Genomic DNA, 230,686 nt, shown 5'->3' on the forward strand with positions numbered 1-230,686 from the left:
GCCAATGATGAGACTGAAAAAGGTGAGCGTGCCTTATTGAATCTCGGACATACGTTTGGTCATGCTATTGAGTCATATTTGGGTTACGGCGTCTGGTTACATGGCGAAGCTGTTGCAACAGGTATGGTGATGGCGGCTGATTTATCACAGCGAATGGGCTGGATTTCACTTGAGGATGTTGAGCGTACAAAAAACATCATTCAACGTGCGAATTTACCGATAAAATGTCCAAAAATTCCATTAGATGAATTTTTGGGGTATATGTCTCACGACAAAAAAGTGCTGAATGGTCAATTACGTTTAATTCTGATGAAACAATTAGGTCAAGCAGTCATCACCAATGATTTTGATGTAGAGTTGATGAAAAAAGCAATTTTGAATAATCAACTGTCGTAGAAAGGTAAGTTTATGTCAACAAAACAATCAAATTGGCAAAATATTCAACTTTACGTGTGGTTGAGTGGTGGTTTGCTTTGTTTTGTTGTCGCATTGATTTTTTGGGCAGTCACTGATACCAAGGATCTGGTTTCTGAAACCAAAAAAATTGAAGAAACTCAATCGATGATCCAGCCTGAAAAAGTGGCTGCAACAACAAATTTGGGTGGATTAACAGATGAGGTACGCCCACTACAACTCACAACTCGAGTGGTCGCTGTAGGTCATCATTTATCAGAATTCCGTGGGACGAAATATCTACAGGAAAATCAAAAGAAATGGATTGTTGAATTATTTCGTGCCAGAAGTGAAGATGTCGTTAAAAGTTATTTGCTTAAACAAACAAGCCGCAAAGGTTTAATTTATTTTAGATTGAGTGGTGAAGATCAAGTCGAGCAATATGTTTTGGCTTATGGTCCAGTCGATTCTGAGGGAGATGCAAAACAAGCCCTAAATCAACTTCCATATAATTTACCCGCATCTGTGAAGCCAAAAATTCAAAAAATAGATCAGTTTGTCCCTCTAGTGAATGACTTGGGTTCGGATGAATTGATTGGTAACAATAAAATGTATGCTGTCAATTTGAAGTCAGCACCATTGCCGATAATTGATGAAACAATCATTGCACAACAGAAAGCATTGTTGGCTTTAAATAATCAAATTAAAACAACGACTAGAACAACAGTTACTCGAAAAGATGCTCAAGGTAATGTCATTGATGTGCAACGTTCGCAATCTACAAATGAATTACCAAAAAGTAATCGTTCAGTTGATAATCAAATTACCGATCCGTTTAATTGATATTGGTTCTAAAATAGCGCAATTTGATGTATAAGAATAATAAGTCGCATCTTTTTGGTGCGAAAAAAATGCATTAAATCTGGCTAAAAATACAGCATCAGTAATATTTATCAATCAGTTGAATCTATAAACCTAAAATATATTTTTTTGGCATATTTATTGCATTAATGGTGCAAGAGCGAATGTTTTGTCACTGTTTTAGAGCGAAACATTCCATTCAGAGTGCGATTCACATTGGTTAATCTGCTATAAATAAGTGCAAAGATGGTCAAATATTTGTGTGCTTGAAACAGAGTAAACTAAGCAAAATCAAGATTATGAATGAAGTCTTGATCTCTACAGAATGAAATCGTAAGTGAAATATTGAATAAGTTTTGCCCCTACGGGCCATGTTGAAAAGAAGGGTACGCTATGCACATGCCATCGCCTAATACTGTAGCTCCCGCTAAAGGTTTATACCAACCGGATGAGTTTAAAGATAACTGTGGTTTCGGATTAATCGCCCATATGCAAGGCGATGCGAGTCATGACTTAGTCAAGACCGCGATTCATAGTTTAAGTTGTATGACGCACCGTGGTGGTATTGCTGCAGATGGTAAGACTGGGGATGGATGCGGCCTTCTTTTGGCTATGCCAAAACAATTCTTTCGTGAGGAAGCAAAACGACTCAGTGACATTACGTTGAGTGAAGTGTTTGCTGTAGGAACTGTGTTCCTCAACTTAGACCCAGCAATCGCTGCACATTCAAAACAAATATTAGTTAAAGAAATCGAATCTGAAGGTTGCAAAGTACTGGCTTGGCGTCCAATACCTACCAATGTCGATGCATTAGGTCCAATTGCACTACAGTCTATGCCTGCATTTGAACAGATCATCGTAAATTGTCCAATGGGTGTGACTGAAGCTGAGTTTAACCGTAAGTTGTTTTTAGCACGTCGTCGTGCAGAACAGCAGTTGGTCAATGACACTTCTTTCTATGTAACGACCTTATGCTCTACTGTCATCAGCTATAAAGGCTTGATGATGCCTGAAGCCATTGCAGATTTTTATACCGATCTTGCTGATGAGCGTTTAACTTCACATATTGTGGTGTTCCATCAGCGCTTTTCAACCAACACATTGCCTCGTTGGCCATTGGCTCAGCCATTCCGTTACTTGGCGCATAATGGTGAAATCAATACCATTACCGCGAACCGTAACTGGGCAATGGCACGTACACCAAAATTTGAAAACCCGTTATTGCCAGGCCTAACTGAGCTAAATCCAATTGTAAATCGTACAGGTTCAGATTCTTCAAGCTTAGATAATATGCTTGAGATTTTAGTCGGTGGTGGTATGGATTTGTTCCGTGCGCTACGTATGCTCGTTCCACCAGCTTGGCAAAATGTTGAAACTTTAGATGCTGACTTACGTGCATTCTATGAATTTAACTCGAAACATATGGAGGCTTGGGATGGTCCTGCAGGCCTTGTGATTCAAGATGGTCGCCATGCGATTTGTATGCTCGATCGTAATGGCTTACGTCCTGCGCGTTGGGTGATCACAAAGAATGGTTATATTACCTTGGCATCTGAAATTGGTGTTTGGGGCTATGAGCCAGAAGATGTTGTCTCTAAAGGTCGTGTAGGACCAGGTCAGATTCTGGTGATTGATACACTGACAGGTAAAATGCTCGACACCAAAGACGTCAGCAATCATCTGAAAAATATGCGTCCTTACCGTCAATGGTTACGTGAAAATTCAGTTCGTGTTCAAGGTAGCGCAGAACTTGAAGAATATTTATGTGAACAAGGTCTAAAAGGCGATGCATTAAAATCTGCACAAAAAATGTTTATGGTCACCTTTGAAGAACGTGATCAATTGCTTCGTCCAATTGCTGAAAGTGGTCAGGAAGCAGTGGGCTCAATGGGTGATGATACCCCAATGGCGGTGTTGTCACGTCAAGTTCGTCATGTGTCTGATTACTTCCGCCAGCAGTTTGCACAGGTGACTAACCCGCCAATCGATCCATTACGTGAATCTATTGTCATGTCATTGGAAACCTGTATTGGTCGTGAGCAGAATGTCTTTGAGCAAGGTCCAGAACATGCAGATCGTTTGATTGTTTCGAGTCCTGTGCTTTCAAACTCAAAAATGCATCAGATTCGTACATCAGGTCGTAAAGGCTATGAAATTGCTGATATCGATTTGAACTATGCTGAATCTGAAGGCTTAGAAGCTGCAATCGCACGTATTTGTGAAGAGTCTGCTCAAGCGATTCGTGATGGCAAAACCATCTTAGTGCTCACAGATAAGAAAATCCGTGAAGGTTTCTTACCTGCAAATGCTTTAATGGCAACAGGTGCGGTCCATCATTATCTGATTGATGTAGGTCTGCGTACGGATGCCAATATTATTGTAGAAACTGGTTTTGCACGTGATCCGCATCAATTTGCCGTGATCTTAGGTTTTGGTGCAACAGCGATTTATCCATATCTTGCTTATGACGTGATCAATGATTTAATCGCCAAAGGTGAGTTATTGGGTGACCCAATTCATGCACAGGCGAATTTCCGTAAAGGTATTGAAAAAGGCTTACTCAAAGTCCTTTCAAAAATGGGTATTTCTACAGTTGCGTCTTATCGTGGCGGTCAGTTATTTGAAGCTGTTGGGCTATCGACAGAAGTGGTTCAAAAATGCTTCAAAGGCGTTCCAAGTCGTATCAAAGGTGCAACATTTGTTGATCTTGAAAATGACCAGAAAAAACTGGCTGATATTGCGTGGAAAACACGTAAGCCAATTGATCAAGGTGGTTTGCTGAAATTTGTCTTTGATAAGGAATATCATGCATTTAACCCTGATGTAATCAATGCCTTACATAAGTCAGTGCGTTCAGGTCAATACGCAGATTTTAAAGAATATGCGGAATTGGTAAATAACCGTCCAGTGGCAACGATTCGTGATTTGTTAAAACTTAAAACGGATAATTCAATTGCATTAGATCAGGTTGAATCAGTTGAGGAAATCCTGCCACGTTTTGACTCTGCTGGAATGTCACTCGGTGCATTATCTCCAGAAGCACATGAAGCGATTGCGATTGCCATGAACACCATTGGTGGTCGTTCAAACTCAGGTGAAGGCGGTGAAGACCCAGCACGTTATGGCACAATCCGTAACTCGAAAATTAAACAAATTGCATCAGGTCGTTTTGGTGTAACACCTGCATATTTAACATCGGCAGAAGTGCTTCAAATTAAAGTGGCACAAGGCGCTAAACCAGGTGAAGGTGGTCAGTTACCTGGGGGTAAAGTGAATGGCTTAATTGCACGTTTACGTTACTCAGTACCAGGTGTAACCCTGATTTCACCTCCACCGCATCATGACATTTACTCGATTGAAGATTTATCGCAATTGATCTTTGACTTAAAACAAGTCAACCCAAAAGCGATGGTGTCAGTAAAATTGGTGTCTGAGCCGGGTGTCGGTACGATTGCAGCAGGTGTTGCAAAAGCCTATGCCGACTTTATTACCATTTCAGGTTATGACGGCGGTACTGCAGCTTCTCCACTTTCTTCAATTCATCATGCGGGTTCACCGTGGGAATTGGGTCTAAGTGAGGCGCATCAAGCACTTCGTGTCAACGATCTGCGTGGCAAAGTTCGTGTACAAACTGATGGTGGTTTGAAAACAGGTCTAGATGTAGTCAAAGCTGCCATTCTAGGTGCGGAAAGTTTTGGTTTTGGTTCTACACCAATGATTGCTTTGGGTTGTAAATATCTGCGCATTTGCCACTTAAACAACTGTGCGACTGGTGTGGCAACTCAACAAGATCATTTACGTCAGGAACACTATATTGGTGAACCTGAAATGCTCATCAACTTCTTCCACTTCATTGCAGAAGAAACACGTGAATGGTTGGCAGCACTTGGTGTATCGAGCTTGAAAGATTTGATTGGTCGTACTGATTTACTTGAAATGCTTCCAGGTGAAACAGATAAACACGCACATCTAGACCTAAGTGCATTGTTAGAGTCGCATCCATTTGCTGAAGGTAAGGCACAGTACTGTCAAGTTGAAGGCAATGCGCCATTCGACAAAGGTATTCTGGCTGAGAAAATGGTTGAGCAAATGTTACCAGCCATTGAAGCAGGCACAGGTGGTGAATATAGCTTCAGCATTGGTAACTGTGACCGTTCGATTGGTGCACGTATTTCAGGTGAAATTGCTCGTCGATATGGCAACCTCAGCATGGAAGCACATCCAGTCAAAGTGAAATTGACGGGTACTGCAGGTCAGTCATTGGGTGTATGGAATGCAGGTGGTTTGCATATTAGCCTTGAAGGTGATGCAAATGACTATGTGGGTAAAGGTATGGCAGGTGGTCGTGTATCCATCTTCCCACCAAAAGGTTCGCCTTTCCAAACTCAAGAAACTGCGATCATTGGGAATACATGTTTATACGGTGCGACAGGCGGTAAACTCTTCGCTGCAGGTACTGCGGGCGAGCGTTTTGCAGTTCGTAACTCTGGCGCATTTGCCGTGATTGAAGGTGCCGGCGATCACTGCTGTGAATACATGACAGGCGGTATAGTGACTGTGTTAGGTCGTGTTGGTCATAACTTTGGTGCAGGTATGACGGGCGGTTTCGCTTATGTGCTTGATTTGGATAATGACTTTGTAGATCATTACAACCACGAGCTGATTGAGCTAAACCGTATTTCAACTGAAGCGATGGAAGAACATCAAGCATTCTTACTCCGCATTTTAGATGAACACATTAAAGAAACAGGTAGTGCTTGGGCGTACAAGATTCGCAATGAGTTCGATTTCTATAGCCGCAAATTCTGGCTTGTGAAACCTAAAGCTGCTAACTTGCAGACTTTATTAAAAACTACTCAAGCTGATCCACAATAATTCCACTACTGCAGATATATAGGCAGGTGCAGCTGATAAATAAACAGACTGTGCCTACCCACGGAGAGAGACATGGCAGAGCGCCTAAATAATGACTTTCAGTTCCTGGATGTAGAACGCCAAGATCCAGAGAAAAAAGATCTCGTTGTCCGCAAAGCAGAGTTTGTGGAAATTTATAAACCGTTTACAACAGAAGTGGCTGCTAACCAAAGCCATCGTTGTTTAGGGTGTGGTAACCCGTATTGTGAATGGAAATGTCCAGTACATAACTACATTCCTAACTGGTTAAAACTGATTGCAGAAGGTCGCATTTTCCAAGCGGCTGAACTTTGTCATCAAACTAATACTTTGCCAGAAGTATGTGGTCGTGTTTGTCCACAAGACCGTCTTTGTGAGGGCGCGTGTACTTTGAATGATGGTTTTGGTGCAGTAACGATTGGTAATGCTGAAAAATATATCAACGACACAGCCTTCGCTTTAGGCTGGCGTCCTGATATGTCACAAGTGAAATGGACAGATAAAAAAGTTGCGATCATTGGTGCAGGTCCTGCGGGTCTAGGCTGTGCAGATATTTTGGTGCGCGCTGGGGTAAAGCCAGTCGTATTTGATAAGCGTCCTGAAATTGGTGGTCTACTGACCTTTGGTATTCCAGAATTCAAAATGGAAAAAGATGTCATGAAACGTCGCCGTGAAATTTTCACAGGCATGGGTGTTGAATTCCGTTTAAATACTGAAATTGGTACAGATATCACCATTGACCAACTTCTTGCTGAATACGATGCCGTATTTATGGGTATGGGAACATATACCTATATGAAAGGTGGGTTTGCAGGCGAAGATCTTGATGGTGTTTATGATGCCTTAGATTTCTTGATTGCCAATGTAAACCGTACCCAAGGTTGGGAGAAAGATCCATCAGAATACATCAGTGTAGAAGGTAAAAAAGTGGTCGTTCTTGGCGGTGGTGATACCGCAATGGATTGTAACCGTACTTCAATTCGTCAAGCTGCTGAATCTGTATTGTGTGCGTATCGTCGTGATGAAGAAAATATGCCAGGTTCACGTCGTGAAGTGAAAAATGCCCGTGAAGAAGGGGTGAATTTTGCTTTTAATCGTCAGCCAATCGAAATAGTCGGTGAAAATGGAAAAGTAACAGGCGTGAAAGTTGTGACTACGCAATTGGGTGAGCCAGATAGCCGTGGTCGTCGTAGCCCTGAGCCAATTCCAGGTTCTGAAGAAATCTTACCCGCAGATGTTGTGTTGCTTGCCTTCGGTTTTCGTACCAGTCCAGCGGATTGGTTCACGGGTGCAAATATTGGTCTAGATGGTTCTGGTCGTGTGATTGCTGCTGAAAAGCAAGAATATAAATTCCAAACATCGAATCCTAAAATTTTCGCAGGCGGAGATATGGTGCGTGGTTCTGACCTAGTTGTTACAGCAATTTGGGAAGGTCGCCAAGCAGCAGAAGGGATTTTAGACTATCTTGATGTGTGAGCTTGATCTTGATATGAAAGTGCGACTGTTAGATTTGCATTGAATATTGAACATCGAGAGTCGCAACTCTAAACCCACTTCGGTGGGTTTTTTATTATTTTATGTTTTATGTCAGACAATAGTATATTGAACCATATATAAAAATAATTATTCAAATATTTGAATTTTAATGATTAATTTTGAATAAAAATAAAATATCTAACATAAGTTGGCAAAAGTGCTTATTCGCCGTTTATCCTGTCTATTTGTGCAATATACAAAGCTTTTGACTATGACAATATGTTGAATAAATAAACAGTCAGTGCAGGGTATAACGATGACAGTTGCTCAAGTGACACCAGAAAAAAACTACCGAAATCGTCCTAAAGCATTGGGGATTAAGGTTCGTCGACTGACGTTCAATCCTAAAGCGATTCGTCGTCATTATTTTGCCGATTCTCCCGTGATGTCACATTTATTAACGGCATTGTCTTCCACTTTTCCAATTGGAGAGCAGTTCTTCGTACATAGCGTGCGTAATGTGCGTGATAAAGTGAAAGATGATCAACTCCAAGCACAAATCGCGGCATTTATTGGTCAAGAAGCCATGCACTCAAAAGCACATGCTGAGTTTAATGATGCATGGCGTAGAGACGATTACCAACTGGATAGCTTCCAAGCATGGCTCGGTCGTCGTGATGAATTTATTCGTACTGTTCATCCTAAGCTACAGCTTGCAATCACCTGTGCATTTGAACATTTCACTGCATTGCTTGGGGGCTATATTCTTCGACATCCCGAAGTTTTAAATACCCTAGATGAAGATGCCATTAAACTTTGGGTCTGGCATGCGATTGAAGAAATTGAGCATCGTGCTGTGGCATTTGATACTTATCAGGCAGTCTATAAGGATGATAAAGTTCGTCGAAGCATTATGCGTAGCGTCACCACCGGATTTGCAAGTTTAACGTTTTATTCGGCAAGTCGATTGTTTATGCAAGATTGGAAAAAAAGCCTGCCGAAAGTGACAGGAAATTTATATGGTTTTTACTTGATTTCTAAAATGTTGATTTCTTTGATTCCAGAATATTTGTCATATTACAAAGCAGATTTTCACCCCTCTGAAATTGATTACACAGAGCTTGTTGCCTACTGGAAATCACGTCTTGCAGATGAATATCAAGTTGAAGGGTTTCAAGAGCAAGAAGATACTCAAGGCATGTTATACAGTTAATTTCGCTTCTTATATATGTAAAAAAGCCAATGTTTTATCATTGGCTTTTTATGAAGGATCGATATGAAATATAAAAATTGATCTTATTTTTCGTTTAATCGTTCATGAATGCTTTCTAAAGTGTCCACCATTGTGCGCGTCATTTGATCAATTTCATAATTGAGTTTGCCACCTGCTTTGGCATATTTGAATGTGGTTAGGCGCAATGTTTCTGGAATTAAATCGACTGAAATTTCATGTGTTTTACGGTCTACTCGGTTGACGGTTAGACTGCATCCTTGAAGTCCAATAAAGCCTTTTTTGAAAAAGTATTTGATGTTATCTTCTGGAATTACGATATCTAAATGTACCGTATCGCCTGTATGTTCAACATGTTTAATCGTCGCCATACCTTCAATATGCCCAAAAAGATTATGTCCACCATTTTCCATACCCGCTTTAATAGAGCGTTCAACATTGACTTCATCACCAATGTTTAAAAATTGTAAGGTGGTTAACGAAGTGGTGAGTGCTGAAACATCAAAAGAGACAATATTTTTTTCGGTATCAAAATGTGTTGCAGTTAGGCAAGTACCATCAATGGCAACACTTGCACCCACAAAAACATCAGCAAATAAATTCAAAGTGTTCGAAATAAACAGTGTGGTAAAGTTATTGCCTTGTTGAATATCAACCACTTTTTCTAAACCTTGAACAATACCGGTATACATTTTTTATCTCATTTATTTAAGTTTAAAAACAGATTGATTGTACCGCATCTCAATATGGATCAAATCCATTCAATCAGCACAATCTTTCATATGAACATTGAATCATTTGATATACTTTGTTCAATCTTCAATCTTCAATCTTCAATCTTCAATCTTCAATCTTCAATCTTCAATCTTCAAAGTTTTTCGTCTTTAAATTGTTTAATCACACGCTGTCTTTGCCAAGGCAATGGTCGATCTAAAGATTCAGGAACATCACCTGAATGAGAGCGTAAGCGTAAGTGAATGGCTGCTTGTGCAATTAAATTTGCTGAAACAGGTGCTGTAATAAAAGCCAAGAGGGTAATAATAATTTCAGCAAAACCTAAACGATGATTAAATGCGGCGTAAATCATCCCAGCAATTAAAAAGCTCCCTAGGCCTAAAGTACTGGACTTCGTGGGTGCATGTAGACGCATAAATAAGTCAGGCAATTTCACCATGCCTATACCACCCACTAAAGTAAAAAAAGCACCAATAATCAGGAAGATTGATACGATAATTTCCATAAACATTTGCATAGTCGTATCTCCTAATCAATCACATGGCCAGTGGTGAAGTAGCGCGCCAATGCTACCGTAGAAACAAAGCCAAGCATGGCAACCAATAGTGCACCTTCAAAGAGAGATGTTGTCGCCCAATAAATGCCAAGAATGACCACCAAGCAGGTTGCATTTAAAAATAGTGTATCTAGGGCTAAGAGACGGTCAACGATAGATGGACCCATGACTAAACGCGTTAAGCAAAGTGCCATCGAAATGGTCACAGCAATCAAACAAATGCCTAAAGCATAAGGTAAAATGGTCATACCAGATCTCCTTGATTGACGCTAAAAATAGCCATCAGAGGCGCTTCATAACGGTTTTTAATCTCTTGAATATCCGCTTCTGGGTCGTCTGTACTGAGTGAGTGAACCAAAATATCACCACGTTCTTGATCGATACCTGCACTGACTGTACCAGGGGTCGTGGTAATAATCATTGCCAATAGGGAATTCACTTGTTCATGATCAGATTCTAATGGTACACGATACCATTTAGGATGCAGATTTTTGGTCGGTCCAAGAACCTGTTTCGCTACTTTTACGTTGCAAAGAATAATATCCCAGATCACTATGAACATGAGTTTAATCGCAAGTATCCAATGAATATTTGGCGTGCGCACAATAAATGGCTGAATTAACTTCGGGATAACAATTGCCAAAATAAATGCCACAATAAAATCAAATGCTTCAGCACTATGACCCAGCATCAACCAACTTAAAGCCACAATCACAGAGACAAATGGATGTGGAAAAACACGATCAAGAATTGAATTTTTCTGCTCCATTTATGGCTCCATTGGCTTTAATTGATCGTCATCAATTTGATGATCTATCGTATTTTTTTGATCTTGAATCTGTTGCTGTTTATACGGGGAAATATGTTCACCTTCCAAAGTTTTCGGGCTAATCATATAAGGAATGAAATGTGCATTGGCATCATTGTTTTCACCACCGTATTTGGTTTCAGGAATATATGCTGGATCAAAAGGTTGAACGCTAATGACTTCTTTATTTTCATCCGTCTTTAAAATGTGCTGTTGATATAATAATGCATCATTTAACTGTGCAGTGGTTTTCTGCATATAATTCAGAATTTGCGGTGCGCAAACCACATAGAGGCTTAAGCCAATTAAGAATAAATAAATGGTGAGATCATTACGTGGTGGTGCAATTTCAGGAATTTTGGCATATTCATCAAAAGCTTTCTCATTCGGATTATTTTCAGGGGTAGTTGCACGCCAGAACAGAATTAGACCGACACGTGTAAACGCCAAAATACTCAGTAAACTGGTCACGAGTACTATGACAATAATCAAAATTTGATAACTTGATGTTGCTGTGGTTTGTAAAATGAGGACTTTGCCTAAGAAACCACTAAACGGTGGAAGACCTGCCATCATCAGAGCAATAACGAAGAAACACACAGAAATGACCGTATTTTGTTTCATCTTAGGCGCAACTTTTATATGGTCTTTATATTCACCGCGTTGTGATGTGATCCAACCACAAAGTAAATATAATGATGCTGCAATAATTGTACTATGCACCATGTAGTACAAGCCTGCCGACCAAGCATCTTGCGTCATTAAAGACAGCGCGATAATGATGGTTCCCACAGATGATAGCACCATAAAACCCACAAAGCGTCTTAAGCGTTCTGCGCCAATTGCGCCAATTGCACCATAAAGTGTCGTGATTAAACCAACAAGTAATAGGCAATTGCTGAGAATAGTTTGTGCAAAATCATCATTAAAAACTGTACCGTTGACCCGTAGAATTGCATAGATCCCGACTTTGGTCATGATAGTAAAGAATGCGGCGACTGGCGTTGTTGCGACAGCATAGGTTTTAGGGAGCCAAAAACCGACAGGTAAAATCGCGGCTTTAATTGCAAAGACCACAAATAACAACAATCCACCTGCAACAGCTAGCTTGTGCTGATCTGGTTCCAGCAAAGGTAATAGACGGTTAACATCCGCCATATTTAAGCTACCCACACTCCCATAGATCATGCCTAATCCAATCAGGAATAGGGCAGAGGCTAGGAGGTTAATGGTGACGTAGTGGATACCCAGTTGAAAGCGTGCTCGACCTTGTCCGTGTAATAGCAGCACATAAGATGCCATAAGCAAAATTTCAAAGAACACGAACAGGTTAAATAAGTCACCGGTTAGGAATGCACCACACAAGCCCATGAGTAAGAAATGACTCATCGCATGGAAATATCGTCCACGAGCATCCCATTGTTTACTGGCAAACCAAATCAAAGGCGTTGCGAGTACATAAGTGAGTACAAGCATCAATGCAGATAAGCGATCTAAGACCAAGACAATCCCAAAAGGTGCTGTCCATTCGCTGAGTTGATAGACCTGAATCGCACCCGTGTTGGCGTGGAGTAAATAACTGATTGCTGTCGCAAGTCCAAGCACAGCAGATACTAAGCTAATTCCACGGCGCCAAGGCTGTCTCCAATCATGTGATAGAGAGCCTGCTCCTGGGTTGCCTAAAATGACCAAAATAAATGCTGTAAATGCAGGAATTAAAATACTCATGATTGGTGCATGAGCGTGCCAAAAATCTAAAAAGTTCATCATTAAGGCTCGTCCTCACGTGGATCACTATTGATGATGTCTTCTTTAGAGTCGACGTGATCGGTTCCTGATTCATAACGGCTACGCAGTGCCAACTGTACAATAAAGGCTGTGGTTGCAAAGCCAATCACAATGGCTGTTAATACTAAGGCTTGTGGCAAAGGATCAGTCACATGGCTGGTATTGGTGAGTACTGCAGGTGCATTGACTTGCACACGACCCATGGCAAATAAAAATAAATTGACGGCATAACCAATCATGGCAAGACCCAAAACCACAGGGAATGTACGACCTCGTAGAATGAGGTAAATGCCAGTAGCGACTAATAATCCAATACCTGAAGCCAGTAAAAATTCTAAACTAATCATCTTTTACCCCTTTGGCACTGGACCAGTCATGCTGGTATTTCTAGAGTCACCCAGTACTGAAATCAGTAGCATGGTTGCACCTACAACAGTTAAATACACACCAAGGTCAAATGCAGCAGCAGACGCTAAATGCATTTTTCCAAGAATAACGGGTTCAATATAAATGTGTGCGCTGGTCAAGAAAGGACGCCCCCATAACCATGCTGCTAGACCTGTAATACCAGCAATCACTAAACCAAAACCTATCCAAATCTCGTATAAGCGTCCAGATTTCGCTTTCAGCATTTGTTCAGCTTGATCTTGTCCTAGTGCAATATATTGAATGACCAAGGCCATAGACGTGATCAGACCTGCAATAAATCCACCACCAGGTAAATTATGACCACGAAGGAATATATATAAACTCACCACAAGGGCGATCGGAAGTACCCAAGATGCCGTAATACGGAACATGAGTGGAGAAGGATTAAAACGGTATGTTAAGCCTTGGGTCATGACCGTGCCGTGGGCACGCATACCATCCATCATACAGAGCGCACCAATGGCTGCGATGCCTAAAACTGTAATCTCACCAAAGGTATCAAATCCACGGAAATCAACCAAAATCACGTTGACCACGTTTGATCCACCGCCCAATGGCAACGATTGTTGAATAAAGAACCAAGAAATTGAATTGTGATCACGGGTTAAGATAAGCCAAGCAATCCAGCCAACACCTAGCCCTCCTCCAATAGCAATCACTGCATCTCGCCAACGACGCGTTTGTGATGATTCGTACGGAGTCAATTGTGGCAGGAGTGACAAGCTCATTAGCAATAATACGGTGGTCACCACATCGACTGTAATTTGTGTTAAAGCTAAGTCTGGTGCAGACAAGGTGACAAAGACTAGGGTAACCACTAAGCCGACTGCGCCACTAATCAGTACCGCTTTAATGCGTTCATGATGGAACCACAGCATCATCCAACATGCAGAGAACAACAATAACCACAGCACAATTGCTAATATTGGCGCATGGCTAAGTTCACGTGTTCCCGTAAAAATACCATTGCCATACAGTGGAATGGTGACCATCACAATTGAGAAAATCACAATCCAGAGTAAATAATTTTGTAATGAACCTGTTTCTGTCGCGCGTTTAATTTTGCGAGAGTACGTCAGCAAGTACTTTAAGAAATCTTCAAAGAGTAATTTGCCTTGTAGTTTTCCGAGTAAAGGATCTAAATCAATGTCACGGATCTTACCGCCTTTAGCGAGAGCAAAGTAGAAAATGATTCCACCTATGAGCGCAATCGCACTCATCAATAGCGGTAAATTAAATCCATGCCAAATGGCTAAATGCACACCTTCAAATTCAGGTTGATTAATGCTGGCACGCGTTCCTGCATTGACAAAATTTTGCACCAAAAGCGCAGGTAAAATACCGACAGCAATGCACAGTGTTGCCAAAAATATAGCGGGTGCGCGCATGCCAATAGGCGGCTCATGGGCATTTTTTTTCGGTACGTCTCGTCCGATATCACCATCGAAAAATACACCGTGAACCAAGCGGGCAGAGTATGCCACCGCAAACAGTCCTGCCATGGTCGCGACAAAAGCCGCAAATACCGCTAAACCGCCAGATAGATTTGCCAAGAGTTCAGTGAAGAACATTTCTTTGGACAGGAAACCGTTGGTTAGTGGTACGCCTGCCATAGCAGCTGCAGTAATCATGGTTAATGTTGCAGTAAAAGGCAGCAGTTGCCAAACACCACTGAGCTTTCTTAAATCACGTGTTCCTGTTTCATGATCAATAATACCCGCAATCATAAACAGGGCGGCTTTGAAGGTTGCGTGGTTAATAATATGGAAAATGGCTGCGGCAACTGCAAGAGGTGAACCTAAACCAAGTAAACATACAATCAAGCCTAAATGACTGATGGTTGAGTAAGCCAATAAGCCTTTTAAATCTTCTTTAAAAATAGCGAAGAATGCGGCCATACATAGCGTTAGCAGACCAATACTGGTGACTAAGCCGTGATACAGCGCAGAGCCAACAAAAATAGGCATTAAACGTGCGAGTAAAAATATCCCCGCTTTGACCATAGTCGCGGAGTGTAAATATGCCGAGACAGGCGTTGGTGCAGCCATGGCATTGGGTAACCAGAAGTGAAAAGGAAATTGCGCACTTTTGGTGAAGGCACCCAATAAAACCAAAATTAAAACGGGAATAAAGAGAGAACTGGACTGAATGGTGTCAGTCATAGTCACAATCTGGTCAATCTCGTAAGTATTGGTAATCTGCCCCAACAGAATAAAACCACCGAGCATGGCAAGACCACCCATACCGGTAATGGTCAGTGCCATGCGTGCGCCACGCTGCGCAGCATCATAATTATTCCAATACCCCACCAATAGAAAGGAAGAAATACTGGTCAATTCCCAGAACACTAATAAAATGATTAAGTTATTACTGAGAGAAATCCCCAACATTGCTGCCATAAACAGCATGAGTAGGGCATAAAGTTTATTGAGAGAATTTCGAGGATTTAAATAATAATATGCATAAATGTAGATGAGTGTGCCAATACCCGTGATGAGTAAAGCAAAAATTAAACCGAGTGCATCTAAACGAAAACTAAAATTAATACCCAGTTGAGGAAGCCACGACCACTGCTCTGAGAGAACAACACCATTGAGGACTTGCTTGGCTTGAGTCAGTAACAAAATGAAGCTTGTTAAACTGACTCCAATTGCCCCTAAAGCTGTTACCCCACGAGAGAATCTTTTCAGCCACAGGACCAGGAAAGTGCCAAGTATTAACGGTAATAATATAATAATCGGTAGCACACTTGTATCCATTGTATTGCATAGGTCGAAACCTATAATGAGTTTTATCTTTCAAAGATTTGAGGATACCAAAGAGTCATCCAAGTACTTAAATTTTGAAAGCCGAACTGTTTTAAATTCAAACAAAAAAAAGTTGTGTTGCGCAACTTGATATAAATACTAAAAAAATGAATGCAAAAAACATGACATTTTTGCAAGATTGAATAGGTTTTTGACATTTTACAAAGGTTAGCGAGTAAATTTTTTGTTCCCGAAGGATAATTGCTAAAACAGTCCTAAATTTCGTTATGAATCATAACAAAGGAAATCGCCTTTATTTTCGTTTCATGACTGATTTGAGTTTGTTTTAGCCGATAACGCAACGCATGGCTAGAATGTCAATTTAACCGATAAACATCTTATTACATGAACAAAATAACATCAACTTTTTTGGTGATAAAACTCACATTTTTAATCATTTTAATTGATGCTAATACATAAGAAAATTCAATTAAATTTCATATCATTTTTTTGGTCTTGTATAGCCAGTGGGGCAGTTAAATCATCTTGGTTGAGATATTGTCATCACCCACTATGAGTTGAATAAATTCATGTTGTTGTTCTGGGCTAAGATACTGAAATTGTTCATAAGTTGATTGGACTGCATCGGGCACAGCTTGAGGTTCAATAAGTGCATCTATACTTGGGCTTATTTCATGCAACAAATCTTGATAAATATCATTTAAATTTGTGCGATGTTCAGCTAAAGAGACGTCATGAATCATTTTATGATCTAATTTTAAATACTGATATGTATCAGCAAATTCGAGTAGATCTTCACTTTGACCCGTGACAATGATTTGTAATTGAGGAAAGGCCTGATGCAAACGTTCTAAGATGTTTTGACGCATGGTTTGATCCAACTGCGTATCGATATTGTCTATCAGTAAAACGCCTTCACCCTCTAAGCTTGGATAGAGGCTATTTGGATTTAATAAACAGAGTCTGCGTACGACATCGCCCACTAAAGCTATCCAATTACGCATTGAACTTGATAGCTGTTGAAAAGGAACAGCTTGGTCCTTATAGGTCACCATCAACTGTAATTTCGGTAAATAATCCAAATACAAATCTGTAATTTCAGGGAAAATAATGTTTAAAGATTTTTTCAGCGCCAATATACACGGTGAATGCAGTTGAGGTTGATGATTTGAAAACGTCTGTTGTAAATCATTTTTTTCGCCATCTTCAGCTTCATTTTTGAGGTTATGATCTTTTAAAATTTGCTGAAATAGCTGCGCCGTTTGAGCATTTTCAATGTCAGATATTTCACGGAACCATTCAAAAAAACGAGCAAAAGTTGTGTAGGGGATGGCGACCAATTCGTAAGCTGAATGATTTAAGAAAACGCTTGGGTTGTTTTTACTCAGTAAATTAATTTCACTGACGAAACGATCGCTAGGAAAGTACGCAATCATGGGCAAGCCTTGTAATGGATCTTGTTGTATCGCTTTTAAGTACAGATGAACCAATTGTTCCAGTTGATCAGCATCGACTTTACTATGTCCAATACCACTGGTATTTAAGGTTTTATACAGTTGCCAAGATGCCAGTGAAAGATCTGTTTCTTGTGTCGATGTACTTTCTTTGAGTTGACCAATTTCAGCATTAAACTCGACTTGAATTTCAATTTTTGATTGCACTTTGTCACGCATAATGTCTGAGTCAAGCATCACCACACCTGCGGTACGCATGTCTTTTAAGCGAGAAGAAAACCAAGTCAAAGATTGATAAATATTTTTAATAATAGCTGTCTTACCAGAGGCTTGGTCACCTAAAATCACGGTAATGGGTTTATCGTGATATTTAAAATCAATTTTTAAATCTGCAAAGTGGTAGCAATGACGTAAACGTAGAGAATGAATTTTCATGATACACCTGCAGATTCTGTTTGTATTTTTAGTGATCAGCAGTTGGATTATGCACTCATTGGACTTTTTACGGTGCTTTTCAGTTTCAATTGCTGAACTAAATCGTAGATATGGTGAATATTTAAACTTAGTTTAGCACGAGTACAAGCGACGTATAATAATCTTAATTCTTCATCTGTAATTTTATGTTCAAGACCATTGATCTTAAACTGATAGTCATCTTCCAGATGCACACGATTCCATTCTAAACCTTTGGCTTTATGCGCCGTTGAAATGACATAGTCTGCCTGTTCAATTGGGGTGATTTTTGCCAAAGCTTTTTTCAATGGGGCTGTACCATGATCATCAACCAATTTCACCAAAGGTTTAATGTCACTACCGTCATTGGTTTCGCAATATTCATGGACATCATGCCAAGAGTTAAACCAAGCGAGTTCAGGCACATCGACCACACGTTTACCTTGTTTCAGTAGACTGGCTGCATCGACAAAACGGTTTAACTTGGCATGGTCAGCTTGTAAGCTGACTTTATCGCCTTGAACCAAGCCAGAGAGTAAAAGCTCCATCGCACGGGCATTGGTACGACATAAAATCGCATCTCGCTGTTTGGTATGTGGTTTATTAACCACTTTGGAATTCATTTCCGCATTGCCAATCAAAGGCACGGTTTCATCCAATGCACCTAAAATACGATTGGCGACATCAGCAATGGCATCGCCAAAACGAAACGAGGTCGTTAAGCGTGATTCTGGTAAAGGCATTTGTTGCATGGCATTGACTGCTCCACGCCAAGCATAAATTTGTTGATGTGCATCGCCCACATAAATCACTTGGGTACTGCGCTGTTTCAGTAAAATTCCAAGCATCAGTGGATCAGCATCTTGCGCTTCGTCAAACAGCACATAATCGGCAGGAATAAAAGGATCGGACAACGCCCAAAGTTTCAGATAAATATCATGACCGATACCTGCCTGATGATTTGGATCAATTGACTCTAGCCAACGACGTTCAACCGCAGGGTATAAGTGCTTTTGTAAGTGTTCGATATCGTCTGCATGTAACCAGCTTGGCGCCTGGATATGTCGTGGAGCAGGGTACTGCGAACTGGTTGAGCAGAAATAGCTCACCGCATTGGCGACTAAACTTGCCAATCGACTCGGCATGAGCGCATATTTTTCATAACGACCACCCATTAAACGACGCAGTGTAATGGGTTCTAAACGATATTCTTTAGCAATAAAACTAGGACTTAAACGAGGTAAACGTAGTTTGTCTGTTACACCGCGGGGCACACTGCGAAAAGCAAGTGAGTGAAAGGTACGACAGTCGACATTTTGATGGAATTTATTTTGTGCTTCAGACGCAATCGCTTTATTGAAAGCCAAATACATACCACGACGGTTTTGCATCGCATCACTGACAAGTTTCAGTGTGGTGGTTTTTCCTGTACCTGCATAAGCGATAACTTTAAAAGATTCACCTTTACGAGCCTGCTCGATGGCAAATTGTTGTTCTAATGTCGCTTGAATAAGTTCTGGCACAGTCGTTTAAAGTCTTTAAGTTGAGTCAAAATTGATCAGCTAGTATAGCAAGAATTTAGTCTCTAGATGCTGATAAATTCAGACGAAACGACGTCATTTGTCTTTTTATGCAAATGGATATCGTGCGTAAATTGCAAGTCGCGTTGATTGTGAAGAATTTTAAAAAGCCACGTAAAACGTGGCTTTATTGTGTCATTCTTTTTTATGACAAGATTAGTGCTGACGATTTGCTTTTTCCACTAAACCCGAAAGACCTTGGCGACGTGCCAATTCGTTTAATACCAATTGAATATCGAGGTCGAAATAACCCAACATCACGATGGTGTGGAACCACACATCAGCAACTTCATAGATCAAATCGTTTTTATTGTCTTCATTGGCTTCAGTTTTGAAATCTTTCGCAGCAATCACCGTTTCAAAACTTTCTTCACCAATTTTTTCCAAGATTTTATTTAAACCTTTATGGTAAAGCTTCGCCACGTAAGATGAATCAGGATCAGCCGACTTACGCTCTGCCATCATTTGACCCAAATAGCTCAACACATCGACTTGTTCAGCTTGTGCAGTTGAGGCATTCATCGCTTGAGTGTGTGCATTACCTGATTTCTCACCGTAGATTTGATTTGGATCTTTCAGCTGAGCATCGACAATTTCCCAGCCATTTGGGGTGAGTTTGCGATAGAAGCAAGATTCACGACCCGTATGGCAGGCAATGCCACCGTGCTGTTCAATTTGCAGTACGATCACGTCTGCATCACAGTCTAAACGGATTTCATAGACAGTTTGAAAATGTCCTGATTCTTCTCCTTTGTGCCAAAGTTTGTTGCGGGAGCGTGAGAAATAAACCGCCTGATTTTTTTCAGCAGTTAAAGCCAAAGCTTCGCGGTTCATCCAAGCCACCATCAAAATCCGACCTGTTTGATGATGTTGTGCAATAGCAGGAATAAGACCTTGTTCGTTAAATTTTACTTCATCGAGCCATTGCAAATTGTACATAGGATTTCACCAAATAGAGGATTAAAAAAAGCGCCACAAAAAAATGCAGCGCTTTAGTTTAAGCGATTTCCATGCATAGAGGAAAATTTTCACTCGATTTTCACAGATTCGCTGACAGAAACTTTGGTTGCTATGTTTTGATTCGACGCAATATCTTGATATTGCATATGCGTGAACATCCCCGATTTTAAACCCGATACCGTCAGCGCCATTTCTTTACGGAAATAGGGAATGCGATACATCCAGCCAAAGGAGAAGTCTCGTAGAGGACCTGTCCACCAACGTTCTGATTGATATAAAGGCGTCAGCAAACGACTTAAAAACTGATAGAAATTGGTCGAACTTTGACGGTGTTGATGGTAAGTCTGCCAAAGCTTTGGCCAATCAATGTTTTCATTGTTTCGAGCGGATTCAACAGATTTGGACAATGCCCAAGCATCAAGGAGTGCCATATTTGCACCTTGTCCGAGTTGTGGACTCATGGCATGCGCTGCATCTCCCAAAACGCCCACTCGTCCAGAACCCAATTTGGACATCACCACATCTCGATAATGTGCAGACAGCCATTCGCCCTGATGGTGTGGATGGACGACATGTTGTTTAAGCCAGTGTGCAAGGTCGGGCCATTTCTGTGCTATATGATCAATCCAAGCAGGATGATCTTCGTTGCGTCTGAGGAACTGATCAAGGTGAGGGGTAGGCATGCTCCAGAACACACTGGATAATCTTTTGTGGGGTTCATTCGGAACAGCACCTGTGGGTAAAACGCCCAACATCAACTTTGAGCCTTCATGGAATTGGTGCAAAATTTCGGTATCAAGATCGCAACATTCAGGTACGATGGTCCATTTTGCGCCCCAAGGGTAAGCTTGATCGAACTTGACCCAAGACTGTGGTCGAAGCTGACTGCGTGCACCATTGGCAATTAAAATCGCATCAAAAGCCTGATCAAAACTTTGACCTGCAATGTTTCCATAAAGGCGAACTTCATGATGCTGTTCATCATAACGTTCAATTTCGGTATTCATTTGCCACGTAATCAATTCAGGATATTCACGGGCTTTGTGTTCGAGGACATGACATAAAGTGGCACGGTGAATGCCTAAACCATAAAAGTCGGGATGTGCCTGTTGGTAATGGCTATTGACCAATAATTGCTGATTTGGCAGTCGACCTTCTAAGCCTCTGACTTTTGCCCCTAAGGTTATGGCATGATCTAAAATGCCTAAATGTTCAAAAACGGCCAAGCCAGCAGGTTGTAAAAGCAGTCCTGCACCCACGGGTTCAAGGGTAGACACTTTTTCAAATAAAGTGACTCGAATATTTTGTCTGGCGAGTAGGATGGCTGCAGCTATTCCTGCAGTGCCCGCACCGACAATGGCGAAGTGGGGTGTTTTCATTATTATAAAAGTGCAGAAATGATTATTATCTTGATCACTAATTTATCAAAAAAAAGTGATCTAAGATATTTATATTCAAAAGACGAATAGAGTTCATTAGAGATAGATTCTGTTTTTACAAATCCAACATCACATCAGCAAAATTCTGCTTTTCTACCAGTTCTAAAAACTCATCACCCAAACGCTGACTTTCTTGAATACTTTGCTTCCAAAGCTGAATACGTTTTTGTTGATCCAAACCTTTTAAAGTAAAGTCTTTACGGTCAGGCAAGCGCCCTAAGGGTAAAGTTTTTAAATACGCTTCAGATGGTGAAATCAAAACCGTACGTGCTTGGTTTTCAGGATTCGATTTGCGAGATTTAAACATTTTATCGAACCAACCTGGGGTAATGCTGTCGGTAAAATGCGGATACAGCACAAGACCTTGGCTCTGAAAAGGCAGGTCAATGTGATAGTCAATCAAACCACCATCCCGATAAGCGTCTTTGGGTGCATCGGCAATATTACGTACCGCTGGAACAGCAACAGGAATCGATGCAGAAGCCATTAACCAGTCTTCAAGGTTATTCGGATTTAATGCGCAGTAATGGGTCTTAAAACCGTCATCAGAAATTTGGAATGGCTGTTCAGCTTCAGACTGTGCAATCACACGTTGCATAAACAGTTTCATCTTTGAGCGAGAGATGGCATTGCTGGTCACAATACCAAGTACTGAAGCTAATAAAGGAAGGGTGTGATCGCTGTTAAATATATGTTCAGACTTCACCGCTAAAACAGCCAAGTGATAATCAGGATGCTCAATAATCTGTTGTTCTTTGTTTTGAATCAGCTCATGTAACATGGCACGACAGACTTCACCGACCTCATTTCGCTTCATTTTTTTATGAAATTCTAAATGGGTATAGAGATCTGCCAGAAGATGAGTGCCTTTTTCAGCACCATGCGCTGCAATACTGGCAAAACGCCAACTGCCAATCGATGAACCAATTAAGGTTCTACGTTGCTTTGCTTGCGGAAGAAAATGACCGAAAATTGCCTGATCTAAACCATGAATACCAATGCCTTTAGGTCCACCAGCTGCACCTGGAATAATATCGACATGATGTGCTTGTAAACCTTCATTTAAAATCAGTTGGCGAGCATCACGTCCGACACGAATGGTCAGTGCAGGGGATTTCTTTTCAAGGATGTGCATAAGCGTTGATTATTGATATTCAAGTCAAAAACACTTTAAAAGCATTGGTTTTTTTCAGCAATGACGATTTAGATCAAGTATTGACTGTAGAGTCACAATGTAATTTTGGTGTCATTTAAATCCAATACGATGGGAATAAAAAAACCTGCTTTTATCAAACAGGCTTTTTTAACATCATACTTTTACATTATTTCGCAACACGCCAAATGGCAATCACGCTTGAAAGCACAATCAGAATAATCGACACATACCACGGTGCAATAATTGCAATAGACAACAAGATTGCCATTAAGCTGCCAAAAATCCAACTACGTTTTTGCTGATGCTCCATCTGCAAACGCATACTTTGTAATTCATTGAGCTGTTTGGCATGCCAAGCTGACTGATTTTTTAAACCATTTAAGCTGTCAATCATCAATGTTGGCAAGTCTTGCGCACCGAGCAATAAATCTGGAATTTTCTGACCCAATTCTTTCAGATTTTTTTGCGGGTTCATTTGCGCTTTAATCCAATCGGTCAAAATTGGTTTCGCCAGTTTCCAAATATCCAATTCTGGATATAAATCTGTGCCTAAACCTTCCACATGTACCAATGTTTTTAGCAGTAACATCAGTTGCGGTGGGATTTCTAAGTGGAAACGACGAGCAATATCCATGACTTGAATTAAAATGCCTGCAAAGTCCAACTCATGCATCGGTTTAGAGACCATTGGGCCGACGGTGCGACGCATCTCACGAGCAAGCGCATCTTGGTCTGTACCTGGTGGAATCCAACCCGCTTGATGCACGATTTGAATCAGTTGCATAAAGTCGCTGTTCATCACCGCTAGCAACATTCGAGCAACCGTCATCTGGTCATGCTTAGACAACTCACCCATAATCGCACAGTCGAGTGCAATATAACGAGGCTGATTTGGATTAATGGTCTCGACGAAGACATTGCCTGGATGCATGTCGGCATGGAAGAAATTGTCACGGAACACTTGGGTAAAGAAAATGGTCAAGCCTTTTTCTGCCAAATCTGCACGGTTCATACCGAGTTTGTCGAAAGTCGCTGTATCAGAAATTGGCACACCCGTAATGCGCTCTGCCACCATGACATCTTTACTGTCCATATAGACTTCAGGCACGTACATCATGCTTGAGCCTGTAAAGTAATGACGCATACGGCGCGTATTATCGGCCTCTAAAGTCAAATCCAATTCATTTAAAATAATTTGACGATAGTCTTGAATAATTTCAGACAAATGTAATGCACGAGCAGCTTCTAAGCGTTTTTCAAGGGCATTACCGAGCCATTCTAAAATTTCAAAATCTTGAAGAATTTGTGCACGAATATTTGGACGAGTGACTTTAACAACAACTTCACGACCATCATGCAGGGCAGCAGTATGTACCTGTGCAATTGAAGCGGCTGCAAGCGGTTGTTCGTCGAAGCGAGCAAATAAGGTATTTACATCAGCCTTGAGAGATTCTTGAATTCGCATCTTTGCGACATCAGAACCAAAGGGTTTGACCTGATCTTGTAACAACACCAATTGCTTTAATAGTTCAGGTGGAATCAAGTCACGGCGTGTCGATAACAACTGACCCAGTTTAATCGCCAAAGGTCCCATGTCTTCTAAAGCTTCTTTGAGCTTAAGTGGGTTTTTGCGTTCACGACTTGACCATGCAGCAGGATGCATGTGGATGAGTTTCAGAATCGGGCGGACTTTTGCAGGAATATCTTCCGCAGGAACTAACGTGTCGAGTCTATAGTGCGCGGCGATGCGCCAGAGGTCGATTAAACGTCTAATGTGCGGAATCATATGTGCAATTACCTAGTTCTTTGTCGAGTTAAACTGTTGTTGAAGTTGTTGGATTTTCGCTTCAAGACGGTCAATGTTTTGATTGAGCTGGCGTGTGTCTTGATTTAAGTCATCCATTTGCCAACGTGATGCAAATAAGCCACTGTCTTCTTTGAGAAAATCCTCTGCAAAGAATAAATGACTATCGAGGGATTTGAAAAGCTGTTTTGGAGCCAGTTGAATTTTAGCAATTTGACTGGCCAAATTCGGTCCAATCCAAGGACTTAATTGTGAGGCCAAATCAGGCTCAGCCTGCTGGATAATACGTTGAATATTCTGCAAAAGGTGATAATCGCCTTGTAGCGGAATATTGCCCACATCATCTGCCACCAAAAGTTTGATCAGTTCAACCACATTGGCGACATGCAAGGTTGCATTCGCCTCTGTAACGGTTTGCACTTGATCAAATGGGCGTTGTTCAAAAATAGAGGGGGTCGTACTATGACCAGTCACTGTCGGTTCAAGGCGAATCTTTTCATGATCAAAGAATACATCAACTGAAAGTTGCGGAGCATCAATGACGACTCGTAGCATTTTGCCTTGCAATTCATTGAATTGGATGCGAGTAATCGCATCTAAATTGATATATTGATGAATTAAGCGTTCAACTGCACCGAGTGCAAGAATCGACCACATACTGAAACCTTATGCTCTGATTTTAAAGTTTAAAACCACGGTGAACGGCCACAATACCCGCAGTGAGGTTATGATAATCACAGTTTTGGAAGCCTGCATTTTCCATCATGCCTTTTAAGGTACGTTGGTCTGGGTGCATACGAATCGATTCAGCCAAATATTTATAACTCTCTGAATCATTGGCAATAATTTTACCCATGATTGGAAGTGCTGTGAATGAATACAGGTCATACAATTTTGAGAATGGTTCAAACACAGGTTTAGAGAATTCTAGAATAAGTAAACGACCACCTGGCTTAAGTACACGGTACATTGCAGCTAATGCAGCATCTTTATCAGTCACGTTACGTAGACCAAAAGAAATGGTCAACAAATCAAAACTGTTGTCTTCAAATGGTTCTAAAGTTTCAGCATTGGCAAGCACAAAGTCGACATTGGTACAACCTGCATCGATCAAACGATCACGACCCACATTGAGCATCGATTCATTAATGTCAGATAAAACAACGTGACCTGTAGGACCGACTTCACGGCTGAATACTTTTGCTAAGTCACCTGTACCACCCGCAATATCAAGAACGCGTTGACCACGACGTACACCTGACATATTAATGGCAAAACGTTTCCATAAACGGTGAATACCAAATGACATAAGGTCATTCATAATGTCGTATTTAGCTGCGACTGAATGGAACACTTCAGCAACTTTTTGTGCTTTTTCTTCACTATTTACAGTTTGATAGCCAAAATGTGTTGTTGGTCCGACATTACCTGTATTTGCACCACGAGGAAGGTTGTACTTCGGTACAGAACCTGTCACTGGTGTATCTGTCAGTTTTTGTTCTAAAGATTGTTGCTGACCTTGTGGTGTACCTTGCGGTAAAGGTTCAGTTAAGAATGGACTCACTTTGTCTGTTTCTTTTGCCGACTGAGTTTCAGCGGTAGGCTGTTGATTTTCGTTAGACATTCGAGTCACTCCTGAACACTAAAAATAGTAAATCTTGCTGGTATTGCATGATGACAGATTCTGTCATTTTTTTCAGTGTCGATCATGCAATTGATATGAAAAATAAACAGAAAAAACAAAAAACCATTTCTGCTGGATATTTCTGATCTACATTGGACTAAATGCTAAAATCTTATCGTATGCACAATCGAAATACCTAAAATATTGAACGACCTTATCATACTCTAAAAGGATTTGGTTTTCCTGAATGCACATTATCCACAATGATAAGTTCAATTTGCGTAAAACTTTGAATAAACGTTGCTGCAGATTTCATTGGTTTCATGGCGGTAAAACCTTCACCAATGAAATCATACATCAATTCAAAATGATATTTTTTAGCAGTGCCTTTACACATTTTAAAGGCCGTATGCATAATGAAAGATCGCATGTATTTATCTAAGCTCACACCAAGTTCATCAAGCAAATCGAGCTGTTTTTTTCGCTCCTGTTCTTGATTTAATTTGACCAAGGTTACACGCATCATTTCATCATCAATCGGTTGAGTGGCTGGATAGTCTTTAAGGAGTTGTTTCGCCACCTGTTCATCTAGCTCCATCGCATAGACAGCCAGTCCTACCGATTTTAAACCTGTTCGAATGGCATTTTCAGGAATAATTTTTTCTGCTTTGTGCGCGTAGTTGAGTAGTCGTTCGATTTGAATGGCCAAATCATCAAACTCAGGGCCACCATATAAACGGTTAATAAAATATTTTGCCATCAGTTGATTTTTAGGTTCATTAAATAAATCTTGATGGGTGGCTTGAATGCGTGTTTTAAGCCAAGCTTGTGCATCATTTAAACGTTGTTTTAGCACAGCATCACGATGGTAATCTAATTGTTTATATTGTTCTAAAAGTTGATCGAGTGCAGTAAGTTTGGACATGATGGAGCTCATTGATATTTCTGCGCAAAAGCATAATTGCACTGGCTTAAAAGTGCTATGACAAATGTGCAACAGAATGCCTAAAATTAAGTCATTATCACAATAAGCGCATGAAGAAAATACGAATTGACAGAAAAACTACAGCAAGACGAAGTCAAATGCTGACAGTTCGGTATACTGAACAAAATAAAAGCATTTGGAAAAATCCATGAGTGAAAATAAAACAGAAATAAAGCTCGATACGCCAGAAGATTTGAGCTTGCAACTCATTGAAGCACAATATGGTCTAAAAGATACGCGCGGCAAAAAAAATGCCAAAAGTGTGGTGATTTTGGTGAGTGGTATAGAACTTGCGGGCAAAGGCGAAGCAGTGAAACAGCTACGTGAATGGGTTGATCCACGCTATTTAAAAGTGAAGGCTGATCCTCCAAATTTAATTGAGCCAACGACGCCGTTTTGGCAACCCTATGCCAAATTTATACCTGCAGAAGGGCAAATGATTGTGCTGTTTGGCAATTGGTATAGTGATCTACTCAATACTGCACTGCATGTCTCAAAACCTTTTGATGACACGATGTTTGATGCTTATTTGGAACAGATGCAAGCCTTTGAGCAGGATCTCAAAAATAACCATGTCGATGTCGTCAAAGTTTGGTTTGATTTGTCATGGAAGTCATTACAAAAACGTTTGGATAAAATGGATGAATCTGAGCAACGTTGGCATAAATTGCACGGTTTGGATTGGCGTAATAAAAAACAATATGACAATGTGCAACGCTTACGCCAGCGTTTTACCAATGACTGGTTGGTGGTTGACTGTGAAGATGAAGCCAATCGTGATCAAATGTTTGCGCAACATATTTTAAAACACCTAAAACATTTGCCAAATCATCCTGTCAAAGTTCGAAGTAAATGGCAGCAAGCAATCATTCCTGATGCGTTATTACGACCTGATGAAACAGCTTTAGAGAAAGACGAATACAAAGCGGAACTCAAAAAACTCACCAAGAAGGTCGCCAATGCCTTGCGTGTAGAGGGTCGTCAAACCATTATTGTGTTTGAAGGCATGGATGCAGCGGGCAAAGGTGGTGCAATTAAGCGAATTGTGAAAAAACTTGATCCACGTGAATATGGCATCTACAACATTTCAGCGCCTGAAAAATATGAATTGGCACGACCGTATTTATGGCGTTTTTGGACAAAATTACTGGATGAAGAAACCATCTCAATTTTTGACCGCTCGTGGTATGGGCGTGTTTTGGTGGAGCGTGTGGAAGGTTTTGCCTCCGATGTGGAGTGGAAACGTGCTTATGATGAAATTAATCGTTTTGAAAAAGATTTATCCGACACTCAGACTGTTGTGGTGAAGTTTTGGCTTGCAATTAGTAAAGATGAACAGGAACAACGCTTTAAAGCACGTGAAGAAACACCACACAAGCGTTTTAAAATCACCGAAGAGGATTGGCGAAATCGTGGACGATGGGATGATTATTTAAACGCAGCCGCAGATATGCTTCAGCGTACCAGTACTGATTATGCCCCATGGCATGTGATTGCAACCAACGATAAATACAGTGCTCGTATTCAAATTTTAAAAGCCTTGCTTAAGCAATTGAAAGCAGATTGAAAATATTCTTCATAGGGTGTGTTGACATTTTAGCCATGCGTTGCGTTATAGACTAAAACAACACAAATTAGACATGAATTGATGACAACTATTCCATTGTCGTGATCCTGATAAAAAAAGCGACTATCAATAGTCGCTTTTTCTGATTGTATTTCGAGTTAGTTAACTGACGACCTTAGCACTTTGTTTTTGTTGAATGCTTTTTGCCAATTTGTAGCTTTCTTCCACGTGGGCTTCAGCGACTTTTTTCATCACGATATAGCCCAAGCTTGCAGCCACAATCGAACCGCCTAGCGGAATAAATTTAGTGACTTGTTTGGTGAGGACTTTTGCTGCAATGTTGTTGAGAGATGCTTTAGCCGCAGTACGTGCCACCACTAGACCTGAAAATTCAAAGCCACGTTTACGCAATTCGCTCCAATGCACTTTTTTAGTAGCTGGGTCAAATACACTCACTTGTTCAGGTGCTAAACCAAATTTGGCGTTAATTTCTGGAATCAGAACTGACAGAATACCAACATCAATAACGACATCTAGGAACGGTACAGGAATCACGGCTGCACCTGCAGATACGTATGAGCGTTTTTTTACCAGCTCCAAACAGTCTTCACGGACTTGTTCTAAATTTAAATTGGGGTCAATTGAATCTGGAATTTTATCAATTTTCATATCATATCACCTGAAGCATCTATCTGATTTTTCAATATTAAAAGCAGGATAGCACCTGATTTTTAGAAAGTTTTGTTTATGTCTATATAATAAAAGTGACATACTCGGTTTAAGATGTATAGTAATTTATGTTTATGATTTTGTGCATATATGAACATGAATCATTGATTGAAATATGTAAGAGGGTGTATGGGGATTCATGTTATTCAAAGTCAGCAAATTGACGTGTTGGTGCAAGGCGTACTTCTGCGTACGCAAAAGCCATCCAAACATCCATTTGCGGTATTGAAAACAGAGCATTTTGTGGTCCCAAGTCCTGCCATTGAAACATGGCTTACGCAAACGCTAGCAGAACAGCAAGGCATTAGCGCCAATAGTCAGTTTCATCAGCGTATTCGTGGTTTCCAGTGGTACTGCTATCAACAAGTTTTAGATGATAAAGACCATGTGCGCCGTGCCAATATTCCACGCTTGATGATGAAGTGGCGCATTTATCAGTCTTTGAAATCCTTTATTGAAATGCCAGAAAATCCACTCGATCAGGATCATCCACTGTACGGGATTATTCATCGGATTTACGACAGCGCAGCACAACTTGAACATGGCGTCGAAAAACAATTAAAAAAACAAAGTATGCTGTATTGGGTGTCTGAACAAGTCTCTAAACTATTTAGTAATTACATGATTTATCGTGGTTATTGCCAAAAAGGCTGTGGCGATCAATGCCATTGCCCGACTAACTGGTTAAATGTTTGGGGACAGAATCAGAGTTTGGATTTGGAGAATTTATTTCAAAAAAATCCAGATCAAGATGTCTCCTTTAAATTTGCCCAAGCACAAGAACTAGAAAGCTGGCAACGTTGGTTGTGGCAACACACCTTTCATGATGATTTTGTCGAAATGCAAGGCATTGATATTGAGTTTTGGCAAGTTTTAGATGATCCTGAGCAGCGAGAACAGGCGTTAAAAAAACTGCCAAGTCAAGCCATTATTTTTACGGTACTGGATTTACCGCCATCACAATTACAATTTTTACGTCGTCTGGGGCAGTACATTGATGTGCTGATTTTGCATTACAACCCATCGCAAGAATATTGGGCAGATAGTGTCGATCCCAATTGGAAAAAACGTTATGACTTAAGCGTTAAAGAGCGCTTCATTGCTAAACATCCGCAAGCGACTGATGAACAAATTGAGCAATTTTTCCAAGCATTCACGTTAAATTTTAATGCTGAAGTCCGTGAATCTCGTCATCCTTTATTGACGCGTTTTGGTAAGCAAGCGCGTGACCATTTTTCCATTTTGTCGCATTTATCTTCAGGTGAAGAAGGACAATGGGTCGATGCCTTTGTCGATGAATTTCCAGCACACCTATTAGGTAAATTACAGTCCGATATTTTATATCTGGTCGAGCCAGAACAAGGCGGCTATGTCTTAAATGAACAAGATGATTCGATTCAAATTCATGTCTGTCATTCAGCTTTAAGACAGCTCGAAGTTTTAAAAGAGCAACTCATTCATTGGTTGTCACAAGGCACAGCTGAACAGCCTAGACGGCCAAGTGATATTTTGGTGATTGCGCCAGATTTAAAACAAATTGAGCCTTTAATCCGTAGTGTTTTTCCACAAAGTAGCCATCAGGATGGTATGTTTTTACCTGTGAAAATTGCAGGGGTGACTCAAATTGATGTCAACAATGCATGGCGTGCGGTTTTAGGTCGTATTCAATGGGTCAACGGACGTTTTAGTATTGAAGATTTTGCTGACTGGCTAAATTTAAGTGCTACCCAAATGCGTTATGGTCTGGACTTGAACATGACAGAACGCATGATTGAACTGTTGATTCAAGCTGGTTTTAAACGTGGCCTAGACGAAGCCCATTTACAACAGAGTTTAAGTCAGGATGATACCGATTATCGCTTTAGTTTTAAATTTGCATTAGATCGTTTGGCTTTAGGCATCGCCATTCCTGAACATGCTATTTTTGCAGATACTTTAAGCTATGCACGTGTATTGCCGAGTGATTTCGAATTGATTGCACGCTTAATTGAGATCTATGAAGATTTTGCCAAACGCCGTGACTGGATGCTTGAGCATGAACAGCAAAATTTGGATTTCACACAAGCTGATCAAATCCCATCAGCACCTAAAAAGCGGGTTGAACAGTGGTTAGAAATCCTAAAAAAGGAAATTGAAGAGTTTCAGTCCGCAGGCGTTGATGCTTTACAGACGGTGTATCAGATCGTGTCGAAACAATACACCATGCTGACCTTGTCTTATAACTATGCCAAAGATACGCCAGAGCACCATGAATTACAGGATATGCAACTGCCTTTGCCTTATCTGATTCAGGAAATTCAGGACACACTCGACAATCAGATTGAGCAAGCGCTACCGACAGGGCAAATCACCTTTAGTCAGATTGGGCATATTCGTCCTGTGCCGTATGCATTGGTCGTGGTGCTTAATCTGGACAGCGGAAAATTTCCAAATCGCAATACGCAATTGCCCTTCGATTTAATGAGTTTGCTTAGACCGCAATTGGGGGATCGTTCTCGCCTGGAAGATGATCAAGGTGCTTTTCTCGATGCCTTGTTACTGGCACGTGAGAATTTATGGCTGTTTTATAATGGTTTTGATGTCAGTGATGGAGAGGTGCGTGATCCATCCAGTGTATTACAGGAACTCATTAGCCATTTAGCATTTATCTGTGCACCGAAAATACCTCAGGATGAATTATCTGTGCATCGTATGGTGTCATTCAACGGTATTGAAGTGCCTGAACAGATTCAGCAGTTATATCATGTACATCCATTACAACCGTTTGATCCAATGGGCTTTGTCGCATCGGCGCAATCGGAGTCATCAGCATCATCTGTGTCAGATGAACCGTCATTCTCCAATCTCGTGCGTTATCAAGACCAGTGGTTTGAAGTTGCAAGTCAAATTCGCCATGCCACAGGACAACGTGAACCTTGGGTCAATCAAGAACTGCCAAATCAAGAACATGATGTGCAAGTGCTTGATGCAGGTCAATGGATTCAGGATGTGACTTTCCCAGCACGTTTATATTTAAAAACATTGGGGGTGGAAAATTTAAAACCTGAAGATCTCCCTGCGGATGAAGAACCACTGATTTTAGATGGTTTAGGTCGTTATCAGATTCGTGAATTTTTACAACAACAGGAACAGCTTGAAGATCTGGATTTTAATCTATTACAAGATCAGATGCCTGTTGGAAAGGTTCAGCAGAGTAGTTTGCAGATCAGTCTGGCAGAACAGCATAGTTTAAGACAGCGTTTACAACGTTATGCTGATACTGTGACTCAAACCACGCAGCGTCAGTGGCGTATACGTCCAGATTTGGTCATGAACCTGATTGTGCCCCAGCAATTGACTGAGCAATGGGTGAGTTTAGATGCGTCCAGTGCGCGTGCTAAACGCCGAGTCAAAGTCTGGCTGGAATATTTGCTTTGGCTGTGTTATCTCAAATCTTGTCATCCTGATATTAGCGATGAAAAAACCGCACAGTTGCAACGCATTGCCATCTTTAGTGATGCCACGCTTATCAATACTGGGGTAACGGCGACTCAAGCCCAGGCTTATGTTCAGTCCTGGTTACAGACCTATGCCTATGCCCAAACGCAGCCTTTGGTGTTGCCCGCGGCCTTGCTCGGTCTATTGGCAGAAAAAGGTAAAGAACTTGAATGGGAAAGTGATGAGTTTGGACGAAACACACTGGCGAATTTTAAAGAGCTGCAAAAAGAATGGGAAAAAAGCGATTCATTTTTACCCTTTTCATTAAATGATATGGAATGGAGTAAGCAGCATCGAGATTGGCAATTTATTTTGCAAGAACAAGATACTACCGCACTACTTAAACATGCATGCGATCAATTTGCCTATGCGCTGTATCAACCGTTTTATCAATACCAAACAGTGGTTGAGGAATAAGAGATGAACACAGCAAAAATCTCTACGCAACCCATTGTGGATATGCAGTTTAGCGGACTGCATTGGATTGAAGCTTCTGCAGGTACGGGGAAAACCTATACACTGTCCAGTTTAATGGTGCGCATTTTACTGGAAAAACATTTACCCAATCAGGTCATTGCCACCACATTCACTCGCAAGGCAGCAGCGGAATTAAAGAGTCGGGTTCGAAGTCGACTACAAGATACACAGCGGTATTTTGAAGCCTGTCGTGAATTGACTGAACAGCAAATACTTGCCAAAGCAGAACAGGAATCAGACCCTTTATTTGCTGTGTTACTCAAGACGTTTTCAACCCAGATTGGCTATGCTTGTGAACGTTTAAAACTGGTGATTGATCAACTGGATGAGCTGTTTGTCGGCACTTTAGATAGTTTTAGTCAAAAGCTCCTGCGTGAGTTTGCCTTTGAAAGTGGCAAAATCGAATATGCCCAAATTACCGATGATGCAAAGAAATATAGCCGACAATTAATCCACGATATTTTACGTGAATGGATTCAACAGCAACCACAACAAATAGTCGATAGTTTGATGTTCGCAGGTGAGTTGCATGATGCAGATTATTATGTGTCGACTGTTGAACAAAGTCTAAATTTTGCATCAGCCATCTTCGCCGAGCCAAAATTTTCTTCTGTAGATGCAGAAAATTTTCAACGTGCAATTGGTGCATTGGTACAAATATCAGCTGAACAATTACATCGTTTAGAGGCTTATTATTTGTTGGATGGGGAACATTATAAGCACATCAATGGAACAAAATTTCGAAGTGGTCGCTTCAATCGAATCTTTGCCAAAAGTTTACCGAAGCTGATTGAAACCATAAAAGGGCAAGATGCGAATCTCTACTTAAGTTCCAGTTTAAATGCAGAAAAAGATGATTTTGCAACCTTAATAAAAGTTTTGCGAGAAGAACAAATCTTTAAAAAATCGGCTGCTGAAAGTATTCAGTCAGATTTCTATCAGCATCCAGTGATTCAACAGTTATTGCAAATTTATTTAGAAATAGAAATTTTTGAAGTGCAACTGCAAGGGACAGATAGTTATCTAAAATACTATTTGGCACATCAAGTCAAAATTCGTTTACCGCAAGTCTTACAACAAAAAGGTGAGACGACTTTTGCTCAGCAAATTCGAACGCTAGCCAGTGCCTTACAAGGCACACAGGGGCAACGTTTTGCAGCTTATGTACATGCACGTTATCCACTGATTTTGGTCGATGAATTCCAAGACACTAACCAAGATCAAGACGATATGCTGGCGCAAATTTGGCGTCATTCGAATCGGGTCAAACAAGGCTGTATGATTATGGTCGGTGACCGTAAGCAAGCAATTTACGGTTTCCGTGGCGGCGACATGCTGACCTTCTTAAAAGCCCATCAGGATGTGTTTGGTAAAGACGGACATGCCTATAACCTCGTTTATAACCACCGTTCTGTGCAGCCTTTGGTTGAGGTGGTCGATGCACTATTTCAGCGACAGATCGATTTTGGCGAAGCGGTGTTTTATACCCCTGTACAAGCAGGCAGCCGACCACATCCTGCCTTAATTGAGGATCATCAAGCCAATCCTGCACCATTACGTTGGATGCAACTGGAAGATAAAGAAAAAGAAGCCGAACAAGTCGCATGGAAAATTCGAGATTTGCTGAATCAGGGCATTGCGGGCAAGCTTTTTGTACAAGATCAACAAGCTCCGCAAGCAATTCAAGAACGTGATATTGCGGTACTCTCGAAAAATCATAATGGTTTAGATCAAGTTCAAAGCGCTTTGGAGTTTCTTGGGATTCAGGTCAATCGACCTTCGAAAAAAAGCGTCTTTGAAAGTCAGATTGCACGTGATGTAGGTGCATTACTTACCGCAATTTTACATCCCTATGACGAAGCAAAAGTGAAACGGGCATTGGTGTCACGTTTACTAGGTTTTAATCTGCAAAAGCTGATTCAATTGGAACTTCAAGCGGATGGCTTAAGCAGTTACATTGAGCAGTTTGATCAGATTCGTGAGATGTGGCTGAACCAAGGTTTTTTAACTGCGTGGCAATATGTATTGGCGCAGTTCAAAGTCTGGAAAACTTTGGTAGAAAAACAAAGCCGTGATAATGAGCGGGTAGTGGTGAATTTACGTCATCTCACTGAAGTCCTCAGTCAACACAGCGAAGTTTATCAGGGTGCACATAATCTCTATCACTGGTATTTAAAACAACTGACTCAGCCCATGGAACGTGAATGGGAAATGGAGCGTCAACTTTCCAATGATGCTGGTGTTCAGTTGATGACGATTCACCAATCTAAAGGTCTTGAATTTAAAATTGTCTTTTTACTCGGTGCAGATAAATCGGCAAATGAGCAAAACAAGACGCTGAATTTTTCCAAGCTTGAGCAGTTAAATCCAGTCACAGGAAAGGTAGAAGAACAGCGTGTTGTGGCAATTAATGATAAGCAAAATATAGAACCACAAGCTTTAGCACAACATGAAGAACGCGTTTTGGCGGAGCATCGCCGTTTATGGTATGTGGCACTGACTCGTGCAAGCCATCGGGTCTATGCCATGCTGAGTGATGTCAAAGGAACATCAACTACAGGTTTAGCATTTTGGCGTGGGCAGGGCGCAGATGCCTTTCAACATCCATTTAGTGTCAATGAGCCTTTGTTGTTGGAACGCCCAAAAGCTTTGCAATCATCGCAAAATCAGCAACACCAACCTTTACACGCTTTGGATTTTCCAAGTCAGCGCTTTTATCCTCGTGGGAAAACCAGTTTTAGTTATTTGGCGCAACATTTAACACGGCAACAAATTCAGGATGCAATGGCTGTTGCGGAGCCTGAAATTGGCATTGCAGATGATGAAAAGCATCAATCCATTGATTCGATGCATTTAGCCTTACAGATTGATATCGAACAGTCTCAGCAACAAGATCAGCCCTTGGCATGGATCAAAAGCAATTTTCCAATGGGGACTTTTGCAGGAAGCTTCTTGCACAAGATTTTTGAACATATCGATTTTAAAAACCAGCACAACTGGGGACTGGAAATTCGTCGCCGTTTTAAAAATGACAATGCACAACTTTGGAATGAAGTGTTAGCTAAAGTTCAAACGGCATTTCCGCAAGAAGCGCAACATGAAGATTTTATTATTGAACAAGTTAAAATGTGGCTGAATGATGTTTTGTCGACGCCAATTTTAAATTCATTTTGCTTAAATCAACTTGAACCGCATGAGCATTTGGCGGAGTTTCCGTTTTATTTAGCGCTTTCTGATCGTGTCTTAGCAATACAACGCATTCATCAGTTATTTGCTGAATATGATATTCATATGCCTGAGTTTTTAGAGGCCAATTCTGCACGCTATTTGAAAGGTGAAATTGATTTGGTGTTCTTTGATGGACAACGTTATCACATCGCTGATTATAAAAGTAATTTCCTTGGAACACAGCAACAACATTATAATTCTGAGGCGATTCAAGAGAGTATGAGTCATGCCAGTTACTGGCTACAAGCCGCTTTATATTTGGTTGCGCTGCATCGTTACTTGAAAATTCAACTTGAGGACTATGAGATTTCACGTGATTTGGGTGGTGCAAGTTACCTCTATTTAAGAGGCATGAATGGGCAGGCAGGACAAGGTTATTTTTATTGGCAACCTGAAACTGAGTTTATTTTAAGACTTGATGCAATTTTAGGTCATTTTTCTGAGGATAAAAACAGCAAAATTGCATGACTTTTTCAATGATTTTAATTTTAAACAGTGTTTTAGCTTGTGGATAACAATGTTGAAAACTGGGTGGATAACTTTGAGGATAACTGTGTGGAAAATGTACAGGATTTGGAAAGTGAGATTCCTCAATGGATTAGCACATGGGCGAAATATCTGCTTAAAAGCGCATCTTTGGATATAAATTTAAATGAAGAATCAATTAAATTGGTCGAGCAAATTGTATTGGCCAATGCGCAAGGGGATAGTTGCTTAAGCAGACCTGAGCAATTTGACGTCATTTTTGAAAAATTAGCGATAGATGAGAAGCTAGCGACACAGCAAGTCTCCCCATTTGTCTATGACGATGAATATGTATATCTATATCGCTACTGGCAATTGGAGTATCGCTTAGCTCAGCAAATTCGGCGTTTAACACAACAAAAAATTCAATCAGTTGATGTACAAACTTTTGAGCATCTGTTGACGGATACACATCAAAAAGCGGCGTTGACCATGGTGGCTGATCATGCCTTCAATATCATTACAGGCGGGCCTGGGACAGGAAAAACCTACACTTTAGCGCGAATTATTGCGGTTTTGAGTCAAGCAATTCCAGATATTCGAATTGCGATGGCAGCACCAACAGGAAAAGCGGCACAGCGTATGAAAGAGGCGCTGCAAGGTTCCTTAAATGATGAAAAACTTAATGAACTGGGATTGGTTTCTGATGCTTTAAAAAATCAAGAGACTTTAACCATTCATCGACTTTTAGGCTTAGGAACACAATATCAGCCCCGTTTTCATTTAAAACAACCATTGCCTTACGATGTGATTGTCATTGATGAAGCTTCAATGTTGGATTTGAATTTAGCGACATTATTGTTTGAAGCAGTTCCAGATCAAAGTCGATTAATATTATTGGGAGATGCCAATCAATTGGCTTCGGTTGATGTGGGAGCGGTTTTGGCAGATTTACAACAAGTTCCACAACTTCAAGAAAACCATGTCAATTTAATCACCAGTCGTCGCTTTAGAGATGGCGCAAAAATTGGTGAAATGGCTCAATTTATCCAATCTCAAAATGATGCTGAGCAGTTGGTATCTAATGTTCTAAATAGATTTGAGCAAAAGATTGTACAGGCGAGCGAATTGCAAGCAGTCGATTTGTTTGAGGATATGGAAGATGTGGTACAGCTGGAATATCTGAAAGAGCAATTTTCTTCGATCGATTTAGATCAGTATTACCAAAAATTGAGTTGGGGATACCAAGGTTATTTTGAGGCACTGAAACAGTATGTTGAGTCTGACTATGCAGAAAATCTCATTGAAAAAGTCGTTCAATCATTTGACGAGTATCGAATTCTAACGGCAATTCGGCATGGTGAATTTGGCCTAGATGCGTTAAATGAACAGATGAAAAAGGCTTTACTTTCAACATTAAAGAATATTATTCCACAGGGGGATTGGTTTGTCGGTCGCCCCGTCATGATGAGTTATAACGACTATCAGCTGGGATTATCAAATGGTGATATTGGCCTATGTTTTAAGCATCGCTGTCAATTGGGTCAATTCGAGGTCTATTTTCCAAGTCTAAACAAATGGATACCAGCAACACGCTTGCCTAAGTCAATTCAGACTGCATTTGCATTGACTGTGCATAAATCACAAGGCTCAGAATTTAAACATACAGCTGTTGTATTAGATGATTCTGCCTCTAAGTTATTGAGTCAAGAGCTAATTTATACTGCAATTACGCGTGCAAAATCTGTTGTCAGCTTATTGGTCGCACCAAATGCGCTTAGACAAGCTTTTTGTGTAAAATCTGCGCGTTGTAGTGGAGTGGTGAAAAAAATTAATTCAATAAATTTAAATTGATAGGATTGTTTAACAATATAGGCGTTGTAAGCAATTGCTTACAAGGATTCAAGAAATTAGCGCATAGAGCTTCAGTGAAGTTTTTGAGATGATGAAACGCATAAAGGGTTCAACACGGAATGTTGAGCGATATCGCATAATAAGAATGATAAGAGTCGAGAGACTGCGAACTTACAAGAAGTAAGTATAAAAGAGGAAACTTACAGCCGCTAAGCCTTGTAGTTTTGGGAGAGACTACAGGGCTTTTTTATGTTTGTTTTATTTAATTTTTTTTAAATAAAATTACATGCTGTGAGATTATGCTTACATAAAGATACGAAAAATGCGACTCGTTTATCACTTTATTTGTGGCAAAATACAGTCATAGGGAATTGAAACCTTAAGAACAAGGACCGTATTAATAATAATGAGTGAGTTCATCACTTAGAAAAAAGTATAAATAAAACAATAACAATAACAACATAAGAATCTACAGCGCAAAAAAAAGCCCCTAAGTTACTTAGGGGCTTTTTTTCATTTCTTAAAACTTTACTTTTTTCATAATTAGTGTGTAAGCGTGTATTACCATTGGTTTACACTACGCTACAAGTCTATTTTTAAACCAGATTTGCTTCATGTTGATCCGATCCAAACAAAGAGCGTCGCTGTTCTTTCGCAATGATTGGACATTGAGCAGAAATTTGATACAGCAAATATCCGAGTGCAGGTAGGTGTGTACCTAGGACAGATTTACCCGTATTTAAGATGGAGACACTAATGTCCCTTTCTGGATCTGCCCAACATAAAATATTGGAAAATCCTAAATGCCCAAAAGCTTGACCTGAATTTGGACCAAAGAGTCCAACTGGATTTGTGCCTAGCATGGGTCCTAAAGCATAACGCATCGGTGCAAGTAAGCTTCGGTCAATGGTGGTATTGGATGTTGGCAATGTTGCTCTAAACACCGTTTCAGGTCGAATAATTTGCTTATCTTGGTATGAACCACCATTTAATAGCATTTCCATAAAACGATTGGCTTGTTCAGCACTGGTGTATATATTTCCTGCAGGACATACCGTGTCCATAAATCGCGTATCATTGGTCACATTGACCGCCAGTTCTAAACCACCACCCAGCACACGATTTAAATACACGTCACTGCCTAGACTTGGATGAATGCCTGTTGGATAATTCAATGCCACTTGATCTCTCAATTCGGGTTTTAAACCATAATTGAAGAAGGGCAGATCCATGGGTTTTTCGATATGTGTATGTAAAAAATCACGAATATCTTGCCCAGTAACACGCTCAATCAGTTCACCCAAGATATATCCTGCTGTCACCGCATGGTAAGACAATTGACTTCCTGCACGAGCCACGGGTTTTGCGACATAGAGCAGTTGCAATATTTTTTCACGATCAAACAGCAGTTCAGGCGTAACTTCAGTTTCAATTTTTGGAATGCCGCCACGGTGAGAAAGTAAATGAAAAATGGTCGCTCGTCTTTTTCCATTGGCCGCAAATTCAGGAATATAGCGACTAACAGGATCAAGTAAATTGATTTTACCTTGTTCATTAAGGATATGAACCAACATCGCACTGACCAATTTCGATGCTGAGAACAAACAAATGGGCGTATCTGGATTGGCAATAACTGCATCAGAGGAAAGCCCTGCCGCAGAATTACCTTGGCGATATCCAATACTTCGATTGATCATTATGTGTCCATGCCGTCTTATGCAGACACTGATTAAAGGGTGGTTACCTGATTTATAGAGTGTCTCTACGCTCGACCAAATTTTCTCAATTTGAGCGCCACTTAAACCACCCAATGCAGGATCAACTTCATTCTTAGATGTCGTGATTGAATTTAAATCACGAGGCACATAACAGGTATTGGTTGAAAATAATTTCATTTGTTTAGCCGCACTTCATATTTTTGTTATTGCGAACCAGTTTGCCTTGCTGGTTTTTCAAAGTCAGTGTCTATGCTGACGTTGATAGGCTAATAATCTGCAAATGTAAAAAAAAGCAACAATCTATTTTCTGTTAGTTCAAGTTTAAAATTCAGATTTGCGCTGGATAACTTTGCAATCTGAGGGTAGTTCCTTTAAAATAACCCACTGCTGTAGTGATGCACGGCAGTCAACCCAGTTTTGAAGAATGAAGTTGATTCGTATCAAATACTTAACATATAAGCATCTCGGAGAAATCGAATGGCTTTAACAAACGCAGATCGCGCAGAGATCATTGCTAAATTTGCTCGCGCTGAAAACGACACTGGTTCACCAGAAGTTCAAGTAGCTCTTTTAACATCTCAAATCAATGACTTACAAGGTCACTTCAAAGAGCACAAACACGACCATCATAGCCGTCGCGGTCTTATCCGTATGGTTAACCAACGTCGTAAGCTTCTTGATTACCTTAAAGGTAAAGATGCTACTCGTTACAGCGACTTGATTGCTGCTTTAGGTTTACGTCGTTAATTCGATTGAACTTTGTTTTTCGGGCTATTGCATGCTTAGTGCTATATTACTGAAAATTGAAGTATACCTAGCTTCGACTAGGTAATAGAGAAGGGGCGAATGTTTCGCTCCTTCTTTGTGTCTTAAATTCATATTTTACTCATTGTGAGTCATTAATTGTCTGGTGAGGTCGGCTTCTAAGCTTTGTCATTTTTCAATATTGATTGTGAATGCCAAACCTTAGGGGTCTCCACTAGAATAATTGTTCACAAGAACTAGGAAAAAATAGAACATGTCAATGTTTAATATTATTCGTAAAGAATTCCAATACGGTCAGCATAATGTAGTGCTTGAAACAGGTCGTGTTGCACGTCAAGCAAATACTGTTGTGATTACAATGGGTGGCGTTCAAGTATTGGTTGCTGTTGTTGCTCAACCAACTGCAAAAGCAGGTCAAGACTTCTTCCCATTGACTGTTAATTATCAAGAAAAACAATATGCAGCTGGTCGTATTCCAGGTGGTTACGGTAAGCGTGAAGGTCGTGCGTCTGAAGCTGAAACTTTAATTTCACGTTTGATTGACCGTCCAATTCGTCCGTTGTTCCCTGAAGGTTATTACAACGAAATCCAAGTGACTGCGACAGTAATCTCATCTGACAAAACAATGGATGCTGATATTGCTGCAATGTTGGGTACGTCTGCTGCACTTGCAATTGCAGGTACACCGTTCCGTGGTCCAATCGGTGGTGCACGTGTTGGTTTAATCAACGGTGAATACATCCTGAACCCGAACCACGAACAATTGAAAGAGTCTGATCTTGACCTTGTTGTTGCAGGTACAGAATCTGCAGTTCTTATGGTTGAATCAGAAGCGAAAGAACTTTCAGAAGACCAAATGCTTGGTGCTGTATTGTTCGGTCATGACGAAATGCAAATCGCAATTCAAGCGATTAAAGAGTTTGCAGCGGCTGCTGGTGCAACAGAGTCAACTTGGACTGCACCTGTTAAAAATGAAGCGCTTTTAACTCAATTAAAAGAAGCATTTGAAGCGAAAATCTCTGAAGCGTACACGATTGCTGTTAAGCAAGATCGTTATGCTGCACTTGACGCACTTCATGCAGAAGCAATTGCTCAGTTCGTTCCAGAAGGTGACGAAACAGGTATTGCAGATGAAGTTAACGAATTATTTGAAGATCTTAAATACCGCACAGTTCGTGACAATATCTTGTCTGGTAAACCACGTATTGATGGTCGTGATACCAAAACTGTTCGTGCAATCGACGTACAAGTGGGCGTGTTAGATCGTGCACACGGTTCTGCATTGTTTACTCGTGGTGAAACTCAAGCGTTAGTAACAACGACTTTAGGTAATACACGTGATGCGTTAATGGTGGATACGCTTGCAGGTACTAAAACTGACAACTTCATGCTTCACTACAACTTCCCTGCATACTCTGTAGGTGAAACTGGTCGTGAATCTGGTCCTAAACGTCGTGAAATTGGTCATGGTCGTTTGGCTCGCCGTGGTGTTCAAGCGGTTCTTCCTGCAGCTGACCGCTTCCCGTACGTAATTCGTATCGTATCTGATATTACTGAATCGAACGGTTCATCTTCTATGGCTTCTGTATGTGGTGCTTCATTATCACTTATGGATGCAGGTGTTCCACTTAAAGCGCCAGTTGCGGGTATCGCAATGGGTCTAGTGAAAGAAGGCGAGCGTTTTGCGGTACTTTCTGACATCTTAGGTGATGAAGATCACTTAGGTGATATGGACTTTAAAGTAGCTGGTTCTGCAAACGGTATTACTGCACTTCAAATGGATATCAAGATCGAAGGTATTACTGAAGAGATCATGGAAACTGCATTGAACCAAGCGTATGCTGGTCGTATGCACATTTTGAATGAAATGAATCAAGTGATTTCACGTGCTCGCCCTGAAATTTCTATGCATGCACCTACATTCCAAGTGATCAACATCAATCCTGACAAGATCCGTGATGTGATTGGTAAAGGTGGTGCGACAATTCGTGCGATCACTGAAGAAACCAAAGCTGCGATTGATATCGAAGATAACGGTACAGTTCGTGTGTTCGGTGAGACGAAAGCTGCTGCGATGGCTGCTGTTGCAAAAATCCAAGCGCTTACTGCTGAAATCGAACCGGGTACAATCTACACTGGTAAAGTGATTCGTATTGTTGAATTCGGTGCGTTTGTAAACATTCTTCCAGGTACTGATGGTTTACTTCATATTTCTCAAATCTCGAATGAACGAGTTGCTAACGTGACTGACATTCTTGCTGAAGGTCAAGAAATTAAAGTACAAGTTGCAGATGTCGACAACCGTGGTCGTATCAAATTGACAATGAAAGACATCGAACAAGCATAATTGTTCGAACTTTTCAGCTTTCTGCATAGGAAGCTGAAAGGAAAAAAGCCTTGGGTAAAGTCGAAGTTGATACTTTGACTTGCTCAAGGCTTTTTTTATGGCATGATGAAGATCAGGCGAATATCTAAAATGAAACATAACTGATCATTATGCAAAGCTACTATTTTTATTTACATCAATCGGAAAATTATTCTTACATCAGTAAAACACCCATTGAAAACCAAGAAGCTGAATTTATTTGGGTCGATTGCACACGGGATGATGTTGTCAATCATGCAGAACAATGGCAAAAAAACATTCAGGCTTTAACACAGCTGACTTTGAATGAATATCATGTTCGAGATATTTTAAATTTAGAACACCCATGTGTATTTGATGCGATGGATGATTATGATTTATTGATTTTTAGAAAACTCATTACGCCTGATGATCAGATTGGTATGGATGAGAATGCATTAGAAAAGCACGAAAGTGTGTTTGGACTCGCGACAACACCTATGAGTTTTATTATTACGCCTCAAATTTTGGTGACGATTCGTGAAATAGGCAATAAATCCATTGAAAATTATATTGCACGTACTGAAACCATCGTGTGTCGTCCAATAGAAGAACAAAATAAGCCTAGGAAGTTAGCATCTACCCCCATTGATTTGAGTCTTAGATTGCTCAATACCATGGTCGATGGTTATCTCGATTTGAGAGTACCCTTAACGCGTCGAGTTGAATATTGGCAGCAAGAGCTGTTACAGGGGCATCGTCGTTTTACCACATGGAATCAACTGTTACAGGAAAATATGTCTTTTCAACAAGTCGAAAACTTGTGTGAGGAACAAATCGATTGCTTACAGGAATTACGCGATGAGATTGTTGAAAATTACACTCATCTCAAAGGTAAAAAACGTGCAGATAAACAAGATCTTATGGTAGTGCGTGTAGATGATTTATCGAGTCATATTGAAAGAATTCAAAAACACACCACACGATTACGTAGTGCAATTCAGGCTGCAATTGATTTGCATTTTTCAGCCGTTGCCAATCAAACCAATGAAAATATGCGCATTTTAGCGATTATTACCGCTATTTTTGCACCGTTGACCTTGTTGACTGGAATTTATGGTATGAACTTTCAAGAGATTCCAGGTCTCAAAAATCCATTCGGCTTTTGGGTGATGCTCGTGGTGATGTTGATCACCACGATCATTCTGATCATTTTCTTCTACCGCCGTCATTTGGTCGGGCGCGGTGAAAAAAGTGTGATTGACATGCTGGCTCAACAACACAGAGATCAACATGTCAATCTATTTTGGTTTATGGATTATGAACCCATTAAGCAGACCATGAAGGGCGTTGAAAAACTCACAAAATTTAAATAACGCAACATTCGTGAAATTCAATCAACAAAAATCCTGATTAAGTGGCGCTTTGGGTTGCTTGTTGGCGAGAGGCTGTTTTCAAAATTTGATACAAGGTATCTTTCAATTTCAGCTTCTTCCGTTTTAACCCCTCAATGTCATCGTGAATGACTTTGATCGGATCTTGCTCCATCGAAATGATCTCACGGTCTAAGGCGTTATGATCCTCAAGTAGCTGTGCGAAATGCGGATCCTCCTGAGCGAGAATAGGCATAATTTCGCGATATTCGGGGAACATATTCTTCAGTTTTTTATTAAGTGTTTTTGTATTCATGATGATTTTAGATACCTCATTCTGTAAGTTTTAAAAGAATAGGGGAGCATTGCAGTTGAGTCCTGCAATAATCCACATCATTCATTAGCTTTGGGTAAGATGGGAGTGTCTTACTTGTTTGCGTAACGTTTGAACTTCATCAATCAAATCCATCATCATTGCAACAGCTGACAAACTGGCCTCGAAATCACGCTGTAAGCGATAGGCTCTACGGGCTCGAACCAGTTCATCGGCGAAAAACTGATGGATACGACTTTCATTACGAGCAGGTAAAATTTCATACTCTAAGAGCTGTAAAACCCACTCAGGACTTTGCCCACAGGCTTGGGCAAAATTTTTCAAATCAAAAATATGATTTTCATCAATAATTTCCGCTTCTAAACATCCATTTCTTACAATTTCACGATAATGAATCGTTGTCATGAATCTGCTCCATTAATTAGATCTAGGATTAAAATGCGAAAATGCTTTAGCAAAATCTTGGTAAGCATGTGTCTCTGCTTCCGTTTCTGCTTTTGGATAGACGATATTTAATACTAGATATAAGTGACCGGGAACTTTGGATGGAATCCCTTTATCTTTGAGACGTAGTTGTTTACCGTAAACGGTATTTTTCGGAATAGTGACTTTGACTTTTCCAGTTGGGGTCATCACTTCAATTTCTTGACCGAGTGCTGCTTCCCAAGGGCTGATGTCAATGTTGTAATAGACATCTGCACCATCAACACGAAGTTTACTGGTCTCACGATATTGAATTTCAATATAGAGGTCACCAGCTTCACCGCCATTGATGCCTGCTTGGCCTTGTTTTGATAAACGAATTTGTTGACCTTCTTTCATACCCTTAGGAATTTTCACTTCTAAGGTTTTACGTTGAACCTCAGGTTCGCCATAAACGTTGTAGGTCGGAATTTGTAAAGTAATTGTTTGGGTAATACCGTGGTATGCAACATCAATATCCAATTCAATTTTTGCATGTTGATCTTCACCACGGAAACTGGTTTGCTGTTGAGTATTACGCTGGCTATATTGTTGTTGGCGACCCCCACCAAAGCCCTGACCAAAACGACCAAATAAATCTTCGAAACCACTAAAATCTGCATTTTGACCAAAGCCATTGCCTGTTTGACCTTGATGATTTGAAAAGCCATCAAAGCCATTGGCATTTGATTGACCACCAAATCCACCACTTGCAAAGCCTTGAGGATGATCCAGTTCAAAGTCGTATTGCTGTTTCTTTTCAGCATTGCTCAAGGTGTCATAAGCAACGTTAATGGCCTGCATTTTTTCTTCAGCATCGGGTTCCTTACTGACATCAGGATGATATTTGCGTGCGAGTTTTCGATACGCTTTTTTGATTTCGTCTGATGTGGCTTCACGACTTATGCCCAGAACGTCATAGTGATTTTTTGACATTGCACCTGAATTTTATTTGATCGATTTTTAATTATTATGGTCTGAATTTTGAGCAATCTTAAACGGTTTGTTAGTATCTAATTGTTTCAAACTTTGAACAGAAATTGGCAATATTGGAAAGGGGATTTTAGAAAAAGTATTACAAAAATAGATGTTTATAATATTTATAAAACAAGAAAATGAACGTTGTTAAAAATCATTGATTAAAAATAATATGTATCTAAAAATGAATTCGAATAGTCTAAATATTTTTCTTGGATTTTAACCGACTTAAAGTATTTTACATTTGTTTGCATTATAAATATAAAACGTGATTTATATCACTTTAATGTGTTTTGGTGTTTTCATAAGTACAAGGACTACAGCATTAAAAAAACCTTAAAGTGAGTACATCACTTTAAGGTCAATTTTCTACGATTTTTACGATCTAGCCCGTATAAAAAGAGAAGTGGTCTGATCCCTTAACTTAGGTGAGCACCAAAAAGACCCAGTGCCTCAACTGCTGTGAACGTATAACGTGTATTGCAGAATTGGCAATCCATGGTAATTGGATTTTGAACTTCTAAGGTTTCGCGTACCGCATCTTCGCCAATTTGAATCAACGCATTTGCACAACGTTCTTTTGAGCAGGTGCAGCCAAATTTAAGTTGTTCAGCATCTGGTAGACGAACTTCTTCTTCATTATATAAACGATAAAGAATTTCTTGAGCATCAAGATCAGTCAATTCATCTGCTTTCAAGGTCTCAGTCAACATTTTTAAACGTGGCCAAATATCTTCATCGACCAATTGTTGCTCTTCTTCATTATTACGAGGAAGCAATTGAATGAGTAAGCCACCAGCACGTTTTTCTGAACTTGCTAATACAATACGTGTTGGAATTTGTGCAGATAAATCATAATACTGCATTAAGCAATGTGCTAAGTTTGGTTGGTCTAAAGGCACAATCCCTTGATAACGTTCACCAAAATCAGGTTCAATATTAATAAATAAAACAGGACTAACTAAAGTGGATAACACTGTGCTGCTGTCTGTTGCTGCATTAAATTTTGGATCTTCTTCATAATCCGCCAAAGCACGAACTTCACCTAAATGGTTACATTCAGCCATTGCCCATTTCAGCGTGCCTTGCGCTTGAATTTGTAAGCTGATTCGCCCTTGAATTTTTAATGTACTTGCAAGCAATGCTGTAGCGCTCAGCATTTCACCAAGGAGTACCTGAATTGCAGGCGCATAAGTTTTTTGCGCCAAAATAGTTTGCAAAGCTTCTTCAAGATGAACTACTTCACCACGTACAGGGCTATTTTCAATATAAAAACGTTGACGTAAATCAGACATAAAATTCTCCAAATCCCTGCTTAGATGGTGACTATATTGTAAATCACAAGTTAAATTTCTTCATCTCGACAAACATTAATTCGATCTGGGTGCTCATTCCGTTGCAAATGTATCGTTTGTGGTGAGGTGACCGACTCATTGAGCTGTTCTGAGTCATCTTTTGATGGAAAATTGTGTGAGTCACTTTCAAATATATGTTCAAGTTCAGCAATAAAGTTACGATAACTCTCATAGACCTTTTGTTCATCAGTATAGATGCGTTGCTGTTCTGCTAAAAGCTTTTCATCGTAATCACGGAACAGTTCAATGCTGTCATGGGCCTGTTCTTTGGGTATACCCAATAAACATAATGCACGATAAGACATTCCTAATGATGACAAATACGTTTCACGCCAAATATATTCAATACCTAAATCACGAAGTAAATGCATGTGATAGCGATCACGGGCACGGGCAAGTAAACGCAAATTTGGATAATTCAGTCGTATGTGTCGTGCCACATTCATCGAGACTTCAACATCATCAATCGCCAAGATAAATACTTGCGCATGTTGAATACCTGCAGCACGTAGCAAGTCTGGTTGAGTTGCATCGCCATAATACAATTTACCGCCATAACGACGCACGAAGTCAATGCGCTGCAAATTATTATCAATGGCTGTAAAGTTGATTCGTTGCATATGTGCAAGACGGGCTACGATTTGCCCAACACGACCAAAGCCAGCAATAATCATAGGAGGATGATGGTCAATGATTTCATCGTATTCAGGCTTAGATTGCTGTTGAAATAAGGGTGTGATCCAACGATTAACTGCCCAAAACACAATAGGCGTGAGCGCCATTGATAAGGTGACAATGAGGGTTACAGGTTCAATCATGGCACTGGTCAATACATTTTCACTTCGTGCAACAGCAAAAATCACATAGGCAAACTCACCACCTTGCGCCAAACATGTGGCAATCAAGATACTTTGATTCCACGTATATTTGTAATATCGAGCAATGGAGAGCATAACCGCGGCTTTAATGACTATTAATAATAAAGTACCGCCTATGACCAATACAGGCATTTGCCAAATGACCGAAATATGGGTTGTCATACCCACTGTCATAAAAAATAAACCCAGTAGTAAGCCTTTAAATGGGGTGATACTGGCTTCAAGCTCATGACGAAATTCAGAATCTGCTAACAATACACCTGTGAGAAAAGCCCCCAATGTCGTGCTAATACCGAGTACATCCATAAGGACGACCACAGACAGCACAATAAAAAGTCCTGCTGCGGTAATCAGTTCTGTCGCGTCACTCTTAACAATAAACCTGAAGAAAGGGCGCATCACATAACGACTAAATAAAAATAAGCCAGTAAAGGTTGCGACAATGGCAGCAAAATAAGCAATACCATGATGACTGGTCTCACTACCTGCCAATATTGGAATAATGGCAATCAGTGGAATTGCAGCGATGTCTTGAAAAAGCAAAATGGAAAACGATTGCTGACCATGTGTAGTGTTGAGCTGTTGTTTTTCAGAAAGAAGTTGCAGCACAAATGCTGTCGAAGAGAGTGCCAATGCGAAACCAATGACAAAGCTGGCTGTTAAATTATGTTGAAAGAGCAACCATATCGTCCCCATCAGGACTAAGCCTGTAATGACTACTTGAGCTGTACCTAATACAAAAATAGAACGGCGCATTTCCCAAAGACGCTGTGGTCGAAGTTCCAAGCCAATTAAAAACATCAACAGAATTACGCCGAAATCGGCCAAATGGACAATTGAATCAGCATCTCGAGCAATGTTTAAAACACTTGGACCTAAAATAATGCCGGTAAATAGATAACCCAATACTGTTGCAATGCCAAAGCGTTTTCCGAGTGGAACTAAAATGAGCGCAGCTCCAAGGAAAATCGTGATTTGTAACAGTAAGGACATAAGGGTTTTCCAAACTCAATTTATAATTTATGAGAATTGTATTCTCGAAAAGATCATCTTTATATTTAATTTTGTGCGTCAAGCATACCAATCTGTTCAAGCATGTATCAACTCAGTTCTTGTGGATCGACATCAATGGTAATTTTCATGTTTGATGGTTTGAAATGCAAAATTTGTTGCCACCATTCGCGTACATAAAAATGCATTTTGGCACGCTCCGTCGAAAGTAATACCACATGAGCTTGGTATCGTCCTGCTTTGCGTTCCATGGGTGCTGGAATGGGACCCCAAATATCAATCAGATTGCCCGCATGTTCACGCAGTTTTTGGGTCATGTTGGTTAAAAAAGTTTGATTTTCATCCTGACTGCGTGATTCACAACGAATCATGACTGCATAACGACAAGGTGGAAGGAGAGCAATTTGTCGATCAGCCAGCGTATCTTTAGCAAAGGCACGATAATCTTTAGTAATAAGCGTATTTAAAAGCGGATGGTCGGGGCGTAAAGTCTGTAGATAAACTTCGCCTTTCATTTCTCCACGTCCAGCACGCCCAGCCACTTGAATAATTAACTGGGCTGTTCGTTCTGTGGCACGGAAGTCTACGCTCAGTAAACCAGAATCAATATCCAAGATTGCCACTAAAGTGACATAGGGGAAATGATGTCCTTTGGCCAGCATTTGTGTACCCAGTAAAATCATGGGTTCACTCGTATGGATCTGATCATAAATTTTTTGCCAGCTTCCGACACGACTGGTGGAATCACGGTCGACGCGTAAGATTTTATGTTCAGGAAAAAGTTCTTGAAGGGTTTCTTCTACTTTCGCTGTGCCCATCCCGATTGGCTTTAATGTTTGTTGATGACATTGTGGGCATGCATCAGGCAGGCGATTGATTGTGCCACAGTGATGACAGTGCAAATGCTCATAGGGTTTTTTATGTAAGGTAAAATGGGCATCACAATGGGGGCAATTGGCTTGCCAAGCACAGCTTTCACAAATTAAAACGGGTGCATAACCACGTCGATTTAAAAAAATCAGCACTTGTTCTTTTTTATCTAAACGTTTTTTGATTTCATCGATGAGGTTTTGACTGATGCCTTGCTGTTTTTTTGCAATTTTCAAATCGATCAAATGCATTTTTGGCATCAATGCCCCACCTGCACGTTGTGTCAATTTGAGGTGGGTCAATTTTCCCTGATCGGCTAAATAGAATGAATCAATGCTTGGTGTTGCTGAGCCTAAAACAATCGGGCAATTTTCTAAATGTGCACGATACAAAGCCACATCTCGTGCGTGATAACGGAAGCCTTCTTGTTGCTTAAATGATAAATCATGTTCTTCATCTAAAATGATCAGACCAAGATTTGGCATAGGGGTAAAAATGGCAGAACGCGTACCTAGAATAATGGTGGCTTTGCCTGTTTGTGCATGTTGCCAAGCTTGTAAGCGTTTGGTGTCATTCAAACCTGAATGCATAAGCACAATATTGCAATGAAAACGAGATTGGAAGCGACTAATGGTTTGTGGTGTTAATCCAATTTCAGGAACGAGAACAAGGACTTGTTTACCTTGTTTTAACACCTCGTGCATGACCTGCAAATACACTTCAGTTTTACCACTACCAGTCAATCCATCGAGTAAAAAAGCTTGATATTTATTTTTAGCTTTTACCATGCTTTGTATGGCTTTTTGCTGATCTTCATTGGGTGTTAAAGGCATCTGCGCCAATTGAACAGGTTCAGGCTGAAAATTTTGCGGTTCTAATTCACAACGAATAATGCCTTTTTTTTCGATTGCTTTGAGTGTCGCAGTTTCGATTCCGCTTAAATTTAAGATGGTTTCTGCTGTTCCATGCGGATGTAATTTTAAAACTTTATAAGCATCTTGTTGCTTCTCAGAACGTTTGAATTTGTCATCTGCATTTAAATCTAAGACTTTCCATGTTCGAGCAAGCAAGTTATATGGCTTGCCTTGTCGAAGCAGGGTAGGAATCGCAGCATGCATCACTTCCCCTATGGGGAATTGATAATACTGTGCAGACCAATGGCAAAGTTTTAAAACAGCCTCATTTAAAATTGTTTGATCATCCAAAATTTCAGTAATGAATTTGAGTTGAAAACTTGAGTCAATTGGCGCATCAGACTGTAGCTTTTCAGTCACAATACCCACCACATGTTGACGACCAAAGGACACAGCAACGCGTGCACCGACTTCAATTTGACGATATTGATCTTCAGTAACTTTATAATCAAAGCAGTCATAAAGATGTACAGGTACAGCGACGCGAATGCGATAAAGTTCTGGAGCAGTATTTAAAATATTTGGCATGTCATTCTGTCGGGTAGCGTGAGCAAATTATATCGTGAACAATGAAAGCTTATGGTACAGTGAAGAAGATCATCAATAAGCATGAATATGAATGATTATTAGGGTGAGATGCAACAATTAAAAGTCATCATTTGGAAAATTAGAGCATTGGAATGCCAGCATATCAATTTACAGCAATAGATGCTTCGGGCAAACAGCAAAAAGGCGTATTAGAAGGTGATTCTGCACGTCAAATTCGTCAACAACTGCGCGATAAACAATGGATTCCTGTCAATGTTGATGCTGTGGAGCAAAAAAATAAAACCCAAAATGGACAGTGGTTTCAAAAGAAATTTACAGCCTATGATTTGGCTTTGCTGACACGTCAATTATCAGTTTTGGTGGCTGCAGGTATTCCTTTAGAGGAAGCTTTGCGTGCGGTGTCGAAGCAAAGTGAAAAATCACATGTACAAAATTTAACGTCCTCCGTGCGCTCAAAAGTCATGGAAGGACATTCATTGGCACAGGGGATGCAGCAATCGGGACGTTTTCCAGATTTATATATTGCTACGATTGCGGCAGGTGAGCGATCTGGACATCTCGATCTGATTTTAGATCAATTGGCGGATTACACTGAAAACCGTTTTGCCATGCAAAAGAAAATTCAATCTGCCATGATTTATCCAATCATTTTGATGATCATGTCCTTTGCGATTGTAATGGGGCTGATGACTTATGTCGTTCCAGATATTGTTAAAACTTTTGATCAGAGCAAACAAGCCTTGCCTTGGATTACTGTGGCTTTAATGAAAGCCAGTGAGTTTATTCGACAAGCTTGGCCGTTTATGTTGGTGTTCTCAATTTTAGGCATTTTTCTTCTCATTCGGTTTCTAAGAACGTCAGCAGGTCATTATGCTTTTGATCGTTTAACACTCAAATTGCCATTATTCGGTAAACTTTCACGTGGTATTAATGCAGCACGATTTGCCAGTACATTGTCGATTTTGACGCAGTCTGGTGTGCCGTTGGTGGATGCACTGAAAATTGGGGCAGCGGTGAGTAATAACTGGGTGATTCGAGATGCTGTGAATCATGCATCTGAAAAAGTGACCGAAGGTGGGAACTTGGCAACGCAATTAGAACGTAGCGGTTATTTTCCCCCAATGATGGTGCAAATGATTAAAAGTGGTGAAGCTTCTGGAGAATTGGATCGCATGTTGTCACGTGCTTCTGACATGCAAGATAAAGAAGTGACGACATTTATTTCAACATTACTTGCTCTGTTGGAACCCTTGATGCTGGTCATTATGGCAGGTATCGTTTTGGTGATTGTGATTGCTGTGATGTTGCCAATTGTAAATATGAACAATATGATTTGATCAAATTAAATAATGAAATTGATCTTATGATCGATCAGGAAGAGAGATAAAAATGACACAATTGAACAAAAAATCAAATACGCGCCGTTTAAATCAACAAGCAGGCTTTACCTTAATTGAAGTGATGGTGGTGATCGTCATTTTGGGGGTGCTGGCAGCACTCATCGTGCCTAATGTTATGGGTCGAGGTGAAAAAGCCAAAGTTGATACCACCCACATTACCTTAAAATCTGTTGCAGGTGCTTTAGATCAATACAAACTTGATAATAATAAATATCCATCTATGCAAGATGGTGGTTTAGATGCGCTTGTCAATAAGCCTGCTTCTGCAAAAAATTGGATGCAAGGTGGATATATTAAAGGTGGATATCCGAAAGACAGTTGGGATAATGATGTGCAATATGTGATTCCAGGGTCAGAAGGTCGCACGTTCGATTTATACTCTTTTGGTGCAGATGGCAAGCAGGGTGGTGAAGGTAATGATGCTGATATTTATTACCAACCTTGATTGAGAATTATTCTAATTTAATTATTATGGAAATAATCACTTCAGTTCATCGTTTAAATAAATACTGGCTGAAGTGATAATCCTTATTATTCATAAATATAATATTAAATCATTGAAATTAAATACAATTTAAATAAATTAATTTTTGAGATTTATAATAAGAATTATTTGCATATTTAATAGTTACAATAAAGTCAAAATATGGATAAATATAGACTTTTTATTTATTTAAAACCTTGCATAATAGAATTCAGGACAGTGATTTACTGGGGAATGACATGAAAGCATTATTACTTGAAGATGAAGTGAATCAATTTCATCGGTCAGTGCTGAAGTCTGTTCTTTTGGTATTGAGCCTTCTACCTTTAAGCCAATTTTTTATCAATCTCTGGCATGCGACAGATGCCAATAGTCAGATCATGCTTGGTTTTATGGGGATTAGCATTTTTACAGCTTGGTCTTTGGTAAGTTTTTGCAGTGCATTAAGTACTACTGTTATGCGTCTAAATCAGCACGCTTCTACATTTGAAGCATGGATAATTAAAATCTATGGTTATGTTCCGATGTTGAGCTTAACCGCAATGATGAGTTATCTTGCAACACAAATTTAATGATGCCTTAATTTTAAAATGATAAAAAACTAAAAAGATCATTTTGAGTGCTCGTTGAACCCAATATCATTCGACATACAAAAAAACCGAGCATATGCGCTCGGTTTTTTGATGACAAGGATTTATTTTAGCGACGAGATTTAAATGAAATATCGACCTGACGGGGACGATAAATCCATCCTAAAATCAACAATAAAATAGAGAAGATTAAGATAGGCCAATCGCCTAAACGACTATAAAGGGTTTGACCTTGCATCGCTGGCAAGTCGCCACGCAGTACAGCACGTTTATCCGATGGTGCTTGTTTGACAATATGACCTTCAGGATTAATGAATGCTGTGACACCTGTATTGGTTGCACGAATGAACCATCGACCATTTTCAATAGCGCGCATTTGCACCATTTGTAAATGTTGTTGCGGTCCTGCAGTCCCCTTAAACCATGCATCGTTTGAAACAGTCACAAGAAAATCACTGTCTTGTGCATTACGTCTGGTGAGATTTGGATAAGCTACTTCATAGCAGATCGCAGCAGCCAAATGATGTCCTTTGATATTGAATGGTTTCTGCGTTGAAGAACCACGTGAAAAACCGCTCATTGAAGGATCATTTTGCAATGCAGGAAGAACCCAACTGAGTAATCCAGACAAAGGAATGTATTCACCAAAAGGCACTAAACGTTGTTTCTTGTATAGTCCACTTGCATCACTGCCATAAGCAATCATGGCGTTGTAATACATGGGTGCGCCATTTTGTTTTGATTCTTTCAAATCCCAATAAGGAATACCTGTAACCCAAGCTGTATCTGTATTTTTAGCTTGTTGATTCATCAACTGTAAAAAATCTGGAATATCTGTTTGGAACAGTGGAATAGATGATTCAGGCCATACAATCAGGTCACGACCCCATTCAGATTGACTGAGCTGAGCATAGATTTCTAAGGTTTTTCCTTGATACTCGGTCAGCCATTTTAAATCTTGCGGAATATTGCCCTGAATCAAAGAGACAGAAAGTGGTTTCTCATTTTTCGGTTCAACGAATTGTATAAATGAAAAAGCCCATGCCAGTACAAGAAAAAAAGCCGAAGGAATAATCCATAACCATTTTCTACGAAGAATTTCCACCAAGGCACTTGCCAGAAGAATGACCACGAAGGAAACAGCAAATACACCAAATACAGGGGCATAATGATCTAGATATCGTTCTGTAAAAGCATAACCTGCAAATAACCACGGAAAACCTGTAAATACCCATGTTTTTGCCCATTCAAATACAATCCAAATCGGTGCAAAGGTCAATGGTGTCTCAGGAAAGAAACGACGGTAAAGCCACGTTTGCACAGCAGTAAACAGACCCATGACCAAAGCCATAATGGCAATCATCAGTACGCTTAATGCAGCATGCGTATTGCCAAATTCATGGATGGATGTATACAGCCAAAAAGCACCAACAAACCATAGCCCAAAACCATAGGCCCAACCTATACCGAAGGCTTGTTTAGCAGAGCGTTCATGTAAAGACGCATATAATAATGCAGGTGACAGAATGGCTAACCACCACCAGTGAAATGGGGCTAAGGCAAAACTAAAAATTGCACCAGAAATTAGTGCAATCATCAGTGGAAAAATTAAAGGGAGCTGTTTTTGTTGTTGGGATGGATTTAGCAGCTTTTCAAAGGATGCTCTCATTTATGTACGGCTCGAATCAAATGGATGGTACGGGCATCGGCCTCAAGAATAGTAAATGTCCAATCATCAAGTTCAATGACCTGACCTTGTAAATCACTAACTAAACCAATTTCTTGAAGCAATAAACCGCCGACAGTTTCTACTTCATCGTCAGAAAAGTCTGCATTTAAAACATTGTTGAAATGTTCAATTGGTGTAAGCGCTTGAACCAACCAGCTATTTGCAGTGGTATGCGATTGATCTGGAATGATGAAATTTGCTTCTTCATCAATATTGTCGTGTTCATCTTCAATTTCACCGACAATTTCTTCCAAAATATCTTCAAGAGTCACCAAACCAGAGGTTGTGCCATATTCATCAATAACAATCGCAATATGCGTTTGCGTATTTTTGAGCATACGTAGCACTTGGTCTGAACGTGCGCTTTCTGGAACGAAAATCGGTTGACGCATCAGCGCATGTACAGTGACTTTAGAATTACGATCTTTTAAGAAGGGCAATAAATCTTTGGCCAATAAAATGCCGACCACATTGTCAGGTTCATCTGCTGAAAACACTGGAAAACGTGAATGTGCTGAATCAATCAGTACATCGAGAATATCAAGAAGTTCATCATCTTCTTGTAAACTGACCATTGACGTACGAGGGGTCATGACTTCACGAATTTTGGTTGCAGGTAGCTCAAAAATACCTTCTAACATAGCGACGGTATCTGGCTCTAATAAGCGGCGTGAATCTTGTACTAATTTTAACAGTTCATCTCGGGTTTCTGGCGCTGTACCTAACCATTTGCGTAAACCGCGCATACCCCATGATGTGCCTGATTCATCGTGCATGATCTTTCCTAAAGACTCTTTAATTTAAAAATATAATTTTTATCATACCTAAGAAAATACAGATGTCTATCTCATTAAATGAACCATTCGATGAATATAGCTTTAGGTAAAGAAATTCAACTTGAAATTTGCGAAAAGAATTTGGATGATAATCAAGTTTTATACAATAAAGAATGAAAAAAATGACAAAAAATTCAATCATTCCAAGTTTAGGGCTGCTTATTTTGACAGCATTATTCACTGTGGCACATGCTCAGCCTCAAGTTACTCATCAGTCATCTAAAGAGCCTTATTATTTTGTGAGTTTCCTTCCGAATGAACCTGCAAGGTTTTTAGGCGGATGTTCAAAAGCCTCACAAACTATCAATACTCGTACAGCTTATCGAGGCATTGATGAGCCAGTCTTGAAACGTGCAATTCGTAATAAAGTCAGACGCAGAGAAGAGTTCACTGCTATGGATTTTGTGATTGATGGAAAGCGCCGTCATGCCATTATTCTTGATCAGGCTTTTATCAAAAAACGTTGTCACGATATAGACGATGAAAACCTGAAAATTGTGGTGGATGTTTATCAGATCGATATTCAAAATGATCAAGATTTTTCACAAGTATGGGTGATTTCTAAGGTGTATCAGGATCAACCCTGATTGCAGGTTTTATTCCAACCTATGTTAAAATTAGTTATTACCTGAGTGAGTTGATTATGTCTGATTCTGTTACACCAAGCATCCAATTGAATACGCGTGGTCTGCGTTGTCCTGAGCCTGTGATGATGTTGCATCAAGCGATTCGTAAATCAAAATCGGGTGATGTGGTTGAAGTTTTTGCAACTGACAATTCAACGTCTTGGGACATTCCAAAATTTTGTATGCACCTTGGTCATGAACTGTTATTACAAGAAGAACGTTTAGATGAACAGGGTCATAAAGAATTTCATTACTTGGTGAAGAAAGGCTAGTCTAAAAGCTTTGTTAACAAAGCTTGAGGCATAAAACTTCACGAATAAAGTAAAATACAGGGGCATAAATTACCCCTTTGTTTTGAAATTTTATGTAATAGAAGTACTTGTTATAAATAATTGTTGTTCAATACTTTATATTTCACATAATACAAAAAGTCACAATTTAGGTTTACTTTTTGTTATTTAAATGCTGACTTTTTGTTTATAATGTGACCAGTTTATCGAAATAATAATGAATTCTAATAATGAATAACTTTGTCAATGATATTCAAAGAATTGTTGAAAATTTGGGGCTGACCGCACAAAAACGTGCCATCCATGTTCAATTTTCCAATTCCAACTTAAATAGCCAAGTCTTTTTACAACGCATAGACGGACAACATGCCTTAAACGAGGGGTTAAAGGCAGAACTCATCTGTCTGTCGACCAATGCGCAGATCTCTTTAAAAGAATTCATTGGCAGTCAGGTAGCCGTCGATCAAGTCACAGACAATGGCAAGTTATTCCGTACTACGGGCATTATTACTGAAGCTGCACAAGGGCAAAGTGACGGCTCACTCACCCTATATAAACTCACTCTAGAAGACCCAACTTCACTGTGGCATAAACGACGCAATAGCCGTGTGTTTATGAATAAATCTGTTGTGGATGTGGTCGATACGCTTTTTCAGGAATGGCAAAACAAAAGCCCGTTATTCGCTTCTAGCTTAAGCCTTGATATCAGCGGACTTAAAAACCAGTACGATGTCCGTCCATTCATTATGCAAAGCAATGAAACGGATTACGACTTCCTTACTCGCTTAATGCGTAGCGAAGGCATTAACTGGTTGATTGATGAAGCTCAACTGACTGTGCCGAATTCATCAGCTTCAATTGAAGCCCAAAAACTACGTTTGATCGATGACAACAGCCAATACACCGCATTAGACCGTCGTAATATTCGTTTTCATCGTAGTAGTGCCACAGAACAACAAGACAGTATCACCAGTTTTATTGGACAACGCTCCCTACAACCCACTGCTGTTCATGTACAACGCTGGCAAGCCGATGTCCTCGAACAAGAAGAAGGCGCAGGTTCAGTTCAAAGCAAACATCAACACAGTCAAAATCAAGACAATGCCAGCTTAGGCTTAGAACAAGCATGGCACTTTAGCCCAGCGTGGATGCAAGACTTAAACGGTGAAGACCAAGCCACAGCATCTAGCAACAGCCAGATTGAAAAGCTCAATCAAAACTTAAGCAACTATTATGATGCCCAAAGCAAACAATTTATCGCCAACTCTACCGTGCGTGATAGTCAGGTCGGTTATTGGTTTGAATTGAACGAACACCCAGAAATTGATCAGCACAGTGGTGCAGACAAAGAATTCCTGATTGTCGGAAAGACCTTCTATAATCAGAACAACTTACCCAAAGATCTGAATGATCAAATCAACAAGCTACTGGCACAAAGCCAATGGACGCAGAATCGTTTTAATGGTGCAGCCAGCACAAACCTGATTAGCGCCAACCCAAACGACGAACGCCAAGCCAACAGCTTAATTTTGCAACGTCGTAACGTCACTACGGTTCCAGAATATAACCCACTAGCACATCGTCCTGCGGCACATCCGCAACGTGCCAAAGTCGTAGGCCCTGCAGGTGAAGAAATCCATGTCGATGAATGGGGACGCATTAAAGTCCGTTTCTTGTTTACCCGTAACGAAGACCACCAGTTTGATGGTGGTGCAGGTACTAACAATGATGATACTGACTCGGCTTGGGTGGATGTTCTAACCCCATGGGCAGGTGAAGGCTATGGTGCACGCTTCCTCCCACGTATCAATGAAATTGTGGTGATTGACTTCTTTGATGGCAACATTGACCGACCATTCGTGGTGGGACGTATTCACGAAGCACAACGCAGTCCAACCAAGTTTGACATTAAAGGTCAACTGCCAGATACCAAAAAGTTAGCAGGGATTCGCTCCAAAGAAGTTGGGGGCGAAGGCTTTGGGCAACTGCGCTTTGATGACACCACTGGGCAAATCTCCACTCAACTGCAAAGTAGTCATGGGTCAACACAACTCAACCTCGGCAATCTCAGCCATCCTAAAGACACAGCAGAGAGCGAAGGACGAGGTGAAGGCTTTGAACTGAGAACGGATCAGTGGGGAGCGGTGCGAGCAGGACAAGGTTTATTGATATCAACCCACCGGCAAGATGAAGCCAGTGGCAACCATCTAGATGCCAATGAAGCCAAGTCACAGATTGAAAGTAGCTTAAACAACGCTAAAGCCTTAAGTGAAGTGGCGAAGAATCAGCAGACGGATCCTTTAGAAAATTTAGACAATTTAAAAGCATTTATTTCAGATTTGGATGCAGATGCTTCTGAAGAAGGACAAAGTAAAGTGAATGCATTTAAAAAAGCACTCATGCTCCTTGCTTCGCCAAATAGTATTGCCGTCAGCTCCAATGAAGATATACACATTGCAGCTGATCGACAGCTCAATATTCATGCTGGGGATAGCGTGAATATATCGACGCAGAAATCGGTTATAGCGCATGCGCAAGACAAAATTAGTCTTTTTGCAGCAAAGGAAGGGGCGAGACTATACGCTGGTAAAGGGAAAGTTGAAATACAGGCCCAAGGCGATGGTGCAGATTTAATTGCACGTAAAGGCATTCAGATTATTTCGACTGAAGATACGATTGAGGTGAAAGCCAGTAAGAAGATAGTGTTGATTGCAGGTGGTTCTCAGATTGAGATTAGTAGTGCAGGAGTATTGCCTACAACAGCTGGGAAGTTTGAGGCGAAGGCTGGGCAGCATATTTTTATACCTGGTAGTAAGACTTCATTTAATATTCCTTTATTACCAAATGTTTTATGTATTGATTGTTTAAAAAAAGCAGCGATGTCAAAGCTGCCTTTTGCTTAAACGGACTAAAAAATGAAAAAAATAAAGGGTGAGAATGTATTTTTGTTAGTTGATCCGATTTTGATTTCAGATCAAATCAAAGATATTTTAAATAAAAGTAAAAATACTCAAGTTTATAGTTTATTCGAAGGTACTATTAATAGTCATATAGATTTCTTTTCTTCACCACTGCTTTTAAATTATAAAAAATTAAACGATAGTGAGTTGGATAGTATTGTTGATTTGTGTGTACAAACAAAGTCTGCTCTTAGTATTTTTTCTTCAAAAGAAAAAATTGATAAAAAAATTGCGATATTAAAAAGAATGATGTTTCCAATAGTTAATGAAAAAATTCAATTTTTTAGATTTTATGAATTTATGTATTTTTCAAAGTTAGATGAAATTTTTGATAATAATGAAATTTATAAAAGTTTTATAGAGTTATATTTGTTAGTCGATGATTATAAGAGTTTTGAAGCGAATTATATCTTTAAAAGGGTGATCTAATGTTTATCATTGAAGATTCAGGTATGCAAGTCATCATTGAAGAAACAAGAAAATATAAACTGGTTAATATTTCTAGAGATTTTTATAAGAAATTTCAATTTTTTCAAGTAGGTCAGGAATTTTGTGAATTTAATAGAACAGTTGAAAAGAAAATTGAAAAATTAGAAAAACTAGGAATAACTCAATTAGATTGCTTGAGATTTCATTTAGATTTAATGGGAGGAATAGGCTATTCGTTCATGGAAGATAAAAACTTTGTTTGGATACAAGAGTTTTATGATGATAATGATTATCTACCCGAGTTAGATTTCACCAACAAATTAAAAGATTTTTTTAACGAATATCAAAAAGATGTTTTAGGTGGAAATTACATTTTTTTTAAAAACGCGATTAAAAACTTTGTATTACATTATGATCAATTAAGACCTGAAGAAATATATAAAGAAAAATTTAATTTTTTAAAGAAAAAAAATCATTTATTTGAAATACAAGATAATTTAGATTCTAAGGCTGAATTTCTATTTGGTATAAATTTTTTAAAAGATCATTTTTTTTCAAAAAAAATTAGTACAACTGAAGAATTAATAAAAATTTTAGGTAAATATTATGTTGAGAGTTAATTCGACTGGTACTCTGAATGATTGCACATCTGGATGCAATCAAAAATTTTTAGTGCATTTAAGACGCCCAATTTATTTTGATGAAAGTAAAGGGTTTGGGTTTGATTGGTTTAGAGCGGAATATGAACAGCCTCTAACTAAATTATTAGCTTATTCACCTATGATTGAGCCTATTTATTTAGGTAGAATTAGAGACTTGAAAGAAATGTATTATTGTGAAGGAGTGCCTAGAATAAGCCCATATGGTAAAGAATATATTCCTTCAATAATTTCAATGTTTTCGGATATTGATGAAGATGCATCTGAATATATAAAAAATAAACAAGCCAATGGATTAACTCTTGATGTAGAGGTATATGAGATTGATGCTGAATTATTTTCAGATGCGACACGCATAGAATTTATGAGTGAAAATGAATTTGTTCAAATACAACCATCATTTATTGATCTTAATTCCTTCATTTGTAATGGGAAAGCAAAGGATTTTATTCGAGATCCAAAAGTACAAATTTCTAGAAAAAATGAAAAATTTTATAGAAAAGAAAATGCAATAAATATTAAAATTATTGGCGGATATATAGAGAATTTTGAAGAAATAAAAATTATTGCACATTTTTCTGATGGATCAACACAACAAGTGGGTCAATCTGTTATTTATCCAAATAATGTATATCGTGCTATTCGTATTCAACCTGTTAAATTTCAAGTTCATAAAGTATTTAACTTACCTCAAAAGTATAAAGAAGCAATTCAATCAGTAATGGCGCAAGCTCTAATTGTCCCTATATTTGAGGAAGAGGAAACGTTTAGTATAGATACAAATATTTTTGAGCAATATGACTTTAAAGTTAGATACTTGAGAGCAAAAAATGAGCAATATATTGCCAAAGAAACAGTGAGTGAAGCAACTAACTATCTTTACAAAATGAGAGACGATATCTTAAATATATATGGCACTTATAGTCCAAATGTAGAAAATCATGTTGATGATAATCATAATCAAATTACATATCTGATATTTATAGATTTAAAATGTGGGTCTTATGCATTAGATCGTGAAAAAGAAATTGTAGAAAAGCGTAGAGATAAAGGATTAGAGATTAAAGTAGGAGAAATTTATTCTGGGTTTGGGGCTGGAGGTGTCGCTAGTCACAATTCCACAACAGGATGGGGTAATGCAACAATTATTTATGATTTCTTTATTGAAAGGCCTAATGATGCATTAAATACAGCTAATCATGAGTTAGCACATTCTTTAGGTTTAAGTCATATATTTGAAGCAAATTCGTCTGAAGCACAATTTTATCAGGCTACAACAGATAATTTAATGGATTATAGTTCAGTTACTGACGAAAATTATGAATCTCATCAAAATCCATTTAGTGGTGATGAAACGGATAAAGAATTAATAGTAGAAAATGTTCTTAACAAATTTCAATGGGAGATTATGTGTGAAGATCAAAGTATTATTATGGATTAGTTTAATCTTAAGTTCTGGTTTTTCTTATGCTTTATCACCAATAGTAAATGATACACCGCGTGAATATTCAGCTGCTCTTGAGAAAGGTATATTTATATCAAAAAATAGTATTACTAATTTTAAGGGATTAGGGGGGAAATGCTCTTTTTATCAAAATTTTATCGCATGTGGATATCCTCAAAGTGTAGTTAAAATCAGTTTTATTGATAATAAACCTGTAATATATAGATTATATTTTTCAAATGAAGATTACAAAGAGTTTGATTTAATCAAAGAGCAGATTTTAGGCTTTTTAAAATATACTGAAATCAATTATGATAAAAATAAACTTGATTTGTTTTTTAAATCCATTCACATTCCAGCAAAAGGCGATATTAAAGAATTTGATTTATCAAATGATTTAATTATTAGTTTTTATAGCCCAGATCGTTATCATAGACTTAATGATCGAAATAACCTAATTATGATTTATAAGAAAAGATAATTGTGACGAAGTCTTAACTCTCTTTAAAAGACCTTTAATGTTTGATTGATTGAGGGGTAGAGTATTTTTTAGTCAAGTTTGAAATGCTTGTGAGTGTTATTATATTTAATTCATCTATTTGCAAATAAAAAAACCCGCTTAAGCGGGTTTTTTAAACTCTATAGAATAGAAATTACATATTCGGGTAGTTTGGACCACCGCCACCTTCAGGCGTTACCCAAGTAATGTTTTGTGATGGATCTTTAATATCACAAGTTTTACAGTGTACACAGTTCGCTGCATTAATTTGGAAACGCTTCGAACCGTCATCATTTTCCATAATTTCATAAACACCCGCAGGGCAGTAGCGCTGTGCAGGCTCATCCCATTTTGGTAAGTTTACATTTACAGGAATTGAAGCATCCGTCAATTTCAAATGCGCAGGCTGATTTTCTTCATGTACCGTGTTAGAAACGAATACTGAAGACAAACGGTCAAAGGTGAGCTTGCCATCTGGTTTTGGATAATTCGGCTTAAAGCTTACAGCATCTACGGTTTTAATTGCTTTAAAGTCAGGTGTTAAATCGTGCAATGTAAATGGTACTTTAAACACGTTCTGATCGATAAAGTTAAATGCGCCACCCATCCATTGACCAAATTTATGCATTGCAGGGCCAAAGTTACGCGAGTTATATAACTCTTCTTTCAGCCAGCTGTTATTAAATTTGTCAGTATAAGACGTGAGTTCTTTTACGAAGAAATCTTCACCTTCCAATGGACGTGCAACCGCAAGATCACCACCTTTTTCAACACCCGATTGAATTGCTTCAAATACCGCTTCACCTGCCAACATCCCAGACTTCATTGCTGTATGAGAGCCTTTGATTTTAGCGAAGTTCAAGAAACCAGCGTCATCACCAATGAGGCAGCCACCTGGGAAAGTTAATTTTGGTAAAGAGTTGAAACCACCTTTTACTACGGCACGAGCACCGTAAGAAATACGCTTACCACCTTCTAAATACTGTTTAATCAGTGGGTGTGTTTTCCAACGCTGCATTTCCATAAATGGATACATGTGTGGATTTTCATATGATAAGTCCACAATCATACCCAAAGTCACTTGGTTGTTCTCAGCATGGTATAACCACCAACCACCTGAAGAACCCGTTTCATTGAGCGGCCAGCCTGCACCATGCATTACCAAACCTGGTTTGTGTTTTGCAGGGTCAATTTCCCAAAGTTCTTTAATTCCGATACCGTAGTGCTGAGGATCAGCATCTTTATCAAGATTAAATTGTGAGATGAGGCGTTTACCTAAGTGACCACGGCAACCTTCAGCAAATAGTGTGTATTTGGCATGCAGTTCATAACCTGGGGTAAAGTTAGCCGTTGGCTCACCATTTTTTCCAATACCCATATCACCGGTTTGAATACCTTTGACTGTACCATCTTCATGGTAGAGAATTTCAGAAGCTGCAAAGCCTGGGAAAATTGAAACTTCTAACTCTTCGGCTTTTTGACCTAACCAACGAACCACGTTCCCTAAAGAGATCACGTAGTTACCATCGTTGTGCATGGTTTTTGGTACCATCCAGTGAGGAGCTTCTTTAGAAGTTGTTTCAGAAAGAAGGAAGAAAGTTTTATCTTCAGTCACAGGAACGTTTAAAGGTGCGCCTTCTTCTTTCCAGTTTGGGAACAACTCATTGATTGCACGTGGTTCAAGTACAGCACCAGAAAGGATGTGTGCACCGACTTCGGAGCCTTTTTCGACGACACAAACTGTTAAATCGTTTAGGTTATTTTCAATTGCAAGTTGACGTATTTTAATTGCAGCGGAAAGACCAGCAGGGCCTGCACCTACAATAACGACATCAAACTCCATCGATTCACGTTCGATGTGTTCCATAAAGGACTCCTCATACTGTTATAGGTGGCAACCGTTGTCCTGTGTTTAAAATGAACACAAATCGGTGCTGCCATGAGTGTTCTTAATTCCTAGGTACAATTAAGCTATCATACCTTTTATATAATTTGCGCTAGTATAGTTTTAATCCTTGATCTAGCCAATTGGCTGAGTCGTTTTATTTTTTCGTCAGCAAGGCATAAACCATGGTAAAACAAAATGATTCTACATCGGCAGTGAGTAAAACTCTTACATCTGATGATAAAAACTTAAACAGTATTGCACAATACCTAAAAGATGCACAGCCAAGTCACAAAAGGTCAATACCTCCATTAGATCAATGGCATCCAAAGCATTGTGGCAAAATGGATTTGAAGGTAAAAGCCAATGGTGAATGGTGGCACGAAGGTCAATTGATTAAACGACAAAGCCTTCTGGATCTTTTTTCCACGGTACTTTGGAAAGAAGAGGGTAAATTTTATTTAAAAACTCCAGTGGAACAAATTGAAATTGAAGTTGAAGATGTGCCTTTATTGGTCAATCAGGTGGATCGTGTTGAAATAGAAGGGCAAAGCTATATTCAACTGACCACGACCAACCAAGACGTGATTATTGTCGATGAGGCGCATCCGATTTTCATGCGTGAATATGCGAGTGAAATGCGTCCTTATGTGCATGTTCGTTTTGGTATCAATGCACTCATTCAACGTGCGACTTTTTTTCATTTGGTGGAAATGGGTGAATTAGTGGAAAATGAACATGGAGAATCTGTTTTATCGCTACAAAGTGGTAATTTACACTTGCAATTAGGCACTTGAGGTTTAAGCTTTGCTCATCCAATTCAACTCACAAAGTAGTCGCTGAGATGTCTGCCATTTTACCCTTATCACCTTTAAATGATCCTATGCCTCATGCAGAGGCCAATGCACCCATTGGAATCTTTGATTCTGGGATTGGTGGCTTATCTGTGGCTTTAGAAATTGCACGCTATTTACCCAACGAACGCATCGTCTATTATGCCGATACAGCACATGTACCTTATGGTCCTCGTAAGGATCAGGAAATCCGCGAATTGACTGCACATGCAATTGAGTGGTTGTATCGTCAAGGATGTAAAATTGCCGTGGTGGCATGTAATACTGCATCTGCATTTAGTCTGGATTATTTACGTGAGCATTATGGTGAAAAGTTTCCGATTGTTGGCCTTGTACCAGCCCTAAAACCAGCCGTTCTACAAAGTAAAAGCAAAGTGGTTGCTGTATTGGCAACGCCTGCAACATTTCGTGGTAAATTGATTAAAGATGTCATGAAAAATTTTGCAGAGCCTACAGGTGTTCAGGTGCTGAATTTGACCTGTTTAGATCTGGTTCCTTTCGTTGAGGCTGGCTTGCAACAAAGCGAAGCATGTCATGCAAGCCTTCGTGCTGTTCTTGACCCAGCCGTAGCACAAGGTGCAGATTATCTTGTTCTGGGTTGTACGCATTATCCATTTTTAAAAAATACAATTCGTGAATTGTACGGAGATACGTTCACAATGGTCGATTCAGGTGTGCCAGTCGCCCGTCAAACAGCACGTATTCTATTGAAAGGTCAACTTATTTCAGATCAAATAAACAATGATCATGTTCGTTTAGAGTGTTATGTAAGTGGGCAAAATGCTGAAGAGTTAAAACCAGTCATGAATTGTTTAATAGATTTTGAATTGTCATGGTCAATCGACAATATTGTTGATAAAATGTGCTAATTGGTTCAGCATACGTAAAGTGCATCAAAATTAAAAAAATAACGCTGAGTTTGCTTGAAAATTTTTAATTGGGTATTTATATAAAGTAAATAAAGGAACGGGTTTAGCTATGCTTGACAAGCGTTACCAAGTTTTTATCACGACTTCTGGTAAAGAGATGCAACCCGAGAGAGTTGTTATCTCTCAGACATTGATTGGTATTGGTTTTTTTTCTTGGGGATTAGAACAAAGAACACCTCTCAGTACTGCTTTTGCACGACGTCAAATTGATGATTGTGACTACGTCCTTTTGCTTTTAGGTAGCCAATATGGTGAACAATCGGTTTCTGGGGTCAGCTATTTACAACTAGAATATATTTATGCAGTTACGAAGCAAAAGCCTGTCATTGTATTTATGCACGAAAGCCCTGATACACGTGATCCTGAATTACAAGAATCCAAGCAAGCGCTAAAAGATAAATTTCACGAGTTTCGCAATCAATTGCAAAAAGAAGTGGAGCAAGTGGTGACCTATCGCACTTTGCGTGATTTAGAACTTGCGGTTCGCTCGTATATGCCACAGATGCTAGAGCGATACCCAGTTTTAGGTTGGGTGCGACCACAAAGTATTCAATCTCTACAAGATGAAATTGATCGTTTGAAATCTAAGTTGAAGAAGGTCGAAATGAGTCAGGGAAAAGTGGATGATGATCCGTTCTTATCTCTACCTAAAGTGACCTTAAATGATACTTTAAGTTTTGAATACAAAATGCATGCTTATCAAGATGGTAATTTTAAAGAGTTATCCGCCATTCGAGAAATGAGTTGGGCAGATATTTTTCAAGTCTTGTCGAGTGAGTTTGTGCAAGCATTGCCTGAAGAGTATTTTTCGAGGGTGCTCAATCAGTATTTAAACAAAACCGGTTTGGTTGATGCACAGACCCAAATGCCACGCGCACATGCGGTATCTCGTGCACAAATTAATATTCGTTCATTGCATATTATCAAGCAACAAATGCGTCAAAATGATTGGATTGTGCCCGTAGGTCGAGATGAACGACAGCGCATGTTGTGGCAAGTCACAGAAAAATCTCTGAAACATCTCAAAGACTTAAAACTATTGGATAAACAAATCACCGCATTTTAAATTCTCCCAATCATAGAGATTGGTATTTCCGTATTATTATTTGCAAAGAGTCTGATAAAGTACCGTGGTCAAAATTGAACTGTAAGAGTGAAGTCATGACTTTATCTAAACCGAAAGTAACCGTCATTGTTGCAAATTTAGGTACGCCAGATACACCTACAGTGCCAGATGTTCGTCAATTTTTAAAACAGTTTCTATCTGACCAGCGTGTCATTGAAATTCCATCTTTTATATGGAAAATTATTTTACATTGTTTTGTTTTACCGTTTCGTCCAAAACGTGTCGCTGGAGCCTATGCACAAGTTTGGTCTAAAGATTCCCCCATGCGTGAGATCTTATTTCAACAGGTTGAACTGATCAAAACCAAGCTTCAACCGCGGAATACCGATTTTGATTTAGAGATTGTGCCTGCAATGACGTATGGCAATCCTGGAATTTCGGGAGCGCTTGAGCAAATTTCTGAGCGTCAGTCAGACCATGTGATTTTATTTCCATTATTTCCTCAATATTCGGCGACTTCAACAGCGCCATTATATGATGCAGTCTCAAAATGGGTATTAAAGCAACGTAATTTGCCCGGTTTAACGTTAATCCGAGATTACTATCAACATCCGAAATTTATTGAGTCGATTGCACAAAGTGTTCGTGACTATCAGGCTGAACATGGTCAAGCTGAAAAGTTATTGATGTCCTTTCATGGCATACCTCAACCTTATGCAGATAAAGGTGATCCCTATGCAGATCGTTGTCGTATGACTGCTCAAAAAGTTGCAGAACACTTGGGTCTGAAGGATGATCAATGGGGCATTAGTTTCCAATCTCGATTTGGTAAGCAAGAGTGGGTTAAACCGTATACAGATGTCATTTTGAGTGAATGGGCAAAGAAAGGTGTTCAATCTGTTCAGGTGCTCAGTCCTGCATTTTCAGCAGATTGCTTGGAAACTTTGGAAGAGCTTGCAATGCAAAATGCTGAACTTTTCCTCAGTGAGGGGGGTGCACAATATGCTTACATTCCAGCCTTAAATAGTCGAGATGACCATATTGATTTATTGAGCGATTTTGTTCAAGCTCATCTAGATGCTTTAAAACAGACATTGAAGCATTAATCATTATTTTAGGACTTCACCATTATGCTACAAGTTAAAATTGTTCCTGTGACCGCATTTGCACAGAATTGCTCGATTGTTTGGGATTCTGAAAGCAAAGATGCCATTTTAATTGATGCAGGTGGTGATGCGGACAAGCTAAAAAGTGAGGTTGAGGCTTTAGGTCTCAATGTTAAAGCACTTTGGTTGACGCACGGACACTTAGATCATGCAGGTGCTGTTGGTGCTTTAAAGAAAGTATGGAATGTTCCGGTGATTGGTCCACATAAAGAAGATGCTTTTTGGCTCGACATGATTCAAGAAGTGTCTGCACGTTATGGTTTTCCTATTCCTGAACCAGTGATTGTCGATCAATGGCTTGAAGGTGGGGAAGTCCTTAAATTGGGCGATGAACAATTTGAAGTTCGATTTGCACCAGGTCATACCCCTGGTCATGTTATGTTCTACAATGCCAATAATGGCGTACTTTGGACAGGCGATGTTTTGTTTAAAGGTTCAATCGGGCGTACAGACTTCCCTAAAGGTAATCATCAGCAATTGTTAGATTCGATTCAAAGAGAATGTTTTACTTTGCCTGATGAAACGCAGTTTATTTCTGGACATGGACCACTGAGTACCATTGGACATGAAAAGAAATTCAATCCATTTGTTGCCAGTAAAGCGGGTTGAAGTTCTGTACTCAAGCTAGAATTAGAATCAAGACCTAAGTGAAAGATAAGGATATGATTGAATAAGTTGGACTCAGTTAATATCCTTTATCCATCATGTAATATGATGCAGTTTTTATTGCTCTTAAACGGCTTTAGGCTTTTGTTTCTAAGGCCATGAGGACACATGCAAGTGCAAACAACATACCGATCATAAGCAATAAACTATCAAAGATTACAATACCAAATCCGAGAAAAGTGAGAGCGAGTAAGACGAAAATATAGAATGCGATGTTATAGACCATATCAAACATGTTAAACGAACTTTTTTTTGAAGGAGACAATTTATTATAAGATTAAAAATGTGAAATGTGTCACATTAATGTAATAATTATGATAAATAATTCACCTAATTTATTTTATTTCTCATCAATCGTTCAAAGAATAACATCAAATAAACCGCTATAAGGTGGCTTTGCCACGATGATCATAGTTCACATCAAGAATAGTGAAGACACTATTCTTGAAAAAAGTTAAAAAAATGAAAACTTATTCGTGAAATTCACCCTGATCGGCTTGCGGCGAATCTTCAGTTGGAATTTTATAGTCATCATTGGCCCAAGCACCTAAGTCAATCATTTTGCAACGTTCACTGCAAAAAGGTCGATATTCATTATTTTCCCAAGTGCTTGGTTTTCCACAACGAGGGCAAGGGAAGGTACGAGGCATAATGGCTCCAAAGCAAAGGATTAAACGGAACAAATAGGCAAATACATTCAGAATTGCTAGACTTGCACAGATTTTACTTAGTTTGATCTGATTATGCCGATTCGTCAATTTCAAGCACAGCGTATGCATGCACCCCGTGATTTTCAAAGTATCGCCAATCTTCCAATTTGTGTGGAAATTGGGGCGGGCAAAGGCAAACATGCATTATTGTTTACTGAGCAAAATCCAGAGCATCAACTGATTGCGATTGAGCGTACACGGGAAAAGTTCTTGGCTATGCAAAAGCAACATAGTATTGAAGGGCAAAGCAACCTTCAGCCGATTCATGCAGATGCTCTACCTTGGGTCGTACATGCTTTGTACCCGAAACAAGTACAACAGTTCTTTATTTTATATCCAAATCCTGAGCCACATAATCCCGCTCAGCGTTGGTTAAATATGCCTTTTTTTGAGTTTTTAATTTCCAGATTGCAAAGCAATGGCTCAATTACGTTGGCCAGTAATATTCCAGAATATATTGAAGAAGCGGAACAACAGCTTAAAAAAATTTGGAATCTGCCTTATGAAAAGCAGGTGATTGCCAAAGATTCAGCACGTACCCATTTTGAAGTGAAATATTTGGAGCGAGGTGAATTGTGTCAGCAATTGATCATCACCAAGCCTGAATCTTACCAAACTCGTTTTGACGATTTTCAGCCTTTACAAGGTCAAAATGCACAGGACACGGTGTAAATGTCCAAGCCAAAAATTGCGATTATTGGGGCAGGACCTGCAGGTCTCATGGCAGCAGAAGTGCTGGCTCAATATGATTATGAGCTTCATGTTTATGAGCAAAAACCTTCTGCGGCTCGTAAATTTTTAATGGCAGGAAAAACTGGACTGAATATTTCACATGCTGAAAATATTACTCAGTTCATCAATCGTTATGACCATGCTGAATGGTTAAAACCTTGGATTGAGCAATGGGATGCGACGTGGATTCAAGCTTGGATGAAAGACCTAGGGATTGAATCTTATGTGGGTTCATCTGGGCGTATTTTTCCCATTGAAATGAAAGCTGCACCATTACTTCGGGCATGGTTGAAAAGACTCGCTGAACATGGCATTCAGTTTCACTATCGTCATCAAGTCAAAGATTTGATTGATAACCAACTCACCATTGAAAATTTAGCCGAGCAAACAGAATTTTCTGAACGTTTTGATGCAATTGTTTTAGCCTGTGGCGCTGTCTCTTGGTCTCGTTTGGGCAGTGATGGCGCTTGGCAACAATGGTTAGATTCGGCTGAAATAGAACCTTTTCAAGCCAGCAATGCAGGTGTTGAACGGGCGTGGTCTAAATTTATGCAGCCTGTTTTTGGTGAACCTTTGAAACGTGTAGATGCATGGGTAGAAGGTGGTCACAAAAGTTCAGGCGATATTGTCATCACGCATTACGGTTTAGAAAGTGGTTTGGTTTATAAACATGGACGTGCATTAAGAGCTTTAAGCAAACAGAATAACCCAATGTTTATTTATCTGGATTTATTGCCAGATCAAACCGTTGGGCAATTGGCAGAAAAGTTAAAACCGAATAGAAAACAAAGCACCTCAAATCTATGGCGAAAAGCTGGCTTAGATGTAGCAAAATCAAATCTATTACGTGAGGTGGTTGATAAAGCGTTGTGGAATGATCCTTTGGTTTTGGCGAAGCAAATTAAGTCATTAAAAATTGAGTTAAACGGTTTTCGACCGATTGAAGAAGCGATTAGCTGTGCGGGAGGCATCAAGCAAACGATGTTGACAACTGAATTACAGTTAAAATCCAATCCAAGTATTTTTTGTTGTGGTGAAATGCTGGACTGGGATGCACCAACGGGTGGTTATTTACTCACAGCTTGCTTTGCTACAGGACGTGCGGCAGGGTATGGCGTACATCGTTATTTGCATACAAAAAACTGAAAAATTGACGTTATTTTATACAAGTTGCTGTGCTAATCTGATTTAAATTTTCAAAATAAATTGAACAGATGACAGTAAATAAAATGTACCAAGGAAGTTGTTTGTGTGGTGGTATTCGTTATGAAATTCATGGCGAAATAGGTGAAATTATCCAATGTCATTGTCAGCGGTGTCGTAAATCCAACGGCACGGCTTTTGCCACCAATGCACCCGTTAAAAAGACTGAATTTAAATTTGTACAAGGCGAACATCTATTAAAATTTTTCAGTTCTTCTGAAGGTGTTGAACGTGGTTTCTGTATGCAATGTGGTTCACCCATTATTGCCAATAAAAGTTCAGCACCAGAATACTATCGATTGCGACTAGGGACTTTAGATACGCCTGTTGAACATAAGCCTCGCTATCATGTTTTTACATCGCATAAAGCTGAGTGGGATCAAATTTGTGATGATTTAAAACAGTTCCCAGAGTGGCCAGAATAAATCAGCTATAAAATAAAATGCTTGGAATGAAAGATTAAAAAAAGAGATCGGATGATCTCTTTTTTGGCATTTTAAATGACAATTTTAAATCGACATTTTTGCTTATTTTGCGGTGAGAGCAGCGCCTTCAAATTCAACACCATCCCAACCATTGATCATAAATTGGCGAATATTTTGATGATCTGTCGCTTCTGGGGCTGCGAGTACAGCCGCATAGTGTTCAGCGAACAAACTTAAAGTATCTTCTACATTAAGATCATTTAATTTTGCGAATGAAAACACTTTAGCACTACCTTGGTTTTCCGTTGCAGCATTGGCTTGTTGACCATTTTTAAAAGCTGTTGGTGTGTGATTAAATTTTGAATCAATATAAGCAATCACATCTGCAAATTTTGCTTCGCCTGCTTTTAGCTGCGCCAATAATACCTGTGCCATGTCGATCAATCCTTTTTAGGTTTAAAACTGGCTACATCTTAGCGAAAAAAGAGCGTCATTCAAATCTAATCTTGCTTATCGTATCTATAGCAAAATCAATAAAACAATCAGGAAATACATGGCGAAAATTGTAAAAACAGTCAACAATAGACTGAGTTCATCATTTTAAAAATAGAGTATCTATATGAATTGGTTACTGGTTGCATGTGGCGGTGCTATTGGTGCAAGTTTGCGCTACGGCGCTGGACTGATCATTACAAAACCGCAAAGTTTATTTCCATGGACTACATGGTCGGTGAACCTATTTGGATGCTTACTAGCAGGTATTTTTTTCGCCTTTACACTGCGGTATCCAAGCTTACAAAATGAAGCACGGTTATTTTTAATGGTAGGAATTTTAGGAGGCTTTACCACATTTTCAAGTTTCGGATTGGAAACCTTTCAACTCATCCGTCAAGGGCAGTTGAGCATTGCAATGGTCTATGCATTATCGAGTCTAGTTTTAGGCGTGGTGATATTGGCGCTTGGCTTTTACCTCACTCAACTCTGTATTGCTGCAAAATAAAAATCAATCTCTTATAAAAATGCTAATCTAAGATGCAAAAAAAAGTCTAAGCAGGAGGAGCATGCTTAGACTGAAAAATGAGTTTGTACAACTAAATGTTTTCATCCTGACGGTTATGGCAAATGCCAACAGACCCTAAGCTTGATAATGAAAGTCTTAACCTTAAACTTGAATAAACGTATAAAGCATTAACGTTTGAAACGAGCGAAACGTTTATTGAAGTTAGCGACACGACCATCACTGCTGGCTTGACGCATTTCACCTGTGTAGAACGGATGTGATGCACTGGAAATATCGAGTGTCACATAAGGATAGGTTTTGCCTTCATATTCTTTGGTTTGATTCGTTTGTAAAGTGCTACGAATCACAAAATAGGCATTGGCATTGGTATCATGAAATAACACTTCTTGATATTCGGGATGAATTCCTTCACGCATGGCGAACCTCTGTGATTATCATTTATCTATGTAATGTTATAGTATAACAAAATGAAATCAAAGCATGCTTACGATCATGTTTTAAAATTGTAATAGAGTTTTATTCCACTCTATTACACGTGGGTTCATTCTTTGTTGGTAAATTCTTTAATGCATACAATCTAAGCTTATTGCTAGCATTTGCATTATTCATCAAGCGTTGGAATAAGCTCTTCAAATAAATCATTTAAATTGTCATTTACTTTCAGATGAATCAAGTTCCAATAATGTCCTGAAATGGTTCGATTCACCATTAAAGTATCAGGAGATGGTTTAAATACATCCCAATATTTTAATGATTGTTTTACTAATTTCACACCATCGTGGTGTGCTGTATTTTCAGCAAAATCGTAATTTGTTGTGAGCGGACGTAATAACACTTCTAGCCATTGGTCATACAGTTCAGCAGGAAATTTATTTGTTTCTGCTAGGGCATCCAATGATGCTAAATGCTCTTCAATTGCGGCAATATCATGTCGACGACCTGCACGAACTAATGATTTAAAGCGTTGCACCAGTTCATTTGAAAGTGTTTTAACACCGCCAAAGTCATAAATAATGACACTACCATCTGATTTAAAAGCAAAATTCCCAGGATGAGGGTCGCAATGAAAACGTTTGAGATAGAACATTTGCTGACCCAGTGCTTGAATGAGTCGACGGCCAATTTCATTGCGGGTATTTAAGTCCCAAGTACTCGCGGTTTCAATACTGTCACCTTTTTCTAAACTTAAGGTGAGTACTCGACGGCTTGAATGTTCAGAATAGACTTTAGGAATAATAATTTTTGAGTCTAGAGAGGCATGAAACGTACGGAAAACATCTAAGTTTTGAGCCTCAATTTCATAATTGAGCTCTTCATGTAAGCTGTCTTGAATCTCTTTAAACAAACGGTCTTGAAGCTTTTTATCTACTTTCAACACACCCATTAAACGTAGTGCTAAACGCACTTGTTTTAAGTCACTTTCGCAGGCTGTATCGACGCCAGGATATTGCACTTTGACCACAACTTCCTGACCATTTTTGAGCATGGCTTTATGCACTTGACCAATAGAGGCAGCAGCAAATGGAGCTTCATCAAATTGTTTAAAAGATTGATCGAGTGGTTTACCCAGTTCTTTTTCAACTTGTTGCTTGATTTGGGCAAAAGGCATTGGAGGTGCTTGTCGTTGTAGCTTTGCAATGGCTTTAGCAACTTCAGGGGGAAAGATATCTTTATACTGTGAGGCAATTTGACCGACTTTCATGACGGCGCCTTTCATCTCGCCTAAAGTATCTGCAATTTGTAAACCGATGTCTTGAAAGAGCTGACTTCGAGATTCATTTTTTTTGTCTTCGTCAGCATTAAAATTACGGATAGAGTTAGATACTGTTTTGGTCGCGATGCTAGCAGTCATACCTGCGAGTTTCATAAAACGACGCCCAGGAGAGCTCGCATTTTTAGCCATTCGGAATTGTCCTCAAACTTGATCAAGTTTTTCTATTTCGATCATAGGCGACAAATATCAGAATGCCTACTTTAAATTGTTAAGCTTTTGTTTCTATATGAGTATTCTAGGCATTTATGCGAAGTTTATGAGAAATTAAACCACGTTGTGATCATCACAAAGTGGTTTGTATGATTTATGAGTTTAGAGGAGTGTTAAATTTCAGGGCTAACTTTTTGTTATTGCTATATAAACGTAAGATTAATAGTAGACATGCCACGCCTAAACCTACAATTAAGCCAACCCAGATACCCGCAGCGCCCATCTCTGTGTAGCGACTTAAATAGACACCAACTGGGAAAGCAATCACCCAATACGCCAGCATGGTAATCCACATAGGTCCTTTAGTATCTTGCATGCCACGTAAACAACCTGCTGCACTGATTTGCCAAGCATCCATCAGCTGATAGGCTAATGCAAATAGCATTAAGTACATAGCAAAACCTGCCACCTCAGGGTCGGACGTATAAATGGCTGCGATTTCAGGGCGGAAAAACCAAATAAATGCCATGGTCATAAGTGCAAAAACACTCCCTGTTGCAAAACCAATTTTCTGAATTTTACGCATAGATTCAAGATTTTTAGCACCAAAATAAATGCCTGTTCGAATGGTCAGGGCAATGGCCAATGACATTGGAATCATAAACAGTTGTGAAGTGACTGAGATGGCAATTTGATGTGCTGCAATAATCGTTTCACCTAAAGGGCTAATGACGATCGCTGCGGTACTGAAAATACTGACTTCAAAAAATATAGCTAAGCCAATCGGAAGCCCCAGTTTTAAAATACGCTTCACCCAATACGGATTCATTTTTTCCCAAGATTTAAACACTTGAGTCTTAGCATATGAAGGGCTTTTAAAAATATACAGCGCTAAAATAGCAAACATGAGCCACTGTAAAATAGCTGTTGCAAAGCCGCAACCGGCACTACCTAATTCAGGAATAGGCCCCAGACCATACATAAAAATAAAGTTCAGTGGAATCAGGGCAACTAAAGCAGCTAAGCTGATGACTGTCACAGGACGTGGATATCCCAAAGCTTCTGAATAACCACGTAAAGCTGCATACATGGTCACCGCAGGCATACCAAAACCAATCGAATGCAAGAAAAGACTGGCTTTCGGAAGTAATGTATCTGGAACACCTAGAAGCGGAAGTAACAAAGGCGTAAATTGTAAAATTAATCCTGCAATCACCCCTAAAATGAAAGCGATCCATAATGATTGACGGGCAATGGTGGCGATTTTTTCAGGAGATTTTTCACCATTGGCTTCAGCGACTAAAGGTGTTGTTGCAATCATAATACCGCTAAACAGGAGCATGATCGGCATCCATAAACCAACCCCCACGGCAACAGCTGCCAGATCTGTAGGGGATAAATGCCCAGCCATAATGGTGTCAATAAGACCTAATCCCGCCTGAGAAAACTGCGTAATTAAAATGGGGATCATTAAATGAAACAGATGTTTTAGTTCGAAACGGGTGCTTTGGACGACGGTGGACACGTACATTACTCGTAATTAAAAATGGAGATAAGTTAAAAATGCAGAAAAATAAAAATGGATGTTTAACGTTGTAAAGTTAACATGACCCCAATAAAGATAATGACTGCCCCAGAAACACGTTGCCAATTGACGGGTGTTTTTTCGACACCAAGCCAACCAAACTGATCTAAAATCATGGACATCACAATTTGACCAAAAATAACCAAGCCTGAAAAAGTCAGAAAACCAAGTTTAGGCGCAGTTAAGATACTGATACTAATGGCATAAACACCCAAGCAACCGCCAATCCATAAATACCAAGGCATGTGACTCAATGTTTCAAAGCTCGGTTTTGGGACATCTTGAAAAGTCACCAATAAGGCAAGCAGTATTGTACCAACGATAAAGGATAAAAGCCCAGCTTGAAGAGGGGAATATAAAATTTCACGCAATTGGCTATTAATCGCCGTTTGAACAGTCAGTGCGATACCAATACCAAAAGCAAGTGGCATAAGAAATAGTAATTGACTTGATATTTTAATCATATTCACATCGATCATCTTGTTTGCTTTTTAGTCTAATGTATATTCTTTCGATATACTTCATCAATTCTAGATAAAAATAAGAACCATACAGACGAAAAATCAGTAGATGTACATTGCATCAAAGCATGATCACATTAAGACCTTTGTGTTGAGTCATGTTAAAATGAGCCTTTGAAGTTTTGAGCTTGTTCCTTGTCCAATTTAAATCCAGCTAATGTTCCTTTATCTTTATATATTCATATGCCTTGGTGTGTGAAAAAGTGTCCCTATTGTGATTTTAATTCACATGCTGTTCCCAATGGTGCACTCAGTTCAGATTTAGAGCAAGAATATTTAAAAGCACTGGTTGAGGACTTTAAAACACAGATTGATTTTGCCCAAGGTCGTGCCATTCATAGTGTTTTTATTGGTGGAGGAACACCATCGCTTATTTCTGCAAAAGGTTATGTTTGGTTGTTTGATCAGCTCAAACAATACATTCCTTTTCAGCAAGCCTGTGAAATCACCTTAGAAGCCAATCCAGGCACTGTTGAACATGACCCATTTGCAGGCTATTTGGTAGCAGGAATCAATCGGTTATCTATTGGTGTACAAAGTTTCAATACTGAGCATTTAAAGCGTTTGGGGCGGATTCACAATAATGATGATGCACTTCAAGCCATTCGATTAGCCAAAGATGCAGGTTTTGAACGCATCAATGTAGATTTGATGCATGGTTTGCCTGGACAAAGTTTAGAGCAAGCCTTGAATGATTTAAAACTTGCGGTAGAACATGGCGCAACGCATATTTCATGGTATCAACTGACCATCGAGCCTAATACTGTGTTTTTTAGAACACAACCGATTTTACCGACAGATGATGTTCTAGAAGAGATTCAAGAACAGGGTGAGGCTTACTTAAAAGCCAGTGGTTTTATCAATTATGAAGTGTCCGCATGGCGCAAAGAAAAGCCATCGGCACACAATTTAAATTATTGGCAATTTGGTGATTACTTGGCGATTGGTGCAGGAGCACATGGCAAAATCACCAAACCTGACGGGGTTTATCGTTTTCAAAAAACGCGATTACCGAAAGATTATTTAGCCCATGTACCTGCTGAGCATCTACAGTTTAAAAAGATTGAAAATGCAGATATGCCATTTGAATTTATGATGAATGCACTGCGATTAAATGATGGTGTAAATGCCCAGCTTTATCCAGAGCGTACAGGTTTAAGTCTAGATAGTTTAGAGCCTGTTTGGACTTCGCTTCGTGAACGAAAATTAATGATCAATGATGTGCAATCTCTCGCATGTACTGAACAAGGGCATATTTTCTTAAATTCGGTGTTGGAAAAATTTATTAGATGAACTTCATTAAATTATTTTTAAATGTTTGAAATATATGTGTTTTTTAATGTTATAATTCATGTAAGTATTTTCATGACTTTTTAAACGATTCATATGTTGCTTTTTTTTAAAAATAATAAAGTGGTTGAAGTTATATGTGTTGTGTTGCTCGCTATATTATCCTCAGCACTATTGCTCAATGGGATTAATCAGTATGCACCACCTATAGATATTATCATTTTTGCATTGATTATTTTAGTGTTAATGGGTTCAGAAATAGCTTATAGATATTTTGTTTTTCCCATACTTTTTTTGACGCTTTTATATGTTCCGATCGGGATGTCATATGGTGTCCCAAATTTTCAAAATATTGTTTCATTGTATGCAACAAATTTTTCGGAAGCGAAAGAATTTTTATTTCTAATTCCTCTACATAATTATCTTTATGCATTATTTTTATTCATTTCTTTTTTTATCACAAAATTAATCGTGACAAAAAAGGAAATAATGTTTTATAAAAATAAATTTTTTATCATCATTTTATTTATTTTATTTTGTTCAAAGACGGAAATTTTTGAATTTTACTTAGATTGTTATGATAGCGTACATTTGGTAAGTAAAGAGATAAAAGAACTCCAAAAGGTTTCCGCTAATGATACTTGGACAGTTGATAGTTTTACGCCAAAATACAAAAATCATATTTTAATTATTGGGGAAAGTGCTCGTAGGGATTTCTTTAATGCTTATGGTTATCCAGTTCAAAACACAACATTTTTATCAAATTCTGCAGGTGTTTTGGTTGATGGTTTAAGTTCGGGAGATAGGTATACGATTGGCTCATTAAGGTTAATGCTTACAAATCCAGATGTTTTGAATAGAGAAGCAGACTACTCAAAAACCTTTATTCAATTGGCGAACAAAGCTGGATATAAAACGTACTGGTTTTCGAATCAAGGACAATTTGGTAAACATGATACTCCGATTACAGCTATTGCAAATCAGTCAATCAATAAAACGTTTTTAAAGTTTAACGATTATAATTCACAAAATATACAAGATACACAATTACTAACTCATTTAGAAAAAGCATTAGATGACAAAATAAATGAACCGAAATTAGTTGTCTTACATACGATGGGATCGCATACAAATGCATGTGATCGTTTGAATTATGAATCTCAGATATATCTAGCTAAAGATAAACGCTATGAATATCTAGCTTGTTATATAAGTTCAATACATCAGACAGATGATTTTATAAAAAGTACTTATGAAATTTTAAGCGATAAATTTAAAAAGAATGGCGAGACATTTTCTATAATTTATTTTTCTGATCATGGTCTAAATCAACATTTTGATGGAAATAAGTTAAAAATTGATAATGCAGGAGAGTCAAAGCGCCATTATCAGATACCTCTATTTAAAGTTTCCAGTGATGATGAAATTAGAAAAGTTTTGAAATCAGAAAAATCAGGGCTCAATTTCACAAGAGGCATAGCACATTGGTTGGGTATACAGAGTGCTCAATTTGAACAGTATGATCTATTTGATGGAATTTCAGACAAAAATGATTATGGACTTAAAAGGATAATTGAAGTAAATCCTGCTAAAGATGATCCTGCAACGGTTGCAGATTTTTATCTTGGAACTAAAGAAGAGCGTTAGTCTGCTCTTCTTTAGTTCCATTAAAGTAAATAAAAATTAATCAACTTTCAGGCGTACGCACCACACTTAAGAAATGTAAATGACGTTCATATTGATCAATAATATCCTGAATGAGATCTTCACGTGTCCAATCCATGACATCATAGCCTTGACCGCCTTCTCTCAAAAACACTTCCGCTTGAAAAGATGCGGCATCATCTTGATCAACTTCAGCCATAAAACTCGGTGCTAAGTTTTCTCTGGCAATCACCTGATAAATAAAATTGATTTCATCGTGATGATCGACACGAAGTTCGAGGCCATCATCAACGTCATAAATTTCAACGTGGATATGACGGCGTTTCAATTCCTTTTGAATGCTGTGAAAAGCATCTCTAACATCCTGAGCGATAAACTGTTTCACTTCATCCAACCCATGAGGATAATGCATGATCAATCCTAAACGCTGTTGCCAACTTCTCGGATTTTGAATTGCTCTAGGGGTAATCCGTGCAATTTGCAGTGCATGCATTTTAGTGACATCTAACCGCAATGCTTTCATTAAGCTCCAACAAATGAAAAGCAAAATAACGGTGAAGGGAAGTGCACTGATCATGGTTGCAGATTGTAAAGCGCTTAGCCCCCCCATCACCAATAAGATAATCGCAAGTACAGCCATCAACACTGTCCAAAACAGGCGTTGCCATACAGGCGATTGATCTGATTTTGCAGTGAGATAGTCTGTCACTAATGCTCCAGAATCGGCTGAAGTCACAAAAAACAGCATAATCAAGAATGTCGCTAAAAAGCTCATCGTGGTTGAAAAAGGTAGGCTTTTTAAATACTCAAATAGCGCAACAGACGAATCTTGTTGTACCGCTTGAATGAGTGCAGTGTTGTTTTCTTGAAGAATACTGAACAGTGCAGCATTGCCCATAAAGCCCATCCAAATCAGGGTAAAGCCAGAAGGAATGAGCAGTACACCAATAATAAATTCACGGATACTTCGGCCTTCAGAAACACGGGCAATAAACATACCGACAAATGGTGACCATGAGATCCACCAAGCCCAATACATAATGGTCCATCCTCCGATCCAACCATTGGGCTGATAAGCATATAAATTAAAAGTCATGCTAAACAGATTGGAAATATACTGACCTGCATTTTGAATGGTGGTTTGAAGCAAGTAGATGCTTGAACTGGTAAAGAAAACAAACAGTAACAGGATTAAAGCCAGCACCAAGTTAATTTCAGAAAGTCGTTTAATTCCTTTATCTAATCCAAAAAAGACCGATAATGACGCCATTAAACTAACCACAATAATTAAAACAATTTGAACTGTAGATGACTGTTCAATACCAAATAAATAATTGAGACCTGAATTGATTTGGGTCACACCAAAACCAAGTGTCGTCGCAACACCAAATACAGTCCCGATGGTGGCAAAGGTATCGACGGCATCACCAATAGGACCATAGATTTTTTGACCAATCAAAGGGTATAAAGCTGAACGAATTTTTAAGGGTAATTGATGTCGATAGGCAAAATAAGCCAAGGCTAATCCGACAATGCTATAAATCGCCCAAGCATGGAAACCCCAATGGAAAAAGGTCACACGCATGGCTTGCTGGGCAGCTTCAATGGTCTTGGCTTCACCGCTTGGCGGAGATAGATAATGCATCACAGGCTCTGCGACACCAAAGAAAATTAAGCCAATACCCATACCTGCTGTAAAGAGCATGGCAAACCATGATGCATTGCTGTAAGTCGGTTGGCTATGGTCAGGTCCTAATTTGATTTTGCCCATATCTGAGATTGCAATGTAGATGAGTAAAATCAAAAACACAGCAACCGATAAGACATAGAACCAACTGAAGGAATCGGTTACCCATTGGTTCAGTTGCTTGGTGAGTAGGTCAAATGAGTTTGGGGCAAAGATGACCAAAGCTAAAAATAAGACAATAAAAATGACTGTACTTAAAAAAACATTGGGATTCACATTGGAATACCAAGACGTGTTTTTTGAAGGCATAAATCCCCCATATAATTTTTAATCTATGATTGTGATCATGAAATTAACATTTCAGATCAAAAGAAATATTTGCAAATGCAAATAAAAGAAGTGATGAATTCAAGTCAATTTGAATTTATATGTTATGATAATTTATGCTTAAAAAGAAAGCAGTTAACTTAATGTAACCTTTTACATTCAGCTCACTTCATCAGTAAAGTGCTTTAAATTTTGAAATTTTAAAGCCTGTTGAAACATCAGCTATGCGTTATATAATTTTGGCTAAAACAACATAAATAAGCCAGGCATTGATGATAATGATTATTTCCTTGTTGAGATCTATTGTTGAAAAAATAAAAAAGAGCGCAATTGCGCTCTTTAAATTGGATCATTGGCCTAGTGGTGTTGACCAATAAATCTATGTTTCGGGTTATGGTCTTGATGGCTATTTTTCTTAAAAAAGCCATTATGATTTTGGCTGTGATTTAATTTCGGATGGTTTGGTTTATGCTTGCGGTCATAAAATGAATGTGCTTGTCGATGATCATTTTTATAATGCGTTTGATGATGAGACACAGATTTTTTATCCATTTGATGTTGAGCATGTCTATCATGAGCAAATGATGGTGCTGCCATCGTCGTCATTGCACAAGTTGAAGCGATAATACCAACCAGTAAACCTGAAATTAATTTTTTCATTGTGATGTACTCATGTATTCAATGGGTTGATCTTAGGCTTAGCTTGTGGAGAATGTATGGAGCTATAGATTGTGCTTTTGTAAAGATTAAATTTTAGCCTTATTTTTACCTAAGTATTTAATAATTAAAAATATATAAAATATTTTTGTTTAAAATAAATCCATTTCGATGTTTTATTATTCAATTAAAATTCTTAATTTCTTCATATTGTTGACTCATTTTTGGACAACAAAAATCAGGGAACGATCTGACTTCTCAATTGCTGAAAAAATCATTAACTCATTGTCATTATGATACCGAACCCAAGATATAAAAGACAAAGCCAGAACAATGAAAAGTTTAGGCTTAAACCTTGCTGACGTTTTTGCATGCGAAATTCAGTATCCTTTTTGGGAGCAAGATAAGCCAAAAAACCAGCGAAAAGACTAATCACGACAAAGATCGACGCCAATACAAATAATAATTCAAAAAAGGGTATACCTTCACATCTGTGACCATATGTACACGGTTTAGTGGCTTGATAAAATAAAAAGATCAAACATATGCCGATGATGATGTAGCTCGTGAGCCCGATATAAGTCGAAACGATTCCAAGTACAGAAGTGTCTTGCATAGGTTCCGATGTTTCATTTTTTTGATGATCATTATTGTGCATTTGAATTTTTCGTATTCATTTTTTTAGTAGTTTATGCATTGTATGATTGAAAAGTCTTGTAGCAAAGATAAAAAAAGAGCACCTGAGTGCTCTTTTTTAATTGGCTGAAATATTAATAGTCAAAACTAAAATGTTCAGCAGCAAGTGAAGTCATGGTTTTCGATGGATTGACCATGGCTTCAGCATGACCTTGTGAGCGAGGAAGTAAGCGCTCAAAATAGAAATCTGCCAATTTGATTTTCGCTTTGTAGAACTCAGGCGTTTCCTGACCTTCGCCAGAAGCTAATTTTGCAGAAGCGACAGCGGCTTGTTGTGCCCAGTAATATGCCATCATTGCATAACCAGAGAACATCAAATAATCAACTGATGCACTGGAAACAATATCGCGATCCTTACGAGCAGCAAGCATGATGCGGACTGTTAGAGCATTCCATTGTGCGCAGACTTTGGTTAAGTCCCAAGCAAAACGACGCATGTATTTATTACGTGCATGAGTACCACAGAATTTTAAAATTTCAGCAGTGTAATCACGAACCACTTTGCCTTTTGAAGTCAACAACACTTTACGACCAATCAAATCGAGTGCTTGAACGCCCGTTGTACCTTCGTATAAGGTTGAAATACGAGCGTCACGGACAATTTGTTCCATGCCATGTTCTTTAATATAGCCATGACCACCAAACACTTGCATACCGTGATTCGCAGCTTCTAGACCTAACTCAGTTAAGAAACCTTTTAAAATAGGTGTGTAGAAACCGAGTTTATCATCGTATTCATCAAATTTTGCTTGGTCGCCCTGTGCGAGTGCATCAGTCATTTTATCTGCCAATTGTGCAGCATGATAAATCATCGCACGACCACCTTCAGCAATGGCTTTTTGTGTTAACAACATGCGACGTACGTCAGCATGGTGAATAATCGCATCAGCGACTTTTTCTGGGTCTTTTTTACCAGAAAGTGCACGCATGGACATACGTTCTTTGGCATAAGGCAGTGCACCTTGGAAAGCAAGTTCAGCATGTGCAACACCTTGTACAGCTGTACCAATACGTGCTGTATTCATAAAGGTAAACATGGCATGCAAACCTTTATTTCGCTCCCCAATCAAATATCCAGTGGCTTCATCAAAGTTAAGCACAGCTGTCGCAGAAGCTCGAATCCCCATTTTGTGTTCAATTGAACCACAAGTCACAGGGTTGCGTTCACCCACACCACCATCTGTAGTTGGAATAAACTTAGGCACGATAAATAACGAGATACCTTTAGTCCCTGGGGGTGCATCTGGAAGGCGTGCAAGTACAATATGAATAATATTTTCAGTCAGGTCATGTTCACCTGCTGAAATAAAGATTTTTGTCCCTGTTATTTTATACGTGCCATCTGCAGCAGGTTCAGCTTTGGTTTTCACTTGACCTAAGTCAGTACCACACTGAGGTTCTGTCAAACACATGGTGCCTGACCAAGTACCTGCAGTTAAATGTGGCATATAAGTATTTTTTTGTTCTTCAGTACCAAACTGCATGATGGTATTCATACAGCCCATACTTAAACCTGGATACATGGTAAATGACCAGTTCGCTGTACCCATCATTTCAGATTTAACCAAGTTTAAAGACATTGGCAAACCTTGACCGCCAAATTCTTCTGGGTAAGACAGACCTTGCCATCCACCTTGAACAAATTGATCGTATGCTTCTTTGAATCCTTTTGGTGTTGTGACTTCACCATCTTTAAAATGACAGCCTTCCTCATCACCAGACAGGTTTAAAGGTGATAATACATTTTCACAAAAATCTGCTGCACCTTCGATAATCATATCTACAGTGTCAGGATCTGCTGCTTCACCATTACTTAATGTTTTGAAATGTGCTGGGTAATCAAAAACTTCATTCATTAAAAAACGGATATCACGAATGGGCGCTTTATATGCAGGCATTGACGTATTCCTAATCTAATCTATTTATATTTTGGTCTATAACTCTGATTATTCATTTTTATTGGATAAAAAACATTGATAACACAAGCTAAAAAAAATGTCAGAAATGCGAATAGGTTTACTAAAATCTCATTTTAAATATGGGAAATAATGATTGTCAAAATGACAATTAAAAAAATCCTGATTTAGGTCCTATGCTCAATTATTTCAAACATTTATTCTAGGTCTGTGTTTTGTTGAATTTTACTTTTTTTGAAGCTTTTTTTCTGTTTTGTTTTTGTCTAAAAAGTCAGTGAATGTTAAATCAATATAACAAAAAATAATATTTTTAAGTCTTTTAAATTCATTGAATAGTTGTCTTTCTCAAGCATGAACAGTAGTAATATTTTACTCATGAAAAAGAGCTGTCGAGTCATTAAGCTGACGCGGGTATGTAAAAAATCATTTTAAATACCCTGTACATCATATGAAATTAAATAAAATCTTTTAATGCGGGTTTAATGCCATTCCAAATTGAAAAAGCTTCAATTGCCTGCCCAACCAGCATGCCATAGCCTTCTGCATAAGGAACACCACGCTGTTTGGCCTGATCGATAAAAGAAGAAGGTTTACCATATGCCATTTCATAGGCGTATTTAAATTGTAGTGCGTCAGGTAGTGTGAGTGTATCACCAGTTAAACTGGCAGATGTGGCATTGATGACCAAGTCAAATTGACCTTGCAGTTGATCTAAACCACATGCAAGGAGAGTCGTTGTGGGAACAGCACTTTGAAGGTCATTCACCAGTTGTTCAGCACGGGAAAGGGTACGATTGGCAATCACAATCTTTTTTGCACCCGCTTGAACCAGTGGATAAATCACCCCACGTGTTGCACCACCTGCACCTAAAATTAAAATCGATGATTCGTCTAATGACCAATCCAGTGCATGAATGGCATCTACTAAACCCTGACCATCAGTATTATCGCCATGTAGTTTGCCATCTTTCTTCCACAGGGTGTTGACTGCTTTTGCAATTTTGGCACGTGCTGTCAATTCATCACATAGGTTAAAAGCACGCTCCTTAAAAGGTACTGTGACATTCATGCCAGCGCCGTTATTTTGGAAAAATTCTTGAACGCTGTTTTCAAACTCATTGAGCTCAGCAAAGCGTTTGACATAATTTAAATCAATTCCAGTTTTCTTGGCGAAAGCATGATGAAGCTCGGGAGAGCGTGATTGTTCAATCGGATTACCAATGACTGCGAATTGTTTGGTCATGTCATATTTCCATATACTGAAACCTTAAAGGCTTAACAATATACTTGAATTTACGCATTCAATTAAGCTGTATTTAGAGGTTTGATAATCAATAAGCACTTCAATTGGTACACTAAGGATATGCAAAAAAAAGAACCATCACTTTATAAGACGGTTTTAGAGAGATATAAAGCAGGGTATTTAATTGAAAAAATTTTATAAAAATAACTGAATCAGTACAGCATTTTATCGGCAAAAAAAAGCAACTTTATCTATGTGAATAAATCGGTTGATCAGTGTTAAGGCTTTAAATCATTGTTCTATAGATAGAGTCGAATTATGGATTACAGATTGAATGAATGGTATCAAGAACAATAAAGGGAATAATAGCTAAAATACCGAATGAAAGCACAGTTGCAACTGAGATTGAAATACCATCAGAAACTGCATTTGAAGATGCAATAGCAACGATAATGGCTGTAATGACCAACATCAGCATACCGAAAGAAATTTTAATTTTGTGATTCATTAATTGAGAAAGCATGTTCGGACTCCAAAATTTTTGAATGAAAATTAATCTTATACGACTTAGAAATACTGAGATGTTTTAATGTGTCACAGCATGTTTTAATTTAAATCAAATTAAGCTTAGATTTTAGACTGTATATGGATTAATTTGAAGTGTGAAAATTAAAATATAATAATGATTTGTAAATAATTTTTTCATTTTTTATGAATCTAATTGTATAAATTAAGTGTAAATAAACAACAAACATAGATTACACAGATTAAAAAAGCTATCGTGTAGATAGCTTTTTTAATTGCAATGAAAAGTTTCAAACTATTGAGATTGAAGTTCAGTTAACCAGTCTTGTGGTTTTAAATAGAAATCACTCAAACGTTTTTCAGCAGAATCTTGATCCCATTCTGGACGGTATGACCATCCTGCTAAATTTGGCAGGCTCACTAAAATAGATTCAATACGTCCACCTGTTTGTAGACCAAACAAGGTACCACGGTCATAGACCAAGTTGTATTCAACATAGCGGCCACGACGATAGATCTGGAAATCACGCTGCGCTTCAGTATAAGGCTTATCCTGATTACGTTGGAAAATAGGAAGGATTGCCTCTAAGTATCCATTTCCGACAGCTTGAATATACTTAAAGCATGTTTCGAAATCCCATTGATTCAAATCATCAAAAAACAGACCGCCTACACCACGTTGTTCATCTCGATGTTTTAAATAGAAATAGTCATCACACCATTTTTTATGTCCTGCATAAACATTTTCACCAAACGGCGCACATAAATCATGCGCTTTTTGATGCCAAGCTAAAACATCTTCATCATTTGGGTAGAAAGGGGTTAAGTCAAAACCACCACCAAACCACCAAATTGGATCTTGTCCTTCTTTTTCAGCCACGAACAAACGAACATTGGCATGTGATGTTGGCACATTTGGATTTTTCGGGTGAATGACGAGTGATACACCCAAAGCCTGTGCTTTGGCACCCGCAATCTGAGGGTGTCGTTCTGTTGCTGAAGCAGGCAGTTTTGAAATATTGATGTGAGAGAACATCACACCACCTTTTTCAATCACCGTACCATTTTGCAAAACGCGAGAACGGCCACCGCCACCTTCTGGACGTTCCCATTCATCAATAATAAATTCTGCTGTTCCACCACCTGCACGCTCTTGCTGCTCTAAACCAGCACAAATGCGCGCTTGTAAATCGAGGAGAAATTCACGTACACGTTGAATATCAGCTGAAGTCGGATTCTGCATGATGACCCTCACTAGGAAGAATAAAATTTAAAAACTAAATACATCAAAACATAAAACCATAAAAAAATTAAGGGATTTTTATGGCTTTATGATAGAAATGACTGGCTCGTCTAAGAAATTGACCTTAAAGGATTAAAAATCGGTTTTCTCATACATATGAGACATACGATCATGTTTGGTTTTTAAATATTCTTCGTTAAACGGATTTAAGCCCACAGTAAGTGGAATGCGATCCACAACATTGATGCCCAAATCCGTGAGTGCTTTTATTTTAAGGGGATTATTGGTAATCAGTTTCACTTGGTCGATTTTCAAGTGATTCAGCATGATATTACACATATCATAACGACGAGCATCTGCAGGAAGATTTAACATGAGATTTGCATCGACGGTGTCATGACCTTGGTCTTGTAAGGCATAAGCGCGGATTTTATTGGTTAAACCTATACCGCGACCTTCTTGACGTAAATAAAGGATAACGCCTTGACCTACATCATTAATGAGTTTTTGAGTCGCTTGTAGTTGAGGGCCACAATCACATTTCAATGAGGCAAAAGCATCACCCGTTAAACATTCGGAATGAATACGAACTAAAACAGGGCCTTGTGGTGGCGTGTCCAGACCCTTAGAAAGCGCAACATGTTCCTCGCCAGTTTCAGGATCTTGAAAAACTGAGATTTTGAAATCACCAAAAGCGGTCGGTAATTTTGAGGTGGCGACAAATTCTATAGGCACAGATACTTCCATTACATGTTCATAAATTAGCTAAAGTATAGCTGAATGATCAGAAATTGGATGTATATCGTTATGCAATTTTCGATAGAAGATTTTCTTTTTTGTACAAAGGGTACGATAATAGTTGATAAGTACTAGTGTAATTCAGGATAATCTACCTATTAAACAGCGACCGATTAAGCACGTGCTTAATAATGCACCAATATAAATGTGGATGATTGACGGTGATATTTTTCGATTCAGCTTGATATGGACGAATCGAGTTAACCCATTTTACCTAGCTTAGGATTTGCCAGGCTTTAGAAGGCATTGCCACATATGTTGTATACTGAAATACCTAGTCAGCGCCCTGTTACGCCATTATTGGATAAAATCGACCATCCAATACAACTGCGTCAGCTTGCGAAAAACCAATTGGTTCAAGTCGCAGATGAGTTGCGCCAATTCATTTTGTACGCTGCAGGTCAAAGTGGCGGGCATTTTGGTGCAAACTTAGGCGTGATCGAGTTAACAGTTGCATTGCACTATTGCTTCAATACGCCTTCAGATCGTTTGGTTTGGGATGTTGGTCATCAAGCCTATCCTCATAAGGCACTGACAGGTCGCCGTGAACAGTTAACCACGATTCGTGCAAAAAATGGTTTAGCTGCTTTCCCAGCTCGTGAAGAATCAGAATTTGACACCTTTGGTGTCGGCCATTCATCTACTGCAATTTCAGCTGCTTTAGGTATGTCACTGGCACGTCGTTATCAAAAAGATCCGTGTGAAGTTGTGGCTATTATTGGTGATGGCGCAATGACAGCGGGTATGGCTTTTGAAGCCATGAATGATGCGGTTGCTCACAATGCAGATTTAATTGTTGTTTTAAATGACAATGATATGTCTATTTCGTGTAGCACGGGCGGTTTTGCTAAACATCTGGCTGCCATTTGGGAAAAAGGTCAGTCTGTCCATTTGCATGAAGATGGTACAGCATATATCCAAGATTATCCTGAGTGGGATTACAACTCACGCTTGCATTGTTCAGCTACTGATGCTGCAGACAATTTATTCAAAGCGATTGGTTTTGACTATTTCGGACCATTTGATGGTCATGATGTTGACCATCTGGTGCAAGTCTTTGAAGCGCTTAAAAAACGTAAAGGACCAAGACTGGTTCATGTCTACACCAAAAAAGGCAAGGGCTTTGAACCTGCTGAAGCAGATCAGATCAAATACCATGCCATTGGCAAACTGAATGCTCAGGCTTCAACTCACACTGCACCTAAATACTCAGATGTCTTTGGTCAATGGCTTTGTGATGAAGCTGCACAAGACCAACGGTTACTCGCAATTACACCCGCTATGTGCGAAGGCTCTGGCATGGTTCAGTTTGCGAAACAATATCCTGAGCGCTTCTTCGATGTTGCCATTGCGGAACAGCATGCAGTGACTTTGGCTGCTGGTATGGCATGCGAAGGTTTAAAACCTGTGGTCGCGATTTATTCCACCTTCTTACAACGGGGGTATGATCAGTTTGTACATGACGTTGCATTGCAAAATTTGGATGTGACTTTTGGTATTGATCGTGCAGGTTTAGTGGGTGAAGATGGTCCAACGCATGCTGGGGCGTATGATTATGCCTTTATGCGTACTGTACCAAATATTGTGATCATGGCGCCGAAAGACGAAAATGAATGTCGCCAAATGTTGCATACCGCTTATCAATATCCAGGACCAGCAGCTGTGCGTTATCCACGTGGCCAAGGTTTAGGTGTTGACATTCAAACCCAATTTACAGAAATGGAAATTGGCAAAGCTGAAGTTGTGGCTGAGTTTAATACACAGCATGAAGATGGGATCACTATTTTAGCTTTTGGTAGCAGAGTCTCTGTTGCAGTTGAAGCGGCTCAAAATTTATCTGTAGAGCATGACATCACTGTTCGTGTTATCAATATGCGCTTTGTGAAACCGCTAGATGAACAAATCATTCAACGCTTTGTTGATGTTACTCAAATGTTTGTGACCGTTGAAGAGCATGCAGTGATGGCAGGGGCAGGTAGCGCGGTGAACGAATATTTGGCGAAGGCGCAATTGGTTAAACCAATTCTAAACTTAGGTTTGCCAGATCAATTCTTGGCTCAAGCTACCCATGCTGAAATGCTTAGAGATTGTGGTCTAGATGCCAAAGGTATTGAAAAATCAATAAAACAAGCTTGGTTGAATGTTGTTCAATTGGTTTAATTTAATCGCAATAAAATTTTAGAAACATTTTTCCCCCAAAAGCGTCCACATTTGTTAGAATGCGGGCGCTTTTATGCATTATTCTTTATCAGTATCTTCAAATTTGTAGTGGGTGTTCAATGGAACCTATGGTGGTGATGGCTGCGCGTGCGGCTCAAACAGTTGGTCAAGAGCTTTTAAAAGCGCATCAAAATCGTCATAAACTTGATCTGCAAGTTGAAGAAAAAGGCATTGATGGTCCGGTAACGCGTGTAGACCGTTACTTAGAAGAGTTGACCATCGAAACACTACGTAAAAGCTATAAAAATCACAGCTTCCATGGTGAAGAGTTTGGTTTACAGGAAGGTAATGGTCACGATGCAGATTGGTGCTGGGTGATTGATCCTTTAGATGGAACTTTAAACTTCATTAATGGCTTCCCTCATTTCTGTATCTCAATTGCAGTTCAACATAAAGGTGTAACTCAACACGGTGTCATTTATGATCCTGTGAAAGATGAGTTGTTCTCTGCAAGCCGTGGCCGCGGTGCAATGATGAATCAACGCCGTATTCGTGTAAATGTGAAAGACAGTTTAGAAAATACATTCTTATCTGTAGGTCACGCATACCGTAAAAAACGCAATGGCGAAGTGATTTCTTATGCAAAAAATCATTTTGAGTCATTACTTGCAGTCACAGAGCAAGGCGCACAATATCGCCGTTCAGGTTCTGCTGCACTAGACTTGGCTTATGTTGCTGCTGGTCGTTTCGATGGTTACTTCGAACTTGGTTTGAAGCCTTGGGACATCGCTGCGGGTGAGTTGATTGTGAAAGAAGCAGGCGGTACTGTGGTTGATGCACGTGGTGGTTCTGGCTCTATGGAAAATGGTCAAGTATTGGCTTGTTCTATGAAAATGCTTAAACCATTAATGCAAGCTGTTGTTCCTGCTTGGGGCGACGCTGCTAAATAAGCAGATCAAATTTGTGAAGATAAAAAAGCCCTCCATGTGAGGGTTTTTTTAATGTTTAATCATTTCTTGGAGTCGAAATCATATTTAAGCATATGTCAGTTGTGCGTCATTAGAAAGATTTTTAATATTTAGATGTATTTGAAAGGAGGGAAGGCTCTTTTTAAATACTAAAAGTTCATTTATTAAAAATAATTTAACGCAAACAAATATTATTGATAGTGTGGAGATCTTAACTTTAATATCCTTTGAAAATATGGATTTTAATAATGTTTTTTTATTTTAATTAAATATTAAATGATGAATTTGATTGATATTTTTTATATATGGTTTTTATTTATATTTAAGTTGAAATTGAAAAAACAAGTTCAAAATAAAGATAAACACACAAAGTAAGTGTGTATGATTTGCATCTCATTAGGGCTATAATGAGAAAAGCAATAAAACTTAATGACAATATAAAAAAATCTGCTATAATCCGCCCACGCACTAAATTTCGTTCATTACCTGAACATTTCTCTTCTATATTGTGTATGCGCGTCCGGTCCATCGAGAGGACAATATTTCGCGCCCCACCCAATCGCTTAAGCGATTCCTTCAGGTTCAGGCTGTAATCATGTGTGCGTTATACGCATCGTCGTTCTCGGATCGCCGCTGATTCTATATTTTCAGCGATTATTGCTGTGCCGCTTTTTGCCGATGTCCATCAGACTTTATTTAATGGAGCACCCCATTTTCGGGTGAAATACTCTATGAGCAAAACTTTTGCTGATTTTCCACTACACGAATCACTTCAACAAGCATTGCAAACTTTAGGCTTTACTACGCCTACTCCTGTTCAGGAACAATCAATTCCTGCTGCTTTAGAAGGTAAAGATCTTCTTGTATCAAGCCAAACTGGTTCTGGTAAAACTGCTGCATTCTTACTTCCAACATTACATAATTTGGCAGGTAATGAAGATACGCTTCTTTCTTTTAAAGATCGTATGCGTGCTGTGACTGCACCTTCAATTTTAGTTTTATGTCCGACTCGTGAATTGGCTCAACAAGTAAGCCAAGATGCGATTGGTTTTGTACGTCACATGAAAGGTGTACGTATTGCTGCAATCATGGGTGGTATGCCTTTTGGTAAGCAAATCCAACAGTTAAAAGGTGCACAAGTTGTTGTAGCGACTCCAGGTCGTTTACTTGACTTAGTAAACCGTCGTCAAATCAAACTTGATCAAGTTAAAGCATTAATCGTAGATGAAGCAGACCGTATGCTTGATCTAGGTTTCTCTGAAGACTTAGAAGCAATCAGCGATTTGGCGGGTAACCGTGATCAAACATTAATGTTCTCTGCAACTTTCGCTGGTCGTATCATCAGCCTTGCAGAACGCATGATGAATGATCCACAACGTATTTCTATCGAAACTGGTCACTCTACAAATACTGATATTACTCAGACTTTGCATTGGACTGATGGTTTCGAGCACAAGAAAAAATTATTAACGCATTGGTTAAACGGCGAAGACGTTGACCAAGCGGTAGTATTTGCTTCAACTCAAGAAGACACTGATATGCTTGCTGAAGAGCTTGCAGAAGCAGGTATGTCTGTTGTAGCACTACATGGTGCGATGCCACAAACTGTACGTAACCGTCGTTTACGTAGCATTCGTGAAGGTCGTGCAAAAATCTTAGTTGCAACTGACGTTGCTGCTCGTGGTCTTGACGTACCAACAATTTCTCACGTAATTAACTTCGGTCTTCCAATGAAGAACGAAGATTATGTACACCGTATTGGCCGTACTGGTCGTGCTGGTCGTACAGGTAAAGCAATTACTTTAGCGACTTACCGTGAGCGCGGTAAAATCCGTGCTTTAGAAGACTTCTTAGATGCACGTTTAAATGTGTCTGAAATCGAAGGTCTTGAGCCATCTCCACCTCCTGCACGCGGTAGTCGTGATGGTGGCGGTCGTGGTCGTGATGGCGGTGGTCGTGGTCGTGGCGGTTTTGGCGGTGGTCGTGGTCGTGATGGCGGCGGTCGTCGTTTTGAAGGCGAAAGCAACTTCAAACGTCGTGAAGGCGGTGATGATCGTCCACGTCGTAGCTTCGATGACAAGCCTCGTGGCGAACGTCCGGCATTTGGTGGTGAAGACCGTCCACGTCGTGACTTCGGTGATCGTCCAGCTCCACGTCGTGAAGGCGGTTTTGGTGATCGTCCACAACGTTCTTTTGATGACCGTCCAAAACGTGATTTCGGTGATCGTCCACCACGTCGTGAAGGTGGTTTCGGTGATCGTCCTCGTTCTAACGATGACAACCGTGGTAACCGTGTAGATTACAAACCACGTGAAGGCGGTTTCGGTGATCGTCCAAAACGTGATTTTGGTGATCGTCCAGCTCCACGTCGTGAAGGCGGTTTTGGTGATCGTCCTAAGCGTGATTTCGGTGATCGTCCAGCTCCACGTCGTGAAGGTGGTTTCGGTGATCGTCCACAACGTTCTTTCGATGATCGTCCAAAACGTACTTTTGGTGATGACCGTCCAAAACGTGAATTCAACTCAGACCGTCCACGCCGTGAAGGTGGTGAAGACCGTCCACGTCGTAAATTCAATGACTAATTCTTAGTTATTTTTAAAAAACCAGTCAATTGACTGGTTTTTTTATTGCATATTTATTTTGATCTGATACAATAAAACGTGAACTAAGTCATACTTTGTGGCAAAATTGATAATTATATGATTAAAAGGCTTTCGTGATGATATTTGAACAAATTGATTTAGGAATTCTCATGCGTTACCTATTTGGGATATTGATTGTTCTAAACGGCGCTTTATTTATTTATGGCTCAGTTGTTTAATCTTTTTAATTAATAAAAAACGAAATTTCAAAATAAATATATAATAAAAAACAATAAATATTAAAATTCGCTAAAAAATAAAAGATCTGACTGGCATTGTGTCCTGCATAAAAATGCTACAATATGAATACTATACATTCATGTTAGATAAAATATAATTCAGCAAATTCAGTATACATATATCCAAGCTGATAAAACGCAGGAAAACTTTCAGCTATGACTAGTCAAATCGCTCCCGCAACTGAAGCTCTTATAGAAGTCAAAAATTTGAGCTTTAATCGAGGAGATCGTGTGATTTATGATCAGGTGAATTTAACCATACGCCGTGGACAAATCACCGCCATAATGGGGCCATCTGGAACAGGTAAAACAACACTACTTCGACTGATTGGGGGACAATTGATCCCAGATTCTGGCGAAGTGCTTCTAGATGGAAAAAATATTGCCAAAATGTCACGTCAGGAATTATTTTCTGCCCGAGCACGCATGGGAATGCTTTTCCAAAGTGGCGCTCTATTTACAGACATGAGTGTCTATGAAAATGTCGCCTTTCCCATTCGCGCACACACTAAACTCCCAGAGCATCTTATTGCAGAACTTGTCGCTTTAAAGTTGGAATCTGTAGGTTTGCGTGGGGCAGAGCAAATGATGCCATCTGAGCTTTCTGGGGGGATGAATCGACGCGTTGCCTTAGCACGTGCCATCGCATTAGATCCTGATTTAATCATGTATGACGAGCCTTTTGCTGGCCAAGATCCTATTGTAATGGGGGTTTTGACACGCCTGATTCGTTCATTACGGGAAGCCTTGGATTTAACCACCATCATTGTGTCACATGATGTGGCAGAAACGCTTTCAATTGCAGATTACATTTATGTCGTTGCGGAAGGTAAAGTGCAAGGTGAAGGTACGCCAGCTGAGCTCCGTGAGCATTCATCTCCATTTGTAAAACAATTTCTGACAGGTTCTGTTGAAGGTCCTGTGGATTATCAATTTAGCCATCAAGCTTATTTAAGTGCTGAGGTGCGTTCATGAATGCTATCGCCTTATTGGGTAGACGCGTTATTGAACGTGTTGAGGGGATTGGTGTTGCAACACTCATGTTGCTACAAATTTTATTCTCATTGCCTACATGGATTGGTATCAAACTGTTTGTGTACCAAATGTACCGTGTTGGTGTGATGTCACTACTGATTATTGTGGTTTCTGGTCTCTTTATTGGTGCGGTACTCGGTTTACAGATGTATAGCATTTTAGTGACTTTTGGTAGTGAGGCCATGTTGGGTGCAGCTGTTTCACTCACGCTATTAAGAGAGTTAGCCCCTGTTGTTGCAGCGCTTTTATTTGCTGGGCGGGCAGGGTCTGCTTTAACAGCAGAAATTGGTTTAATGAAAGCCACCGAGCAACTGTCCAGTATGGAAATGATCGGGGTTGATCCATTAAAACGCATTATTTCCCCAAGGCTATGGGCGGGTATTTTTAGCTTGCCAATGCTTGCCGTGATTTTTGCTGCTGTTGGTATTATGGGTGGCAAAATGGTTGGTGTCGATTTTTTAGGTGCTGACGAAGGTTCTTATTGGAGCGGCATGGAAAATGCGGTTCAATTTTTCAAAGATGTCTTTAATGGCACGATTATAAAAAGTTTTGTATTTGCTTTGCTTTGTACTTGGATTGCAGTTTATCAGGGGTACTACTGTGAGCCAACGTCAGAAGGTATTGCAACATCTACAACACGAACAGTGGTGTATTCGTCACTGTGTGTTTTAGGTTCAGATTTCGTGTTGACTGCGGTCATGTTCGGAGGTGTTTAATGAAATCACGTAATAGTGAGCTAGCAGTCGGTATATTTGTTATTCTATTCGGTATAGCTCTATTTTTCTTAGCTATGCGAGTGAGTGGATTAGCTGGAACAACCATTCAAGACAGTTATCAAATGACTGCAACCTTTGACAATATCAATGGTATAAAGCCACGTGCAAAAGTGGCGATGAGTGGTGTGAAAGTTGGGCAGGTGGATAACATTACCTTAGATCCGATTACACGATTGGCGACTGTTGAAATGACTTTGGATGGCAGTCTAACGTCTTTTAATGCGGAGCAAATGAAACAAGTGCAAAAGAATGCTTTAGAAGAATTGCGCTATAGTTTTGATTACGAAAATGCTACACCAGAAAAACAAAAAGAAATGGAAAAACAACTATTGGGTAACATGAAATCCATTACAAATCTCGACGAAGATGCTTATATCATGGTGGCAACCAATGGTTTACTCGGTGAAAAATATTTAAAGATTGTACCTGGTGGTGGTGTGAATTATTTGAAGCGTGGAAGTCAAATTAGCAATACCCAAAGCACAATGGAAATTGAAGATTTAATTACCAAATTTGTGACGGGTGGCGCTGGCGAAAGCTCAAGTAACAATAAAGAAAAAGGTGCAGAAACCGAGTCGGCATCGGAAAAATCAACAGAGGCAGAAGTGTCATTTGTTGAATAATGATGAGAGGAAAAATGAATGAATACTTTAGTTAAACAAACACTTACGGCAAGCATATTGTCTGCACTGGTTGCAGGTTCAGCATTTGCTCGTCCTGCGGAAGCACCACCTGTATTTGTAAAAAAAGTTGCGGATGGTTTAATTAAACGTTTGCAAGCAGATCATACAAAATTACAAAACAATCCAACAGCAGTTAAAGCGATTGTTCGTGAACAACTTGATCCATATATTGATTCTCAAGCGTTTACACGTATTGTGATGGGAACATATGCAAATCCTCAAAACAGTACACCTGCTCAACGTGCTCAGTTTGAGAAAAACTTCCGTGAAACGTTGATTGAGAACTATGGAAGTTCATTTGCTAAATTTAGCAATCAAACATATTCAGTGCGTCAATACAAAGAAACCAACAGTGCTAATCCTGTGGTAACAATTGATTTTAATAACAAGGGTGAAAAAATCCCTGTTTCTTTCCAATTGGCTGATAAAGGTAGCCAATGGAAAATTCGTAATATCAACGTTTCTGGAATCGATTTAGGTCTTCAGTTCCGTAATCAGTTTGCTGCGACTGTGAAGAAAAATGGTAATGACTTAAATAAAGCCATTGCTAACTTCAAACCAGATGCTGAAGCTGCGGTAGAAAAGAAAAAATAATTTATTTGGATAGGACTTCTACATGATTCGAACAAGTCAACAGGCAATACATGTTTCTGGCAAAATTGATTATGAAAATGCTGAACAGTATTATCAATTGGGCTTGAAAGAAATTCAGAATTTGAATCAATTCCCGCTAGTGGTAGATTTATCTGAACTTAAACATGGCAGTACTTTGGCTTTAGCTGTGCTGGTTCGTTGGCTACGCCAAACGCCAGATGCACAAGGTTTAGCGTTTAAAGCAGTACCATTAAAAATGATGAAGATTATCCAATCTTGTCATTTAGAACATGATTTAAAATTGATTTAATCGTGAAGAAGTCTTATTAAAAAAGCACCTAAGGGTGCTTTTTTAATATCGATGAGAAAGTACTTAAAATGAGACTTGCTTAAGCGTAGCCTTGAAGCTGTTGTTTTAAAGCTTGCTCATATCCATTTCTTAGCACGGAAGTAAATGAGTGGACCAATAAAGAAAGCCACAATAATTAAAGCCACAATGAGGAAACTCGTCGTGCCTTTGGCAAAGGGAAGTACATCCGTGTTCATGCCATAGATACTGGCAATCAACATTGGAGGTGCCAGCATACTTGGTAAGATGGAGAATCGACGAATCGTATCGTTCTGTTCAGTGTTAATAAATCCAGATGTGGTATCCAGTAAGAATCGTACTTTTTGGAAAAGGAAGGCATCATGCTCGACCAGTGAGCGAACGTCTTCACTCAATTCACGAATATCTGCATCATAAATATGACTGCCTAGAGCACGTGGACGTGATAGAAAAGTCAGTACACGGCGTAAATCGATTAAGCACAGTTGAGCCTTTCCGAGAACATCTTCTTTTTGTGCAAGACGGGTAATCATGTCGTCAAGATCTAAAATTTGTTCACGATGGCGTACGTTCAACACTTCGGTTGAGTAAGTTTCTAAGTCCTTGTGGATATCTTCTAAGATATCCGCAAGTTCGTCGAGTTTGGCTTCCAACAGACCGAGTAAAATCCAAGTCGGATCTTTATAATCAATGTCGTAATCATTACGACGAGCACGTGCACGAAAGGCACGGAATGCAACCAGCTTTTCACCACGTAAAGTAAATAATCGATCTTTATGCAAAATGAAAGCAACGGTTTGAACTGTCGCCAACATATTTGACGTTTCTTCAGGATCACCTTCAATTTGATAATTCTTATTTTTCGTTAAAAAATACGTGCTGATATGTAAAATACCATCATCATCACGGTAGAATCGAGCGGATGATGAGATATCTTCCAGTGATTTTAAGGTCGGTAAATTTTGGGAATACGCTTCCAAAACCCATTCTTGTTCTTCTTGCGATGGGGCAATCAAATCGACCCAGACAAGTTCAGGATCTAAATCGAATCCACCATTAATTGTAGCGTCTTCTAAGCTACCGCGCTCTGTGGGGTAAAAGGCTTCAAGCATTTTATCTTTTCTCCTTTGCGCAGTACTGTTTAATTACGATGCGTGTATTTTAGACAAGGATGAGACGAAAGAACACTGATAAGTTTGCAAAATATTTTAAATATTTCTCAAACGGTCTACTTTTAGATCAAGACATTAACATAAGAGGGTCAAATATATATGAATTCAATCGCTATTTTTTGTGGTTCTACTTTGGGGTCAGATTCAATTTTTGCTGAAACTGCTGAACAAACAGGGCGTTTAATTGCTGAAAAAGGTCAAACTTTAGTGTATGGCGGTGGTCGATCAGGTTTAATGGGGATTGTGGCGGATAGCGCTTTGCAAGCAGGTGGGCAAGTCATTGGCGTGATCCCACAGGGTTTGGTTGATCGTGAATTGGCACATCCAGATTTAACTGAACTACATGTCGTGAAAAATATGCATGAGCGTAAAACGTTAATGTCAGAATTATCGGATGGCTTTATTGCGTTACCAGGTGGCGCGGGAACATTAGAAGAAATTTTTGAACAATGGACTTGGGCACAGTTGGGGATTCATTTAAAGCCTTGTGCTTTTTTAAATGTGAATGGTTTTTATGATGACTTGATTAAATTCATTCGACTAACAACGGATAAAGCATTTACCCATGCACGTTTTTCTAATGCATTAATTGATTCAAGCTCAATTGAAGATATTTTAAATCAGTTTGAAAACTATGTTGCACCTGAGCCAAAATGGGGTGTAAAAGATCGTGAACAATTAGTGAAATTAGATACATGAAACAGATCACCGTTGCAGCTGCAATAATTCTAAATGAGCAAAATCAACTGCTTTTGGTTCGTAAGAATGCGACTGAATATTTTATGCAAGTCGGTGGAAAGCTTGAACCCAATGAATTGCCTGAACAGACCATGTTACGCGAAATTCATGAGGAAATTGGCGCAAAAGCCAATTTAAAAAGCTTCGTGGGGCGTTTTGAAACCCTTGCTGCCAATGAAAAAGATCATCAACTGATTAGTTATGTCTATCAAGTAGAACTCAATGAATCACCACGAATTGACGCAGAAATTGCAGAGATGAAATGGATCGATTTGGATGATCGCGAGACTTTAATTGCACCTTTAACAAAAGAAATAGTGATTCCTTGGTGTCAGCAATACCTCAAATCTGCACACGCATAGTTTGTTTACACATCACAACGGCCAAGGATGGTCATTGATGAAATCTATTGTTCTGCCGCTGCAATACACGCCATTTCAATGTGTTTACAACCCAATTTCTCTAAAGCTTGCTTTAAGGCAAAAATTGAACTTCCTGTCGTGACCACATCATCAATCATTAATACCCGCCGATACTTTCGTCGTTCAAGACGCATGATTTGAAATTGATTTTCGATATTTTCCAGACGCTCCACCCGAGTTAAGCCTTTTTGCGAATGTTGTGCTAAACGAATAACAGGTTGCCAAACAGGAATTTTGAGCTGTTTCGATAATAATTTTGCAATGACCAACATTTGGTTATAGCCACGCTCTTTTAATCGTTCAGTCGAAATGGGCATGGGAACAATGGCATCAATTTTCCCCAATTTGAGTTGCATTAAGCTATGCATCAAGAAGATTTGATATTGTAGTTGCTGTTCGTATTTGTATTTTTGAATGATTCGATCGACAGGAAATTCATAATGAAATACGACACCAATAGATTGTTCATGCCGAATAATTTGATCTTTAAACCATGGAAGTTGTTGCCAGCAATCAGTACAAAACGAATGAGCTTGTTGTGTATCTAATCCACACAAAAGACAGGGCGAAATACGTTGAATACTGCGATGCAGAAGATGATTGACTAAATTGAACATAGTTTATTTTCTTTATCATTTTTATTTGTTTTAAAATTAGATTGATCCAATGAACATCAATCACTGGATCAATCATATTGTATTCAACTTTTTATAAAAATTCTGAAATTTTAATCGATAATTTACTTTTAAACATAAGCATATCTTGGGGCTTCTGGTAGCCATCGTTTCAGTAAACCTTCTGCTTGCTCAGGATAATCTTTTAAAATTTGCTGAGCCACATAATGTGCCTGAGTCAGTAGATGGTCATCACGCTCAAGTTTAGCAACGCGAAAGCCCATATCACCTGTTTGTTTGGTGCCAAGCAATTCGCCTGGTCCACGAATTTCTAAATCTTTTTCTGCAATTAAAAAGCCATCATTGGTCTCACGCATGATGCGTAAACGTTCTTGACCATTTTGTGAGAGTGGATTTTTATACAGCAGGGCGCAAAAACTCGCTGTTGCACCACGACCAACACGACCACGAAGTTGATGCAATTGCGACAATCCTAAGCGTTCTGCATTTTCAATGACCATAATGGATGCATTGGGCACATCGACACCGACTTCAATCACGGTTGTTGCAATTAGGAGCTGTAATTGATTGTCTTTAAACTGTTGCATGACCGCTTGCTTTTCATCGCCTTTCATTTTGCCATGTACTAAGCCGATATTGAGTTGTGGAAAACGTTCCTTAATTTCAGCATAGGTGGCTTCAGCTGCTTGAGCATCTAAGGTTTCAGACTGTTCAACCAAGGTGCAGACCCAATACGCCTGTTTACCTTCAGCACAGTTTTTCGCAATGCGTTGCAATACTTCTTCACGTCGATCTAAAGGAATGGTCACCGTTTGGATTGGGGTACGTCCTGGGGGTAATTCATCAATGACCGAAGTATCTAGATCCCCATAAGCCGACATGGCTAATGTTCGAGGAATTGGTGTTGCGGTCATGACCAATTGATGTGGTGTGGTGCTGTTTGCTCCTTTATTGCGGAGTGCTAAACGTTGATCAACCCCGAAACGATGCTGTTCATCAATAATCACCAGACCCAATTTGGCGAATTCAACACTGTCTTGGAACAGGGCATGTGTGCCCACCACCAAATGCGCAGAGCCATCTTTAATACTTTGTTCCGCTAAAGTTCTGGCTTTACCTTTTTGTTTGCCAGACAACCATGAAACGGTTAAACCTAGTGGTTCAAACCATTTCTTAAAATTCAAATAATGCTGTTCGGCTAAAATCTCTGTCGGTGCCATCATGGCAACTTGCCAGCCTTCTTCTAAGGCATGACAAGCGGCAACCCCTGCAACCAAAGTTTTACCTGCACCAACATCGCCTTGAACCAGACGGAGCATGGGTTTGTTTTGCTTTAAATCTTTAATGATTTCATTGGATACACGTTTTTGTGCATTGGTCATTTCAAACGGCAAAGTGGACAGCAATTGCTTGGCGAATGTTTTACTCGGCTTAAATGCAGGCGCAGTAATTTGCTGAATATAAGCACGACGAGTAAGAAGACTCACCTGATGCGCCACCAATTCCTCGATAATTAAACGTTGCTGAGCTGGGTGCGAGCCTTGAGCCAATTGCAGCATATTGGCATTGGTCGGTGGATGGTGAATATAATCCAAGGCTTGTTTCAGCGCATAACCGTTGCTGAATTTTTCAGGTAAAAGTTCAGGTAAATTGCCACTATGTTGTTCTAAAGCTTGTTTGACGTATTCACGTAATTTCGGCTGAGTTAAACCTTCAGTACTTGGGTAAATAGCGGTGAGCTGGGTTTTCGGCAGCGGTGTATGCTCGGTAATCATCTGAATTTCAGGATGATACATTTCCAAACCCCGTGCCCCGACACGGACTTCACCAAAGACCCGTAAGCGATTGCCACTTTTGGCACGATCCATCAATGCTTTATAGATATGATAAAAACGTAAAGTGACTTTGCCGAAATCATCTTGCAATAAAATCGCCATCGATTTGCGTTTACCGGGTGGCATATCAATCGAGACCACATTACCCTCAAGCAGATAACTGCGACCGACTTGTAATTGGTTCATGGGAATAATGGTGCTACGATCTTCATAGTCACGTGGCAAATGAAACAGCAAATCATCTGTGGTGAATATATTCAGCTTTTCTAGCAATGCAGCAGAGGCATTGCCAACGCCTTGCAATTGGTGGACTGCAGCCATGTCCCCTCAACTTAATTTTGTCATGGATCAGAATAAGGTCAGTTGATGCATATTCTATTTATCGGTTACGGGAAAACATCCCAACGTGTTGCTAAAACATTATTTCAGCAACAGCACCAAATTACCACAATTAGTCAAACTCCGAAAACGGATGATTTTGCCATGCATCTGATTCAGGAAGTGCATCAGCTCGATTTATCGCACATTGCCCCTGTAGATATAGTTTATGTGTTACTTGCTCCGAAATATGATCCGACTCAAAATTCGATTGAGGCATATCGACATACTTATGTGGAAAGTATTGTGCCAATCGTGCAGGCTTTAAAAGATCATCCTGTTCAGCGTGTGATTGTGGTGTCGTCTACACGTGTCTATGGTGAGAATAACGGTGAAAGAATAGATGATAATACTGTGCCAGTGCCTTGTGATGAGCAGGGTCGATTATTGTTAGAGATGGAACAGCGTTGGCAACAGGCTTATCCGAAACAATGCATTGTGGTGCGCCCAACGGGAATTTATGACGGATTAAGTCAGCGGATGATTAAGCTGGCAGAAACGACAAAAACCTACCCAAATATTCATTGGTCGAATCGAATTCATAGAAACGACTTGTCAGCTTTCTTGGTGCACTTGCTTCACGTGAAACATCCTGAAAAATCGTATATTTGCAGTGATAATAATCCTACGCCTTTGTATGAAAGAATTTTAGATGTTCAGCGGGAATTGGGGTTGCCTGAGTTGGTGTTGGAAAGTGAAAAGGAGACAGGGAAGCGGATATTTGCGGAGAGGATGTGGGGAGTGTAAAAAAATATATTGTAAGTTAGATTGATTAGTATTTGAATTTAGGAAGTTAAGAAATATTTAATAAGTGAGTTTAGGATGCATATCACTAATGTAATTAGTTATCGAAATGCGTGGGAAAAATTGAATATTGATTTTCAGGATATTCTCTTGGATTTAGAAAATACACTAGATATACCCGAATCGCGGATAAGAAATTGACTTGAAAAATAGAAGGACTAGAGCCATCAGTTGAGTTACCACACCAAACTCACAACCCTAGTCCTAATGTTCAATATTACCGAATTATTCTGCTTAATTGATGACTTTTTTCTACAATTTGAAGCAACTTATTGGAAATTTCTCAAGCAAGATGGCCAACTTTCAAGAATCCGAGTTGCTCAACTCAGTCTTTCAGAAATTATCTTTATTGCTATTTGGTATAAATCCTCTCATTTCACTAATTTCAAAGCCTTTTTCACTTGGTTAAAAGAAGATAAAAGCTATTTATTTAAGTACTTGCCTTGCTATCAAAGGATGATTCATCTGATCAATATGCACCAATTGGCTCTACACGCTTTGCATGTGGCGCTGATGAAAGGTCAAGAAACACAATATTTATGGATTGATTCAACAACTCTGCCAGTTTGTAAAAATCAACGTATTCAACGTCATAAATCATTAGTCCAAATTGCATCACGTGGTAGAAGCTCAATGGGCTGGTTCTATGGCTGTAAATTACATATTGCGATGAATCAATTTGGTGAAATTACCTGTTCTGCTTTATCGAATGGACATGTTGCTGACATAAAAATGGTTGAGCAATTAGTTGATGGCCTAAAAGGAAAACTTTACGGGGATCGAGGTTACATCAGCCAAGAATTAAAGCGCAGGCTGCAAGTTCAAGGTATTGATTTAATTAATTATCATCGGAGGAACATGGAATCTGTTCAACTCAGTGCATCAGATGAATATCACCTAAGGCAACGCAATAAGATAGAAACATTATTCAGCTTATTGAAAGGGCAATATCATTTAGTGACGAGTAAAGCACGTAGTACTTATGGATTTCTCAGCGGAATTTATGCTTCGTTATGTGCATATCAATTAACCCATCGAAATAAGCCAACGATTCAAATTATGGAGTCATCGGCTTAAGCAGGATTCGGGTTAGATATAGACTTTGAGTTAATAATTTATGAATATCATTCTAGAAATAAAAAATATAATCCAATGTTTGATTATTATGATCTATTACATAAGCATATTTTAAAAGGGTTGAGAAGTTGTGGATGGGAGCAAGGAGTAAAGATTAATGATGTTCGAAGTTTGACTAAATTAGGTCTTTTCAAGAATAAAATTTCTTTGCATTATGTGCCTGAACCCAGTAATTCACTAATGAATTGGATTTTTAGGGATGTGGTTTCTGGTTTTAATAGTGAGCAGCTATCGATCCCAATAATGCTTTATTTTAATGAGGATACTGAAGATTTAGATCAAAAGTATTTTGGAAATGATGTGCTATTCGGTGATGCAAATGAATTAATCAAAATTTATGATCAGTTAGAAAGTATAGAACCTTTAAATTTTGATTTTCCTTTTTTAATATTAGGTTTTAGTATTGATCAAAGAAAAATTAGAATGAAAGAAATACAGTTATTGAATGCAATACATTCTAAAGGTGGTTTTGTAAGGTCTATAACTTTTCAGCCTGAATATTATCAAGCAGGTTTAAGTATTTTAAGTTATTTTGCAACGGTACTACGTGAAAAATACCCCGAAAAAAATGCAACAGTTAAAATTGAACAACAAGATTTTACTGTACGAATGATTGTTGAATCAGAAAATGGTGATAAAGAAATCATAGAAAAAGCATTACATGAATATGAGCTTTTGATTTCAGGACAAACATCAATCGAGGATTTTTATCCAACAGCAATACAGACTTTAGAACTAAAGAATCAAATTAGAATGCTTAATTTTCAACTTGAGTCACAAAAAGAAATTATTGCACTAAAAAATGGTGAAATTCTAAATTTAAGAGCTTTAGCATACCAAGCGTTAAGCCAACCACAGCCGAATATCACTGTGATTAATCAACTGCATAATGAACAAAACATTAACATTGATTATAAAGCTGAAATTAATCAAAGTTATGAGGTGATAGATGAGCTTATAGACTTGTTAAGCGATGAGAGTATAAAAAATCAGTTACGTGATATTCAAAATGCATTGGATAATACCAAGGATAAAAAAACTCCAGAGGAAGTCAAAGGTTCTAGTGGATTCAAAAAATTAGGGAAATTTCTAAAAGAGGCTAAAGATACAAGTTCAAACATTCATGGGGTATTAGACAATACAGATAAGGTAGCAGGAGTAATTGAGAAACTGACTAAACATTACGATAAGTTGGTTCAGTTTGTACAACCCTTCTTTTCTTAAAGTATTTCGTCTTTTGGAGAAGTCTGTTATCAGAGGTTTTAAGGAAAGCTCCCCTCATCCAACCTTCTCCCATTTGGGAGAAGGGGATTAAAAGTTTATTTTTTCTTACGTTTTAAACGCTTCTTCGCTTGCTGTGCAGCAACAGCATCTAAAGCTTCTTTTAACTCTTCATCGGTAAACGACGTAATGTGTTGCAGCATTTGCAAGGTCACATCATCCAGAACCAAATTCGCATTCTGCGCCATGTTTTTAAACGCATCATCAAAGACAATTGCGCCTTCTTCATTGGTACTGATATAGCCTTGCTGCGTCAAGACTTTAATAAAGCTTTGGAACAAAGCTTTATCGAAGAATTCTGGTGAATTGAACTCATACAACACCGACAAACGCTGACCCAACAAGTGACTCAAATCTTCAACCTGCTTGGTTGAAATATTGCCTGAGCCACGTTGCGTAATCAGTGCCAAAGTCATGTAATAACGTTCAATACTCTGCATCACTGGCGCAGCCAATACTTCAAGCTGATTATGCTCTTCAGAGTTTGGTGCAGGACTACATAAGTCACCTTGCTCATCAATCGTGATCAAATGTGCTTGCGCCAAACCTTCAACGTATTTGCACACCTGATCTTCCAATTCATCTTCTTTCCATTTTAAGAACAATTCAGCTTTTAAGAATGGATAAAGTGTATGAATGACATTGATCAAATCTGTTTTGCTGATTTTACCGTTATGTTCGACCATTGCAGCAATAAGCGATGGTAAAACAAAAGCATGCAAAATGTTATTACGGAAATAAGTCAGTAAAACTGCTTGATTGTCCTCAATCGCAATAATGTCTCCCAGCACGTGTTTCACACGCTTGATCAATTTCAGTTTTAAACCATAAGCAATGATTTCTTTACCTGAAAGGGGAGTAACTTCCATACGTTCGTCATAAGGAAGTGCAGTCAACAAATCACGATAAGTATCAAGCTGTTTAATGCAGATTTCTTCATCCAAGGTGTGTTTTACAGTTGCCAATAAAATAAGTGACAACAATGACACTGGATTGATGACCGCAGCACGGTTGATGTTTTCTAAAATCGCATTGGCAGAGCTGGTAACTGCATCAGACACTTCTTGCGGAATCGGATCATCATTCTTTTCAATTCGAATTTTATCTGCACCATGCTGTTTCAACATGTCGTCTAAGAAAATCGGTTCACCAAAGTTGACATGAACTTTACCGAAAATTCGTTCAATTTTACGTAAAGTCTTGATGATGCCAAACACAGATTCAGCTTCTTTCGGCTTACCATTCATTTCACCGACATAAGTTGCACCTTCCATCAAACGTTCATAGCCGAAATAAGTCGGTACGAAAGCAATCGGTTTTGCAGGACCACGCAGATGACTGTGAACCGTCATTGCAAGCATACCTGTCTTCGGTGGAAGTAAGCGCCCTGTACGCGAACGCCCGCCTTCAATGAAGTATTCGAGCGGTGTGTTACGTGCCAAAATGCTGTATAGATATTCTTTAAATACCGTTGTATACAGTGCATTACCACGGAAGGTACGACGAATAAAGAATGCACCACCACCACGTAAAATTTGACCGACAAATGGCATATTGAGGTTATCGCCCGCAGCGATATAAGGCACCATCATGCCACGGTTATAAATCACGTAAGACAACAATAAATAATCGATATGACTACGGTGACATGGGGTGTAAATAATTTCGTAATCTTTTGCCAGCTCACGTACGGTATTGAAGTTATGCACTTCAACGCCGTCATAGAGTTGTGTCCATAAGCGGGTCAATGCTTGTTCGGCAAAACGCACCGTTGAATGTGAATAGTCAGATGCAATTTCATTGACATAACCAATCGCACGACGTTCAGCTTCAATCAAACTGATTTTTGAACGTATACTTTCTTTACGAATTCCATCTTTGACATCTTCAGATTTAATCAAAGATTGCATCACGTTACGACGATCAGACAAGTCAGGACCTAAGACCACTTCACGTTGACGATCTAAGTAGTCATTCAATTGATTGACAATATAGGTCGCTGGTGAAAGGTTCGGATGCGTGCTTTGCGCATAATTGACCAATTCACGTAGTGATTTAGCTTCATGAAACTCAAGAAAAGATTGGCGACCATGTAAGCCAATATTCATTAATTGTTTAAACGTACTTGGGGTTGCCCAAGTGTCTGTAAATAACAGCTTAAACCATGAGTCTTCTTTATCTGGTGAACGTCCCCACAATACCGTCACAGGCACGAGTTCAATGTCGTAGTCTGGATATTTGTCTAAGAGCTCAATCAAACGCAGTAAACGAGGGGGGAACGCGTGTGCAGGAGGATTGAGTAAATTGGTCTCATTCTGATGCTGTAAAAACAACACCGCTGCTTTCTCTTTGTGATCACCTACAACTAATGGATCTAATGCAGATGGTAATTTAAGACGGCGTGTTTCACCATCGACCACTAAAGCATTACTGCGAGAATAGTTTTGTAAGACATAACAAACCACTTTTTGAGGTGATTCAGCCTGAGTCGCTGGGGTGTCTGAAGACGGGGTTTCTGTAGGAACCTCTCCAAGAACATGCGGTGTTACTACAAGGTCAAGCAGCTTACTCGAAAGCCGACGATACATTTGACCAAAGCCACTCTTGGACATAAATACTCCTAGCCAATGACGAATTACGCATTTAAGCGAATGAGGGCAATTATTTTCTTAAAAATATGCATAAAACAATATGTCATTTTCTAACAAATTGCATAAATGTTGGTATATTTTATCGTTAAAAATCGTATTTTTAGACATTATAGCAAATTCATATCGTGACAATATAGTCATTCAAACTTTAGTCCTCGCTCTGAATTTATGGCAAAATAGCGCTTCTTACGCATTTATTTCTAAGCCTATGGAGCCATCCGACTCTATATGGCGCGTAATTGAGAAATCTTATACAGCATAGGTTTGTTATGACAAATTTAACCCAAGAACTTGTTGATCTACTGACTTTAGAGAAACTCGAAGAGCATATTTTTCGAGGGCAAAGCCGTAATTTAGTGGGTAAGCGTGTTTTTGGTGGTCAAGTCCTAGGACAAGCTTTAAGAGCAGCATCATATACCACTGATCGTCCAGCACATTCATTGCATGCTTACTTTTTATATGGGGGTGATATTAATGCACCCATCATTTATGAAGTCGATAAATTGCGTGATGGAAAAAGTTTTGTCAGTCGCCAAGTCCGCGCAATTCAACATGGTCGAACCATTTTTTCAGCCATGGTATCTTTTGCCACTCCTGAAGACGGCTTAGATTATCAAATTGCCGTGCCTGAATATCCAGCACCTGAAGATTTAATATCTGAGCAGGACTTGAAAGAAAATATCATCAGCTTCGTTCCTGAAAATATTCGTGCCGCATTTATGCGCGAACGTCATATCGAAATTCGTCCAGTATCGGTCAGTAATCCGTTTACACCACAACCTGAGTCACCTTCATATGCGCATTATTTGCGTACCCATGAAAAATTACCTGCTGAAGTGGCAGATGATGTGGCACTCAACCAAGCGATTATTGCATTTTATTCGGACTATACTTTAATGATGTCGGCACTTCGCCCACATGGGGTTAACTATTTAACGCCGAGTTTGCAATGTGCCAGCATTGACCATGCGATTTATTTCCATAAGCCTGTTCGAGCAGATGAATGGATGCTGTATGACATGGATGCAACGGTAAGTGCAAGCTCTCGTGGTTTGAACTTCGGTCGTATGTGGCAAAATGGACAATTGGTGTGTAGTACCACACAAGAAGGTTTGATGCGTTTACGTGAAATCGAAACGCAGTAGTACATTTTCCGATTGATGTAAAATAAACCCTTCATGATTGAAGGGTTTATTTATTAATGGCAGTGGTAGTTGCCAGTGCTACGCTGAGTGTGACAACCTTTTGAATATGTACCACCTGAGTGAGCAAAAGCCTAAGACGTACATAGCATGCTAGAAAAAATACATACGACATTTATTAAAATTCGTTTTTTCAATTTAATTTTTCCCACATAGATAATTTAAATCTTTAAATCATCAGACTTTATTTTGTAACTTGAGCACAAGATGATTTCAAAGATAATTTTTTCTATCAATTTGAGCATTTGAGCTGATCAGGCTTGGTATTTTATTTTTTATGCATTGCTTCTCACAAAATAACGCTCGATTCAAAATCAACCACATGGCATAGTTTGCTCAGGATTTTTCAAAAATAAAGCATGGTCTATGAGCTTAAACACGCAAATATTGATTGCCGCAATTTTAGGTGTCGCTTTTGGTTTCTTTTTAAATTTATATCCAGAAACTTCATTTTTTGATGGAAGTATTTATGGATTGAGTATTGCCAGCAGTATTTTTATTGGCTTACTCAAACTGTTATTAATTCCTTTAATTTTTAGCTCAATCGTGGTGGGTGTGTCCAATTTACAGTCTGGCGGTCAATTGAGCCGGACATGGAAAATTACCTTAGCTTGTTGTGTAACCACCACCACCTTGGCACTGATTTTAGGATTGACCTGTGCGCATATTTTCCAAGTCGGGAAAGGAGTAGATATCGCTTTATTCCAAGATGCCATGGCACAACATCAAACCCCAGATACTTTGACGCCATCATCATTTTTCACCAACTTCATTCAAAACACATTGATCAATCCATTTAAGGCTTTTGCTGAAGGCAATGTATTGGCGGTGGTGGTATTCGCACTCATGGTGGGTGTGGCACTGGTGAAAGGTGGGGAAAAATTCAATACAGTTCGCAATTTAAGTCAGCAATTTTTTGAAATTATGATGCTGATGATTGGTTGGGTCATGAAACTTGCGCCGATTGGTATTTTTGCGTTGTTAGCGAAACTCATTGCAACTGAGGATATTTCCGTCATTAATCGATTGGTCGAGTTCGCTGTGGTCGTAACAGGAACCACAATTTTTCATGGTGCAGTGGTGTTACCACTCTTACTCTGGATTTTTGGAAAAATGAGTCCTTGGACTTTTTTTAAAGGAACACGCACAGCGCTTATTACTGCATTTGCGACCAGTTCAAGTTCGGCAACCATGCCACTTTCAATGAAATGTGCACAGGAAAATCTAGGTGTACGTCCTCAAACTGCGGGTTTTGTGATTCCATTGGGTACACAGCTCAACATGGATGGTACAGCACTGTATGAAGCTGCTGCGGCACTGTTTATCGCCAATTTGATGGGGCTCGATTTAACGTTGGGACAACAACTGATTGTTTGTGCGACAGCAATGATTGCATCTTTGGGAGCACCTGGTATTCCGAGTGCAGGGATGGTGACCATGATCATGGTACTTCAATCTGTGGGACTGCCTGCTGAAGCCATTGCAATTTTAATACCGATCGATCGCTTACTTGATACAGTACGTACAGTGGTGAATGTTCAGGGGGATATGATGATTAGTGTGGTGGTCGATCGTTATACCAAACCTGATGATGCTGTTTTAAATACGCCATCGAGTTCATGATGAGATGAAAACAGATTAGATTTTTAGGCTCTTTAAATTATAAATTTAGATTATAAAGATTGTGTAAAAAAGCAGGCATCAAGCCTGCTTTTTTACATGAAATATGGAATCCAGTTTAAGCGATTTTCAATAATGCGCGTTTAGCTGCAGGGGAATTGTCCAGATAAGCAATTGCATCTTCAGTTTTCGCTTCATGTACGGGATCGTACCAAGGCGTTAGGTAACCCAATTGTTGTGAGACTAACCAAAGTGGATTAGGCAGTAAGCGGTTATTATCTTGTGAAATATTATACCATTCACGCCAGATCCAAGGCTTAAATACACTTGGTTTAATTGACTTAAAGCGTGGGTCTTGGCTCATGATATGTGCTGCGCCGTCGACCCAAAGACCTAGAACAGCAGCAATAACAATCACACTTTGATAATAACGAGCGATATAACCACCACCTAAATGTCGATATAAATCGAACGCTACGGTGCGATGCTCTATTTCTTCAGCACCATGCCATTTGACCAAATCAAGCATGGCAGGGTCTGCGCCTAACTTTTCCCAATACTTATTATAAAGGGCGTATTTACCAAGAACACAGGTCATATGTTCAACGGTTGCGATGACACCAAGACGGAATAAATCCCATTGATGTTCAAGAACTTTTGGGACGTTTAAACCCAAAGGTTGATCTGCTAGCATTTTGGTAAATAGAAAATCCATGACTTTCAAATTACGGCTGACATCAATATTTCGAACAGTCAGGTATTCTTTATTGGCTGAGGTATGTGCTTGCGCATGCATCGCTTCTTGGCGAATGAATGCTTTAACATCTTCTTTGAGTTTTTCATCTGTAATTTTTGGCAGCACTTTATTGTATAAACGACAGAACCAAAATTCGCCTGCTGGTAAAATCATATTAATTTCATTAATAAAATAACTGGCAAATGGTTGCTGTGGAATCCAATCTACAGGCGTGTCAGCCCATTCAAATTTTACTTTGCGCGGTTTAATGTGATACTTAATCGATGAGCCAAGCTTACTATTTTTTAACGCAGATAATAGTTTCATCACATTTTCCTAAATTATTGTTGTGATCTTCAAATTTAGTATAAAAAAAAGTCCCCATTTGTATTTAGCAATTGGGGACATTCATTTGTCTAAAAGGATTTTTTTTGTAATGACTTGTTATATCTACAACATTTTTTAAACGTGATTATGCTTTAGGCTCAATATTTGTGCCTGCTTGATCAACATCAACATCAACATCAACATCAACATCAACATCAACATCAACATCAACATCAACATCAACATCATCTATATCGTCAACATCTGAGTCTAGGTCGGATGCTTCAGGAATCTCAGCTAAATCAAATCCTGTTGGATTTTCAAGAGTGTAGTTCAAACGACCCGCCATCACACTTGCAAGCTCTTCTAAACCTTGTTTGTTTAACGATGAGAACAATTGAATCGAGAAATTTAACTTCATCTTTCTCAAGGTGCTTTTGACTTCTTGCAATACTTTTGATGCAGGACCACGGTTCAGCTTATCCGATTTGGTCAAAAGCACATGTACAAACAGTTTACGTGAATATGCCCATTCGAGCATCATCACATCAAAGTGTTGTAGTGGATGACGAATATCCATGAGCAACACCAAGCCTTGTAAGCTTTTACGATGAATCAAATAGTTTTCAAGTTCTTTTTGCCAAACAAGTTTCATGGCTTCAGGTACGGCAGCATAACCATAACCGGGTAAATCGACCAAACGCTGAATGGCATTGCCTAAACTAAAAAAGTTAATCATTTGGGTGCGGCCGGGGCGTTTAGATGCACGAGCCAATTGTTTTTGATTGGTCAAAGCGTTAATGGCACTGGATTTGCCTGCATTTGAGCGTCCTGCGAATGCCACTTCGTAGCCCAGATCTTCTACACAAATGCTGAGCTTTGGTGCGCTCATTAAAAATTCGGCTTTACGTAACCAATTTAAAGCTGAGACTGCATATTCCGTAATCGCAGGATCAACTTGTTTTTCGTAGCTAATCTTTTGTTTAGGCGCGTTTGATGTCTTGGCGTTCTTAGACTTTCCACTACTGCGATGCATAACTCAACTTCAATAAAATGATCTACAGCAGGCATTATAAAGGAAGTCTGTAAAGCAAGCGAATGAATGATCTGGTTTATTGTGAATTTGCAGGGCTGAATAGAAAAATCTGAAAATACATCATTAAAAAGAATAGGAAGCTGTGTTTCAGTAATAATAGTTTAGTTATATTAAATAATATTTATTATGATCACTTAGTGTGATAATCATGGGTGAGTATTAATCAGCATTCATAAATAGTTTGTGAATGAACTTTATTTCCCTATTAACTTTTTCTAATTTATATCAATTTATTTAACATTTTTCCAAGTGTATCACTCTGAATCTTAAAGTGAATTTTAGAGAGTGGTGCGATCAGAGGTATTTATGATTGTTCAAGAGAAACCTACACCAAGACAATCATCAATCTTAGTTAAATTATTAGCCATTGTATTCGTACTGTTCGGATTGCCTTTGCTAATTGGTGGGGGATACCTCATCAGTCTAAGTGGATCTTGGTATTATTTAATTGCAGGTCTTGCACTGATTGTTTCAGGCATTCAATTGTTTAGAAATAAAATGTCAGGTGCATGGATTTTTGCAGCACTATTCGTGGCTACATTGTTGTGGACAATCTGGGAAAGCGGTGCTCGCTTCTGGGGTTGGGTTCCACGTACAGCTGTTTTTGCGGTATTTGCCTTAGTTCTGGCATTGCTATTACCTAAAATTGAACGTGGTGCAAGCCGTAAAGTATCACTTGGTTTAAGTGGCTTTTTGGTTGTATGTTTCGTCATCGCAGGTATTTGTGCATTTACTCCACAGTTTTCATTCAAATCTGATGCCGCATTTCCAACGCAACCTTTAACAGCAGATACACGTGTCAATGATCCGACACAAGCGGATTCAGATTGGAAATATTATGGTCGTGATTCCAATGCCACGCGTTATTCACCCTTAAAGCAAATCAATGCTGAAAATGCATCGAAGCTTGAGCGTGCTTGGGTGTATCGTACAGGCGATTTGCCTCCTGCGGATAAATCCAATAAATGGGCAGCAGAACATACACCGATTAAAGTCGGTAATGGTTTGTATGTATGTAGTGCGACCAACAATATCAGTCGTATTGACCCGACCACAGGTAAAGAGATTTGGAAATTCAAATCTGGTGTTGAATACAAAAGTATTCCTTATACCGCTGCTTGTCGTGGTTTGACTTATTATGAATCTAAAGTAGTGCCATCAGGTCAGGCATGTCATAGCCGTATCGTTGTGGGAACTTTAGATATGCGTTTACTTGCTGTAGATACAGAAACAGGTAAAGCATGCGAAGGCTTTGGTGAGCATGGTCAAGTGAACTTGCTTAAAGGTATGGGTTATACCGTACCAAGCTTTGTGGCGATTACTGCACCGGTCAGTATTGTGAAAGACACCATTGTCACCAGTCAGGAAGTTAAAGATAACCAACGTCGTTGGGCGCCATCAGGTGTAACACGTGGTTATGACGCTGAAACAGGCGCATTCAAATGGGCTTGGGATGTGAATCGTCCGGGTCAAAAAGGTGAACCAAAAGAAGGCGAAGAATATAGCCGTGGTACACCAAACTCATGGACTGCATCAGTCGGTGATGAAAAACTTGGTTTAGTGTATATCCCAATGGGTAACTCGGCTGCCGATCACTATAGTGGCACACGAACCAAAGCTGAAAATGAAGTATCTTCAGCGGTGGTTGCTTTGGATGCACAAACAGGTGATGTACGTTGGGTGTTCCAAACCGTTCATAAAGATGTTTGGGATATGGACTTGGGTTCACAACCGACATTAATGGATTATCCTGATGCTTCGGGCAAGGCTGTTCCTGCAATGTTGATCCCGACTAAAATGGGTGAAACCTTCATTGTTAACCGAGTAACAGGGAAGCCACTGTCTAAAGTTGAAGAGAAAGCAGTTCCTGCGGGTGACTTAAAAGATGATACACGTTCTCCAACGCAACCGTTCTCCGTGGATATGCCACGTCTAGGTTTCCCAGATTTAACTGAGAAACAAATGTGGGGCTTATCACCACTGGATCAATTGGTTTGTCGTATTAAGTTTAAACAAGCCAACTACAATGGCATCTTTACGCCTCCAAGTATTTCTAAACCTTGGATCATGTATCCAGGTAACAACGGTGGTAGTGATTGGGGAAGCTATGCGTATGATGGCAACTCAGGTGTAATCATTGCGAACTGGAACAACACACCTATGTATGCTCAACTTTTAACACGTGAAAACGTAGAAAAAGATGGTGTGTATTCTTTAGATAGTCCGAAGTTTAATCCTAAAATCTTAAGTACCAAGCGTCCAATGGATGAAACGCCATATGGTTTAAATATCAGTCCGTTCTATAGCCCAACTAAAATGCTGTGTAGCGAACCACCGTACGGTATGATCTCAGCGATTGATTTACATACCAAAAAAGTGCTTTGGCAACATCCTTTAGGTACGGCTGAACGTAATGGTCCATTGAATTTGAAAACCTATTTACCAATCCAAATTGGTTTACCAAATAATGGTGGTCCAATCGTGACTGCGGGTGGTGTAGCCTTTGTTGCAGCAACCACAGACAATAAAATCCGTGCGATTGATATCAAAACAGGTAAAGAGCTTTGGCATGATGTCTTGCCTGCAGGTGGTCAAGCGACACCAATGACCTATTCACAAAATGGTGAACAATATCTTGTGATTATGGCGGGTGGTCATCACTTTATGAAAACCCCAGTAGGCGATTATTTGGTGGCATATAAGTTGCCTAAATAATCTTTAAAATAGAATTTTAAACAAACCATCTTGGTCTAGGCTGAGGTGGTTTTTTTATTGGCGTAGAAAATTGAGTTAAAAAAAGAAATGATAAAAAAATAAAAATTTAAAAGAATTAAAAAATTAAAGAAAAAATAGCCTTGTAAGAAAAATCACTAAAGATTCAGCAAAGGAATAGGGGATTGGCTAGAGACACTGTGCTGTGGTGATCGTGCCAAAACTTGTTGTAAGGTATATTGATCCAGTGTTTGGTAAAACTGTTCTACCGCTTGGTCTAAAATTCCTTTTAATCCGCAATGATTGCGTAACACACAGGGTGGGGTATTGCACTCCACAATTTGCGTATTGCCTTCTAAAATTCGGACAATGACGCCTAATTTTAAAGTCAGACTATTAGGATTTAAACGCATTCCACCACCTTTGCCGCGTGTGGTGATAATCCATTCTTGTTTCGCCATAAAATGGACAATTTTGACCAAATGATTTTCAGAAACTTGTAAATTTTCCGCAATTTCAGCAATCGTATAAGGTGTATCCCTGTCTTGAGAGATATACATCAGTACACGAAGTGCATAGTCGGAAAATTTATTGAGTTGCATAGAGGCTTCATATAAGGCGGTCTATGAAATCTTAGCCTGAAAATTAAGGAAATGGAAACTTTCAGGCCAAGTTTGATGCTAGAGCTTCAATAAATTTAATTTAGGATCAACGTTTTAATGGTGCTGAAACCTGTACAACATCACCAGCTTTGTATTGATTCAGCAGAATATTGGCAACAGAAAATGCTGTGCCGTTTTCTTCAGGTTTTACATCAAATGTATACACTAAATTATTTTGCGCTTCACTGAAGCTGAACTGTTGAGGTTGCTGAAGTGCTTGATTCGGCACGGCAACTTTGACTGAAATAAAGCTTCCAGCTTCTGCTGTGACAATGCTTTGATCATCTTGTGCTTTTAAGGTGAAACGTTTGCCATTTTCATGTTCTTCAATGTTGCTAATAACAAAGGCACGCCATCCAGCCCAGCCGCCATGTTGAGTAGCTAAGTTTTCATACTTTTGTTTTTCTACACCAATCAGAATATCTGCCAATTGGAAATAAGCCTCTTTCCATGCAGCAATCAAATCTGAATCCATGGGCACATCTAAAACTTCACTAATCGAATGCAGTAAGTTTTCACCGACAATGTTGTATTGTTCAGGTTGAATGTCGAGACTCACATGCTTGGTGGTGATATGTTCTACCGCCTTAGCCAATACGCTTGGATTTTCAATATTTTCTGCATAAGCCAAAACAGCAGCAGCAAGTGCACGAGGTTGGCGACCTGTACTTTGATGATCTAAGTTAAACACATTATTGAGTTCTGGGTGGTTTTTTAACATGCGCTGGTAGAAATAACTGGTGAGCGCTACGCCGTTTTCACGAAGAACAGGAACAGTGCTTTTTACGAGTTCAATATGCTGTGGATTCATGGCTTTGAATTCTATTTGATTAAAAGATGTATTTAAAATATACCTTTAAGTGGGTATTTACAACCCGTAAAAAATTAAATCCATAAAAAAATTATGGGATATAAAAATATCCCATCGTTTTTGCATTTATGATCTGTAAATCAAATGACTTTTTGGAAAGCTATTTTTTACCGAAAAGCGAACCGAGTAGACCACGCACAATCTTTTGTCCAGTAGAGCCACCTAAGCTACGTGCAGCACTTTTAGCAAAAGTCCCGACGGTGTCTTGAATAAGCTTTTCCCGTTGTTTAGCTGAACGTTCCGCTTCTTTTTGTTGCTCACGAGCGATACGTTCTTGCTCTTTCGCCTGTTGTTTGGCAAGGGCTTCTGCTTCTTTGGCTTGTTGTTTTGCCAGAGCCTCTTGTGCTTTGGCTTGTTGTTTTTCTTGTTCAGATTGAATCGCTTGCTGTTGACGTTCAGCCACTTTATTTTGAAGCTTCTCAAAAGCACTTTCTCGGTCTAGGCTCTGTTCATACACACCTGCAATGATGCTTTGATTCATCAAGCTCTTTCGTTCATCGATGCTAATCGGATTAAACGAAGAGTAAGGAGGCATCACCCAAGCGCGTTGTACAATTTGTGGAATCCCTTGTTCATCTAGGCAGCTGATCAGTGCTTCACCAACACCCAGTTCAGTAATCACTTGATCGACTTTAAACTCAGGATTGGTGCGGAAAGTGTCAGCAGCCGTTTTTACTGCCTTTTGATCTTTGGGGGTAAATGCACGTAAGGCATGTTGTACACGATTTCCCAGTTGCCCTAAAACACTTTCAGGTAAATCCAATGGGTTTTGAGTGACAAAGTAAATGCCAACACCTTTAGAGCGAATCAAACGAACCACTTGTTCGATTTTTTCTTGTAAAGCAGGGCTGGCATTATCAAAGAGTAAATGGGCTTCATCGAAGAAAAACACCAATTTGGGTTTATCCATATCACCGACTTCAGGCAATTGTTCAAACAATTCCGACAACATCCACAGCAAGAAAGTGGCATACAGTTTAGGTGTGTTCATCAGTTTATCTGCCGCCAGCAGATTGATTGAACCACGTCCTTGGCTGTCCGTTTGGATGAAGTCCATGATATTAAGCGCAGGCTCGCCAAAGAACTTGTCTCCGCCTTGGTCAGCCAAAGCCAATAAGTTACGTTGAATTGCACCTAAACTCGCAGGGGAGAGATTACCGTATTCGGCTTTAAATTCTGCTGCGTGTTCACTGACATAAGTCAACATGGCTTTTAAATCTTTAAAATCGATGAGCAATAATCCTTGATCATCGGCAATACGAAACACGGCTGAAAGCACACCTTCTTGCGTGTCATTCAAATTCAGCATTTGCGCAAGAAGTAATGGGCCAATTTCAGAAATCGTGGTGCGAATAGGATGTCCTTGCTCACCAAATAAATCCCAAAACACCACTGGATAGGATGTAAAGGGAACACTATCGATATTTAAGCTTTTGAGTCGATCTTCAAATTTTGGATTGCTTTCACCCGCTTTGGCTAGGCTAGATACATCACCTTTGGCATCGGCTAAAAATACAGGTACACCAATGCGAGAAAAACTTTCTGCCAAGACTTTGAGTGTTACGGTCTTACCTGTACCTGTCGCCCCAGCAATTAAGCCGTGACGATTGGCAAATTGGGAATATAAGACAACGTCTTGCTGTGTGTCGGTGGTTTTTTTTGCAATAATGATTGGTGTACCCATAAAGTTTCTGTCCTATTCTGTTTGTTGTATTGGTTGTTCGTACTTGTACTTTTGTAATTGCTTTAATGCATTTTCTATATCTTGTATTAAATCTTCAGGATGTTCTAGTCCTATACAAAAACGCACCAGTAAGCCTTGTTTTAAATGCTGATTTTCAAGCTGGCGCATGTCTTTTAAATGATAAAGCATCACTAAACTTACAGGACCACCCCAACTAAATCCGAGTTTAAATAACTTGAGTTGATCACAGAAATATCGAATATCAGTTAAATCATATTCTGGTTTAAAAATAACACTGACTAAACCTGCACTCAAACCTGATGTACAAATTTCTTTCCAGTATGAATGTCCAGCTGATGATTCATCTGCAGGGTGTAGCACTTGAACAAAATCATCTTGAGATTTGAGCCAGTCTAGAAGCGTTAAAGCACTTTTACATTGATGTTCGTAGCGAATTTGCATAGACGCAAGGCTACGTTGAACTTGTGCGGCATCATCACCTGAAATGGCAATCCCTTGAATCGCATGCATGCGGAATAACTGATGATGAAGCTTTTGATCACGGGTCAATACTGAGCCCATTAAAATATCACCACCACCGCTTGGGTATTTGGTGAGGGCATGAACACTGATATCTACGCTCAAATGTTCATCGCCAAAATCAAAAGCATTAAAGGCTAAGCCTGCACCCCATGTGTTATCTAAAGCCGTCAGAATTTTATGTTTTTGTGCTTTTTTGACGAGATTGATTAAATCTGGAAATTCTAAAGTCACAGAGCCTGCGGCTTCTAGCCAAATCAATTTTGCTTTTTCACTCGGGGTAAAGCTATCCACATCTATCGAATTATAAACTTTAACACTAATACCGTAACGTGATTCTAGATTACGCAAATGCTCCATATTTGGACCATAAATATTGTCTGAAACCCAGACCTCGTCACCATGATTTAAGAAACATGAATTGACTAAATTGATTGCTGAAAGTCCACTCGGTGCAAGCAGGCAGTAACGTCCACCTTCAATTTGAGCAATCTGGTCACCTAGGGTAAATGTCGTCGGTGTGCCATGTGTACCGTAGCTATAATCGTATTCATCTGTCCAGTGGCGATTGAATAATGCATTGGTATTTTCAAAAATAATCGTAGATGCACGATATAAGGGAGGTTGCACTGTAGCGATATATTGTGGTGCTTTACGTGGCGCGTGGATGAGACGTGTCTGAGGTTTATTTTTCACGTGATGGCTCGAGTTACATAAATTTCATATAGATAAGAAAAACATAATAACCAAGTTAAACAAAGCAATGAATTGTTTAAAAATTTAAATGATATGTCGGGTTGGCTTCATTTTTGCAAGGTAGTGCATACATGATAACAATATGGGTCAACTTTGATGAGAAAGTTAAACGTACATTATTTTCAGCATATTGCTGGCGAAGGATTCGGAAGTTGTTATGACTATTTAAAGTCGCTTGGTGCAAATATTACAGCTACAGAGTTTTTTGCACTACCTACTGATTTTGCTTTAGAAATTGAAGCATTACCCACTGTAGAAAACGTGGATTTATTGATCATTATGGGTGGCACAATGAGTGTCAATGATGAAGCTAATTTTCCTTGGCTGAAAATTGAAAAAAGATGGCTAAGGCGCTATTTGGCGCAAGGAAAACCTGCAATTGGGCTCTGTTTAGGGGGGCAACTCATTGCAAATACCTTGGGGGCAAAAGTATCTAGAAATCCTGAACAAGAATTGGGGTGGGTTAAAGTCTATAAATCAGAAGCGGTACCTGAACATTGTTTCAAATTTCCAGATGAAATAAAAGTTATGCAATGGCATAGCGAAACCTTTGAAATTCCGAAAGGGGCAATTCGTTTAGCTGAAAATCAGGTCTGTGCAAACCAAATGTATCAAATTGGGAAAAATGTCTTGGGTTTTCAGTTTCACCCTGAAATTATACCTAGAGTTTTAGAAGCATTTATAGAAGATGAAGAACAAGAACAGGTTTTTAATGGACCGTATGTTCAAAGTTTTGCGACATTGCGTAAAAGTAAAGCTGAAGATTTTAAGCCAGCAAATCAACTGTTAAATTCCGCAATTGACTATGTTTTAGGTGCATAATTTTTTTGAATGTTTTTTATGCAAAATGGTTACAAATAATTATCTAAAAATGAGATAAAAAACAAGAAATGGGTTTGCTTAATGGTTAAACAATCGCTATAATAAGCGACCCTTGAATATTGAGGGCTAAACAACAGAAGATGTTGTTTAGATCGTTACAGTTGTGGCATCGATCACGACCTTAGTGATTTTCACTGCCTTTGACACTTGCCTACTTTGTGGGGTGAGATGCGTCAGAGGTGATTCTTTATATACATTTGGCTTGGAGTTTACTGGTATGTCTAACCAGAGAATCCGTATCCGTTTGAAGTCTTTTGATCACCGTTTAATTGATCAATCTTCTCAAGAGATCGTAGAAACAGCAAAACGTACTGGCGCACAAGTTTGTGGTCCAATCCCGATGCCTACTCGCATCGAACGTTTTAACGTTCTTACTTCACCGCACGTAAACAAAGATGCGCGTGATCAGTATGAAATCCGCACTTACAAACGCTTGATCGATATCGTTCAACCTACAGATAAAACTGTTGATGCATTGATGAAATTAGATCTTGCTGCTGGTGTTGATGTTCAGATCGCTTTGGGTTAAGGCTTTCGGGTTAATTAACACTCTAAGTTAATTAAGCCGCTTTTTTAGAGGTTTATGCACATGGCTATTGGTTTAGTCGGTCGCAAGTGCGGTATGACACGTATCTTTACAGATGCTGGTGTTTCTGTGCCTGTTACAGTGATTGAGGTTGATCCTAACCGTATCACTCAAATCAAAACGCTTGAAACTGATGGTTATCAAGCGATTCAAATCACTACTGGTGAACGTCGCGAATCTCGCGTAACTAACCCTCAGAAAGGTCACTTCGCGAAAGCGGGTGTTGCTGCTGGTCGTTTAGTTCAAGAATTCCGTGCTACAGAAGCTGATCTTGAAGGTCGTGAAGTTGGCGGTACTATCGGTGTAGATTTGTTCGCAGTGGGTCAAATTGTTGACGTAACTGGTCAGTCTAAAGGTAAAGGTTTCCAAGGTGGTGTTAAGCGTTGGAACTTCCGTACTCAAGACGCTACTCACGGTAACTCATTGTCTCACCGTGTTGTAGGTTCTACAGGTCAAAACCAAACTCCTGGTCGCGTTTTTAAAGGCAAAAAAATGCCTGGTCACTTAGGTGCTGAACGCGTAACAGTTCAAGGTCTTGAAATTGTATCTATCGATGCTGAACGTTCAGTTCTCGTTGTTAAAGGTGCGATTCCTGGTGCTACTGGTGGCGACGTAACTGTTCGTCCTACGATCAAGGCCTGAGGGGAAATAACGTGAATTTAAATACTGTTTCCGGCTCTGCTGTTGAATTGTCTGAAGTTGCTTTCGGACGTGAGTTTAACGAAGCTCTTGTACACCAAGTTGTTACAGCTTACTTAGCTGGTGGTCGTCAAGGTTCTAAAGCTCAAAAATCACGTGGTGAAGTATCTGGCGGTGGTAAAAAACCTTTCCGTCAAAAAGGTACTGGCCGTGCACGTGCTGGTTCTATTCGTAGCCCTATCTGGGTTGGTGGTGGTAAAACTTTTGCTGCTCGTCCACAAGATTGGTCTCAAAAAGTTAACCGTAAAATGTACCGCGGTGCTATGCAATGCATCCTAGCTGAACTTGTTCGTCAAGATCGCTTAGTATTAGTAGAAGAGTTTGCTGTTGCTGCTCCAAAAACTAAAGAATTGCTTGCAAAACTTAACGACTTAAATGCAACTCGTGCATTGATCGTTACTGATGCTGTTGATGAGAACTTGTATCTTGCTGCTCGCAACATTCCACATGTAGATGTGGTTGATGCTGCTGCAATTGATCCAGTTAGCTTGATTGCGTTTGACAAAGTTGTTATGTCTGTAGCTGCTGCTAAGAAAATTGAGGTAGAACTCGGATGAACAACGAACGTATCTATCAAGTCCTACAAGGACCTGTATTCTCAGAAAAAGCTCAAGTTTTAGGTGAGACTGCTGGTGTTCAAGTATTTAAAGTTGCATTAAATGCAAACAAACTTGAAATCAAAAAAGCAGTTGAACAACTCTTTGGTGTAGAAGTTGTTAAAGTTAACACGACGATCACTAAAGGTAAGACTAAACGCTTTGGTAAAACATTAGGACGTCGTTCTGATGTTAAAAAAGCATACGTCACCCTGAAAGCTGGCCAAGATGTTGAAATGGCTGACTTGGGCGATACCGCTGAAAGCGCAGCGGAATAAGGACGAAATTTATGCCTATTCAAAAATGTAAGCCAACGTCTCCAGGACGTCGCTTTGTAGAGAAAGTCGTTCACGACCATCTTCACAAAGGCGCTCCATATGCACCGTTGGTAGAAGCTAAAAAACGTACTGGTGGTCGTAATAACAACGGTCACATTACTACTCGTCACGTTGGTGGTGGTCATAAACAGCACTACCGTATCGTTGACTTCAAACGTAACAAAGACGGCATCCCTGCTGTAGTTGAGCGTATTGAATACGATCCTAACCGTACAGCTCATATTGCTTTATTGAAATATGCTGACGGTGAACGTCGCTATATTATTGCACCTAAAGGCCTTCGCGCTGGTGATAAAGTACAATCTGGTAACGATGCTCCAATTCGTCCAGGTAACTGCTTGCCACTTCGCAACATGCCTATCGGTTCTACTCTTCACAACATCGAACTTAAAATCGGTAAAGGCGCGCAACTTGCTCGTTCAGCTGGTACTTCTGTTCAGTTGTTGGGTCGTGACGGTTCTTACGCTATCGTTCGTCTTCGTTCAGGCGAGATGCGTAAAATTCACGTTGAATGCCGTGCAGTTCTTGGTGAAGTTTCTAACCAAGAAAGCAACCTTCGTTCACTAGGTAAAGCTGGTGCATCACGCTGGCGTGGTGTTCGTCCTACCGTTCGTGGTATGGCGATGAACCCAGTAGACCATCCACACGGTGGTGGTGAAGGGCGTAACAAAGGTATTCAACCTGTAAGCCCATGGGGTCAAAAAGCTAAAGGGTACAAGACACGTACCAACAAGCGTACGACTAAGATGATCATTCGCGACCGTCGCGTTAAGTAACAAGTAAAGGAATCTGACAATGCCTCGTTCTCTGAAAAAAGGCCCATTCGTCGATGCGCACTTGTTCGCTAAGGTTGAAGCGGCTATCGCGGCTAATAACCGTAAGCCGATCAAAACTTGGTCGCGTCGTTCGATGATCCTCCCGGATTTTGTTGGTTTAACAATTTCTGTCCATAATGGCCGTAACCATGTTCCAGTGATTGTATCTGAACATATGGTTGGTCATAAACTCGGTGAATTCGCGCCAACTCGTACCTATCGTGGTCACGGTGTTGACAAGAAGTCTAAACGTTAAGGTGCTATGATGGAAGTTACTGCTAAATTACGCGGTGCCGCTATCTCGGCACAAAAAACTCGTTTGGTTGCAGATCTAATCCGTGGCAAATCTGTTGCTCACGCGCTTAATATCTTAAACTTCAGCAACAAAAAAGCTGCAGTTTTAGTTAAGAAGGCATTGGAATCTGCAATTGCAAATGCTGAACACAATAACAGTTTAGATGTAGACGACCTTAAAGTTTCTACGATCTACGTTGATGAAGGCACTAGCCTTAAACGTATTTTGCCACGTGCTAAAGGCCGTGCAGATCGTATTACTAAGCGTACTTGTCACATTACCGTTAAGGTAGGGGTTTGATATGGGTCAGAAGGTTCATCCAATCGGTATCCGCCTAGGTGTTGTGAAACGTCATAACGCTAACTGGTATGCGAGTCCGAAACAATATGCTGAATACTTGCTTAAAGATCTTCAAGTTCGTGAGTTTTTAACTAAAAAACTTAAGAATGCGATGGTGAGCAATATTCTTATCGAACGTCCTACTGGCGCTGCTAAAGTTACTATTAGCACTGCTCGTCCTGGTATCGTTATCGGTAAAAAAGGCGAAGACATTGAGAAATTACAACGCGAATTAACATCTATTATGGGTGTTCCTGCGCAAGTAAGCATCAACGAAATCGATCGCCCAGACTTAGACGCTCGTCTAGTTGGTGAAGCTATCGCTTCTCAATTAGAAAAACGTGTAATGTTCCGTCGTGCTATGAAGCGTGCGGTTCAAAACACAATGCGTGCTGGTGCTAAAGGTATCAAAGTTGAAGTTTCTGGTCGTTTAGGTGGTGCTGAGATTGCTCGTACTGAGTGGTATCGTGAAGGTCGTGTACCTTTGCATACACTTCGTGCTGACATCGATTACTCATCTGTTCGTGCTGAAACTACTTACGGTACGATTGGTGTTAAAGTTTGGATTTTCCGTGGTGAGATTTTAGGTGGCATGAAACAAGTCATGAACCCTGCTCCTGCTGAAGAACGTCCAGCTAAACGCGGTCGTGGTCGTGGTGAAGGTCAGGAGCGTCGTGGTCGTCGCAATGATCGTTCTGCTGAAAAAGGAGAATAATCCATGTTGCAACCTAAGCGTACTAAATTCCGTAAGGTGCAAAAAGGCCGTAACACTGGTCTAGCACACCGCGGTAGCAGTGTATCTTTTGGTACTATTGCTCTTAAATCAATTGAACGTGGTCAAATGACTGCGCGTCAAATTGAAGCTGCGCGTCGTACAATCAGCCGTCGTATTAAACGTGGTGGTAAGATCTTTATCCGTGTTTTCCCAGACAAACCAATTACTGAAAAACCATTAGAAGTACGTATGGGTAAAGGTAAAGGTTCTGTGGAATACTGGGTTTGCCAAATCAAACCAGGTAAAGTCTTGTACGAAATTGATGGTGTTAACGAAGAATTGGCTCGCGAAGCGTTCACGCTTGCTGCTGCTAAGCTTCCGTTTAAAACCACTATCGTGACTCGGACGGTAATGTAATGAAAACTAAAGATCTACGTGAAAAGTCGGTAGAAGAATTGACAGCTTTGCTTGATGAGCAACAGTTGAACCAATTCCGTCTTCGCATGGCTAAAGCAACTGGTCAATTGGGTAAATCGCACGAAGTTGCGCTTACTCGTAAAACTATTGCTCGCATCAAGACCCTCCTTACCGAAAAACAGGGGAACGCACAATGAGTGAGCAAACAGTTCGCACGTTAACAGGCAAAGTAGTAAGCGACAAGATGGACAAATCTATCGTTGTTCTTATCGAACGCCGCGTTCAACACCCGTTGTATGGCAAATCAATCCGCCGTTCAACAAAATTACACGCTCATGATGAGAACAACACAGCTAAAGCTGGTGATGTTGTGACTATCAAAGAAAGCCGCCCAATCTCTAAAACTAAGTCTTGGACTCTAGTTGAAGTTGTTGAAGCTGCTGCTGAGTAATTAAACGTTCTTGTTGCATCATCGGTTAATTTCGAGTACTCTTTGAGCCTTTCGAAATTTTGACCGGTGATGCTCGGTTTTGGAGTAGGGCAATGATTCAAACCGAAAGTATGCTCGACGTAGCAGACAACAGTGGTGCTCGCCGCGTACAATGTATCAAAGTACTAGGTGGTTCACATCGTCGTTATGCTTCTGTTGGCGACATTATTAAAGTTACTGTAAAAGAAGCTATTCCACGTGGCCGTGTTAAAAAAGGTGACGTGATGAATGCTGTAGTTGTACGTACAAAATTCGGCATCCGTCGTCCAGATGGTTCTGTTATTCGTTTCGACGATAACGCAGCTGTTATTTTGAACAACAACAAAGCGCCGATTGCAACTCGTATTTTCGGACCAGTGACTCGTGAACTTCGTACTGAACAGTTCATGAAAATCATTTCATTGGCTCCTGAAGTTCTATAATAGAGGCAATCATGGCTAAGATTAAAAAAGGCGATCAAGTAATTGTGATCGCAGGTAAAGAAAAAGGCAAACAGGGTACTGTTTTGTCTGTTTCTAATGACCGAGTTAAGGTTGAAGGCCTTAATTTAGTTAAGAAGCATCAAAAGCCGAACCGTGCAACAGGTGCTGAAGGCGCTATCGTTACACAAGAAGCTGAGCTTCATATCTCTAACGTGGCAATTTTTAATGCTACAACCCAAAAGGCTGACCGTGTTGGTTACCAAGTTGTTGAAGGCGTGAAAACTCGCGTATTCAAATCAAATGGTGAATCAGTGGCGGTAGCGAAGTAATAGGTTGAAATAGGCAATGGCCAGACTTAAAACACGTTACAACGACGAACTTAAAGCTCAGTTACAAGAAACATTGGGCGTTAAGAATGTGATGGAAATTCCACGCATCACAAAAATTACCATCAACATGGGTGTTGGTGCTGCTGCTGCTGACAAGAAATTGTTAGACGGCGCTCTATCTGATATGCAAGCAATTGCTGGTCAAAAACCAGTTCTTACTTTAGCTCGCAAATCTATCGCTGGTTTCAAAATTCGTGATGGTTGGCCGATCGGTTGTAAAGTTACTTTACGCGGCGAACGTATGTACGAATTCTTAGATCGTTTGATCTCTATCGCGATTCCTCGTATTCGTGACTTCCGCGGTTTTTCTGCGAAATCATTTGACGGTCGTGGTAACTATTCAATGGGTCTTAAGGAACAAATCATGTTCCCTGAAATCGACTTTGATAAGATTGATCGTATTCGTGGTATGGATATTACCGTTACTACGACTGCTCGCACCGATGACGAAGGCCGTGCGCTATTGCGTGCATTCGGCTTCCCGTTTAAATAAGAGGTCGATATGGCTAAGAAAGGTATGATTAATCGCGAATTAAAACGCGAAGCTACTGTTGCTAAATACGCTGCAAAACGTGCTGAATTAAAAGCAATTATTGCAAACGTAAATGCATCAGATGAAGAGCGTTTTGAAGCGACATTGAAGTTACAAGCATTACCACGTAATGCATCTCCAGTACGTCTTCGTAACCGTTGTGGTTTAACTGGTCGTCCTCATGGTTACTTCCGTAAGTTCGGTTTAAGCCGTAACAAATTACGCGAAACTGTAATGCAAGGTGATGTACCGGGCGTTGTTAAGGCAAGCTGGTAAGGAGCGACTAGAATGAGTATGCAAGATACCGTTGCCGACATGTTAACACGTGTTCGTAACGCACAAATGGCTAAGAAACAAACTGTTTCTATGCCAAATTCTAAGTTGAAGGTTGCTATTGCAAACGTTCTTCAACAAGAAGGTTACATTTCTAACGTAGAAGTTGCTGAAGCTGAAGGCAAACCAACTTTAACAATTACGTTAAAATATTTCGAAGGCAAACCAGTTATCGAAACTGTGAAACGCGTAAGCCGTCCAGGTCTACGTCAGTATCGCGGTAAAGATGCACTTCCGAGCGTTAAGCAAGGTTTAGGTATTGCAATTGTTTCTACAAGCAAAGGCATCATGACTGATCGCGCTGCACGTGCTGCAGGTATCGGTGGTGAAGTTATTGCTTTTGTTTCTTAATAGGTGATTCCTCATGTCTCGTGTGGCTAAAGCCCCAGTAACTGTGCCTAACGGTGTAACAGTTACTCAGAACGGCCGGCAGGTCGAAGTGAAAGGCAGTAAAGGTACTTTGTCTTTCAACCTGCATGCGCTGGTCGAGCTTAAACAGGAAGAAGGCCAGCTTAACATTGCTCCAGTTAAAGAGTCGAAAGACGCTTGGATGCAAGCTGGTACTGCTCGCGCTGTGCTTAACAACCTTGTTAAAGGTGTTAACGAAGGCTTCGAACGTAAATTACAATTGATTGGTGTTGGTTATAAAGCTGCAGTTAAAGGTAACGTTGTTAACCTTAACTTAGGTTTCTCTCACCCAATCGACTATACGCTTCCTGAAGGTGTAACTGCTGAAACTCCAACAGCTACAGAAATCGTACTTAAATCTGCTGATAAGGCTGCTTTAGGTCAAGTTGCTGCAGATATCCGTGGTTACCGTCCACCAGAGCCTTATAAAGGTAAAGGTGTTCGTTATTCTGATGAAGTTGTACTTCGTAAAGAAGCTAAGAAGAAATAAGGCGCGAGGTTCTTATGAACGAAAAGAAACAAACCCGTTTGCGTCGTGCGAAAAGCACACGCTTGCACATCCGTGCATTGGGTGCGACTCGTTTGTGTGTAAACCGCACTCCGCGTCACATCTATGCTCAAGTTATCTCAGCAGATGGTGGCAAAGTATTAGCGCAAGCTTCTACTTTAGACGCTACTCTACGTGCTGGTACTACTGGTAACGTTGAAGCGGCTCAAAAAGTTGGTGCTTTAATTGCAGAGCGTGCGAAAGCTGCTGGTGTAACTAAAGTGGCATTTGACCGTTCTGGTTTCAAATATCATGGTCGTATCAAAGCCTTGGCTGATGCTGCTCGTGAAAACGGCTTGGAGTTCTAATCATGGCTAAAGTTGAACAAAACGAAGGTCTTGTTGAAAAGCTGGTTGCCGTTGATCGTGTAGCCAAAGTTGTTAAGGGTGGTCGTATCTTCTCTTTCACAGCATTAACTGTTGTGGGTGATGGTAATGGTCGTGTAGGTTTTGGTCGTGGTAAAGCTCGTGAAGTTCCAGCTGCTATTTCTAAAGCACTTGAAGCTGCTCGTCGTAACATGATTACTGTTGAACTTGTTAACGGTACTGTACAACACCCTATTAACTCTCGTCACGGTGCAAGCCGCGTTTACATGCAACCTGCTTCGGAAGGTACTGGTGTAATTGCTGGTGGCGCTATGCGTGCAGTTTTAGAAGCTGTTGGTGTGCGTAACGTATTAACTAAATGTTATGGTTCTACTAATGCTGCGAACGTAGTGAACGCGACTTTTAAAGGTTTGCGTGATATGACTTCTCCTGAGAAAGTTGCTGCGAAACGTGGTTTATCAGTAGAACAAATTCAAGGGTAATCAATCATGAAAACGATTAAAGTTACCCAGACTAAATCTGCATCGCACCGCTTGAAAAATCACAAGCTTAGCCTTAAAGGTTTAGGTCTGCGTCGTATTGGTCATACAGTAGAAGTTCAAGACACACCTTCTAACCGTGGTATGATCAACCAAGTCTACTATATGGTTAGTGTAGAGGAATAAGCCATGACTCTGCGTTTAAATACAATTGCACCTGCAGAAGGTGCTAAGCGTGATAACCTTCGTCTAGGCCGTGGTATCGGTTCTGGCGTTGGTAAGACTGGTGGCCGTGGTGTTAAAGGTCAAAACTCACGTAAGAGCGGTGGTACTCGTCCAGGTTTCGAAGGCGGTCAAACAGCGTTATATCGTCGTTTACCAAAATTCGGTTTCACAAGCCAATTGGCTTTGAAAACTGCTGAAGTACGTTTGTCTGAACTTTCTAAAGTTGAAGGCGACATCGTTTCTTTAGAAACTTTGAAAGCTGCTAACGTAGTACGTAAAGATATGATTCGTGCTCGTATCGTTCTTTCTGGTGAAATCACTCGTGCATTCACTGTTCAAGGTGTTGCATTGACTAAAGGCGCTAAAGCTGCTGTTGAAGCTGCTGGCGGTAAAGTCGAGGAGTAATCGCGAGTGTCTATGTCTCCTAGTTCTACAGGTCATGTTAACATGATGAAAGGTCAACCTTTTCACGTGAAATATCGTGAAATTATTCGCCGATTAATGTTTTTGGTTGGTGCATTGGTTGTCTTTCGACTAGGAGCGCATATTCCGCTGCCAGGTATTGATAATGTCGCTTTAGAACGTTTCTTTAATGCAAATCAGGGAACTTTCCTTGGTTTGTTTAATATGTTCTCAGGCGGGGCATTGGAAAGAATGTCCATTCTTGCGTTAGGGATCATGCCGTACATTTCTGCTTCGATTATCGTTCAGTTAATGTCGACTGTGGTTCCTTCGTTGGAAGCATTAAAGAAAGAGGGCGAGCAGGGTAAGCGTAAGATTAACCAATATACTCGCTATGGCACATTATTCCTTGCAATTGTTCAAGGTGTTGGAATGTGTGCAGGTCTCATTAGTCAAGGAATTACCTTTACTTCAGGACTTGCTTTTTACGTCCCAGCTTTGACATCTTTAGTTGCAGGCACAATGTTCCTCATGTGGTTGGGGGAGCAAATTACCGAACGTGGTGTTGGTAATGGTATCTCTATGATCATTTTTGCAGGTATTGTTGCGGGTTTACCAGGTACAGTTATTCAGTCATTTACCCTTGTGGAAAATGGTCAGTCTAGCTTAATTGGTATCGCAATATTTGGTTTATTATCTTTAGTTGTTTTGGCAGCTATTGTGTTCATTGAAAAGGCACAACGTCGTATACCTGTTAACTATGCTCAAAAGCAGCAAGGTCGTCGAGTATTTACTGCGCAACAGAGTCATTTGCCATTGAAAATAAACATGGCGGGTGTAATTCCAGCAATTTTCGCAAGTTCATTGTTGTTGTTCCCTGCGAGTTTAGGTCAATGGTTGGGTAGCTCTGATCCGAGTGCAGGAATCGTAAAGCGCACACTACAAGATTTGGCATTAGTTTTGTCGCCTGGACAACCGTTGTATCTCGTGCTTTTTGGTGCGTTAATTATTTTCTTCTGTTATTTCTATACTGCGCTAGTATTTAGCCCTAAAGAGGTTTCAGAGAATTTAAAACGTAGTGGGGCATATGTACCTGGTATTCGCCCAGGTGAGCAAACTGCTCGTTATTTAGATCATATTCTTAGTCGTTTGACTTTTATTGGCGCTATTTACATTACAGTAATTTGTTTAATGCCAATGGTTCTGCAAAGTACATTTGGTATTCCATTTAATTTAGGTGGGACATCTTTACTGATTGTGGTTGTTGTAGTGATGGACTTTATGGCTCAGCTTCAAGCTCATCTTACTTCACGTCAATATGATAATCAGACACTCATGAGTAAAACGACTGCTCATCCTAAGGGATAAGCGCACTTAGAAGGTTTCATTATGAAAGTTCAAGCTTCTGTAAAGAAAATTTGTGGTAGCTGTAAAGTTATCCGTCGTAATGGGGTTATTCGCGTAATTTGTAGCGCAGAACCTCGTCATAAGCAGCGTCAAGGTTAATCTGATCAAGACCTGTTGATTTCAGTAGGCTAATTAGGTTATTATCCGCCCCTCAAGATTTTTGTGGGGCGGTTGTTATCTCTACTGCCTTTTTGGAGAAAGTGAATGGCTCGTATTGCCGGTGTAAACATTCCGGATAACAAGCATGCTGTTATCTCCCTCACGTACATCTTTGGTATCGGTCGCCATACTGCTAAGAACATCTTAGCTGCTGTTGGTATCGCGACAACTACTAAGATCCGTGAATTGGATGATGCTCAGCTTGATGCGATTCGTGCAGAAATTGCTAAGGTTCCGACCGAAGGTGATTTACGTCGCGAAATTTCCATGAACATTAAACGTTTAATGGATTTAGGCTGCTACCGTGGTCTTCGTCATCGTCGCAGCTTGCCTGTCCGCGGACAACGCACCAAAACTAACGCACGTACCCGTAAAGGTCCGCGCAAACCGATTAAGAAATAAGATTTCTGGAAGCTAAAAGATGGCTAAAGATACACGCGCACGCAAGAAGGTCACTCGTACCGTCTCTGAAGGTGTTGCACACATTCACGCTTCTTTTAATAACACCATTGTGACTATTACCGATCGTCAAGGTAATGCACTGGCTTGGGCTACCTCAGGTGGACAAGGCTTCCGTGGATCACGTAAATCAACTCCGTTTGCTGCTCAGGTAGCTGCTGAAGTTGCTGGTAAAGCAGCTTTGGATTACGGTTTGAAAAACTTGGACGTCCTTGTTAAAGGTCCTGGTCCAGGTCGTGAATCTGCGGTTCGTGCTTTAGGTGCAGTGGGTTATAAAATTAATAGCATTACCGATGTGACTCCAATCCCTCACAACGGTTGTCGTCCACCTAAAAAACGTCGCGTCTAAGGAGAATCATTCATGGCTCGTTATATTGGTCCAAAATGCAAACTCTCTCGCCGCGAAGGGACAGACCTGCAACTTAAATCAGGCGTTAAACCGTTTGATGTTAAGACTAAAAAAGCTGCAAAAGCTCCTGGCCAACACGGTCAGAGCCGCGCAAAACAATCAGAGTACTCACTACAATTACGTGAAAAACAAAAAGTACGTCGTATGTACGGTGTGTTAGAACGTCAATTTAGTAATTACTATAAAGAAGCTGCTCGTGTTAAAGGCGCAACAGGTGAAAACTTGTTGAAATTGCTTGAAAGCCGCCTTGATAACGTTGTTTATCGCATGGGCTTTGGTTCTACACGTGCAGAAGCTCGTCAGTTAGTATCTCACCGTAGCATTACTTTGAATGGTCGTCGTGTTAACATTGCGTCTATCCAAGTAAAAGCGGGCGATGTAATTGCAGTACACGAAAGCTCTAAACAACAATTACGTATTAAAAACGCAATTGAATTAGCTGCTCAACGTGGAACTCCTTCTTGGATGGAAATTGACCATTCTAAATTAGAAGGTACATTCAAATCTGCACCTGATCGTTCTGATTTACCTGCTGAAATCAACGAAAGCTTGATTGTTGAATTGTATTCTAAATAATCCTTGAGGTAGCAATAATGACGCGTACTGCAAACGAGTTTCTTACTCCGCAAGCGATCAAGGTCGAAGCGGCTAGCGGGACCTCGGCAAAAGTGATTCTAGAACCATTAGAGCGTGGCTTTGGTCATACTCTAGGTAATGCTTTACGTCGCATTCTTTTATCTTCTTTACCTGGCGCTGCTGTGGTTGAAGTTGAAATTGAAGGCGTCGAGCACGAGTACAGTACTTTAGAAGGCTTGCAGCAGGACATCGTCGAGCTCTTGCTGAACCTTAAAGGATTGTCTATTAAGCTGTTCGATCAAAATGAAGCATATTTGACATTAGAGAAACAAGGAGCAGGCGATGTAACAGCTGCTGATCTACGTTTACCTCATAATGTTGAAGTGGTTAACCCTGAACATTTGATCGGCACTTTAAGTGCATCAGGCTCATTGAAAATGCGCTTGAAAGTTGCTCAAGGCCGTGGTTATGAAACATCTGACTCACGCTTCCCAGAAGGCGAAACACGCCCTGTTGGTCGCTTACAGTTAGATGCTTCTTATAGCCCGATCAAACGTGTGTCTTACACAGTTGAAAATGCTCGTGTAGAACAACGTACTGACCTTGACAAGTTGATCATTGATCTTGAAACAAATGGTACTGTAGATCCAGAAGAAGCAATCCGCAAAGCGGCAACAATCTTGCAACAACAAATTGCAATTTTTGTTGATCTTCAGAAAGATCAAGCTCCAGTTGCTCAAGAGCCTCGTGAAGAAGTTGATCCAATCTTGCTTCGTCCAGTAGATGATCTAGAGCTTACTGTTCGTTCTGCTAACTGTTTGAAAGCAGAAAATATTTACTACATCGGTGATCTTGTTCAACGTACTGAAGTTGAGTTGTTAAAAACTCCTAACTTAGGTAAGAAATCGTTGACTGAGATTAAAGATGTTCTGGCTTCAAAAGGCTTACAACTCGGCATGCGTTTAGAAAACTGGCCACCAGCTAGTTTACGTATGGACGATCGTTTTGCCTATCGTAGCCGTTAATTAAGTAGGACTATCACCATGCGTCATCGTAATAGTGGTGTGAAATTAGGCCGTACAAGCAGTCATCGTAAAGCGATGTTCCAAAACATGGCTAATTCTTTGTTTGAACATGAGTTAATCAAAACTACTGTTCCTAAAGCAAAAGAATTACGTCGTGTTGCTGAGCCTTTAATCACTTTAGCTAAAGTCGATTCTGTAGCAAACCGTCGTTTAGCGTTTGCTCGTACTCGTTCAGCAGCAACTGTAGGTAAATTATTTACAGTGCTTGGCCCTCGTTATAAAGAACGTAACGGCGGCTATCTACGTGTTCTTAAAGCGGGCTTCCGTGCAGGTGATGCTGCACCGATGGCTTACGTTGAGCTAGTAGATCGTGAAGTTAAAACTTCTGCAGAGTAATTTTTAATTATTCTAAGAAAGGCCGGTTTTATACCGGCCTTTTTTAATGCCTTTTTGTTAGACAATTTCATCATTTTGTCCTCTATTGACTATAAAATTGCATCTTGTTACTCAAATTGACATTGTGTATTGTCAAAATTGTGATTTAATAAAATTGTATTTATAGACAGGTAATAAAAAGAAAATGGACAAGCAAGTTGATATTCTCATTGTTGGTGCTGGTATTTCAGGTTTAGGTTTAGCAGCACACTTAACGAAACAATCTCCTCATAGAAAATTTGAGATCATTGAGCGTCGCGAAAGTTTTGGTGGTACATGGGACTTTTTTAAATATCCGGGTATCCGCTCTGACTCAGATATGTCAACATTTGGTTTTGATTTTAAACCTTGGCGAGAAACCAATATTCTCGCATCTGGTAGTGCGATTAAAGGTTATTTGTCTGAAGTTGTTGATGAATATAAATTAAAATCTAAAATTCATTTCAAACATAATGTGAAATCAGCAAACTATGATTCACAGCAAAAAAAATGGATTGTGCAAATTGAAAATGCCCAAGGTAAAACAGAAACTTGGGTTGCCAATTTTGTTTTAGGTTGTACAGGTTATTATAACTATGAGCAAGGTTATGAACCTGAATTTCCAAATCAAAAAGCATTTAAAGGACAGATTATTCACCCCCAAAAATGGCCTGAAAATTTAGATTACACAGGTAAAAAAGTAGTGATTATTGGTAGTGGCGCAACAGCGATTACGCTTGTTCCTGCTATGGCAAAGGGTGGTGCTGCACATGTGACCATGTTGCAACGTTCACCAACGTATATTGCGTCTATTCCTTCAATTGACTTTGTCTATGAGAAGATGCGTAAAGTCTTACCAGATAGTGTTGCATATAAAATCACACGTGCACGAAATATTGGCATGCAACGTGGTATTTATGCACTCGCTCAAAAACAACCGAAGCTGTTGAAAAAGTTGTTGCTTAAATCAATTGAAATGCAATTGAAGGGTAAGGTAGATATGAAACACTTTACCCCAAATTATAATCCTTGGGATCAGCGCCTATGTGTGGTTCCAGATGGTGATTTATTCAAAATTTTGCGTGAAGGCAAAGCCAGTGTTGCAACAGATCACATCGAAAAATTCACTGAAACGGGTATTCAATTAAAATCAGGTGAACATTTAGATGCGGATATTATCATCAGTGCGACTGGTTTGAATATTCAAATTTTAGGTGGTATTCAAGGTACCATTGATGGTCAACCCTTAAATACGTCTAAAACCATGCTTTACCAAGGTGTGATGGTAAGTGATGTTCCAAATATGGCCATGGTGATTGGTTATATCAATGCCTCTTGGACATTGAAAGTAGATATTGCAGCAGATTATATTTGTCGTCTTCTGAATTATATGGATCAACAAGGCTACGATGAAGTCATTGCTCAAGGTGATCAATCACAGTTGATGGAAGATACCATCATGGGTAGCTTGTCTTCAGGTTATATCGCTCGTGCCAGTGAAGTGATGCCAAAACAAGGTAAATCAGGCCCATGGAAGGTGACCAATAACTATTTAGCGGACCGTAAAGCGCTGAAAAATGCTAGCTTCAATGATTCAATCTTGAAGTTCAGTAAGCGTGAGCAACATGTTGAAAAAAAGCCTAAATTGGTTTCATAATCCTGAGCTTTATAAGCTTGAGCCATGAGATCAATCCCTGAGTAATTTTTCATATTCATAAATAGGTTGATATTTATTTTATCTAAAACACCCGATGATTTTCATTGGGTGTTTTAGTTTTTAAAGAGGGGTAATAAGTTGATATTGGGTCTTCATTTGGTCTAGATCTATGTTCTGCTTCGAGGTCATTTCACAATGTTGAAGTTCATGTTGTACTGATAATTGCCATGAATACCAACTTTTTTCGAGATGGTATCGATGAATGTGGGTATTAGTTAAAACAACACATATGAGACATGAAAGCTCGACAGTGACTATGAGATTGTTCAAGTTGAGCTATTTTTATATTTTTACATTCGGATCATGCGCATATTGATCGATCATTTCGCGTAATGAATATTCATCCAGTCAGAATAAATTTTATTTAATTTTGAGTTGATTTGATCGCAAAGGATTCAATATTTAGTTTCTTATTAGATTTTAGTCGTAGATGACCTATGATTTAATTCATTGATAAATTTGAATTCTGAGTCTTTTGCTGGCATTTGTTATTGATTTATAAAACTTGTTGATAGTCTTAAAAATGATAAAAAAGATTTATAGCTTCTAACTATTGAAAAAAATAAAATAAGTATTGGCATCAATGTCATATTTTACCGATTCTTAAAGTGTTTATACATATACCTACCGCATTTTGAAAGCTTTAAATCAGGGGATGGGAATTTAAACATCTCATTCATGGTTCATGCCATCTCGCGTTGTCCTCAGGTATATGTCCAATTTTTACAGTTTAAGGAAACATTGATGTCGAATTCTGCTGTTGTTGAGTCAGTTGCCTTAGCGCTTCGATCTGCTGAACTTTCACAAACTGCCATTGCTCCGATTCGCCCTCAACTCGGTGGCGAAACTGCCGATGTAGATATCGCTTATGCCGTACAGGAAGTTAATACTGAGCGCGCGTTATCTGAAGGTCGTCGTTTAGTGGGGCGTAAAATTGGCTTAACATCAATCGCGGTTCAAAAACAATTAGGTGTCGATTCACCTGACTTCGGTATGTTGTTTGCAGACATGGCGTATGGCGATGGTGAAGCAATTCCTGCAGGTTTATTGATTCAACCAAAAGTTGAAGCAGAAATTGCCTTGGTCATTAATAAAGATTTGACTAAAGAAAAACATACTTACGCAGACATCATCAGTGCGACTGAATATGCACTTCCTGCGATTGAAGTGGTCGATAGCCGTATTGAAAACTGGAAAATCAGTTTAATTGATACTGTGGCTGATAACGCATCTTCTGCAGCCTTTGTATTGGGTTCTAAGCCTGTAAAACTCGAAAACCTTGATCTTGTGAACTGCAAAATGGTCATGATGCGTGCTGATGAAGTCGTGTCTCAAGGTGTAGGTAAAGCATGTCTTGCAAACCCATTAAATGCAGCGGTGTGGTTGGCTGATGAAATGGTTCGTCGTGGTCGCCCATTACTTGCAGGTGACATCGTATTGACTGGTGCTTTAGGCCCAATGGTTGTTGCTCAACCAGGTGATGAATTTAAAGTTGAAATTGAAGGCTTTGGTTCTGTAGTTGCTGCATTTGCTGCTGAATAATTGAGAAAATATGTCATGAAAAAGATTAAATGTGCCTTAATTGGTCCAGGGAATATTGGTACTGATTTACTTTATAAATTACAACGTAGTGAATGGTTAGAGCCAGTTTGGATGGTGGGGATTGACCCAACTTCTGAAGGTCTTGCTCGTGCTGCGAAAATGGGCTTAAAAACCACAAGCGAAGGTGTTGATGGTCTTCTTCCTCATGTCCTTGAAGATGATATCAAAATCGCATTTGATGCGACTTCTGCATATGTACATGCTGAAAACAGCCGTAAGCTAAATGAGCTTGGCGTGCTCATGATTGACTTAACGCCTGCTGCGATTGGCCCTTTCTGCGTACCACCAGTAAACTTAGCAAGCTTGCTAGATTCTGGTGAAGTGCAAAACGTCAACATGGTGACCTGTGGTGGTCAAGCAACCATTCCAATGATTGCTGCAATTGCGAGTGTTCAACCTGTGAACTATGGTGAGATCATCGCGACTGCTTCAACGAAATCAATTGGTCCTGGTACACGTAAAAACATCGATGAATTTACGCGTACAACAGCGAGTGCGATTGAAAAAGTTGGCGGTGCGAAACAAGGTAAGGCCATCATCATCATTAACCCAGCTGAGCCACCAGTATACATGCGTGATACTGTTCACTGTCTGGTTGAAGGTGAACCTGATCAAGCAGCCATCACGAAAGCAGTGCATGCGATGATTGAACAAGTTCAGAAATACGTACCAGGTTATAAGCTTGTGAACGGTCCAGTATTTGATGGTAACCGTGTATCAATCTTCCTTGAAGTGGAAGGTCTAGGTGACTACCTACCAAAATATGCAGGTAACCTCGACATTATGACGGCTGCAGCTGCACGTACTGCAGAAATGTTCGCAGAGCGTTTAATCGCATCACAAGTTGCTGAAGCTTAAGGAGCAGACCATGTCTAAAGTGATTATTAATGATATGACACTACGTGATGGTATGCATCCGCAGCGCCATCAAACGACTGTTGAGCAAATGATTGCCATTTCAACTGCATTAGATGATGCAGGTGTACCTTTAATTGAGGTAACACATGGTGATGGTCTTGGCGGTAACTCAGTCAACTACGGTTTTGCTGCTGCAACAGATGAAGAATACTTGTCTGCTGTTGTGCCACGTATGAAAAATGCTAAAGTCACCGCATTATTACTTCCTGGTATTGGTACGGTTGACCATTTAAAAATGGCACATGAGATTGGTGTTTCAACGATTCGTGTTGCAACACACTCAACGGAAGCAGATTGCTCTGAACAGCACATTACTGCTGCACGTAAACTCGGTATGGACACTGTGGGCTTCTTGATGATGGCACACATGGCTTCACCAGAACGTCTGCTTGAAGAAGCGAAAAAGATGGTGTCTTACGGTGCGAACTGTATCTATGTGACGGACTCAGCAGGTTACATGTTGCCACAAGATGTGAAAGATCGCGTGGGCGCTTTACGTCAACACTTCGATTCAAACATCGAAATCGGTTTCCATGGTCACCATAACTTAGGTATGGGTGTTGCGAATACTGTGGCTGCTGTCGAAGCAGGTGCAATTCGTGTCGACTTAGCATCTGCAGGTTTAGGCGCAGGCGCAGGGAATACACCACTTGAGTTATTCGTTGCTGTTGCAAACCGTATGCAAATGGAAACTGGTGTAGACCTATTTAAAGTACAAGATATTGCTGAAGATTTGGTGATCCCGATGATGCACAACCCGATTCGTGCGGATCGTGATGCGGCAACTTTAGGTTATGCAGGTGTTTACTCTTCATTCCTATTGTTTGCTAAACGTGCTGAAGCTAAATATGGCGTTTCTGCTCGTGAAATCTTATTAGAACTTGGTCGTCGTGGTACTGTTGGCGGACAAGAAGATATGATTGAAGATTTAGCATTGACCATGTCTAAAGCACAAGAACTTTCAGCTTAATTTAAAATCAATTTTTAAATTAAGTCTAAAAAAGCACCTATTTATAGGTGCTTTTTTTCATAAGTATTTATTTTCATACGTAAAAAATATGTTTTAATAGGTAATTCATCTAATCGATCCGCTAAAAAACAAAATATTTTTCAAAGAGTTAAACATAAAAACGATTAATAATGATAAATATAATTTGTTTTTTTAAAAAATATGGATAATTTTATTTAAAAACAAAATGTTGCATTAATTTTTTAATCAAAATCATAGAATTGCTTATTGTTAAAACATCTCAACAAATTTTATATATATCCAATATAGATTGAATTGATGCCATTTTTTACTACTCTAGTCTGATTTTTTCGCGGTGATTTTTTCAGCATGATGCAAGCTTGCTGAAATTGATCGTTGGGAAAATGAGTCATGTATCGTCAAACATTATGGAAAGCTTTAAGTCTTGCTTTATTAGCAACGGGGACATCTGCAACTTATGCAGATTTTATTGACGACAGCCAAGTGCAATTAAAATTTAAAAACTTTTATTTACAACGTGATGTATCTATTCCGGATGCAAATAAACCTTTGTCTCGAAATTTTGGTAGTTGGTCACAAGGGATCACTTTAGATGCAAAATCGGGCTATGCCAATTGGGGACCTTTACAGGTTGGAGTTGATGTTTTAGCACAATATGCGTTGCGTTTAAGTGATGATAAGCACATGAATGATTTTGTGCTTCCTTATAATGGCAAAGATCAAGCTCGTGACTATGGCAAAGTTGGGGTAACGTTAAAAGCAAAGCTGAACAAAACAGAATTGCGTGTTGGTGATTTACAACCCATGACGCCTGTTCTATTCATTGATCCATCACGTCAGCTCATCACAACTTACAGTGGTGCATGGCTTGAATCAAAAGAACTCAAAAATACCAAACTTACTTTGGCTTATATTGATGGTATTAACTCGCGTTATGACAACCAATATCAAGATTTTAATATTTGGCCAAAAGAGTTAGGGGATTATAGTAAGCGTGTTAATCCTGGTTTTAACCATGGTATGTATATTGCTGGTATCGATTACCAAATTATGCCTGAATTATCAGCAAGCTATTATTTTGCAGATGTGACCAATCTATACCAACAAAATTATGTCGGTTTAGACTTTAAGAAAAAATTAGACGATAAAAATCAGATTTCAGGACATATTCACGGTTTTGATAACCGTGAAACGGGCAAAGCCATTTATGGTGATTTTGAAAACCAAGCACTGTCATTGAAAGCTGAGTGGAAAACAGGTAACCACACTTTTGATGCAGGTTATCAACAAATGTTTGGTGAGCATGGTAAATCAGTTCCATATTTCCCATCACTTTCAGGCTGGACACCTCAACCTTATTTGGCGAACTGGTCTGTGGCAAGCTTTATTCGTAAAGATGAAAAGTCTTGGAGTGTGGGTTATAGCTATGATTTCAAAGATTTAGGCTTAAATGGTTTAACTGCAACCGTACGTCATTTCGAAGGTTGGGATATCGACAATGGTGATGGTACACGCGGTGAAGAAGCTGAGAATAATTTAATCGTTAAATACACAGTTCCAGAAGGTAAGTTGAAAGGTTTAGGTATTCAGTGGATGTATATTGATGTGAATTACCCGAGTGTTCCTGGTTTCGTCGATTTAGAAGAAAATCGAATAGCAACCACTTATACCTTTACATTCTAATTTAACGATTCTATAGATGATAAAAAGTGCTTGATCCTCAAGCACTTTTTTTATTTGTGTGCTAGGCATAAAAGTGAAATGACAAAGCACCAGTATACACACCCAGTATTATTATAAATATTGAATAAAAACATGTATTTAAATTATCGTTTTTTTATTGTTTATCATCGTTATTAAGTATCAAATGGCACGGCTTGAACGGTTAATATTAGGCTCAAATGTGAAGAAATTTCAAATCGTGATTTGGGTTTAAGTTGAACTTTAACCTGAGTTAGCGCTATACGAGGAGTCAGTATGAGCACTGTTCAAATTCCAGAATATAAGACGGATTCATTCTTCGGTTTAGAAGACAAATGGATTGAAACAGCTGAAGGTGAACTTACCCATTACCACGAAATTGGTGAAGGTACACCTATTTTATTTTTGCACGGTTCAGGTACAGGCGTATCTGCAGCTGCAAACTGGTGGTTAAACCTTCCATCAATTGGTGAACAAGCACGTTGCATCGCGATCGATACCATTGGTTATGGTCAAACAGTGGTTGCACCAGGTACAGCTTACGGCATCCGCGCTTGGGTTGATCATGCAATTCGTACTTTAGATGCGCTAGGAATTGAAAAAACATGGTTGGTGGGTAACTCGTTAGGTGGTTGGTTAGCTTTCCAAATGGCGCTTGATTATCCAGAGCGTATTTTAGGTATCGTATCTATGGGTACGGGTGGTGCGAAACAAACTGCAGCATTGAAAGCACATGCAAACCCAGTTTTAACTGAAGAAGGGATTAAAAAGACACTTTCTATGTTTGTTGTGAACAAAGATTTGATCACTGACGAATTAGTAAAAGTACGTTTTGATTCTGCGAAAAATGACTACGCATCTGATCGTTTGATGGATGTTGTAGGTGCACGTGACCGTGACCGTTTCGAATTCCCACTCGATTTCGAAAAAATGAAAGAAATCACTGTACCTGTATTGTTGATTCACGGTACACAGGACGTGGTGATTCCAGTATCTCGTACTTGGGATATCTTGAACATTGTTCCACATGCTGATGCACACATTTTCAGCCAATGTGGTCACTGGTCTCAAGTTGAAAAAGCAGACGAATTTAACACGATCATTAAAAATTATTTGACTGCTCGTGGTGTCTAATCATTTAGTCTAATGATTGATCAATATGAAGAAGGATGGTGCAAGCCATCCTTTTTTATTGCTTAAATTTACTTTTAAAACACTTAGACATGATGAACTGATGAATCCAACACCAATATTAATCATGATGCTAAGAGTGATAGTGTTAAATCCTTAAGCTATGATGATATGCAGAAAGTTCAATTGAAGTATTGCAGTGGAGATTTAGTAGCAAATAACTCTGAGAATGCAGCTGATCAGAAGTTTATTTGATCCATGTAAAGAGATTAAATTGCGTTATATGGACATAGAAAATAAGGGCTGACAAGATATTTTAAAAGCATAATAATGGATTTTGTATTCCAGTTTTTAAACGATGTATTGCGCCCATGGCCATCATCATTGGTAGAAATATGTCTTTTTTTGGATATGAATAAACCAATTTTGATCCATCTGGTGAGCTTATTAGACTTAAGTTGTAGATTTTTACCAAAACAGCTCAAAAAATTACAATTTAGCTTTTATATTGGAAAATTCAATTAAAACGGCGTGAAGTTAATTAGAAAACAAATGAAAGAAATATTTAAAAAAATGCACTAAAAAATTGACTTTTTATCAGGTATGACATCACTACTATTTCATTGCGAAATAGTAGTGATTCAGTGCTGGAATTTTAATTTAAGCTTTTACGTTCATCTGTTCGATTAATATCCAGATAAAAGACTTTGGTTAATAATTCTATAAATTTCTTCACAGCTTCAGATGTAGAGTTTTTACGATAGCTCACAAAAAGATCTAGAGATGGAAGCTCTACATCGAGAGGTCTGATCACTGTATTGCTCATGGTCAGTGGGGCGATATAAGCAGGTAGTATTGTGCAACCTAAGCCCATTCCGACAGAATTGATATTGAATAAAATATTATCTGCTTTTTGCACGATATTAAATTCAATATGATTGTCTTTGGCAAAATCTAAAATCGTATTGTGTAAAGTTTGCGATTGCTCGATATCTGGAATAATAAAATCTATGCCATTCAAAGCTTTAACAGGGACTCTTTCGTATTTTGCCAGTGGGTGATCATTGGGTAATAGTAAGATCAGTGGTTCACGAAGCACGAATTTACTTTCAATTTCATCATTTTGTAAGTTATGACGCGTGAAAGTGATATCAAGTTCACCTTTTTTAATAGAACGCATTTGCTCAGTGTTATTCAAGCTGAGCAACTCAATTTTAAATTCTGAATTCTGTACACGTAAGTTTGGCAGTACAAATGGGAAAACTTTCATTTCTGCAACAGGGACGAAGCCAATTCTGAGCAACTGTTGTTTTGCTTTAGAGACTTGACGCGCCATAGCAACAGCTTTATCTGCCTGAGCAAGTGTTAGGCGGGCTTGTTCTAAGAAAACAGCGCCTTCATCAGTCAGTTCGACTTTGCGTTTAGTTCGGTTTAATAGTTTGACACCAACATCTTCTTCAAGATCTTTAATTTGTTGGCTGAGTGAGGGTTGGGCTGTAAATAGTTTTAATGCGGCTTTACTGAAATTAAGTTCTTCAGCAACAGTAATAAAATATCGAAGGTGGCGTAATTCCATATCACTCGTCCAAAGACTAATCCAAAAAAAGTCTTACTTTAGTTTCACTCAAGTATAGAGCATAAACAATGATAAGGAGAAGATAGTAATAGTATTTAGATAATAAATGATATTTGACCACCTATAGCCATTTTTATATAAAAGTCATCCTACTGAGTAAGTTCTAAAATATATTAATTAAAACAAAATAAATATTTCCTTATCAAGGCCCTCAACAGCGATTATCGTGCCCAGTTAAATCAATTTGATTTGTGACCCCACGTTTGTCGCAGGAGAGCTTTCATGAATGGAAAAATTGATGTGCAACAAATCGACGCTTTAGTCGATGCACAAAATGGACGAATTTCGCCGTCAATTTATACGGATCCTGATTTGTATGAATTAGAACTTGAACGCGTGTTCGGGCGTACTTGGTTGTTCCTTTGCCATGAAAGCCAAATTCCTAAAGCAGGTGATTTCTTCAATACCTATATGGGTGAAGATCCAATCATCGTGGTTCGTCAAAAAGATAAATCAATTAAAGCTTTATTAAACCAATGCCGTCACCGTTCTATGCGTGTGAGCTTTGCAGACTGTGGTAATACACGTGCATTTACTTGCCCATACCACGGCTGGTCTTACGGTGTTGATGGTTCGCTTAAAGATATTCCACTCGAAGATCGTGCATTCCCTCAAGGCGCTTGCAAAGAAAAATGGGGCCTTGTTGAAGTTAACCGTGTTAAGACTTACAAAGGTTTAGTGTTCGGTTGCTGGGATGACACAACACCAGATTTAGAAGAATACATGGGTGACATCGCTTGGTATTTAGATGGTGTTTTAGACCGTCGTCCAGGTGGTACAGAAATCATCGGTGGTGTTCACAAATGGGAAATCGAATGTAACTGGAAATTTGCAGCAGAACAGTTTGCATCTGACCAATATCATGCATTGTTTTCTCATGCATCTGCGATCCAAGTCTTAGGTGCAAAACCAGATGACGAAGCGTCTAAAAAATTAGGTGCTGCGCAAACGGCTCGTCCTGTATGGGAAACTGCGAAAGACGCAATTCAATACGGTTCTCGTGGTCATGGTTCAGGCTTTTTCTTCACAGAAAAACCAGATGCAAACGTATGGGTTGATGGTGAAGTTGCAAACTACTTCCGTGAAACTTATGAAGAAGTGAAAGAGCGTTTAGGTGATATTCGTGCTTTACGTCTTGCTGGTCACAACACCATGTTCCCAACTTTGTCTTGGTTGAACGGTACAGCAACGCTTCGCGTATGGCATCCACGTGGACCAAACAAAACTGAAGTATGGGCATTCTGTATTGCAGATGCTGAAGCGTCACAAGAAGTGAAAGAAGCATTTGAACGTTCTGCAACTCGTGCCTTTGGTCCAGCTGGTTTCCTAGAGCAAGATGACTCTGAAAACTGGATTGAAATTCAAAAAGTACTTCGTGGTTACAAAGCACGTAAAAACCAACTCATTATGGAAATGGGCTTAGGTAACGAAAAAGTACGTGAAGACGGTATTCCGGGTATCACCAACTACATTTTCTCTGAAACTGCAGCACGCGGCATGTACCGTCGTTGGGCAGATTTATTGATCCATGAAAAATGGGAAGACGTGGAAAAAGCAGCTGACGAATATGAGAAGGAGCTTATGAAATGAGTCAAATCAGCTTAGAACTTCATCACCAGATTAGTCAGTTTCTCTATCGTGAAGCAAAGTTGCTTGACGATTGGAAATTCCGCGATTGGTTAGACACATTAGCTGAAGATATTTCTTATACGCTACGTACTACACCAAACGCTCAAACGCGTGACCGTCGTCGTTCAGTTGAACCGCCTACAACTTGGGTATTCAACGATACGAAAGATCTTTTAGAACGTCGTGTAGCTCGTCTTGAAACAGGCATGGCATGGGCTGAAGAGCCTCCTTCACGTACCACTCACATGGTGAGCAACGTGATTGTAGAGCCTACTGAAGTTGAAGGCGAATACGACGTGTACGTGACTTATCTCCTATATCGTACACAAAAAGAAAAAGACGTGGTCATTTACTGTGGTAAACGTCATGACAAGATCCGTAAAGTTGAAGGCGGCTTAGGTTTCCAAATCTTCAACCGTAAGATCACGCTTGACCAAGTTACCTATAACTCACATAACTTGAGTGTGTTCTTCTAATGAATAAGATTTTTGTTTGCCAAGTTGACGAATTAGACGAAGGCGAAGCGCTAAAAGTAGATTGCGGCGTAAACGGTATTGATGCACTTGCAGTATTCAACAATGGTGGTGAATTCTTCGCTATGAATGATAAATGCAGTCATGGTAATGCTTCGATGTCTGAAGGTTATCTTGAAGACGACGGTACTGTTGAATGTCCACTACATTCAGCTCGTTTTTGCTTAAAAACAGGTGAAGCACTATGTCTACCTGCAACTGACCCGATCCAAACTTTCCCTGTGATCGTTGAAGATGGTCAATTGTTCGTAGAAATGGCAGGAGAATAATCATGGGTTGGCTACAAGGCGAAGTTGCACTTATTACTGGTGGTGGTTCAGGTTTAGGCTGGGCTTTGGTTGAACGTTTTTTGGAAGAAGGCGCTCAAGTTGCAGTTCTTCAACGTTCAAAAGCGAAAGTTGAAGCCTTGAATGAACACTTCGGCGGTAAAGTTCTTGCGATTGAAGGCGATGTAGCCAGCTATGAAGATAATGTCCGTGCTGTGAAAGCCACTGTAGAACGTTTTGGTAAACTCGACTGTTTCGTGGGTAATGCAGGTATATGGGATCACTATGCTGATATCGTTAATACCTCTGGTGAACAGCTCGAAAAAGCCTTTGATGAAATCATGGGGATCAACACCAAATCACTGATTCTTGGTGCGAAAGCAGCACTTGAAGAGCTTGTAAAGTCTGAAGGTTCAATCATCTTCACACTGTCAAACTCTGCGCTTTATTCTGCCGGTGGTGGTCCTGTTTATACTGCATCAAAACATGCAGGTGTGGGCATCATGAAAGAATTGGCGTATGAGCTTGCGCCTAAAGTACGAGTGAATGCTGTTGCACCATCAGGTATGAATGTGAATATCAAAGGTGCGGCGTCACTCGGTCAAGAAAATCTTGGTCTTTTGGATGCACGTGATCCTGAGAAAATCGCACGTGGCATGCCACTGAATTTCTTACCTGAACCTGAAGACATGACTGGTTCTTATGTACTGTTGGCTTCACGTGCGAATAACCGTCCACTCACAGGCGTTTTAATTAATGCTGAATGTGGTTTAGGTATTCGTGGTTTACGTCAACCTCGTGCAGGTTTCTTCGACGAATAAACGCTTAAAGATCTAATGGACTAACCTAAGATAGCCGAATTGGCTATCTTCCGTTTTGGAGTCAATCATGCCCGTTAAACTCATTTGTGCTTCGCATAGTCCTTTAATGGAATTTGCTTCACCGCAAGAGCAACATAAAGAGCAAGCTGTAAGAAATGCCTTTGACCAACTTGCTGCTGAAGTAAAAGCCTACGATCCTACACTGATCATTACCTTCGGTCCTGACCATTTTAATGGTTTCTTTTACGACTTGATGCCAAGTTTCTGTGTGGGTATCCGTGCCACAGCGGCAGGCGATTGGGACTATGGCAAGATTGACAACAAAATTGATGTGCCTGAAGAAAAAGCATTAGGTCTTGTACGTCGTGTACTCGATGAAGGCGTAGATGTTGCGTACTCATATCGTATGCAGGCAGATCATGGTGTGACTCAACCATTACATTTCTTGTGTGGTGGTCATCTTGATCGCTATCCAACGATTCCAATTTTTATTAATGGTGCAGCAGCACCGATGCCAACGACAAAGCGTACCATTGCTTTAGGTCGTGCGGTTGGTCAGTTCATTAAGTCCTTAAATCTTGAAAATGAACGTGTACTGGTTTTAGGTACAGGTGGTCTTTCTCATGATCCACCAACGCCACAAATGGGTTCAGTACCGCCAGAGGTTGAAGAATTCCTCATCGCTGGTCGTAATCCAAGCGAAGAATCACGTAATAATCGTCAAGCAAAAATTATTGCTGTGGGTCAAAAGCTTGCTGCTGGAGACAAATCAGTTGCAGTGCCATTGAATCCTGAGTGGGATCGTAATTTGCTTGAAACATTCAAGAAAGCAGATTTCGCAACACTTGAAGCCATGACTGAAGCTGAAATTCGTCGTGATGGTGGCCGTGGTGGTCAAGAAGTTCGTTCTTGGATGGCTGCGTTTGCTGCATTACATGAAATTGGTGAGTATGAAATGACGACTCATTGTTACGAAGATATTAGTGAGTGGATTGCGGGCTTCGGTATCGTATCTGCAGAATTGACATAAGGAATAATCACATGAGCCAAAATGCTATCGAAACCATCGTTATTGTCGGTGCTGGTCAAGCTGGTGCGAGCGCCATTCTCGAACTTCGCGCAAACAAATATGAAGGCAAAATCATTTTGGTCGGTGATGAAAGCCATCTTCCATATGAACGTCCACCATTGTCAAAGGATGTGATTTTAAATCCTGAAGGCACGAAAATTGAAATTTTGTCAGAACAAAAATTGGCAGATTTGAATGTGGATGTGATTCGTGGCAATGGTGTCGTGAAAATCAACGCTGAAGCTAAAACAGTCGAATTGAAAAATGGTGACGTTGTTGCTTATGACAAGTTGCTTCTTGCAACAGGTGGTGCAGCACGTCGTCTACCGAATTTTGATGCTTTGGGCAAACACGTTTACACACTACGAAATCTTGAAGATTCACAAGCACTTGTTCCTGTATTACAACCTGGTCGCCGTTTAATTTTAATCGGTGGTGGTGTGATTGGCTTAGAGCTTGCATCAAGTGCGCGTTATAAAGAATGTGAAGTCACTGTCATTGAAATGGGTCCAATGGTCATGGGCCGTTGTTCACCATTGGTATTGAGTGAATTTTTGTTAGAACAACACCGTGCTAAAGGTGTCGATGTTCGCCTTTCAACATCAATTTCAGACTGTCGTTTAGATGGTGAAGAAGTTGTTGTGACTTTAGCTTCTGGCGAAGAACTTCGTGCAGATGCAGTCGTCTATGGTATTGGTATTGTGCCGAATGCTCAGCTTGCAATTGCTGCTGGTTTAGATGCTGACATTGCAATTAAAGTGAATGAAAACTGCCAATCTTCTAACCCAGATATTTATGCTGCGGGCGATGTTGCAACACAACTTCGTGAAGATGGTCAACATCGCCGTGTTGAAACTTGGGAAAATGCCAATCTTCAAGCCGGTATTTTTGCACGCCACGTGATGGGTGTTGAACATCCTAAAGCCAACCCAGCTTGGTTCTGGACAGACCAATTGGACATTAATTTCCAATTTGTGGGCGATATGGCTGCGGCTGAATGGCACATTCGTGGGGAAATGGATGTGGCAAAAGGTGCAGACAATTCTTTCGTTATGTACGGTGTGACCAATGGTCAAATCGTGGCAGGCATTACGGTGAATGCAGCTAAAGAAATGCGTCATTTGAAAAAAATGATTGCCAAAGATGCTGCTTTTGAAGCTGAAAAACATTTGGATACGGCTCAAGACCTACGCAAAATTGCTTAAGTCGAATTGAGACCCTCCACAAACAGACCTATGCTTGGCATAGGTCTGTTTTTTATGTGCCTAAAGAAAATATAGAGTTTATTTTGAGCAATTTATGAGTTCTCATTCATCGCCCCTCGTGGTGACCACAAGTATTTATGTATTATTGGTTTTAGTCTGGGCAACTACGCCTTTGGCGATTGTATGGAGTGTCGAGGAAGTCCATCCGATGTGGGTGTTATTGATTCGCTATTTCGGCGCATCGATCATTGCCTTATTTATTTTAAAAGTTCGTAATGACCCTCTGCCGTTTGACCAGATATCTTTAAAAAGTTACGTGGCTGGCAGTCTGAATTTGATTGGTGCACAGCTTTTTATCTATTTGGCTGCCAACTATTTAACCTCAGGTTTAATGGCATTGTTATTTGGTTTCTCGCCTTTGGTTGCAGGACTGATTGGGCATGTGATTTTAAAAACGCAAAGATTGGCTTGGTTACAATGGCTGGGGATGGCAGTCGCTGTTTTAGGGCTAGTTTACGTATTTGCAGACTCAGCTGACAGTAAAGTAAACCCGATTGGTATTGGATTGATGTTCATTAGTATTGTGTCTTACATCAGTTCAATTTTTTGGGTGAAGCAGATTAATGCACCGCTTAATCCCATGTCGCAAGCAACAGGGTCATTGGTGGTGTCTGCACTGGCTTCTTTAGGTTTATTGCCGTTTATTTGGCAACATGTGCCGACTCAAATACCAGGCACGCATACCATTGTTGGTTTTGTATTTACCATGACCATGTCGTCGATTGTGGCTATGCTATGTTATTTCTGGCTGATTAAACGACTCAATGCCTCTACAGTTTCACTCACCAACGTGATGACACCGATCATTGCATTGATTTTAGGCGCCTTACTGAATCATGAACACATCAGCATGAATGCGGTATTCGGTATTGCCGTGGTCATGTTTGGCATTGTGATGTATTTCTGGAAAGAATGGATACTGATGTATAAAGCCAAACACATGCGTTAAAACTTAGATGTTATTTGGCTATACTCATTGTTTAATCATCATCTGAAAACCGTGTTGCCAAATGCGGTTTCATCAAATGCAATATTGGATTTGGACAGCCTTCGGCATCCACTTCCGATCTCGCCATGATTTCAAAACCATGTTGAACAAAAATTTGAAATAAGATCTGATGGTGTTCAGAGACATCCACATAATACACACCAAGATCAACGACATGTTTTACCAATTGGCTACAAATTCCTTGTCGCATATAGCGTGGTGAGATCAGTATCATTTCAACTTTATTGTTTGCTACACCAAATGCACCAGCAATCTCATTGTTTATTTCAACGTGAAATAATTGTAGGAGCTCATAATAGCCGTGTTGCACATAAAGTGCTTGAATTTGATTTAATTGTGTTTGAGTGAAAAGATGAGGAATTTCTTTTAAGCACAAATTCCACGTATTAATCAAATCTTGATGCTGTTGAGTGGTCGTTCTTTTTATTGTATTTTTCATGTGACTAATAATTTTTATTGTTCGTTATTATTGATTTTTTCTAAACGGCTGCCAAATTAGAAAAGCAACAAAATCATAAAGAAAAAACATTCTTTGTCTTGCTACTATGAGATGAGATAGGCAAAAACACAAGCAAGTATTTGTTACATCAAAATTATGGACAATAAATGTCAGATTCTAACAAAATCGTCATATACGCAGCCCTTTTAGGGAACTTAGCCATTGCCTTGGTGAAGTTTGTAGCCGCATATATTACCAATAGTTCAGCCATGCTCAGTGAAGCGATTCACTCTGTGGTTGATACTTTGAATGAAATATTGTTGTTGTATGGTTTAAAAAAATCACAACAACCAGCAAATCATCAGCATCCTTTTGGATTTGGTCGTGAACTCTATTTTTGGGCATTTATTGTGGCCTTGATGGTGTTTGCCTTAGGAGCAATCGTGTCGATTTATCAAGGCGTGCAACATATTCGCCATCCTGAAGAGATGGTTTCTCCTTATGTGAACTATGCGGTATTAGGCATTGCCATATTATGTGAAGGTGGGTCTTGGTTTGTGGCATTGAAGAGTTTTCGAAGAACCAAAGGCAAGATGGGCTATTTTGAAGCTTTTCGTCGTAGTAAAGACCCGACGACTTTTACCGTTTTATTTGAAGATTCAGCTGCTTTAATTGGTTTAATGATCGCATTGGTGGGTATTTATCTTGCGCATAGTTTAGGTATTCCTGAGATTGATGGTATTTCTTCCATTTTAATTGGTGTGGTTTTGGCCATTTCTGCATTTTTATTGGGTAAGGAAACCAAAGGTCTTTTATTGGGTGAAACCGCTGATCCTCAGCTTAGACAAAATGTATTAAATATTGCTCAGCATGATCCTTCTGTGCAATCTGCCAATGGTGTACTCACTGAACAAATGGGTGCACATCAGGTGATTGCCTCATTAAGCTTGGAATTTAAAGATAATCTGACCTCAGATGACATTGAATTATGTGTGAATCGCATAGAAGCTGAAATTAAAAAAATTCATCCTGAAATTGTGGCGTTATTTATCAAGCCTCAAACCAAACAAGTGTGGCTGGAAAGAATGAAAGGGCGTTTAGAATAATCATGGTGAAACTGACGCAAGTTGAAGATCATGACAATCTTCAGGAAGAACATGCAAAAAAAACCTCTGCAGTGACAAAAGATTCAGGATTGCATTTCCAATTGGTGACTGAAAACTGTATTTCGCATACATGGACCAATCCACGTTTTAATTATATTTCAACGGATCATTTTGATGGCGAGAAATTTTATAATCTCCTGCCGAATCCAGATAAGCGTAGCCGTTGGAGTCTATTGAAATGGATATTGTCGCGTAAATCTTCCACATGGGATGTAGACTCAGCTCAGGAATATAAAGACTTTCTGGCGACCAAAAGAGCCTTACCTGAAGAACGCCCAAATGCAGATCTAAACGATTGGCAAGTCTGGTTTGTCGGTCATGCGACAGTATTGTTGCAGATTGGACCATATAACTTTTTAACCGATCCAGTTTGGTCTGAACATGTCAGTCCTAAGCAGGGAAGTGGTCCTAAGCGTGTTATTCCTGCAGGAATTGCTTTGGAACAACTCCCAAGAATTCATGGCGTTTTACTGAGTCATAACCATTATGATCATATGGATATTGCCACCTTAAGATGGCTGTATCACAAGTTCGCTATGCCTATTTATACGGGACTAGGAAATGCACATTATTTGCCACAAGAGTTTAATGTGGTGGAAATGGATTGGTGGCAATCTGCATTAATGCACAATTTAAAAATTGTTTATACACCAGCTCAGCATGGTTCTGGTCGAGGTTTAAGAGATCAAAATGCAGCGCTTTGGGGTGGTTTTTCAATTGTCTCAGATCATGGGCATTTCTTTTTTGCAGGTGATACAGGATACTCACCGCATTTTAAAGAAATACAAAAACGCTTGGGTACTCCGCGCATTGCATTATTGCCAATTGGGGCTTATGAGCCTCGTGCTTTAATGAAACATATGCATATGAACCCGCAAGATGCTTTTCAAGCACATGTGGATTTACAAGCTCGTCGTTCATTGGCGATTCATTATCGAACTTTTCAGTTGACCGATGAAATGCGAGATCAGCCAGAATATGATTTGAATCGGGCGATGAATAAATCATCTAAACTGATGAAGCCTTTTTATTGTATACGTGAGGGGCGGCGTTTAATTGTTTAATTTAAAAGATGTTGTTTATTCTAGTTAGCATTTAAGGTTGTAATTGTATTGCTATTTAAGTGTAAGTAATATCTTTCATTTTTTTGTTTGAGTGAAGTATTTGTATGGCAATGATTGAAAGCGTGATCATGGCAATATTCATCACCACTGGATTAAAAGCATGATAGAAATACTGTGGGTAAATGATGCCGACAATGATCATTAAAATGGTCAGCCCAACAATATTAATTACATGTAATAAAATGGATTTTTTCACTAGTAAAAATAAACTACCAAATACAATCTCTATCATACCTGAAAGCGTAATCAACGTTGGAACTGTTAAAAACTGAATACCTGTATATTGCCAGAACAGATGTTCTTCATTTACTTGATAGATGATTTTTGGTACGAGTCCTTGATAGATCCAAAGTATAGCGAGTGTCAATTGTAAGGTTCTTAATATTGAGCTAAGGGTAGATTGCATGTTTTTCTCAAGATATTGATTTTTTTTAATTTGCTTTACGGAAATATGCATTTTATATTAAGACATGAAAGTGTAATCACAATCTGTAAATATAAGAGCCGTAAATATAAAACGAACATTCATTTTCAAGGATTAGCTTTCATTGTGGGGATTTTGAGTCTTTTAGTCAAAAACAATTTTTTAAAACAAATTCTTAAAAAATAAGCAAAAATGTCATTTATAAAATATTGGAAAAGTGTATTAATAAAATAAAGGAATTAAAGTAACTTTTGTTGTTTAGTGTAAGTGGAATCTGTATTGATTTTGACTTAGACAAATTTAAATTCATAAAAATCAATCTATTTAATATTGATAGTGATTTTCGATTAAACTCATTAAATTAATCTGTTTTTTGTTTTTTAATAAGCAGGTTATGTTACCTACTAGAACACATTTCACTGATTCAAAAAATATCATCACATCCAGATTAATTTGGAGCTTAATATGACAAACGATACGCAAGCATCAGGTTGCCCATTCCATAGCAAATTGGAAGGCGGTCAAACCAGTTTAGCCAGCACCAATAATGCAGATTGGTGGCCAAATGCGCTAAATCTCGATATCCTTTCGCAACACGATAAAAAAACCAATCCACTCGATCCAGACTTCGATTATACAGTAGCATTCAATTCCCTCGATTTAGAAGCAGTCAAGCAAGATCTTCGTGACTTGATCAACAGTAGCCAAGAATGGTGGCCTTCAGACTGGGGTAGCTACATTGGTATGTTTGTACGTACTGCATGGCATTTAGCAGGTTCATATCGTAAGCAAGATGGTCGTGGTGGTGCCAATACAGGTAACCAACGATTTGCACCACTCAACAGCTGGCCTGATAACGTCAATACCGATAAGGGTCGTCGTCTACTTTGGCCAATCAAGAAAAAATATGGTAACAAACTTTCATGGGGTGACTTAATTGTACTTGCGGGTACAGTCTCTTATGAAGTCGCTGGACTAAAAACCTTTGGTTTTGGCGGTGGTCGTGTCGACATTTGGGCGCCAGAAAAAGATATTTACTGGGGTGAAGAACGTCAGTGGCTTGCACCAACTGAAGAACGATATGCCAATGATCAAGATCGTTCAAGCTTAGAGAATCCGCTTGCTGCGGTGCAAATGGGCTTAATTTATGTGAACCCTGAGGGTGTGGATGGTATTCAAGATCCGCTACGTACTGCGCAAGATATGCGCGTCACTTTTGACCGTATGGGTATGGATGATGAAGAAACCGTAGCCTTGACAGTCGGTGGTCACACAGTGGGTAAAGCACATGGTAACGGTAAAGCAGAACTGTTAGGTAAAGACGTTGAAGGTGCAGATGTTGAATTCCAAGGTCTAGGTTGGCACAATCCTGAAGGCACAGGTAACGGTGCAAATACCATGGTCAGTGGCTTAGAAGGTGCGTGGACGACTCATCCAACCAAATGGGATAACGAATTCCTTTATTTACTTTTCACTTATGAATGGGAAAAAACCACAAGTCCTGCTGGTGCAAAACAATGGGAACCGATCAACATTCGTGAAGAAGACAAACCTGTCGATGCACATAACCCGAATGTACGCCGTAACCCAATGATGACAGATGCCGATATGGCACTGAAATTTGACACTGAATATCGTAAAATTGCAGAACGTTTTTATCACAATCCAGATCAGCTCTCTGAAGTTTTTGCTCGTGCATGGTTCAAGTTGACTCACCGTGATATGGGACCAAAATCACGTTACTTAGGTGCAGATGTGCCTGCTGAAGATTTGATCTGGCAAGATCCAATTCCGCAAGTGGATTACACACTTTCTGATGCAGAAATTGCAGAATTAAAAGTGAAACTACTAAACAGCGGTTTATCTTCTGCTGAGTTGATTGCAACGGCTTGGGACAGTGCACGTACTTTTCGTGGTTCAGACTTCCGTGGTGGCGCAAATGGAGCTCGTATTCGTCTTGAACCACAGAAAAACTGGGTCGCAAATGAGCCTACACGCCTCGCGAAAGTTTTAACGAAACTTGAAGAAATTCAAGCAAGTCTTGCGAAGAAAGTCAGCATTGCCGACTTAATCGTATTGGGTGGTACAGCAGCCGTTGAAAAAGCAGCACAAGCAGCGGGTGTGAGCATTACCGTTCCATTCCTTGCAGGTCGAGGCGATGCTCTTCAAGAGCAAACAGATGTTTATTCGTTTGAAGATTTTGAGCCAAAAGCAGATGGTTTTCGTAACTTTGTGAAAGCGGATTATGTGGTTCAACCTGAAGAATTATTGCTTGATCGTGCTCAGTTGTTGGGTTTAACTGCGCCTGAAATGACTGTATTAATTGGCGGATTACGTGTCTTGGGCGCGAACTATTCTGGTTCTCAAGATGGTGTATTTACAGACCGTGTGGGTGTGTTAACCAATGATTTCTTTGTCAATTTAACTGACATGAAATATAACTGGAAACCAACTGGTAAGAATTCATACAACATCGTTGACCGTGCAACTGGTGCAACCAAATGGACAGCAACACGTGTTGACCTTGTATTTGGTTCGAACTCGATTCTTCGTTCATATGCTGAAGTGTATGCGCAAGATGACAACAAAGAAAAATTCGTGAAAGACTTTGTTGCCGCTTGGACAAAAGTCATGAATGCTGACCGTTTTGATGTGAAAAAATAATTTTGCATTGAAATCAAAAAAACCGTCCGAAAGGGCGGTTTTTTTATTTTGATTTTAAGGTGTTAAACCCCGTCCTGCAATTGACTGACATGCGCCTTCTTTGTTTGCTGGTGCATGAGTAGGATAAATCTCATCGGGACGAATATAAACTTGTGATGTAGCAACATAACCATCTTCAAATATTGCTTCTATGAATGTGGCTTGCCAACCTTGTACAGGCTGATTTAACTCAATAGTCACATCTTGATTTGGATTGATATTTAAAGGTTTAGAAATGTACTGAATATTACAGGCATATCTAAAATCGCGATCTTTTAAATTTGTTGCAGTCCATTGTTTTAATTCAGTGGGTCGTTCAGAAAATTTTAGTGTTAAAGATTGGTTTGTTTGTTGTTCTAAAATTGAAGGAAGCGCTTTTTGATTTTGAAAACGATTTAAAAAATGAATGAGTGATTGTTCTGCAATGTTTAAAATTCCTGCATGGTCGGAATTTGGTGCAACACGTAAAGATTTGGTTCCTTGTAACTCATCGTAATAAAATTGGGTATTGTCTGGAACATAGAAGTCATCACCACTTGCATTAATAATATATTTGGGAATGGTAAGTCGTTCAGAATATTTAGAATTTCTATACTGTAAAGGATCTTCAATTTTCATCAAGTCGGTAAAATTTGTTGTTTGGATATTCTGATCTGTAGCGTATACATAATAAGGATAAAAGGCGATTGGCCAATTTTTCCCATAAGATAAATACATATGTTCTAGACCTTTTTGAGTATTTAATAGGTCAAAAACAAATGGAACGACGGCTTTAATTTTATCATTATCAATTGCAGCGAGCCATGACACCCAACCTCGTTTAGATGCCCCAGTAGCTACATATTGTTCTATACCAAAAGATTTTAATTCTTGATGAGCTAAACGTAGCGTTTGAGAAACGGCTGCCGTCATTGGAATATGTACCGACATATTTTGATATTGCATTGGATCTTTTAGAAAAATATCCCAACTTCTTGCAACATTGTAATCTTCAACTAAACCGACAGAATCCGTTTCATAGGACAATGGCTGATTTGGAATATTACTAACGGAAATCACAACACTATTTGTCTGTTGAGCAATGTTTTTTAACATGGCCGTGGTGAAGTTAGTAGGCAATTTGTTTTTACCTGTTGAATCCAGATTTGTTCCATCATTAATCACGAGTAGGGCATATGGTTTAGGGGAATGGTTTGGAATATAAATATTGACTTCGTGTTGCCATTGTTGTGGAGATGCTTGGTTATTTGGAGACCAATTTTGTGAATTTAATTGATAGGTCTTTAACATCAAACCATGATCTAAAACTTCGGATTTAGATAAGGAATAAACGAGAGGAAGATCAGCCAGTCCTTCGCTATAGCAAGGAATTACATCGTAAAATTCCAGATTTTTACTATCACAATAAGATGCAGATTGGGTGTTTGAGCTAGTATCTGAAGAGTCATTATTTTTACAGGCTGAAATAGACAATGAGAGCATCATCATGAAGAGTGTTTTAGTGATTTGCATTGGACTTCTCAAAGAATGAATAACGTAGAAAGAAAATTTAGGTTGTAGAGTTTGATTTTTATCATTTGAAATCATTGAATACTCAAAGTATCTGAAGGATTTCTATATTTTCTAATCGAGAATATTTTTATAAACGATTTAAGTATTCTATGCTTAGATTTGAAATGTTGTTAAATTTTAGGCTTTAGACTGGTGTCATTGATTTTTTAGTTTGTAACAGATCAGCTAAAAGATTTCTGCCGTTGAAGAAAATCAGAAGAAAAGCATCATAAAGGTATACATATTATAAGTTTAATAGTTCTCACTAAGCTTATACCTAATCCAAATCTGCCATAAGTGAGACGATTTCGACCAATTTAAGTGTTATTAAGCAGGTCATTGATTCAATGACGCAGATATTTGGTGGAGTCAAAATCTAACAGTGAGAGATTAAAATGTCTCGAAGAATATCAAGCAAAAAAAATCCCAGCTAAAGAGGGATGCTGGGATGAAAACTGACTTAGAATTTGGTCGATACCCAAGCGGTTCACTGCTTGCTATCTGGTATGTGAATAAGATAATTCATACTTTAAAATCTGTGAAATAAATAATATTTTTTAAAATAATTTGAAAAAACGATTATAAGAGTTAATACTTTATTCGTGTTTTTCAAACAATGATCATTGAATCTAATTATCAATGAGATTGCCTTCTCCTCAGAGAGGAGGCTAGGATCAAGGGCTTCAAACTTAAAATGACATCTTACTAACCCTCACTAACACTTCATTTAAAGAAGCATTTTTCACTTGCTCAGAAGAGGAATTTTGATCACAAATTTTATGTAGTCAAAATAAGATTGATGAAAAAATTAGCTTTTAACGTTATCGAACCGAAAAAGACTTTATTCAAAAGATCTTGAGCAAATTCGTGATTAAAAACATCTGTAGCGTTTATAGTTAGATCTGGATATAACTGAGTTTGAGAATATACTGATCATATATACGAATATAAGATAGTTAGAATAAGGGACGGATATCTAATGACTGCATGGCAAACCCACCAAATTTCCAATCAATTTGATGAAAAGCAGAACTACAATCTTTTTGACACAGATGTGGTTTTACAGGAAATACTCAACCGTTATGGCAGTCGTAATCAGTCTCATCTGTCTGAGTTTGGTCACATCGTAGGAACATCTGAATACTACGAATACGCCGATTTAGCCAATAAACATACCCCAATTTTGCATCAATTTGATGCCCGCGGTCGCCGTAAAGATGTCATTGAGTTTCATCCTGCTTGGCATAAATGGATGGCATTGAACCGAAAATTTGCGGTGCATTCACATCCATTTTCCATTTTTACGCATCAAGCGTGTTGGATTGATTGGGCGGCTAAATTTTACTTAAGTGGTCAGGTCGAATGCGGCAATTTATGTCCAAATTCGATGACGCTCGGTAGCATTCCATTAATTCAAAAAGAACCAGAATTGTGGGCAAAAATTGGCGATAAGCTTTTATCTACAGAATACGATGAGCGGGATGTGCCTATCAGTCAAAAGAAATCCATTTGGCTTGGAATGGGCATGACTGAAAAGCAGGGCGGATCGGATGTTCGTGCCAATGAAACCGTCGCTATACCAGTGGCTGAATCAGGACGTGGCAAGGCTTATTTAATTTCAGGGCATAAATGGTTTTTCTCTGCACCGATGTGCGATGCACATTTGGTGGTGGCAAAAACTGAACAAGATGGATTGGCCTGTTTCTTTGTGCCCCGTTGGTTGGAAGATGGCACGAAAAATCATATTCATGTGCAACGCTTAAAAGACAAAGTGGGTAACCGTAGCAACTCCAGTTCTGAAGTTGAATTTGTCGATGCTTGGGGCATCATGATGGGTGAAGCGGGGCGTGGTATTCCGACCATTATTGAAATGGCAAATTATACCCGTTTGACCTGTTCAGTTGGCTCAAGTGCAATGTTGCGTCAGGCCTTGGTGCAATGTTTAGCTTACACTCGTCAACGTAAAGCATTTGGTAAAGAATTGGCCAATCAACCACTGATGCAAGCAGTCTTAACTGATCTGGCCTTAGAAACTGAAGCGGCTGTGCAACTGAGTTTCCATTTGGCGCACTGCTATGAAAAAGAGGATGAACTTTCTCTAGCATGGAAACGGATTATGACGCCTGCTTCAAAGTTCTGGATTTGCAAAAGAGCAGTCGAACTAACAGGCGAGATGATGGAAGTCTTTGGCGGAAATGGCTATGTTGATACTGGCATTATGGCGCGCATTTTTAAAGAAGCACCTGTCAACACCATTTGGGAAGGCTCTGGCAATGTCATGTGCTTGGATGTCCTTCGTGCGATTTCGCGAGATCGTGAATCGATTGAAGTTTTATTTCAATCTTTTTCGGATGTTGCACAAACAGAACCAGATTTACAAAAAGAGCTTCAAGAGTTATTTAAGTTGTTGAGTACAGCTTCGCCAGATGAATTGCAATTTATGGCAAGAACCTTAGTGACTCGTTTAACGATTTTGGCACAAGCTGTTTTGTTAAAGAAATATGCGCCTGAATTTGTCTCAGATGCGTTTATTCAAACACGTTACAGTGGTTTTCATGGTCAAGTGGTCGGTATGATTGAGGCAAAGCATATTGCTGTTGATAAAATTTTAAATCGTGCTTTTGCAACTGAATAAGTGAAGTAATGGGTCAGATGATATAAGATCGTCTGACCCTAAAAAATATCATAAATTTTTAAGAAAATTTTAATGATTAATAAATTAAAATAGATGTAATGTAACTGAATATGATATTGATTTTTTAATGTAATTTATTGTTTTGTTTATTTGTATTTACTCGAAATAAATACATGGATCTGTATTTTAAAAAGCTCCAATTCAATTAAAAGAGCTTTTATATCATGACAAAAAAAATTTTGATTACAGGTGCAGGTAGCGGCTTTGGTAAACTTTATAGTCTTGAGTTGGCAAGACGTGGCTATGATGTTTTTGCATCTGTTGAGATCCCAAGTCAAATTACATCATTACAAAAAGAAGCAGAGGCTGAAAACTTAAACTTAAACATTTTTAAGCTCGATATTAACGATGAAATTGATGTTCAAAATGCATTAAAACTTGATATTGATATTTTGGTGAATAATGCAGGTATAGGTGAGGGTGGAGCTTTGGTGGATTTGCCTTTAGCACGATTACGTCGCCAATTTGAAGTTAATTTCTTTGGCACAATTCATCTAGCGACTGAGTTTTTGAAGAAGTTTGCAAAGCGAAAATCGGGTCGTTTGGTCTTTGTTTCCTCAATTGCAGGGATTATTAGTAATGAAAAGAATGGCGCATACTGTGCGTCTAAGCATGCATTGGAGGCTGCTGTTCAGGCTATTCGAGTTGAAATGAAGGACTTTAATATTACCGTATCAACGATTAATCCTGGACCATATTTTACAGGTTTTAATGATCGTTTGATCGAAGCAAGTAATAATTGGTACGACAAAGAGACGGCAATTATTAATCATGATAATCCTCGATTTGCTATGGATCAGTTCCCTGAAGATCAAGATATTCCAGCGATGGTGGATGTCATTGTGAATGATCAAGCTAAGTTCAGAAATGTATTCCCTCAATCCATAGAAGCTTTTGTGAAAGACACTGAGCAAAGTTATTGGAATTGAAATAGCGTTATAGCTAAAACGCTGCAAATGTTGTTATGAAATTCGACAACGGAGTAAATACTTAAATCAATTGATCGTTATCGCATGCCGTTATATCAGTCATATCAACATCGCTGTAAATTCAAATGCTTGAACATTAAAGCTACTTTAGTGCTCAGCCCAGTTAACAAAGCCTTCACATGTTGAAGGCTTTTTATATTAATAAGTTGTACTCAGCTTTTAAAATAAAAATGATGATTTTTGAATGAATAAAATCTTTTAAACTAGAACTATATCATTATTTTGAATTAACATAAAAATGACATTTATATATAAATTAATATTTGTTTTTTATCGAATATATTTTTTTGAACTTTTTTAACTCATTTGAGATTGATTCTAATTACACAAAAAAATAATTTAAATTTTTATTTTAATCAATAACTTAAAATTTTATCATGATTGTTTTTATACTTACTTAGATGTAAGTACTTCTCATCAGTATATTTGGTCTTTATGATTTTATTTGTTTAATGTGTGAACAATAATATTTGGTATTTTTAATACATCTCTCATTTTATTTTGATTTTAAAGAGATTTATTTTTAGATCGATTTTTAGATTTAAATAAGTTTTATTCAATTCAAAATATTGTTCAGCACTCTACCTTAAAACTCGAAATGCCATTTCAACTTGCAACATATTTTTTGCAGGTTAGGGCTACTTTATTCAAAAAATTATGCAATGCGAATTAGATAGAGGAATGTATATGAAAAAGTTGTTTGGTGTCGGATTGGTGCTGACGACCATTTTTTTAGGCGGCTGTAATGATTCATCAGATTCTTCTGATCAAAATGAGTCTAGCTCTGGTGCGCCCTTAACTTTACAAACCTATTCACCGGGGGCTGATGGCATATTTGCAGTGGCTTCTACAGTCATTTCTGGCGAGAAAGATGCCATTTTAGTCGATGCTCAATTTCAAAATAAATATGCAAAAGAAGTCGTCGATCTGATTAAAAAATCGGGTAAAAACTTAAAATATATTTATATTTCTCATAGTGATCCAGATTATTACTTTGGCACGAATGAAATTTTAAAGGCTTTCCCAAATGCAAAAGTCGTTTCTACAGCGCAAACGGCTTATCTCATCAGTGCATCTAAAGATGACAAGTTGGCGGTTTGGAAAGATCAACTCGCAGCAGATGCACCTGAAAAAATTATTATTCCAGAAGCATTAAATGAAGGTTACTTAGAGCTGGATGGCAAGCGTGTCGAAGTGCAACTTGATCCTGAAGATACAGCGCATAGTTTCTTATGGATTCCGAGTTTAAAAACGGTGCTTGGCGGAATATCAGTGTCGTATGACAGCCATTTATGGATGGCAGATACCAATGGTGCTGAAGGCATTGATCAATGGATAAAACAGATTGAGAAAATCAAAGCTTTAAATCCTGAGAAAGTGATTCCTGGTCATTATGTGAAAAGTGATTTTTCACCAAAGCCCTTAGATTGGATTAAAGAATATTTAGTGAATTTTAAAACTGCCATTGGTCAGTACAAAACATCGGGGGAAATCATTCAGTTTATGGATAAAGCTTATCCGAACTTAGAAGATAGACCAACATTGGAAATGTCAGCTCAAGTGTTTACTAAAGAAATTGATTGGAAAGTAGCGGCACCTTATCCAGTCATCGGTCAAACGGTAACGATTGATTTTGATTCAGTGAAATTTGATTTAGATTTTAAAGACAATAAAAACATGTCCTTTGTGGGGGCAGGTGGATCAGTTGGTTTAGAAACCAATGACAAGGTTGTTTATACACCTGTAGAAATTGCAAAAAATGTGTTCATGGTCTATTGGCATGAAGATAAATCGGGCGACAATGTTGTACACGTCCAAGATTATAACCGCGACTTGGTTTATACCAACATTGCGTCAAAAGATTCAAGCTTTACCCATCTACAGGGCAAAATTACAGGTGTCAAAGGTGTTATCCAAGATAGCAGTCAACAAGGCACTTTAACTGATCCGTTCTTTGCATTAGGTCAGACTTTAAATGCCGATTTTGGTGACGCTAAATATACCTTGCAATTTAAAGATGGCAAAAATTTAGTGGTGACTTCAACCACCGCACCTATCCAAACAGCGAATGTTGAATATGTGGCTAAACAAGTCGCTGCCAATGTCTTTATGGTGTATTGGACTGAACCTTCAACAAAACGTAATGTTGTTCAAATCTTTGATAATGCCAATAAGGTGATCTATCAAAATATTGCTCAAGCAGATGGTGCATTTATCCATTTAAAGGGGCAGTTTTCAGCGAACCCTTAATGTAGAGTGATTTGATTTTTTATTTCCAGATGAAATCATCAATTTAAACTTTATGTTAAGTTTCAGCGCACGAGACGATCAATTTTGTCTCGTGTTTTTTTTTAATTTTTAAATGTTAGATTTGATGAGTAGTAAAAAAAAGCATATCCAAATTGGTTTAAGATGGTCGGTTCAAACATTCTTATGTGTTGAAAAAAATTGAAAAAGGCTATATCTACCAAATCAACAATTCCTGAATTTGATGTAATTCATACCTTGTGAAAATGCTTGTAAAATGCACAAAAAAGCGTAATATCACATTCCCATCATGTTTGATGGTAAAAGAGAAAAAAGGTGAACAAAATGGCAAAGAAAAAACAAATGCCAGAAGTGGTGATTCACAACTTTGTGGCAAAACATATGCATGAGATCAATAAGAGCCAAGTTTTTGTAGATCGTAAGAAAGATGCAAAACGAGGCTATAGCAAACATAGAAAAGGGCGATATTCTGAAGATTATCGCTCTTTTTTATTGTTGGCCGTTTAACGGATCATCTGTTGAATTTTTAATTAACTAGAACGTAATCGACGCATTTTTAAAATACCAAAACCCTTATCTTTTAAATCCAGAATAAATGATTTCAAGCCATTTTCATTGGGAATCGGTTGTTTACCCAGTCCAATTCGAAGTAGTTGTCTGGTGTACCAAGTAATTTCCAAGGTACCTAACTGATCAATATACTTGATGCCTGTGGTCAAAGGTTTGACTGTTTGAAGACTTTCCTCACCATTGAGCAATCTTTGTGGCGCTAGCGGTTCAATCGCAAAAATTCGTCCTAAACCAATCAAATCTAACTGATCTGTTTTGAGTGCTGTTTCTATACCATTCAAGCTACGAAATCCGCCAGTAACCATCAATTTTACTTTGCTTGCTTTTCTAACCTTTTCTGCAAAATCCAAAAAATAGGCTTCTCGTGATCGGGTCGATGCTTTGACTTGACCCAATTGCATAATGGGTTTTTCATAAGTGCCACCTGAAATTTCAATCAGATCAATACCTGCTTTTTCGAGTGCTAAAATCGTATCTAATGATTCCTCTTCAGTGAATCCACCACGTTGAAAGTCAGCGGAATTGAGTTTAATGGCAATGGTAAAATCAGCGCCAACTTTTTCTCGAATGGCGTTGTAGATTTCAAGTACGAATTTACGTCTTTTTTCAGCTGTTCCCCCCCATTCATCTGTCCGCTGATTATGATGAGGTGAGAGAAATTGACTGATTAAATATCCATGTGCTCCATGGAGTTGTACGCCATCAAAACCTGCTTTTTTCGCAATTTCAGCAGTCGTCGCATAACGTTGAATAATCTTCCAAATTTCTTCTGACTCGAGTGCTCTTGGTGTGGAAAAAAGTGCACCCAGTTTTAAGCTAAAGGGCACTGCAGATGGAGATACGGTTTCTTTATTTAACCCTCTGAGCGCCTGTTTACCTGGGTGATTGATTTGCATCCAGATTTGACTACCGTCAGATTTGCTGGCACTAGCCCATTGACTTAATGCATTCAGATGCGTTTCATCTTCAATGACGACATTTCCAGGCTCTCCTAATGCATTGGAGTCAATCATTACATTACCTGTAATGATTAAGCCTGCACCTGATTTTGCCCATGTTTCATAGAGTCGAATAAGCTTTTCAGAAGGACTGCCGTCAGCATTGGCAAGAGCTTCACTTAATGCCGATTTTACAATTCGATTTTTTAAAATGGTGTGAGCGTTCAATTGTAATGGGGTTTTTAAAATCAATTCGTTATTCACTGTTCTCTCCGAATGCAGTTTTAAATAAGCTTTAGAATTTTTTAGCTCGGTATGAATATCTAAGCAGGGCATCGTCAAAACATTGCTTCATCAAACCATTGCGTCATCAAACCATTACATTGCTTGATTTTGATAAAGCTTGATCATTAATTTGTTTAGTAATTTGTATATAGTCCAGTTTGTAATCTTAGAAGGTCAGTCAAGAAGATCAATAAAGATGCAACACTCATCTAGTTAAACTGAATATATAAAAGTTCCTTTTTAGAACTTATATATCAATATAGGCTTTATATCGCCATTTCATAGTGCGATTTCAACTCAATTTTTATCAATGAAGGACATTTAAAAAATAAAAAGGGGGTCATTGATGACCTCCCTTGCAACATGAAACAATGCTAAATCGCGAGTTTTATGCACCGACCAAACGATTTGATTTCACCATATCGGCTAAACCATGATGCTTAAAGTAATATTCCATCCAGCTCTTCACAATCAGTGGATTGTCCATCTTCACCACTTCAGTCAGTAGTTTTTCAGCATCGACCATTGGCACGTGACAAATGGCTTTACGCACTCTTAAAATATTACTAGAACTCATAGATAAGGTATTGAAACCCATTGCCATCAGTAAAATGGCTGAGAGTGGATCACCTGCCATTTCACCACAAATACTGATGGGCTTATCGTATTTATGGCATTCTTCAACAAGCCGCTGCAAAGCTCTAAGTACAGAAGGGTGGAAGTGAGAATATACACTTGAAACTCGTGGATTGTTACGATCGACTGCCAATAAGTATTGGATCAAATCATTTGAACCAACAGAGAAGAAATCAACCATTTCAGCAAATTCACCAATCTGTAAAAGCACACTTGGCACTTCGACCATAATGCCAATCTTTGGCTTATTGATTTTGACTTGTTCTTCTTGTTGAACTGCAATCCAGTCTCGTTCAAGCAAATAAAGGGCTTCTTCAACTTCACTGACACTGGTCACCATTGGCAGTAAAATATGCAAATTATTGAGACCAATGCTGGCTTTCAACATTGCTCGAATTTGTGACGAGAAAATTTCAGGATGATCCAGCGTAAAACGAATACCACGCCAACCGAGTGCTGAGTTTTCTTCTTTAATCTCAAAGTACGGCAAGTCTTTATCAGCACCAATATCCAGCGTACGCATAACCACAGGTTTATTGGCGAAGTGGCTGAGTTGTTGGCGATAAATGGCACGTTGCTCTTCTTCACCAGGGAAGCGATCACGTAGCATAAAGGGAATTTCTGAACGATATAAACCAACCCCTTTGGCCCCGCGTTGCACACCACGCACGACATCGATCATCAGACCTGTGTTGACAAACAAACGAACAGCCACGCCATCTGGGGTAATGGCATCTTTTGTTTCGTATTGTTTAAGATCTTTTGCGATTTGCTCTTCTTCTTTTTGAATCTCTTTATAACGCTGACGTAGGCGACGTGGTGGATTGACAAAAACACGGCCTTGATACGCATCGACAATCATCTCTGCATCATCGAGTGTATTTACAGGCAGTTCAGTCACACCCACGACGGTTGGAATGCCGAGTGCACGAGCCACAATCACCATATGTGAATTGGCTGCGCCTTCAGAAGTCACAATCGCTGCAATTTTGTCGACAGGCAGTTCAACCAAAGCCGCCGTACTAATTTCATCTCCTACGATGATGCTATCATTACTGATTTCACGATGGCTCAAATCACCTTCTTGAAGAGCCGCTAAAATTCGACGACCTAAGTCTTTTAAATCAGATACACGTTCGCGCAAATAGTCATCTTCCATTTGTGCAAACAGCGCAATATGACGGTCAATGACACGTTTAACTGAACCTTGTGCCCAGCTACCGTCACGAATGAGATCTTTAATTTCTGCAGGAAGGGCATTTTCATCGAGCATACGTAAGAACACGCTAAACAAAGCGCGCTCTTCAGACATTAAAGAGTCTTGCATTTTGTCATCGAGCGATTGAATTTCGGCACGTACGACTTCTACTGCTTGATCAAGTAATCGCAATTCTTCACTGATATCTTCAGCTTCACGATCAGGTACAGCAGCTAAATCTGCAGGAGGATAAAGAATCAATGCACGACCTAAGGCAATTCCCCCGGCACCTGATGAACCTTGGAAGGTTTTATAGGTTGGGGAATTTGATGGTTTGCGAAAAACATCAATATTCCCAACTGCATGTGCATGTGCAATCACGCCTGAAAGCTGTGCACACAGCGTCACCAGAAACGACTCTGCTGCTTCACTGAAGTCTTGTTGTTCAGTGTTTTGCACAACCAGAACGCCCATTACCTTGCGGCGATACATCACTGGAACACCTAGGAAAGAGTTGTAAATCTCTTCCCCAGTTTCAGGGAAATAGGCGAAACGTTCATGCTTGAAGGCATTATCAATATTGACAATTTCTTCACGCTGACCGACTAATCCTACCAACCCTTCACCCAGTTGCAGTGAAACATTACCCACAGATTCAGTATTTAAACCCTTGGTCGCCATGAGTACATAGCGTTGGTTTCGTTCATCGAGCAAATAAATAGAACAGACATCGACCTGCATGGCTTCAGAGACTTGATTGACCATGATCTCTAAAGAATCATGCAAACTGACTGACGCATTAATTTCTTGGACAATGCGTCGTAAAGAGTCTAGTTGCATGTTCGACATGAAGATGTGCTCCCTTAAAATCAGATGTCTATTCGTTTATATGAGTTATAACAGCACTGCTTTGAAAAATCATTTATATCTTTAATAAATTTTCCAATTCTGGCCGTGGTAATTGCATACACAGTTCCAACATGGCTTGACGATAAACATCTCGTTTAAAGTTCACCACTTGTCCTAAAGGATACCAATAACTGACCCATTGCCATTGATCAAACTCTGGCGGATCACTTAAGTCCAACTGAATATGCTTCGTTGAAGCGACTAGTTTCAATAAAAACCATTTCTGCTTTTGTCCAATACATACAGGATCTGAATCAGACCTGATGTATCGAAGTGGCAAACGATAATGCAACCAACCTTCGGTTTGAGCAATTATTTGGACGTGCTCTGGCAATAAACCGACTTCTTCTCGCAGCTCTCTAAAAAGCGCTTGTTCAGGAGTTTCTCCAAATTGGATACCTCCTTGTGGAAATTGCCATGCATTGTGACCAATGCGCTTTGCCCATAAAACTTGACCAATATCATTTGCCAAAATGATCCCGACATTCGGTCGGAAACCTTCTGAATCGATCATTTGGCTACCTAAAAATTTATTAAATTCGTTGACTTTGGGTTCGGGGGCATCCACTCTCTATGCCCAACTCGAAAAGTTCAAAGTAATAATGTTTTAAAATTGCTATGATCTTAACGAATTTCTATCGACTAGCGGTGATAGATTTACATTTTTTTTCTTAAATTTCAGTTTGAACGAGAATTTTCATGAAATTGGCGTTGTTTGACTTAGATCACACCTTATTAAATACCGACTCTGACCACTCTTGGGGAGAGTTTTTAGTCAATGAAGGCTTGGTCGATCCTGTCCACCATCGTCAAATGAATGACAAGTTTTATGAAGATTATAAAGCAGGGCAACTGGACCCAATTGCCTATAACGAATTTGTTTTTGAGTTTTTAACCCAGCATGACAATGACTACTTAACTGAACTTCATCAGTTATTTATGCAAAAAGTGATTCGACCACAAATGCGTCCAGAAGGCTTTAAGGCTATTCAACGCCATAAAGATGCTGGGCATCAGTTGGTCGGGATTACTGCAACTTCAGATTTTATTACAGCACCCATTTTCCGTGAATTTGGGATTACTGAAATTATTGCCACCAATGCCGAAGTGAAAGATGGCAAGTACACAGGTAAAGTCATCAATATTCCTTGTTATCAAAAAGGTAAGCTGACACGTTTAGATCAATGGCTAGAAGGTCGTGATGTAACGGAATCATGGGCGTATTCAGATTCGATTAATGACCGTTTCTTATTGGAATATGCTGATCATGCGATTGCTGTGAATCCTGATGATCGTCTGGAAACGCTCGCAAAACAACAAGACTGGGATATTCAAGACTGGTCGATTTGATCTGAGTTGATTTAAAAATTGAATGATGAGTAGTGTTTGCTTTACACTATTCATCGGATACATAAAATATTAATAATTATGAATGAACAAGAACTTACTCGAATTTTTATTGGGTCACGAGCAGATCAATATTTAAAAAAATGGCAAGACCAAAAACTACAGATGCATTGGCCAGCATTAATCTTTGGTATGTACTGGCTGTTGTATAGAAAAATGTATTTATACTGTTTTCTAATGTTTTGTGGGACTTGTTTGCTTACTACTTTATTGGTTTGGGCGGTGTTGGCATCGAACGTGCCTGTAGAACTGGTGAGTCCAATAGGTTTTGTTCCGAATATTCTCTTGAGCCTATTTGGCTATCGTTTATATCAACGATTCGTATACAGCAAAGTGAAGCCTTATGAGGAAAAACCAAAATATAGCCTTGAAATTTTCAAATTATATGGTGGGGTGACTTGGAGTGTTCCTGTGCTGTTTGTCTTGTTATATGTCATGGGCTCAGTCGGTTTTACCATAGAGCTCATTAAATTCATGTATTAACACCAAAAGTTGTACAGTACTTATACCTCTTTCAATATTTTAAAAGAGGTATTTTTATCGTGCACGTGTCTGATGTATGTATTTCAGATCAAGCTTTTTTCTTCCAAACCGTCACTTCAGAAAGTGTATGCTGGAATTTACGCTGCGTTTCTCGAATCACAAAGGGCACGCTCTGAGCTTCACTCAGTTGTTCGAAATGGGCATCGAGCAGGGCGTGTAGCCCATCTAAGGTTGTAAAATTCTCTCCGTCTTTTTTAAATCCGCCAATCCATTCTGCCTGTTCCGTATGTTCTTCAAGCCATGTATATGGAGAGGTGATCATCAAGATTCCACCCATATTCAATTGATCATGTATTGAAGATAAAAACTGTGCAGGATGATGCAGTCGGTCAATTAAATTTGCTGCCAAAATAAAATCAAAACCTGTAAATTGTGGTTTTAAATTACAGGCATCGCCTTGGAAGAATTTTACGCGTTGTGCATATGCGTCTAGTCCTAGATCACTGAGTTGCACCGATTTAAATTCAGTTAACTGACCTTCCGTCGTGAGTGTGTAATGCAAGGTATTGCCTTGAGCAAGTTCTACACCGTGTTGGATGAAGCGTGCGGAGAAGTCAATACCGACCACTTCATTAAAATGTTTTGCCAATTCAAAAGATGCACGGCCTACAGCACATCCTAAATCAAGTGCTTTGGATGTAGGTCGATCTTTTAAATCTTTTACATAGTTGAGTGCCAAATCAACCAGTGCTTTGGAAAAATTCGGTACATTGAAATATTCCGAGCCATAGTGAAACTCAATATATTCAGATAAGGATCGATCTGTTTCGTATTGTGATGTGGTTAATTTCAATTGGTTCTCCGAGGCAACATAGCGAAATCCTGCATGTTGAAAGAAATGCCGACGAAAAGCGTATCGGGCAGAATATAAAGCTTCATTTCCGCAAGAAATCCACGAACCGCCTTTGATCAAGTTATGTCGTCCATCAAAAGTGGGAACAGTGAAGTCATCATATATTGGATGGACTTGAAATCCTTCAAAGGGATAAATCTCCGTTTCAGTCCATTGCCAGACATTACCCCGAACATCATAAAAATCGCCATGTTGACATGTGGTCACTGGGCAAGAGGAAGCGCCCATTTTTAACTCCAGATTGGCAGGTTGATGGATGATTTCCTCATTTAAACCAGCATAATCACATAGTCGGTACCATTCATCTTCTGAGGGTAAGCGAATATTGAGCCCAGTCTGTTCTGATTTCCAATGGCAAAATGCCTTGGCTTCATGGAAATTCACTTCTACGGGCCAATCCCATGGCATTGGCACTTCTTCTGTCATTAATCTTAAATACCATTCATCCGATTTTTTCAGCCAAAAGCATGGAGAATTGGCTTGTGTAAACTGGCGCCATCTTAAACCTTCATCTTCCCAGTAGGGATCATGGTCATAGCCACCAGCATCGACAAAAGCTTTGAATTCTTCATTACTGACTAAATACTTAGAGGCTTGAAATGAATTCACGTGGTTTTGGTGTAATCCGTATTCATTGTCCCAACCATAATAAGGCGACTGAAAATTTTTATTGAGTTGAATCTCTCCTTTTGGAACATGAATGAACTCATTCTCGGGCGCAGTTTGTGAGTTTGGGTTGGGTCGCCAATCGCAATGATTTTGTACATGTTGAAGATCGTGCTGACGAATTAAGACAGACGATGTTTCTAAGTGAATGCGTTCATGTTCGATGCCCATCAATATTGCCCACCAAGGATGATTCCAGTCGATAGGAAGCGAAAGTGGGGCATGATCAATAATATCGAGTACTAAAAAACGCACCTGTTGTCTGTAGGCTAAAACCTGTTGTGGGCTAGGCCACTCATAATGTTCATCGTTTAAATCATCCCAACTCATTTCATCCACGCCAACAGCGAATATTGACTCAAAAGTTGGATTGATACGTTGAGTAATGAGTTTGCTGAGCAATAATTTATTGATAAAAAAAGTGGCTGTATGACCAAAGTAAAAAATCAGCGGATGTCGAAGCGGAATGGACTTGGTGTAATAGGCCTGTTCTGATTTTAGACATTCAAATAAAGATTCGTAAGTGTCAAAAGTATTGATGAAATATGTTCGAAGGTTCTGGCGTAGTGAGCTCTCATCCTCAATATTGAGAAGAGGCGTTGAACATATTCTTTTTTCTAAATAGTCATCTGTGGTAGATAAAGCATGAGAGCTCGACATATATACTCCTGTGCTCAATAAAACTTAATTTTTAAACCCAATATGAAAGAGGCATAAAAAGAAATTCATTTCATTTATATTTAATTGCAAAGCATGCGGTTCCTTGTGTCTTATTGATATTGGTTTTACACAACTTTTTGTACACTTTTATGCGTTGGTTGTTTATAGCTATCACGCGAATATTTGGTTAAGATGAATTGATCTTATACCCATATGCTTGATAAGCATCATAAGTTGATCCACATAAGTTTGACAATAATGGAATACAAAAATGACCAATGCACGCCCAAGAATGACCAACCTTTTTGAACAACTCGGTTTAGATTCGAGTGAACAAGCTATTGCTCAATTTATTGAATCTCATCAGTTAGATGCAGATACACGCATTGCTGATGCAGATTTTTGGACGGAAAGTCAGCGCCAATTTTTAATTGAAAAAATAAAGTCTGATGGTGAGTGGGCGATTATCGTTGATCAGTTAAATGAATCTTTGCATGAAGATTCGGTCAAGTAATTTCCCAGATAGCGCAACATAAATGACGACTAAATTCAGAGAGATCGTCACGGTATATTTTTATCTACCATGCTTTGATGTAGTTGAATAAAAAAGATAAGTTATTCTATTTCTTATAAAAATCAATAATGAGGGATCTATGAACGAACAACAAGAGTATGCACCGTCAAACAATCAAAAGACTGACTCACCTTTTCCACCGGTATTGAATCTAGATGACCAACGTCAGGCTGTTTTTGTTGGTAAAAAATATGAAACTTACTATCAGGAAAAATTCAATCAAATTACCCCGAAAAAGCAAATGGCAGGGTTTAACATTGGTGCTTTTTTCTTTGGGCTGATGTGGTTGTTTTATCGAAAAATGTATGGTTATGGTCTTATTTTACTTGGTTTAATTCTGGTCAGCTGTGTGATTCCGATTCCTGAAGCAATTGATCGAGGTATTTCAATTGCCCTTGCGGTCACCATGGGGATGTTTGGCAATACGCTGTATAAAAACTTCGTAGAGAAAAAAATTAAAGAGATTGAGAGGAGTCATCCAGACTCGATTGAGCAAGAACTTGAACGACAAGGGGGAACAAATATTTGGGCAGGTATTGGGATTTTATTTGTTGCGGTGATTGCGATTTATATTGTTGTGACTATTTCAGGGAATTATTGATGATATGAAAAGCCGTCATCAAGACGGCTTTTTTATTTTGAGGCAGATTTAATTTTGCATCAATTCCACTAGGGCTTTTGCTGCTTTGGATTGCGTCCGTCCAGGATGCCAGACCATACCCAGCTGACGCTTCATTTCAATATCAATATCAAGCGTGACCAAATCATGGCTCACCAATGTTTTAGGTAAAACTGACCAACCTAGTCCAATCGATGCCAACATACGAATAGACTCAAGTGGATTATTACTCATAGACACTTTAGGTTTTAGACCTTTCTTTTCAAACTCAGCCAACGTAATTTGCGCTGTGTAGGTTTGAGCAGATGGCAAAAGACTTGGATATTGCATTAAATCTTCAAGTTTAAGATTTGCCTTTGATGCAAGTGGATGAAATGCTGCAGCAACAAAAACCAGTGGATCATTCCAAAGCGGAATATATTTTAGACGGTCATCTAGTTCTGGAGGGAGGGTCAAGAATGCCAACTCTAAATCGCCTGCAAGAACCTTCTCATGTGCTTGTTCTGAGTCGACAAAATGTACGTCTAAAGTAACATCTGGATAATGCTGCACATATTTAGTTAAATGTTCAGGCAGATGATGCAAGCCGATATGATGGCTGGTTCCAATTTTCAGTTTACCTTTAATCTGCCCTTGTTCATGGCTTAAAGTATGATGAATATCACCCAGCTCATTAAGCCAATTTTTCACTTTGGGTAAAAGAGAATGGGCAGCATGCGTTGCTTGAACACCACGACCCGCAGATTCAAATAATTTCACACCAAAATAATCTTCTAAGCTGTGAATACGTTTAGTCACTGCAGGTTGGGTAATAAAGAGTTGATCGGCCGCCATAGAAATTGAACCAGTTTCCATGACTTTAACGAAAGCTTCAAAGGCAGCAAGATTCACTCGGAACTCCAATGTATAAACATTTTTTATGTTAAAAATATTATTTAGAAATTTTAAGAATAAATCAAAACAAATATGTGTCTATTTTTTTAATTACACAGATTTTAAACGAGTGGTATAAAATAGTGATGAAAATTGTTCATCTTGTCTGATTTTCTAATAGCAATAAAAAAGGAAACAACATTTCAATGTCAGAAATGATCAATAAATATAATAGCAATAAAAATGGAGGCTCCCAATTTAGGAGTATTTTTACCTATTCATGGAGACAATTTTTTGCGCTGTCGTTTGTGATGATGGTATCTGGCATTGCGATTGCTTATTTCTTTTCAATCTATTTACTTGTTTTGTTCGTCGCAGTTGTTTTTGTTTTTTGGAGCATGTGTCGAGTTAAGTCAAATAACAAGTTCAGAAAACTTGACCAATTGCGTATCCCCGAATTTATTAAAACTCGTTATTTGGCACTCTATCCAGAGATTGAAGAAAGTAAATTTAATGTCATAGAAGAGGGGTTTAAAGATTTTTTGGGAATGCATCTTCGTTATAAAACAGCTTATGTAATGCCTTCATATGCTGTAGATGCGTTATGGCATTTGTTAATCGATGAATTTAATCCTTATTATCAGCAGTTGTGCATAAGTACTTTGGGTTATGTGCTCAGTCATAAAGCGCATGAAAAACATCCAACGCAAGCGCAAATTACACTTTATCAGGCTCAATGGATGCAGACATGGAAATCAGCTTGCCTATTAGAGCAACAAGATCCAGAACGGACATGTCAATTGCCAAGAATTTTTCGAATTGATCAGAATGTGAAATGGAAAACTGCGCAAGCATATGAGTTAAAAAAATTAAAGCAAAATTATATGCAATGGAAAAACAAGCAACTCACCGATTTGTCTTCAACCCCCATCACTTTTGTTGAAAGTACATCAATAGGGAGTTTCTCAAGTTCCTCTACGACTGATGTTGATACAAGACTTCATGATTCAAATGATAGCCATATTTCCGATTCATCAAACAGCTGTGGAAGCTGTAGTAGTGGCAGTGATTGATCTATATTTGCCTATATTTGAGATGTGATTTTTATACCATTAAGCCTCTGTTGATTGGGTTGTCATCGTTGGCAATGGATTGTTTTTCTGCTGATCGCTTTTCTGTTGATTTCTTTCCCAAATTTTTTCATGGAAAAAGAAGGCAAATGCTTGCACAGTGGGTTCTAACAAGCTTAAAGCAATCGCCATGGCTAAACTTCCTGTGACAAAGTAGCCCACTAACATGGCAACACTGATGTGCATGATGTAATAGCTAAATGTTTTTTTAAACATACGTCGATTATTTGCAACGAAACTTTGTATGTGAGCCATGAGAGGGATTCCACGTTGTATTCAGGTATATGGAGATAATAATTATTCTCATTTAATTTGTAAAAACGAATATTTCTTAATTTTTAATCAATTTATCCGATGATGTTTTTTCTAATCAAGTCAATCATCCAACTATGAATTTTTATTCCGAAAAGTTTGGAAACTAATAAAAATGATAAATTAGATTTATGTGATACGAAGGCTATAATTGGAGTAATTTAGAAATATACCCAGTCCAGTGGAGTACCTCGACATGGCAGGCGAAACCCAAAAAGCAAAAACAGAATCTGCAAAAACATTGTATGACAAATTGTGGGATGACCATCTAGTAAAACAACGAGATGATGGTTCAGCTTTACTGTATATCGACCGTCATTTGTTGCATGAAGTGACTTCACCACAAGCATTCGAAGGTTTACAACTTGCTGGACGTAAACCTTGGCGTTTAAGTGCCAATGTGGCAACACCAGACCATAACGTTCCAACATCTACCAAAGAGCGTTCTGAAGGGATTGCAGGGATTGAAGATGATACGTCTCGTATCCAAGTACAAACTTTAGATGATAACTGTAAAACATTTAATGTTGTGCAGTTTGACATTAACGATGTACGCCAAGGGATTGCACATGTGGTCGGTCCAGAACAAGGTTTAACCTTACCAGGTATGACGGTTGTTTGTGGTGATTCACACACAGCAACACATGGTGCATTCGGTTGTTTGGCACACGGTATTGGTACATCTGAAGTTGAACATGTATTGGCGACTCAATGCTTGGTTCAAAAGAAAATGAAAAACATGTTGGTTCGTGTTGACGGTAAGTTAGGTCAAGGCGTAACACCAAAAGACGTGGTTTTAGCGATTATCGGTAAAATTGGTACTGCTGGCGGTACAGGACATGCAATCGAATTTGGTGGTCAAGTATTCCGTGATATGTCGATTGAAGGTCGTATGACGGTATGTAACATGGCAATCGAAGGCGGTGCCCGTGTGGGTATGGTTGCAGTCGATGAAAAGACCATTGAATACGTCAAAGATCGTCCATATGCACCAAAAGGTGAACAGTGGGATGCAGCTGTAGAATATTGGAATACTTTACATTCTGATGAAGACGCTCATTTCGATACTGTTGTGGTCTTACAAGGTGAAGAGATTGAACCTCAAGTATCTTGGGGAACATCTCCTGAGATGGTGGTTCCAGTTTCTGCTGCTGTACCAACTTTAGAACAAGCTAAAGATGACGTTCAACGCAATGACTGGACACGTGCTTATAAATACATGGGCTTAACGGGTGGTCAGGCATTGGCTGATATCCAACTTGATCGTGTATTTATTGGTTCATGCACTAACTCACGGATTGAAGATATTCGTGCAGCAGCTGAAGTTGCCAAAGGTAAAAAAGTTGCAAGCACAATCAAACAGGCGATGGTGGTTCCAGGTTCTGGTTTAGTCAAAGCGCAAGCGGAAGCTGAAGGCTTAGACAAAATCTTAATTGAAGCGGGTTTTGAATGGCGCGAACCGGGTTGTTCAATGTGTTTGGCAATGAATGCAGACAAATTACAACCGGGTGAGCATTGTGCATCAACCTCGAACCGTAACTTTGAAGGTCGTCAGGGTAATGGCGGTCGTACTCACTTGGTGAGTCCAGCAATGGCGGCAGCGGCGGCAATTGCAGGTCACTTTGTGGATGTGAGAAGTTTGTAATGAAATCTGTTTTGTATTTGGGTACAAAGAACTACTCTTCATGGTCATTACGTCCTTGGCTTGTCGCTAAAAAGGCAGGTTTTGACTTTGAAGAAGTGGTGATTGATTTCGATCAGCCCGATACAAAACAAAAAATTCAGGCAGTTTCACCGAGTGGAAAAGTGCCAGTTTGGGTGGATGAGCATGTTCGAATTTGGGATTCACTAGCAATTTGTGAATATTTCGCTGAACAAGTGCCATCTTTATGGCCATCAGACCCTATTCAACGTGCCCAAGCGCGAGCTGTTAGTGCTGAAATGCATAGTGGGTTTCCTGCATTACGTTCAGAAATGGGTATGAATGTTCGTGCTTATCTACGTGGTATCGAACTCAGTGAAGCTGCTAAAAATGATTTAAAACGAATTGAAGTGATCTGGACAGCGTTACTAGAAGCTCAGAGCAATAACCCTAATGCAGAAGGTTGGTTGTTTGGGCGGTTTAGTATTGCTGATGCGATGTTTGCACCTGTAGCAATTCGCTTGAATGGCTATGCAGTCCCGATGTCTGCCAGTATGAAAGCGTATCAAGCGCAGTTCTATGCAGACCCAGATTTTCAACAATGGATTAAAGATGCTGAAGAAGATACTTTGATTGTGCCTCGCTTAGAAATCGGGCAGGACAATGAAGAATACAACGCTATTCAGCCCAATGATAAGGCTTAAATAATGAAAGCATATACAGTTGAACAAGGTATTGTTGCACCATTAGACCGTGCGAATGTCGATACTGATTTAATTATTCCAAAACAGTTTTTGAAATCGATCAAACGTACCGGTTTTGGTGACAATCTATTTGATGAACTTCGTTATTTAGATGAAGGTTATCCAGGTCAAGACAATTCTAAACGTCCAAAGAATCCTGATTTTGTGTTAAATCAACCACGTTACCAAGGTGCAACAGTGTTAATTTCACGTGCCAACTTTGGTTGTGGTTCAAGTCGTGAACATGCGCCTTGGGCATTGGAAGAATATGGTTTTCGTACCGTGATTGCGCCAAGTTATGCAGATATTTTCTTTAACAACAGCTTTAAAAATGGCATGTTGCCTGTGATTTTATCTGAAGAGATTGTTGATCAGTTATTTAAAGAATGTGCTGCAACAGAAGGCTATCAGTTAACCATTGATTTAGAAGCGCAAGAAGTTCGTACACCATCGGGTGAAAGCTTTAAGTTTGAAGTTGATCCATTCCGTAAACACTGTTTATTGAATGGCTTAGATGATATTGGTTTGACTTTACAAGTAAGCGATGACATTCGTGCTTATGAAGAGAAAACGCAAAAATCACGCCCTTGGGTCTTCCAAGAAATTCGTGGCTAAGACTTCTCAGCTGTCGCTCTAGTTGTTTTGCTCAACTCTTGCTAATATCAATGCAAAATAATGTTAACTATATTGCAGAATTAGCTGAGGTTGAGTCACAACTATGGTGAAAGTTTTCAGGCAATTGGCTGTCCTAGGTTTGGTGGTGAATGCATTGACAGCCTGCCAAAGTGTGAGTACGTCACAAATAAAAAATGTGAAAGAAACACCACGAACAGAAACTAATGCGCTCATTTACTGTGCTGGAACAGCAAATTGTGAATTTGAGCGCTGGAATCAGATTGAAATTGTAAATGCGAAGAACAAGCATTTAAGCAAGAAAGCAGTACAGAATGGGATTGTCCGTTTACAAACTCAATCTCTAAAAGATGCAAATGCATTGTATCTTTCTGTTCCTCAGGGAACGCATGAAGTGGTCATTCGTTTTTATCCCGTGTCGCGTGATAAAGCAGAGACACTACATGTGATCCATAAGTTTAATTCAAAGTATCGCTATACATTTAAAATGTATCGTGCGAGAGGGAAAAATAAAGACACCTTATTAAAGGTTTCTCCACCTGATCCACTTTGTGTTGACTTAAAACGAGAGCAGAAAACCATTCGCCGTTTCTGCAAACCTTACAATGTCTTGAATGGCTTGGGTGAGTTTGTAGAACAAAAAATTTAAAACCCGTTAGTGATCATCACTGACACATAAAATGGAATAACTCATGTCTAAACATATTTTGATTTTAGCTGGTGACGGCATTGGCCCAGAAATTGTAAAAGCTGCTGAGCAAGTGTTGACACGTGTCAATGAAAAATTCAATTTAGGTTTAACGTGGGAACAAGGCTTATTGGGCGGTGCTGCAATTGACGCTCATGGTTCACCTTATCCTGAGGTTACTTCTGCTCAAGCAAAAAAAGCTGATGCGATTTTGTTAGGTGCAGTGGGTGGTCCTAAATGGGACACGATTGAGCGCTCAATTCGTCCAGAACGTGGTTTATTGAAACTACGTAGCGAATTGAACTTATTTGCAAACTTACGTCCTGCTATTCTTTATCCACAATTGGCGGATGCATCTAGTTTGAAGCCAGAGATTGTTGCTGGTTTGGATATTTTAATTGTTCGTGAGTTAACAGGTGGTATTTACTTCGGTCAACCACGTGGTATCCGTGAACTTGAAAATGGTGAAAAGCAAGGTTACAACACCGACGTTTATTCAGAATCTGAAATTAAACGTATTGCGAAGGTTGCATTTGAACTTGCGGGTCTTCGTGGCGGTAAAGTGTGTTCAGTCGATAAAGCAAACGTTCTTGAAGTGACTGAGCTTTGGAAACAAACCGTAACGGCTTTAAAAGAAGAAAAATACCCAGAAATTAACTTATCGCATATGTATGTCGATAACGCAGCAATGCAATTGGTACGTGCACCAAAACAATTTGACGTGATTGTGACTTCAAACTTGTTCGGTGACATTTTGTCTGATGAGGCGGCAATGTTAACGGGTTCTATTGGTATGTTGCCATCTGCATCATTAGATGAGAACGGTAAAGGGATGTATGAGCCATGTCATGGTTCTGCTCCAGACATCGCGGGTCAGAACTTAGCAAATCCATTGGCAACGATCCTATCTGTTGCGATGATGCTTCGTTATACATTCCGTGAAGAAGCTGCTGCGAAAGCGATTGAAGATGCGGTAGGCAACGTTTTAGACCAAGGTTTACGTACTGCGGACATCATGTCTGATAATATGCAGAAAGTCGGTACGGTTGAAATGGGGCAAGCTGTGGTTGCTGCTTTAAACTAAGCCACTTCAAAATAAATAAGCAATAAATAAAAAACGTAGCGATAGAGCTACGTTTTTTTTGCCTGATTCAAATCCACATGCTTTTGCACCCTATATTATAGATTGAGCAATATCATCTTTTAGATAAAAATTTATTCTGCATTGAGACTTAGATCATAGATATCATTCCAGAGTTTGTCGTTGCTGGTGTATCTGAAAAATTAGGAACAGCAATGGTTGGAATGGGGGATATCTGAATGGTATGAATGAATGCTTGATCTTTTGTAATTATTTTAGGATTAGACTGATCAGCTAAATTTTGAAAGTTCAAGTTTTGTTGGATATTTGTAGAATTCTGCCCAATGTACTGACTAAAATTTTGTTCTAGGTTTGTGTATTGAAGGGTGTTTAGCATACGCTCATGCATTTAAAGTAAAATAGGAGAGGATGAAATGAATAGGAATATTCATCTTGCATATCGCAACCTATTTATCAACATAATGGTCAATCTATAAAATAAAACAAACAATATAAGAAGTAAAACTATGCAAGATAAATTTGAGTAACAGCAGATTCATTGAGATATGCAAAGTAAAATGATGACAATAGAATCAGGTGTGGGAACATTATATTAAGAATAACTGATGAATCATTAACATCTGCTTTTATTTTTTTGTAAATAAAAAAAGCCACTTAATGTGGCTTTTTGCTTACTAACACTTAGCGTGCACGGTAAGTAATGCGACCCTTAGACAAATCGTAAGGTGTCATTTCTACTTTTACACTGTCGCCAGTCAAAATACGGATATAGTGTTTACGCATTTTACCAGAAATGTGTGCAATTACTTCGTGACCGTTTTCTAAACGTACACGGAACATAGTATTAGGAAGCGTTTCGGTGACAACGCCTTCGAACTCGATAAGTTCCTCTTTATTGGCCATAGCCTACCTGATAGATCAAATTGGAAAGGCGCAAATTATAGGCAAAATTTTGGAAAAATACAAGGTTAAACGTACGTGATGGATTGTATCTGTAGTCAAAATATACGAACAAACAAATAAAATAATTAAACAAAAATATCTGTAACTCTGTTGTCAGTTTGGTCAATCGACTGTAATCTAATCAAAAAGTTTTAAGTAAATATTAATAACATACAAGGAAGGGCACTACGTGAGTCAGCTAACTGATGCTTCGGTTGTTTTGCGATTAGGCTATCAAGCGATTCGTCGTGCTGGATTGCCAACCGAAGAAATTTTGACTAAGGCTGGAGTGGCTTTAAATCAAGTAGACCAAAATGCGCGTACACCACTGAGTGCACAATACGCATTTTGGGTTGCTGCAGAAGAAGTCAGCAAAGACCCAGATATTGGTTTACACCTAGGTGAGCACTTGCCTTTATATCGCGGTCAAGTCATTGAACACTTGTTTATTTCAAGTGATAACTTTGGTGAAGGCTTAAAGCGTGCATTGGCGTATCAACGATTAATCAGTGATGCATTACATGCAGAATTGGTCATAGAAGATGATCGTTGTTATCTGACCAATGGTGTACAGGTATTTGCCGATAATATGGTGAATCGACATTTTTCAGAGTGTGCTTTGTCTGGAATTTTAAGATTCTTCAAATTTATCACCGAAGGTCGCTTTACCCCAATTTACATTGACTTTAACTTCAGTCAAGGCGCAACGGATGATGAATATCTGCGGGTATTTGAGTGTCCAGTAAGCCTTGGTCAGCAAGAAACGCGCTTGTACTTTGATCCTTCTATTTTAGAGTATCCATTGTGGCAAGCAGAACCTGAACTTTTACAACTGCATGAACAATTGGCAGTTGAAAAATTGCAAGAACTGGCTCGTTACGATCTTGTCGGTGAAGTGCGCCGTGCCATTGGGTCAACCCTTGAAAGTGGTGAAACCACTTTAGAGACGGTTGCAGCTCAGTTGAACATTACACCACGTCGTTTACGTACCCAGTTAAGTGAAGCGAATACGAGTTTCCAACAGATTCTTTCTGATTATCGTTGTCGCTTAGCGAAGCGCTTATTGGCGGGAACGAGTGAAAGTGTGGAGCGAATTGTTTATCTGACAGGTTTTTCAGAACCAAGTACGTTCTACCGTGCATTTAAACGCTGGACCAATGAAACGCCAGTGGAATATCGAAAAAGAAAGCAGCGCTAGAATTATCCCTCAATCCCTCCTTTTATTAAAGGAGGGGTGTTTTACTCTTTTTAAAGGTGAGAAGGACGGCTTCGTAATAGAGGAAGATTTAAACACTTAAAACTAGAGTTATTGAGGCATATTCAACCAAAGTGGACCCAAAGGTGTTTTAGGTAGTTCAAATTGCGCTGGATAGTCCGCATGGATGAAATATAAGCCATCTGGTGGTGCAGTAATGCCAGCAGCTTTTCGGTCCTCAGCAGCGAAAATAGCGTCGATATGATCGATATCGTACATACCTTGTCCTACTTCAAGTAAACATCCCATGATATTACGTACCATATGATGTAAAAAACCATCTGCTTGGATATCTAAAACCAAATACGCACCATGCTGAATCAGGCGACAATGACTGACATGTCGTACAGGCTGATTGGACTGACATGCCGCAGCGCGAAAACTTTCAAAATTATGTGTGCCTTCGAACTTACTCGCTGCTGTTATCATCTTTTGAATATCAAGTGTTTGATATATATGAGTGACTTGTTTATTCAGTAAAGCTGGGCGGGTAGGTGCGTTATAAACCACATAGCGATAGCGACGCGCTTGTGCTTTAAACCGCGCGTGAAATTCTTGGTCCATCTCTTTAATCCATTGGATTGAGATGTCTTTTGGTAGTTGGCTGTTTGAGCCCAATAACCAACCATCTATTTTACGCACCGCAGAGGTATCAAAATGTGCCACCATATTGGTTGCATGTACGCCAGCATCGGTACGGCCTGCACCATGTAACATAATGGGTTCATTCGCAACTTTGCTGAGGACTTTCTCAATGGTTTCTTGAACAGTGATTACACCAGGTTGTTGTGTCTGCCAACCTCTGTAATTTGCGCCACTAAACTCAATCCCAATTGCAAAACGTTGCATATCAACCTCTAGTTTGAATGATCATATCATTGGCTATACCAGCGGTCATGCCACTGATCAGAAGTTGGGTATTGTAAATACATTTTAAAAATTTTGGCATAAAGATCTGAACGGCTATGCGTATCATTGATCAATATCTTGGCTTGTTTGATCCATTGGCTAATAGCATAACGCTGATCAATGCCACCAAAAGTGACTTGTGTATCTAAAATCACATGACACCCGAGTTGCTGAATGTTAAGCAGTAATTCAATGGTTTGATCATTTACAGCAATATTGCCTGTGCCATAGCCTTGCAGAATTAAAACATCGGGCAAATGGTGTTTGAGTGTTTCAAGGTTGGTATTCAACAATTCAATTTCAATCGGCTGCATCATCCAATTGATGATATTTAGCTTTTTAGCTTTTTCTATATGCTCATCTTGAATGATCATTTGTGATTGTTCAGCTAAGGTAAATGCTTGATCTACAGTTAAACCATGAAAGGCATGTAAATCAGTACTATGGATTTTAGCTGTGGTGCAGGCATGAAAAACCTGATGGTTAAATGCAATGTATACGCCATTTTGGACTTTATCCAGATGATCCAAAGCTGTATTAAGGTTGTCTACAGCATCTGTAAAATCGCGATTATCATCGCCTTGGACGTTGAGTAGAGGGTACTGACTTCCTGTGATCATGACATGACAGGATTGTTGCAGAAAACGCGCTAGGGTTGATGCTGCATATGTCAGCGTATCTGTCCCATGAATAATGACAAAATGTTGGTATTGTTGAAGTTGTAGGGTTTGAATTTGTTGTATGAGCAATAGCCAATCTTGTGCAGTCGCTGAACTGCTATCACGGATACGTGTTGCAGCAAAGCAATCAATTTGCAAATGAATAGGCAAGACTTTGGCGAGTTTAGGAATGAAGTCTTCTGCTTGCATTGGGCGTAAAGGATCGCCATAGCAACCAAAAGTACCACCCATATAGATTAAGGCAATTTTTTTCATAATAAAAAAAGCAGTCAATGATGACTGCTTTATGTTAAGACCAAAATCTTTAGGATGCTATTTTATTCAGTAAGTTTTCTGAAAGTTCACGTTGTTCAGCAGTGTATTGTGCTGTATTACGACTTAAAAGTTGTTTAGCCGATTCAAAAGCACCGAGCGCAATATAGCGTTCAGCCAGTTGTAAATCTAAAGTTGTTTCATCAATATCATTTAAATGTGGGAATGCCAATGCTAATGGGTCATTGATATTTTCAGCTTGTGTTGCAGCTGCTTCCGATTGGGCTGCAAGTTCTGTAATACTGTTTTCTACTGGTGTTTCAAACTCGATTGAAACAGGGTCAACTGAAGTCGTATCCGTAGACACAGTTTCACTCGAAATCGACTCAGTCGTTGCAACATCGCTTAATGTGCTACTGGTAAATGCGAGTGCTGAAGGTTCAATTGATAATGCTTCAGGCTCTATATGGCTGACCACATCAGATGCTGATTCGTTAGGGGTATCTGCGGTATAGGTTGTCGATGGTGTTTCAAAAGAAAACTCTAGATCTTGCGCTGTGTTTGAATCATCCACCAGCGCTTGTTCAGTTGATGTTTCATGTGTCGTGGCAGAGACAGCCGCCGAATCTAACGTAAACTCCATACTTGGTTCAAATGCTAATGCTGAATTTTGCGGTTCAGTTTGAACTGTTTCTGCTTGAACGTGATCATTGAGTGCATCAAATTCTAATTCGTTTGACGCTGATGGTTCGATATCGTTCGCAGGCGTATTAACAGAAGTGTTAGAGTCTTCGAGTTTGAAATTAAACTCAGGTGTATCTAAATTGAAATCTAAGCTATTTGATTGCCCATCTTTTGATTCAGTAGCAACGTTTGGAATATCAACATCTAAATCGATTGAGGTATCTGAATCCAGAGGTGTTGCTTCTGTAATGGTTTTTTCTTCAAATGAAAATTCATCTTCAAGATTGATTGCTGGTTCTTCAACTTCGATTTGCGCAGGCTGACTTAAGTTGAAATCCAGTGATTGGTTGCTAAATGAAAGTGGTTCTTCTTGGGTCGCAGTTGTTGTATCTTCTGTCGGTTCATTGAGAGTTAATTTTGAATCGTCAAAATCGAATGATTCAATTTTATTAACGAATACATCTTCATGAGCGTCTTGTTGAGCTTCGACTGGCTCTGGTTCTACAACTTGCTCTACAGGCTTTTGGCTAGCAGGCGGTGTAGTGTAGAATTCGAAGACTTTTAAATCATCTTTCTCTTCTGGCTCTGAGTTAAAACTTGAATGTAATTCATCGAAAGAATCTTTTCCATTGTCGATAATCAATGCATCAAAGGCTTTATTTCCTTTTGCAGAATGATCTGACTCAGCTGGCGTTTCTTCAACAAGAGTTTGAACGGGTTGAGGCTCTTCTACAATTTCTTCAGGCACATAATTTCTTTGCTTTTCTTCAGCTAGTTCAGCAATGTCATCTAAACCCAGTGAGCGAACATAGTTAAGAAGCTGTTTAATTGCAAAGTCATCATTTTGTGCTAAATGAATATCGACTAAATACAAATAAAGCTCATGTTGTGAGCTGTCCTGATTCAAAGCCTGATTGATTTTCGCTTCAGCAGTGTAAAAAGTACGTGCTTTGATGAGTTTTTCAATGCTTTGTTTGAATTTTTCATCGATAGAAGACGGACCATTGGATTGAGTCAATGCATCAGGATCAGAAGCAGGGGGATTGTTCTGGTCATTACTGGACCCAGGACCATTGCGCTTACTTGCTTTTGCAGCTGCTTTTTTTGAAGTAGTCGTTTTGCTTTTATTGGTATCCTTTTTAGACCTGTCTCTTAGCTTAAGAAGAATAAGTACTACAAGTAATACTATAAAAGGAATGACGTACAACATATTTTTACCCCTTCATTGACAACAATGAAAATTCTTCCCGATGTTAGATTTAATTTGACGGCTTCTTGACTTGATTCTGTTGTTGAAGTTGTTGCTGCAATTGCGCAAGTTTAGCATTCAACAATTGAATTCTTTGATCCTTTTGTCTTAAAGTCTGAGTGGATTCGGAAACACTCTTTTGTAATTTAACTGTTTTTTCACGAGCTGTCATAACTTTTGATGATAATTCTTGTGTTGTCGAGTTTTGCTGTAGATTTTCTTTAGCAACATTTTGATTTTTTTGGGTATCAGACTCAGCAACCAGACTCATTTCAGCATCATTTAAGCGGTACTTTGTTTTTTCAGTTGGTTTTTGACTCGATTTAGTCTTTTTAGTCGCTTTTTTTGCAACCGTTTTTTTCGTTTCAGGACGATATCCCGCTGCTAAGTTTAGCGCAGTCCCTTGGCGAATGCGATTGATATTGCCATTCACAAAAGCATGTTTGTTATTTTCTTGTAATTTTTTCATGACTTCAGGGACACTTTGATTGGTTTGCGTTGCAATACGTGATGCAATTTTCCAAAGTGATTCATTGGCTTGGACAATGTGTCGCTGATTTTGATCAGACTTTGCTGCTTTAGGGGCTGTTTTTTTTGGCTCAGTCGTTGCAACATTTTGACTGCCGACTACTGGCGCAACTTTGACTGGTTCTACAGGTGCTGCTGGTGTCGTAGCTTGAACATTCGAACTAGGCGGTTTATCACTCGGTCGAACGGTCACGGTTGTTGTGGTATAGGTAGTCGAATCAGTTTTAATATTAGGTACAATACTTACCGCAACAGGAGCCTCCAAACTGGAGCTATTCATATCATTGAATGCCGGTGGAGTTGGCATTTCATATTGAGTACTGGTCGGTAAGTTAAGGTCAATGTCTTTTTCACTGACAATCATTTGCGGTACAAGTGGTGTTTCATTAACAACCAAATCTGGGACAAAAGGCTCAACAGCAGTATTGGCTTGACGTGTTAATGGTGTTTTAACCTGATGAACGTGGGTCGCATCACCTTCGCGCACTTTAATCAGTACATTCAGTTCTTTGTCATGAATAGGGCGTGTAGACGTAATGACAATGACGCCTGTGCCATTACCCGAACGACGTGTATAAAAGTTCAAATGACCTGGTGGTTGATGTGACAACCCAGAACTCAATAGTTCTTGTGCACCAGCTAAACTCGCTTCAATGGGCGCATTCGCGTTTGCATTTCTGAATTTAATTTCAGCGTAAAGTAAGTCCCCTGAACCTGATTGAATTTGAACAGGTTCGAACGTTATAGCATGTATGGTCTGTGTAGACAGAACAGTTAAAATGGCAATTTTTAATTTGTTATATATAGTCATCTCGGTCCGTTGTTCCGACAGAATATTAGCAATCAGGTTATACAATACTCAGTTGTTATAGAAATGTAAATTTTTAACAGTATGATTACACAAAAAAGCTGATCCTAAGATCAGCTTTTTACTGGTAAAAATCTAAATTTTTATAAAATTAGGCGTTTTTATAATCGACTAAAATACGTAACATACGACGGAGTGGCTCTGCGGCACCCCAAAGAAGTTGGTCACCTACGGTAAATGCACCAAGATATTCTTTACCCATGTTCATCTTACGTAAACGACCCACTGGAACAGTCAACGTACCTGTGACAGCAACTGGAGTCAGATCAGTCATTGAAGCTTCACGTGTATTGGGTACCACTTTCGCCCACTGGCTTGATTGACGAATCATGTCCTCAATTTCATTTAAAGGCACATCTTTCTTCAATTTCAATGTGATCGCTTGTGAGTGACAACGCATTGCGCCAATACGTACACAGTGACCATCAATTGGAACGATTTGCTGGTTACCTAGGATCTTGTTGGTTTCAACTTGACCTTTCCATTCTTCTTTCGATTGACCGCTCTCTAACTGTTTGTCGATATACGGAATCAAAGAACCTGCTAAAGGCACGCCAAAGTTGGCAGATGGGAAACCTTCACCACGTTGAAGTGATGCAATTTTAGAGTCAATGTCTAAAATTGGAGATTTAGGATCGTCTAACAAATCTTTCGTGTTGTTGTACAAGTAACCCATACCAGTAATCAGCTCACGCATATTTTGTGCGCCAGCACCTGATGCAGCTTGGTAGGTCATCGAAGTTGCCCATTCAACCAAATTGTTTTGGAAGAGTGAACCTAAGCCCATCAACATCAGTGAAACAGTACAGTTACCGCCTACGAAAGTTTTTGTGCCTTTTACAAGCGCATCTTTGATCACATTCATGTTCACTGGATCAAGGACAATAATTGCTTCATCATCCATACGCAATGTAGATGCAGCGTCAATCCAATAACCATTCCAACCTTCAGCTTTCAGTTTTGGAAAAACTTCAGAGGTGTAATCGCCACCTTGGCAGGTAATAATGACATCCATTTGCTTCAGACTGGTAATGTCTGATGCATCCATAAGTGCTGGGGCGGTCTTTCCGCCAAACGCAGGCGCTTCACCACCTGCATTACTGGTAGAAAAATAGAATGGCTCAATATGAGCGAAATCATTCTCTTCAACCATACGTTGCATAAGGACGGAACCAACCATCCCGCGCCAACCGACCAGACCTACTTTCATGTCACTTTGCCTCGGTGCGTTAAAAATTAAAAGGGGGTTTGAGTGTACCAAACAGACTTATAACTGCAAGTAGGTACACAATGAAAACAGCAAATATATTGTGCAATATATCTTGTTTATGTTACATGCAAAACTGATATAAATTTATGAATCAACAAAAAATTAAGAATAAAAGAGCACGCATATGATATGGATCGAAATATTAGCAGTTGTTGTTATTTGGTTAAGTTTTTGGTCACTGATTCCACGCGATGAATGGTGGTTTCGTGGCACAGATTTTCCTCGCTTACAAATCCTAGCTTTGGGAATAATTGCCTTAATTTTAATGTTGTTATGGCAGACTCCTTGGGATTTAACCCGTGAAGTGATTTTAGTTCTGCTCATCGCAGCTTTGGCTTATCAATTGAAAATGGTGTTGCCATATACCGTGATTTGGAAAAAACAGGTCAAACAAGTACGTGAAGATCAGATGGATCCAGACAAACAAATTTCATTGATTGTATCGAACGTACTCACGCCGAATGATCAATACCATTTGCTCATCGAACAAATTGAAACGTTACAGCCTGATTTAGTGCTCACATTGGAATCTGATCAGACTTGGCAAAATGAACTGTCAGTCATCGAAAAGGATTATCCATATCGCGTTCCAGTGCCTCTAGACAATCTTTACGGCATGCATTTGTATAGCAAACTGAAACTGTCTGATACTGAAGTTAAATTTATTCTGAGTAATGAAATTCCTTCGATTCATACCACGGTTACATTACGTTCAGGTCAACCTGTGCAGTTGTATTGTCTGCATCCAAAGCCACCAAGTCCAACGGAAGCCAAAGATTCGACTTTGCGTGATGCTGAACTTTTAATTGTCGGTGATCAAATTAAAGATTTGGATGAAAGCTGTATTGTGATGGGCGATTTAAACGATGTGGCGTGGTCAAGAACGACACGATTATTTCAGCGCATTAGTGGTTTGCTTGACCCTCGTGTAGGGCGTCATTATGTCAATACCTTTCATGCCGATTACTCATTGCTGCGTTGGTCGCTCGATCATGTATTTCACAGTACTGACTTTGCATTGGTGAAAATGGAGCGACTTCCTCATGTCGGTTCAGATCATTTTCCAGTTTATGTGATTTTGCAAACAGGGCGTGTTTTTGAACAGGTTCAGGAGGAACTTGAACAGACTGAGGCAGATGAACAAGAGGCGCAAGCAGCGATTCAAGACGGTATCGAAAAAGCAGAAAAAGAGGAAAAACAAGTGACCGATGAGATTGCTCAAGATTATAAACAGGAGATGAAGTAAATCTTATTACACAGTGTAACATTATTTACAAAACTCTCGTGAGCCATGTCTTACAAGGATTTAAGTCTTAAACGAATGGTCAATAAAGTTGCTTCAGGGTAATCTTAGTTCATCAGCACATGGAGCGGGAATGGAATATCCCAACTACGGAAGACGAAGCTGATGGATGAAATCATGGATATGATGATGGTAAGGAAAACCATAATAAAATAAAAACAATGTTTTTTGAAAAGCACAACCTCATAAGCCCGAGTTTTTACAGGATGTAGAGCTCGGGCTTAAACTTATCTATAACTCCATAATTATTTATCTGCAAAATTATTTATCTGCAAATTTTTTACTTCTGTTTAGCTACATTTTGACTCTTCAATCATCTGCACATCATTGTATTTACTTTATGATCAGTACTCTTATCTTTAAAAAATAACAGACTCTAAAGAACTTGAAATAATCTTTTGCAAAATAACCGAATAAAACCTACGTCATGCTGTGCAATTTAAGTTTAGATTTTAAAGTTCACTCTTGATCAAATTTGCATATGTATTTATCTGCCTTTCAGCAATTCAAAACATCTATCGTCAGCTTTACAGGGCTTGAACGCGATGCTTTGCACATTTATGCAGGGCTTGCTGTTTTCTTATTGATTGCTTTGTTACATGGGCGTCAACTTAAATCCATTTATGCTTTATTGGCTGTGTTTGGAGTTGCCATTGGCGCAGAACTTTTAGATGCCCGCGATGACTTGATTCATTATGGGTATTGGCGTTATGGAGCAAGCGTGCATGATATGATCAACACCATTTTTTGGCCAACTGTGATTTGGTTGAGTGCAAAATTCAAGATGTGGAAAAAGTAGTTTTTGATTGAAATATTGACTTTTCTATTATGTTTTTTTTATTTTTTATGCGTTGCTTGATCAAGCATGGAATCCATAAAAAAGTGGAACAATGCCAGCATTATTCCACTTCAAATATATTCAAGATATAAAGATTATTTGCGACTGACACGCCAAATTATATTTCCAACATCATCTGCAATAATCAGCGCACCAGATTTATCCTGAGTTAAACCAACAGGCGCACCATAAAGTTTGCTTTCATCATCAGAATAAAAACCTGTGACGATAGGTTGAGGTTTACCTTCAGGTTGACCATTTTTAAAGGGAATATAGACCACATCATAGCCATTTAAAGGGGAGCGATCCCAACTGCCATGATTGCTGACAAATACGCCGCCTTGATACTGTGACGGTAGATTTTGACCTGTATAGAACCATAAACCCAAAGGCGCAACATGCGAGCCGAGCGCATAGTCAGGTTTAATGGCTTTTGCGACTAAATCGGGACGTTGTTTCTTGATGCGATGATCCAGATGTTGACCATAATAACTATACGGCCAACCATAAAAGCCACCATCTTGTACGGATGTTAAATAGTCTGGAACTAAACTGGCGCCAATTTCATCACGTTCATTGACCACGGCCCAAACCTTTCCTGTATCTGGTTGAATTTGTAATCCAGTTGGATTACGTATGCCACTGGCATAAATTCGACTAGCTCCTGTGGTTGCATCTACCTCAAGGACAGTCGCACGGCGGTATTCGATCTCTAAGCCATTTTCACCAATGTTGCTATTTGAGCCTACACCTACATAAAGTTTTGTTCCATCTGGACTGGCAACCATCGATTTTGTCCAGTGGTGATTGACTGTGTCTGGTAAATCGGCAAATTCAGTACCTTTGTCGGTAATTTGCGTTTGTCCAACTTTGTATGGATAGCGCATGATGTTATTGGTATTTGCTACGAAAAGTTGATTACCGATCAGTTGAACGCCAAATGGCGAGTGTAAATCTTTCAGTAGAATGTATTGATCCCATTTTCCTGAAGCATTTTCACGTAGCAAAGTGATGCGATTACCACCTTTTGCAGCTTTACCGGATTTTCCTTTCACCATAGATGCAATCAATTGTTTCGGTGTAGTCGTGGCTTCTTCACCTGGACCATTGGACTCGACCACTAAAATATCACCATTTGGCAATGTGTAGACTTGGCGAGGGTGCAGTAAACCTTCAGCAATTCTTTCGATTTTTAAGCCTTCGGCAACTTTGGGTGAAGCGTCTTTCGCCCATCCTGCATAGCTTGGCACCTGCATCGGTGGGATGAGGAAATCTTGAGCTTTAGGCAGCTCTGGATTTGGACCGACTTGCACATCATTGCTGAGTGGCTTGTCATTGTTACATGCAATAAGCGCCAATGAGGTCAAGATCATGAGCGAGATATTTTTCATTTTCATTGTATTGACCTCTTAAAGTTTATGATTGTTTTCAAACGCTTTTGCAATATATGCAATCGCAACCAGAACTACAGTTAGAATCGACAACAAAACACCTGAAGATGCTGTGGCATAGGCATCACGACTATGCACAAATGAATTTAAAATGGCTGCCAAAATACCGAAACCATAAAACCAGAATCCAATCAGGCTCACTTTGTTGCGAGCGTGTCCACCTGTAGACCATACAAAATAAAGGTTGATCAACCGTGGAATAATGGCAATCACTAAACCTATGGCAATGCACCATGCGGCAGATTTACTCCAGAGCATTTCAGCTGTTTTAAAATAAATGATGTCGAAAATCAGACCTGCCACCAAAAAGCCAAATGGCATGGCATCGAGCAGATAATAAATGGCCATCAGAATTTTGGGGCGAATCGGGTAGTTGTAATTTTCCATAATTATCCTTCACTATTTTTCTGATTAAGTGTGTTTGTATTTCAGTATCTTGAATGTGATCAAATGAACAATTGCGATGATCTTTATTAAAATTCGAAAGTACTTATGTGTGATAGCCAAGTATTTCAAAATGAATTGAAGCAGCTGGTCTATCATCACGCTAGCAAAAAAAGAGTAAATTTCAGTATAGGTTTAGTTATGTTTTAAAGGAAAAATAACAGAATTGATAAAGGCGCTTGGGCGACAATATATTGAAAAATGAATGATAAAATCAGATCACATGTCATTTTTTACAGAGATAAGATTTGAGCATATAACGTGTACCGATCATTAGGCTCAAAAATCGGTACAGGGTACAGTAGGGTAAAAAATAACTCTAAAAATTAATAAATTTTGTCATAGCCTTCAGGGCGTGTTTTAAAGCGACGATGGAACCACATGTATTGAGTTGGCGCAATGCGAAGCTGATTTTCAATGATTTTATTCACCCGTGTTGCATCAGCCAGTTCATCATCACTTGGCATGTTATCTAAAGCTGGTTCAATCAAAATATGGTATTTCGGATTGCGAACATCACCATGACGATAAAAATACAAAGGAATGGCGTGTGCTTTGGTCATTTTTAATAAACGACGATGCGCTGTGACGGTCGCTGCAGGTGTCCCAAAAAAAGGCGCCATCACCCCTTGTTTTAAGCCAAAATCTTGGTCTGGACTATACCAAATCGGACGCCCTTCTTTTAGGTGACGAATTAAGCCACGCATATCATCGTGATCAATTTGATGGGTGTAGATGGTGGCACGACAGCGGTAAATCAACATGTCTAATAGCGGATTGTTTTGCGGACGATAGACCACGTCTGGATCAAAATATTGGGCACAGGCATAACCACCCGCATCGAGTAGGGTTGAATGCGTACCTAAAAGCAATGCACCTTTACCTTCAGCTTTTGCTTTTTGAATATGCTCTAAACCTTCAATGCTGACACGACCAGCAAACCATTTTGGGCAGTACCAAGCGTTTAAGGTTTCAAAAACACCAAGCATTTGATCAATAAACACTTGTTTAGCATTTTCCTGAACCTGCTCAGGTGTCCATTCTGGGAAACAGACTTCCAGATTACGCAAAGTGGTTTTACGACGTGATTTCATTGATTTAAAAGCAAGTTCACCTAAACATTGAGCTAAACGATGCTGAATGAACCACGGTAAAATGGCTAAAATCATGAGGAAAATGATGCCTATCCAAATACCCCAATATTTTGGCAATAAAAAGGACCATTGAAATTCACCGGGAGTGTAGGCAGTTTTTTTACTCATAACGTGGAAATGAAGATAAAGAAGAGAGGGAGTTTAACATGCTCGACGTGCATTGCATAAAGCCTCCTTTAAATGCTTGATCATCACTTTATTTTGAGCTTAAGTATTCTGCGTTTAAACTACACCTGAGATGATCCATTTAGGACCAATGATGCGAGATCATGATCTGGATACCAGTAAAGCCTGCCTAATTTTTCTGGTGGTGTTTGGGCACTTTGTTGAGCGCTTGATCGGATGGACTCAACCAGAAAGTTATATGCTGTTGGCCAGTATTTATTTTTTTCATATGCCAGCGTTTATCTTTATTTCAGGCATGTTGTTTAAGGATCGAAATTATTTAAAAAATATTCTTTTCTTCTTGTCTTTATATTTGCCTTTTCAGGTTTTATTTGCCGCGTATAACTGGATTTGGACTGATCAATTTGTCCTGAGTTGGAACCTGTTTAAATGGCCGTATTGGATTTTATGGTATTTGATGGGCATGATGGTCTGGACATTGCTCACACATCTTTTCATTAAATTTAAAATGTCGCCTTTGCTCATGCTTGGCATCGCCATTGCTGGATCTATAGGTATCGGCTACTCAACTTGGAATAATTACTATTACTCATTTGGACGCATTCTGGTGTTCTTTCCATTCTTTATGTTGGGGCATCTCTATGGTCAAAAAGTATTACAGAACATTCGACAGCAAAAACACGCAAGCATTTACGCGATCGTTATCTTGGCCTCGATTCTGGCTTTAGTGAGTTATACCCATATTTCGCAATATTGGTTATATGGCAGTGTGAGCTTTAAACAAATGGGGATTCCATTTTTGGATGGAACATGGATTCGTTTAGGCTGTTTGATTATCTCCCTATGGGGAATTTATGCTTTATTTGCCCTCACGACCAGATTAAAACATCGATGTTTACGCTTAGGGGAAAATACGCTTCCTGTGTACTTGTTACATGGTTTTGCGGTGATTGGCTTGTCACATTATTTAAATTTGAAGATTCAGCCCATCTGGGGAATTTTGATCTGCTTGGGATTGTCGATTTTGACCTGCTGGATATTGCAACAATCTATTTTTGATCAGGCCTTAAGAAAGTTGTCACAATGGTTGATGAAACCTACAGAAAAGCTTTGGAAAAGACCAAACTAAAAGTTTGTGATTGATTCTGGTGCAATTATTGCTTTATTGATCTTAATTCAGCATAAAAAGATATAGATAAAGCAAATGAATCAGCTTGTGGCTTCTGTACCAGAACTCAATACGCAATATTGGTTTGCCAAACTTGAACTAGGATTCAAGAAGGATGGAAATCGCACAATTTTGGCGCATAGAAAGCATCATGGTCCTGTTCGGGTGCAAAAAATGCTTTGGCCTGAAAAAACAGGGGTATGTCACGCCATTATTGTGCATCCCCCTGCAGGGATTGCAGGGGGCGATCATCTGACCTTTAGTATGCAAGTCGATTCGCATGCACATGCACTGGTGACAACGCCTGGTGCAGGAAAATGGTATAAAACCAATTTAAAAAAAGCCCATCAACATATTGATATTCAAGTTGAAGATCATGCAGTTTTTGAATGGTTGCCACAAGAAACTATGCTCTTTAATGGTGCATTGGCACATTCAGAAACTCAAATTCATTTGGCACAGACGGCCAGTTTTATTGGTTGGGATATGTTGGTCTTAGGGCGTCAGGCACGAGAAGAAAAATTTACCCAAGGGCTCTATCACAATCAGTTTAAGCTCTATCGAAACAATACCTTATTGGTTGCTGATACTTTGCGTTTTCAAGGCAATGACCGTTTTCTCACTTCATGTTTAGGCATGAACGGTCATGCGGTTATGGCAAGTTTTTGGGCTGTACCTCCTATTGGAATGAGAGATTTAAATATTTTAGAACAACAGCTGGATGTGATACGTGATTTGATCATGCGGATGCAAGCACCTGTGACTCTAACTGTTTTAGATGATGTCGTCTGCGCACGGTATTTGGGTGATGATGTACGTGCTTGTCATGATGCTTTTGCTGCCATTCGGGCACGGTTAAGATGTTATTGGTTTAAGTTAGATGAAGAGTTTCCTCGGATTTGGAGGACGTAAAATCCCACTTGCGAAGCAATGCTTCTCACCCTTTGATAAAGGGAGGCTAAACCTTTTATTTATAAAAGTAGGATAAGAAGAGATTTAACTTTGCACAATTTTTGCATTGAGAAAAACAGAAGATATTTAGGACATAGAGATGGAACTAAATCCCACAGAAAAAGACAAAATGCTGATTTTCACTGCGGGCTTGGTGGCTGAACGTCGTAAAGCACGTGGTTTAAAGCTGAACTACCCTGAAGCGGTTGCCTATATTTCTGCGGCATTACTTGAAGGTGCTCGTGATGGCATGAGCGTGAGTGAACTCATGCATTACGGCACGACTTTGTTGACACGTGATGATGTCATGGACGGGATTCCCGAAATGATTGCCGAAGTACAAGTTGAAGCGACATTTCCCGATGGCTCTAAGTTAGTCACCGTGCATCAACCGATTGTTTAAGGAGTACGCCCATGATTCCAGGTGAAATCATTACCCCAGATACAGACATCGAAATGAATGTCGGACGTGAAAAGTTCAAGTTATGCGTGGCAAATATCGGTGATCGTCCGATTCAAATAGGCTCGCATTTTCATTTTTTTGAAGCCAATGATGCTTTGCAATTTGACCGTGAACTCGCCAAAGGTTATCGCTTAAATATCGCGGCTGGTACGGCTGTGCGTTTTGAGCCTGGGCAAAGCCGAGATGTGGAATTAGTAGCTCTCAGCGGTAAGCGTGAAGTGTATGGCTTTGCAGGTCGTGTCATGGGCAAATTGGATTAAACCATGATTCGACAAGCAACTGCACAGGATTTAAATCAAATTTTAGCGCTTATTCATCCATTTATTGATGACTTTGCTGTGGATGATGAAGGACGTGAAAAGTTTAGTCTGCAAATGATTCAACAGCTTATAGAACAGCCTGATATCCATTATTTTGTATATCTACAAGCAAGTGAAATTGTGGGTGTGATGGCGTATCGAGAACCTGCACATATTGTCCATTTCTTTGTTAAAGAAGAGCAACAAGGTCAGGGTATTGGTCGAGCACTGTGGAATCATGTGCAGGTGGTTATTAACAGAGTAGATACACAAATCATCACCGTGAATTCAAGCTGCTTTGCAGAGAAAATTTATAAAAAAATGGGCTTTGAATCGGTGAGCGAAGTCATTGAAGCACATGGTTTGCGTTTTATCAAAATGCAAAAGCACATTGTATAGGATCGAAAAATTATGAAAATGTCACGCCGTGCCTATGCGGAAATGTTTGGTCCAACGGTCGGAGATCGTGTTCGTTTAGCCGATACCGAACTGTTTATTGAAGTTGAACAGGATTTCACAACCTATGGGGAAGAAGTGAAATTTGGTGGCGGAAAAGTCATTCGTGACGGCATGGGGCAATCCCAACTTTTATCAGAAGACGTTGCTGATACTGTGATTACCAATGCTTTGATTGTCGATTGGTGGGGCATTGTTAAAGCCGATGTCGGTCTGAAAAATGGGCGAATTTGGAAAATTGGTAAAGCAGGCAACCCAGATATTCAGCCCAATATCACTATTCCATTAGGCGCTGCAACGGAAGTGATTGCAGGCGAAGGGCAGATTTTGACCGCAGGTGGCATCGACACGCATATTCACTGGATTTGCCCACAACAGGTTGAAACTGCGTTGATGTCAGGCGTGACTACGATGATTGGTGGTGGAACAGGTCCTGCCGCAGGAACATCAGCAACGACAGTCACTCCCGGTCCTTGGCATATTTCAACGATGCTACAAGCCATTGATGATTTACCGATGAACATTGGTTTATTGGGCAAGGGAAATTTAAGCCTACCTGATCCGATTCGTGAGCAAATTGAAGCAGGCGTGGTCGGTTTAAAACTACATGAAGATTGGGGTTCAACACCTGCGGCAATTGATAACTGCTTAAGAGTGGCAGATGAATATGATGTACAAGTGGCGATTCATACCGACACCTTAAATGAAAGTGGTTTCTTGGAAGAGACTTTGGCAGCTTTTAAAAATCGTACCATTCATACCTACCATACCGAAGGGGCAGGCGGTGGGCATGCACCCGATATTTTAAAAGCCATTGGTCAGCCGAATGTGTTGCCATCATCCACCAATCCAACCCGTCCCTATACCATCAACACCATTGATGAGCATTTGGATATGCTGATGGTGTGTCACCATTTAGACCCTGCCATTTCAGAAGATGTAGCATTTGCCGAAAGCCGTATTCGCCGTGAAACCATTGCGGCGGAAGATATTCTGCAAGATTTGGGTGCAATTGCAATGATGTCGTCTGATTCACAAGCCATGGGGCGTGTCGGTGAAGTGGTCATTCGCACTTGGCAAACGGCACATAAAATGAAAATTCAACGTGGCTCGTTAGAAGGTGACAATGCCGCACATGATAATAATCGTGTGAAGCGTTATATCGCGAAATATACGATTAACCCTGCCATTACCCATGGTTTAAGCCATGAAGTGGGTTCGGTTGAAGAAGGTAAACTTGCCGATTTGGTGCTATGGAAGCCGGCATTTTTTGGGGTAAAACCGTCGATGATTATTAAGGGTGGGATGATTGCTGCTGCGCCAATGGGTGATATTAATGCTTCGATTCCAACGCCACAGCCTGTGCATTACCGTCCGATGTTTGGCGCGAATGCACGTGGGGTACACCAGACCTGTATTACCTTTTTGTCGCAAGCAGGCATTGAAAATGGTGTGGCTGAAAAGCTGAGTTTAAAAAAGTTGATTTCGCCTGTAAAAAATACCCGAAATATTTCTAAAGCAGATATGAAGTTGAATACTTACTGTCCTGTCATGGAGGTAGATCCGGAAATTTATGAAGTACGGGCAGATGGCGTACATTTAACGTGTGAACCGGCGGAAGTTTTACCAATGGCGCAAAGGTATTTTTTGTTTTAAGTTTCGGTAAAATTCATCTTCGATCGAGTAATTTTTCTTTCTAAGATGAATTATCTCATTCTTAAAATGTATTATTTTTAAGCTGATACATTGATTGAAAAGGATCAGCTTTTAAATGGATTTAAGTGAATTAATAAGGGTAAGCCGAGGCTTTTTAAGAAAGCAGTACGAGAATTTGGATTCAGTTTACTTTCAGTGTGAATAAGTTCAATAAAGGTCTGATTAAAATTTTCTCTTGGATATTTTGTTAAAATATTGAGCTTGAGATTCTGCGGGATTTTATGGAGTTGTTCACCTATTACATCGCAGGTTGCACCTTGTTGTAAGAGTGAAACTTCACTTGGTTGCGATTCATCACTAAACCCATTCATGTGTATGCAAATTGCATCTTTGATGAGAGTGGTTTTATGGGTATCAAAGTTAATTTCTTGGGCTTTGAGCTGAAATTGATCTGAACTTTCGTGTGTAAAACATTTACAGCCTTTTGAAGTTATATGGGCTTCAGTTAAACCAATATCATGAAATAATGATGCAGTCAGTAATGTTTCAGGGTCGTAGTTTTTCTGTTGTAGCTGACCTAATATTGCACCCCAAAAATAAGTTCTCCATGAGTGATTAATTAAAGCTAAATTTGCTTTAGATTCGATTTCTTCTACTGCGACTTCAATCATTTTTGTATCTGGAATAACAATGTGTTCAAGACTCATATCTAATTTTTTATCAGCTTTATTTTTATAAATATTTTCTTTAATTGGTGTGATGAGACTTGGAACAAGAAGTTTGTTCATGAGTTTAATTTTGTCTTTAAATTTGATTTTTCCTTCTGTTTGTAACATCCATTGAAAAGTGCCTAGGTTATGCTGTTTCATCATAATTCTCATTTTTTTAGAGTAATTACTCTAAAATAGCGCTTGCTGTTGGATGGTTCAAGATAATTTTTATAAAGAACATTCAATTTTAGAGAATATTCGAATATTTCTAAAGCAGACATGAAGCTGAATACCTACCATCCAGTGATGGAGGTTGATCCTGAGATTTATGAAGTACAAGAGGATGGGGGCACCTGTGAGCCTGCGGAAGTGTTGCCAATGGCGCAGAGGTATTTCTTGTTTTGATTGACCTCTCCCTGACCCTCTCCTAAAAGGAGAGGGAAAGCTCATTATTAATTTAATTGCTGCTATGTTCCTTCTCCCTTTGGGAGAAGGTTAGGATGAGGGTAAACTAGATTATTCTTAAAAGTGTATATAAAATAATGATTTATATTATTTAAAAAAGGGTGTTTTTTTGGATAAAACACATGAAGATATCTTGTTAGGTGCAACTAAAGAAACAATTAAGCCTAGCTATCAAAAACAATTTATGGATATAAAGTGTGATGATTATTATTACTATATTTATAAACACCTAAGTTTTGATCGGGAGTTAAAAGTATTAGATTTATTTAAGAAATTAAAACTAAAATTTACACCGCCTGATAATTTTAATGATCCTTATGATTGTATGGCCGAGATTAAATTTGAGAATATTCCTATTGCACATCATGAGATATTACAAAAACATTTTTCTGATGCCATTCGTTCAAATCTATCAGTAACTTGTTTTAATAATAATCCACTCAATATGTTAATGTGGTCGCATTATGCACAAAGCCACAAAGGCTTTTTAGTTGAATTTAAGATTCCACATCCTATATTTGAGTGGGTTCATGATGCATTTAACTTTCAACCTATTACATATCAAGATGAATTTCCTACATTTCCATTATTAATATCTGATCCATTAAGATTTTTTAAGCCTGAATTTAGTGCCGAGATGTTAAATTTTATAACTAATCAATATTTGGTAAAGGCAAAAGACTGGGAATATGAGAAAGAATTTAGAGTCTTAGCGCATGATTATGATAAAAACAATTTTGATTCATTATTGAAAATAATTCCTTCAAAGTATATTTCTTCAGTTATTTTAGGTGCGAAACTAAAAGATGAAGATACTAATAAATTGGAACTATTGGAGGCAATTTCTTATTTCAATAAAACATATCAAGGAAATGTGAAGGCTTATCAGGCAGAATTAAAACCGAACAGCTTTAAAATTTTTGTAAAAGGTCATCCTGTTTTAGATAGGGAAACAAAGACTTTAAAAGATTTTTTATTCCCCGAAATGCTCTAATAAATAGCATGAAAATGCTTAGTTTTGAGGCGCAAATTGATAGTTTTATAAAAATTAGATGCTTATATGGTTTTTGAAAAGTAGCTTATGATGAAACTATTGGCTTTGGATAGGATAAATTTTCCAATTTTTATCCTGAGGTTGATTTAGATAATGTTTAATCATCACTTCAGTTTCAGGAAAAAGAATTTGTGGAAGTTCATTAATGCTAAACCATTCCCAACGCTCAAAAATCTCAGGCTCTGTTACATAAATTTGAGTTTTTAAACGCTCATCTGAAAGTTGATAAATCGTTCCAAAAGTCACTTTCACAGCACCTGAACTTTTGTCAATCATTGTATTCAATGGTTTAATCGACGCTACATCTTGACTAAGATCTAAAGCGGTTTCTTCCAAAAGTTCACGCATCGCAGCATATTCAATCGATTCATGTGGATCCATTTTTCCGCCCGGAAAGCACCATGTGGCAGGTTCATCTTTTTTATTTCTGTAGCCGAGCAAAACTTTTTGATTTTGGTCTATCAACATTATGCCGACACCAATGATGTTCTGAAATTGATTTATACTCATAACTTCAAGCTTTAACATTATTTTTAGTTATTTTCAGCGTACTGGGAATACTATTGTAAGCACAATAAGGTTAATGTAATAAGTATTCATATCAAGACACATTTATTTTTCAGAATGCTTAAGTCACAATAATTTTGATCTACACACCAAACTTTCCGCTATCCACCACCAAGCGATTTTTAATTAGTCATCACACTAACAAAGACTTAAACTTAAGCAATACAAAACAACTTGTAGATGTTATGGCTTTTAGCTGGATTCTCTTTACCTTCATGGCTGCATTTATGCAGGCGTGGCGCAATGCATTCCAAAAACAACTTAGCACCACAGTCGATGTCTGGGGCGTCACCCTAGCTCGTTTAATTTTTGGTTTGCCACTGGCCATCATTTACATCTACAGTTTATATCATTTTTCACCAACTAAAGCGGTCGTACATTTTAGCCCAAAATACTGGTTTTATATTGTGATTGCTGGTTCAAGCCAGATCATGGCAACTGCACTTATGGTGCAACTGTTTAAACAAAAAAATTACGCCATTGGGGTCGGGCTTGCAAAAAGTGAAGCGATTCTTGCAGCCATTATTGGTGTGGTTTTTCTATCCGACCATCTGTCACTATATGCATGGTTTGGGGTGATTTTGGGTGGCTTCGCCGTCTTTTTACTCAGTCGTGGACATCAATTTACAGGTTTTTCTCCAAAGACTTTAGTGATTGGTATTGGCAGTGGATTATGCTTTGCCATCACTTCACTTTTAGTTCGAGAAGCCAGTTTAGAACTGACCATGTTGCCGACGAACATTCATCGGGCATCGTGGGTATTGCTTTCAGTCATTAGTTTTCAATGCATCAGTATGCTTATCTATTTAGGCTTATTTAGCCGTCAAACTTTGGTGGCCATGTGGCAACGTTTAGGACTGACTTTTAAGGTGAGTTTTTGCAGTTTTATGGCATCGCTTGGTTGGTTCACTGCCATGAGTATGATCAGTGTTCCGATTGTCAAAACTTTAGGTCAAATCGAGATTTTATTTAGTTTGCTTATATCCGCCTATTTCTTTAAAGAAAAACTCGCCAAAGCCGAACATTGGGGATTAGCACTGGTCGTTATTGCTGCGATTTTGGTGATTTGGGCTTAATCGAGCATGCGTCACTTCAATGTGCTGAATATAACCAATAACTCAGGTATGCTATCGGGAGCTTAGTCAAATAGAACAACAACTTGAATGAAAATAACAAAAACGATCTTTGATCTGCTTTTGATTTACTCCATCAGCACATGGATGATGATAGGTTTTTTTTATTTTTTAGGTGAGTTTCAACCGTTAGAACAGTATTATTTCGTTTTGCTCGGCATGAGTTCAATTTTATTGATCGTTTGTTTATTTGTAGACATTGAACATGATCGAAGTGATGAACTTTGGAGTAAAAAATTACCAGCGAAAATTCAACTCCCGCTTTCTCAAGCATTGATCTTTAAAATTGAATATTCATTAGGTTTTATACTTTTTTTATTTGCAATATTTTCCATTGCCGTGACATGGGTGCTTTGGCTTATTTGCTTTTGTTTAAGTCTAATTTGGGTGGCATTTTTCCATCATCCGCATGTTTGGGCAAAGGATTCAATCGACATACAAGATCGAATAAGCCATCCAGAAAAATACAAAGTCAACTATGAAGATGGATGTTTTGAATATCTAGAAGATGGTGAGGGTTTTATTTATCAGCCTGATGATCAAACACGAGCGATTAAAATTAAATGGAGTGATATACATTCAGTCGATGCACAATTCGTTGATATGTATAGTCATACAGAAATTCAGCTTTATATTTTAGCTGAAGATCGCATTTTACGAATCTTGGAATCTACAGATGGCTATTTAAAGTTTTATCAGCAACTACAAGATCATTTAAAGGATTTTGATGATTTGAAAATGTTGGTATATCTGTCAGGGGGATTTTCAGAGCCGATTAATGTCTATAAGAAAATTTAAAGATAAGGCATTCTAATAAGACATTCTAAATGGAAAAAACTTAAACAAGGAACTTAAAAAATGCACCAATACAAATCGTTTTTGGCATGAAAAATGCTTACTTTTGATGCAATAAAATTCTCATGCAATGGTCTGAAACTTCACACAATTGCAGCTAAGCAACAAAAGGGAAAGCATGAAAATCTATACTCAGCGATTAGAACAAGTCTCCGTGGACACAGAAGTTGAAACGGTCGCACTCAGCTTTGATACGCGCCAAAAAAGCCGTTTTCGTGCCACATTAAACTCAGGAATCGATATTGGGGTCGATTTACCCCGTACAGGTATTTTAAGAAGTGGTGCGTATATTGCCACTGAACAGGGCGATATTTTAAAAGTCGATGCCAAACCTGAACAATTGATGCAAGTCACTGCGCCTACAGCATTTGATTTACTCAAAGCAGCCTACCATTTGGGCAATCGACATGTACCGCTGATGCTTACGCCTAGCGCATTATATTTTGAGCCAGATCATGTCTTGGCAGAGATGGTAAAAGGGCTAGGATTGACCGTACAAGAAGTTGAACACCCATTTGAACCTGAAAGTGGTGCGTATGCACAGCACAGTCATGACCATCGTTTAAGCCCGATTAAGGCGATTCACGCACATGCCCATCACTAATGCGAGTCATCTGCTCAAATTATTGACGCTGTCGTCTACCGCTTTACCTGTGGGTGCATATTGCTACTCGCAAGGGGTAGAAAGTGCGATCGACCGAGGCATGATTAACGATGAAACTTCGAGCATGGCCTATTTTGAAGAAGTTTTAGAGATGCTTTTAGTACGCTTTGAGTTGCCTGTTTTAAAAAGGCTCATGCAATATCATGCAGATGACGAACGGTTTTTACATTGGGCGAATATCTACCGTGCCAGTCGTGAGTCGAAAGAGTTATTGGCGGAATCCAAACAATTGGCATTTTCCATGAATTCGTGGATTCGAGATGTCCTGAAGATGCCTGTGACGGTCAAAAAACAATTTGGTTTCGTACCTGTGTATGCACAGTTGTGTGGTCGTCTGGAATTGGATGAAGCGGAAGTTTTGACGGCTTACACGTTTACCGTGCTGGAAAATCAGGTCTTAGGTGCAGTGAAAACTGTTCCACTGGGGCAAATGAGCGGACAACGAATTTTATGGCATTTGCATGGACTGATTCCGCAAGCCATCGAAAATGCATTAAAACTGGAAGATGATGAATTGAGTAGTGCTTTACCGCAGTACGCCATGCTCAGTATGCATCATGAAACACAATATTCGAGATTGTTTAGATCCTAGAAGTCTCCCTTCTTAAAGGGAGATTTAGAGGGATTAACGCATAAAAAAATCAGGGAACTTAATCTCTCCCTAACCCTCTCTTTAAAAAAGAGAGGGAATAATGAAGGAATTAAAAAATGACAGAACGTTCACCTTTACGTGTCGGCATTGGCGGTCCAGTGGGTTCAGGTAAAACTGCACTGACTTTAAATTTATGCCGTGCACTGCGTGATAAATACAACATGGCGGTTGTGACCAACGACATTTACACCAAAGAAGACTCAAACTTCTTAACCCGGAATGAAGCCATGAGTCCAGACCGTATTGTCGGTGTGGAAACTGGGGGCTGTCCGCATACGGCCATTCGTGAAGATGCTTCCATTAACCTTGCAGCCATTGATGACTTATGTGAAAAGTTTGAGGGTCTAGAGCTCATCATTATTGAAAGTGGTGGTGATAACTTGGCAGCAACTTTTAGTCCAGAACTCTCTGATTTAACGCTGTATGTGATTGATGTGGCTGGTGGTGAAAAGATTCCACGTAAAGGCGGGCCGGGCATTACCAAGTCGGATCTACTCATCATCAATAAAACGGACTTGGCACCGATGGTGGGCGCAAATTTAGATGTGATGGATCAAGATGCCAAACGCATGCGTGGCAATAAACCTTTCCTGTTTTCCAATATGAAAACAGAAGATGGTTTAAGTGAAATTATCAGCTTTATTGAAAAACAAGGGCTGTTTAAAGCTTAAAAGACGAGATGAAGCACCTAGCAAATAGAATTTAAGGCGAAATTTTGAGGGTATTGAGATGCAAATCATGAAAAAAATAGCGTTGGCATTATTGGGCTTAGTTCCGATGTTCGCGATGGCGCATCCAGGGCATCATCACCATGATGCAAACTTCTGGACAGGCTTTATCCATCCATTTACAGGGCTTGATCATTTGATGATGGCGATCAGCTTTGGTGTACTGATGTGGTCTGTGGCAAAACAATGGAAATTGATTGGTGCTTTGGGATTGGTGACGGCATTGGTGGCAGGCTTTGCTTTAGGTGCACAGAACTTACTTCCAACCGTTGTCGCTGAATATGGCATTATTGCATCATTGTTGCTACTTGCTGTGGCACTCTGGACCAAGTCGAATCAAATTCTGCCTGTTGCAGCGACTTTGTTGGCGACCTTTCATGGTGTCGCTCATGGTACTGAATTGGCGATGAATGGCAACGTGGCAGTACAAATTCTAGGCATGATTTCAGCAATGAGCATTATTTATGTTGTAGGTTTAGGCTTAGGAGCTTTTATTCAACGTTATGTGCCAAATGGCAAAAAGATCATTGGCGCTTTGGCGGCTATAGTCGCAGTGATTGGATTGGCTTAGTCATTGGATAAAAAAACTCCGCCATCTAGGCGGAGTTTTTTTGAGGAATTGACAGATTAACCTTTAGTGAGGTTTTCTAACTCTTCCCAACGCTCTAATTTTTCAAGCAACACATCATCAACTTCAGCCAAACGAGCAGAAAGTTTCATGGCTTGATCATTGTCAGATACGAACAGAGAACCATCAGCAAGTTTGGCATTGATTTCTGCTTGTTCTTTCTCTAATGCTTCCATCTCTAAAGGGAGTTGCTCTAAGGCACGCTGATCTTTATAGCTCAATTTCACTTTTTTCGGTGCAGGCGTTGCGCTAACAGCTGCCGCTTCAGCCTTTGCTAAAGCTTTTTTGACATCACTTTTTTGATCTACAACCGTTTGATCAGGACGTTGTTCTAAGTAGTCTTGGTAACCACCAATGTATTCATCGATATTACCTTTACCATCAAATACCCAAGTCGATGTCACCACATTGTCCATAAAGGCACGGTCATGCGAGATCAACAACAATGTACCTGTATAGCCACCAAGCATCTCTTCTAACAGCTCTAGCGTCACCATATCCAAGTCATTGGTTGGCTCATCCATCACGATTAGGTTCGATGGCTTAAGTAAAAGTTTTGCCAGTAAAATACGGTTACGTTCACCGCCAGATAGGGCTTTTACAGGGGTACGTGCACGTTCTGGAGAGAACAAGAAATCTTGTAAATAGCTGTAGATATGACGACGATTGCCATTTACATCGACAAAGTCAGAGCCTTCAGAAACGTTGTCTTTAACTGATTTTTCAAGATCAAGCGCATTACGTAATTGGTCAAAGTAAGCGACTTCAAGCTGTGTACCTGTTTTCACAGATCCGCCGTGCTCAATCTCACCTAAAATAGCTTTAATCAAGGTAGTTTTACCCACACCATTGTCACCGACTAAACCAATACGGTCACCACGAAGCACCAGAGCAGAGAAATCTTTGATGATAGGTGCATTGTTGCCAAAAGTGACTTGTAGATGCTCAATATCGAACACCAACTTACCAGAGCGATTGGCGTCTTGCGTCGCCATGCTCACTTTACCTTGTTGTGAACGACGTGCTTTAGATTCTTCACGTAATGCTTTTAAGGCACGTACACGGCCTTCGTTACGGGTACGACGTGCTTTAATGCCTTGGCGAATCCAAACTTCTTCTTCTGCGAGTTTTTTGTCAAACAACGCATTTTGCTTTTCTTCAGCTTCCATCTGCATGGCTTTCAGCTCTAAGTAACGTGAATAGTTACCGTCATAGCTACGTAAAACACCACGATCAAGTTCGACAATACGGGTTGCAATACTGTCTACAAATGAACGGTCATGCGAAATGAAAAGCAAAGTTAGATTGTTTTGATCGAGTAAAAACTTTTCTAACCATTCAATACTTTCAACGTCTAAATGGTTTGTCGGTTCGTCCAGCAGTAGTACATCGGGTTGAGTTAGTAAAGCACGTGCAAGTAAAACACGACGTTTACGACCACCAGAGAGATCCGCAAGATCTGCATCTGGGTCTAAACCCATTTTGCTTAAGATTGAATTGACTTTATTTTCTAAAGCCCAACCATCGAGTTGATCAAGCTTGTGCTGTAGGTTGCCCATACGATCACATGCTTCCATGTCACCGAGTACGCATGCATCACTTGCTTCATGATATGCTTTTAAAACTGATGCAGCTTCACCAGCACCATCTGCGACGATATCTGCAACTTTGCCCGAATCCATGGGTACATCTTGAGCAAGCATTGAAATAGTGATGCCATTTTGCAACGAAACTTCACCGCGGTCAGGCAGTAAGCTTCCCTCAATGAGTTTAAGTAAAGTAGACTTACCTTCACCGTTTCGGCCGATTAAGCACACTCGCTCACCGCGTTCTAAACTGAAGTTCGCGCCGTCGAGCAGGGAAGGTCCGCCAAACGCAAGTTGGACATCCCTTAGGGTAATATAGGCCATACTGTTTCCTGAAATCCCAAATGAGGACTTAAAATGACTAAACAAAAAAATTTGAATGAACAGGCGTCATTTTCCGCACCCATAGAAGATTTGCAAGTGCGAATTGCATTTTTAGACGAATTAGTTGATCAGCTCAACGTTCAAATTGCAATTCAAGATCGAGAATTGTCGGATTTAAAGAAGCAAATGCAACTTTTATATCAACGTGTTGAAGCTTCAGATCCTTCTGATGGTATCGCACCTTTCGACCCGATCAGTGATAAACCACCGCATTATTAAATTGCAATATTATGTGAAATATTGGATATGAACGCATCAGTGCACACAATAGCTGTGTCGCTGAATTTAAGAAAAGCTGTAATTTAATTGACCTTTAGATAGAACATCAGTGTAATAACGATTTTCTGTCCCAGCGATTGGCATCTTCATGAGCAACAAAGTTGTACTTCTCGATCTTGAAAATAATGTGCCTAGTGCTCAATTGTTTAGAGATATTTTTCAGCACTATAGCAGCTTATATATTTTTAATCGTCAGGGAAAATTTGAACTTCCACTGGCTGATTTAACTGAGTTTGCAACTTGGGTCAGTAGTGGGCAAATTGTGGTGCTCGATACATTAACGGCGACAGAAAAAGAATTTGAGTACGCGGTGATTGTGGGACAGTTATTGGCACTTATCGATTTAGACACGCATGTTGAATTGATTTCTTCTGACGAAAGCAGTCAAATTTTAATGGATATGCTTATCGCTTCTGGCTTCAATTGTAGTTTAATTCAAGTTGAACGGGACAATAGTAAAGAGATCAAACAAAAGAATATTGTTCCCTCTGTAGCTAAGATTCTTGCCAATCCTCAATTAACTTTGGTAAAAAAATACTGTGATATTTTGGGAAAAATGTCAGGTAAACCCAATAGCATTGAAAGATTAAAAAACTCGCTCATCAACACGTTACAGGTTGAAGCCGAACAAAGTGAACATTTGGTTGGCATGATGATCAATCTAAAATTGGTAAAATGTCAGGACGAACACATTTCTTTTCGAAAGAAAGTGCTAAAACAATGGATTCAAGTTGATTTAACACAAGACAACATCGCAAAGCCTGCTGTTGCTTCTAAACTTGAAAAAGTTGATGCGCTACTGTCGAAGTTGCAGACAAATTCACAGCAGATTTTGGATGATCTTCAGCAGCAACACTCAGTTCAAAGTATTCAAAGTGATTTATTTAAAAACTTTGATAAGATTGATCCAGTGCAAATGGAAGTGATTCAAAAATTGAATCAGATGAAATCCAAACCAAAAGATATCTATGAACTGCGTGATTTATTAGAACAGCTTTTTCCAAAATCGGATGTGCGATTATTACTTAAAGAAATGATCGATAAAGGATATATTTATTGGAATGGGCATTCAGTGATATATAGCCATGAGATGTTTTTAAATTAAATTTCATTTGGCGTAGAAAAGAAAAACGATGCAATTGCATCGTTTTTTTGTTTTATAAATTCACAACACCACCATCTATGAGTATTTCTGTTCCAATGACATAGCGTGACTCATCAGAAGCAAGATAAATAAAAGCGGCTGCAACTTCATCTGCTTTTGCCATACGTTTTGCTGGCACAATATGTACGATACTATCGAGCATCGCTTGTTTTACTTCTGGATTTGGTGCAACTTTATCAAAAGCAGGAGTATCTGTTGGTCCAGGTGATATTAAATTAAAGCGAATATTTTGCTCAATCAAATCTTTAGATAATGTACGTGCCAGTGATCGTAGGGTAATTTTGGACGCAGCATACAAATTGCTATGATCTAAAGCAATATGAATATCGGCCGTTCCACAGAACACAACAGAAGCGTCATTATTTAAAATAGGAACAATTGCTTGAATAAGAAAGAACGGACCTTTGACATTGGTGTCGAACACTAAATCAAATTCTTCAGGTGTCCAATAACCTAAAGGTTTATGCATTACGTTTCCTGCATTAATGAAGATCGCATCTAGATGAATATCTCTATCTTGTAATGTTTTTACCAATTCAATTTGTTCAGCGACTTTGGAACTGTCACTTACCAGTCCTAGAGTCTGTTCAGGATATTTTTTTTGTAAATCTTCAACTTTTTCTTTATTACGACCAGTAAAAATCACAAAAGCACCTTCTTGAATGCTTTTTTCTAAACTGGCTAAACCGATTCCGCTAGTAGCTCCTGTAATCAGAATTTTTTTGTTTGCTAATCTCATCTTAAATTCCTCTGTATTTAAGAATTTAACATGCAACTTTTTAGTGCTAAGAAAAAGGACTTACCTTTTGGATAGTGAATATCTTTGTTGATAGAAATATGATAATTGCAATTCAAACAAAATGTTATTTTTTGTATAAATAGTGAGGCAATTGAAATTCGTACTGATGACAATGAATACTTTGCTGGAAAGTTTTTTTTATTATTTTCAGGTAAGTGGAGTTTACCAATATTGCGCTATTTGTTTATTGCAAATGCACCAATTCGTTTCAATAAAATTCATCGTGATTTGAGTCCAATTACCCAAATGCAACTTTCTAAATATTTAAAAGCATTGGAGCGGCTAAATCTAGTTGAAAAAAAATCCTATGCAGAAATTCCGCCTCGAGTTGAATATTCAATTACAGACTTAGGAAAAAGTCTGGACCAACCTCTTGCTGAATTAAGTAATTGGATGAAACAACATGACAATTTTTTTAAATAAATTTCCATACTTTTATAGTTGAACTAACTCTCTGATTAAGTTCAATATTTTTCACTTGATATCTCCAAGTTATTTTATTGCTCATAATGACGTCAAAATTGAATTTTAAAAATCATAAAAGCAATTCTTTGGTATTCTACTTTTCTTAATCTCATGGTATTTAAGTCAGTGTTTATACTAATATTATAAAAAATGAAAAATCACGCTTTATAGTGCAATTTAGCGCACTTGAAATTTCTGCATTGAATAACAATTAAAAAAGCTGAAATGAGTTCGTTTTAAGTGCTTGATCAAAATGTTTAACCAGCAATTTTCATTTTGATCTTGCCTTTTATATTGACCTTATGCAACTCTAATATAAGGAAATGAAGGTTGAGCTATGGAAAACATCGGAATTTGGGTCACAGTTGTCATTGTGGTTTTTGTCTTAGGGTCTATTTTTGGATTACGTGTGAATCCTCGAGAGAAGGCACTTGGACTGATGCGTGAAAAGGCGAGAAAAATGTCTTTACACCCACGACTCGTACCAGCACCAGATTGGACAAAGATTCCAAAAGCGACAGAAAGTCGTGCCAGTATGGTGGCCTATTATAGTGTACTCATTCCAGAAGCTCGCCTACCATTAATGCGTGCACGTGTAGAAGATCAAAAACTTCATGTTGTTACGGGTGATGAAAAATTTAATGATTTACCGATTGCATTAAAGGGCATTTATGCTATTGATATGCAGGCAAACTGTGTAGGACTCTACTGGGATGAAGAAACTGACCTTCGAGCGACACAGTTAGATGATATTAAAGTCTATTTACATTCTTTAGCAGAACTTTAATATATACACCACTTTTATAGGAATAACGGTTCATTATGGCGAACTCTCCTCGGTCCACATCCAAAAGCACCGCAGCTCAATCTCCTAAAGCTGGCCAAAAACGTGCCTTAGTGATTGTGGAGTCGCCTGCAAAAGCGAAAACGATCAATAAATATTTGGGTTCGGACTATATTGTGAAATCGTCTGTAGGTCACGTACGTGATTTACCTACAGGAGGTAGTGCAAAAACCACAGAAAAAAAACCTGCAACACGTACCAAATTAAGCGATGAACAAAAAGCAGAAAAAGCTCAAACCGCTTTGGTGAATCGTATGGGGGTTGACCCTGAGCATGACTGGAAAGCCAAATATGAAGTGCTTCCAGGCAAAGAGGGTGTGGTCGCTGAACTAAAAAAACTGGCTTCTCAAGTCGATGAAATCTATCTCGCAACGGATATGGATAGAGAAGGGGAAGCAATTGCTTGGCATTTAAAAGAAGTGATTGGTGGTGATGATTCACGTTATCAACGTGTGGTCTTCAACGAAATTACCAAAAATGCCATCCAAGAAGCGTTTAAACAACCTTCTCGTCTTGATATCGATAAAGTAAATGCACAACAAGCACGTCGCTTCTTAGACCGTATTGTCGGCTTTATGATCTCGCCATTGTTGTGGGAAAAAATTGCGCGTGGTTTATCAGCAGGTCGTGTGCAATCTGTTGCTGCAAAACTGGTGGTAGAACGTGAACGTGAAATTCGTGCCTTTGTACCAGAAGAATATTGGCAAGTATTTGCAGATACCAAAGCATCAAAAGATGACATTCGTTTAGAAGCAGTGAAACAAGGGGGTAAAACCTTAAAACTGCAAAATAAAGCGCAAACAGATGCTTTATTAAAGATTCTGAATGATGCCGAATACAAAGTGTCAGTGCGTGAAGATAAACCGACTAAGGTGAATCCAAGCGCGCCATATATCACCTCTACGCTTCAGCAAGCGGCCAGTACACGTCTCGGTTTTTCTGTGAAGAAAACCATGATGATGGCACAGCGTTTGTATGAAGGTGGTTTTATCACCTATATGCGTACTGACTCGACATTCTTAAGTGATGACGCGGTCAATATGGTTCGTGGTCATATCGAATCAGAATTTGGTCAAAAGTATCTTCCTGCTAAGCCGAATCGTTATGGCAATAAGGCTGGTGCACAAGAAGCCCATGAAGCCATTCGTCCATCCAATGTGGCACTCAAAGGTGATCAATTGGTGGGTGTAGAGCGTGATGCTCAGCGTCTTTATGACCTGATTTGGCGTCAGTTCGTGGCATGTCAAATGACACCAGCAGAATACTTATCATCGACCATTTTAGTGGATGCCAATGGTATTGAGCTCAAAGCCAAAGGTCGTACTTTGGTATTTGATGGCTTCACCAAAGTACGTGGTCAAAACAAATCTGATGATGATGTGTTATTGCCAGCGGTCAAAGTCGGTGAAATCTTAAAACTTGAAAAGTTAGATCCTTCGCAACATTTTACCAAGCCGCCAGCACGATTCACTGAAGCATCTTTGGTTAAAGAACTAGAGAAAAAAGGCATTGGTCGTCCTTCAACCTATGCTGCTATTATTTCCACCATTCAAGATCGTGGTTATGTGAAGTTAGATAACCGTCGTCTCTTTGCAGAGAAGATGGGTGAAATCGTGACAGACCGTCTCGATGAAAACTTTAATAACCTGATGAACTATGCCTTTACCGCAGACTTGGAAGGTCAGCTCGATAAAGTTGCCGATGGTGAACGTAATTGGAAAGAACTGCTTAATAACTTCTACGGTGATTTCAAAAAACGTTTGACTACAGCACAGGGCGAAGACGGTATGCGCCGTAATCAACCTGTGGAAGTTGAAGCGGTGCATTGTAAAGAATGTGACCGTCCAATGCAGATTCGTACGGGTACTACAGGTGTATTCTTAGGATGTTCAGGCTATAACTTGCCACCGAAAGAACGTTGTAAGGGTACTTTGAATTTGACTCCTGTTGAATCTTTGGCTGTATTGTCCGATGACGAAGGTGCAGAAACTGCAGATTTGATGTCAAAAAAACGTTGTCCAATTTGTGAAACAGCAATGGACAGCTACGTGATTGATGGTGGTCGTAAACTTCATATTTGTGGTAATAATCCAGATTGCGTGGGATATGAGCTTGAAGAAGGCGAGTTCAAAATCAAAGGTTACGATGGTCCAACCATTCCGTGTGATAAATGCGATGGTGAAATGCAATTAAAGACTGGGCGTTTCGGTCCTTACTTTGCATGTACCAGCTGCGACAATACGCGTAAGGTATTGAAAAGCGGTCAACCTGCACCACCACGTGTCGATCCAATCAAAATGGAGCATTTACGCTCTACTAAACATGATGACTTCTTTGTCCTTCGTGATGGTGCTGCAGGTTTATTCCTTGCTGCAAGTAAGTTCCCGAAAGTTCGTGAAACACGTGCACCAAAAGTATCTGAACTTCGCAGTGTTGCCGATCAGCTTGATCCTAAGTATCAATTTATTTTGAATGCGCCAGATCAAGATCCTGAAGGGAACCCTACATTGGTGAAATTTAGTCGTAAGAACCAAGAACAATATGTGGGTTCTGAAACAGATGAAGGTAAACAAACCAAATGGAGTATGGTTTACCGTGATGGAAAATGGATTGAAGCTTAATCTTCAATACGACCTTCAGTATCAGCCCACTTCGGTGGGCTTTTTTATTTTCAAAATAAAATAGAATTTTCAATGTTCTATGAAGACCATGATTTTAATCTGTATGCATAGAGATGATGAACTGAATTTAGACATACAGTCATTATGATTGGCTAACATTTGGTTTTTAGACAGCTTAAATCGCTCAATGTTTTCTTGTATATGTCACTTTGAGATTGATAGACGTTATCTCAAGTTTACAGTTTATAAACAAATAAGAATGAACATACTGATTTTCTTTAAATCGATTTTTCGTTATTTGAAAAGATGGCAAGGCTTGAAAATCAACCTTTCTAAGCTGGAACATGATGTACATATCAGATTCTTTTTTGCATATTCGGATTTAAGGCTGATCTCTTTTTTACATAATGTGACTTGAGTCACATTATTGCTATTGATTATATTGTTGATATAAATCACAAAAAAGACATTTACCATGACTAGATTTATCCATTTTGTGTGATAAAAGTGTTTGCTCTCTTTATAGAGTATGAGTCTTGGTTTTTTGAATGTGATGAGCTTAAGAACTCAACAAATTTATGACTTTAAAATAATGAGAATAGTATGTGGAAAATTATTCGAGTAGCCGTTCTACTCATGATCCTCATTGTTGTTGCTGCTAATGCTTGGCGTGACAAAAATCAAGATTGGTCTAAACCTGTCATTGTGTTGTTACATCCTATAAATTCAGATCATCAAGCATCGACACAAAAATATATCGATGAACTTTCGGTTGATGACTTTAGTGATGCCAACAAATTTTTAATGGAACAATCGAAACAGTATCGTGATCAACCTGTATCGGTTTACATTCAATTAGGACGTGAATTGCTCAAAGCGCCTCCTAAGGTTCCTGAAAATGGTAATTTCTTAGACAATATGCTGTGGAGTCTAAAGTTTAAGTGGTATGCATGGAGACAGCATGAGCGTGCTGATGGTTCTCCAACAGTGACTTTGTATCTGAATTACTATGATATGAATACGACCACAGTGCTTAAGCATTCCACAGCACTTGAAATTGGTAAAGTGGGGTCTGTAAATCTGTTTGCTGCCAGTGAACAAGACGATCAGAACAATATTATTTTAACCCATGAGTTATTACATGCTTTTGGTGCGAAGGATAAATATGACTATTTAACAGGTCAGCCAAGATATCCTTTAGGTTATGCAAACCCCAATCAGAAACCTTTGTATCCACAAACTCAAGCTGAGTTAATGGCAGGGCATATTGCGATTTCAGCCATGGAAAATGTGATGCCAAACTATCTGGGACAGGTTATTGTGAATCAAACAACAGCTTCTGAGATTGGTTGGACAAAAAGATAGATCATATCTAGGTTAGACGTCATAAATTGAAATGAGAAGTCATTGTCAAAAGTGTTGAGACTCAGCTTTTTTCAAAATGGATGGTATAGAGCCATCCATTTTTTTTGTGAGATTTTAGGGACTGTTTACTGAGTGCGGTATTTGAGCGTCTTTTAAAGCCAATTTTGTTAATCAACAGGCTTTTACAATGATATTTTATCCATGCTCTTTAGCGGTCATGATCTCGTTGAAAATAGATGCTTAAGTAAAATGGATGCAGATTAGATACACAGTTTTGTGAAGAAAATGCTAAAAAAGAATCGAGTTTGAGTAAAAAAAGGTGACTTCATGAGAACAGTAGGAAATGATCTGGTTCGACATCAATTGCATGAAAATCGTAAATGGTATTTAGGATTGGGAATCCTACTTATTGTATTTGCTTTGGTTTTATTCGGATCCTTAGCATTTGCCACACTTTCCGTGGTGTTTTTATTTGGTGTTTTGATGATGGTCGGCGGTATTGCACACATTATTGCTGCATTCAAAATTTTTGAAGGAGGCTACCGTTGGTTACTGGTAATCTTTGGAATTTTATATTGTGTTGCAGGTTATTACGCATTTAAAACGCCAGTTCAAACAGCCGTAGTACTGACCCATTTATTGGGTATTCTGTTGGTCATTGCAGGCATTATTCGAATTCTAAGCTCAGCCATTTTTCGTGTATATCAAGGTTGGGGTTGGACGCTCTTTTCAGGCATTTTGACCTTGGCAACAGGGATTCTTATATTGGTCACACCAGACGCGCCATTTTGGGTGCTAGGAATGTTCCTTGCTATCGATATTCTATTTCAAGGGATTAACTACCTCAGTCTTGCTTCGTATATTAAATATCAGCTACCAAAAAGTTCCGCGGATGTCTAAATCTACTGTTTAATTATCTGTTTTATAAAAAAGAGCTTTCATGGCTCTTTTTTATGCTTATGGCTAGTTTAAACCAAAGCGAAATCAGGATATGTTGAGTTTTACCACTTGTTCACACAAAGAAATCCTTTCATGGCACTGACTTTTGTACTTGCACCAGACTCATTTAAAGAAAGCATGTCTGCACTTCAAGCGTGTGAAGCCATGGCGCGTGGGATACAAGCGGTATTTCCAGATGCCCAATGTATTCATTTCCCTATGGCAGATGGTGGTGAAGGAACGGTAGATGCACTCATTGCGGCATTAAATGGACAAAAGATTGAGTGCGAGGTGATGGGGCCTGTGCCCAATTCAAAAGTGCAAACCTATTTTGGCTTAATTGATGATGGTCAAACCGCCGTCATTGAAATGGCCAAAGCCAATGGTATTGAACTTTTAGAACCTTCAAAACGTAATCCTTTACTCACCTCAACCTTTGGTACAGGAGAGATGATCCTTCGAGCCTTAGATTTGAGCGTATCAAAAATAATTCTAGGTTTAGGTGGGAGTGTCACCAATGATGCAGGTGCAGGTATGGCACAGGCGTTAGGCGCTCGACTGTTAGATGCTCAGGGTAATTCAGTTGCATTCGGTGGTGGAGTTTTGGGGAGGGTTCGGCAGATTGATTTATCGGATTTAGATGTGCGTTTACAAAACGTGGAAATCATCATTGCTTCAGATGTGACCAATCCTTTGTGTGGTGAAACGGGGGCATCTTATGTCTTTGGACCTCAGAAAGGTGCTACTCATGAGATGGTTCAACAATTGGATGCCAATTTAAGCCATTTTGCCGATATGGTGGAATCGCATGTAAATCGTCAGTTACGTGATGTTGCAGGCTCAGGGGCAGCAGGGGGATTAGGGTTTGGTTTAATGGCTTTCACAAATGCGAAAATTCAATCAGGTGCTACGCTTGTGATTGAGCAAACGCATCTGGCAGATAAAATTGCTGAAGCAGATTATGTATTTACGGGTGAGGGTAGCATCGATTTTCAGACCAAATTTGGTAAAACGCCTTGGGCGGTGGCACAAGTGGCAAAGCAATTTGGTAAACCCGTGATTGCCTTTGCTGGAAAGGTCGGGGATGACATTCAACCTTTATTTGAAGAAGGTTTTACTGAAATTATTGGAATTAATCCACCTGATTATGATTTGGAAACGGCATTGAAAAATGCGGAAAGAAATTTAACTCAAAAAGTACAGGGAATGTCTAAATCATTGTCCTATTTTAAGGATTCACTTTCTTAATTATCTTTTTAATTAACATGTACATACATAAATATAGTTGAGATAAATTTTCAAATATTCACAATGATTTTTAATCGAATTGGATAGCTAAGTTGGATGAAATTTCAACCTAAAAAATTCATTCATAAAATTAAATTAAATTAAAATCATTGTAGGAAAAAAGAAATGAATCAATCAAATCCTGATTATGCTCGCTATTTAGATGCCGCACTCGAAATGAGAAGTTATTATATTGAACTCAGTAAAACTGCAGGCACACCTGACGCATTATTTTCAGTTGAGAATTTTGAAATCACTGCAAATAGCGATGCTGAACGAAAAATTCCTGTCAGACTTTATACGCCAACAGAAAAACCTCATCACGAATCTTACCCACTTGTTTTATTTGTTCATGGTGGAGGATGGGTGTCTGGAAATTTAGATACGCATGATGTTTTAGTACGAGCGCTATCTTTGCACTTAAATGCGGTGGTATTGTCTGTTGATTATCGTCTAGCTCCAGAAGTGGATGCAATTGGACAAAATGTAGATGTGAAAGATGCTTTTTTGTGGCTTTATGAAAATGCAGAAAAATTAAAAGGTGACAAAACTAAAATTATTGGGGTTGGTGATAGTGCTGGCGGTGCTTTAATTTCGATTCTAACGACTGATTTAAAAAAGAAATATTTTGCAGCCCAGTGGTTGATGTATCCCGTGATTGGCTTAGATGTCACAACCCCTTCAGCTTTAAAATACGGTGAAAGCTATTTCCCAACCAACGAAGCGATGAAAACGTTCTGGAAAAGTCAGCTTCCTGAAGGATATTCAGATCAGGATCCACGACTTTCTCCTTTATTTTCTGATGTAAATGGTTTGCCACCAACACTTATTTCAGTTGCAGGCTTGGACCCTTTGACATCAAGTTCTGAGGCTTATGCTGAAAAACTAAAAGCCCATGGCGTTGAGTCAGTCTTAAAAAATTACGATGGTGCAGAGCATGGTTTTTTACAATTTTTTAAAGATGCCAAGAACCATCCAGCTGGTCAAAAGGGTTTCGAAGAAGGTATTCAGCAATTGAAAGTTTGGTTAAAAATTTAATCAGCTAGTATTGAAGCTGTCATAGTTTGTGGACTTTGTATTAGGTTGCACTGCTGTATCATATTCAAATTTCACGATTTAAATTAGAAAATTTGAATCTAACAACTCTTTATCACTGGATAAATTGTATCATTCAGCAATTCTTAAAATGATATCGAGAAACTTAAGTCATTAATCTTTTTTGATCGAAGCACTATTAGGTGCAGGTTTTGCTAAACTACTTATTCAAATTTGATGATGAGCCCCCATGAGTTTAGCCAACCTGATTAATGAATTAAATCCTCAACAGAAACAAGCTGCGACCACAGATTCACAACATAGCTTGGTACTTGCAGGGGCAGGTTGTGGCAAAACCAAAACCATTGTGGCACGAGCAGCTTATCTTATTGAGCAAGGTGTGCCTGCCAATCAAATCCAAATTCTGACCTTTACCCGCCGTGCAGCCAGTGAAATTGTGGCACGTGTGGAGTTGGCACTGGGAGAGCAAGCCAAAGGACTGAGAGCGTCAACGTTTCATACCTTTTGCATGTACTTGCTACGTCGTGTTCCAAAAGCTTTTGGTATGGAGCAATTTTCAATTATTGATCGTGATGATCAGATGATGATGTTCCGCCTGATTCGTGGTAAAGATGACAAGAAAAATCCCAATCAACTTCCTAAACCTGCGGAACTTTGTGATCTGTATTCGTTTGCGCGAAATACACGTCAAAAATTGAGTGTGGCTTTAGAAAAACAAATGCCTGAATTTTTGGCAATGAAAGATCTCATTGCCGACATCATGAAAGAATACGAAGCACGAAAAAAAGCCCGTAGTTTTCTGGACTATGATGATATTTTGGCGATTGTCGCTTCAGCCTTGGCGCAGTCTGATGGCTTGGTCGATTATGTTGCGAGCATGTGTCAACATATGTTGGTCGATGAAATGCAGGATACCAATCCATTGCAATGGGCTTTGCTTGAGCCTTTAAAAGAATGTGTAAATTTGTTTTGTGTCGGGGACGATGCTCAATCCATTTATGGTTTCCGTGGTGCAGATTTTGAAAATATTCACCACTTTAAAGAACGTGTGCCGAATGCACAGATTTTTAAACTAGAAAAAAATTATCGCTCTACTCAAGAAATTTTGGATCTCTCCAACTGGCTACTCGATCAAAGTGAAATTAAATACGACAAACATTTAGAGGCTTACCGTGGTGAAGGCATTAAGCCAAGACTACATGTTTTTCCAAACGAATTTGATGAAGCCAAATGGATCGCCATCGACATTAAAGAGCGTCATTACTTAGAAGGCAGTCCTTGGCGTGATCATATGGTCTTAGTGCGCTCCAGTTTTGCTGCACGACATATTGAAGCGGCCTTTATTCAAGCCAATGTGCCGTATCGTTTTATTGGTGGTTTAAAACTGCTTGAAACAGCCCATGTGAAGGATTTAATGAGTCTGTTACGTGTGATGGCAAATCCTTTGGATGATATTGCATGGATGCGCTTTTTAACGCTATGGAATGGTGTGGGTGATGTAGGCGCAAGTCGTTTGGCACAACAGTTACTGCTTGAGTCCGATGTTGATGGTATTGCTGAAAAATTAGAGAAATTCGGCAGAATTCCAGCTCAAGCGATTTTAATCATGAAGCAAATGGCTGTGATTAAACATGAAGTGCAAGCTTGCGTGACATTGGCGATACAAGCCATTGAAAATCAGCTCACGGAAAACTATAAAAAAGATTGGAATCGCCGTCAGGGTGATTTTGAATTGGTTAAGCAATTGGCGTCTAAACATGATCAGCTCAGTGAGTTTTTAGAAGCTTATGTGCTCGATCCAGTCTCCATTTCAGAAATTGAACGTCAGTCTGAAAGCGATGTGGTCACACTCATCACCATTCATTCTGCAAAAGGCACAGAACAAAAAGTGTGTTACGTTGCCAATGTTTCAGCGGGGCAATACCCACATGCGCGTGCACAAGGCGATTTTAATGATGTTGAAGAAGAGCGCCGTGTGCTCTATGTCGCGTTGACTCGTGCACAAAATGAATTAATTCTGACTAAGCAAAATTTAAGCATTTGGGCGCGTGATCAGATTGATGAACAAGGACGTAAAGTGGAAAGCTATTTCCTTAACGATCTGACTCGAAATTTATGTACCACTGAAACCCACTATAAGACACGTCAGCAAACAGTCAAAAGTGCCTTGATTGAACGTAAAACGATTAATTTAGATTTTGGTATCGATCTCGATTAAACTAGCTACATTACACATATGTGTTGTTATTTTTTGATGCGAATGACAAGAAGTGAGAATCGTCGCTTTTTGAAAATTTTGCCTATTTTAAGGTTGTAAGATGAAAATTTTAGTTCGTAGCTTGGAACGTACAGTCACAGAAGCTGAGTTGCTGAAACTGTTTCAACAATATGGAACAGTGGAATCATGTGCTTTGGTGATGGATGCTGCGACAGGTAAATCTAAAGGCTTTGCTTTTGTGGAAATGCCTCATGGTCGTGAAGCAGTGAAAGCGATTAAAGGATTAAATACCTTACGCTTGCATGGTACAGGTATACGCGTTAAACAGGCTGATGATAAACCAACAGCTGAAAAATAAGAAAGGGAGCGTAAGCTCCTTTTTTATTGCTTAAACTGCAAATATTCATTTGAAATGTATACTGATATTTAAGTGACATTATTGAGCTTAAAGTGATATTTTTAGATACTTGAAATTTCTAATTGATTAGATATTTTAATGATGAAGTATAATAATAAATGTAATAAGGTGGTTTTTTGTAATTATTCATTGTATGGAAACTTTGACCGTTGTTAACATATTTACTGATAATAATGATATTTTAGCTACAATATTTTTCATTCTTTGCATAGAAGAATTATGTAGGGGAAAAGATGTAATTGTTTAGCTATACTTATAAATAAATTGATCTAAAAAATGTGACTCAGTTATCATAAACACTCCATACTTTACTAAAAATATGAGGATAAAAGTTAAAATGGCTATTCAAGAATTGACGCAAACAGAAGTTCAAAGTGTATGTGGTGCTGGTGTTGTTGGTGATGCCGTTCAAATGGGTTCAAACTTGTTCTCAGGTACTTTAAATGCAATGGCTCCAATTTGGACACCATTAAGTTTGGTTCCTGGTGTTGGTATTGTTCACAATGCAATTGACCTAGTTTTTCTAGGTGTTGCTGAGGGTACTTATGGTTTAGGATCAATGCTTGGTGGTTGTCAAGACAAAGTGGAATTCCACTACGAAAAAGAAAAAAATGCAGGCGTTTACAACGGCGCAGGCATTTTAGGTGGTTTGTTTAAATAATAAAGATTGTGAGGTCTTATTGAATCAATGAGGCCGATCATGATTTAAAAATCAGTTATGTTTTACATAACTGATTTTTTAAATTTTATTTCAAAAAATGAAAAATATTTATGCGGCTATCTCAATTGTTGCACCCAGTGGGCAAAAAATTATTCTTGGTGAAAAGACCTTAGAGATTCGTTCATGGAAACCAGATCAATTGCCTTTAAAAAATTTAGCAATAATAGAAAATCATCATTATTTAACTGAAGATAGTGCTGAAGAGCAGGGGCAATTTATCGCTTTGGTCGATGTTGAGTCTGTACATGTTTGGCAACCGAATGAAGTTGAACAAGCGTGTGCACAGTATTGGCAAGCAGGATACTTTGCATGGGTGTTGAAGAATATTCGTCCTTTAAAAGTACCCATCAAAACCATAGCAAAAAGAAAAATTTATCAAATTGAAGTAGATCCAACGCAATTTATCTTGTGATTCTCATAAAATTGGGTTTAATCTTAAAACGAAAAGAAAAAGCTCTCTCATTAGGATCAGATTTATGTCACGTGTTGCCCGCTATCATGCCGATCGTACCAATCAAAAACTTTATTTTGCTCGTTTAGCATGTCAGCAATCTGAACAGACAGATCATGTGCAACAAGCGCAAGCGCATCGTGAAGCTGCGGTTTTTCATTTGCATGGCGCTGTTTTGGCTTTTTTGCAAGAATTGGTACGCTACTATCGCTTGAATGATTTTGCTCCGACCTTAAAATCAATTGAAGAGCATATGGCGGATAAAGGTCAGGTTTCTCCAGAAATTTCAGTATTACAACAACTCGCAAAACAAGGGTTTATTGCTGAATTGAAACGTGCGTATCGGATGTGTCAGTATGCACCAGAACCAAGTACGCCAGAACCTGAAGATGAAACGTCTTCAAACTTGATTATTAAAGTGACTCAAACACCACAGGCATGGTTGCCTGACACTCAAATTTTAAGAGAATGGCATCGAGATTTGACTCAACTGATTGATGGTTTTCGTAATGAAATGGTAGAGTTTTAATTTTAATCACAATGATTTCTTGACTCGCACTTGAAATTAGCAGAATGTGATCCTATATAAGATAGTCTAAGCGAAGCAAAGTGCATTCAGTGCTTTGTCACCATGTGGATCATGGAGGGTGTATGTCTATAGAGCAATTGAAAGAATTATTTGGTACTCAAGAAGCAATTCTCGAATTGGTTCAGCTAGAAGGTGGTGAGCTGGCTTTAAGAAATGCAGATTCTGAGAATTCACCTTTGGTGACTATTCAATTTAATGATGAGATTAAGGCTTTATTGGGTGATCAAATGCCTGTAATTGCACAGCATATGATCCAAGCTGCTTTATTTGCATTATTGGAAAAGCAGTCAAATGAGTGGCATGCTGAAGTCGTGGATGAGAAACCGCAATACTTTAGTTAATTCTGATATATGAAAAAACCGCACATAAGTTGCGGTTTTTTATCATTGAAATTGTTAGGTATGCATAAACATAGATCCTGTGATTATTATGGCTAAACCAATCAGCTGTAGGAAAAATGGGTTTTTAGTGTCTTGCCAATACATGACCAAAAATACTAATGAAACAGGTGCTAGAAAGATACAACCGAAACCCCATAAAATACTATTTTTAAAAGCAGCAATTAAAAATCCAATACCGCCAATAATAAAAATGATTAGACCTAAATATACAAGCAATATATTTTTCCCCTCATGAATAGTTAAAGTCATTTTTTAAAATTATAATGAGCTGGATTTTATCTTAAAAAATTTTATATATTTATTTTTTATCATTTTTTCTTGAGAATTTTTTGTGAAAAGTAAAAAACCGCACAAAAAGTGCGGTTTCTTTGTTACTTGTGTATATCAGTTACTCAATGAATTAATGAGAAGGTGCTTGATGATGCGCAATTTGAATTTGATTTAAAATATGATTGGTCATATTTTTTGCCATTTCTTCTTTGGCAAAGTAAACCTCACCAATGTTATCTGCACGAATCACCTCAGCTTCTTCTTTGCTTTCTGCACAGATTAAAAATTGAATTTGCGGATTAAGCATTTTCGAAGTATCCACAATTTTATGAATATCTAAAATATCCATGGGTGAAATCACCAATAGGCGTGCATGTTGAATATGTGCTTGAATCAGCACACTTGGTTCAGTGGCACGGCCTGATACTGCTGCAATGCCTTTTTCACGAAGCTTTTCAACTTTCTCACGATTTTCCTCAGCAATAACGACTTTAATACCTTCATTCATGAGAACACGTGTAATACGTCGACCGACTTCACCATAACCAATCATGACCACTTGATCACGTAAATAATCTTGAGACACTTCATCGGGAAGCATTGAAAGTGGGTCACCACTACGCTCTAAAAGTCTTGCTAAATGTGAGCGTTCACGAATCCAGTTCTGTGCAGGTTCGATGGCTGAAAACAAAAAGGTGTTGAGTGTGATTGAAAATAAGGCCCCTGCCAAAATCAGATTTTGCGCTTCAGTGTTAATTAAACCCAGTGACAAACCTAAGGTTGCTAAGATAAATGAGAACTCTCCAATCTGAGCCAAACTCGCACCTACAGTCAATGCTGTATTGATTGGATAACGGAAGAATAAAACCAGTGCCATTGCTGCAATTGTTTTACCAATCATAATAATGGCAATAACAGCGAGAATTTTTAAAGGTTGTTCAACAATGATGCTTGGGTCAAACAGCATGCCCACAGAAACGAAGAATAAAATGGAGAAAATTTCTCGAAG

213 protein-coding genes and 3 pseudogenes (2 of these 216 only partly in view) are annotated in these 230,686 nt (G+C 39.3%); 140 read left to right on the plus strand and 76 right to left on the minus strand.

Translation table 11 applies throughout. From position 1 onward, the window contains the following. The 5 genes from aroB to G8E00_RS01615 all read left to right on the plus strand — a co-directional run. Positions 1 to 396: the 3' portion of a 3-dehydroquinate synthase gene (gene aroB / locus G8E00_RS01595; protein WP_166221543.1), read on the plus strand. The gene continues 687 nt to the left of window position 1, outside the view; 396 of the gene's 1,083 nt are visible here — the last part of the coding sequence; its start codon lies beyond the left edge, outside the window; the stop codon is at positions 394 to 396. Between the two features lie 12 nt (positions 397 to 408). Next, on the plus strand, positions 409 to 1,236 hold the full coding sequence (locus tag G8E00_RS01600) for a hypothetical protein (protein ID WP_166008713.1): 828 nt from the start codon (positions 409 to 411) through the stop codon (positions 1,234 to 1,236). A gap of 417 nt (positions 1,237 to 1,653) precedes the next feature. Further along, positions 1,654 to 6,129, plus strand: coding sequence for a glutamate synthase large subunit (gene gltB / locus G8E00_RS01605; protein WP_171522888.1), 4,476 nt, complete (start codon positions 1,654 to 1,656; stop codon positions 6,127 to 6,129). Between the two features lie 72 nt (positions 6,130 to 6,201). Next, positions 6,202 to 7,623 carry an FAD-dependent oxidoreductase gene (locus G8E00_RS01610; RefSeq protein WP_166221548.1) on the plus strand — a complete coding sequence of 474 codons (1,422 nt, stop codon included), beginning with the start codon at positions 6,202 to 6,204 and terminating at the stop codon, positions 7,621 to 7,623. A 316-nt stretch (positions 7,624 to 7,939) separates the two neighbouring features. Continuing rightward, positions 7,940 to 8,836 carry a metal-dependent hydrolase gene (locus G8E00_RS01615; RefSeq protein ID WP_166221550.1) on the plus strand — a complete coding sequence of 299 codons (897 nt, stop codon included), beginning with the start codon at positions 7,940 to 7,942 and terminating at the stop codon, positions 8,834 to 8,836. Positions 8,837 to 8,919: 83 nt separating this feature from the next. Here G8E00_RS01615 and G8E00_RS01620 read toward each other — a convergent pair whose 3' ends face one another. The 16 genes from G8E00_RS01620 to G8E00_RS01695 all read right to left on the minus strand — a co-directional run bounded on the left by G8E00_RS01620 (position 8,920) and on the right by G8E00_RS01695 (position 27,333). Further along, complete coding sequence (locus G8E00_RS01620) at positions 8,920 to 9,546, minus strand: riboflavin synthase subunit alpha (protein ID WP_166221552.1); 627 nt, start codon at positions 9,544 to 9,546, stop codon at positions 8,920 to 8,922. A 176-nt stretch (positions 9,547 to 9,722) separates the two neighbouring features. Beyond that, entirely contained in the window at positions 9,723 to 10,106 is a 384-nt protein-coding gene (locus G8E00_RS01625) for a Na+/H+ antiporter subunit G (RefSeq protein WP_166008708.1), read from the minus strand. A gap of 11 nt (positions 10,107 to 10,117) precedes the next feature. Further along, complete coding sequence (locus tag G8E00_RS01630; protein ID WP_166008707.1) at positions 10,118 to 10,393, minus strand: monovalent cation/H+ antiporter subunit F; 276 nt, start codon at positions 10,391 to 10,393, stop codon at positions 10,118 to 10,120. Further along, positions 10,390 to 10,914, minus strand: coding sequence for a Na+/H+ antiporter subunit E (locus tag G8E00_RS01635; protein ID WP_166008706.1), 525 nt, complete (start codon positions 10,912 to 10,914; stop codon positions 10,390 to 10,392). Before G8E00_RS01635 ends, G8E00_RS01630 begins: the two co-directional genes overlap by 4 nt. Then, positions 10,915 to 12,723, minus strand: a complete 1,809-nt coding sequence (locus G8E00_RS01640; RefSeq protein ID WP_166008705.1) for a monovalent cation/H+ antiporter subunit D — start codon at positions 12,721 to 12,723, stop codon at positions 10,915 to 10,917. After that, on the minus strand, positions 12,723 to 13,088 hold the full coding sequence (locus tag G8E00_RS01645) for a Na+/H+ antiporter subunit C (RefSeq protein ID WP_166008704.1): 366 nt from the start codon (positions 13,086 to 13,088) through the stop codon (positions 12,723 to 12,725). The genes G8E00_RS01640 and G8E00_RS01645 overlap by 1 nt, the downstream gene beginning before the upstream one ends. Positions 13,089 to 13,091: 3 nt before the next feature. Then, complete coding sequence (locus G8E00_RS01650) at positions 13,092 to 15,929, minus strand: monovalent cation/H+ antiporter subunit A (protein WP_166221554.1); 2,838 nt, start codon at positions 15,927 to 15,929, stop codon at positions 13,092 to 13,094. Between the two features lie 524 nt (positions 15,930 to 16,453). Continuing rightward, positions 16,454 to 17,827 (minus strand): AAA family ATPase, encoded by a 1,374-nt coding sequence (locus G8E00_RS01655; protein WP_166221556.1) that lies wholly within the window; start codon positions 17,825 to 17,827, stop codon positions 16,454 to 16,456. Positions 17,828 to 17,874: 47 nt separating this feature from the next. Further along, on the minus strand, positions 17,875 to 19,368 hold the full coding sequence (locus tag G8E00_RS01660) for an AAA family ATPase (RefSeq protein ID WP_166221558.1): 1,494 nt from the start codon (positions 19,366 to 19,368) through the stop codon (positions 17,875 to 17,877). 213 nt (positions 19,369 to 19,581) lie between these two features. Beyond that, positions 19,582 to 20,364 (minus strand): bifunctional phosphoribosyl-AMP cyclohydrolase/phosphoribosyl-ATP diphosphatase HisIE, encoded by a 783-nt coding sequence (hisIE, locus tag G8E00_RS01665; RefSeq protein ID WP_166221560.1) that lies wholly within the window; start codon positions 20,362 to 20,364, stop codon positions 19,582 to 19,584. An 89-nt stretch (positions 20,365 to 20,453) separates the two neighbouring features. Beyond that, a complete protein-coding gene (locus tag G8E00_RS01670; protein WP_166221562.1) occupies positions 20,454 to 21,764 on the minus strand; it encodes an FAD-dependent oxidoreductase in 1,311 nt (436 codons plus the stop codon). 115 nt (positions 21,765 to 21,879) lie between these two features. After that, positions 21,880 to 22,959, minus strand: a complete 1,080-nt coding sequence (locus G8E00_RS01675) for a patatin-like phospholipase domain-containing protein (RefSeq protein WP_166221564.1) — start codon at positions 22,957 to 22,959, stop codon at positions 21,880 to 21,882. Positions 22,960 to 23,146: 187 nt separating this feature from the next. Next, positions 23,147 to 24,766: an ABC1 kinase family protein gene (locus tag G8E00_RS01680; RefSeq protein ID WP_166008697.1), complete on the minus strand. Its 1,620-nt coding sequence runs from the start codon at positions 24,764 to 24,766 to the stop codon at positions 23,147 to 23,149. A gap of 12 nt (positions 24,767 to 24,778) precedes the next feature. Continuing rightward, positions 24,779 to 25,441 carry a ubiquinone biosynthesis accessory factor UbiJ gene (locus G8E00_RS01685; protein ID WP_166008696.1) on the minus strand — a complete coding sequence of 221 codons (663 nt, stop codon included), beginning with the start codon at positions 25,439 to 25,441 and terminating at the stop codon, positions 24,779 to 24,781. Positions 25,442 to 25,463: 22 nt separating this feature from the next. Next, entirely contained in the window at positions 25,464 to 26,408 is a 945-nt protein-coding gene (ubiE, locus tag G8E00_RS01690) for a bifunctional demethylmenaquinone methyltransferase/2-methoxy-6-polyprenyl-1,4-benzoquinol methylase UbiE (RefSeq protein WP_166008695.1), read from the minus strand. 217 nt (positions 26,409 to 26,625) lie between these two features. Continuing rightward, the gene (locus G8E00_RS01695) at positions 26,626 to 27,333 is read right to left on the minus strand and encodes an FFLEELY motif protein (RefSeq protein ID WP_166008694.1); all 708 of its coding nucleotides are present in this window, start codon (positions 27,331 to 27,333) and stop codon (positions 26,626 to 26,628) included. A 208-nt stretch (positions 27,334 to 27,541) separates the two neighbouring features. Between G8E00_RS01695 and pap the strand changes: the two genes are divergently transcribed. Then, complete coding sequence (gene pap, locus G8E00_RS01700; RefSeq protein ID WP_166008693.1) at positions 27,542 to 28,960, plus strand: polyphosphate:AMP phosphotransferase; 1,419 nt, start codon at positions 27,542 to 27,544, stop codon at positions 28,958 to 28,960. Positions 28,961 to 29,122: 162 nt separating this feature from the next. Here pap and G8E00_RS01705 read toward each other — a convergent pair whose 3' ends face one another. After that, positions 29,123 to 29,629, minus strand: coding sequence for a hypothetical protein (locus tag G8E00_RS01705; RefSeq protein ID WP_166008692.1), 507 nt, complete (start codon positions 29,627 to 29,629; stop codon positions 29,123 to 29,125). 189 nt (positions 29,630 to 29,818) lie between these two features. Between G8E00_RS01705 and G8E00_RS01710 the strand changes: the two genes are divergently transcribed. From G8E00_RS01710 to recD, 3 genes are all read left to right on the plus strand, one after another. Beyond that, a complete protein-coding gene (locus G8E00_RS01710; protein WP_166221566.1) occupies positions 29,819 to 33,583 on the plus strand; it encodes an exodeoxyribonuclease V subunit gamma in 3,765 nt (1,254 codons plus the stop codon). A gap of 3 nt (positions 33,584 to 33,586) precedes the next feature. Then, positions 33,587 to 37,339, plus strand: coding sequence for a UvrD-helicase domain-containing protein (locus G8E00_RS01715; protein WP_166221568.1), 3,753 nt, complete (start codon positions 33,587 to 33,589; stop codon positions 37,337 to 37,339). Between the two features lie 87 nt (positions 37,340 to 37,426). After that, positions 37,427 to 39,190, plus strand: coding sequence for an exodeoxyribonuclease V subunit alpha (gene recD / locus G8E00_RS01720; protein ID WP_196781998.1), 1,764 nt, complete (start codon positions 37,427 to 37,429; stop codon positions 39,188 to 39,190). Positions 39,191 to 39,786: 596 nt separating this feature from the next. On the opposite strand, the gene G8E00_RS01725 is transcribed toward recD, so the two are convergent. After that, positions 39,787 to 41,085 (minus strand): serine hydrolase domain-containing protein, encoded by a 1,299-nt coding sequence (locus G8E00_RS01725; RefSeq protein ID WP_166221572.1) that lies wholly within the window; start codon positions 41,083 to 41,085, stop codon positions 39,787 to 39,789. A gap of 300 nt (positions 41,086 to 41,385) precedes the next feature. On the opposite strand from G8E00_RS01725, the gene rpsO reads away from it, so the two are divergent. The 3 genes from rpsO to G8E00_RS01740 all read left to right on the plus strand — a co-directional run bounded on the left by rpsO (position 41,386) and on the right by G8E00_RS01740 (position 45,393). Beyond that, the gene (gene rpsO, locus G8E00_RS01730; protein ID WP_166008687.1) at positions 41,386 to 41,655 is read left to right on the plus strand and encodes a 30S ribosomal protein S15; all 270 of its coding nucleotides are present in this window, start codon (positions 41,386 to 41,388) and stop codon (positions 41,653 to 41,655) included. Positions 41,656 to 41,932: 277 nt separating this feature from the next. Beyond that, complete coding sequence (pnp, locus tag G8E00_RS01735; protein WP_171522907.1) at positions 41,933 to 44,020, plus strand: polyribonucleotide nucleotidyltransferase; 2,088 nt, start codon at positions 41,933 to 41,935, stop codon at positions 44,018 to 44,020. A gap of 149 nt (positions 44,021 to 44,169) precedes the next feature. Then, positions 44,170 to 45,393 (plus strand): magnesium transporter CorA family protein, encoded by a 1,224-nt coding sequence (locus G8E00_RS01740; RefSeq protein ID WP_166008685.1) that lies wholly within the window; start codon positions 44,170 to 44,172, stop codon positions 45,391 to 45,393. Positions 45,394 to 45,430: 37 nt separating this feature from the next. Here G8E00_RS01740 and G8E00_RS01745 read toward each other — a convergent pair whose 3' ends face one another. The 6 genes from G8E00_RS01745 to G8E00_RS01770 form a co-directional block, all read right to left on the minus strand. After that, a complete protein-coding gene (locus tag G8E00_RS01745) occupies positions 45,431 to 45,706 on the minus strand; it encodes a YdcH family protein (protein WP_166008684.1) in 276 nt (91 codons plus the stop codon). Positions 45,707 to 45,790: 84 nt separating this feature from the next. After that, on the minus strand, positions 45,791 to 46,129 hold the full coding sequence (locus tag G8E00_RS01750) for a chaperone modulator CbpM (RefSeq protein WP_166008683.1): 339 nt from the start codon (positions 46,127 to 46,129) through the stop codon (positions 45,791 to 45,793). A 12-nt stretch (positions 46,130 to 46,141) separates the two neighbouring features. Further along, positions 46,142 to 47,122, minus strand: a complete 981-nt coding sequence (locus G8E00_RS01755) for a DnaJ C-terminal domain-containing protein (RefSeq protein ID WP_166221576.1) — start codon at positions 47,120 to 47,122, stop codon at positions 46,142 to 46,144. A gap of 461 nt (positions 47,123 to 47,583) precedes the next feature. After that, positions 47,584 to 48,459, minus strand: coding sequence for an Hsp33 family molecular chaperone HslO (gene hslO / locus G8E00_RS01760; RefSeq protein WP_166008681.1), 876 nt, complete (start codon positions 48,457 to 48,459; stop codon positions 47,584 to 47,586). A 50-nt stretch (positions 48,460 to 48,509) separates the two neighbouring features. Continuing rightward, positions 48,510 to 50,390, minus strand: a complete 1,881-nt coding sequence (locus tag G8E00_RS01765) for a monovalent cation:proton antiporter-2 (CPA2) family protein (protein ID WP_166221578.1) — start codon at positions 50,388 to 50,390, stop codon at positions 48,510 to 48,512. Between the two features lie 107 nt (positions 50,391 to 50,497). After that, complete coding sequence (locus tag G8E00_RS01770) at positions 50,498 to 52,720, minus strand: primosomal protein N' (RefSeq protein WP_166221580.1); 2,223 nt, start codon at positions 52,718 to 52,720, stop codon at positions 50,498 to 50,500. A gap of 152 nt (positions 52,721 to 52,872) precedes the next feature. On the opposite strand from G8E00_RS01770, the gene gspF reads away from it, so the two are divergent. From gspF to G8E00_RS01785, 3 genes are all read left to right on the plus strand, one after another. Next, positions 52,873 to 54,078 carry a type II secretion system inner membrane protein GspF gene (gene gspF / locus G8E00_RS01775; protein ID WP_166221589.1) on the plus strand — a complete coding sequence of 402 codons (1,206 nt, stop codon included), beginning with the start codon at positions 52,873 to 52,875 and terminating at the stop codon, positions 54,076 to 54,078. A gap of 52 nt (positions 54,079 to 54,130) precedes the next feature. Beyond that, positions 54,131 to 54,586, plus strand: a complete 456-nt coding sequence (gene gspG, locus G8E00_RS01780) for a type II secretion system major pseudopilin GspG (RefSeq protein WP_166008677.1) — start codon at positions 54,131 to 54,133, stop codon at positions 54,584 to 54,586. A gap of 278 nt (positions 54,587 to 54,864) precedes the next feature. After that, complete coding sequence (locus tag G8E00_RS01785; protein ID WP_166008676.1) at positions 54,865 to 55,197, plus strand: hypothetical protein; 333 nt, start codon at positions 54,865 to 54,867, stop codon at positions 55,195 to 55,197. A gap of 127 nt (positions 55,198 to 55,324) precedes the next feature. On the opposite strand, the gene lnt is transcribed toward G8E00_RS01785, so the two are convergent. Both lnt and G8E00_RS01795 read right to left on the minus strand, forming a co-directional pair. Further along, entirely contained in the window at positions 55,325 to 56,884 is a 1,560-nt protein-coding gene (gene lnt / locus G8E00_RS01790; protein WP_166221591.1) for an apolipoprotein N-acyltransferase, read from the minus strand. Further along, positions 56,881 to 57,720 (minus strand): HlyC/CorC family transporter, encoded by an 840-nt coding sequence (locus G8E00_RS01795; protein WP_166008674.1) that lies wholly within the window; start codon positions 57,718 to 57,720, stop codon positions 56,881 to 56,883. The genes lnt and G8E00_RS01795 overlap by 4 nt, the downstream gene beginning before the upstream one ends. Before the next feature lie 182 nt (positions 57,721 to 57,902). On the opposite strand from G8E00_RS01795, the gene G8E00_RS01800 reads away from it, so the two are divergent. The 7 genes from G8E00_RS01800 to G8E00_RS01830 all read left to right on the plus strand — a co-directional run bounded on the left by G8E00_RS01800 (position 57,903) and on the right by G8E00_RS01830 (position 64,669). Next, the gene (locus G8E00_RS01800) at positions 57,903 to 58,367 is read left to right on the plus strand and encodes a hypothetical protein (RefSeq protein ID WP_166221593.1); all 465 of its coding nucleotides are present in this window, start codon (positions 57,903 to 57,905) and stop codon (positions 58,365 to 58,367) included. 56 nt (positions 58,368 to 58,423) lie between these two features. Continuing rightward, positions 58,424 to 58,678, plus strand: a complete 255-nt coding sequence (tusA, locus tag G8E00_RS01805) for a sulfurtransferase TusA (protein WP_166221595.1) — start codon at positions 58,424 to 58,426, stop codon at positions 58,676 to 58,678. Between the two features lie 248 nt (positions 58,679 to 58,926). After that, on the plus strand, positions 58,927 to 61,599 hold the full coding sequence (locus G8E00_RS01810) for a type VI secretion system Vgr family protein (RefSeq protein ID WP_166221597.1): 2,673 nt from the start codon (positions 58,927 to 58,929) through the stop codon (positions 61,597 to 61,599). Between the two features lie 12 nt (positions 61,600 to 61,611). After that, on the plus strand, positions 61,612 to 62,085 hold the full coding sequence (locus G8E00_RS01815) for a DUF4123 domain-containing protein (RefSeq protein WP_166221599.1): 474 nt from the start codon (positions 61,612 to 61,614) through the stop codon (positions 62,083 to 62,085). Further along, the gene (locus G8E00_RS01820) at positions 62,085 to 62,705 is read left to right on the plus strand and encodes a hypothetical protein (RefSeq protein ID WP_166221601.1); all 621 of its coding nucleotides are present in this window, start codon (positions 62,085 to 62,087) and stop codon (positions 62,703 to 62,705) included. The genes G8E00_RS01815 and G8E00_RS01820 overlap by 1 nt, the downstream gene beginning before the upstream one ends. Continuing rightward, positions 62,692 to 64,185, plus strand: a complete 1,494-nt coding sequence (locus G8E00_RS01825) for a zinc metalloprotease (protein WP_166221603.1) — start codon at positions 62,692 to 62,694, stop codon at positions 64,183 to 64,185. The genes G8E00_RS01820 and G8E00_RS01825 overlap by 14 nt, the downstream gene beginning before the upstream one ends. Then, entirely contained in the window at positions 64,157 to 64,669 is a 513-nt protein-coding gene (locus G8E00_RS01830) for a hypothetical protein (protein ID WP_166221605.1), read from the plus strand. The genes G8E00_RS01825 and G8E00_RS01830 overlap by 29 nt, the downstream gene beginning before the upstream one ends. Positions 64,670 to 64,841: 172 nt before the next feature. Here G8E00_RS01830 and G8E00_RS01835 read toward each other — a convergent pair whose 3' ends face one another. Beyond that, positions 64,842 to 66,554 (minus strand): electron transfer flavoprotein-ubiquinone oxidoreductase, encoded by a 1,713-nt coding sequence (locus G8E00_RS01835; protein WP_166221607.1) that lies wholly within the window; start codon positions 66,552 to 66,554, stop codon positions 64,842 to 64,844. 203 nt (positions 66,555 to 66,757) lie between these two features. Here G8E00_RS01835 and G8E00_RS01840 point away from each other — a divergent pair, with 203 nt between their 5' ends. The 5 genes from G8E00_RS01840 (at position 66,758) to G8E00_RS01860 (ending at position 71,196) form a co-directional block, all read left to right on the plus strand. Further along, positions 66,758 to 67,369 carry a DUF1285 domain-containing protein gene (locus tag G8E00_RS01840; RefSeq protein WP_166221609.1) on the plus strand — a complete coding sequence of 204 codons (612 nt, stop codon included), beginning with the start codon at positions 66,758 to 66,760 and terminating at the stop codon, positions 67,367 to 67,369. A gap of 47 nt (positions 67,370 to 67,416) precedes the next feature. Continuing rightward, positions 67,417 to 68,295 (plus strand): glutamate racemase, encoded by an 879-nt coding sequence (gene murI / locus G8E00_RS01845; RefSeq protein ID WP_166221611.1) that lies wholly within the window; start codon positions 67,417 to 67,419, stop codon positions 68,293 to 68,295. Between the two features lie 109 nt (positions 68,296 to 68,404). Then, on the plus strand, positions 68,405 to 69,421 hold the full coding sequence (locus G8E00_RS01850) for a DUF4062 domain-containing protein (RefSeq protein ID WP_166221613.1): 1,017 nt from the start codon (positions 68,405 to 68,407) through the stop codon (positions 69,419 to 69,421). 95 nt (positions 69,422 to 69,516) lie between these two features. Further along, on the plus strand, positions 69,517 to 70,527 hold the full coding sequence (hemH, locus tag G8E00_RS01855; protein ID WP_166221615.1) for a ferrochelatase: 1,011 nt from the start codon (positions 69,517 to 69,519) through the stop codon (positions 70,525 to 70,527). A gap of 24 nt (positions 70,528 to 70,551) precedes the next feature. After that, a complete protein-coding gene (locus G8E00_RS01860; protein WP_166221617.1) occupies positions 70,552 to 71,196 on the plus strand; it encodes an MBL fold metallo-hydrolase in 645 nt (214 codons plus the stop codon). Between the two features lie 527 nt (positions 71,197 to 71,723). Here the strand turns inward: G8E00_RS01860 and G8E00_RS01865 are convergent. Continuing rightward, positions 71,724 to 71,903, minus strand: a complete 180-nt coding sequence (locus G8E00_RS01865; RefSeq protein ID WP_166008661.1) for a DNA gyrase inhibitor YacG — start codon at positions 71,901 to 71,903, stop codon at positions 71,724 to 71,726. 87 nt (positions 71,904 to 71,990) lie between these two features. On the opposite strand from G8E00_RS01865, the gene G8E00_RS01870 reads away from it, so the two are divergent. The 3 genes from G8E00_RS01870 (at position 71,991) to G8E00_RS01880 (ending at position 74,323) form a co-directional block, all read left to right on the plus strand. Next, positions 71,991 to 72,635: a class I SAM-dependent methyltransferase gene (locus tag G8E00_RS01870; RefSeq protein WP_171522908.1), complete on the plus strand. Its 645-nt coding sequence runs from the start codon at positions 71,991 to 71,993 to the stop codon at positions 72,633 to 72,635. Beyond that, a complete protein-coding gene (locus G8E00_RS01875; protein WP_166221621.1) occupies positions 72,636 to 73,841 on the plus strand; it encodes a TIGR03862 family flavoprotein in 1,206 nt (401 codons plus the stop codon). A gap of 68 nt (positions 73,842 to 73,909) precedes the next feature. Further along, positions 73,910 to 74,323, plus strand: a complete 414-nt coding sequence (locus tag G8E00_RS01880) for a GFA family protein (RefSeq protein WP_166008658.1) — start codon at positions 73,910 to 73,912, stop codon at positions 74,321 to 74,323. Between the two features lie 102 nt (positions 74,324 to 74,425). On the opposite strand, the gene G8E00_RS01885 is transcribed toward G8E00_RS01880, so the two are convergent. After that, positions 74,426 to 74,758 (minus strand): HopJ type III effector protein, encoded by a 333-nt coding sequence (locus G8E00_RS01885; protein ID WP_166221623.1) that lies wholly within the window; start codon positions 74,756 to 74,758, stop codon positions 74,426 to 74,428. Between the two features lie 184 nt (positions 74,759 to 74,942). On the opposite strand from G8E00_RS01885, the gene crcB reads away from it, so the two are divergent. Further along, positions 74,943 to 75,323 (plus strand): fluoride efflux transporter CrcB, encoded by a 381-nt coding sequence (gene crcB / locus G8E00_RS01890; RefSeq protein WP_166221626.1) that lies wholly within the window; start codon positions 74,943 to 74,945, stop codon positions 75,321 to 75,323. 188 nt (positions 75,324 to 75,511) lie between these two features. Here the strand turns inward: crcB and G8E00_RS01895 are convergent, their stop codons facing one another. The 4 genes from G8E00_RS01895 to G8E00_RS01910 form a co-directional block, all read right to left on the minus strand. Beyond that, entirely contained in the window at positions 75,512 to 75,760 is a 249-nt protein-coding gene (locus tag G8E00_RS01895) for a type B 50S ribosomal protein L31 (protein WP_166008655.1), read from the minus strand. 185 nt (positions 75,761 to 75,945) lie between these two features. Beyond that, entirely contained in the window at positions 75,946 to 77,247 is a 1,302-nt protein-coding gene (locus G8E00_RS01900; protein ID WP_166221628.1) for an ABC1 kinase family protein, read from the minus strand. 175 nt (positions 77,248 to 77,422) lie between these two features. Then, positions 77,423 to 78,739 carry an MATE family efflux transporter gene (locus G8E00_RS01905; RefSeq protein ID WP_406741459.1) on the minus strand — a complete coding sequence of 439 codons (1,317 nt, stop codon included), beginning with the start codon at positions 78,737 to 78,739 and terminating at the stop codon, positions 77,423 to 77,425. Between the two features lie 116 nt (positions 78,740 to 78,855). Next, a complete protein-coding gene (locus G8E00_RS01910) occupies positions 78,856 to 79,317 on the minus strand; it encodes a DMT family transporter (RefSeq protein ID WP_166008652.1) in 462 nt (153 codons plus the stop codon). A 192-nt stretch (positions 79,318 to 79,509) separates the two neighbouring features. On the opposite strand from G8E00_RS01910, the gene hemW reads away from it, so the two are divergent. After that, on the plus strand, positions 79,510 to 80,667 hold the full coding sequence (hemW, locus tag G8E00_RS01915) for a radical SAM family heme chaperone HemW (protein WP_166221632.1): 1,158 nt from the start codon (positions 79,510 to 79,512) through the stop codon (positions 80,665 to 80,667). 93 nt (positions 80,668 to 80,760) lie between these two features. Then, positions 80,761 to 82,311 carry a phosphoethanolamine transferase gene (locus G8E00_RS01920; protein WP_166221634.1) on the plus strand — a complete coding sequence of 517 codons (1,551 nt, stop codon included), beginning with the start codon at positions 80,761 to 80,763 and terminating at the stop codon, positions 82,309 to 82,311. A 40-nt stretch (positions 82,312 to 82,351) separates the two neighbouring features. Here G8E00_RS01920 and G8E00_RS01925 read toward each other — a convergent pair whose 3' ends face one another. From G8E00_RS01925 to ribA, 7 genes are all read right to left on the minus strand, one after another. Next, positions 82,352 to 84,325, minus strand: a complete 1,974-nt coding sequence (locus G8E00_RS01925) for a BCCT family transporter (protein ID WP_166221636.1) — start codon at positions 84,323 to 84,325, stop codon at positions 82,352 to 82,354. Positions 84,326 to 84,700: 375 nt separating this feature from the next. Then, on the minus strand, positions 84,701 to 85,003 hold the full coding sequence (locus tag G8E00_RS01930; protein WP_166221638.1) for a hypothetical protein: 303 nt from the start codon (positions 85,001 to 85,003) through the stop codon (positions 84,701 to 84,703). A gap of 767 nt (positions 85,004 to 85,770) precedes the next feature. Further along, positions 85,771 to 87,594 (minus strand): acyl-CoA dehydrogenase C-terminal domain-containing protein, encoded by a 1,824-nt coding sequence (locus G8E00_RS01935; protein WP_166221640.1) that lies wholly within the window; start codon positions 87,592 to 87,594, stop codon positions 85,771 to 85,773. A 472-nt stretch (positions 87,595 to 88,066) separates the two neighbouring features. Continuing rightward, positions 88,067 to 88,855, minus strand: coding sequence for a shikimate dehydrogenase (aroE, locus tag G8E00_RS01940; protein WP_166221642.1), 789 nt, complete (start codon positions 88,853 to 88,855; stop codon positions 88,067 to 88,069). 316 nt (positions 88,856 to 89,171) lie between these two features. Then, on the minus strand, positions 89,172 to 89,378 hold the full coding sequence (locus tag G8E00_RS01945) for a hypothetical protein (protein ID WP_166008646.1): 207 nt from the start codon (positions 89,376 to 89,378) through the stop codon (positions 89,172 to 89,174). A 297-nt stretch (positions 89,379 to 89,675) separates the two neighbouring features. Further along, positions 89,676 to 90,623 (minus strand): oxygen-dependent coproporphyrinogen oxidase, encoded by a 948-nt coding sequence (gene hemF, locus G8E00_RS01950; RefSeq protein ID WP_166221644.1) that lies wholly within the window; start codon positions 90,621 to 90,623, stop codon positions 89,676 to 89,678. Positions 90,624 to 90,755: 132 nt separating this feature from the next. After that, positions 90,756 to 91,358: a GTP cyclohydrolase II gene (gene ribA, locus G8E00_RS01955; protein WP_166221646.1), complete on the minus strand. Its 603-nt coding sequence runs from the start codon at positions 91,356 to 91,358 to the stop codon at positions 90,756 to 90,758. Between the two features lie 318 nt (positions 91,359 to 91,676). Here ribA and dxs point away from each other — a divergent pair, with 318 nt between their 5' ends. From dxs to G8E00_RS01995, 8 genes are all read left to right on the plus strand, one after another. Further along, positions 91,677 to 93,581 carry a 1-deoxy-D-xylulose-5-phosphate synthase gene (gene dxs / locus G8E00_RS01960; protein WP_166221648.1) on the plus strand — a complete coding sequence of 635 codons (1,905 nt, stop codon included), beginning with the start codon at positions 91,677 to 91,679 and terminating at the stop codon, positions 93,579 to 93,581. 119 nt (positions 93,582 to 93,700) lie between these two features. Further along, complete coding sequence (locus G8E00_RS01965) at positions 93,701 to 94,531, plus strand: inositol monophosphatase family protein (protein WP_166008643.1); 831 nt, start codon at positions 93,701 to 93,703, stop codon at positions 94,529 to 94,531. A 749-nt stretch (positions 94,532 to 95,280) separates the two neighbouring features. Next, positions 95,281 to 97,131 (plus strand): DEAD/DEAH box helicase, encoded by a 1,851-nt coding sequence (locus G8E00_RS01970; RefSeq protein WP_166009004.1) that lies wholly within the window; start codon positions 95,281 to 95,283, stop codon positions 97,129 to 97,131. Positions 97,132 to 97,586: 455 nt separating this feature from the next. Next, positions 97,587 to 98,405, plus strand: a complete 819-nt coding sequence (locus G8E00_RS01975) for an ABC transporter ATP-binding protein (protein WP_166008642.1) — start codon at positions 97,587 to 97,589, stop codon at positions 98,403 to 98,405. Then, positions 98,402 to 99,181 carry a lipid asymmetry maintenance ABC transporter permease subunit MlaE gene (gene mlaE / locus G8E00_RS01980; RefSeq protein WP_166008641.1) on the plus strand — a complete coding sequence of 260 codons (780 nt, stop codon included), beginning with the start codon at positions 98,402 to 98,404 and terminating at the stop codon, positions 99,179 to 99,181. The genes G8E00_RS01975 and mlaE overlap by 4 nt, the downstream gene beginning before the upstream one ends. Continuing rightward, entirely contained in the window at positions 99,181 to 99,864 is a 684-nt protein-coding gene (gene mlaD / locus G8E00_RS01985) for an outer membrane lipid asymmetry maintenance protein MlaD (RefSeq protein ID WP_166221650.1), read from the plus strand. The genes mlaE and mlaD overlap by 1 nt, the downstream gene beginning before the upstream one ends. Before the next feature lie 18 nt (positions 99,865 to 99,882). Then, complete coding sequence (locus G8E00_RS01990; protein WP_166008639.1) at positions 99,883 to 100,518, plus strand: MlaC/ttg2D family ABC transporter substrate-binding protein; 636 nt, start codon at positions 99,883 to 99,885, stop codon at positions 100,516 to 100,518. Positions 100,519 to 100,540: 22 nt separating this feature from the next. Further along, on the plus strand, positions 100,541 to 100,828 hold the full coding sequence (locus tag G8E00_RS01995; protein ID WP_166221652.1) for an STAS domain-containing protein: 288 nt from the start codon (positions 100,541 to 100,543) through the stop codon (positions 100,826 to 100,828). Between the two features lie 116 nt (positions 100,829 to 100,944). Here the strand turns inward: G8E00_RS01995 and G8E00_RS02000 are convergent, their stop codons facing one another. Next, entirely contained in the window at positions 100,945 to 101,958 is a 1,014-nt protein-coding gene (locus G8E00_RS02000; protein ID WP_166008637.1) for a CorA family divalent cation transporter, read from the minus strand. A 159-nt stretch (positions 101,959 to 102,117) separates the two neighbouring features. Between G8E00_RS02000 and G8E00_RS02005 the strand changes: the two genes are divergently transcribed. Together G8E00_RS02005 and G8E00_RS02010 are read left to right on the plus strand one after the other, a co-directional pair. Then, positions 102,118 to 102,717, plus strand: coding sequence for an LOG family protein (locus G8E00_RS02005; RefSeq protein ID WP_166221654.1), 600 nt, complete (start codon positions 102,118 to 102,120; stop codon positions 102,715 to 102,717). Further along, positions 102,714 to 103,118 (plus strand): NUDIX hydrolase, encoded by a 405-nt coding sequence (locus G8E00_RS02010; RefSeq protein WP_166221656.1) that lies wholly within the window; start codon positions 102,714 to 102,716, stop codon positions 103,116 to 103,118. The genes G8E00_RS02005 and G8E00_RS02010 overlap by 4 nt, the downstream gene beginning before the upstream one ends. Positions 103,119 to 103,162: 44 nt before the next feature. On the opposite strand, the gene G8E00_RS02015 is transcribed toward G8E00_RS02010, so the two are convergent. Beyond that, a complete protein-coding gene (locus G8E00_RS02015; RefSeq protein WP_166008634.1) occupies positions 103,163 to 103,795 on the minus strand; it encodes a ComF family protein in 633 nt (210 codons plus the stop codon). A gap of 128 nt (positions 103,796 to 103,923) precedes the next feature. Continuing rightward, positions 103,924 to 105,969, minus strand: coding sequence for an ATP-dependent DNA helicase RecG (gene recG / locus G8E00_RS02020; RefSeq protein WP_166221658.1), 2,046 nt, complete (start codon positions 105,967 to 105,969; stop codon positions 103,924 to 103,926). A 45-nt stretch (positions 105,970 to 106,014) separates the two neighbouring features. On the opposite strand from recG, the gene G8E00_RS02025 reads away from it, so the two are divergent. The 3 genes from G8E00_RS02025 to G8E00_RS02035 all read left to right on the plus strand — a co-directional run bounded on the left by G8E00_RS02025 (position 106,015) and on the right by G8E00_RS02035 (position 109,191). Then, positions 106,015 to 106,773: an NAD(P)H-binding protein gene (locus G8E00_RS02025; RefSeq protein WP_166221661.1), complete on the plus strand. Its 759-nt coding sequence runs from the start codon at positions 106,015 to 106,017 to the stop codon at positions 106,771 to 106,773. Positions 106,774 to 107,037: 264 nt separating this feature from the next. Beyond that, the gene (locus G8E00_RS02030) at positions 107,038 to 107,907 is read left to right on the plus strand and encodes an IS982 family transposase (RefSeq protein WP_166226357.1); all 870 of its coding nucleotides are present in this window, start codon (positions 107,038 to 107,040) and stop codon (positions 107,905 to 107,907) included. Positions 107,908 to 107,982: 75 nt separating this feature from the next. Further along, complete coding sequence (locus G8E00_RS02035; protein ID WP_166221663.1) at positions 107,983 to 109,191, plus strand: hypothetical protein; 1,209 nt, start codon at positions 107,983 to 107,985, stop codon at positions 109,189 to 109,191. Positions 109,192 to 109,286: 95 nt separating this feature from the next. On the opposite strand, the gene plsB is transcribed toward G8E00_RS02035, so the two are convergent. Next, complete coding sequence (gene plsB, locus G8E00_RS02040; protein WP_166221665.1) at positions 109,287 to 111,860, minus strand: glycerol-3-phosphate 1-O-acyltransferase PlsB; 2,574 nt, start codon at positions 111,858 to 111,860, stop codon at positions 109,287 to 109,289. 308 nt (positions 111,861 to 112,168) lie between these two features. Here plsB and G8E00_RS02045 point away from each other — a divergent pair, with 308 nt between their 5' ends. After that, the gene (locus G8E00_RS02045) at positions 112,169 to 113,044 is read left to right on the plus strand and encodes an acyl-CoA thioesterase (RefSeq protein ID WP_166008629.1); all 876 of its coding nucleotides are present in this window, start codon (positions 112,169 to 112,171) and stop codon (positions 113,042 to 113,044) included. 53 nt (positions 113,045 to 113,097) lie between these two features. Here the strand turns inward: G8E00_RS02045 and G8E00_RS16515 are convergent. Beyond that, a pseudogene (locus tag G8E00_RS16515) lies at positions 113,098 to 113,166 on the minus strand (YHYH domain-containing protein); the annotation flags it as partial. A 301-nt stretch (positions 113,167 to 113,467) separates the two neighbouring features. Here G8E00_RS16515 and G8E00_RS02055 point away from each other — a divergent pair. Next, positions 113,468 to 114,724: a dicarboxylate/amino acid:cation symporter gene (locus G8E00_RS02055; RefSeq protein WP_166221667.1), complete on the plus strand. Its 1,257-nt coding sequence runs from the start codon at positions 113,468 to 113,470 to the stop codon at positions 114,722 to 114,724. Between the two features lie 115 nt (positions 114,725 to 114,839). On the opposite strand, the gene G8E00_RS02060 is transcribed toward G8E00_RS02055, so the two are convergent. Next, positions 114,840 to 115,784 (minus strand): metal-dependent hydrolase, encoded by a 945-nt coding sequence (locus G8E00_RS02060; RefSeq protein ID WP_166008627.1) that lies wholly within the window; start codon positions 115,782 to 115,784, stop codon positions 114,840 to 114,842. Between the two features lie 145 nt (positions 115,785 to 115,929). Continuing rightward, on the minus strand, positions 115,930 to 116,820 hold the full coding sequence (gene yihA / locus G8E00_RS02065) for a ribosome biogenesis GTP-binding protein YihA/YsxC (RefSeq protein WP_166221669.1): 891 nt from the start codon (positions 116,818 to 116,820) through the stop codon (positions 115,930 to 115,932). 366 nt (positions 116,821 to 117,186) lie between these two features. Between yihA and G8E00_RS02070 the strand changes: the two genes are divergently transcribed. After that, on the plus strand, positions 117,187 to 119,595 hold the full coding sequence (locus tag G8E00_RS02070; RefSeq protein WP_166221671.1) for a membrane-bound PQQ-dependent dehydrogenase, glucose/quinate/shikimate family: 2,409 nt from the start codon (positions 117,187 to 117,189) through the stop codon (positions 119,593 to 119,595). 155 nt (positions 119,596 to 119,750) lie between these two features. On the opposite strand, the gene G8E00_RS02075 is transcribed toward G8E00_RS02070, so the two are convergent. The 4 genes from G8E00_RS02075 to G8E00_RS02090 all read right to left on the minus strand — a co-directional run bounded on the left by G8E00_RS02075 (position 119,751) and on the right by G8E00_RS02090 (position 124,045). Beyond that, positions 119,751 to 120,194, minus strand: a complete 444-nt coding sequence (locus tag G8E00_RS02075) for an RrF2 family transcriptional regulator (protein ID WP_166221673.1) — start codon at positions 120,192 to 120,194, stop codon at positions 119,751 to 119,753. 106 nt (positions 120,195 to 120,300) lie between these two features. Further along, positions 120,301 to 121,065 (minus strand): globin domain-containing protein, encoded by a 765-nt coding sequence (locus tag G8E00_RS02080; protein ID WP_166221675.1) that lies wholly within the window; start codon positions 121,063 to 121,065, stop codon positions 120,301 to 120,303. 160 nt (positions 121,066 to 121,225) lie between these two features. Then, positions 121,226 to 122,809 carry a helicase HerA-like domain-containing protein gene (locus tag G8E00_RS02085; protein WP_166221677.1) on the minus strand — a complete coding sequence of 528 codons (1,584 nt, stop codon included), beginning with the start codon at positions 122,807 to 122,809 and terminating at the stop codon, positions 121,226 to 121,228. A gap of 12 nt (positions 122,810 to 122,821) precedes the next feature. Then, complete coding sequence (locus G8E00_RS02090; RefSeq protein ID WP_166221679.1) at positions 122,822 to 124,045, minus strand: PLP-dependent transferase; 1,224 nt, start codon at positions 124,043 to 124,045, stop codon at positions 122,822 to 122,824. A 153-nt stretch (positions 124,046 to 124,198) separates the two neighbouring features. On the opposite strand from G8E00_RS02090, the gene G8E00_RS02095 reads away from it, so the two are divergent. The 35 genes and pseudogenes from G8E00_RS02095 (at position 124,199) to G8E00_RS02265 (ending at position 146,852) form a co-directional block, all read left to right on the plus strand. After that, on the plus strand, positions 124,199 to 124,927 hold the full coding sequence (locus G8E00_RS02095) for a type 1 glutamine amidotransferase (protein ID WP_166221681.1): 729 nt from the start codon (positions 124,199 to 124,201) through the stop codon (positions 124,925 to 124,927). A gap of 277 nt (positions 124,928 to 125,204) precedes the next feature. Beyond that, complete coding sequence (gene rpsJ / locus G8E00_RS02100; RefSeq protein WP_004725677.1) at positions 125,205 to 125,516, plus strand: 30S ribosomal protein S10; 312 nt, start codon at positions 125,205 to 125,207, stop codon at positions 125,514 to 125,516. A gap of 60 nt (positions 125,517 to 125,576) precedes the next feature. Next, positions 125,577 to 126,215, plus strand: coding sequence for a 50S ribosomal protein L3 (gene rplC, locus G8E00_RS02105; RefSeq protein ID WP_166221683.1), 639 nt, complete (start codon positions 125,577 to 125,579; stop codon positions 126,213 to 126,215). An 11-nt stretch (positions 126,216 to 126,226) separates the two neighbouring features. Continuing rightward, entirely contained in the window at positions 126,227 to 126,829 is a 603-nt protein-coding gene (gene rplD, locus G8E00_RS02110) for a 50S ribosomal protein L4 (RefSeq protein WP_166008618.1), read from the plus strand. Then, the gene (rplW, locus tag G8E00_RS02115) at positions 126,826 to 127,146 is read left to right on the plus strand and encodes a 50S ribosomal protein L23 (RefSeq protein WP_166008617.1); all 321 of its coding nucleotides are present in this window, start codon (positions 126,826 to 126,828) and stop codon (positions 127,144 to 127,146) included. Before rplD ends, rplW begins: the two co-directional genes overlap by 4 nt. An 11-nt stretch (positions 127,147 to 127,157) precedes the next feature. Beyond that, positions 127,158 to 127,982 carry a 50S ribosomal protein L2 gene (rplB, locus tag G8E00_RS02120; RefSeq protein ID WP_166008616.1) on the plus strand — a complete coding sequence of 275 codons (825 nt, stop codon included), beginning with the start codon at positions 127,158 to 127,160 and terminating at the stop codon, positions 127,980 to 127,982. A gap of 19 nt (positions 127,983 to 128,001) precedes the next feature. Next, the gene (rpsS, locus tag G8E00_RS02125; protein ID WP_004281508.1) at positions 128,002 to 128,277 is read left to right on the plus strand and encodes a 30S ribosomal protein S19; all 276 of its coding nucleotides are present in this window, start codon (positions 128,002 to 128,004) and stop codon (positions 128,275 to 128,277) included. Positions 128,278 to 128,286: 9 nt separating this feature from the next. Beyond that, complete coding sequence (gene rplV, locus G8E00_RS02130; protein WP_067762914.1) at positions 128,287 to 128,616, plus strand: 50S ribosomal protein L22; 330 nt, start codon at positions 128,287 to 128,289, stop codon at positions 128,614 to 128,616. A gap of 1 nt (position 128,617) precedes the next feature. Beyond that, positions 128,618 to 129,434: pseudogene (gene rpsC, locus G8E00_RS02135) on the plus strand (30S ribosomal protein S3). Beyond that, entirely contained in the window at positions 129,374 to 129,787 is a 414-nt protein-coding gene (gene rplP / locus G8E00_RS02140) for a 50S ribosomal protein L16 (RefSeq protein WP_078189276.1), read from the plus strand. Before rpsC ends, rplP begins: the two are co-directional and overlap by 61 nt. Continuing rightward, positions 129,787 to 129,984, plus strand: coding sequence for a 50S ribosomal protein L29 (rpmC, locus tag G8E00_RS02145; protein ID WP_004825188.1), 198 nt, complete (start codon positions 129,787 to 129,789; stop codon positions 129,982 to 129,984). Before rplP ends, rpmC begins: the two co-directional genes overlap by 1 nt. Continuing rightward, positions 129,981 to 130,238, plus strand: a complete 258-nt coding sequence (gene rpsQ / locus G8E00_RS02150; protein ID WP_166008614.1) for a 30S ribosomal protein S17 — start codon at positions 129,981 to 129,983, stop codon at positions 130,236 to 130,238. Before rpmC ends, rpsQ begins: the two co-directional genes overlap by 4 nt. A gap of 92 nt (positions 130,239 to 130,330) precedes the next feature. Then, positions 130,331 to 130,699: a 50S ribosomal protein L14 gene (gene rplN / locus G8E00_RS02155; protein WP_004725701.1), complete on the plus strand. Its 369-nt coding sequence runs from the start codon at positions 130,331 to 130,333 to the stop codon at positions 130,697 to 130,699. Between the two features lie 11 nt (positions 130,700 to 130,710). Next, positions 130,711 to 131,028, plus strand: a complete 318-nt coding sequence (gene rplX, locus G8E00_RS02160) for a 50S ribosomal protein L24 (RefSeq protein WP_166008613.1) — start codon at positions 130,711 to 130,713, stop codon at positions 131,026 to 131,028. Between the two features lie 16 nt (positions 131,029 to 131,044). Further along, the gene (gene rplE, locus G8E00_RS02165) at positions 131,045 to 131,581 is read left to right on the plus strand and encodes a 50S ribosomal protein L5 (RefSeq protein WP_166008612.1); all 537 of its coding nucleotides are present in this window, start codon (positions 131,045 to 131,047) and stop codon (positions 131,579 to 131,581) included. A 9-nt stretch (positions 131,582 to 131,590) separates the two neighbouring features. Next, positions 131,591 to 131,896 (plus strand): 30S ribosomal protein S14, encoded by a 306-nt coding sequence (rpsN, locus tag G8E00_RS02170; RefSeq protein ID WP_166008611.1) that lies wholly within the window; start codon positions 131,591 to 131,593, stop codon positions 131,894 to 131,896. A 12-nt stretch (positions 131,897 to 131,908) separates the two neighbouring features. Further along, a complete protein-coding gene (gene rpsH / locus G8E00_RS02175; protein ID WP_166008610.1) occupies positions 131,909 to 132,304 on the plus strand; it encodes a 30S ribosomal protein S8 in 396 nt (131 codons plus the stop codon). 13 nt (positions 132,305 to 132,317) lie between these two features. Continuing rightward, positions 132,318 to 132,851, plus strand: coding sequence for a 50S ribosomal protein L6 (rplF, locus tag G8E00_RS02180; protein WP_166008609.1), 534 nt, complete (start codon positions 132,318 to 132,320; stop codon positions 132,849 to 132,851). Positions 132,852 to 132,865: 14 nt separating this feature from the next. Further along, the gene (rplR, locus tag G8E00_RS02185) at positions 132,866 to 133,216 is read left to right on the plus strand and encodes a 50S ribosomal protein L18 (protein WP_005012963.1); all 351 of its coding nucleotides are present in this window, start codon (positions 132,866 to 132,868) and stop codon (positions 133,214 to 133,216) included. Between the two features lie 2 nt (positions 133,217 to 133,218). After that, positions 133,219 to 133,716, plus strand: a complete 498-nt coding sequence (gene rpsE / locus G8E00_RS02190) for a 30S ribosomal protein S5 (protein ID WP_166008608.1) — start codon at positions 133,219 to 133,221, stop codon at positions 133,714 to 133,716. Positions 133,717 to 133,722: 6 nt separating this feature from the next. Then, positions 133,723 to 133,899 carry a 50S ribosomal protein L30 gene (rpmD, locus tag G8E00_RS02195; protein ID WP_004786899.1) on the plus strand — a complete coding sequence of 59 codons (177 nt, stop codon included), beginning with the start codon at positions 133,723 to 133,725 and terminating at the stop codon, positions 133,897 to 133,899. A 3-nt stretch (positions 133,900 to 133,902) separates the two neighbouring features. After that, the gene (gene rplO, locus G8E00_RS02200) at positions 133,903 to 134,343 is read left to right on the plus strand and encodes a 50S ribosomal protein L15 (protein WP_120402037.1); all 441 of its coding nucleotides are present in this window, start codon (positions 133,903 to 133,905) and stop codon (positions 134,341 to 134,343) included. Positions 134,344 to 134,388: 45 nt separating this feature from the next. Continuing rightward, the gene (gene secY, locus G8E00_RS02205) at positions 134,389 to 135,708 is read left to right on the plus strand and encodes a preprotein translocase subunit SecY (protein ID WP_171522909.1); all 1,320 of its coding nucleotides are present in this window, start codon (positions 134,389 to 134,391) and stop codon (positions 135,706 to 135,708) included. A 21-nt stretch (positions 135,709 to 135,729) separates the two neighbouring features. Beyond that, positions 135,730 to 135,846: a 50S ribosomal protein L36 gene (gene rpmJ / locus G8E00_RS02210; RefSeq protein WP_000867907.1), complete on the plus strand. Its 117-nt coding sequence runs from the start codon at positions 135,730 to 135,732 to the stop codon at positions 135,844 to 135,846. A 105-nt stretch (positions 135,847 to 135,951) separates the two neighbouring features. Then, a complete protein-coding gene (gene rpsM / locus G8E00_RS02215) occupies positions 135,952 to 136,308 on the plus strand; it encodes a 30S ribosomal protein S13 (RefSeq protein WP_166008607.1) in 357 nt (118 codons plus the stop codon). A 19-nt stretch (positions 136,309 to 136,327) separates the two neighbouring features. Then, positions 136,328 to 136,714: a 30S ribosomal protein S11 gene (gene rpsK / locus G8E00_RS02220; protein WP_004281491.1), complete on the plus strand. Its 387-nt coding sequence runs from the start codon at positions 136,328 to 136,330 to the stop codon at positions 136,712 to 136,714. A gap of 12 nt (positions 136,715 to 136,726) precedes the next feature. Further along, positions 136,727 to 137,350, plus strand: a complete 624-nt coding sequence (gene rpsD, locus G8E00_RS02225; protein WP_166008606.1) for a 30S ribosomal protein S4 — start codon at positions 136,727 to 136,729, stop codon at positions 137,348 to 137,350. A 17-nt stretch (positions 137,351 to 137,367) separates the two neighbouring features. Next, positions 137,368 to 138,375 carry a DNA-directed RNA polymerase subunit alpha gene (locus tag G8E00_RS02230; RefSeq protein WP_004281489.1) on the plus strand — a complete coding sequence of 336 codons (1,008 nt, stop codon included), beginning with the start codon at positions 137,368 to 137,370 and terminating at the stop codon, positions 138,373 to 138,375. Positions 138,376 to 138,393: 18 nt separating this feature from the next. After that, positions 138,394 to 138,771, plus strand: a complete 378-nt coding sequence (gene rplQ, locus G8E00_RS02235) for a 50S ribosomal protein L17 (RefSeq protein WP_166008605.1) — start codon at positions 138,394 to 138,396, stop codon at positions 138,769 to 138,771. A gap of 184 nt (positions 138,772 to 138,955) precedes the next feature. After that, the gene (locus tag G8E00_RS02240) at positions 138,956 to 140,446 is read left to right on the plus strand and encodes a flavin-containing monooxygenase (RefSeq protein ID WP_166221686.1); all 1,491 of its coding nucleotides are present in this window, start codon (positions 138,956 to 138,958) and stop codon (positions 140,444 to 140,446) included. Positions 140,447 to 141,250: 804 nt separating this feature from the next. Beyond that, complete coding sequence (locus G8E00_RS02245; protein ID WP_166221690.1) at positions 141,251 to 142,048, plus strand: fumarylacetoacetate hydrolase family protein; 798 nt, start codon at positions 141,251 to 141,253, stop codon at positions 142,046 to 142,048. Positions 142,049 to 142,063: 15 nt separating this feature from the next. Next, entirely contained in the window at positions 142,064 to 142,966 is a 903-nt protein-coding gene (locus tag G8E00_RS02250; RefSeq protein WP_166221693.1) for an acetaldehyde dehydrogenase (acetylating), read from the plus strand. Positions 142,967 to 142,976: 10 nt separating this feature from the next. Further along, positions 142,977 to 143,996 (plus strand): 4-hydroxy-2-oxovalerate aldolase, encoded by a 1,020-nt coding sequence (dmpG, locus tag G8E00_RS02255; RefSeq protein ID WP_166221696.1) that lies wholly within the window; start codon positions 142,977 to 142,979, stop codon positions 143,994 to 143,996. Between the two features lie 411 nt (positions 143,997 to 144,407). Then, positions 144,408 to 145,700, plus strand: a complete 1,293-nt coding sequence (locus G8E00_RS02260) for an OprD family outer membrane porin (protein ID WP_166008600.1) — start codon at positions 144,408 to 144,410, stop codon at positions 145,698 to 145,700. 294 nt (positions 145,701 to 145,994) lie between these two features. Further along, entirely contained in the window at positions 145,995 to 146,852 is an 858-nt protein-coding gene (locus tag G8E00_RS02265; protein ID WP_166008599.1) for an alpha/beta fold hydrolase, read from the plus strand. Between the two features lie 652 nt (positions 146,853 to 147,504). Here the strand turns inward: G8E00_RS02265 and hcaR are convergent. Continuing rightward, positions 147,505 to 148,425, minus strand: a complete 921-nt coding sequence (gene hcaR / locus G8E00_RS02270; RefSeq protein WP_166221707.1) for a DNA-binding transcriptional regulator HcaR — start codon at positions 148,423 to 148,425, stop codon at positions 147,505 to 147,507. A gap of 282 nt (positions 148,426 to 148,707) precedes the next feature. Here hcaR and hcaE point away from each other — a divergent pair, with 282 nt between their 5' ends. The 7 genes from hcaE (at position 148,708) to G8E00_RS02305 (ending at position 155,017) form a co-directional block, all read left to right on the plus strand. Next, on the plus strand, positions 148,708 to 150,075 hold the full coding sequence (gene hcaE, locus G8E00_RS02275) for a 3-phenylpropionate/cinnamic acid dioxygenase subunit alpha (RefSeq protein WP_166008597.1): 1,368 nt from the start codon (positions 148,708 to 148,710) through the stop codon (positions 150,073 to 150,075). Further along, positions 150,072 to 150,590: a 3-phenylpropionate/cinnamic acid dioxygenase subunit beta gene (hcaF, locus tag G8E00_RS02280; protein ID WP_122898779.1), complete on the plus strand. Its 519-nt coding sequence runs from the start codon at positions 150,072 to 150,074 to the stop codon at positions 150,588 to 150,590. The genes hcaE and hcaF overlap by 4 nt, the downstream gene beginning before the upstream one ends. Then, the gene (gene hcaC / locus G8E00_RS02285) at positions 150,590 to 150,916 is read left to right on the plus strand and encodes a 3-phenylpropionate/cinnamic acid dioxygenase ferredoxin subunit (protein ID WP_166008596.1); all 327 of its coding nucleotides are present in this window, start codon (positions 150,590 to 150,592) and stop codon (positions 150,914 to 150,916) included. Before hcaF ends, hcaC begins: the two co-directional genes overlap by 1 nt. Before the next feature lie 2 nt (positions 150,917 to 150,918). Next, positions 150,919 to 151,734, plus strand: coding sequence for a 3-phenylpropionate-dihydrodiol/cinnamic acid-dihydrodiol dehydrogenase (gene hcaB / locus G8E00_RS02290; protein ID WP_166008595.1), 816 nt, complete (start codon positions 150,919 to 150,921; stop codon positions 151,732 to 151,734). A 67-nt stretch (positions 151,735 to 151,801) separates the two neighbouring features. After that, positions 151,802 to 152,764 carry a 3-carboxyethylcatechol 2,3-dioxygenase gene (locus G8E00_RS02295; RefSeq protein ID WP_166008594.1) on the plus strand — a complete coding sequence of 321 codons (963 nt, stop codon included), beginning with the start codon at positions 151,802 to 151,804 and terminating at the stop codon, positions 152,762 to 152,764. An 11-nt stretch (positions 152,765 to 152,775) separates the two neighbouring features. Beyond that, on the plus strand, positions 152,776 to 154,008 hold the full coding sequence (gene hcaD / locus G8E00_RS02300; RefSeq protein WP_166008593.1) for a 3-phenylpropionate/cinnamic acid dioxygenase ferredoxin--NAD(+) reductase subunit: 1,233 nt from the start codon (positions 152,776 to 152,778) through the stop codon (positions 154,006 to 154,008). 94 nt (positions 154,009 to 154,102) lie between these two features. Next, positions 154,103 to 155,017, plus strand: coding sequence for a DMT family transporter (locus tag G8E00_RS02305; RefSeq protein ID WP_166221710.1), 915 nt, complete (start codon positions 154,103 to 154,105; stop codon positions 155,015 to 155,017). Positions 155,018 to 155,048: 31 nt separating this feature from the next. On the opposite strand, the gene G8E00_RS02310 is transcribed toward G8E00_RS02305, so the two are convergent. Beyond that, entirely contained in the window at positions 155,049 to 155,516 is a 468-nt protein-coding gene (locus G8E00_RS02310) for a GNAT family N-acetyltransferase (protein ID WP_166221713.1), read from the minus strand. Between the two features lie 167 nt (positions 155,517 to 155,683). On the opposite strand from G8E00_RS02310, the gene G8E00_RS02315 reads away from it, so the two are divergent. Further along, on the plus strand, positions 155,684 to 156,622 hold the full coding sequence (locus G8E00_RS02315) for a cation diffusion facilitator family transporter (RefSeq protein ID WP_166221715.1): 939 nt from the start codon (positions 155,684 to 155,686) through the stop codon (positions 156,620 to 156,622). A 2-nt stretch (positions 156,623 to 156,624) separates the two neighbouring features. After that, entirely contained in the window at positions 156,625 to 157,746 is a 1,122-nt protein-coding gene (locus G8E00_RS02320) for an MBL fold metallo-hydrolase (protein ID WP_166008589.1), read from the plus strand. 55 nt (positions 157,747 to 157,801) lie between these two features. Here G8E00_RS02320 and G8E00_RS02325 read toward each other — a convergent pair whose 3' ends face one another. Continuing rightward, complete coding sequence (locus tag G8E00_RS02325; protein ID WP_166008588.1) at positions 157,802 to 158,212, minus strand: DoxX-like family protein; 411 nt, start codon at positions 158,210 to 158,212, stop codon at positions 157,802 to 157,804. A gap of 483 nt (positions 158,213 to 158,695) precedes the next feature. Here G8E00_RS02325 and katG point away from each other — a divergent pair, with 483 nt between their 5' ends. Beyond that, positions 158,696 to 160,894, plus strand: a complete 2,199-nt coding sequence (gene katG, locus G8E00_RS02330) for a catalase/peroxidase HPI (protein ID WP_166221717.1) — start codon at positions 158,696 to 158,698, stop codon at positions 160,892 to 160,894. 54 nt (positions 160,895 to 160,948) lie between these two features. Here the strand turns inward: katG and G8E00_RS02335 are convergent, their stop codons facing one another. After that, the gene (locus tag G8E00_RS02335; RefSeq protein WP_166221719.1) at positions 160,949 to 162,445 is read right to left on the minus strand and encodes a PhoPQ-activated protein PqaA family protein; all 1,497 of its coding nucleotides are present in this window, start codon (positions 162,443 to 162,445) and stop codon (positions 160,949 to 160,951) included. A gap of 1,018 nt (positions 162,446 to 163,463) precedes the next feature. Between G8E00_RS02335 and G8E00_RS02340 the strand changes: the two genes are divergently transcribed. The 4 genes from G8E00_RS02340 (at position 163,464) to G8E00_RS02355 (ending at position 168,943) form a co-directional block, all read left to right on the plus strand. Beyond that, on the plus strand, positions 163,464 to 165,119 hold the full coding sequence (locus tag G8E00_RS02340; protein ID WP_166221722.1) for an acyl-CoA dehydrogenase family protein: 1,656 nt from the start codon (positions 163,464 to 163,466) through the stop codon (positions 165,117 to 165,119). A 224-nt stretch (positions 165,120 to 165,343) separates the two neighbouring features. Further along, positions 165,344 to 166,108 carry an SDR family oxidoreductase gene (locus G8E00_RS02345; protein ID WP_166008584.1) on the plus strand — a complete coding sequence of 255 codons (765 nt, stop codon included), beginning with the start codon at positions 165,344 to 165,346 and terminating at the stop codon, positions 166,106 to 166,108. A 747-nt stretch (positions 166,109 to 166,855) separates the two neighbouring features. Continuing rightward, complete coding sequence (locus G8E00_RS02350) at positions 166,856 to 168,418, plus strand: MBL fold metallo-hydrolase (protein WP_166221724.1); 1,563 nt, start codon at positions 166,856 to 166,858, stop codon at positions 168,416 to 168,418. A gap of 342 nt (positions 168,419 to 168,760) precedes the next feature. Further along, positions 168,761 to 168,943, plus strand: coding sequence for a DUF7230 family protein (locus G8E00_RS02355; protein WP_166008582.1), 183 nt, complete (start codon positions 168,761 to 168,763; stop codon positions 168,941 to 168,943). 23 nt (positions 168,944 to 168,966) lie between these two features. Here G8E00_RS02355 and G8E00_RS02360 read toward each other — a convergent pair whose 3' ends face one another. The 3 genes from G8E00_RS02360 to G8E00_RS02370 all read right to left on the minus strand — a co-directional run bounded on the left by G8E00_RS02360 (position 168,967) and on the right by G8E00_RS02370 (position 173,486). After that, positions 168,967 to 170,208: an NADH:flavin oxidoreductase/NADH oxidase family protein gene (locus G8E00_RS02360; RefSeq protein ID WP_227591385.1), complete on the minus strand. Its 1,242-nt coding sequence runs from the start codon at positions 170,206 to 170,208 to the stop codon at positions 168,967 to 168,969. Positions 170,209 to 170,617: 409 nt separating this feature from the next. Then, positions 170,618 to 172,912, minus strand: a complete 2,295-nt coding sequence (gene ptsP / locus G8E00_RS02365) for a phosphoenolpyruvate--protein phosphotransferase (RefSeq protein ID WP_166008581.1) — start codon at positions 172,910 to 172,912, stop codon at positions 170,618 to 170,620. 73 nt (positions 172,913 to 172,985) lie between these two features. Further along, positions 172,986 to 173,486 (minus strand): RNA pyrophosphohydrolase, encoded by a 501-nt coding sequence (locus tag G8E00_RS02370; protein ID WP_166008997.1) that lies wholly within the window; start codon positions 173,484 to 173,486, stop codon positions 172,986 to 172,988. Positions 173,487 to 173,671: 185 nt separating this feature from the next. Between G8E00_RS02370 and G8E00_RS02375 the strand changes: the two genes are divergently transcribed. Next, positions 173,672 to 174,322, plus strand: a complete 651-nt coding sequence (locus G8E00_RS02375) for an HAD family hydrolase (RefSeq protein WP_166221726.1) — start codon at positions 173,672 to 173,674, stop codon at positions 174,320 to 174,322. A gap of 78 nt (positions 174,323 to 174,400) precedes the next feature. Then, on the plus strand, positions 174,401 to 174,862 hold the full coding sequence (locus tag G8E00_RS02380) for a DUF2628 domain-containing protein (protein WP_166221728.1): 462 nt from the start codon (positions 174,401 to 174,403) through the stop codon (positions 174,860 to 174,862). An 88-nt stretch (positions 174,863 to 174,950) separates the two neighbouring features. Here the strand turns inward: G8E00_RS02380 and ovoA are convergent, their stop codons facing one another. After that, positions 174,951 to 177,101, minus strand: coding sequence for a 5-histidylcysteine sulfoxide synthase (gene ovoA, locus G8E00_RS02385; RefSeq protein WP_166221730.1), 2,151 nt, complete (start codon positions 177,099 to 177,101; stop codon positions 174,951 to 174,953). A 271-nt stretch (positions 177,102 to 177,372) separates the two neighbouring features. Between ovoA and G8E00_RS02390 the strand changes: the two genes are divergently transcribed. Then, positions 177,373 to 177,615, plus strand: coding sequence for a DUF2789 domain-containing protein (locus G8E00_RS02390; RefSeq protein WP_166008577.1), 243 nt, complete (start codon positions 177,373 to 177,375; stop codon positions 177,613 to 177,615). Positions 177,616 to 177,754: 139 nt separating this feature from the next. After that, positions 177,755 to 178,276, plus strand: a complete 522-nt coding sequence (locus tag G8E00_RS02395; protein WP_166221732.1) for a DUF2628 domain-containing protein — start codon at positions 177,755 to 177,757, stop codon at positions 178,274 to 178,276. A gap of 48 nt (positions 178,277 to 178,324) precedes the next feature. Here G8E00_RS02395 and G8E00_RS02400 read toward each other — a convergent pair whose 3' ends face one another. Next, entirely contained in the window at positions 178,325 to 179,185 is an 861-nt protein-coding gene (locus G8E00_RS02400; RefSeq protein WP_166221735.1) for a LysR family transcriptional regulator, read from the minus strand. A 290-nt stretch (positions 179,186 to 179,475) separates the two neighbouring features. Between G8E00_RS02400 and G8E00_RS02405 the strand changes: the two genes are divergently transcribed. Beyond that, positions 179,476 to 180,240 (plus strand): glycine-rich domain-containing protein, encoded by a 765-nt coding sequence (locus G8E00_RS02405; protein WP_166221737.1) that lies wholly within the window; start codon positions 179,476 to 179,478, stop codon positions 180,238 to 180,240. Positions 180,241 to 180,279: 39 nt separating this feature from the next. Here G8E00_RS02405 and G8E00_RS02410 read toward each other — a convergent pair whose 3' ends face one another. Further along, the gene (locus tag G8E00_RS02410) at positions 180,280 to 180,552 is read right to left on the minus strand and encodes a DUF2061 domain-containing protein (protein WP_166221739.1); all 273 of its coding nucleotides are present in this window, start codon (positions 180,550 to 180,552) and stop codon (positions 180,280 to 180,282) included. 253 nt (positions 180,553 to 180,805) lie between these two features. Here G8E00_RS02410 and leuC point away from each other — a divergent pair, with 253 nt between their 5' ends. The 5 genes from leuC to leuB all read left to right on the plus strand — a co-directional run bounded on the left by leuC (position 180,806) and on the right by leuB (position 185,399). Further along, a complete protein-coding gene (leuC, locus tag G8E00_RS02415) occupies positions 180,806 to 182,254 on the plus strand; it encodes a 3-isopropylmalate dehydratase large subunit (RefSeq protein ID WP_166221741.1) in 1,449 nt (482 codons plus the stop codon). Continuing rightward, a complete protein-coding gene (locus G8E00_RS02420) occupies positions 182,254 to 182,955 on the plus strand; it encodes a glutathione S-transferase family protein (RefSeq protein WP_166221743.1) in 702 nt (233 codons plus the stop codon). Before leuC ends, G8E00_RS02420 begins: the two co-directional genes overlap by 1 nt. Before the next feature lie 3 nt (positions 182,956 to 182,958). Beyond that, on the plus strand, positions 182,959 to 183,609 hold the full coding sequence (leuD, locus tag G8E00_RS02425; RefSeq protein WP_166221745.1) for a 3-isopropylmalate dehydratase small subunit: 651 nt from the start codon (positions 182,959 to 182,961) through the stop codon (positions 183,607 to 183,609). Between the two features lie 103 nt (positions 183,610 to 183,712). Beyond that, positions 183,713 to 184,276 (plus strand): hypothetical protein, encoded by a 564-nt coding sequence (locus tag G8E00_RS02430; protein WP_166008570.1) that lies wholly within the window; start codon positions 183,713 to 183,715, stop codon positions 184,274 to 184,276. A gap of 43 nt (positions 184,277 to 184,319) precedes the next feature. Beyond that, positions 184,320 to 185,399: a 3-isopropylmalate dehydrogenase gene (gene leuB, locus G8E00_RS02435; protein ID WP_166221747.1), complete on the plus strand. Its 1,080-nt coding sequence runs from the start codon at positions 184,320 to 184,322 to the stop codon at positions 185,397 to 185,399. 699 nt (positions 185,400 to 186,098) lie between these two features. Here the strand turns inward: leuB and infA are convergent. Beyond that, on the minus strand, positions 186,099 to 186,320 hold the full coding sequence (infA, locus tag G8E00_RS02445; RefSeq protein WP_004692529.1) for a translation initiation factor IF-1: 222 nt from the start codon (positions 186,318 to 186,320) through the stop codon (positions 186,099 to 186,101). A 229-nt stretch (positions 186,321 to 186,549) separates the two neighbouring features. Here infA and G8E00_RS02450 point away from each other — a divergent pair, with 229 nt between their 5' ends. Beyond that, the gene (locus G8E00_RS02450) at positions 186,550 to 187,557 is read left to right on the plus strand and encodes an AraC family transcriptional regulator (RefSeq protein ID WP_166008567.1); all 1,008 of its coding nucleotides are present in this window, start codon (positions 186,550 to 186,552) and stop codon (positions 187,555 to 187,557) included. A 108-nt stretch (positions 187,558 to 187,665) separates the two neighbouring features. On the opposite strand, the gene truA is transcribed toward G8E00_RS02450, so the two are convergent. The 5 genes from truA to asd all read right to left on the minus strand — a co-directional run bounded on the left by truA (position 187,666) and on the right by asd (position 193,994). After that, positions 187,666 to 188,463: a tRNA pseudouridine(38-40) synthase TruA gene (gene truA / locus G8E00_RS02455; protein WP_166221751.1), complete on the minus strand. Its 798-nt coding sequence runs from the start codon at positions 188,461 to 188,463 to the stop codon at positions 187,666 to 187,668. A 26-nt stretch (positions 188,464 to 188,489) separates the two neighbouring features. After that, the gene (locus G8E00_RS02460; RefSeq protein ID WP_166226363.1) at positions 188,490 to 189,458 is read right to left on the minus strand and encodes an asparaginase domain-containing protein; all 969 of its coding nucleotides are present in this window, start codon (positions 189,456 to 189,458) and stop codon (positions 188,490 to 188,492) included. A 49-nt stretch (positions 189,459 to 189,507) separates the two neighbouring features. Further along, positions 189,508 to 191,349 (minus strand): hypothetical protein, encoded by a 1,842-nt coding sequence (locus G8E00_RS02465; protein ID WP_166221753.1) that lies wholly within the window; start codon positions 191,347 to 191,349, stop codon positions 189,508 to 189,510. A 49-nt stretch (positions 191,350 to 191,398) separates the two neighbouring features. After that, positions 191,399 to 192,727, minus strand: coding sequence for a type IV pilus assembly protein FimV (locus G8E00_RS02470; protein ID WP_166221755.1), 1,329 nt, complete (start codon positions 192,725 to 192,727; stop codon positions 191,399 to 191,401). 148 nt (positions 192,728 to 192,875) lie between these two features. Continuing rightward, a complete protein-coding gene (gene asd, locus G8E00_RS02475) occupies positions 192,876 to 193,994 on the minus strand; it encodes an aspartate-semialdehyde dehydrogenase (protein WP_166008563.1) in 1,119 nt (372 codons plus the stop codon). Positions 193,995 to 194,178: 184 nt separating this feature from the next. Here asd and G8E00_RS02480 point away from each other — a divergent pair, with 184 nt between their 5' ends. Then, positions 194,179 to 195,300 carry an endonuclease/exonuclease/phosphatase family protein gene (locus G8E00_RS02480; RefSeq protein WP_166221757.1) on the plus strand — a complete coding sequence of 374 codons (1,122 nt, stop codon included), beginning with the start codon at positions 194,179 to 194,181 and terminating at the stop codon, positions 195,298 to 195,300. 538 nt (positions 195,301 to 195,838) lie between these two features. Continuing rightward, complete coding sequence (locus tag G8E00_RS02485; RefSeq protein ID WP_166221759.1) at positions 195,839 to 196,156, plus strand: hypothetical protein; 318 nt, start codon at positions 195,839 to 195,841, stop codon at positions 196,154 to 196,156. 134 nt (positions 196,157 to 196,290) lie between these two features. Here G8E00_RS02485 and G8E00_RS02490 read toward each other — a convergent pair whose 3' ends face one another. The 3 genes from G8E00_RS02490 to G8E00_RS02500 all read right to left on the minus strand — a co-directional run bounded on the left by G8E00_RS02490 (position 196,291) and on the right by G8E00_RS02500 (position 199,352). Beyond that, on the minus strand, positions 196,291 to 197,592 hold the full coding sequence (locus G8E00_RS02490) for a PQQ-dependent sugar dehydrogenase (RefSeq protein WP_264821306.1): 1,302 nt from the start codon (positions 197,590 to 197,592) through the stop codon (positions 196,291 to 196,293). 12 nt (positions 197,593 to 197,604) lie between these two features. After that, positions 197,605 to 198,033 (minus strand): hypothetical protein, encoded by a 429-nt coding sequence (locus tag G8E00_RS02495; RefSeq protein WP_166221761.1) that lies wholly within the window; start codon positions 198,031 to 198,033, stop codon positions 197,605 to 197,607. A gap of 383 nt (positions 198,034 to 198,416) precedes the next feature. Continuing rightward, entirely contained in the window at positions 198,417 to 199,352 is a 936-nt protein-coding gene (locus tag G8E00_RS02500; RefSeq protein WP_166008559.1) for an LpxL/LpxP family acyltransferase, read from the minus strand. A 151-nt stretch (positions 199,353 to 199,503) separates the two neighbouring features. Here G8E00_RS02500 and G8E00_RS02505 point away from each other — a divergent pair, with 151 nt between their 5' ends. The 6 genes from G8E00_RS02505 to ureC all read left to right on the plus strand — a co-directional run bounded on the left by G8E00_RS02505 (position 199,504) and on the right by ureC (position 204,363). Continuing rightward, a complete protein-coding gene (locus G8E00_RS02505) occupies positions 199,504 to 200,499 on the plus strand; it encodes an acyltransferase family protein (RefSeq protein WP_166221763.1) in 996 nt (331 codons plus the stop codon). 75 nt (positions 200,500 to 200,574) lie between these two features. Continuing rightward, positions 200,575 to 201,450 (plus strand): urease accessory protein UreD, encoded by an 876-nt coding sequence (locus tag G8E00_RS02510; protein ID WP_166221765.1) that lies wholly within the window; start codon positions 200,575 to 200,577, stop codon positions 201,448 to 201,450. 139 nt (positions 201,451 to 201,589) lie between these two features. Then, on the plus strand, positions 201,590 to 201,892 hold the full coding sequence (gene ureA / locus G8E00_RS02515; RefSeq protein WP_166008556.1) for an urease subunit gamma: 303 nt from the start codon (positions 201,590 to 201,592) through the stop codon (positions 201,890 to 201,892). Positions 201,893 to 201,903: 11 nt separating this feature from the next. Continuing rightward, entirely contained in the window at positions 201,904 to 202,212 is a 309-nt protein-coding gene (locus G8E00_RS02520; RefSeq protein ID WP_166008555.1) for an urease subunit beta, read from the plus strand. Positions 202,213 to 202,215: 3 nt separating this feature from the next. Next, positions 202,216 to 202,650 carry a GNAT family N-acetyltransferase gene (locus G8E00_RS02525; protein ID WP_166221767.1) on the plus strand — a complete coding sequence of 145 codons (435 nt, stop codon included), beginning with the start codon at positions 202,216 to 202,218 and terminating at the stop codon, positions 202,648 to 202,650. A gap of 12 nt (positions 202,651 to 202,662) precedes the next feature. After that, the gene (gene ureC / locus G8E00_RS02530; protein ID WP_166221770.1) at positions 202,663 to 204,363 is read left to right on the plus strand and encodes an urease subunit alpha; all 1,701 of its coding nucleotides are present in this window, start codon (positions 202,663 to 202,665) and stop codon (positions 204,361 to 204,363) included. A 104-nt stretch (positions 204,364 to 204,467) separates the two neighbouring features. On the opposite strand, the gene G8E00_RS02535 is transcribed toward ureC, so the two are convergent. Next, positions 204,468 to 205,232 carry an HD domain-containing protein gene (locus G8E00_RS02535; RefSeq protein WP_166221772.1) on the minus strand — a complete coding sequence of 255 codons (765 nt, stop codon included), beginning with the start codon at positions 205,230 to 205,232 and terminating at the stop codon, positions 204,468 to 204,470. A gap of 102 nt (positions 205,233 to 205,334) precedes the next feature. Between G8E00_RS02535 and G8E00_RS16520 the strand changes: the two are divergent. Both G8E00_RS16520 and G8E00_RS02540 read left to right on the plus strand, forming a co-directional pair. Continuing rightward, a pseudogene (locus G8E00_RS16520) lies at positions 205,335 to 205,478 on the plus strand (hypothetical protein); the annotation flags it as partial. A gap of 169 nt (positions 205,479 to 205,647) precedes the next feature. Beyond that, positions 205,648 to 206,532: a DUF2971 domain-containing protein gene (locus G8E00_RS02540; protein WP_227591386.1), complete on the plus strand. Its 885-nt coding sequence runs from the start codon at positions 205,648 to 205,650 to the stop codon at positions 206,530 to 206,532. 96 nt (positions 206,533 to 206,628) lie between these two features. Here G8E00_RS02540 and G8E00_RS02545 read toward each other — a convergent pair whose 3' ends face one another. After that, complete coding sequence (locus G8E00_RS02545) at positions 206,629 to 207,102, minus strand: nucleotide triphosphate diphosphatase NUDT15 (protein ID WP_166008550.1); 474 nt, start codon at positions 207,100 to 207,102, stop codon at positions 206,629 to 206,631. Between the two features lie 242 nt (positions 207,103 to 207,344). Between G8E00_RS02545 and G8E00_RS02550 the strand changes: the two genes are divergently transcribed. The 6 genes from G8E00_RS02550 (at position 207,345) to G8E00_RS02575 (ending at position 211,762) form a co-directional block, all read left to right on the plus strand. Beyond that, entirely contained in the window at positions 207,345 to 208,235 is an 891-nt protein-coding gene (locus G8E00_RS02550; RefSeq protein ID WP_166221774.1) for a DMT family transporter, read from the plus strand. Between the two features lie 87 nt (positions 208,236 to 208,322). Next, the gene (locus G8E00_RS02555; protein WP_166221776.1) at positions 208,323 to 209,090 is read left to right on the plus strand and encodes a hypothetical protein; all 768 of its coding nucleotides are present in this window, start codon (positions 208,323 to 208,325) and stop codon (positions 209,088 to 209,090) included. Between the two features lie 175 nt (positions 209,091 to 209,265). Beyond that, positions 209,266 to 209,751, plus strand: coding sequence for an urease accessory protein UreE (gene ureE / locus G8E00_RS02560; RefSeq protein ID WP_166008547.1), 486 nt, complete (start codon positions 209,266 to 209,268; stop codon positions 209,749 to 209,751). Beyond that, the gene (locus tag G8E00_RS02565; RefSeq protein WP_166221778.1) at positions 209,738 to 210,403 is read left to right on the plus strand and encodes an urease accessory protein UreF; all 666 of its coding nucleotides are present in this window, start codon (positions 209,738 to 209,740) and stop codon (positions 210,401 to 210,403) included. The genes ureE and G8E00_RS02565 overlap by 14 nt, the downstream gene beginning before the upstream one ends. Positions 210,404 to 210,519: 116 nt before the next feature. Continuing rightward, positions 210,520 to 211,134, plus strand: coding sequence for an urease accessory protein UreG (ureG, locus tag G8E00_RS02570; protein WP_166221780.1), 615 nt, complete (start codon positions 210,520 to 210,522; stop codon positions 211,132 to 211,134). Positions 211,135 to 211,192: 58 nt separating this feature from the next. Beyond that, positions 211,193 to 211,762 carry a HupE/UreJ family protein gene (locus G8E00_RS02575; RefSeq protein WP_166221782.1) on the plus strand — a complete coding sequence of 190 codons (570 nt, stop codon included), beginning with the start codon at positions 211,193 to 211,195 and terminating at the stop codon, positions 211,760 to 211,762. Positions 211,763 to 211,818: 56 nt separating this feature from the next. Here G8E00_RS02575 and G8E00_RS02580 read toward each other — a convergent pair whose 3' ends face one another. Beyond that, positions 211,819 to 213,729 carry an ATP-binding cassette domain-containing protein gene (locus G8E00_RS02580; protein ID WP_166221784.1) on the minus strand — a complete coding sequence of 637 codons (1,911 nt, stop codon included), beginning with the start codon at positions 213,727 to 213,729 and terminating at the stop codon, positions 211,819 to 211,821. 33 nt (positions 213,730 to 213,762) lie between these two features. Between G8E00_RS02580 and G8E00_RS02585 the strand changes: the two genes are divergently transcribed. Together G8E00_RS02585 and G8E00_RS02590 are read left to right on the plus strand one after the other, a co-directional pair. Beyond that, positions 213,763 to 214,008 (plus strand): SlyX family protein, encoded by a 246-nt coding sequence (locus G8E00_RS02585; protein ID WP_166008542.1) that lies wholly within the window; start codon positions 213,763 to 213,765, stop codon positions 214,006 to 214,008. Between the two features lie 148 nt (positions 214,009 to 214,156). Next, the gene (locus tag G8E00_RS02590) at positions 214,157 to 215,173 is read left to right on the plus strand and encodes a hypothetical protein (protein ID WP_166221786.1); all 1,017 of its coding nucleotides are present in this window, start codon (positions 214,157 to 214,159) and stop codon (positions 215,171 to 215,173) included. 52 nt (positions 215,174 to 215,225) lie between these two features. Here G8E00_RS02590 and G8E00_RS02595 read toward each other — a convergent pair whose 3' ends face one another. Next, positions 215,226 to 215,972 (minus strand): SDR family oxidoreductase, encoded by a 747-nt coding sequence (locus tag G8E00_RS02595; protein WP_166008540.1) that lies wholly within the window; start codon positions 215,970 to 215,972, stop codon positions 215,226 to 215,228. Between the two features lie 105 nt (positions 215,973 to 216,077). Here G8E00_RS02595 and G8E00_RS02600 point away from each other — a divergent pair, with 105 nt between their 5' ends. From G8E00_RS02600 to G8E00_RS02660, 13 genes are all read left to right on the plus strand, one after another. Next, the gene (locus G8E00_RS02600; RefSeq protein WP_227591387.1) at positions 216,078 to 216,455 is read left to right on the plus strand and encodes a winged helix-turn-helix transcriptional regulator; all 378 of its coding nucleotides are present in this window, start codon (positions 216,078 to 216,080) and stop codon (positions 216,453 to 216,455) included. 379 nt (positions 216,456 to 216,834) lie between these two features. Beyond that, positions 216,835 to 217,284: an ammonium transporter gene (locus G8E00_RS02605; RefSeq protein ID WP_166008539.1), complete on the plus strand. Its 450-nt coding sequence runs from the start codon at positions 216,835 to 216,837 to the stop codon at positions 217,282 to 217,284. Positions 217,285 to 217,319: 35 nt separating this feature from the next. Next, the gene (gene topA / locus G8E00_RS02610; RefSeq protein WP_166221788.1) at positions 217,320 to 219,962 is read left to right on the plus strand and encodes a type I DNA topoisomerase; all 2,643 of its coding nucleotides are present in this window, start codon (positions 217,320 to 217,322) and stop codon (positions 219,960 to 219,962) included. Between the two features lie 603 nt (positions 219,963 to 220,565). Further along, the gene (locus G8E00_RS02615; protein ID WP_166221790.1) at positions 220,566 to 221,327 is read left to right on the plus strand and encodes a hypothetical protein; all 762 of its coding nucleotides are present in this window, start codon (positions 220,566 to 220,568) and stop codon (positions 221,325 to 221,327) included. A 327-nt stretch (positions 221,328 to 221,654) separates the two neighbouring features. Continuing rightward, a complete protein-coding gene (locus G8E00_RS02620) occupies positions 221,655 to 222,227 on the plus strand; it encodes an HdeD family acid-resistance protein (protein ID WP_166221792.1) in 573 nt (190 codons plus the stop codon). A gap of 132 nt (positions 222,228 to 222,359) precedes the next feature. Further along, positions 222,360 to 223,514, plus strand: a complete 1,155-nt coding sequence (locus G8E00_RS02625) for a glycerate kinase family protein (RefSeq protein ID WP_166221794.1) — start codon at positions 222,360 to 222,362, stop codon at positions 223,512 to 223,514. Positions 223,515 to 223,679: 165 nt separating this feature from the next. Further along, a complete protein-coding gene (locus G8E00_RS02630) occupies positions 223,680 to 224,591 on the plus strand; it encodes an alpha/beta hydrolase (RefSeq protein WP_166221796.1) in 912 nt (303 codons plus the stop codon). Between the two features lie 247 nt (positions 224,592 to 224,838). After that, a complete protein-coding gene (locus G8E00_RS02635) occupies positions 224,839 to 226,827 on the plus strand; it encodes an ATP-dependent helicase (RefSeq protein WP_166221798.1) in 1,989 nt (662 codons plus the stop codon). 100 nt (positions 226,828 to 226,927) lie between these two features. Continuing rightward, positions 226,928 to 227,185, plus strand: coding sequence for an RNA recognition motif domain-containing protein (locus tag G8E00_RS02640; RefSeq protein WP_166008532.1), 258 nt, complete (start codon positions 226,928 to 226,930; stop codon positions 227,183 to 227,185). 397 nt (positions 227,186 to 227,582) lie between these two features. Beyond that, complete coding sequence (locus tag G8E00_RS02645) at positions 227,583 to 227,906, plus strand: hypothetical protein (protein ID WP_166008531.1); 324 nt, start codon at positions 227,583 to 227,585, stop codon at positions 227,904 to 227,906. A 97-nt stretch (positions 227,907 to 228,003) separates the two neighbouring features. After that, on the plus strand, positions 228,004 to 228,378 hold the full coding sequence (locus G8E00_RS02650; protein ID WP_166221800.1) for an ASCH domain-containing protein: 375 nt from the start codon (positions 228,004 to 228,006) through the stop codon (positions 228,376 to 228,378). Positions 228,379 to 228,442: 64 nt separating this feature from the next. After that, positions 228,443 to 228,946 (plus strand): DUF6586 family protein, encoded by a 504-nt coding sequence (locus G8E00_RS02655; protein ID WP_166008530.1) that lies wholly within the window; start codon positions 228,443 to 228,445, stop codon positions 228,944 to 228,946. 122 nt (positions 228,947 to 229,068) lie between these two features. After that, complete coding sequence (locus tag G8E00_RS02660) at positions 229,069 to 229,347, plus strand: hypothetical protein (RefSeq protein WP_166221802.1); 279 nt, start codon at positions 229,069 to 229,071, stop codon at positions 229,345 to 229,347. A 54-nt stretch (positions 229,348 to 229,401) separates the two neighbouring features. Here the strand turns inward: G8E00_RS02660 and G8E00_RS02665 are convergent, their stop codons facing one another. Together G8E00_RS02665 and G8E00_RS02670 are read right to left on the minus strand one after the other, a co-directional pair. After that, positions 229,402 to 229,656 carry a hypothetical protein gene (locus tag G8E00_RS02665; protein ID WP_171522176.1) on the minus strand — a complete coding sequence of 85 codons (255 nt, stop codon included), beginning with the start codon at positions 229,654 to 229,656 and terminating at the stop codon, positions 229,402 to 229,404. A gap of 151 nt (positions 229,657 to 229,807) precedes the next feature. Beyond that, a protein-coding gene (locus tag G8E00_RS02670; RefSeq protein ID WP_166008528.1) for a cation:proton antiporter crosses the window boundary here: on the minus strand, positions 229,808 to 230,686 show its 3' portion. It continues 840 nt past the right edge of the window; 879 of the gene's 1,719 nt are visible here — the last part of the coding sequence; its start codon lies off the right edge, out of view — the gene reads right to left on this strand; it ends in the stop codon at positions 229,808 to 229,810.

It is taken from the genome of Acinetobacter shaoyimingii (genome assembly GCF_011578045.1).
Lineage (GTDB): Bacteria > Pseudomonadota > Gammaproteobacteria > Pseudomonadales > Moraxellaceae > Acinetobacter > Acinetobacter shaoyimingii.

What these genes read in the sequence shown, in the direction of transcription:
- G8E00_RS02550 (WP_166221774.1), top strand. Translation starts at nt 207,345, where the DNA reads ATGGCTTTTAGCTGGATTCTCTTTACCTTCATGGCTGCATTTATGCAG.
- hcaD (WP_166008593.1), top strand. Translation starts at nt 152,776, where the DNA reads ATGAGCCAAAATGCTATCGAAACCATCGTTATTGTCGGTGCTGGTCAA.
- ubiE (WP_166008695.1), bottom strand. Translation starts at nt 26,408, where the DNA reads ATGTCTAACGAAAATCAACAGCCTACCGCTGAAACTCAGTCGGCAAAA.
- rplP (WP_078189276.1), top strand. Translation starts at nt 129,374, where the DNA reads ATGTTGCAACCTAAGCGTACTAAATTCCGTAAGGTGCAAAAAGGCCGT.
- katG (WP_166221717.1), top strand. Translation starts at nt 158,696, where the DNA reads ATGACAAACGATACGCAAGCATCAGGTTGCCCATTCCATAGCAAATTG.
- G8E00_RS01620 (WP_166221552.1), bottom strand. Translation starts at nt 9,546, where the DNA reads ATGTATACCGGTATTGTTCAAGGTTTAGAAAAAGTGGTTGATATTCAA.
- G8E00_RS01875 (WP_166221621.1), top strand. Translation starts at nt 72,636, where the DNA reads ATGTCCAAGCCAAAAATTGCGATTATTGGGGCAGGACCTGCAGGTCTC.
- G8E00_RS02315 (WP_166221715.1), top strand. Translation starts at nt 155,684, where the DNA reads ATGTCAGATTCTAACAAAATCGTCATATACGCAGCCCTTTTAGGGAAC.
- G8E00_RS02470 (WP_166221755.1), bottom strand. Translation starts at nt 192,727, where the DNA reads ATGACTATATATAACAAATTAAAAATTGCCATTTTAACTGTTCTGTCT.
- G8E00_RS02245 (WP_166221690.1), top strand. Translation starts at nt 141,251, where the DNA reads ATGTCGAATTCTGCTGTTGTTGAGTCAGTTGCCTTAGCGCTTCGATCT.
- rpsN (WP_166008611.1), top strand. Translation starts at nt 131,591, where the DNA reads ATGGCTAAGAAAGGTATGATTAATCGCGAATTAAAACGCGAAGCTACT.
- leuB (WP_166221747.1), top strand. Translation starts at nt 184,320, where the DNA reads ATGTCTAAACATATTTTGATTTTAGCTGGTGACGGCATTGGCCCAGAA.
- G8E00_RS01705 (WP_166008692.1), bottom strand. Translation starts at nt 29,629, where the DNA reads ATGAAAATTGATAAAATTCCAGATTCAATTGACCCCAATTTAAATTTA.
- G8E00_RS01685 (WP_166008696.1), bottom strand. Translation starts at nt 25,441, where the DNA reads ATGTGGTCGATTCTTGCACTCGGTGCAGTTGAACGCTTAATTCATCAA.
- G8E00_RS02080 (WP_166221675.1), bottom strand. Translation starts at nt 121,065, where the DNA reads ATGAATCCACAGCATATTGAACTCGTAAAAAGCACTGTTCCTGTTCTT.
- G8E00_RS01610 (WP_166221548.1), top strand. Translation starts at nt 6,202, where the DNA reads ATGGCAGAGCGCCTAAATAATGACTTTCAGTTCCTGGATGTAGAACGC.
- hcaB (WP_166008595.1), top strand. Translation starts at nt 150,919, where the DNA reads ATGGGTTGGCTACAAGGCGAAGTTGCACTTATTACTGGTGGTGGTTCA.
- secY (WP_171522909.1), top strand. Translation starts at nt 134,389, where the DNA reads ATGAAAGGTCAACCTTTTCACGTGAAATATCGTGAAATTATTCGCCGA.
- G8E00_RS02575 (WP_166221782.1), top strand. Translation starts at nt 211,193, where the DNA reads ATGCAAATCATGAAAAAAATAGCGTTGGCATTATTGGGCTTAGTTCCG.
- asd (WP_166008563.1), bottom strand. Translation starts at nt 193,994, where the DNA reads ATGAAAGTAGGTCTGGTCGGTTGGCGCGGGATGGTTGGTTCCGTCCTT.
- ureC (WP_166221770.1), top strand. Translation starts at nt 202,663, where the DNA reads ATGAAAATGTCACGCCGTGCCTATGCGGAAATGTTTGGTCCAACGGTC.
- G8E00_RS01785 (WP_166008676.1), top strand. Translation starts at nt 54,865, where the DNA reads ATGAAAGCATTATTACTTGAAGATGAAGTGAATCAATTTCATCGGTCA.
- G8E00_RS01600 (WP_166008713.1), top strand. Translation starts at nt 409, where the DNA reads ATGTCAACAAAACAATCAAATTGGCAAAATATTCAACTTTACGTGTGG.
- G8E00_RS01930 (WP_166221638.1), bottom strand. Translation starts at nt 85,003, where the DNA reads ATGAAAAAATTAATTTCAGGTTTACTGGTTGGTATTATCGCTTCAACT.
- tusA (WP_166221595.1), top strand. Translation starts at nt 58,424, where the DNA reads ATGTCTGATTCTGTTACACCAAGCATCCAATTGAATACGCGTGGTCTG.
- G8E00_RS02635 (WP_166221798.1), top strand. Translation starts at nt 224,839, where the DNA reads ATGAGTTTAGCCAACCTGATTAATGAATTAAATCCTCAACAGAAACAA.
- pnp (WP_171522907.1), top strand. Translation starts at nt 41,933, where the DNA reads ATGTTTAATATTATTCGTAAAGAATTCCAATACGGTCAGCATAATGTA.
- G8E00_RS02420 (WP_166221743.1), top strand. Translation starts at nt 182,254, where the DNA reads ATGAAATCTGTTTTGTATTTGGGTACAAAGAACTACTCTTCATGGTCA.
- rplW (WP_166008617.1), top strand. Translation starts at nt 126,826, where the DNA reads ATGAACAACGAACGTATCTATCAAGTCCTACAAGGACCTGTATTCTCA.
- ureE (WP_166008547.1), top strand. Translation starts at nt 209,266, where the DNA reads ATGAAAATCTATACTCAGCGATTAGAACAAGTCTCCGTGGACACAGAA.
- rplQ (WP_166008605.1), top strand. Translation starts at nt 138,394, where the DNA reads ATGCGTCATCGTAATAGTGGTGTGAAATTAGGCCGTACAAGCAGTCAT.
- G8E00_RS02545 (WP_166008550.1), bottom strand. Translation starts at nt 207,102, where the DNA reads ATGAGTATAAATCAATTTCAGAACATCATTGGTGTCGGCATAATGTTG.
- G8E00_RS02580 (WP_166221784.1), bottom strand. Translation starts at nt 213,729, where the DNA reads ATGGCCTATATTACCCTAAGGGATGTCCAACTTGCGTTTGGCGGACCT.
- G8E00_RS02260 (WP_166008600.1), top strand. Translation starts at nt 144,408, where the DNA reads ATGTATCGTCAAACATTATGGAAAGCTTTAAGTCTTGCTTTATTAGCA.
- gspF (WP_166221589.1), top strand. Translation starts at nt 52,873, where the DNA reads ATGCCAGCATATCAATTTACAGCAATAGATGCTTCGGGCAAACAGCAA.
- G8E00_RS02655 (WP_166008530.1), top strand. Translation starts at nt 228,443, where the DNA reads ATGTCACGTGTTGCCCGCTATCATGCCGATCGTACCAATCAAAAACTT.
- G8E00_RS02585 (WP_166008542.1), top strand. Translation starts at nt 213,763, where the DNA reads ATGACTAAACAAAAAAATTTGAATGAACAGGCGTCATTTTCCGCACCC.
- G8E00_RS02370 (WP_166008997.1), bottom strand. Translation starts at nt 173,486, where the DNA reads ATGATCGATTCAGAAGGTTTCCGACCGAATGTCGGGATCATTTTGGCA.
- rplR (WP_005012963.1), top strand. Translation starts at nt 132,866, where the DNA reads ATGAACGAAAAGAAACAAACCCGTTTGCGTCGTGCGAAAAGCACACGC.
- G8E00_RS02565 (WP_166221778.1), top strand. Translation starts at nt 209,738, where the DNA reads ATGCCCATCACTAATGCGAGTCATCTGCTCAAATTATTGACGCTGTCG.
- G8E00_RS01945 (WP_166008646.1), bottom strand. Translation starts at nt 89,378, where the DNA reads ATGCTTTCTCAATTAATGAATCACAAAATTAAAATTTCTTTCGGTATG.
- rpsE (WP_166008608.1), top strand. Translation starts at nt 133,219, where the DNA reads ATGGCTAAAGTTGAACAAAACGAAGGTCTTGTTGAAAAGCTGGTTGCC.
- G8E00_RS01755 (WP_166221576.1), bottom strand. Translation starts at nt 47,122, where the DNA reads ATGTCAAAAAATCACTATGACGTTCTGGGCATAAGTCGTGAAGCCACA.
- G8E00_RS01740 (WP_166008685.1), top strand. Translation starts at nt 44,170, where the DNA reads ATGCAAAGCTACTATTTTTATTTACATCAATCGGAAAATTATTCTTAC.
- G8E00_RS02055 (WP_166221667.1), top strand. Translation starts at nt 113,468, where the DNA reads ATGAGCTTAAACACGCAAATATTGATTGCCGCAATTTTAGGTGTCGCT.
- G8E00_RS02070 (WP_166221671.1), top strand. Translation starts at nt 117,187, where the DNA reads ATGATTGTTCAAGAGAAACCTACACCAAGACAATCATCAATCTTAGTT.
- dmpG (WP_166221696.1), top strand. Translation starts at nt 142,977, where the DNA reads ATGTCTAAAGTGATTATTAATGATATGACACTACGTGATGGTATGCAT.
- G8E00_RS02630 (WP_166221796.1), top strand. Translation starts at nt 223,680, where the DNA reads ATGAATCAATCAAATCCTGATTATGCTCGCTATTTAGATGCCGCACTC.
- ovoA (WP_166221730.1), bottom strand. Translation starts at nt 177,101, where the DNA reads ATGTCGAGCTCTCATGCTTTATCTACCACAGATGACTATTTAGAAAAA.
- G8E00_RS01935 (WP_166221640.1), bottom strand. Translation starts at nt 87,594, where the DNA reads ATGCCTGCATATAAAGCGCCCATTCGTGATATCCGTTTTTTAATGAAT.
- G8E00_RS01795 (WP_166008674.1), bottom strand. Translation starts at nt 57,720, where the DNA reads ATGCACGATGAATCAGGCACATCATGGGGTATGCGCGGTTTACGCAAA.
- G8E00_RS01725 (WP_166221572.1), bottom strand. Translation starts at nt 41,085, where the DNA reads ATGAAATTATTTTCAACCAATACCTGTTATGTGCCTCGTGATTTAAAT.
- G8E00_RS01840 (WP_166221609.1), top strand. Translation starts at nt 66,758, where the DNA reads ATGGTAAAACAAAATGATTCTACATCGGCAGTGAGTAAAACTCTTACA.
- G8E00_RS02310 (WP_166221713.1), bottom strand. Translation starts at nt 155,516, where the DNA reads ATGAAAAATACAATAAAAAGAACGACCACTCAACAGCATCAAGATTTG.
- G8E00_RS02005 (WP_166221654.1), top strand. Translation starts at nt 102,118, where the DNA reads ATGAATTCAATCGCTATTTTTTGTGGTTCTACTTTGGGGTCAGATTCA.
- G8E00_RS01645 (WP_166008704.1), bottom strand. Translation starts at nt 13,088, where the DNA reads ATGATTAGTTTAGAATTTTTACTGGCTTCAGGTATTGGATTATTAGTC.
- infA (WP_004692529.1), bottom strand. Translation starts at nt 186,320, where the DNA reads ATGGCCAATAAAGAGGAACTTATCGAGTTCGAAGGCGTTGTCACCGAA.
- G8E00_RS02525 (WP_166221767.1), top strand. Translation starts at nt 202,216, where the DNA reads ATGATTCGACAAGCAACTGCACAGGATTTAAATCAAATTTTAGCGCTT.
- G8E00_RS01860 (WP_166221617.1), top strand. Translation starts at nt 70,552, where the DNA reads ATGCTACAAGTTAAAATTGTTCCTGTGACCGCATTTGCACAGAATTGC.
- G8E00_RS02390 (WP_166008577.1), top strand. Translation starts at nt 177,373, where the DNA reads ATGACCAATGCACGCCCAAGAATGACCAACCTTTTTGAACAACTCGGT.
- G8E00_RS02495 (WP_166221761.1), bottom strand. Translation starts at nt 198,033, where the DNA reads ATGGAAAATTACAACTACCCGATTCGCCCCAAAATTCTGATGGCCATT.
- G8E00_RS02485 (WP_166221759.1), top strand. Translation starts at nt 195,839, where the DNA reads ATGTATTTATCTGCCTTTCAGCAATTCAAAACATCTATCGTCAGCTTT.
- hemH (WP_166221615.1), top strand. Translation starts at nt 69,517, where the DNA reads ATGACTTTATCTAAACCGAAAGTAACCGTCATTGTTGCAAATTTAGGT.
- G8E00_RS01970 (WP_166009004.1), top strand. Translation starts at nt 95,281, where the DNA reads ATGAGCAAAACTTTTGCTGATTTTCCACTACACGAATCACTTCAACAA.
- pap (WP_166008693.1), top strand. Translation starts at nt 27,542, where the DNA reads ATGAGTGAAAATAAAACAGAAATAAAGCTCGATACGCCAGAAGATTTG.
- G8E00_RS01770 (WP_166221580.1), bottom strand. Translation starts at nt 52,720, where the DNA reads ATGCCAAATATTTTAAATACTGCTCCAGAACTTTATCGCATTCGCGTC.
- rplX (WP_166008613.1), top strand. Translation starts at nt 130,711, where the DNA reads ATGGCTAAGATTAAAAAAGGCGATCAAGTAATTGTGATCGCAGGTAAA.
- rplE (WP_166008612.1), top strand. Translation starts at nt 131,045, where the DNA reads ATGGCCAGACTTAAAACACGTTACAACGACGAACTTAAAGCTCAGTTA.
- ureA (WP_166008556.1), top strand. Translation starts at nt 201,590, where the DNA reads ATGGAACTAAATCCCACAGAAAAAGACAAAATGCTGATTTTCACTGCG.
- G8E00_RS01675 (WP_166221564.1), bottom strand. Translation starts at nt 22,959, where the DNA reads ATGCACATCCTTGAAAAGAAATCCCCTGCACTGACCATTCGTGTCGGA.
- G8E00_RS02460 (WP_166226363.1), bottom strand. Translation starts at nt 189,458, where the DNA reads ATGAAAAAAATTGCCTTAATCTATATGGGTGGTACTTTTGGTTGCTAT.
- G8E00_RS01715 (WP_166221568.1), top strand. Translation starts at nt 33,587, where the DNA reads ATGAACACAGCAAAAATCTCTACGCAACCCATTGTGGATATGCAGTTT.
- G8E00_RS02250 (WP_166221693.1), top strand. Translation starts at nt 142,064, where the DNA reads ATGAAAAAGATTAAATGTGCCTTAATTGGTCCAGGGAATATTGGTACT.
- G8E00_RS02605 (WP_166008539.1), top strand. Translation starts at nt 216,835, where the DNA reads ATGGAAAACATCGGAATTTGGGTCACAGTTGTCATTGTGGTTTTTGTC.
- rplN (WP_004725701.1), top strand. Translation starts at nt 130,331, where the DNA reads ATGATTCAAACCGAAAGTATGCTCGACGTAGCAGACAACAGTGGTGCT.
- G8E00_RS01655 (WP_166221556.1), bottom strand. Translation starts at nt 17,827, where the DNA reads ATGAAAATTCATTCTCTACGTTTACGTCATTGCTACCACTTTGCAGAT.
- G8E00_RS02030 (WP_166226357.1), top strand. Translation starts at nt 107,038, where the DNA reads ATGTTCAATATTACCGAATTATTCTGCTTAATTGATGACTTTTTTCTA.
- G8E00_RS01920 (WP_166221634.1), top strand. Translation starts at nt 80,761, where the DNA reads ATGTTGCTTTTTTTTAAAAATAATAAAGTGGTTGAAGTTATATGTGTT.
- G8E00_RS01910 (WP_166008652.1), bottom strand. Translation starts at nt 79,317, where the DNA reads ATGATTAAAATATCAAGTCAATTACTATTTCTTATGCCACTTGCTTTT.
- G8E00_RS01635 (WP_166008706.1), bottom strand. Translation starts at nt 10,914, where the DNA reads ATGGAGCAGAAAAATTCAATTCTTGATCGTGTTTTTCCACATCCATTT.
- truA (WP_166221751.1), bottom strand. Translation starts at nt 188,463, where the DNA reads ATGCAACGTTTTGCAATTGGGATTGAGTTTAGTGGCGCAAATTACAGA.
- G8E00_RS02510 (WP_166221765.1), top strand. Translation starts at nt 200,575, where the DNA reads ATGAATCAGCTTGTGGCTTCTGTACCAGAACTCAATACGCAATATTGG.
- G8E00_RS01825 (WP_166221603.1), top strand. Translation starts at nt 62,692, where the DNA reads ATGTTGAGAGTTAATTCGACTGGTACTCTGAATGATTGCACATCTGGA.
- G8E00_RS01965 (WP_166008643.1), top strand. Translation starts at nt 93,701, where the DNA reads ATGGAACCTATGGTGGTGATGGCTGCGCGTGCGGCTCAAACAGTTGGT.
- murI (WP_166221611.1), top strand. Translation starts at nt 67,417, where the DNA reads ATGTCTGCCATTTTACCCTTATCACCTTTAAATGATCCTATGCCTCAT.
- gspG (WP_166008677.1), top strand. Translation starts at nt 54,131, where the DNA reads ATGACACAATTGAACAAAAAATCAAATACGCGCCGTTTAAATCAACAA.
- G8E00_RS02325 (WP_166008588.1), bottom strand. Translation starts at nt 158,212, where the DNA reads ATGCAATCTACCCTTAGCTCAATATTAAGAACCTTACAATTGACACTC.
- rpsD (WP_166008606.1), top strand. Translation starts at nt 136,727, where the DNA reads ATGGCTCGTTATATTGGTCCAAAATGCAAACTCTCTCGCCGCGAAGGG.
- G8E00_RS01810 (WP_166221597.1), top strand. Translation starts at nt 58,927, where the DNA reads ATGAATAACTTTGTCAATGATATTCAAAGAATTGTTGAAAATTTGGGG.
- G8E00_RS02025 (WP_166221661.1), top strand. Translation starts at nt 106,015, where the DNA reads ATGCATATTCTATTTATCGGTTACGGGAAAACATCCCAACGTGTTGCT.
- hcaF (WP_122898779.1), top strand. Translation starts at nt 150,072, where the DNA reads ATGAGTCAAATCAGCTTAGAACTTCATCACCAGATTAGTCAGTTTCTC.
- ureG (WP_166221780.1), top strand. Translation starts at nt 210,520, where the DNA reads ATGACAGAACGTTCACCTTTACGTGTCGGCATTGGCGGTCCAGTGGGT.
- G8E00_RS02010 (WP_166221656.1), top strand. Translation starts at nt 102,714, where the DNA reads ATGAAACAGATCACCGTTGCAGCTGCAATAATTCTAAATGAGCAAAAT.
- G8E00_RS02240 (WP_166221686.1), top strand. Translation starts at nt 138,956, where the DNA reads ATGGACAAGCAAGTTGATATTCTCATTGTTGGTGCTGGTATTTCAGGT.
- G8E00_RS02555 (WP_166221776.1), top strand. Translation starts at nt 208,323, where the DNA reads ATGAAAATAACAAAAACGATCTTTGATCTGCTTTTGATTTACTCCATC.
- G8E00_RS02045 (WP_166008629.1), top strand. Translation starts at nt 112,169, where the DNA reads ATGACAAATTTAACCCAAGAACTTGTTGATCTACTGACTTTAGAGAAA.
- G8E00_RS01630 (WP_166008707.1), bottom strand. Translation starts at nt 10,393, where the DNA reads ATGACCATTTTACCTTATGCTTTAGGCATTTGTTTGATTGCTGTGACC.
- G8E00_RS02345 (WP_166008584.1), top strand. Translation starts at nt 165,344, where the DNA reads ATGACAAAAAAAATTTTGATTACAGGTGCAGGTAGCGGCTTTGGTAAA.
- G8E00_RS01800 (WP_166221593.1), top strand. Translation starts at nt 57,903, where the DNA reads ATGACAAAAAATTCAATCATTCCAAGTTTAGGGCTGCTTATTTTGACA.
- G8E00_RS02640 (WP_166008532.1), top strand. Translation starts at nt 226,928, where the DNA reads ATGAAAATTTTAGTTCGTAGCTTGGAACGTACAGTCACAGAAGCTGAG.
- G8E00_RS02590 (WP_166221786.1), top strand. Translation starts at nt 214,157, where the DNA reads ATGAGCAACAAAGTTGTACTTCTCGATCTTGAAAATAATGTGCCTAGT.
- G8E00_RS01670 (WP_166221562.1), bottom strand. Translation starts at nt 21,764, where the DNA reads ATGAAAACACCCCACTTCGCCATTGTCGGTGCGGGCACTGCAGGAATA.
- gltB (WP_171522888.1), top strand. Translation starts at nt 1,654, where the DNA reads ATGCCATCGCCTAATACTGTAGCTCCCGCTAAAGGTTTATACCAACCG.
- G8E00_RS01850 (WP_166221613.1), top strand. Translation starts at nt 68,405, where the DNA reads ATGCTTGACAAGCGTTACCAAGTTTTTATCACGACTTCTGGTAAAGAG.
- G8E00_RS02000 (WP_166008637.1), bottom strand. Translation starts at nt 101,958, where the DNA reads ATGCTTGAAGCCTTTTACCCCACAGAGCGCGGTAGCTTAGAAGACGCT.
- G8E00_RS01695 (WP_166008694.1), bottom strand. Translation starts at nt 27,333, where the DNA reads ATGTCCAAACTTACTGCACTCGATCAACTTTTAGAACAATATAAACAA.
- hcaC (WP_166008596.1), top strand. Translation starts at nt 150,590, where the DNA reads ATGAATAAGATTTTTGTTTGCCAAGTTGACGAATTAGACGAAGGCGAA.
- G8E00_RS02230 (WP_004281489.1), top strand. Translation starts at nt 137,368, where the DNA reads ATGACGCGTACTGCAAACGAGTTTCTTACTCCGCAAGCGATCAAGGTC.
- G8E00_RS02410 (WP_166221739.1), bottom strand. Translation starts at nt 180,552, where the DNA reads ATGGCTCACATACAAAGTTTCGTTGCAAATAATCGACGTATGTTTAAA.
- G8E00_RS02625 (WP_166221794.1), top strand. Translation starts at nt 222,360, where the DNA reads ATGGCACTGACTTTTGTACTTGCACCAGACTCATTTAAAGAAAGCATG.
- G8E00_RS02335 (WP_166221719.1), bottom strand. Translation starts at nt 162,445, where the DNA reads ATGCAAATCACTAAAACACTCTTCATGATGATGCTCTCATTGTCTATT.
- hcaR (WP_166221707.1), bottom strand. Translation starts at nt 148,425, where the DNA reads ATGGAATTACGCCACCTTCGATATTTTATTACTGTTGCTGAAGAACTT.
- dxs (WP_166221648.1), top strand. Translation starts at nt 91,677, where the DNA reads ATGTTGTATACTGAAATACCTAGTCAGCGCCCTGTTACGCCATTATTG.
- rplC (WP_166221683.1), top strand. Translation starts at nt 125,577, where the DNA reads ATGGCTATTGGTTTAGTCGGTCGCAAGTGCGGTATGACACGTATCTTT.
- G8E00_RS02490 (WP_264821306.1), bottom strand. Translation starts at nt 197,592, where the DNA reads ATGAAAATGAAAAATATCTCGCTCATGATCTTGACCTCATTGGCGCTT.
- ptsP (WP_166008581.1), bottom strand. Translation starts at nt 172,912, where the DNA reads ATGTCGAACATGCAACTAGACTCTTTACGACGCATTGTCCAAGAAATT.
- G8E00_RS02320 (WP_166008589.1), top strand. Translation starts at nt 156,625, where the DNA reads ATGGTGAAACTGACGCAAGTTGAAGATCATGACAATCTTCAGGAAGAA.
- rpsQ (WP_166008614.1), top strand. Translation starts at nt 129,981, where the DNA reads ATGAGTGAGCAAACAGTTCGCACGTTAACAGGCAAAGTAGTAAGCGAC.
- hemF (WP_166221644.1), bottom strand. Translation starts at nt 90,623, where the DNA reads ATGCAGAATCCGACTTCAGCTGATATTCAACGTGTACGTGAATTTCTC.
- G8E00_RS01905 (WP_406741459.1), bottom strand. Translation starts at nt 78,739, where the DNA reads ATGATCCCCATTTTAATTACGCAGTTTTCTCAGGCGGGATTAGGTCTT.
- G8E00_RS02660 (WP_166221802.1), top strand. Translation starts at nt 229,069, where the DNA reads ATGTCTATAGAGCAATTGAAAGAATTATTTGGTACTCAAGAAGCAATT.
- G8E00_RS02305 (WP_166221710.1), top strand. Translation starts at nt 154,103, where the DNA reads ATGAGTTCTCATTCATCGCCCCTCGTGGTGACCACAAGTATTTATGTA.
- G8E00_RS01710 (WP_166221566.1), top strand. Translation starts at nt 29,819, where the DNA reads ATGGGGATTCATGTTATTCAAAGTCAGCAAATTGACGTGTTGGTGCAA.
- rpmJ (WP_000867907.1), top strand. Translation starts at nt 135,730, where the DNA reads ATGAAAGTTCAAGCTTCTGTAAAGAAAATTTGTGGTAGCTGTAAAGTT.
- G8E00_RS01680 (WP_166008697.1), bottom strand. Translation starts at nt 24,766, where the DNA reads ATGATTCCGCACATTAGACGTTTAATCGACCTCTGGCGCATCGCCGCG.
- G8E00_RS02430 (WP_166008570.1), top strand. Translation starts at nt 183,713, where the DNA reads ATGGTGAAAGTTTTCAGGCAATTGGCTGTCCTAGGTTTGGTGGTGAAT.
- G8E00_RS02035 (WP_166221663.1), top strand. Translation starts at nt 107,983, where the DNA reads ATGTTTGATTATTATGATCTATTACATAAGCATATTTTAAAAGGGTTG.
- G8E00_RS01625 (WP_166008708.1), bottom strand. Translation starts at nt 10,106, where the DNA reads ATGCAAATGTTTATGGAAATTATCGTATCAATCTTCCTGATTATTGGT.
- hcaE (WP_166008597.1), top strand. Translation starts at nt 148,708, where the DNA reads ATGAATGGAAAAATTGATGTGCAACAAATCGACGCTTTAGTCGATGCA.
- G8E00_RS01745 (WP_166008684.1), bottom strand. Translation starts at nt 45,706, where the DNA reads ATGAATACAAAAACACTTAATAAAAAACTGAAGAATATGTTCCCCGAA.
- rpmC (WP_004825188.1), top strand. Translation starts at nt 129,787, where the DNA reads ATGAAAACTAAAGATCTACGTGAAAAGTCGGTAGAAGAATTGACAGCT.
- G8E00_RS02645 (WP_166008531.1), top strand. Translation starts at nt 227,583, where the DNA reads ATGGCTATTCAAGAATTGACGCAAACAGAAGTTCAAAGTGTATGTGGT.
- G8E00_RS02500 (WP_166008559.1), bottom strand. Translation starts at nt 199,352, where the DNA reads ATGAGTAAAAAAACTGCCTACACTCCCGGTGAATTTCAATGGTCCTTT.
- crcB (WP_166221626.1), top strand. Translation starts at nt 74,943, where the DNA reads ATGAATTGGTTACTGGTTGCATGTGGCGGTGCTATTGGTGCAAGTTTG.
- lnt (WP_166221591.1), bottom strand. Translation starts at nt 56,884, where the DNA reads ATGAGAGCATCCTTTGAAAAGCTGCTAAATCCATCCCAACAACAAAAA.
- G8E00_RS01815 (WP_166221599.1), top strand. Translation starts at nt 61,612, where the DNA reads ATGAAAAAAATAAAGGGTGAGAATGTATTTTTGTTAGTTGATCCGATT.
- G8E00_RS02615 (WP_166221790.1), top strand. Translation starts at nt 220,566, where the DNA reads ATGTGGAAAATTATTCGAGTAGCCGTTCTACTCATGATCCTCATTGTT.
- G8E00_RS01925 (WP_166221636.1), bottom strand. Translation starts at nt 84,325, where the DNA reads ATGCCTTCAAAAAACACGTCTTGGTATTCCAATGTGAATCCCAATGTT.
- G8E00_RS01640 (WP_166008705.1), bottom strand. Translation starts at nt 12,723, where the DNA reads ATGATGAACTTTTTAGATTTTTGGCACGCTCATGCACCAATCATGAGT.
- G8E00_RS02375 (WP_166221726.1), top strand. Translation starts at nt 173,672, where the DNA reads ATGAAATTGGCGTTGTTTGACTTAGATCACACCTTATTAAATACCGAC.
- rpsO (WP_166008687.1), top strand. Translation starts at nt 41,386, where the DNA reads ATGGCTTTAACAAACGCAGATCGCGCAGAGATCATTGCTAAATTTGCT.
- G8E00_RS01650 (WP_166221554.1), bottom strand. Translation starts at nt 15,929, where the DNA reads ATGGATACAAGTGTGCTACCGATTATTATATTATTACCGTTAATACTT.
- G8E00_RS01615 (WP_166221550.1), top strand. Translation starts at nt 7,940, where the DNA reads ATGACAGTTGCTCAAGTGACACCAGAAAAAAACTACCGAAATCGTCCT.
- G8E00_RS01865 (WP_166008661.1), bottom strand. Translation starts at nt 71,903, where the DNA reads ATGCCTCGTACCTTCCCTTGCCCTCGTTGTGGAAAACCAAGCACTTGG.
- G8E00_RS02665 (WP_171522176.1), bottom strand. Translation starts at nt 229,656, where the DNA reads ATGACTTTAACTATTCATGAGGGGAAAAATATATTGCTTGTATATTTA.
- leuD (WP_166221745.1), top strand. Translation starts at nt 182,959, where the DNA reads ATGAAAGCATATACAGTTGAACAAGGTATTGTTGCACCATTAGACCGT.
- G8E00_RS02075 (WP_166221673.1), bottom strand. Translation starts at nt 120,194, where the DNA reads ATGCAACTCAATAAATTTTCCGACTATGCACTTCGTGTACTGATGTAT.
- G8E00_RS02350 (WP_166221724.1), top strand. Translation starts at nt 166,856, where the DNA reads ATGAAAAAGTTGTTTGGTGTCGGATTGGTGCTGACGACCATTTTTTTA.
- G8E00_RS02295 (WP_166008594.1), top strand. Translation starts at nt 151,802, where the DNA reads ATGCCCGTTAAACTCATTTGTGCTTCGCATAGTCCTTTAATGGAATTT.
- G8E00_RS01990 (WP_166008639.1), top strand. Translation starts at nt 99,883, where the DNA reads ATGAATACTTTAGTTAAACAAACACTTACGGCAAGCATATTGTCTGCA.
- recG (WP_166221658.1), bottom strand. Translation starts at nt 105,969, where the DNA reads ATGGCTGCAGTCCACCAATTGCAAGGCGTTGGCAATGCCTCTGCTGCA.
- G8E00_RS02395 (WP_166221732.1), top strand. Translation starts at nt 177,755, where the DNA reads ATGAACGAACAACAAGAGTATGCACCGTCAAACAATCAAAAGACTGAC.
- G8E00_RS02595 (WP_166008540.1), bottom strand. Translation starts at nt 215,972, where the DNA reads ATGAGATTAGCAAACAAAAAAATTCTGATTACAGGAGCTACTAGCGGA.
- G8E00_RS01835 (WP_166221607.1), bottom strand. Translation starts at nt 66,554, where the DNA reads ATGGAACACATCGAACGTGAATCGATGGAGTTTGATGTCGTTATTGTA.
- G8E00_RS01895 (WP_166008655.1), bottom strand. Translation starts at nt 75,760, where the DNA reads ATGCGTGAAGGAATTCATCCCGAATATCAAGAAGTGTTATTTCATGAT.
- G8E00_RS01900 (WP_166221628.1), bottom strand. Translation starts at nt 77,247, where the DNA reads ATGGCTAAAAATGCGAGCTCTCCTGGGCGTCGTTTTATGAAACTCGCA.
- rpsS (WP_004281508.1), top strand. Translation starts at nt 128,002, where the DNA reads ATGCCTCGTTCTCTGAAAAAAGGCCCATTCGTCGATGCGCACTTGTTC.
- G8E00_RS01750 (WP_166008683.1), bottom strand. Translation starts at nt 46,129, where the DNA reads ATGACAACGATTCATTATCGTGAAATTGTAAGAAATGGATGTTTAGAA.
- rplF (WP_166008609.1), top strand. Translation starts at nt 132,318, where the DNA reads ATGTCTCGTGTGGCTAAAGCCCCAGTAACTGTGCCTAACGGTGTAACA.
- mlaE (WP_166008641.1), top strand. Translation starts at nt 98,402, where the DNA reads ATGAATGCTATCGCCTTATTGGGTAGACGCGTTATTGAACGTGTTGAG.
- hslO (WP_166008681.1), bottom strand. Translation starts at nt 48,459, where the DNA reads ATGTCTGATTTACGTCAACGTTTTTATATTGAAAATAGCCCTGTACGT.
- hisIE (WP_166221560.1), bottom strand. Translation starts at nt 20,364, where the DNA reads ATGTACAATTTGCAATGGCTCGATGAAGTAAAATTTAACGAACAAGGT.
- G8E00_RS02620 (WP_166221792.1), top strand. Translation starts at nt 221,655, where the DNA reads ATGAGAACAGTAGGAAATGATCTGGTTCGACATCAATTGCATGAAAAT.
- G8E00_RS02015 (WP_166008634.1), bottom strand. Translation starts at nt 103,795, where the DNA reads ATGTTCAATTTAGTCAATCATCTTCTGCATCGCAGTATTCAACGTATT.
- rpsJ (WP_004725677.1), top strand. Translation starts at nt 125,205, where the DNA reads ATGTCTAACCAGAGAATCCGTATCCGTTTGAAGTCTTTTGATCACCGT.
- G8E00_RS02465 (WP_166221753.1), bottom strand. Translation starts at nt 191,349, where the DNA reads ATGTTGTACGTCATTCCTTTTATAGTATTACTTGTAGTACTTATTCTT.
- G8E00_RS01820 (WP_166221601.1), top strand. Translation starts at nt 62,085, where the DNA reads ATGTTTATCATTGAAGATTCAGGTATGCAAGTCATCATTGAAGAAACA.
- rplO (WP_120402037.1), top strand. Translation starts at nt 133,903, where the DNA reads ATGACTCTGCGTTTAAATACAATTGCACCTGCAGAAGGTGCTAAGCGT.
- G8E00_RS02265 (WP_166008599.1), top strand. Translation starts at nt 145,995, where the DNA reads ATGAGCACTGTTCAAATTCCAGAATATAAGACGGATTCATTCTTCGGT.
- rplB (WP_166008616.1), top strand. Translation starts at nt 127,158, where the DNA reads ATGCCTATTCAAAAATGTAAGCCAACGTCTCCAGGACGTCGCTTTGTA.
- leuC (WP_166221741.1), top strand. Translation starts at nt 180,806, where the DNA reads ATGGCAGGCGAAACCCAAAAAGCAAAAACAGAATCTGCAAAAACATTG.
- G8E00_RS02060 (WP_166008627.1), bottom strand. Translation starts at nt 115,784, where the DNA reads ATGAAACTATTATCTGCGTTAAAAAATAGTAAGCTTGGCTCATCGATT.
- G8E00_RS02650 (WP_166221800.1), top strand. Translation starts at nt 228,004, where the DNA reads ATGAAAAATATTTATGCGGCTATCTCAATTGTTGCACCCAGTGGGCAA.
- G8E00_RS02355 (WP_166008582.1), top strand. Translation starts at nt 168,761, where the DNA reads ATGGCAAAGAAAAAACAAATGCCAGAAGTGGTGATTCACAACTTTGTG.
- G8E00_RS02520 (WP_166008555.1), top strand. Translation starts at nt 201,904, where the DNA reads ATGATTCCAGGTGAAATCATTACCCCAGATACAGACATCGAAATGAAT.
- mlaD (WP_166221650.1), top strand. Translation starts at nt 99,181, where the DNA reads ATGAAATCACGTAATAGTGAGCTAGCAGTCGGTATATTTGTTATTCTA.
- G8E00_RS02340 (WP_166221722.1), top strand. Translation starts at nt 163,464, where the DNA reads ATGACTGCATGGCAAACCCACCAAATTTCCAATCAATTTGATGAAAAG.
- G8E00_RS02380 (WP_166221728.1), top strand. Translation starts at nt 174,401, where the DNA reads ATGAATGAACAAGAACTTACTCGAATTTTTATTGGGTCACGAGCAGAT.
- plsB (WP_166221665.1), bottom strand. Translation starts at nt 111,860, where the DNA reads ATGTCCAAGAGTGGCTTTGGTCAAATGTATCGTCGGCTTTCGAGTAAG.
- G8E00_RS01995 (WP_166221652.1), top strand. Translation starts at nt 100,541, where the DNA reads ATGATTCGAACAAGTCAACAGGCAATACATGTTTCTGGCAAAATTGAT.
- G8E00_RS01880 (WP_166008658.1), top strand. Translation starts at nt 73,910, where the DNA reads ATGACAGTAAATAAAATGTACCAAGGAAGTTGTTTGTGTGGTGGTATT.
- G8E00_RS02535 (WP_166221772.1), bottom strand. Translation starts at nt 205,232, where the DNA reads ATGAAACAGCATAACCTAGGCACTTTTCAATGGATGTTACAAACAGAA.
- rplV (WP_067762914.1), top strand. Translation starts at nt 128,287, where the DNA reads ATGGAAGTTACTGCTAAATTACGCGGTGCCGCTATCTCGGCACAAAAA.
- topA (WP_166221788.1), top strand. Translation starts at nt 217,320, where the DNA reads ATGGCGAACTCTCCTCGGTCCACATCCAAAAGCACCGCAGCTCAATCT.
- G8E00_RS02480 (WP_166221757.1), top strand. Translation starts at nt 194,179, where the DNA reads ATGATATGGATCGAAATATTAGCAGTTGTTGTTATTTGGTTAAGTTTT.
- G8E00_RS02085 (WP_166221677.1), bottom strand. Translation starts at nt 122,809, where the DNA reads ATGGGTACACCAATCATTATTGCAAAAAAAACCACCGACACACAGCAA.
- G8E00_RS01885 (WP_166221623.1), bottom strand. Translation starts at nt 74,758, where the DNA reads ATGGCACAGGTATTATTGGCGCAGCTAAAAGCAGGCGAAGCAAAATTT.
- G8E00_RS02505 (WP_166221763.1), top strand. Translation starts at nt 199,504, where the DNA reads ATGCGAGATCATGATCTGGATACCAGTAAAGCCTGCCTAATTTTTCTG.
- aroE (WP_166221642.1), bottom strand. Translation starts at nt 88,855, where the DNA reads ATGACCAAACAATTCGCAGTCATTGGTAATCCGATTGAACAATCACGC.
- rpsK (WP_004281491.1), top strand. Translation starts at nt 136,328, where the DNA reads ATGGCTAAAGATACACGCGCACGCAAGAAGGTCACTCGTACCGTCTCT.
- G8E00_RS01765 (WP_166221578.1), bottom strand. Translation starts at nt 50,390, where the DNA reads ATGTCCTTACTGTTACAAATCACGATTTTCCTTGGAGCTGCGCTCATT.
- yihA (WP_166221669.1), bottom strand. Translation starts at nt 116,820, where the DNA reads ATGCATCGCAGTAGTGGAAAGTCTAAGAACGCCAAGACATCAAACGCG.
- rpsM (WP_166008607.1), top strand. Translation starts at nt 135,952, where the DNA reads ATGGCTCGTATTGCCGGTGTAAACATTCCGGATAACAAGCATGCTGTT.
- rpsH (WP_166008610.1), top strand. Translation starts at nt 131,909, where the DNA reads ATGAGTATGCAAGATACCGTTGCCGACATGTTAACACGTGTTCGTAAC.
- rpmD (WP_004786899.1), top strand. Translation starts at nt 133,723, where the DNA reads ATGAAAACGATTAAAGTTACCCAGACTAAATCTGCATCGCACCGCTTG.
- G8E00_RS01975 (WP_166008642.1), top strand. Translation starts at nt 97,587, where the DNA reads ATGACTAGTCAAATCGCTCCCGCAACTGAAGCTCTTATAGAAGTCAAA.